The 230,686-nt window shown below is 69.0% G+C and carries 199 protein-coding genes, 9 tRNA genes, 1 other RNA gene, 5 pseudogenes and 1 riboswitch (2 of these 215 only partly in view); of the genes and pseudogenes, 175 read left to right on the top strand and 39 right to left on the bottom strand.

The genetic code is table 11. The features are described 5' to 3' along the window. From IPG61_03425 to IPG61_03410, 4 genes are all read left to right on the top strand, one after another. Positions 1-589, top strand: the 3' portion of a protein-coding gene (locus IPG61_03425) for a GIY-YIG nuclease family protein (GenBank protein MBK6733131.1). The gene continues 254 nt to the left of window position 1, outside the view; the window shows 589 of its 843 coding nt (coding positions 255-843); its start codon lies beyond the left edge, outside the window; it ends in the stop codon at positions 587-589. Between the two features lie 15 nt (positions 590-604). Further along, positions 605-1,282: a hypothetical protein gene (locus IPG61_03420; GenBank protein ID MBK6733130.1), complete on the top strand. Its 678-nt coding sequence runs from the start codon at positions 605-607 to the stop codon at positions 1,280-1,282. A gap of 67 nt (positions 1,283-1,349) precedes the next feature. Next, a complete protein-coding gene (locus IPG61_03415; protein MBK6733129.1) occupies positions 1,350-2,903 on the top strand; it encodes an IS21 family transposase in 1,554 nt (517 codons plus the stop codon). Further along, positions 2,884-3,654: an ATP-binding protein gene (locus IPG61_03410; GenBank protein MBK6733128.1), complete on the top strand. Its 771-nt coding sequence runs from the start codon at positions 2,884-2,886 to the stop codon at positions 3,652-3,654. Before IPG61_03415 ends, IPG61_03410 begins: the two co-directional genes overlap by 20 nt. A 400-nt stretch (positions 3,655-4,054) precedes the next feature. Here IPG61_03410 and IPG61_03405 read toward each other — a convergent pair whose 3' ends face one another. The 7 genes from IPG61_03405 to IPG61_03375 all read right to left on the bottom strand — a co-directional run bounded on the left by IPG61_03405 (position 4,055) and on the right by IPG61_03375 (position 7,809). Continuing rightward, entirely contained in the window at positions 4,055-4,699 is a 645-nt protein-coding gene (locus tag IPG61_03405; GenBank protein ID MBK6733127.1) for a hypothetical protein, read from the bottom strand. A gap of 31 nt (positions 4,700-4,730) precedes the next feature. Continuing rightward, positions 4,731-6,203 (bottom strand): DUF2779 domain-containing protein, encoded by a 1,473-nt coding sequence (locus tag IPG61_03400; protein ID MBK6733126.1) that lies wholly within the window; start codon positions 6,201-6,203, stop codon positions 4,731-4,733. A 283-nt stretch (positions 6,204-6,486) separates the two neighbouring features. Continuing rightward, positions 6,487-6,750 (bottom strand): hypothetical protein, encoded by a 264-nt coding sequence (locus IPG61_03395; protein ID MBK6733125.1) that lies wholly within the window; start codon positions 6,748-6,750, stop codon positions 6,487-6,489. Next, positions 6,747-7,004 carry a hypothetical protein gene (locus IPG61_03390; protein ID MBK6733124.1) on the bottom strand — a complete coding sequence of 86 codons (258 nt, stop codon included), beginning with the start codon at positions 7,002-7,004 and terminating at the stop codon, positions 6,747-6,749. The genes IPG61_03395 and IPG61_03390 overlap by 4 nt, the downstream gene beginning before the upstream one ends. Before the next feature lies 1 nt (position 7,005). Beyond that, entirely contained in the window at positions 7,006-7,332 is a 327-nt protein-coding gene (locus tag IPG61_03385; protein MBK6733123.1) for a hypothetical protein, read from the bottom strand. After that, positions 7,316-7,528 carry a hypothetical protein gene (locus IPG61_03380; protein MBK6733122.1) on the bottom strand — a complete coding sequence of 71 codons (213 nt, stop codon included), beginning with the start codon at positions 7,526-7,528 and terminating at the stop codon, positions 7,316-7,318. The genes IPG61_03385 and IPG61_03380 overlap by 17 nt, the downstream gene beginning before the upstream one ends. 14 nt (positions 7,529-7,542) lie before the next feature. Continuing rightward, positions 7,543-7,809, bottom strand: a complete 267-nt coding sequence (locus IPG61_03375; protein MBK6733121.1) for a hypothetical protein — start codon at positions 7,807-7,809, stop codon at positions 7,543-7,545. Positions 7,810-8,887: 1,078 nt separating this feature from the next. On the opposite strand from IPG61_03375, the gene IPG61_03370 reads away from it, so the two are divergent. The 5 genes from IPG61_03370 to IPG61_03350 all read left to right on the top strand — a co-directional run bounded on the left by IPG61_03370 (position 8,888) and on the right by IPG61_03350 (position 14,052). Then, entirely contained in the window at positions 8,888-9,907 is a 1,020-nt protein-coding gene (locus IPG61_03370; protein ID MBK6733120.1) for a hypothetical protein, read from the top strand. Further along, positions 9,904-11,631, top strand: coding sequence for a DUF3987 domain-containing protein (locus IPG61_03365; protein ID MBK6733119.1), 1,728 nt, complete (start codon positions 9,904-9,906; stop codon positions 11,629-11,631). The genes IPG61_03370 and IPG61_03365 overlap by 4 nt, the downstream gene beginning before the upstream one ends. Beyond that, positions 11,618-11,950, top strand: a complete 333-nt coding sequence (locus IPG61_03360; protein MBK6733118.1) for a septation protein SpoVG family protein — start codon at positions 11,618-11,620, stop codon at positions 11,948-11,950. The genes IPG61_03365 and IPG61_03360 overlap by 14 nt, the downstream gene beginning before the upstream one ends. A gap of 273 nt (positions 11,951-12,223) precedes the next feature. Further along, complete coding sequence (locus IPG61_03355; GenBank protein ID MBK6733117.1) at positions 12,224-13,294, top strand: recombinase family protein; 1,071 nt, start codon at positions 12,224-12,226, stop codon at positions 13,292-13,294. Then, complete coding sequence (locus tag IPG61_03350; protein MBK6733116.1) at positions 13,252-14,052, top strand: recombinase zinc beta ribbon domain-containing protein; 801 nt, start codon at positions 13,252-13,254, stop codon at positions 14,050-14,052. Before IPG61_03355 ends, IPG61_03350 begins: the two co-directional genes overlap by 43 nt. Here the strand turns inward: IPG61_03350 and IPG61_03345 are convergent. From IPG61_03345 to eno, 3 genes are all read right to left on the bottom strand, one after another. Then, positions 14,009-14,085 (bottom strand) — tRNA-Met (locus IPG61_03345). The genes IPG61_03350 and IPG61_03345 overlap by 44 nt on opposite strands. A gap of 65 nt (positions 14,086-14,150) precedes the next feature. Next, the gene (locus IPG61_03340) at positions 14,151-14,528 is read right to left on the bottom strand and encodes a septum formation initiator family protein (protein ID MBK6733115.1); all 378 of its coding nucleotides are present in this window, start codon (positions 14,526-14,528) and stop codon (positions 14,151-14,153) included. A gap of 41 nt (positions 14,529-14,569) precedes the next feature. Then, a complete protein-coding gene (gene eno / locus IPG61_03335; GenBank protein ID MBK6733114.1) occupies positions 14,570-15,853 on the bottom strand; it encodes a phosphopyruvate hydratase in 1,284 nt (427 codons plus the stop codon). A gap of 236 nt (positions 15,854-16,089) precedes the next feature. On the opposite strand from eno, the gene IPG61_03330 reads away from it, so the two are divergent. The 7 genes from IPG61_03330 to IPG61_03300 all read left to right on the top strand — a co-directional run bounded on the left by IPG61_03330 (position 16,090) and on the right by IPG61_03300 (position 21,175). Continuing rightward, positions 16,090-16,671, top strand: coding sequence for a sigma-70 family RNA polymerase sigma factor (locus IPG61_03330; protein MBK6733113.1), 582 nt, complete (start codon positions 16,090-16,092; stop codon positions 16,669-16,671). 267 nt (positions 16,672-16,938) lie between these two features. Further along, positions 16,939-17,496, top strand: a complete 558-nt coding sequence (locus tag IPG61_03325) for a zf-HC2 domain-containing protein (protein ID MBK6733112.1) — start codon at positions 16,939-16,941, stop codon at positions 17,494-17,496. Between the two features lie 2 nt (positions 17,497-17,498). Next, the gene (locus tag IPG61_03320) at positions 17,499-18,590 is read left to right on the top strand and encodes a polymer-forming cytoskeletal protein (protein MBK6733111.1); all 1,092 of its coding nucleotides are present in this window, start codon (positions 17,499-17,501) and stop codon (positions 18,588-18,590) included. Next, on the top strand, positions 18,551-18,928 hold the full coding sequence (locus tag IPG61_03315) for a hypothetical protein (protein MBK6733110.1): 378 nt from the start codon (positions 18,551-18,553) through the stop codon (positions 18,926-18,928). The genes IPG61_03320 and IPG61_03315 overlap by 40 nt, the downstream gene beginning before the upstream one ends. A 335-nt stretch (positions 18,929-19,263) precedes the next feature. Then, the gene (locus IPG61_03310) at positions 19,264-19,782 is read left to right on the top strand and encodes a hypothetical protein (protein ID MBK6733109.1); all 519 of its coding nucleotides are present in this window, start codon (positions 19,264-19,266) and stop codon (positions 19,780-19,782) included. A 126-nt stretch (positions 19,783-19,908) separates the two neighbouring features. Next, positions 19,909-20,139, top strand: coding sequence for a hypothetical protein (locus IPG61_03305; protein ID MBK6733108.1), 231 nt, complete (start codon positions 19,909-19,911; stop codon positions 20,137-20,139). 118 nt (positions 20,140-20,257) lie between these two features. After that, a complete protein-coding gene (locus IPG61_03300) occupies positions 20,258-21,175 on the top strand; it encodes a PD40 domain-containing protein (GenBank protein MBK6733107.1) in 918 nt (305 codons plus the stop codon). A 53-nt stretch (positions 21,176-21,228) separates the two neighbouring features. Here IPG61_03300 and IPG61_03295 read toward each other — a convergent pair. Then, positions 21,229-21,303: transfer RNA gene (locus tag IPG61_03295), tRNA-Glu, on the bottom strand. 28 nt (positions 21,304-21,331) lie between these two features. Further along, positions 21,332-22,775: pseudogene (locus IPG61_03290) on the bottom strand (dipeptidase). Between the two features lie 272 nt (positions 22,776-23,047). Here IPG61_03290 and IPG61_03285 point away from each other — a divergent pair. Then, positions 23,048-23,218 carry a DUF1931 domain-containing protein gene (locus tag IPG61_03285; protein MBK6733106.1) on the top strand — a complete coding sequence of 57 codons (171 nt, stop codon included), beginning with the start codon at positions 23,048-23,050 and terminating at the stop codon, positions 23,216-23,218. A 313-nt stretch (positions 23,219-23,531) separates the two neighbouring features. Continuing rightward, complete coding sequence (locus IPG61_03280; protein ID MBK6733105.1) at positions 23,532-25,202, top strand: ATP-binding protein; 1,671 nt, start codon at positions 23,532-23,534, stop codon at positions 25,200-25,202. On the opposite strand, the gene IPG61_03275 is transcribed toward IPG61_03280, so the two are convergent. Together IPG61_03275 and IPG61_03270 are read right to left on the bottom strand one after the other, a co-directional pair. Then, entirely contained in the window at positions 25,128-25,778 is a 651-nt protein-coding gene (locus IPG61_03275) for a hypothetical protein (GenBank protein ID MBK6733104.1), read from the bottom strand. The two genes, IPG61_03280 and IPG61_03275, sit on opposite strands and share 75 nt — an antisense overlap. Further along, positions 25,763-26,131, bottom strand: a complete 369-nt coding sequence (locus IPG61_03270; protein ID MBK6733103.1) for a hypothetical protein — start codon at positions 26,129-26,131, stop codon at positions 25,763-25,765. Before IPG61_03270 ends, IPG61_03275 begins: the two co-directional genes overlap by 16 nt. A 393-nt stretch (positions 26,132-26,524) precedes the next feature. Between IPG61_03270 and IPG61_03265 the strand changes: the two genes are divergently transcribed. Further along, a complete protein-coding gene (locus tag IPG61_03265; GenBank protein MBK6733102.1) occupies positions 26,525-29,125 on the top strand; it encodes a VCBS repeat-containing protein in 2,601 nt (866 codons plus the stop codon). Here IPG61_03265 and murB read toward each other — a convergent pair. Next, complete coding sequence (murB, locus tag IPG61_03260; protein ID MBK6733101.1) at positions 29,118-30,068, bottom strand: UDP-N-acetylmuramate dehydrogenase; 951 nt, start codon at positions 30,066-30,068, stop codon at positions 29,118-29,120. The genes IPG61_03265 and murB overlap by 8 nt on opposite strands. Before the next feature lie 159 nt (positions 30,069-30,227). On the opposite strand from murB, the gene IPG61_03255 reads away from it, so the two are divergent. The 23 genes from IPG61_03255 to IPG61_03145 all read left to right on the top strand — a co-directional run bounded on the left by IPG61_03255 (position 30,228) and on the right by IPG61_03145 (position 49,082). Further along, a complete protein-coding gene (locus tag IPG61_03255) occupies positions 30,228-31,382 on the top strand; it encodes a hypothetical protein (GenBank protein ID MBK6733100.1) in 1,155 nt (384 codons plus the stop codon). Between the two features lie 47 nt (positions 31,383-31,429). Then, complete coding sequence (locus IPG61_03250) at positions 31,430-32,071, top strand: MotA/TolQ/ExbB proton channel family protein (protein MBK6733099.1); 642 nt, start codon at positions 31,430-31,432, stop codon at positions 32,069-32,071. Further along, positions 32,068-32,478, top strand: a complete 411-nt coding sequence (locus IPG61_03245; GenBank protein ID MBK6733098.1) for a biopolymer transporter ExbD — start codon at positions 32,068-32,070, stop codon at positions 32,476-32,478. The genes IPG61_03250 and IPG61_03245 overlap by 4 nt, the downstream gene beginning before the upstream one ends. A 34-nt stretch (positions 32,479-32,512) precedes the next feature. Then, the gene (locus IPG61_03240; protein ID MBK6733097.1) at positions 32,513-33,862 is read left to right on the top strand and encodes a hypothetical protein; all 1,350 of its coding nucleotides are present in this window, start codon (positions 32,513-32,515) and stop codon (positions 33,860-33,862) included. Next, positions 33,859-35,127, top strand: coding sequence for a hypothetical protein (locus IPG61_03235; protein MBK6733096.1), 1,269 nt, complete (start codon positions 33,859-33,861; stop codon positions 35,125-35,127). The genes IPG61_03240 and IPG61_03235 overlap by 4 nt, the downstream gene beginning before the upstream one ends. A gap of 100 nt (positions 35,128-35,227) precedes the next feature. Continuing rightward, the gene (locus IPG61_03230) at positions 35,228-36,031 is read left to right on the top strand and encodes a tetratricopeptide repeat protein (protein MBK6733095.1); all 804 of its coding nucleotides are present in this window, start codon (positions 35,228-35,230) and stop codon (positions 36,029-36,031) included. Positions 36,032-36,099: 68 nt separating this feature from the next. After that, positions 36,100-37,263: a tRNA 2-thiouridine(34) synthase MnmA gene (mnmA, locus tag IPG61_03225; protein ID MBK6733094.1), complete on the top strand. Its 1,164-nt coding sequence runs from the start codon at positions 36,100-36,102 to the stop codon at positions 37,261-37,263. Beyond that, positions 37,260-38,543, top strand: a complete 1,284-nt coding sequence (locus IPG61_03220) for a hypothetical protein (GenBank protein ID MBK6733093.1) — start codon at positions 37,260-37,262, stop codon at positions 38,541-38,543. The genes mnmA and IPG61_03220 overlap by 4 nt, the downstream gene beginning before the upstream one ends. Positions 38,544-38,753: 210 nt before the next feature. Then, positions 38,754-38,840, top strand: a tRNA-Ser gene (locus IPG61_03215). 6 nt (positions 38,841-38,846) lie between these two features. Further along, a tRNA-Ser gene (locus tag IPG61_03210) sits at positions 38,847-38,936 on the top strand. Between the two features lie 48 nt (positions 38,937-38,984). Next, a tRNA-Arg gene (locus IPG61_03205) sits at positions 38,985-39,061 on the top strand. Positions 39,062-39,324: 263 nt separating this feature from the next. Further along, the gene (locus IPG61_03200) at positions 39,325-41,205 is read left to right on the top strand and encodes a hypothetical protein (protein MBK6733092.1); all 1,881 of its coding nucleotides are present in this window, start codon (positions 39,325-39,327) and stop codon (positions 41,203-41,205) included. Between the two features lie 48 nt (positions 41,206-41,253). Further along, a complete protein-coding gene (locus IPG61_03195; GenBank protein MBK6733091.1) occupies positions 41,254-43,572 on the top strand; it encodes a hypothetical protein in 2,319 nt (772 codons plus the stop codon). A 59-nt stretch (positions 43,573-43,631) separates the two neighbouring features. Continuing rightward, positions 43,632-44,135 carry a nucleoside deaminase gene (locus tag IPG61_03190; protein MBK6733090.1) on the top strand — a complete coding sequence of 168 codons (504 nt, stop codon included), beginning with the start codon at positions 43,632-43,634 and terminating at the stop codon, positions 44,133-44,135. An 88-nt stretch (positions 44,136-44,223) separates the two neighbouring features. Continuing rightward, a tRNA-Ser gene (locus tag IPG61_03185) sits at positions 44,224-44,311 on the top strand. 21 nt (positions 44,312-44,332) lie between these two features. Then, positions 44,333-44,422 (top strand) — tRNA-Ser (locus tag IPG61_03180). Between the two features lie 112 nt (positions 44,423-44,534). After that, a tRNA-Ala gene (locus IPG61_03175) sits at positions 44,535-44,610 on the top strand. A gap of 42 nt (positions 44,611-44,652) precedes the next feature. Beyond that, positions 44,653-44,750, top strand: an RNA gene (gene ffs, locus IPG61_03170) — signal recognition particle sRNA small type. Between the two features lie 193 nt (positions 44,751-44,943). Then, positions 44,944-46,746, top strand: coding sequence for a DNA polymerase III subunit gamma/tau (gene dnaX / locus IPG61_03165; protein MBK6733089.1), 1,803 nt, complete (start codon positions 44,944-44,946; stop codon positions 46,744-46,746). Positions 46,747-46,789: 43 nt separating this feature from the next. Then, a complete protein-coding gene (locus IPG61_03160) occupies positions 46,790-47,113 on the top strand; it encodes a YbaB/EbfC family nucleoid-associated protein (GenBank protein ID MBK6733088.1) in 324 nt (107 codons plus the stop codon). A gap of 2 nt (positions 47,114-47,115) precedes the next feature. Beyond that, complete coding sequence (gene recR, locus IPG61_03155) at positions 47,116-47,796, top strand: recombination protein RecR (protein MBK6733087.1); 681 nt, start codon at positions 47,116-47,118, stop codon at positions 47,794-47,796. A gap of 156 nt (positions 47,797-47,952) precedes the next feature. Continuing rightward, positions 47,953-48,450 (top strand): roadblock/LC7 domain-containing protein, encoded by a 498-nt coding sequence (locus tag IPG61_03150; protein ID MBK6733086.1) that lies wholly within the window; start codon positions 47,953-47,955, stop codon positions 48,448-48,450. Between the two features lie 47 nt (positions 48,451-48,497). Then, complete coding sequence (locus IPG61_03145) at positions 48,498-49,082, top strand: gliding-motility protein MglA (protein MBK6733085.1); 585 nt, start codon at positions 48,498-48,500, stop codon at positions 49,080-49,082. Positions 49,083-49,178: 96 nt separating this feature from the next. On the opposite strand, the gene IPG61_03140 is transcribed toward IPG61_03145, so the two are convergent. After that, positions 49,179-49,601, bottom strand: a complete 423-nt coding sequence (locus IPG61_03140) for a dual specificity protein phosphatase family protein (protein MBK6733084.1) — start codon at positions 49,599-49,601, stop codon at positions 49,179-49,181. A 149-nt stretch (positions 49,602-49,750) separates the two neighbouring features. On the opposite strand from IPG61_03140, the pseudogene IPG61_03135 reads away from it, so the two are divergent. Beyond that, positions 49,751-51,099, top strand: a pseudogene (locus IPG61_03135) (NapC/NirT family cytochrome c). 1,087 nt (positions 51,100-52,186) lie between these two features. On the opposite strand, the gene IPG61_03130 reads toward IPG61_03135, so the two are convergent. The 3 genes from IPG61_03130 to IPG61_03120 form a co-directional block, all read right to left on the bottom strand. Continuing rightward, positions 52,187-54,028, bottom strand: a complete 1,842-nt coding sequence (locus tag IPG61_03130; GenBank protein MBK6733083.1) for a homoserine dehydrogenase — start codon at positions 54,026-54,028, stop codon at positions 52,187-52,189. Next, entirely contained in the window at positions 54,025-55,212 is a 1,188-nt protein-coding gene (locus IPG61_03125) for an aminotransferase class I/II-fold pyridoxal phosphate-dependent enzyme (GenBank protein MBK6733082.1), read from the bottom strand. Before IPG61_03125 ends, IPG61_03130 begins: the two co-directional genes overlap by 4 nt. Positions 55,213-55,616: 404 nt before the next feature. Next, a complete protein-coding gene (locus IPG61_03120) occupies positions 55,617-55,865 on the bottom strand; it encodes a hypothetical protein (GenBank protein ID MBK6733081.1) in 249 nt (82 codons plus the stop codon). A 65-nt stretch (positions 55,866-55,930) separates the two neighbouring features. On the opposite strand from IPG61_03120, the gene IPG61_03115 reads away from it, so the two are divergent. The 22 genes and pseudogenes from IPG61_03115 (at position 55,931) to IPG61_03010 (ending at position 76,250) form a co-directional block, all read left to right on the top strand. Next, positions 55,931-57,172, top strand: coding sequence for a cache domain-containing protein (locus IPG61_03115; GenBank protein MBK6733080.1), 1,242 nt, complete (start codon positions 55,931-55,933; stop codon positions 57,170-57,172). 113 nt (positions 57,173-57,285) lie between these two features. Then, positions 57,286-57,765, top strand: coding sequence for a phosphatidylglycerophosphatase A (locus tag IPG61_03110; protein MBK6733079.1), 480 nt, complete (start codon positions 57,286-57,288; stop codon positions 57,763-57,765). Next, positions 57,762-59,081 (top strand): nicotinamide-nucleotide amidohydrolase family protein, encoded by a 1,320-nt coding sequence (locus tag IPG61_03105; protein MBK6733078.1) that lies wholly within the window; start codon positions 57,762-57,764, stop codon positions 59,079-59,081. Before IPG61_03110 ends, IPG61_03105 begins: the two co-directional genes overlap by 4 nt. Positions 59,082-59,086: 5 nt before the next feature. Further along, positions 59,087-59,662: an RNA 2',3'-cyclic phosphodiesterase gene (gene thpR / locus IPG61_03100; protein MBK6733077.1), complete on the top strand. Its 576-nt coding sequence runs from the start codon at positions 59,087-59,089 to the stop codon at positions 59,660-59,662. Between the two features lie 271 nt (positions 59,663-59,933). Continuing rightward, positions 59,934-61,131, top strand: a pseudogene (recA, locus tag IPG61_03095) (recombinase RecA). A 5-nt stretch (positions 61,132-61,136) separates the two neighbouring features. Further along, complete coding sequence (locus IPG61_03090) at positions 61,137-61,856, top strand: RecX family transcriptional regulator (protein ID MBK6733076.1); 720 nt, start codon at positions 61,137-61,139, stop codon at positions 61,854-61,856. 25 nt (positions 61,857-61,881) lie between these two features. Beyond that, the gene (locus IPG61_03085) at positions 61,882-63,324 is read left to right on the top strand and encodes a sugar nucleotide-binding protein (GenBank protein MBK6733075.1); all 1,443 of its coding nucleotides are present in this window, start codon (positions 61,882-61,884) and stop codon (positions 63,322-63,324) included. Beyond that, a complete protein-coding gene (locus IPG61_03080) occupies positions 63,321-64,217 on the top strand; it encodes a UbiA prenyltransferase family protein (GenBank protein MBK6733074.1) in 897 nt (298 codons plus the stop codon). The genes IPG61_03085 and IPG61_03080 overlap by 4 nt, the downstream gene beginning before the upstream one ends. A 48-nt stretch (positions 64,218-64,265) precedes the next feature. Further along, positions 64,266-65,246: a hypothetical protein gene (locus IPG61_03075; protein ID MBK6733073.1), complete on the top strand. Its 981-nt coding sequence runs from the start codon at positions 64,266-64,268 to the stop codon at positions 65,244-65,246. Between the two features lie 59 nt (positions 65,247-65,305). Further along, complete coding sequence (gene ispE, locus IPG61_03070; GenBank protein MBK6733072.1) at positions 65,306-66,226, top strand: 4-(cytidine 5'-diphospho)-2-C-methyl-D-erythritol kinase; 921 nt, start codon at positions 65,306-65,308, stop codon at positions 66,224-66,226. Positions 66,227-66,285: 59 nt separating this feature from the next. Continuing rightward, entirely contained in the window at positions 66,286-66,633 is a 348-nt protein-coding gene (locus tag IPG61_03065; protein ID MBK6733071.1) for a septation protein SpoVG family protein, read from the top strand. A 44-nt stretch (positions 66,634-66,677) separates the two neighbouring features. Next, positions 66,678-66,752, top strand: a tRNA-Gln gene (locus IPG61_03060). A 182-nt stretch (positions 66,753-66,934) separates the two neighbouring features. Then, positions 66,935-67,870: a ribose-phosphate pyrophosphokinase gene (locus IPG61_03055; protein ID MBK6733070.1), complete on the top strand. Its 936-nt coding sequence runs from the start codon at positions 66,935-66,937 to the stop codon at positions 67,868-67,870. 133 nt (positions 67,871-68,003) lie between these two features. Further along, a complete protein-coding gene (locus IPG61_03050; GenBank protein ID MBK6733069.1) occupies positions 68,004-68,693 on the top strand; it encodes a 50S ribosomal protein L25 in 690 nt (229 codons plus the stop codon). Between the two features lie 112 nt (positions 68,694-68,805). Continuing rightward, on the top strand, positions 68,806-69,495 hold the full coding sequence (locus IPG61_03045; protein ID MBK6733068.1) for an aminoacyl-tRNA hydrolase: 690 nt from the start codon (positions 68,806-68,808) through the stop codon (positions 69,493-69,495). A 229-nt stretch (positions 69,496-69,724) separates the two neighbouring features. Beyond that, on the top strand, positions 69,725-70,108 hold the full coding sequence (gene rpsF, locus IPG61_03040; protein MBK6733067.1) for a 30S ribosomal protein S6: 384 nt from the start codon (positions 69,725-69,727) through the stop codon (positions 70,106-70,108). An 81-nt stretch (positions 70,109-70,189) separates the two neighbouring features. Next, positions 70,190-70,456, top strand: a complete 267-nt coding sequence (locus tag IPG61_03035) for a 30S ribosomal protein S18 (protein ID MBK6733066.1) — start codon at positions 70,190-70,192, stop codon at positions 70,454-70,456. A gap of 35 nt (positions 70,457-70,491) precedes the next feature. After that, positions 70,492-71,484, top strand: a complete 993-nt coding sequence (locus IPG61_03030) for a DUF2232 domain-containing protein (GenBank protein ID MBK6733065.1) — start codon at positions 70,492-70,494, stop codon at positions 71,482-71,484. Between the two features lie 17 nt (positions 71,485-71,501). Next, positions 71,502-71,945: a 50S ribosomal protein L9 gene (locus tag IPG61_03025; GenBank protein ID MBK6733064.1), complete on the top strand. Its 444-nt coding sequence runs from the start codon at positions 71,502-71,504 to the stop codon at positions 71,943-71,945. A gap of 16 nt (positions 71,946-71,961) precedes the next feature. Then, entirely contained in the window at positions 71,962-73,107 is a 1,146-nt protein-coding gene (locus tag IPG61_03020; protein MBK6733063.1) for a mannose-1-phosphate guanylyltransferase, read from the top strand. A gap of 55 nt (positions 73,108-73,162) precedes the next feature. After that, positions 73,163-74,398 (top strand): peptidyl-prolyl cis-trans isomerase, encoded by a 1,236-nt coding sequence (locus tag IPG61_03015; protein MBK6733062.1) that lies wholly within the window; start codon positions 73,163-73,165, stop codon positions 74,396-74,398. 16 nt (positions 74,399-74,414) lie between these two features. Continuing rightward, entirely contained in the window at positions 74,415-76,250 is a 1,836-nt protein-coding gene (locus tag IPG61_03010; GenBank protein ID MBK6733061.1) for an ABC transporter substrate-binding protein, read from the top strand. On the opposite strand, the gene IPG61_03005 is transcribed toward IPG61_03010, so the two are convergent. Beyond that, positions 76,231-76,998 (bottom strand): TonB family protein, encoded by a 768-nt coding sequence (locus IPG61_03005; protein ID MBK6733060.1) that lies wholly within the window; start codon positions 76,996-76,998, stop codon positions 76,231-76,233. The genes IPG61_03010 and IPG61_03005 overlap by 20 nt on opposite strands. 272 nt (positions 76,999-77,270) lie before the next feature. Here IPG61_03005 and selA point away from each other — a divergent pair, with 272 nt between their 5' ends. From selA to IPG61_02895, 22 genes are all read left to right on the top strand, one after another. Next, positions 77,271-78,704: an L-seryl-tRNA(Sec) selenium transferase gene (selA, locus tag IPG61_03000; protein MBK6733059.1), complete on the top strand. Its 1,434-nt coding sequence runs from the start codon at positions 77,271-77,273 to the stop codon at positions 78,702-78,704. Beyond that, positions 78,697-80,310 carry an SPOR domain-containing protein gene (locus IPG61_02995; GenBank protein MBK6733058.1) on the top strand — a complete coding sequence of 538 codons (1,614 nt, stop codon included), beginning with the start codon at positions 78,697-78,699 and terminating at the stop codon, positions 80,308-80,310. Before selA ends, IPG61_02995 begins: the two co-directional genes overlap by 8 nt. Before the next feature lie 3,950 nt (positions 80,311-84,260). After that, positions 84,261-85,325, top strand: a complete 1,065-nt coding sequence (ftsY, locus tag IPG61_02990; GenBank protein MBK6733057.1) for a signal recognition particle-docking protein FtsY — start codon at positions 84,261-84,263, stop codon at positions 85,323-85,325. Next, positions 85,300-86,634 (top strand): hypothetical protein, encoded by a 1,335-nt coding sequence (locus tag IPG61_02985; GenBank protein MBK6733056.1) that lies wholly within the window; start codon positions 85,300-85,302, stop codon positions 86,632-86,634. Before ftsY ends, IPG61_02985 begins: the two co-directional genes overlap by 26 nt. A gap of 104 nt (positions 86,635-86,738) precedes the next feature. Next, positions 86,739-86,871, top strand: a riboswitch (FMN riboswitch). 101 nt (positions 86,872-86,972) lie between these two features. Then, positions 86,973-88,871, top strand: coding sequence for a bifunctional diaminohydroxyphosphoribosylaminopyrimidine deaminase/5-amino-6-(5-phosphoribosylamino)uracil reductase RibD (gene ribD, locus IPG61_02980; protein ID MBK6733055.1), 1,899 nt, complete (start codon positions 86,973-86,975; stop codon positions 88,869-88,871). Further along, complete coding sequence (locus tag IPG61_02975; GenBank protein MBK6733054.1) at positions 88,868-90,115, top strand: bifunctional 3,4-dihydroxy-2-butanone-4-phosphate synthase/GTP cyclohydrolase II; 1,248 nt, start codon at positions 88,868-88,870, stop codon at positions 90,113-90,115. Before ribD ends, IPG61_02975 begins: the two co-directional genes overlap by 4 nt. A gap of 57 nt (positions 90,116-90,172) precedes the next feature. Further along, entirely contained in the window at positions 90,173-90,646 is a 474-nt protein-coding gene (locus tag IPG61_02970) for a 6,7-dimethyl-8-ribityllumazine synthase (GenBank protein MBK6733053.1), read from the top strand. Between the two features lie 177 nt (positions 90,647-90,823). Then, complete coding sequence (nusB, locus tag IPG61_02965) at positions 90,824-91,381, top strand: transcription antitermination factor NusB (GenBank protein ID MBK6733052.1); 558 nt, start codon at positions 90,824-90,826, stop codon at positions 91,379-91,381. Beyond that, a complete protein-coding gene (locus IPG61_02960; GenBank protein ID MBK6733051.1) occupies positions 91,378-92,205 on the top strand; it encodes a class I SAM-dependent methyltransferase in 828 nt (275 codons plus the stop codon). Before nusB ends, IPG61_02960 begins: the two co-directional genes overlap by 4 nt. Beyond that, entirely contained in the window at positions 92,202-93,344 is a 1,143-nt protein-coding gene (locus tag IPG61_02955; protein MBK6733050.1) for a glycosyltransferase family 4 protein, read from the top strand. The genes IPG61_02960 and IPG61_02955 overlap by 4 nt, the downstream gene beginning before the upstream one ends. Further along, positions 93,341-94,360 (top strand): flippase-like domain-containing protein, encoded by a 1,020-nt coding sequence (locus IPG61_02950; protein MBK6733049.1) that lies wholly within the window; start codon positions 93,341-93,343, stop codon positions 94,358-94,360. Before IPG61_02955 ends, IPG61_02950 begins: the two co-directional genes overlap by 4 nt. Before the next feature lie 165 nt (positions 94,361-94,525). After that, complete coding sequence (locus IPG61_02945; protein MBK6733048.1) at positions 94,526-94,744, top strand: DUF2723 domain-containing protein; 219 nt, start codon at positions 94,526-94,528, stop codon at positions 94,742-94,744. A gap of 48 nt (positions 94,745-94,792) precedes the next feature. After that, on the top strand, positions 94,793-97,282 hold the full coding sequence (locus tag IPG61_02940) for a DUF2723 domain-containing protein (protein MBK6733047.1): 2,490 nt from the start codon (positions 94,793-94,795) through the stop codon (positions 97,280-97,282). 4 nt (positions 97,283-97,286) lie between these two features. Then, positions 97,287-98,333, top strand: a complete 1,047-nt coding sequence (locus IPG61_02935) for a GDP-mannose 4,6-dehydratase (GenBank protein ID MBK6733046.1) — start codon at positions 97,287-97,289, stop codon at positions 98,331-98,333. Beyond that, complete coding sequence (locus tag IPG61_02930) at positions 98,330-99,319, top strand: glycosyltransferase family 2 protein (GenBank protein ID MBK6733045.1); 990 nt, start codon at positions 98,330-98,332, stop codon at positions 99,317-99,319. Before IPG61_02935 ends, IPG61_02930 begins: the two co-directional genes overlap by 4 nt. After that, on the top strand, positions 99,312-100,244 hold the full coding sequence (locus IPG61_02925) for a glycosyltransferase family 2 protein (protein ID MBK6733044.1): 933 nt from the start codon (positions 99,312-99,314) through the stop codon (positions 100,242-100,244). The genes IPG61_02930 and IPG61_02925 overlap by 8 nt, the downstream gene beginning before the upstream one ends. Before the next feature lie 96 nt (positions 100,245-100,340). Continuing rightward, the gene (locus IPG61_02920; GenBank protein ID MBK6733043.1) at positions 100,341-102,908 is read left to right on the top strand and encodes a hypothetical protein; all 2,568 of its coding nucleotides are present in this window, start codon (positions 100,341-100,343) and stop codon (positions 102,906-102,908) included. After that, complete coding sequence (locus tag IPG61_02915) at positions 102,908-103,660, top strand: polyprenol monophosphomannose synthase (GenBank protein ID MBK6733042.1); 753 nt, start codon at positions 102,908-102,910, stop codon at positions 103,658-103,660. Before IPG61_02920 ends, IPG61_02915 begins: the two co-directional genes overlap by 1 nt. Further along, the gene (locus IPG61_02910) at positions 103,660-105,714 is read left to right on the top strand and encodes a glycosyltransferase (protein MBK6733041.1); all 2,055 of its coding nucleotides are present in this window, start codon (positions 103,660-103,662) and stop codon (positions 105,712-105,714) included. The genes IPG61_02915 and IPG61_02910 overlap by 1 nt, the downstream gene beginning before the upstream one ends. 109 nt (positions 105,715-105,823) lie before the next feature. Next, positions 105,824-108,286, top strand: a complete 2,463-nt coding sequence (locus IPG61_02905; GenBank protein MBK6733040.1) for a hypothetical protein — start codon at positions 105,824-105,826, stop codon at positions 108,284-108,286. A 44-nt stretch (positions 108,287-108,330) separates the two neighbouring features. Beyond that, positions 108,331-109,521 (top strand): DegT/DnrJ/EryC1/StrS family aminotransferase, encoded by a 1,191-nt coding sequence (locus tag IPG61_02900; protein ID MBK6733039.1) that lies wholly within the window; start codon positions 108,331-108,333, stop codon positions 109,519-109,521. Further along, positions 109,512-110,654 carry a GNAT family N-acetyltransferase gene (locus IPG61_02895; GenBank protein MBK6733038.1) on the top strand — a complete coding sequence of 381 codons (1,143 nt, stop codon included), beginning with the start codon at positions 109,512-109,514 and terminating at the stop codon, positions 110,652-110,654. Before IPG61_02900 ends, IPG61_02895 begins: the two co-directional genes overlap by 10 nt. Positions 110,655-110,911: 257 nt before the next feature. Here the strand turns inward: IPG61_02895 and IPG61_02890 are convergent, their stop codons facing one another. Then, the gene (locus IPG61_02890) at positions 110,912-111,058 is read right to left on the bottom strand and encodes a hypothetical protein (GenBank protein ID MBK6733037.1); all 147 of its coding nucleotides are present in this window, start codon (positions 111,056-111,058) and stop codon (positions 110,912-110,914) included. Between the two features lie 79 nt (positions 111,059-111,137). Between IPG61_02890 and IPG61_02885 the strand changes: the two genes are divergently transcribed. The 18 genes and pseudogenes from IPG61_02885 (at position 111,138) to IPG61_02800 (ending at position 132,600) form a co-directional block, all read left to right on the top strand. Then, positions 111,138-112,025 (top strand): polysaccharide biosynthesis C-terminal domain-containing protein, encoded by an 888-nt coding sequence (locus tag IPG61_02885; GenBank protein MBK6733036.1) that lies wholly within the window; start codon positions 111,138-111,140, stop codon positions 112,023-112,025. A gap of 565 nt (positions 112,026-112,590) precedes the next feature. Further along, a complete protein-coding gene (locus IPG61_02880; protein ID MBK6733035.1) occupies positions 112,591-112,863 on the top strand; it encodes a division/cell wall cluster transcriptional repressor MraZ in 273 nt (90 codons plus the stop codon). Positions 112,864-113,054: 191 nt separating this feature from the next. After that, the gene (locus IPG61_02875; GenBank protein ID MBK6733034.1) at positions 113,055-113,471 is read left to right on the top strand and encodes an STAS domain-containing protein; all 417 of its coding nucleotides are present in this window, start codon (positions 113,055-113,057) and stop codon (positions 113,469-113,471) included. Continuing rightward, positions 113,468-114,388: a 16S rRNA (cytosine(1402)-N(4))-methyltransferase RsmH gene (gene rsmH, locus IPG61_02870; protein ID MBK6733033.1), complete on the top strand. Its 921-nt coding sequence runs from the start codon at positions 113,468-113,470 to the stop codon at positions 114,386-114,388. The genes IPG61_02875 and rsmH overlap by 4 nt, the downstream gene beginning before the upstream one ends. A gap of 36 nt (positions 114,389-114,424) precedes the next feature. Further along, complete coding sequence (locus IPG61_02865) at positions 114,425-114,934, top strand: hypothetical protein (GenBank protein MBK6733032.1); 510 nt, start codon at positions 114,425-114,427, stop codon at positions 114,932-114,934. Further along, positions 114,934-116,241, top strand: coding sequence for a hypothetical protein (locus IPG61_02860; protein ID MBK6733031.1), 1,308 nt, complete (start codon positions 114,934-114,936; stop codon positions 116,239-116,241). The genes IPG61_02865 and IPG61_02860 overlap by 1 nt, the downstream gene beginning before the upstream one ends. Continuing rightward, positions 116,187-117,065: a PASTA domain-containing protein gene (locus tag IPG61_02855; protein MBK6733030.1), complete on the top strand. Its 879-nt coding sequence runs from the start codon at positions 116,187-116,189 to the stop codon at positions 117,063-117,065. Before IPG61_02860 ends, IPG61_02855 begins: the two co-directional genes overlap by 55 nt. Further along, on the top strand, positions 117,056-118,570 hold the full coding sequence (locus IPG61_02850; GenBank protein ID MBK6733029.1) for a UDP-N-acetylmuramoyl-L-alanyl-D-glutamate--2,6-diaminopimelate ligase: 1,515 nt from the start codon (positions 117,056-117,058) through the stop codon (positions 118,568-118,570). Before IPG61_02855 ends, IPG61_02850 begins: the two co-directional genes overlap by 10 nt. Then, entirely contained in the window at positions 118,567-120,012 is a 1,446-nt protein-coding gene (gene murF / locus IPG61_02845; protein ID MBK6733028.1) for a UDP-N-acetylmuramoyl-tripeptide--D-alanyl-D-alanine ligase, read from the top strand. Before IPG61_02850 ends, murF begins: the two co-directional genes overlap by 4 nt. 43 nt (positions 120,013-120,055) lie before the next feature. Continuing rightward, complete coding sequence (locus IPG61_02840) at positions 120,056-121,144, top strand: phospho-N-acetylmuramoyl-pentapeptide-transferase (GenBank protein MBK6733027.1); 1,089 nt, start codon at positions 120,056-120,058, stop codon at positions 121,142-121,144. 41 nt (positions 121,145-121,185) lie between these two features. Then, complete coding sequence (gene murD, locus IPG61_02835; GenBank protein ID MBK6733026.1) at positions 121,186-122,556, top strand: UDP-N-acetylmuramoyl-L-alanine--D-glutamate ligase; 1,371 nt, start codon at positions 121,186-121,188, stop codon at positions 122,554-122,556. Between the two features lie 51 nt (positions 122,557-122,607). After that, positions 122,608-123,789: an FtsW/RodA/SpoVE family cell cycle protein gene (locus tag IPG61_02830; GenBank protein ID MBK6733025.1), complete on the top strand. Its 1,182-nt coding sequence runs from the start codon at positions 122,608-122,610 to the stop codon at positions 123,787-123,789. Beyond that, complete coding sequence (murG, locus tag IPG61_02825; GenBank protein MBK6733024.1) at positions 123,786-124,931, top strand: undecaprenyldiphospho-muramoylpentapeptide beta-N-acetylglucosaminyltransferase; 1,146 nt, start codon at positions 123,786-123,788, stop codon at positions 124,929-124,931. Before IPG61_02830 ends, murG begins: the two co-directional genes overlap by 4 nt. A 2-nt stretch (positions 124,932-124,933) precedes the next feature. Then, positions 124,934-126,334, top strand: a complete 1,401-nt coding sequence (locus tag IPG61_02820; protein MBK6733023.1) for a UDP-N-acetylmuramate--L-alanine ligase — start codon at positions 124,934-124,936, stop codon at positions 126,332-126,334. Next, the gene (locus IPG61_02815) at positions 126,331-127,290 is read left to right on the top strand and encodes an FtsQ-type POTRA domain-containing protein (GenBank protein MBK6733022.1); all 960 of its coding nucleotides are present in this window, start codon (positions 126,331-126,333) and stop codon (positions 127,288-127,290) included. Before IPG61_02820 ends, IPG61_02815 begins: the two co-directional genes overlap by 4 nt. Beyond that, complete coding sequence (gene ftsA / locus IPG61_02810) at positions 127,287-128,531, top strand: cell division protein FtsA (GenBank protein MBK6733021.1); 1,245 nt, start codon at positions 127,287-127,289, stop codon at positions 128,529-128,531. The genes IPG61_02815 and ftsA overlap by 4 nt, the downstream gene beginning before the upstream one ends. A gap of 165 nt (positions 128,532-128,696) precedes the next feature. Then, positions 128,697-129,659, top strand: a pseudogene (ftsZ, locus tag IPG61_02805) (cell division protein FtsZ). A 1,222-nt stretch (positions 129,660-130,881) separates the two neighbouring features. Further along, positions 130,882-132,600 carry a hypothetical protein gene (locus tag IPG61_02800; protein MBK6733020.1) on the top strand — a complete coding sequence of 573 codons (1,719 nt, stop codon included), beginning with the start codon at positions 130,882-130,884 and terminating at the stop codon, positions 132,598-132,600. A gap of 30 nt (positions 132,601-132,630) precedes the next feature. Here IPG61_02800 and IPG61_02795 read toward each other — a convergent pair whose 3' ends face one another. Continuing rightward, positions 132,631-133,962: a response regulator gene (locus IPG61_02795; protein ID MBK6733019.1), complete on the bottom strand. Its 1,332-nt coding sequence runs from the start codon at positions 133,960-133,962 to the stop codon at positions 132,631-132,633. A 67-nt stretch (positions 133,963-134,029) separates the two neighbouring features. Between IPG61_02795 and IPG61_02790 the strand changes: the two genes are divergently transcribed. Then, complete coding sequence (locus IPG61_02790; protein MBK6733018.1) at positions 134,030-134,761, top strand: peptidylprolyl isomerase; 732 nt, start codon at positions 134,030-134,032, stop codon at positions 134,759-134,761. A 14-nt stretch (positions 134,762-134,775) separates the two neighbouring features. Here the strand turns inward: IPG61_02790 and IPG61_02785 are convergent, their stop codons facing one another. Beyond that, positions 134,776-134,967 carry a 50S ribosomal protein L28 gene (locus IPG61_02785; GenBank protein ID MBK6733017.1) on the bottom strand — a complete coding sequence of 64 codons (192 nt, stop codon included), beginning with the start codon at positions 134,965-134,967 and terminating at the stop codon, positions 134,776-134,778. Between the two features lie 187 nt (positions 134,968-135,154). Between IPG61_02785 and IPG61_02780 the strand changes: the two genes are divergently transcribed. The 22 genes from IPG61_02780 to IPG61_02675 all read left to right on the top strand — a co-directional run bounded on the left by IPG61_02780 (position 135,155) and on the right by IPG61_02675 (position 157,552). Next, positions 135,155-136,408, top strand: a complete 1,254-nt coding sequence (locus tag IPG61_02780; protein MBK6733016.1) for a hypothetical protein — start codon at positions 135,155-135,157, stop codon at positions 136,406-136,408. Positions 136,409-138,195: 1,787 nt separating this feature from the next. Next, on the top strand, positions 138,196-138,753 hold the full coding sequence (locus IPG61_02775) for a hypothetical protein (GenBank protein ID MBK6733015.1): 558 nt from the start codon (positions 138,196-138,198) through the stop codon (positions 138,751-138,753). An 86-nt stretch (positions 138,754-138,839) separates the two neighbouring features. Further along, the gene (locus IPG61_02770) at positions 138,840-139,802 is read left to right on the top strand and encodes an ABC transporter ATP-binding protein (GenBank protein ID MBK6733014.1); all 963 of its coding nucleotides are present in this window, start codon (positions 138,840-138,842) and stop codon (positions 139,800-139,802) included. Then, entirely contained in the window at positions 139,792-140,175 is a 384-nt protein-coding gene (locus tag IPG61_02765) for a hypothetical protein (protein MBK6733013.1), read from the top strand. The genes IPG61_02770 and IPG61_02765 overlap by 11 nt, the downstream gene beginning before the upstream one ends. Before the next feature lie 62 nt (positions 140,176-140,237). Next, on the top strand, positions 140,238-140,900 hold the full coding sequence (locus IPG61_02760; protein ID MBK6733012.1) for an ABC transporter permease: 663 nt from the start codon (positions 140,238-140,240) through the stop codon (positions 140,898-140,900). Positions 140,901-140,985: 85 nt separating this feature from the next. Next, a complete protein-coding gene (locus IPG61_02755) occupies positions 140,986-141,849 on the top strand; it encodes a hypothetical protein (GenBank protein ID MBK6733011.1) in 864 nt (287 codons plus the stop codon). Next, the gene (locus IPG61_02750) at positions 141,846-142,589 is read left to right on the top strand and encodes a class I SAM-dependent methyltransferase (GenBank protein ID MBK6733010.1); all 744 of its coding nucleotides are present in this window, start codon (positions 141,846-141,848) and stop codon (positions 142,587-142,589) included. Before IPG61_02755 ends, IPG61_02750 begins: the two co-directional genes overlap by 4 nt. 107 nt (positions 142,590-142,696) lie before the next feature. Beyond that, a complete protein-coding gene (locus IPG61_02745) occupies positions 142,697-144,046 on the top strand; it encodes a T9SS type A sorting domain-containing protein (GenBank protein MBK6733009.1) in 1,350 nt (449 codons plus the stop codon). Between the two features lie 328 nt (positions 144,047-144,374). Continuing rightward, a complete protein-coding gene (locus IPG61_02740) occupies positions 144,375-145,094 on the top strand; it encodes a hypothetical protein (protein ID MBK6733008.1) in 720 nt (239 codons plus the stop codon). A 3-nt stretch (positions 145,095-145,097) separates the two neighbouring features. Continuing rightward, the gene (gene nusA / locus IPG61_02735; GenBank protein ID MBK6733007.1) at positions 145,098-146,594 is read left to right on the top strand and encodes a transcription termination factor NusA; all 1,497 of its coding nucleotides are present in this window, start codon (positions 145,098-145,100) and stop codon (positions 146,592-146,594) included. Continuing rightward, positions 146,595-146,957 carry a ribosomal L7Ae/L30e/S12e/Gadd45 family protein gene (locus IPG61_02730; protein ID MBK6733006.1) on the top strand — a complete coding sequence of 121 codons (363 nt, stop codon included), beginning with the start codon at positions 146,595-146,597 and terminating at the stop codon, positions 146,955-146,957. 64 nt (positions 146,958-147,021) lie between these two features. Next, positions 147,022-148,425: a translation initiation factor IF-2 N-terminal domain-containing protein gene (locus IPG61_02725; protein MBK6733005.1), complete on the top strand. Its 1,404-nt coding sequence runs from the start codon at positions 147,022-147,024 to the stop codon at positions 148,423-148,425. Next, positions 148,368-149,918: a translation initiation factor IF-2 gene (gene infB / locus IPG61_02720; GenBank protein ID MBK6733004.1), complete on the top strand. Its 1,551-nt coding sequence runs from the start codon at positions 148,368-148,370 to the stop codon at positions 149,916-149,918. The genes IPG61_02725 and infB overlap by 58 nt, the downstream gene beginning before the upstream one ends. A 187-nt stretch (positions 149,919-150,105) precedes the next feature. After that, entirely contained in the window at positions 150,106-151,542 is a 1,437-nt protein-coding gene (gene rbfA / locus IPG61_02715; GenBank protein MBK6733003.1) for a 30S ribosome-binding factor RbfA, read from the top strand. Then, the gene (truB, locus tag IPG61_02710; protein ID MBK6733002.1) at positions 151,539-152,534 is read left to right on the top strand and encodes a tRNA pseudouridine(55) synthase TruB; all 996 of its coding nucleotides are present in this window, start codon (positions 151,539-151,541) and stop codon (positions 152,532-152,534) included. The genes rbfA and truB overlap by 4 nt, the downstream gene beginning before the upstream one ends. Beyond that, on the top strand, positions 152,525-153,610 hold the full coding sequence (locus tag IPG61_02705; GenBank protein MBK6733001.1) for a bifunctional riboflavin kinase/FMN adenylyltransferase: 1,086 nt from the start codon (positions 152,525-152,527) through the stop codon (positions 153,608-153,610). Before truB ends, IPG61_02705 begins: the two co-directional genes overlap by 10 nt. A gap of 89 nt (positions 153,611-153,699) precedes the next feature. After that, a complete protein-coding gene (locus IPG61_02700; GenBank protein MBK6733000.1) occupies positions 153,700-154,119 on the top strand; it encodes a hypothetical protein in 420 nt (139 codons plus the stop codon). A 56-nt stretch (positions 154,120-154,175) separates the two neighbouring features. Then, entirely contained in the window at positions 154,176-154,469 is a 294-nt protein-coding gene (locus IPG61_02695; GenBank protein ID MBK6732999.1) for a hypothetical protein, read from the top strand. A gap of 18 nt (positions 154,470-154,487) precedes the next feature. Then, positions 154,488-154,886, top strand: a complete 399-nt coding sequence (locus IPG61_02690; GenBank protein MBK6732998.1) for a hypothetical protein — start codon at positions 154,488-154,490, stop codon at positions 154,884-154,886. Positions 154,887-154,900: 14 nt separating this feature from the next. Continuing rightward, the gene (locus IPG61_02685; protein MBK6732997.1) at positions 154,901-155,305 is read left to right on the top strand and encodes a VOC family protein; all 405 of its coding nucleotides are present in this window, start codon (positions 154,901-154,903) and stop codon (positions 155,303-155,305) included. Then, a complete protein-coding gene (locus IPG61_02680) occupies positions 155,298-155,873 on the top strand; it encodes a hypothetical protein (GenBank protein ID MBK6732996.1) in 576 nt (191 codons plus the stop codon). Before IPG61_02685 ends, IPG61_02680 begins: the two co-directional genes overlap by 8 nt. Before the next feature lie 599 nt (positions 155,874-156,472). Beyond that, complete coding sequence (locus IPG61_02675) at positions 156,473-157,552, top strand: HNH endonuclease (protein MBK6732995.1); 1,080 nt, start codon at positions 156,473-156,475, stop codon at positions 157,550-157,552. Here IPG61_02675 and IPG61_02670 read toward each other — a convergent pair. The 3 genes from IPG61_02670 to IPG61_02660 all read right to left on the bottom strand — a co-directional run bounded on the left by IPG61_02670 (position 157,549) and on the right by IPG61_02660 (position 159,889). Beyond that, positions 157,549-158,433 carry a DUF4424 family protein gene (locus IPG61_02670; protein MBK6732994.1) on the bottom strand — a complete coding sequence of 295 codons (885 nt, stop codon included), beginning with the start codon at positions 158,431-158,433 and terminating at the stop codon, positions 157,549-157,551. The two genes, IPG61_02675 and IPG61_02670, sit on opposite strands and share 4 nt — an antisense overlap. Continuing rightward, positions 158,433-158,846 (bottom strand): TIGR03067 domain-containing protein, encoded by a 414-nt coding sequence (locus IPG61_02665; GenBank protein MBK6732993.1) that lies wholly within the window; start codon positions 158,844-158,846, stop codon positions 158,433-158,435. Before IPG61_02665 ends, IPG61_02670 begins: the two co-directional genes overlap by 1 nt. A gap of 86 nt (positions 158,847-158,932) precedes the next feature. Further along, positions 158,933-159,889, bottom strand: coding sequence for a Gfo/Idh/MocA family oxidoreductase (locus tag IPG61_02660; GenBank protein MBK6732992.1), 957 nt, complete (start codon positions 159,887-159,889; stop codon positions 158,933-158,935). A gap of 161 nt (positions 159,890-160,050) precedes the next feature. Between IPG61_02660 and IPG61_02655 the strand changes: the two genes are divergently transcribed. The 5 genes from IPG61_02655 (at position 160,051) to IPG61_02635 (ending at position 165,348) form a co-directional block, all read left to right on the top strand. Further along, entirely contained in the window at positions 160,051-161,004 is a 954-nt protein-coding gene (locus tag IPG61_02655; GenBank protein MBK6732991.1) for a PAS domain-containing protein, read from the top strand. Continuing rightward, entirely contained in the window at positions 161,004-161,909 is a 906-nt protein-coding gene (locus tag IPG61_02650; GenBank protein MBK6732990.1) for an alpha/beta fold hydrolase, read from the top strand. Before IPG61_02655 ends, IPG61_02650 begins: the two co-directional genes overlap by 1 nt. Further along, entirely contained in the window at positions 161,837-162,511 is a 675-nt protein-coding gene (locus IPG61_02645) for an alpha/beta hydrolase (GenBank protein MBK6732989.1), read from the top strand. The genes IPG61_02650 and IPG61_02645 overlap by 73 nt, the downstream gene beginning before the upstream one ends. Positions 162,512-162,519: 8 nt before the next feature. Continuing rightward, positions 162,520-162,774 carry a hypothetical protein gene (locus IPG61_02640; protein MBK6732988.1) on the top strand — a complete coding sequence of 85 codons (255 nt, stop codon included), beginning with the start codon at positions 162,520-162,522 and terminating at the stop codon, positions 162,772-162,774. Between the two features lie 150 nt (positions 162,775-162,924). After that, positions 162,925-165,348 (top strand): SLBB domain-containing protein, encoded by a 2,424-nt coding sequence (locus IPG61_02635; protein ID MBK6732987.1) that lies wholly within the window; start codon positions 162,925-162,927, stop codon positions 165,346-165,348. Positions 165,349-165,474: 126 nt separating this feature from the next. Here IPG61_02635 and IPG61_02630 read toward each other — a convergent pair whose 3' ends face one another. The 6 genes from IPG61_02630 to IPG61_02605 form a co-directional block, all read right to left on the bottom strand. Beyond that, positions 165,475-166,347 (bottom strand): glycosyltransferase, encoded by an 873-nt coding sequence (locus IPG61_02630; GenBank protein MBK6732986.1) that lies wholly within the window; start codon positions 166,345-166,347, stop codon positions 165,475-165,477. After that, positions 166,347-167,093, bottom strand: a complete 747-nt coding sequence (locus IPG61_02625) for a hypothetical protein (protein ID MBK6732985.1) — start codon at positions 167,091-167,093, stop codon at positions 166,347-166,349. The genes IPG61_02630 and IPG61_02625 overlap by 1 nt, the downstream gene beginning before the upstream one ends. After that, entirely contained in the window at positions 166,982-167,554 is a 573-nt protein-coding gene (locus IPG61_02620) for a hypothetical protein (protein MBK6732984.1), read from the bottom strand. Before IPG61_02620 ends, IPG61_02625 begins: the two co-directional genes overlap by 112 nt. Positions 167,555-167,776: 222 nt before the next feature. Further along, positions 167,777-168,256: a hypothetical protein gene (locus IPG61_02615; protein MBK6732983.1), complete on the bottom strand. Its 480-nt coding sequence runs from the start codon at positions 168,254-168,256 to the stop codon at positions 167,777-167,779. A gap of 106 nt (positions 168,257-168,362) precedes the next feature. Beyond that, positions 168,363-169,256 carry a hypothetical protein gene (locus tag IPG61_02610; protein MBK6732982.1) on the bottom strand — a complete coding sequence of 298 codons (894 nt, stop codon included), beginning with the start codon at positions 169,254-169,256 and terminating at the stop codon, positions 168,363-168,365. Positions 169,257-169,298: 42 nt separating this feature from the next. Continuing rightward, entirely contained in the window at positions 169,299-170,225 is a 927-nt protein-coding gene (locus IPG61_02605) for a hypothetical protein (GenBank protein MBK6732981.1), read from the bottom strand. A gap of 326 nt (positions 170,226-170,551) precedes the next feature. Here IPG61_02605 and IPG61_02600 point away from each other — a divergent pair, with 326 nt between their 5' ends. The 19 genes from IPG61_02600 to asnB all read left to right on the top strand — a co-directional run bounded on the left by IPG61_02600 (position 170,552) and on the right by asnB (position 187,078). Next, positions 170,552-171,559, top strand: coding sequence for a glycosyltransferase family 2 protein (locus IPG61_02600; GenBank protein MBK6732980.1), 1,008 nt, complete (start codon positions 170,552-170,554; stop codon positions 171,557-171,559). Between the two features lie 114 nt (positions 171,560-171,673). After that, positions 171,674-172,396, top strand: a complete 723-nt coding sequence (locus IPG61_02595) for a class I SAM-dependent methyltransferase (GenBank protein ID MBK6732979.1) — start codon at positions 171,674-171,676, stop codon at positions 172,394-172,396. 49 nt (positions 172,397-172,445) lie between these two features. Beyond that, positions 172,446-173,669 carry a serine/threonine protein kinase gene (locus IPG61_02590; GenBank protein MBK6732978.1) on the top strand — a complete coding sequence of 408 codons (1,224 nt, stop codon included), beginning with the start codon at positions 172,446-172,448 and terminating at the stop codon, positions 173,667-173,669. A gap of 144 nt (positions 173,670-173,813) precedes the next feature. After that, positions 173,814-174,368: a hypothetical protein gene (locus IPG61_02585; protein ID MBK6732977.1), complete on the top strand. Its 555-nt coding sequence runs from the start codon at positions 173,814-173,816 to the stop codon at positions 174,366-174,368. A 162-nt stretch (positions 174,369-174,530) separates the two neighbouring features. Then, entirely contained in the window at positions 174,531-175,292 is a 762-nt protein-coding gene (locus IPG61_02580) for a hypothetical protein (protein ID MBK6732976.1), read from the top strand. A 160-nt stretch (positions 175,293-175,452) separates the two neighbouring features. Further along, a complete protein-coding gene (locus IPG61_02575) occupies positions 175,453-175,854 on the top strand; it encodes a hypothetical protein (protein ID MBK6732975.1) in 402 nt (133 codons plus the stop codon). Between the two features lie 44 nt (positions 175,855-175,898). Then, entirely contained in the window at positions 175,899-177,017 is a 1,119-nt protein-coding gene (locus IPG61_02570) for a 6-bladed beta-propeller (GenBank protein ID MBK6732974.1), read from the top strand. 13 nt (positions 177,018-177,030) lie between these two features. Then, the gene (locus IPG61_02565; GenBank protein ID MBK6732973.1) at positions 177,031-177,567 is read left to right on the top strand and encodes a hypothetical protein; all 537 of its coding nucleotides are present in this window, start codon (positions 177,031-177,033) and stop codon (positions 177,565-177,567) included. 28 nt (positions 177,568-177,595) lie between these two features. After that, positions 177,596-178,651: an energy transducer TonB gene (locus IPG61_02560; GenBank protein MBK6732972.1), complete on the top strand. Its 1,056-nt coding sequence runs from the start codon at positions 177,596-177,598 to the stop codon at positions 178,649-178,651. Positions 178,652-178,687: 36 nt separating this feature from the next. Then, a complete protein-coding gene (locus tag IPG61_02555; GenBank protein MBK6732971.1) occupies positions 178,688-179,338 on the top strand; it encodes a hypothetical protein in 651 nt (216 codons plus the stop codon). A gap of 23 nt (positions 179,339-179,361) precedes the next feature. Then, a complete protein-coding gene (locus tag IPG61_02550) occupies positions 179,362-179,766 on the top strand; it encodes a hypothetical protein (GenBank protein ID MBK6732970.1) in 405 nt (134 codons plus the stop codon). Between the two features lie 128 nt (positions 179,767-179,894). Beyond that, entirely contained in the window at positions 179,895-180,314 is a 420-nt protein-coding gene (locus IPG61_02545) for an SMI1/KNR4 family protein (protein MBK6732969.1), read from the top strand. A 123-nt stretch (positions 180,315-180,437) separates the two neighbouring features. Then, complete coding sequence (locus IPG61_02540) at positions 180,438-180,770, top strand: DUF1330 domain-containing protein (GenBank protein MBK6732968.1); 333 nt, start codon at positions 180,438-180,440, stop codon at positions 180,768-180,770. Further along, entirely contained in the window at positions 180,767-181,072 is a 306-nt protein-coding gene (locus IPG61_02535; GenBank protein MBK6732967.1) for a hypothetical protein, read from the top strand. The genes IPG61_02540 and IPG61_02535 overlap by 4 nt, the downstream gene beginning before the upstream one ends. A 91-nt stretch (positions 181,073-181,163) precedes the next feature. Then, positions 181,164-182,219, top strand: a complete 1,056-nt coding sequence (locus tag IPG61_02530) for a hypothetical protein (protein MBK6732966.1) — start codon at positions 181,164-181,166, stop codon at positions 182,217-182,219. A 108-nt stretch (positions 182,220-182,327) separates the two neighbouring features. After that, entirely contained in the window at positions 182,328-182,756 is a 429-nt protein-coding gene (locus IPG61_02525; GenBank protein MBK6732965.1) for a DUF1801 domain-containing protein, read from the top strand. 279 nt (positions 182,757-183,035) lie between these two features. Then, positions 183,036-183,818 (top strand): sugar transferase, encoded by a 783-nt coding sequence (locus IPG61_02520; GenBank protein ID MBK6732964.1) that lies wholly within the window; start codon positions 183,036-183,038, stop codon positions 183,816-183,818. 126 nt (positions 183,819-183,944) lie between these two features. After that, positions 183,945-185,114: a glycosyltransferase gene (locus tag IPG61_02515; protein MBK6732963.1), complete on the top strand. Its 1,170-nt coding sequence runs from the start codon at positions 183,945-183,947 to the stop codon at positions 185,112-185,114. Further along, positions 185,114-187,078, top strand: a complete 1,965-nt coding sequence (asnB, locus tag IPG61_02510) for an asparagine synthase (glutamine-hydrolyzing) (protein MBK6732962.1) — start codon at positions 185,114-185,116, stop codon at positions 187,076-187,078. Before IPG61_02515 ends, asnB begins: the two co-directional genes overlap by 1 nt. 12 nt (positions 187,079-187,090) lie before the next feature. On the opposite strand, the gene IPG61_02505 is transcribed toward asnB, so the two are convergent. After that, entirely contained in the window at positions 187,091-188,341 is a 1,251-nt protein-coding gene (locus tag IPG61_02505) for an O-antigen ligase family protein (GenBank protein MBK6732961.1), read from the bottom strand. A 227-nt stretch (positions 188,342-188,568) separates the two neighbouring features. Here IPG61_02505 and IPG61_02500 point away from each other — a divergent pair, with 227 nt between their 5' ends. After that, the gene (locus IPG61_02500; GenBank protein ID MBK6732960.1) at positions 188,569-189,732 is read left to right on the top strand and encodes an NAD-dependent epimerase/dehydratase family protein; all 1,164 of its coding nucleotides are present in this window, start codon (positions 188,569-188,571) and stop codon (positions 189,730-189,732) included. A gap of 308 nt (positions 189,733-190,040) precedes the next feature. On the opposite strand, the pseudogene IPG61_02495 reads toward IPG61_02500, so the two are convergent. Further along, positions 190,041-190,631 (bottom strand): annotated as a pseudogene (locus tag IPG61_02495) (hypothetical protein). A gap of 257 nt (positions 190,632-190,888) precedes the next feature. Between IPG61_02495 and IPG61_02490 the strand changes: the two are divergent. The 7 genes from IPG61_02490 to IPG61_02460 all read left to right on the top strand — a co-directional run bounded on the left by IPG61_02490 (position 190,889) and on the right by IPG61_02460 (position 200,814). Continuing rightward, positions 190,889-192,904, top strand: coding sequence for a polysaccharide biosynthesis protein (locus tag IPG61_02490; protein MBK6732959.1), 2,016 nt, complete (start codon positions 190,889-190,891; stop codon positions 192,902-192,904). A 2-nt stretch (positions 192,905-192,906) separates the two neighbouring features. After that, the gene (locus IPG61_02485) at positions 192,907-194,154 is read left to right on the top strand and encodes a lipopolysaccharide biosynthesis protein (GenBank protein MBK6732958.1); all 1,248 of its coding nucleotides are present in this window, start codon (positions 192,907-192,909) and stop codon (positions 194,152-194,154) included. A 108-nt stretch (positions 194,155-194,262) separates the two neighbouring features. Beyond that, positions 194,263-195,405, top strand: coding sequence for an oligosaccharide repeat unit polymerase (locus tag IPG61_02480; GenBank protein ID MBK6732957.1), 1,143 nt, complete (start codon positions 194,263-194,265; stop codon positions 195,403-195,405). Then, positions 195,398-196,441 carry a glycosyltransferase gene (locus IPG61_02475; GenBank protein MBK6732956.1) on the top strand — a complete coding sequence of 348 codons (1,044 nt, stop codon included), beginning with the start codon at positions 195,398-195,400 and terminating at the stop codon, positions 196,439-196,441. The genes IPG61_02480 and IPG61_02475 overlap by 8 nt, the downstream gene beginning before the upstream one ends. A 383-nt stretch (positions 196,442-196,824) precedes the next feature. Beyond that, positions 196,825-197,094: a 30S ribosomal protein S15 gene (gene rpsO / locus IPG61_02470; protein MBK6732955.1), complete on the top strand. Its 270-nt coding sequence runs from the start codon at positions 196,825-196,827 to the stop codon at positions 197,092-197,094. Positions 197,095-197,271: 177 nt separating this feature from the next. Beyond that, positions 197,272-199,473 (top strand): polyribonucleotide nucleotidyltransferase, encoded by a 2,202-nt coding sequence (locus IPG61_02465; protein MBK6732954.1) that lies wholly within the window; start codon positions 197,272-197,274, stop codon positions 199,471-199,473. Positions 199,474-199,551: 78 nt separating this feature from the next. Continuing rightward, on the top strand, positions 199,552-200,814 hold the full coding sequence (locus IPG61_02460) for an insulinase family protein (GenBank protein MBK6732953.1): 1,263 nt from the start codon (positions 199,552-199,554) through the stop codon (positions 200,812-200,814). Positions 200,815-200,836: 22 nt separating this feature from the next. Here IPG61_02460 and IPG61_02455 read toward each other — a convergent pair whose 3' ends face one another. From IPG61_02455 to IPG61_02445, 3 genes are all read right to left on the bottom strand, one after another. Beyond that, the gene (locus tag IPG61_02455; GenBank protein MBK6732952.1) at positions 200,837-202,057 is read right to left on the bottom strand and encodes an aminotransferase class I/II-fold pyridoxal phosphate-dependent enzyme; all 1,221 of its coding nucleotides are present in this window, start codon (positions 202,055-202,057) and stop codon (positions 200,837-200,839) included. Positions 202,058-202,254: 197 nt separating this feature from the next. Next, on the bottom strand, positions 202,255-203,325 hold the full coding sequence (locus tag IPG61_02450; GenBank protein MBK6732951.1) for a DUF4388 domain-containing protein: 1,071 nt from the start codon (positions 203,323-203,325) through the stop codon (positions 202,255-202,257). 12 nt (positions 203,326-203,337) lie between these two features. Beyond that, a complete protein-coding gene (locus IPG61_02445; GenBank protein MBK6732950.1) occupies positions 203,338-205,425 on the bottom strand; it encodes a hypothetical protein in 2,088 nt (695 codons plus the stop codon). 179 nt (positions 205,426-205,604) lie between these two features. Between IPG61_02445 and IPG61_02440 the strand changes: the two genes are divergently transcribed. The 10 genes from IPG61_02440 (at position 205,605) to IPG61_02395 (ending at position 217,368) form a co-directional block, all read left to right on the top strand. Then, positions 205,605-206,183 (top strand): hypothetical protein, encoded by a 579-nt coding sequence (locus IPG61_02440; GenBank protein ID MBK6732949.1) that lies wholly within the window; start codon positions 205,605-205,607, stop codon positions 206,181-206,183. Further along, the gene (locus IPG61_02435; protein MBK6732948.1) at positions 206,102-207,367 is read left to right on the top strand and encodes a hypothetical protein; all 1,266 of its coding nucleotides are present in this window, start codon (positions 206,102-206,104) and stop codon (positions 207,365-207,367) included. Before IPG61_02440 ends, IPG61_02435 begins: the two co-directional genes overlap by 82 nt. Positions 207,368-207,400: 33 nt before the next feature. After that, the gene (locus IPG61_02430; protein MBK6732947.1) at positions 207,401-208,069 is read left to right on the top strand and encodes a TrkA family potassium uptake protein; all 669 of its coding nucleotides are present in this window, start codon (positions 207,401-207,403) and stop codon (positions 208,067-208,069) included. A gap of 227 nt (positions 208,070-208,296) precedes the next feature. Next, positions 208,297-209,067, top strand: coding sequence for a peptidylprolyl isomerase (locus tag IPG61_02425; protein MBK6732946.1), 771 nt, complete (start codon positions 208,297-208,299; stop codon positions 209,065-209,067). Between the two features lie 98 nt (positions 209,068-209,165). Then, the gene (uvrA, locus tag IPG61_02420; protein MBK6732945.1) at positions 209,166-211,973 is read left to right on the top strand and encodes an excinuclease ABC subunit UvrA; all 2,808 of its coding nucleotides are present in this window, start codon (positions 209,166-209,168) and stop codon (positions 211,971-211,973) included. 170 nt (positions 211,974-212,143) lie between these two features. Next, entirely contained in the window at positions 212,144-213,283 is a 1,140-nt protein-coding gene (gene gcvT, locus IPG61_02415) for a glycine cleavage system aminomethyltransferase GcvT (GenBank protein ID MBK6732944.1), read from the top strand. 84 nt (positions 213,284-213,367) lie between these two features. Next, complete coding sequence (gene gcvH / locus IPG61_02410) at positions 213,368-213,745, top strand: glycine cleavage system protein GcvH (protein ID MBK6732943.1); 378 nt, start codon at positions 213,368-213,370, stop codon at positions 213,743-213,745. 7 nt (positions 213,746-213,752) lie between these two features. Continuing rightward, on the top strand, positions 213,753-215,120 hold the full coding sequence (gcvPA, locus tag IPG61_02405) for an aminomethyl-transferring glycine dehydrogenase subunit GcvPA (protein ID MBK6732942.1): 1,368 nt from the start codon (positions 213,753-213,755) through the stop codon (positions 215,118-215,120). Next, a complete protein-coding gene (gene gcvPB, locus IPG61_02400) occupies positions 215,120-216,631 on the top strand; it encodes an aminomethyl-transferring glycine dehydrogenase subunit GcvPB (protein MBK6732941.1) in 1,512 nt (503 codons plus the stop codon). Before gcvPA ends, gcvPB begins: the two co-directional genes overlap by 1 nt. A gap of 8 nt (positions 216,632-216,639) precedes the next feature. Further along, positions 216,640-217,368 carry a hypothetical protein gene (locus tag IPG61_02395; protein MBK6732940.1) on the top strand — a complete coding sequence of 243 codons (729 nt, stop codon included), beginning with the start codon at positions 216,640-216,642 and terminating at the stop codon, positions 217,366-217,368. 35 nt (positions 217,369-217,403) lie between these two features. Here IPG61_02395 and IPG61_02390 read toward each other — a convergent pair whose 3' ends face one another. Together IPG61_02390 and IPG61_02385 are read right to left on the bottom strand one after the other, a co-directional pair. Further along, complete coding sequence (locus tag IPG61_02390; GenBank protein MBK6732939.1) at positions 217,404-218,690, bottom strand: hypothetical protein; 1,287 nt, start codon at positions 218,688-218,690, stop codon at positions 217,404-217,406. Positions 218,691-218,733: 43 nt separating this feature from the next. Then, complete coding sequence (locus IPG61_02385) at positions 218,734-220,809, bottom strand: hypothetical protein (GenBank protein ID MBK6732938.1); 2,076 nt, start codon at positions 220,807-220,809, stop codon at positions 218,734-218,736. A 367-nt stretch (positions 220,810-221,176) separates the two neighbouring features. Here IPG61_02385 and IPG61_02380 point away from each other — a divergent pair, with 367 nt between their 5' ends. The 5 genes from IPG61_02380 to IPG61_02360 form a co-directional block, all read left to right on the top strand. Next, positions 221,177-222,157, top strand: coding sequence for an ABC transporter permease (locus IPG61_02380; GenBank protein ID MBK6732937.1), 981 nt, complete (start codon positions 221,177-221,179; stop codon positions 222,155-222,157). Positions 222,158-222,189: 32 nt separating this feature from the next. After that, positions 222,190-223,056, top strand: a complete 867-nt coding sequence (locus IPG61_02375; protein MBK6732936.1) for an ABC transporter permease — start codon at positions 222,190-222,192, stop codon at positions 223,054-223,056. Further along, positions 223,049-224,773 (top strand): ABC transporter ATP-binding protein, encoded by a 1,725-nt coding sequence (locus IPG61_02370; GenBank protein ID MBK6732935.1) that lies wholly within the window; start codon positions 223,049-223,051, stop codon positions 224,771-224,773. The genes IPG61_02375 and IPG61_02370 overlap by 8 nt, the downstream gene beginning before the upstream one ends. Positions 224,774-224,987: 214 nt before the next feature. After that, positions 224,988-227,906, top strand: a complete 2,919-nt coding sequence (locus IPG61_02365; protein MBK6732934.1) for a TonB-dependent receptor — start codon at positions 224,988-224,990, stop codon at positions 227,904-227,906. A gap of 54 nt (positions 227,907-227,960) precedes the next feature. After that, a protein-coding gene (locus IPG61_02360) for a T9SS type A sorting domain-containing protein (protein MBK6732933.1) crosses the window boundary here: on the top strand, positions 227,961-230,686 show its 5' portion. It continues 139 nt past the right edge of the window; the window shows 2,726 of its 2,865 coding nt (coding positions 1-2,726); its start codon is at positions 227,961-227,963; the stop codon falls past the right edge of the window.

Genomic DNA, 230,686 nt, shown 5'->3' with positions numbered 1-230,686 from the left:
GCCGGCGGACATCGTCGACCTGCCGTGCCGGGACCTCGTGGGCGAGACGGACGTGATCTACGACCTGGAAGAAGTACCCGGCTTCGAGGACTTCAAGGACCGCTTGGTCATCGACTGGGGCAGCAACGCCATCTCGTGGCACCAGTGGCTGATCGCAAAGCCGGTGGTGGAGATCCTCCCCGAGGGGCGCCGTAATCCGTTCCCCGGATATCTGGATTTCGTACTCACCTACGCCGATCTCAGGACCATCTGCGAGAACCCCTCATCCAACAAGGACTGGCACAAGGCGCTGGCTGCGGTGGCGGGGATCTACATCATCGTCGAGGAGACGTCGGGCCTGCAATACATCGGTTCGGCCTACGGGAAGGATGGGATCCTAGGCAGGTGGATGACCTACGCCCGGACGGGCCACGGGGGCAACGCCGAGCTGAAGAAGGTTCTGGGGGAGGGCCGGTTTGCCAAGGAGAATCTCCGGTTCTCGGTTCTGCGGACTCTCCCGAAGACCCTGACGATGACCGAGGTCGTGGAACACGAGTCTCAGTACAAGGAAAAGCTGGGGACGCGGGCGTTCGGGCTCAACCTGAATTGAGGCCGAGGAGGAACCATGGCGTCGAGCATCAGTTGGGAATTCGTCCAGGAACACGCCAACCGGATCCTGGCAGAAGGTATCCACCACTTGCGGGGTCAACCCCTTGTTCGACCCGACGAAGTGACGCTGGAGGGGCCGGGAAACTACTTGATCTCGCTGGATTTGGTTCCGCTGTATGTCGGTGAGGCGACGGATGTCCGGCAACGCCTGAAGACCCAGTTCGACGCCAACCGTTCCAGCTTCTACAAGACGCTTCTGGAGAGCGGCCCCGAAATCCCGAGGGACATCGGCGATTTCCGGGTTCAGACAATGGCGACGGGATTTGGTCGCAAAGAGATCGAGGACTTCGGGATTGTCAACGTCCCGACCCGCCTCAACAAGTTCCAGAAGAACAAGCGGCCGGTGATCGAGCCTTCGTATGGAAGCCAGATGTGGGGGCTAGTTCAGGAGGCTCGTCACGATCTCCTGGCCAAGGGGGCCGAACGGTACATGGCCCGGCCCAGAGTGCCCTGGCTCGAGGCGGTGCCACCGGATGCTCCCGGGCTCTATGGCTTGTGGCGGGACGGGGACGAGGCGCCGCTGTACGTTGGGGAGAGCTCCGAGTTGGAGAATCGCTATAAGCCCGGGCGGCCACCCAAAATCCCCCACCTGTGGCCACCTCAAAATCCCCCACCTGTCCTGAGCTGCACCTGATCTGACGGCGGATCAGCGTCGACGGGACGTTACCCTATTCCCCTCACCAAATTGAGGGGGGCCAGGAGTGAACGTCTTGAAGGACAATCTGCGGATAACTGTCGAAACGCTGGTCAGTTGCGGCGTCAGCCAGCGGGAGATCTGTCGGCGGACGGGGATCGACCGCAAGACGATCCGGCGTTACGCGGCCGGTTCAAAATCCCCCGGGGTGGCCACCGGCTCAGAGGCTGAGGCGCCGTTTGAAAATCCCCCACCCCGGCCACCGGCTCCGGACGCGACAGGCACGTCGGCCTGCGAACCTCATCGGCCGTGGATCGAAGCCCAGGTCCAACTCGGCCGCAACGCGGTGAGCATCTACCAGGACCTGGTCGAGCAGCACGCGTTCACGCATCGGTACAACTCGGTCAAGCGGTTCGTGGCGAAACTCAAGGCCCGTGAGCCGGAGCGGTTCGACGTGCTGGAGTACCTGCCGGGCGAGGAATGCCAGGTGGACTACGGGCAGGGCGCGCCCACGTTGTGGAAACCTGACGAATACCGCCGGCCGTACCTGTTCGTGATGACGTTGAAGTACTCGGGCAAGAGCTTCCGCAAGACGACGTGGAAAACGAACCAGGAGACATGGTGCCGGCTGCACGAGGAGGCATGGCGATCGTTCGGCGGCGTGCCGCAGTACGTGGTGCTGGACAACCTAAAGGAAGGTGTGATCCGCCCGGACATCTACGACCCGCAGCTGAACCCGCTGTACGCGCAGATGCTGCAGCACTACGGCGTGGTGGCGGACCCGTGCCGGGTGCGCGACCCGAATCGCAAGGGTACGGTCGAGAACGCGATCCAGCACACGCAGGGTACGGCTCTTAAGGGGCGCAAATACGAGGCGATCGAGACGCAGAACGTGTGGCTGGCGCACTGGGAGGAGCGCTGGGCGGCGCCGCGCATACACGGCCGCAAAAAGCGGCAGGTGCTGGAGATGTACCGCGAGGAGCAGCCATACCTGCGGCCGTTGCCGCTGGAGGCGTTCCGCTACTACAAGCCAGGCGTGCGCATGGTGGACGACGCGGGCCTGGTGCAGGTGGACGGATCGTACTACGCGGCGTTGCCGGCGCCGCTGCACGGCGAAGTGCAGGTACGAATCTACGAGCAGGAGATCGAGATCTACGGCGCCGGTGGCCAACTCCTGCGCCGGCACCGCAAGAGCGAGCGCAAGGGCCAGTACGTGCTCGCCGAGGAAGATCGGCTGTTCAACCCATCGCGTGAGACCGGCAGGTTGCTGGCCAAGGCATCGACGATCGGGCCGAACACCGAGCACATGGCTCGGGCCCTCTTCGCGAACCACGGCCGTCCGGGCCAGAAGGCCCTGTACGGCCTGACGAGCCTGGTTCGCACCTACACCCGCGCCGAGATCGAAGCGGTGTGCGGCCGCCTGCTGGCGGCCGAGTGCGCGTCCTATGCCGCGGTGCGGCGCGCGCTCGAGCGCCAGGCCGAGTCCCGGCCCGCCAGCGCGTCGCTTCTGACCCAGGAAGGCCCTGTGATCCGGGCCATCGCCGAGTACCAGACGTTCTGGGATGCCCACAGCCAGGCCCACTCACCGAAGGAGATCGCTAATGCCGATGACCATTGTTGAACTGGAGCGCTCCCTGCGCGAACTGCGCCTGTCCGGGATGACAGCGACACTGGAGATCCGGGCCCTGCAGGTCAGCAGCCACGAGATGACGTTCTTGGATGCGTTCTCGTGGCTGGTGCAGGACGAACTCGACCGGCGGCACACGCGCCGCCAGGAGCGGCGCCGCGCCGTCTCCGGGCTGCCTGCGGAGCGCAAGACGCTTGGCGAACTGGACTGGAGCTACAACACGCGGCTGCCGCGGCGTGAGATCCTCGAGCTCGGGACCCTGAAGTACATCGGCGTGCGGGAAGACGTGCTGCTGTTGGGGCCGCCGGGCACGGGCAAGAGCCACGTCGCGAAGGCTCTGGCCTTGCTGGCCATCGAGCAGGGCTACAAGGTCCACTACCGCGAGGCGCACGACCTGATCGAGGACATCACCGAGGCGCGCGAACTGGGCACCTTGCGGAAGTACCGCGCGCAACTGAAGGCCGCCGACCTGCTGGTGATCGACGATCTGTTCCTGCGGCGTCTGCCGGCCAATGCCGGCGACGAACTGGCCGACGTGCTGATGAGCCGCTACGAGCGGGGCTCGACGATCATCACGTCGAACCGCGTGATCGAGGACTGGCCGAAGCTGTTGGGTGACGTTGTGGTGGTGGCACCGCTGCTGGATCGCTTGATGCACCACGGGCACCTGCTCAAGTTCGAGGGCAAAAGCTGGCGGCTGAAGGAAGCAGCGACCCGGGTTGCAAAGAAGGCTACGCAGGCCTAGAATGCGCGCGTCCCGTCGGTGGCCAGGTGGAGGAAGTTGACCCGGCCACAGGTGGGGGAAGTTGGGGTGGCCGCCGGGGCTATAAGGCCCATAGCACGTATACCTACATTTCGGCGCTACGGCGACATGTCGGCTCCATGATCCTCGGACTCGAACTCAAGGACAAGAGCGGCAAAAAAAACCGAGCATTCACCGAGGCCAATGACGGGGAGGTCGATGCCTACCTGGAGAGGTCCAGGTATTCGTGGATGGCGGTCGGGTTGGGCCGGTATGAGGTGGAAGACCACCTGATTCAAACGGAACTGCCAGTCCTGAACAGAAAAGGGAAGAAGAGTTCGGGCGTTGCTCGGTCAACCTAAGCCGGTTGTGCCAACGCCTCGAAGGCATTCTGCCCTCTGTTCTAAACCGGGTACTTCCACCAGTGATCCAGCGACGCGGCGAATCGAACCGACAGCGGATCTGGACAAGCGAGGACCGTTTCCCGAAATCTCTCGAATGTGACGACGTTGAACGGGACACCGGCGGATTCGAACTTCTGAATCGCATCATCCCGACCTCTGAAGTCCTCGCGCGGTGAGATCAGAACGACCGGGTGGTTCTGGCCGATCATCTTCGCGCCATCCCCGGTGAGTCCCATCTCCATCGCCGCCGCGATCAGGGCATCATACTTGAGTCGGGCTTTCGACGTCTTGCGGATCGTGCTGAGATCATTGAGTAGCTCCGCTCCGGTCTTCTGGGCGCCGCGGCACAGGTATTCAAATTGTTCCGGTCGTGTTGAATTGCAGTCGGTCTTCAACTCGACGAGCACCAGCTCCGTTTTGGCCACATTCGCCGCGAGATAGTCCACCTTGTCTGATCGATTGGAGTTTAGCTGCTTAATGGGAAATTCCGGTACCACGAACGGGTTGAACGGCTTGCCCAGTACGGATTCCAATACCTGGGGCAGATACAGCGAGAAGTAGAGATCCGCTCGCCGCTCCAATTGGTAGTCGGGCAGACAGCGCCAACGGTCGAGTTGGTCAAACACCCGTTCGAACCCGTTCATATATTTGGCCTTTTTGAATCGCAAATATCCATCAGATGGCATCTTTCATGGCGCGCAGCACCTGCACCAACGCGAGCGTATCCTGGGCGCAGTATTTCCGGAGCGCCGCGAGCACCCGCGCCCTTTCCGCCGCTTCGACGTTCCAAAATACGACCCGCTGGAACTCCCGCGCAGCCTGACCGCCTTCGGCGATCTCCATGCCTTCGTACGTCGTACCGGTCACCGCGGGCAGCACGTACTTCAGGGAACAGCTGCCGCGCTGCCGGGCATTGTGCCACCAGAAGTTGCGGAACGGGACGATGAGATCTTGGAAACGGTCGACTAATCCAAGTAAGAACTCCGCATGCGCGGGGAAGTCCGCTGCCAATTCGCGCAGTCTGGTTTGCTCGAATCCCATGTTGTAAGCCAAGATCGTACCTTCCAGACCGATTGCGCTCAGGGCTTCGATCAGGTCAGGCCGCGGATCGACAGCATTCTCGGACAGAAACTCGACGTGGCGCGGCTCTGCGCTGGGGCTATCGACGATGTGCAAGGAAAACTGGAAGGGGATCTGCTGGAAGGGGCGTGTCCCGTCGAAAAGCGGGATTGCCGGCATCATTGTCTCGAAGTCGAAACAGTGAAGCGGATACTCCAAACCGGCGAGCCAGGCGTGGATCTCTTCGGCCTGGACGTGTGTTGCGCCAGTTCGGATCGCCTCCTGCTGAATCCGCTGCTTGGAATTCAGATCGGCTGGCGATACGTCGATCACGCTCATGACGCCGTCGCCGATCATGGCGAATGCGTTCCGTTTGCGCACACGATACAAGTCCAGGACGTTGTCGTGCGGGAGGAATGACGAGCATGCGGGCCAGAGATCGCAGTCGTACGGATCGGAGCAGTGTTCTCCGATCGGCGTACCGGGGCGGTCGCCGACGATCACCGCCTGCATGCTGTTCACGTTCTGCGGAACGTCGGGCATCAGATCTCGCGCACGCTCGGTCACGTCCTTGGCGTGGAACAGACCGTGGACGTCAATTGGGCCTTGCCTCACATAGGTGTTGTCGAGGTGAACGAGGTACAGGCGGTCAAGTCGGACTCCGCAACGTTCGATCGCCCAGGCTTGGAAGGCGACGTCGTTCAGGTGGACGTCTTTGACGCCAGTTGTGCTCTTGACCTCGTACAGATCCCAGGTGTCCTTTTCAGATGGCACCAGCAAGTCAGCCCGGCAGTAGCAGCCCTCTACGAGGAAGCTTGCCTCGTAAAGGGGGACCCGCTGCTTCATCAGTTCCAGCGTCTCGGCGGTCGTCCGCTCCATGCGACTGCTCGGGTCGTCGCTCCAGGCAATTTCGATGCCCCCGGGAAACAGGTTCTTGGCCAAATCCCCGACCGCATGACCGGTGTCGAAGATGGCCTGTTTCGCGGCGTCGGGCGGCGGGATCGCATCGCGGTCGTTGTACTGGGTCCACAGCAATTTCGGGCACTGGAGTCCCGCGACGTACTTGGATTTCGAGATGGCATGGGTCATCGGATCGCTTTCGTCTGATGGCGACCGGGGGTCGTACCGATCATAGCCCGGCTACGAGGGATCCGGAATCCGGAATGTTAGACGCCCCGCATTCCGTCGCACGGAACGAATGTTGATGTGTTCATCGCGATGCCGAGACCCTGCCTTCCGTTCCGTGGACTTAGTGTGCGCGAGAGGCTGCCCGGTAAAGAGCACGGAAATGATCCGCGATGCACCCGGTCGCCCGCAGCGACGGACTCGGGTAGCGAGTTGGTCGGAGATCTAGTCGGATGGGTTCAACCCGCTACGCCTCCGCTTGGATCTCCCTCATGATCGCCCGAACCGCCGCATCATCCTTGTTGGCGGCAGCCACCAGCAGGTTCCGCGCGAACTTCGAGGCCTTCGCCGGCCCAGCCGCCTTGTGGATGGCGTCCCGCTCGGCCTCGGTCAGCCGAAAGGCGAACACGCAGAGCTCTTCGCGCGTGGCCTTGGCCTCGGTGGTCTTGGTGGTCGTCTTCTCGGCGGCGGGCTTGCGGGCCCGCGTGGTCTTCTTGGTGGTCTTGCTCATCGCTTGGTCCTTTCGCTCGGGTCCAGACGCACGATCCGGCTGGGCTCTTTGCCGCAGCCCTCGCACGCCACGCGCCCGCCCTGGCGGTCGATCTCCGCCATGTCAGCGGGCGTGATCTCTTCCCACCGCTCCCAGATCCAGGTGTCAGATCCGGGGTAGGGGATGTGGCAGCAGGCGCAGACGATGTTGCCCTGCTCGTTCCAGAACACTTGATGGGCCTTCATGCCGAATCGCGGCGCCGCGTTCGTGGCCATGTCAGTCCACCTCCTGCGGGATGTCCGCCGCGAACACCAGCGTCCCATCAGCGCCGTAGATCTCGACGCGGTCGATCCGGGTGTCGGGGTTCTCGCGGCCGGCGCGCAGGATGGCTTGGCTCGCCCGCATCGCAGTCAGCCGCCCGTAGGCTTCGAGGCGCGCCTCTTGGCGGTCGGTGAACAGGGTTGGGTTTTCGTCGATTTGGAGGCCGCCCCGGAACTGCAACTCGAGATCGCGCAGCGAGGCCTCGAACACGAGGTCGTCGAGGGTGCTGTGAGGCTTGGGGTCAACCACGACCCAGAACTTGTCGTCAGGTCCGTAGCGCATCGTCGCTGCCTCCTTCGTCCTTCATCTGGGCGACCACGCGGTCGCCTTCTTCGCGATCGGCGACCGGAATGAGCATGCCGCGGCCGACGACGTACCAGCCGTCGCGGCGGTGGACGACCCGCAGATCGCCGCTGAGGTCGAACTCCATGCCGTCGCTGAAGCGAAGCCGGGAGGGTCGGTCGTGATTCGGTGCCATGGGATCTGGCCTCCTTACTGCGCCAGGTCGAAGACCCAGGCAGGCGCGTAGGGGGAGTCGCCGTCGGGGTGGCCGCCTTCGACGACGTAGACGACCGAGGCGGCGTCGTCCGGTTCTTCGTCGGGTTCGCCTTGGTCGCGGGACTCGTCGTCCGGCGTGGCGATACCGGCGACGGTGAACTGCAGGGGCCAGCTGGGCTGGAAGGCGAGGCGCACCTCGCACTCGCCGAACCCGCCTTCGGCGGCCTCCTGCAGGCGTTCGATCATCTCGTTGACCGTCATGATGCTCTCCTTTCGAGGCGCCGGGCCCCGTGCCCGCCGCACTTACAGTGACGAGCTTTCTGGGTTGAATGGGAAGGCAAATCGACAGTTAAATGCATTATTTGCAGCGGCTTACAATGGCGCGAGGATTGGCGGTTTGGGGCCAGATTCTGGCGTTCCGGCTGGCCTGATTCCCGCGGGTGCCGGCCCCGGCTACCCCCGCCAGACATTGATCCACGCCCGGGCGCCGGCGGAAGGGCATGCTCGGCTCAGGCTCGGCCGCGACGGGGACCTCGCGTTGATGGACCAGGGCACCCGAGCGATTCTGTGAATTTTGAGATGCCGAAATGGAGTGCGGAGGTGGGGCCGGGTTGGGGAATGCGACGATGTTCCTGTGTGTCCCAGTTTGCCGAGCAGGATCGCTGGGGACTCGGAGCGCACGGAGTCGCCCGCAGCTTTCACTTCAGGCGCGTCCGCGGCCGCCTTCGGCTTTCCGGAACTGGAACATCTGGTGTCGGTGGTAACTTGTTTCGAGATTCACCCACGCTACGAGGGTCGAGGTCGCCGGCACCCTCGAGAAATTGGTATTGGAAGGAACCGCGCTTCCCCGGAGGACGGAAGCGAACACTTGGAGCCTTCACAAACTTGATCCGCCGCGTTCCCCACTGCCGATCATCCTGATCCTGAAGTCCCCCTTACTGGCATCTATTCCCGCTTTGCCATGAAGTGGGGAGAGGGGCTCGGCATTCCTCCCGGCCGAGTGTCCGCACGGAACAAGTCACCGAGCCGCGCCCACAGCCAGCGAAGCATGACCCATCTAAATGACATTTAGATTGGTCGCCCCCTTTCGGAATCGCCATAACTCCACCGTGCTTCATCGGGAACCGGCCGCCTTCACCGGCAGCACGCCAGCATGGCCAGGCTGACTTCCGCGAAGCCGCAAGAGCAAACGCAGAGACACGACTTGAGCTTCGAATCAGGAGAGCGACCGACTCATGAACTCGCTTGGGTATTGCCAACATCTCCCGCACCGATCCTCTGATCACGGCTCCACGGTCAGCCAGGTACGGCCCGTCCTCAGCGCAAAGGACGTGGTGCGATGACACGCTACGTCGAAGCCGCGGTCGACTCCGAGATCCAGACCCTTCGCTGCACTTCATCCGGCCGGGCCTGCGCGACCTTCCGGGCCGCCGCCGCCATCGGTGGCTTCGTGGGGGCGGGGGAAGTCGAACGATCCGCTGGCGAGCGGGCGCTCCTCTCCGCGGCTCTGGAAACCGGTCTCCCGGAACGTGAGGCGATCGGCCACATCCGGCGCGGCATTCTCCGCGGCGAGAAGACCCCGCGGACTGTTCCAGACGCCTTGTTCCACCGAAACCTCAACTCGCTGGCTTCATTTCGCGCCAGACCCGCTGCGCCGGCTCGAACCGAAGCCCAAGTATCACCCGCCCGCCCTCCGCAGCAAGAGGTCGCCGCGCTGTGGGGCGCGTCCCTCGCCGTAGGTGACGACGCGGAGGCCGGCGCCTGGTTCGTCCGCCGCTTCGGCAGCGCCGCCACCTGGTTCCTCCAGCAGACCGAGTTGTGGGATCTCGCCCGAGTGATGCCTGCCGACATCCGCCTGCCCCGCTGGGCCTGGTCGCGGCGCGGACCGTGGGCCGGCACCGGTCACCGGATTCTCTTCCGGCTCTGGGACCACACGGGCCAGGCCGTCTCGCTCCGCGCTCGTTCCCTCGACAGCGCAGCGACCCCGAAGTCCCTGGCGCCCTCCGGCTGCTCCGTCAAGGGCCTTGTCCTCGCCGATCCGCTCGGCTGCCAGCTTCTCGGCGGCCTCTGCCCGGCTTGGTGGCAGCCGCGCGAGATCGTGGTGGCCGAAGGTGAGCCGGACTGGCTGCTCTGGGCCGCGCGCCAGCGCGAGACCGAAGCACAGGGCCCTGCCTGCTTCGGTATCGAGTCGGGAGCCTGGTCCCCGCAGATCGCCGATCGCGTCCCCACGGACGCCTCAGTGGTCATCCGAACGCATCACGACGAGCCGGGCGAGCGCTACGCCCAGCAGATTGCGGCCTCGCTCCGCGGACGCTGCCGGATCTTCCGCAGCGGCGTGGGAGAGGAGGCCTCCCGATGAAGGACGACAACGATCGCCTCCTCGAAGGCACCCTCCCGCAGGACCCCTTCGCCGACGCCCAGCCCCTCGCTCCGGGCGCGCCCGAGGCGATCCCCAGCGAGGATCCCGCCTGGGACGACCCGCTGCCCATCGGCCCCGTGGCGAAAGCGCCGGTCTTCCCCGTTGAGACCCTGCCCCCCTGGCTAAGGGACTGGGTCAGCGCCCTGGCCACCGCCCTGCAGTGCCCCGTGGAACTGCCGGCCATGCTAGGCCTCGCCGTGTTGGCCCTCTGCGGTGCGAAGAGGTACAAGGTCCACGTATTGCAGGGCTGGGACGAGCCCCTGAACCTCTACGTTGCGGTTGCCTTGAAGCCCGGCGAGGCCAAGAGCCCGGCCTTCGCAGCGGCCATCCGGCCGGTGGCCCGGTTCGTGGCCGAGGAGCGCAAGCGCACCGATCCGGAAATCCGCGCGGCCATGGCCCGCGCCGACGTCGCAGCCAAGAGGACCGACCACCTCAAGACCCTCGCCGCCAAGGCGAGCCAACCGGAGGACTACGCCAAGTCCCTGGCCCTGGTCGAGGAGGCTGTGTTCGAGCAGGGCGCCATCGAGGTCCCGGCTCCTCTGCGGCTGGTCCTAGACGACGTCACCTCCGAGTCGCTGGAGGCGGTCCTGCGCCAGCAGGGCGGGCGCATCGCGATCATGTCCGACGAGGGTGGTCCCTTCGAACTCATGGGCGGCCGCTACTCGAACGGCGTCCCGAACATCGACATCTACCTGAAAGGTCACAGCGGCGGCCAGATCACGACCGACCGGATCGGGCGCGAGGGCGGGTCGATCCAGGAGCCCGCCGTCACCATCGGCCTGGCGATCCAGCCCGAAGTCATCTCCTCGCTGCGGGACAAGAAGGGCTTCCGCGGCCGAGGCCTCTTAGCCCGCTTCCTGTGGGCGATTCCCGAGAGCATCGTCGGGAGCCGCGCCCCCGATGCGCCGCCCGTGCCGATGGAGGTCAGCCAGGCCTACGAGGAGGCGGTGACCTCGCTTCTGCGGCGGCCCACCCTGAAGGACGAAACGGGGGAGATCCGTTCCCGGTTCATGGACTTCAGCCCGGCGGCCTACGACCTGCTCGTGGGGCTCAAGGCGACGAACGAGCCCAAGCTCGGCCTCGCGGGCGAATTCGAGAGCGTCGCTGACTGGGGGAACAAGGTCGCGGGCGAGACCATCCGCCTCGCCGGGCTTCTGCACCTGGCCGACCACGCCCTCGATCCCGATGCGGCCGCCCCCCTGGCCATCGGCGAGGGTCCGATGCGCCGGGCCCTGCGCATCAGCGACTTCCTCTGCACCCACGCCCAGATCGCCTTCGACATGATGGGGGCCGACCCGGTCGCCGGCCAGGCGCGGTACATCCTGGCGTGGATCCGGCGCACGGGCGCGTCGAGCTTCACCCTGCGCGATGCCTACCAGGCGCTACGGGCCGGGTTCAAGGCGCCCGCCGAGCTGGTCCCGCCCCTGGATCTGCTCGTCGAGCACGACGTGATCCGCTGCCGGCCGGAACCTCCACGCTCGCGACCCGGGCGTCCGCCCAGCCCGGTGTTCGACGTGAACCCCAGACTCCATACACACAATGCTCGGAATACACACAATTCGGTGCTCGGGGCCTCGGCGCGGAATTCTGTGAATTCTGTGCATGATTTCGGGGCCGCTGAACCGATTGCTGCTTCCGCCCGAAAGGACGATGACGATGCCTGAGAGACCCGACCTGACGTCCGGATTGCCCGGATCGCACGCCATCACCGAGGTCCGGATCCGCCTGGCCCCCGGCGGCGGCAGCGGCCTCGTCGCCTTCGCCTCCTGCTGTTATGGCGGGGTGCTTCTCAATGACATCGCCATCCGCAAGGATAGCGCGGGCCATCTGTTCTTGACCTATCCCAGAAAGCTCTCCGCCTCGGGTCGGCCGCATCCGCTCCATCACCCGATCGACCGGGAGACCGCTTCCGAGTTCGAGGCGGCGGTCATCGGGCAGGTCCAGAGACTTCTCGGGCCGGCGGAAGGGGCCGACGGGTCGTGACGGATCGGCGAGGGAATGACGACGGCAATTCCCGTCCCGGCCGCGGCTCGGCGAATGCCGTCGCGCACCCTCGCATCACGGTGGTCCAGAGCGCGGAGGAGGCAGATCCTGCGGCTCTCGACGATGTGCTCGAAATTCTCGTGAAGTGGGCCATCCGGGCGCACCAGGCCCGCTGCGCTGCCGCGGACGACGCCGTAAGTGGCGATGAGGGTCGCAGTTACGGCACCGGAAATTGACTTGATGTGTCCAGACCAATTGAGGCTTCATGTCGTTATGAACCCTAGACCTGACGGAACCATACCCGCGGCGATCTACCTGCGCCGGTCCACGGATCGCCAGGAGAAATCGCTCGGCGACCAACGGCGCGAGATTCTCCGCTACGCCTCCGAGCACGGCTTCGGCATCGTGGCCGAGTTCGTCGACGATGGCGTCTCGGGGACCTCGGGAGAGACCCGGCAAGGCTTCCTGTCCATGCTCGAAGAGGCCCAGTCGCCGAGGCGAGCGTGGCAGTTCGTCCTGGTCTGGGACATCAAGCGCTTCGGTCGCATGTCGAGCGACGAGGTCGGCTACTACCGCTGGCTCTTCAAGCAGGCCGGGGTCGAGATCATCTACACATCGGAGGGATTCACCGGCTCGAGCGCCGACAAATTCCTGCGGTTCTTCAAGCAGGAAGCCGCCCGGGACGAGTCGGCGACGCTCTCGAAGGCGGTCATCCGCGGGCTGGTTTCGCTGGCCGACCACGGCTGGTGGCCGGGGGGCATGGCGCCCTACGGTTATGACCTCGGCTACTTCGACCAGTCCGGCCGGCTCTTCCAGATCGTCCGCAATACGGACGAAGGCGACAAGCTGATCCTCGACGCGGAGGGAAACCCCGTCCGCCACGTTCGCCGCGGGCAGAAGGTGAAGGGATCCGACACCGAGCACGTGAGGCTTCTGCCCAGCCTTCCCGAGCGGGTCGAAGTGATCCGCCGGATCTTCGCCTGGTATGTGGGCGGTACCAACCTCGGCTTCAAGTCGATCGCGGACCGCCTGAACCGCGAGGGTGTGGTTTCCCCGAAGGGCAAAGGCTGGGCGATGTCATCCATCCGGGTGATCATCATGAACCCTGTGTACATCGGGCGCGTGGTCTGGAATCGGCGGCGGATGGGGAAATTCCACCGTGTCGCCGACCGGCGGGAGGTCGAGCGCGACGGCTGCGGGAAACGACGGCTGAAGTGGAACGACCCCAGGACTGGCTCATCTACGAGAATGCGCACGAGCCTCTGGTCGACCCTGATACCTTCGAGCAAGCCCGGCGCATCATGGGGGAACGCGGCGATCACAGGAAGGCGACCGGCTTCCTGACCGGCAAGGCCAAGGTTTCGCAGTATCTGCTGTCCGGCCTGATCAGCTGCGGCGCGTGTGGCGGATCGATGCACGGCCGTACTACCTGGAAAAACAAATGGCGGAAGGACGGCAGCCGCATCGGCACGGCGTACTACGTCTGCGGCGCCGCGATCGCCAAGGGCAAGTCGGTCTGCCAGCCCATCCAATTCCCGCAGCGGGTGTTCGACGACTTCGTGTTGGATCTCGTGGAGCAGAGGCTCGAGGTCTTGCTCGGCAAGAGAGGCCAGGCCACGCTGCGCGGGCTGATCGAGAAGCAACTCGCTCCGGCGACGCCCGACCACGGTCCGGAGATGCGGCGACTGAGGGGGCGCCTGGAGGAGCTCACGACGAAGATCGATTCGGTGATCGATCTGGCCGCTTCCGCCGCCGAACACCGCGGACTCATGAAGGACCGGCTCGGAAAGCTCTGCACCGAACGTCAGGGGATCGAAAGCCGCCTGCGCGAGCTCGAGCAGGCCCCGGCCAGTGCGCCGAACCCTGAGGTCCTCGTGGACGCCATCCTGGCGGGCCTCGCCGACGCGCGGCACCTCTTCGAGCATGGCACCGTGGAGGAGCGCAAGCGGGTCGTGCGGGCCTTCGTCGAGAAGCTCACGGTGGATGGCGTATCGGGCAGCGGCGAGCTGAGGGTAAAGAGAATCCCCGATGCTCAGGGCATCGGGGACTCTTTCAAAGTGGTAGCGGGGACAGGATTTGAACCTGTGACCTTTGGGTTATGAGCCCAACGAGCTACCAGACTGCTCCACCCCGCATCCAATTCGCATCGCGGGGGCGAATATAGGCAGGCCCGCGCGCGAAGTCAAGGCGACCGGTCGGGCTACCTGTCGCCCGGCTCGGACGCCGGCAACACGACCAGAACCGCCTCGCCCGGGCGCTTCATGCCCGCTTTTTCGCGGGCCAGGCGCTCGAGCGTCTCCGGATCGTCCTTGAGCGACTGCAGCTCCTGACGCAGTTCCGCATTCCGCTTGACCAGCCCGTCCACTTCGCCGCTCAGCTCGGCATCCTGCGAGCGCAGTCGCCGCAGCGCGGGTACGCCGCCGTCACCCAGCTGCACCAGCACCACGCCGGCCACGATCGTCGAGCCGGCGAGCCACAGGACGGCTCGAGGTGCCCACACGCGCCCGCGCCGGACGGTGCGGGCCGCGCCGCCGCCGGAAGAACCGGCGGGGCGCGCAAAACGGATCGGTCGGGGCATCCTTGCCACTTCCACGCTCCTTCGTCAGCGCGGACTCATCGTCAGCGCAGGTTGTAGAAACAGGCCATCCCGGGATAGAACGCCAGGTCGTCCAGTTCCTCTTCGATGCGCAGCAGCTGGTTGTACTTCTCGACGCGGTCGCTGCGGCACAGCGAACCGGTCTTGATCTGGCCCGCGTTCGTGGCCACCGCCAGGTCGGCGATCGTGTTGTCGGCCGTCTCGCCGCTGCGGTGGCTGATGACGTTCGTGAACCGCGCCCACTTGGCGATCTCGATGGTCTCGAGCGTTTCGGACAGCGAGCCGATCTGGTTCAGCTTGATCAGGATGCTGTTGGCGCAACCATCGGTGATCGCGCGACGCACGCGCTCCGGGTTGGTCACCAGCAGGTCGTCGCCGACGATCTGCACCCGGTTGCCCAACGCTTCGTACAGGCGGCCCCAGCCGTCCCAGTCGTTCTCGTCGAGGCCGTCCTCGATCGACATGATCGGGTAGCTGTCGACGAGCGTGCGGTAGTACTCGATCAGCCGGGCCGCTTCCCAGGGCTCGTTGCCCTCGGCCGCCAGGCGGTACTTGCCGTCCTTGCACAGGCCGCTCGAGGCCACGTCGAGCGCCAGCACGATGTCCTCGCCGGGCTTGTAGCCGGCCTTCTCGATGGCCTTGACCAGGTAGTCCAGCGCCTCGCGGTTGCTGCCGAGGTTGGGCGCGAAGCCGCCCTCGTCGCCCACCGAAGTGGCCAGGCCCTTCTCGGCCAGGATCTTCTTCAGCGCGTGGAACGTCTCGGCCCCGTACCGCAGCGCCTCGCGGAACGTGGGGGCGCCCACGGGCATGATCATGAATTCCTGGATGTCGACGTTGTTGTCGGCATGGGCGCCGCCGTTCAGCACGTTCATCATCGGCACCGGCAGGGTGTGCGCATGCACGCCGCCCAGGTACTGGTACAGGGGCAGGCCGACCGACGAGGCGGCGGCCTTCGCCACGGCGAGGCTCACGCCGAGGATCGCGTTGGCGCCGAGCTTGCCCTTGTTGGGCGTGCCGTCCATGTCGAGCAGCAGGCGGTCGATCTCGCGCTGCTCGGTGGCGTCCATCCCGACGAGCGCTTCTTCGAGGTCGTGCACGTTGCCCACGGCCGTCTCGACACCCTTGCCGCCGTAACGGCCCTTGTCGCCGTCGCGGAGTTCAAGGGCTTCGTGCTCGCCCGTCGACGCGCCGCTGGGCACGCCGGCACGGCCGACGCTGCCGTCCTCGAGAAACACATCGACCTCGACCGTCGGGTTGCCCCGCGAGTCAAGGATTTCCCGGGCCTGGATGAATTCGATCGCGCTCATGGAATCCCCCGTATGGGCTTGCTGCCGGCAGGATCGCCGCCGCCGGTTCCTTCCGGCAACGGTCGTACCGCCGGAGTCTAGGTTCCGTCTCCGGCACTGTCAACTGCGGGCCCTGCCGGTACCCATGGGTGCGGTTGCCCGGGAGGGGGCAGCGCCGCCTGCAACCGGGCAGGGGTTGACCCCCGGCGCCGGCACCGCCTATGTTCTGCGCTCGTGCCCGGACGGAAAGGTGCAGGGTGTTCGACCGCCATCAGGATCTCAAGACGATCCGTCGGTGCAAGCGCGGCGAGGAAGCCGCGTTCGCGGAGATCCTCGCCCGCTACCGGGGGCCGATCTACAACCTCTGCTACCGCATGTCACGCAGCCCGGAAGACGCCCGCGACCTGTCGCAGGAAGTGTTCATCAAGGTCTTCCGCCTGCTTGATCGTTTCGACGAGGAATACGCGTTCAGCAGCTGGCTTTTCCGCATCGCCACGAACCACTGCATCGACCATCTGCGCCGGAATCGCATGCGCTTCCTGTCGCTGGAGGGCATCGCCGGACCTGACGGCGAGGAATTCGAACTGCAATTGCCCGACGACGGGCCCGCCCCCGACACCGTGCTCGAGCGCAAGGAGGCGGTGCAGCGCCTGGAGGAGGTCATCGCCGACCTGCCGCCGCACTACCGGGCGATCACCCTCCTGCGCCACCAGCAACAGCTTTCGTACGACGAGATCGCTGAAGTGCTGCAGTTGCCCCTGGGCACGGTCAAGGCGCGGATCCACCGGGCCCGGGCCCAGATCCAGCAGATGCTCGAGGAGCGGTCCTACGATATCTGAGCCGGGCGGCTCGGCCGGCCCCCGGGGCGGGGCGAAAATAAGTCACGAATCCTTGAAACCCGGCCTGCCGCACCGCCGTAGATCCTTGCGGCGGGTGATCAAGTCAATGTCGGGGGATTCGACACCTGCCGGTTTGGGGCGGGAACGGGCGGGCTCCGGTCCGGCCGTTCCCCCCCACCACATGATTGCGCGCCGGGGCGGTTCCCGGGTACGATTGAGGGTACCGGGCCGCAGGCGCCGGAAGGAACCGGGAGAAGGACACCAGACATGGACGGCCATGACCAGCGGAACGAACGGGACCAGCGGAACGAACGGGCGGGACACGCATTGAACTGCCCGGACTGCCGCTTTGAACTGCAGGACTACCTGGACGGGACCCTCGAGAAGAAGCGGTCCCTGTCGGTGTTCCTGCATCTGCGCGACTGCGCCTCCTGCCGACTCGAGCATGAGGCGTTGAGCGTCGTTTTCACGCGCCTGGACGCCTTGCCTTCGCTGGAGGCACCCGCCGACTTCGATGCGGCGGTGCTGTCGTCGGTGCCTTTTGCCGCCTACCGGGCGATGGAGCCCTTGCGCCGCGAGCGCGTGCCCGTGTTCCTGGAAGAGCAGTTCCTGCCGGCCTGGCTGCGGTCGCGCGCCACGCGGGTGACCGGGCTGGTTGCCACCGCCGGGGCCGTGGGCGCCTTGGTGGCCGGTGCGGGAGCGGCGGGACAGGCGGGCGAGGCCTGGCTGCCGGCTGTGGCCCTGGCCGGGGCGATCCCTGAACTGGTGGTGCGACTGCAGGGCGTCGGCCGCCGGTTGGCCCTTCTGCGAAGGGCCGAGGGTTGACGATGTCGTTGCCGCGGCAGCCCCTGCCGGCCCCGTGCCGGCGCAGCGCCAACGGCGATGCCCTCGTCCTGTGCCTCATGTTCCTTCTCGTCCTCGCGGCAGGCTCCACGCCCGCCGGAGCGGTGACCGTGCGCGAGGTGCGCGAGGTGCGCCAGGCGCCCGCCGCCCCCGAGGCGCCGCGCAGCCCGGCCGCCGTGGCCGGGCGTGATTCCCTGCTGCAGGAGATCCGGCACTATCGTGAGGTCATCCGCGTCCTCAGTGACAGCCTTGCGCTCGACAAGTCGGGCGCCCGCCTTTCCGCGGAACACCGTGTCGTCATCGAACAGAACATCGGCGACATCACCCGCGTGATCGAGGGCATCGGCACCGAACTGCGCAAGCTCGAGTTCGAGGTCAAGGACAACCGCATCTCGCTGGTCGACGGCGCCGGCGACGGCATCATCATCGCCATCCCCGAGAATCTCGACGAGCGCGTGAGCCAGGGGCTCGAGGCGTTGACGCAGGCGATCCTCAAGGAGCTGCCCGATTCCGCGGGAACCGGTTCGGGGCATCGTCTGGACTGGAGCAGCTTCATTCCCGTTCCCGAACCTCCGGAGCCGCCGCGTCGCGTGATCAATGGAAACCTCGTGCGCGTCGGGCAGTCCCTGGTCGTGGCGGCGGACGAGGATGTGCGCGGCAACGTGGTCGTGGTCTTCGGGAACTGCGATGTCGCCGGCCGTGTCGAGGGCAACGTGGTGACTGTGGGTGGCGGCCTCAGCCTGCGTGACGAGGCCGAAGTCAGCGGTTCGGTCGTGGCCGTTGGCGGGCGTCTGGCCGCTGATGCGGGCGCCGAGACCGGTGACACCGTGGCGCTGGACTGGCTCGACGGCGGCGCCGGTGCAGGGCTCTCTCGCCTGCTGGAACATCGCGTGCTGTCGTTCGTGGTCACCCAGGGCCTGTTCTTCCTGACGCTGCTGGCCGCGCTGGTGGCCGTGGCGGCCAGTCCCGGGCGCGCCTGGCCACCGTATTGGCCAGGCTGCGCGCCGAGCCGATGCGCGTCTTCGGCGCGGGTGCCTTGCTGGTTCTGGTGGCGCCCCTGGCCCTGGCGGTGCTGACGGCGCTGCTGGTCATCACCGTCATCGGCGTGCCGGTGGCGCTCCTCCTGGCGTTGGGCGTCGCGGCGGTGGTTGTGCTCAGCCTGTCGGCGACGGGCGTCGTCGTCGGCGAGCGTGTCGGCGCGCGTGGACGCCCGGCCGCGCTGGCCGTGGCCCTTGGCCTGATCGTCCTGCATCTGCCGTCGTTCCTGGGTTCGCTGTTGAACCTGCTGGGCGGGCCCTGGGCCGGGGTCGTTTCCCTTCTGGTGATCGGACTGCTGATCAAGGCCGCTGCCCTGGCCTTCGGCCTCGGCGCCCTCGTGCTGACCCGCCTCGGTACCCGGGGCTCTCCCGCCTGAGTCGCTGACGATTCCGGGGCTGTGGATTCCGGCCCCAGGCTGCGCGTTTTTCCCCGGTCTTTTGCGTAATTTCCCCACTTCGCGTTGCCGTCGCCCCATCCCGGCCTCACGGCCCGGCCTGGGCGCGCTCGCGTCCTGACATTTCTCCCATCCTTACCTGATACAGGACAACAGGTTGCGCCCATGGCGGCGTTGAGCCGTTGCCGCCGTCCGGCCATCCTGTCGCCGGCAGTCCGCGGGGAACAAAAGCTGCGGTATTTCGAGCAGAGGCGAGGAAAGTGGCGGCGGATTCCCCGGCCGGCCCGCAAATGGACGATCGCGGCGCAAAGGACCCCATGATGGCCCGCAGCGGACTGAAGACCGGCTTCGCGATGACGTTTGCGGCGCTGGGATTGCTGGCCGCGGCGACGGCGCAGGCGGCCCGCACCGAGACGTTCGCCAACGGGATCCGCGCGACCTTCCATGATGCCTCGGAAGTCTCGGCCATGTGCGTGGGCAAGGCCGACGGCAGCCGCGAGTTCAGCCACCCGCTGGCGGGCACGGTCGCCCTCGACGCGGCGACCCGCACCCTGTACCCGTTCGACGTCACGGTCGTCACCAATGCCCTGGCCGACATGACGGGATTCAGCACCGACGTCGAAGTCGAGGTCTTCATCCTCGACGGCATTCCTTTATCGACGGCCAGCCGGGCCGCTGGGACGCCTACGCGGCCCTGCGCGGGCTGGACCTCGCCGCCGCCGGCCCCGAAGCCTCGCATGCCTTCCGTGCCCGCGAGATCCTGGCCGAGGACCTGCGCTACCTGTTCGGCGGCGTGCTGGCGACCCGCGGCATCGGCCTGGAGAACCACACGCTGACGACGCCCGACCGCATCGAAGGGCTGCGCGAACTGCTGGCCGGCTACCTGACCGGCGTGGAGCCTGTCGGCGTGGCGAGCAGCCAGGCCTTCCCGAACCCCCTGCAACCCGCGCACGACGATCGAGATGACCCTGCCCGCGGGTTCTGCCGAAGTCGACGGCGCCGAGATCGCGATCTACGACATCCGCGGCCAGCTGGTGCGCAAGCTGCAGGGCGGTGCCTCGGCGAACGGCAGGGTGGCTGTCACCTGGGACGGCGCGGACGACTCCGGCCGGCTGGTGCCCTCGGGCCGCTACCTCTACGCGGTGCGCGCCGCGGCCGTCACTTCGCGCGGCTCGGTCACGCTGGTTCGCTGACGAAGAGTTCGCTGATGAAGAACCCGGCGCGGGCCGCGCGGCCCCGCCGACCGGAAGAAGGGTGCGTCGCCGGGAAGGTCCTTGCGAGGCGAAGGAACGGACGAAGGGAAAGGCTGACATGTCGAAGCGGACCTGCACGACGGCGGCGATGATCTGCGGACTGGCCGCAATGGCGGTTCTTGCCGGATGCGGCGGCGATTCGCCGGCGCCCGTGGCGCCGACGCCCGAGGCCACGATCAAGCAATTGACGGCGACCGACGCGGTCTATGAAGCCAACCCGATCTACGCACCCGACGGTTCGGCCATCCTTTTCGAGTCCGATGCCACCGGCAACCGCGAGATCTGGCTGCTGCCGACCAACGGCGCGGCCGCCCTTCAGTTGACCGACAACGCGGGGGAGGACACGGCACCCTTCTGGCTGCCCGACGGCAGCGGGTTCGTGTTCGAATCCACGCGCAGCGGCACGAAGTCCATCTGGCGCCTGGATCTCGCGCCTGCGGGCAGCGCGCCCGTGCAGATCACCGACGACGCGGGCGATGACGGCAGCCCGGCCGTGTCGCCGGACGGCACGCTGGTGGTCTACGAGTCGAACCGCGGCGGGAACGGCCAGGACCTGTGGCTGTCGCCGGTGGGTGGCGGCACGGCAGTGCGCCTGACGGTCAGCGTCGGCGGCAGCTATGACCGCACGGCCGACTGGTCTCCCGACGGCAACACGATCGTCTTCGAGTCGAACCGCAAGGACGGCATGTCGGCCCTGTTTACCGTGCCGGCGAAGGGCGGTGCCTTCACGCAGCTGACGCCGCTGGCCGGCTACGAAGGTCACCCGGCGTGGTCTCCTGACGGTCGCCGCGTGGCGTTCGAAAGCGGGCAGTCCGGCACCATGGAAGTCTGGTGCATCGACGTCGACGGCAAGAACCCGCGTCAGCTGACGAGCGACGGCGGCTACTGGCCGCGGTGGAGCCCGAACGGTCGCAAGCTGGTGTACTGCAACTGGGGCGCGCTGGCGCCAAACCTTTGGGAGATCACGATCCAGTAGGGGTCGTGGGCGGCTGCGGGCCGCAATGGGGGGCGGAGTTGGGGGCGCGGAGTTGGCATCCCCGACGGGGCTCGAACCCGTGTTGCCGCCGTGAAAGGGCGGTGTCCTAACCACTAGACGACGGGGACGCCTGATTCCGGAACCGCGTAAACTACCCTATCGCTCCCGAGATGTCAAACGAGGCCCCGGAACCGGCAAGGTTCCGGGGCCCCGTTGTTGACGGCGGCCGTTCAGCGGGCAGCGGCCTCGACAAAGAGCAAGGCACTCGTGCGCGCCACGCCAGAAGTTCTCCAGGTGGAACTTCTCGTTGGGGAATGGGCGTTGTCGGTCGACAGGCCGTAGCCCAGGAGCAGCACCGGCGCCTTCAGGCAGGCCTGGAAGGTGCCCACGATGGGGATGCTGCCACCTTCGCGGATGAAGACCGGGTGCGCCCCGAAGCCGGCTTCCAAGGCGCGGATGCCGGCCTGCATCATCGGCGAATCGCGCGGCACCAGCACCGGGTTCGCGTTGTGCAGGTTCTCCACCTCGACGGTGACGCCGGGCGGCGCCAGTTGACGCACCCAGTCGGCGAATGCCGCCGCGATCTTCGGCGGGTCCTGGTTCGGGACCAGGCGCATGGAGACCTTGGCCATGGCGTGCGCCGGGATGATGGTCTTGGCGCCCTGTCCGCCGTAGCCGCTGGTGATGCCGTTGACGTCGCAGGTGGGGCGGGCCCACATGCGTTCCAGCGTTGTGTAGCCCTCCTCGCCGGCGGGACCCGGAGCACCGGTCTCGTCGCGCAGCACATCGTCGGTGTAACCCAGCGAAGCGAAGGACCGACGCTCTTCGGCGTCGAGGTCGAGCACGGCGTCGTAGAAGCCGGGCACGGTGCAGCGCCCCTGGGCGTCCTTCAGCCCGGCGATGATCTGGGCCAGGGCATTGGCCGGGTTCTGCACGGTGCCGCCGTAACTGCCCGAGTGCAGGTCGCGTGACGGGCCCTTCACGCGGATCTCCATGTAGGCCAGCCCCTTCAGGCTGTAGCAGATGCCGGGCGTGGTCTCGTTGTACAGCGCCGTGTCGGAGATGATCACCGCGCGTCACAGGCGAGCTTGGCTGCGTTGGCCTCCGTGTAGCGGTAGATGTGGTGGCCGCCGCATTCCTCCTCGCCCTCGATGATGAACTTCAGGTTGACCGGCAGCTCCGTGCCCGTGCGCACATAGGCTTCAAGCGCCTTGAAATGCGCGTAGAACTGGCCCTTGTCGTCCGTGGAGCCGCGGGCATAGATGATCCCGTTCTCGATCCTGGGCTCGAACGGCGGCGTCTGCCACAGGTCGAGCGGGTCGACCGGCTGCACATCGTAGTGTCCGTACAGGAGCAGCGTGGGACGGTCGGGCAGGGGCTCTGTGCGCGCGAAGACCAGCGGGTGGCCATCGCCTTCGACGATCTCGACTTCCAGGCCGAGTTCGCGCAGTTCGCCCGCGCAGAACTCGGCTGCGCGGCGGATATCGGGCGCGTGATCCGACTGCGAACTGATGCTGGGGATGCGCAACAGGTCACACAGCTGGTCGACGTGCTTCTGCTGATGCGCCTGCAGGTAGGCGAGCACCTCGTCGAGGGCCATGGCGTTCTCCTGGTCCGGATGTGGCGCGCGGCGGGGTCTGGCGCGCCTTGGTTCAGCGGTTCGTACGCCGCCAAACTACCCTGACACGCCGGGGTGTCGAGGCGATTGTGACCGGGTCGGCTGGCTACGTCCCGTCGCCGGCGCCTGATTTCGAGGCTGTCCGCCGCCTCCGGTCCGCCCGTGGCCGTCATCGCCCGCGGGCGATCGCACCGGTCGCCGCGCGGCGCTGGCGGCGTCATCCTCACGTCCCACAGTCCAGGGGAGGAACCCACATGGCTGAAATGATCATCAGCAAGACGAAGACGAAGGAAGCCGTCAAGGAGTGCAACGTGTCCGGCGAATTCTACGACGCCCTGGACGCCAAGGTGCGCGAGTTGATCGTGGCCGCCGAGAAGCGCGCCCTCGAGAACGGTCGCAAGACCGTTCGCCCCTGCGACCTGTAGTCGCGGGCGGAGCCGGTCGCGCTGCGGCGCGGGCCAGCGATCCGACTGAAGATTGAGGCGAGACATCGCTGCGAACGGGGGCCTGCAAGGGTCCCCGTTCCGCTTTGGGGGACACCCGTGCCCGGGCTGTCACTTCCAGGCGACGGTGCGGCCGCGCGACGCCGCACTGGTTCGGCAGTCCGATCGCCGGGCCGTCGCCGTGGAGATGGCACCGGGCAGCGGCGTTACCGCTGCCGATGCTGCTTCCGGTTCCGATGCGCGACATGGTCGGCGTGCTCCATGCGGACGCTGTCCGCAGCAGCAGGGAGGCGGCATGCCGGTACGGGTCAGGACGGGCGCGCTGGCGGGCATCGCGGGATTGCCGGTCAGCGTCGAGGTGGTCATCAATCGCGGGTTGCCCGGCTACCATCTGGTGGGGCTGCCGGGAACCGAGGTGCGCGAGAGCCGGGAGCGCGTACTCTCGGCTCTGCGTCACGGCGGTGTACGCGTGCCTCCTGGTCGCATCACGGTGAATCTGGCGCCGGCGGGTGTGCGCAAGAGCGGGGCTTCGTTCGACCTGGCGATCGCGCTGGGCATTGCCGCCGCAGTCGAGGGCTGGTCGGTCGAAGGCGCGGTGGCAGCGCGCCTGCGGTGTGTCTTCCTGGGGGAACTCTGGCTGTTCGGCGAGGGGAGGCCCGTGCGCGGGCTGCTCCCGGTCCTGCTGGATGTGGCGGGACGCGGGCGGCGCACGGCCATCGTCCCGGCGATGCAGCTCCGGGAAGCGGAACTCGTGCCCGGTCTGCAGGTGGTGGCGGCGCGGGACCTGGCGGAAGTCCTGGACTGGTGTCGACGCGGCTGCGAGCCGGAACGTCCGGAGCCTTCCTGCCGGCAGGAACCTCGCGACGGTGCCGTAGCGCCGGTGTCCGGCAGCGTCGCCGCAGGTGAAGGGGGACAGGCCGTTGCGGCCGCCGTCGCGGCCTGCGCCGAACTGGCTCGCCTGACGGGGCAGGAGCTGGCACGCAAAGCCGCGGTGGTGGCTGCCACCGGGCGTCACAACCTGCTGCTGGTGGGGCCGCCGGGCGCCGGCAAGACGCGGTTGGCGCGCCTGCTTGCCGACCTGCAGCCACCCCTGGAACCCGCAGAGGCGCTGACGGTGACCCGTATCCACAGCGCCGCCGGGCTGCTTGCCATGTCGGCCCTGGCGGGCCGCCGGCCATGCCGCGGCGCCCACCATACGGTCACCCAGGCCGGGCTGCTGGGCGGCGGGCCGGGCCTGCGCCCGGGTGAAGTGACGCTGGCCCACGGCGGCCTGCTGTTTCTCGACGAACTGGCGGAATTCCAACCCGCCGTTCTCGATGTGCTGCGCCAGCCGCTGCAGGAAGGCCATGTCACGGTGTCGCGTGGCACCGGCCACCGACGCTTCCCGGCAGCGTTCCAGCTGGTGGCAGCCAGCAATCCCTGCCGCTGCGGTTACCACGGCAGCAGCGTGCGGACCTGCCGTTGCCCGCCGCGTGAACGGACACGCTACCTGGGCCGGCTCTCGGGACCACTGCTCGATCGCATCGACATCTTCGCGGAGATGTCGGTGTGGCGCGGGTCCTTCAGCGCACCGGCGCCTGTGCCTGTCGGAGCCGGATGGCGTGAAATGCCCACCTGGGAAGTCATGACCGAAGCACGCAGGCGCCTTGTGGCCTGGTCGCGCGAGGCAGGTGCGCCTCAGGCCTGCGGGGAACGGCGACTTCATGGACGAGGCGCGCCGGGCGCTCGGGCTGTCACTTCGCGCCGTGGTCCGCTGCCAGGCCGTGGCGGCCACGGTGGCTGCCCTCGACGCGGCGGTCGTCGTGGAGGAATCGCACCTGCGGGAGGCGCTCGAGTTCAGGCGGGAATTGCTGATCGACCCGGCGGGATGACGCCGACGACGGTCTTCGCGTCAAAAGAGAGCGGGCGACCCAAGGGCCGCCCGCTGCCTCGATCCGTGGGAGCGCGCCGGCGCGCGGCGATCTAGAACGAGCCCTGGAATCCCAGCGACCAGACCAGATAGCTGATGTCCTCGGACGCGAAGGAGGTGATCTGGCGCTCGTCGAAGGCGCCACCTTCCAGCACCGGGTATTCCACGAGCGGCACCAGCGTGGTGCCCTCGTCGGTCTCGGAAGTACTCCGCGGGCTTGAACTCGATCGAGTTCATGTGGTACGTGGCCTCGAGGCGGATGCTGACGTTGCGCTCGGCCAGCAGACGCAGGCCACCGCCGAACGCGATGTCGTTCGAACCGGCGGCGCCCGCCGTGAAGTCGGAGTTCATGTCGTACCAGATCTTGCCAACCTGGCCCGTCAGGTACGGATGCCAGCGACCGCCGCCGTCGCCCGAGAAATTGAAGGGATAGATCAGCGCGTCCACGCCGGTCTGCAGCGTGATGAGCGAACGTGCCTCGGCATCGAAGTCGCCCAGCGGGGGATCTTCGTCGGGCACGGCGCCTGCTTCGTTCTTCCGCACGCGGCGATTCTCGATCGTCGACGAGTACTCCGAAATCGACAGGCCGGCGAAGCCCTCGAGCGTCAGCCAGGGCTTCAGGTTGTAGCCCAACCGAATGACCGGATTGAACGCAGTCTGGCCCTTGATCTTGACATCGCGCCCCAGTACGTCGACTCGGTCGTGTACTTGTAGATCATCTGCTCATGCTCAAGCAGCGTACTGGAAAGATTCATGAAACCGAGGGACATGCTCAGCTCAACTGTGCCGGGGCGGATACCGGGCACCCAGACCTCCTGCTCCTCGTCCTCGACATCGAGGTCCTGGGCAGCGTTGGCCGATTCGTGCTGCAGCTTGAAAGTCTTGAGCGGGCGCGCCGTCGGCGCAGCCTCGGGGACAGGTGTCGGCGCCTGTGCGTCGGCAGCCGGCGCCAGCGTGGCGCCGAGGGCCAGGATGCAAAGGGCCATCAGAATACTCTTCACCGACATGCAGGCTCCTGTGCGGGTCGTTGCCCGGGGACCGGCGGGGCAGGCAATCATGACGCCGCATCAATTTCAGGTGCGGGGCCGAAGGTGTCAACCCCTAACGGCCCGGGATTGTCCGCCGGGCGGGTTGTCCTTATACTGCACACGTTCCCTCCCCGAGGAAAGTGCAGCGACCATGCAGGCCGATCCCGCTCCCCAGATTCCTTCGTCTTTCGGGGTCCGCGGCCTCCCCGCGTACCCCTGGGCGCGCCTCCTGGCGACCGTGGTCGCGCTGGCCTGGCTGGCGTTCGTTATGCCGGCGGGCGCGGTGGTCACCTTCCGGGCCCGATCACGGCCGCCTTGTCGCAGCCGTGCCTGTCGGTGCTTGCGATTCGGATGCCCGGCGAGACGACCGATGACCTGGTGGTCGGCATGGCCGGCGGCAACCTGGCCCTGGCGCGCTTTTCCCCCGTCAGCAACGCGCTGGCGATCCGGCAGCTTCTGTTTCTCGGCGGCAGCCTGGTGCAGGTACTCCCCTGGGAGGGGCGTCCCCTGGCCGATCGCGGGATCGTTGTCGCCGCCCGCGACCCCGACTGTGTGTACTTCCTGAGGCTTGCCGACAGCTATCCCTATCTGCAACTCGAGCAGACCGTCGAGCTCGATGAGGACCCCGGCACGCTGGCCTGGTTCGGCAACATTGCCGGTGGCGAGGGTCAGCTTGCGGTCTCGCTGCCCGGAATGGACGCCATCGCCCAGCTGGCAGACGATGACGGCTGGCGGGTGCGGCGGACGATCACCGTGGGCGATGACCCGTATTCCCTGGCTGCAGCCGATCTCGATGGCGACGGCCGGCCGGAGGTGGTGGCGGCGCAGCGTGGCCTCCTGTCGGGCAATCTGGCGGTGCTGACCGCCGCCGTGGATGGTCAGGTCACGGTGCGCGTCGTCGAGGCTCCGGGATTGGCGGCCGGCTTCGTCTGTGCCTTGGACGGTGATGGCGACGGGATCGCCGAACTGGCGGTCGCCGATCGCCAGGCGCCGCGCCTGGGCCTGCTCCGGGTTGCCGGCGAGGGATTCGTGTCGGATGTAGAGATCAACCTGACCATGCCGGCACGTCAGCTGACGATGTGGACGCTGGCCGGCGGTCAGCCTGCCCTGTTGGCCAGCGACGTTGAGCGCGGCGCCGCCGAATTTGCCAGCCGCACGGCCGACGGCTGGGTCCGCCACGCGACCTATTATCCCGGCTGCCTCCCGGTGGCGCTGGCCGTGGGTGAGTTCAACGGGGACGGACAGCCCGATGTGACGGCGGCAGCCTCCGGCGGTTCGTACCTGGCCTGGATGATGGCCCGGCCCGGGCCCGAGCCCGGGTTCTGGGGCCTGCCTGCGTTGACCCTCAGTTCCCTGCCCGGCGACCAGACCCAGGGTGATTTCAACGGCGACGGCCGGATCGACGTCATGGTGGCTTCGGCGCTCGAGCCTCGCCTGAGCCTGTTCGCTGCCCTCGAAGACGGCGGCATGTCGACAGTCTCCACCGAGTACGAACTGGGCTTCACGCCGGGGAAGCTGGAGGCGATTGAACTCGACGGTGACGCGGTGTCCGAACTTGCGGTTCTCGATGTCATTGCCGGGCAGGTTGTGCTGTTCGACGCAGTGGCCGGCGGCGTTCTCGCGGAGACGCAGCGGATCGATGTCGGTTCCTATCCTGCGTTCCTGACGTCAGGCGACATCGATGCGGACGGTTCCGTCGATCTGCTCGCCCTGCCGTCGGACGGCGCGCGCGTGCAGTTGCTGTTCGGCGAGCCGGGCGGTGGATTCCAGCCGGCGGTGACGCTGACCTACGAGATCGCCACGACGCGCGCTGTTCTGTTCGACCTCAACGGCGACGGGCGCCTGGATGTCGCCGGCGTGGATGGCGCCAGTCGCCTGTGGTGGCGCGTCAATCTCGGCGGCCGCGATTTCGGTCCGGGACAATGGCTGCATGCCGGCAACGGCGCTTCGCTGATCGAGACGGGTGACCTCGACGGCGACCAGGATCATGACCTGGTCGTCGGTTGTCGCCTGGACGAGTCCCTGGTCTCTTACGAGAACAACGGCACGGGGGGACTGGTGCGGCGAACGGGCTCTCATGTCCTGGACGGTCGTCCGTCGGCCCTGCGTATCGCCGACCTCGACGAGGACGGCCGTGGCGATGTCGTGGTTGCGCTCGCCGACAGGGGTCGATTCGAAGTCTACCTGAGCATCGTGCCCTGGAACCACCTGTACTCCCTGTCGGTGCGGGCGACGCCGGAAGTGCAGGATTTCGTGATCATCGACGCCAACGCCGACGGCGCTTTCGACCTGCTGGCGCTCGACAGCGCCCTGCGAATGGGAATCACCCACCTGAACATCGACCCGAGCAGCGTGGCCCTCGAGCCGCGGGCCCTGGAAGCCGGCTGCTCCGCCGAGGGCGGACTATCGGTGCGGCTCGAGCCAGGCTTCGAGGGGCCCTGGCGCCTCGAGGCCAGGCTGTCCGGCGGGTGGCGGCTGCTCGCGGAAGCGGGAGGGGCGGCGGCGGGTCGGCTCGACCAGGAGGGCGGGGTCTGGCTGCTCTCGCTGACGGCCGGCGAACTGGAACAGTGGGGGCGGCCGTCGGCGCTGCGCCTGGTCATCGATCTCTGCGAAGGTCGTTCCGAGTCGAGGCTGGCGTCGCTCGACGGTGATTGCGCCGCAGGGGACCTCGCAGCCGGGACGGCCTGGCTGGCCGGGCCCTGGCCGAACCCCGGCAATCCTGTCATCCGCGCGAGCTTCCGGCTGGACAGGGACGGCTGGACGCGTGTGTCCGTTCATGACCTGTCGGGGCGACGCGTGGCGGTGCTGGCGGATGCCGTGCTGCCGGCCGGGGACCACGAGGTCGTGTGGGACGGCAGCGGTGTCGGCGGCGATGCCGCGGCGGGCACCTACCTGCTGAGCGTGGAGACGGCCGGCGGCCGCATGTCGCGCAAGCTGGCGCTGCTCAAATGAGGCGGCCGCCCGGCGCGTCGGGGTCGAGGTAGCGCACTTCCTCCTGCAGCGTGATGGCGAATCTCTCGCGCACCGCCTCCTTCATGCGTGCGGCGAGTCGCCGTACGTCGTCGCTGGTCGCCTGCCCGAGGTTGACGATGATGTTGGCGTGGCGCGGGAACACGGCTGCATCCCCTTCGCGCATCGACTTGGCCCCGACCTGCTCCAGCAGCGCACCGGCCGCCTGGCGACGGCCGCCGGGCTCGGACGGCTCCAGGTTCCGGAACCAGCTGCCGGCGCTCGGTTCGCGTACCGGGTGCTTGGCCTGCCGATCGGCCAGGTGATCCCGGCGTTCGGCGCTGGCCGCCGCCAGGTCGTCCCGCCGCAGCTCGAGGACGGCTTCGAGCACGAGGGCGCCGGCGTCGCGCAGGGCCGTGCCCCGGTAGCGGAATCCGCAGGCGCCGGGGGCCAGGGGCGCCACCTCGCCGTCCCTCGTGAGCACCGTCACCTGCCGAACGAACTCGCCGATCTCATGGCCATAGCAGCCGGCATTGCCGGCCAGGGCGCCGCCCAGGGTGCCCGGTATGCCCGAGGCGAATTCGAGCCCGGTCAGGCCTGACGCCAACGTGTGCGCGACCAGCGCGTCGAGGTCGAGACCGGCTGCCGCGGTGACCGTGGTGCCGTCCAGCGCGCACGAGCGGCCCTCGATGCGCAACAGGACGCCGCCGAAGCCCCGGTCGTCGGCAAGCACGTTGCTGCCCCCGCCGAGCACGAACCAGGGCAGGCCGGATGCCGCTGCCGCGGACTGGAACCCGAGCGCCTGTTCCGGGGTATGCACCGGGCAGACCAGTGCCGCCGGTCCCCCCACCCGCAGGGTCGTCAGCTCGCGCAGGGGCACACCCTGCCGGACGCTTGCGCGCAAGTCGGGCGGCAGCAGTTTCAGGAAGCGGTCCTCGACACTCATGGCCAGCCTTTCGCGGCCGGGAACGGCCCCGGTTGCGCGCCCACGATCAGGCAGGGGGCGCGGCACGTCAACCCGTGTTGGCAATGCCGCCTGCTTGCCGTAACATTTCGCCTTCCGCGGGCGGACAGGCCGTCCCGCCGGGCTCAGGGAGCTTTTTCGGTGACTTCGACGGCAGCGCCGCGCAGCATGGATGCCTTCTCCGGGCGCGGGTCCGGCGAGCGGCGCGTCCTGTTGGCTGCCTTCATCGCCTCGCTGGTTCTGCACCTGGCGGGCGTTCTCGTCCTGAAGCGGGTGCCGGTCGACCTGAGCAGCCCGCGCCGGGAACCGGCCGAATCGTCGGTGGAGATCGCGCTCGAGCCTGACAAGCCCGCCGCCGAGGCGGTAACGGAGGCCGAGACCGAGGCCGAGCGCCAGGAACGGGAGCGCGAGCGCATCTTCACCTCGATCCCCGAACGCCTGGCCAGCGACACGCCGCCCGAAGACGACCCGAGCCAGCCCCAGTACCTGGCCATGTACCATTCGCTGGCGGCCAACCCGACGCTGGGGGCCGACGCGCTGCAACCGTCGGCGCCACGCGCGGCCGAATCGCCGCAGGTGGCCCTGCAGCGCGAAGACCTCGAGAATGCCGCCGGCGTGAACCTGGCCGCGCAGGCCGCCGAACAGCCGGAGCGGCCGCGCGAGCAGATGACGCCCGCGGAAGCTGCCGAGGCGGCGCGGCGCGAACGGGCAGAGCGGGCCCAGGAACTCAAGCGCAGCCAGTCGCTCGCCGCCGACGAACGCGGGGCGCTGCCGGTGCCGCGTGACGAGGAAACCCAGGCGGCGCCTGCCCGCGAAGAGCGGCCCGAGGCCGCTGCGACGCCGATGCAGGATTGGTGGGGGACAACGGCGCCGTCGGTGCTTCGCCGGGCCGATCGCGGGGCGCCGGGGGACCGGGGCATCGACTACGACCAGGACGCCAGCGGGCCGCAGACCAGCGGCGTGGCGCGTGTGGGCGATTTCAGCCTCAACACCTGGGAATGGAACTACGCGCCCTGGATGCAGGCGTTCGGCAACACGCTGATGCGCAACTGGGTGGTGCCCGAGGGGCGCAAGCTGGGCCTGATCTGGGGAAAGACCGTCATGCGGGTGATCGTCGAGAAGAACGGGCAGGTGAGCCTGGCGGAGATCGTCGAGACGGACGGGCACTCGTCGCTGCACAATGCGTCGCGCGCGGCCCTGTTGTCGTCGTCGCCGTTCGCCCCGCTGCCTTCGCACTTCCCGTTGGCTCACCTTGAGATAAGGTTGACCATGTCTTATCCTGAGCCGCCGCGCTGATGCCGGCGTGCGGCGCGGCCCCGACCGCGCCGTCCCGAAAGGTTGCTATGGACATGTGGCAATGGATCGTGGCCGGGCGCACGATGATGATCCCGATCGGACTGGCGTCGCTGCTGGGCCTGGCGGTCATCATCGAACGGCTGGTCGTGCTCAGGCGCGGGCGCATCATCGTGCCCGAGATCGCGGCTGCCGTCGATACGCTCGACAGCGGGCGTGACCTGTCGGTGGCCTATGCGCTGTGCCAGGGAAGCCCGGGTCCGTTCGCCAACATCGTGAAGGCCGGGCTCGACCACGCCGACAACGACTGGACCGTGATCCGCGATGTCCTGCAGGAAGCGGGCCGTCGCGAAGCCACGCTGCTGACGAGGCGCCTGGGCGTGCTGGAGACGGTCGCGGCCGTTTCGCCGCTGCTCGGCCTGCTCGGAACGGTGCTGGGCATGATCCGCATCTTTGCCGCCGTCTCGAACGCCGGCATCGGCGACCCGGAAGCGCTGTCGGGCGGCATCAGCGAAGCCATGGTCACGACGGCGGCCGGGCTGTTCATCGGCATTCCGGCCCTGGTCGCCTACAACTGGCTCAACGCGCGGGCCGACCGGCTGATCTTCGAACTGGAGACGTACGCGTCGCGGCTGCTCGATTCACTGCGGCGGCGGCGCGAAGCGGCCGGCAGCGCGGCGGGCCGGGCGTGAACTTCCGTGAGCGGAAGCGGGGGCGCAGCCTCGTGCTGAACGTGACGTCGCTCATCGACGTCATGTTCCTGATGCTGATCTTCCTGCTGGTCACCTCGAGCTTCCGGTCTCAACCGGCGGTCACCGTGGTGCTGCCGCGGTCGGCGACGGCCGAGGAGGCCGTCGATACGCCATCCATCCTGTACCTGACCGTGGACGGCAGGGTATTCCTGAACGAGCGACTCGTGACCGAGGCGGAACTGCCGCCGCTGCTGACGCAGTTGAAGGCGGATACGGGCGAGGACCGCATGGTCCTGCGCGCCGACGCCGGCGCCCAGCACGGCAGCGTCGTCCGCCTGATCGACACCATTAAACAGAGCGGGTTCACCCGCATCAGTCTCTCGGCCCGCGCTGCGGGAGCCGAATGACGGGGCAGGAGGCCACGTGCAGGCAAACAGATCCGTGAAACGGCCCGCGACCGGCGTGTTGCTGCTGGCCGCTACCCTGGCGGCATGGCTGGGGGGCTGCACGAGCGACGTGCCGAACCAGGTCGGCGCCGGGCTGGTCGACGACTCGCTCGATGACGTCCTCATCGAGCTGCCGGTGCAGGTGACCGACTACGGCTCCGTGCAGGTGGAGGATGCCGCCATTCCGGTCCACCGCCAGCAGGTGCTCTACCTGGGCACGCGGAACGGGACGAGTTCGCGCATCCTTGCGAACTACGATTTTTCCGGAATCTTCACTGCCGACCATCCCGACACGATGTTCACGGCAGCGAAGATCAAGTCGGTGAAGCTGAGCTTGACGAAGCTGTCGCACTATGCGGGACAGCGCATCGAGATCAGTGACGCCGGCGATACGACGCGCACCGAGCGGGTTCTCTACTATCGGGTCCAGCAGCTCGAAGCGCCGTTCGACAGCACGGCGTACGTCGGCTATCCGGGCGTGATCCCTTCCTACAACGGTACCGTGCTCAACGAGGATGCCCTTGAGTCGAAGCCCGACACCGAGCCGCTGCTGCGCCTGTCGGAGACCGACTTCCTGGCCTGGCTGGCGGGCGAAGGCACGGTCGGCCTGGTGATCTCGCTCGGCGACGGCTCGGACGAGGACCTTCTCGGCTGCGCCTCGCGGGAGTTGCTGCGGTACGGCGAACTGGATGACGTCACCGTGGGCACGGTCGTGGCACCCAACCTGGTCGTCGAGTTCGAGGACATCTCGATCGTCAACTTCCTGTTGCCGCCGGTGGCCGACACCTCGACGTTCCATGAGGTGGCGGCCGTGCCTGCCGATGCGGCCGACGGTTTCGTCCTGCGCACCGGACTTCGCTCCTACCCGGCCTTCGATTTCGATTTCTCGACGCTGCCGGAAGACGTGCTTATCAATCGCGCCGTCCTGAAGCTGACCAACAACCGCAGCCTTTCCTTCGGCAACAGCGAGGCGATCGTCGTTTCCGAGATCGATTCGCTGAAGCTGGCTGCAGCTCCGGTGACGATGACGCCGGCCGAACTGGACGAGGCCACCTATGTCATCACCGGGCAGACGAGCCTGGAGCCCACCAGCCGGGTGCGTCACCTGTCGTTCGACGTGACTACGCTCGTGCAGCGCCTGGCCAACGACGTCTACACGAACCCGCGGGGGCTGGTGCTGACCGCCGGCGAGGACATTTTCCCGACCTACGACCTGACCACGGTGGATCCGGACTTCTACTTCACCGAGTTCCACTTCTTCGGGACGGCCGCTGCCGACAGCCTGCGACCGCGTCTCGAGATCACCTATAGTCGCCGCGATGAACGGCTGGGAGGCTCGCGATGAAGCGGACATCCACCTGGTTCGCGGTGACGCTGGCGGCAGTTTCCCTGCTGGCGATCGCGGCGACCGCGCAGACGCCGTTCGCGTTGCAAAGCGTGGGGCAGCGCCTGGCCGAGGGCGACGCGCGCATGCTCGGTCGCGGAGGCTGGGGCCTGACCGTGGCCGACAGCCTTCATCCCGGCTACAAGAACCTGGCCTCGACGGCGTGGGTCCGGCAGATGGGCCTGAGCCTGACCGGTTACGGCGAGACGGGCGGCCACGAATCGCCGGCCGGCACCCGGCGCACGTTCCGCACCTTCGTGCCGGATGTGCGCGTCGTGATGCCCGTGAAGAAGGGTGAGCTGGCGTTCACCGCGGGCTTCAAGATCGAACGCGGCACGAGCTGGCACACGCGCGTTGATTCGACGTTCTACGCCTGGGACGGATTCGGAGGCTCCGGAACGCTGGCGGACACGCTGACCGGCAACGTGCAGTTCGAGCGCGAGGGCTCGGTCTTCAAGGTGCCGCTGGGCGTGTCCTGGCGTGCCACGCCGATGCTGGCCGGCGCCGTCTCGCTCAACCTTGAGCGCGGCTCAATGCGCGAGACGATGGCCGACTACTTCAACACGCCGCTGTCGTCCGCCGGCGTGCCGACGTACCGATCGGTGATCGCCGTGGCGGAGGACCAGTTCACGGGCACCTCGCTCACGTTGGGGGCGTTGCTGACTCCGAAGGCCGACCTGCGACTGGGCGTGACCTGGACCGGCGAGCACACGGTTTCGGCAACCCGCAAGACCGAGGTCGGCGGCGTGGCCGAGCGCATCACGAACGAGTTCGAGATCACGCGGCCGGCCGAGCTGGCGGTGGGCGTGTCGGCCGGGCTGGGCGGGCGCTGGGAAGCGGGCGCCGACCTGCGCCGCCAGGACTGGACCCGGATGGTGGCGCCGGCCAATTGGCTGGCCCAGCCGGACTGGCAGGACGAACTGGTCGAGGAAGTGGAGTTCGGGTTCGGCCTGGAGCGCCGGCGGGCCAACGAGCGGCACGGCGGGTGGGCCAACCTCCCCGTGCGCGTGGGGGCAAGCTGGCATCGCTGGCCCTACCGTGTGGGCGGCCAGGAAGTCACCGAGCGCTCACTGAGCGTGGGCACGGGGTTCCCGCTGCGAGGCGACGGCGGCAACCTGGACGTGGCCCTGACCTACGGGCTGATCGGCGACAAAGGCGAGAACGGGCTGAGCTCCAGTTACCTTCGGCTCGCTGTTTCCGTGACGGGCCTCGAGGCCTGGTGGTAGACTGGGATCGGGCTGCCGGGTTGCCGGGTGCTTGATCCGGTGCCTGCCCTGCGGGACCCGGCCTGCTTGAGATGTTGTGACCTGCGACAGGAGAGCGTGAATGATGCGGCGGATGACCACGATGCGGATGGCGACGAGGATCCTGGCTCTGGCGCTGCTGGCCGGCAGCCTGGCGACGGCCACCGGTTGCAAGGACGGCAAGGAAGCGGGGCAGTCCAAGGACAAGGCGCCGGCCACCCCTCTGGAGCGCTTCGCCATGCGGATTACGAAGCTCGAAGGCACGGCGCTGGACGATACGCTGCGGCACCTGGCGGCGGGCGGGCCGCCGGAAGCGGCCTACGCCAGTTACCTGCTCGGTAACCGGTTCTACGTTGCGGCCGGGGACAGCGCCGTGGCCCGCGGCTGGAAGGATCCGGTCGTGGCTGCGCTGCTCGACAGCGCCGAGGGCCGGTTCATGGCCTCGATCGCCGCCGACAGCACGCTGCTGGAGCCGATGGTGAACCTGGGCTCGCTGTGGGACGACCGCGCGGAACAGACCGCGAACCAGGTCGAACGCGCCGAGCAGGTGGTGAAGGCCGAGTCGTACTACCGACTCGCGTTGCGCGTCGACCCGACGGACGAGAAGGCGCGCTGCAACCTGGGTTCGCTGTTCCTGCGCCAGCGCAAGCACTCGCAGGCGCTCGCCGAGTTCAACCAGGTCCTGGCCGCAAATCCCCAGAGTGCGCTGGCGCACTACAACCTGGCGATCATGTTCGCCGAGGCGAAAATCTACCGCGAGGCCATCACCGAGTGGGAACTTGCCGTGAAGTACGACCCGGAGGGCGACATCGGCGCGCGATCGGCGGAGAACATCAGGATCGTCACCGACCTGATGAACGCGCCCGAGCCGACGCTGGGACATTGAGCTTTCCGCTGCCTCTACCCGAACCCCTGCGCCGGGCCCTGCCCCCCGGCACAGGGGTTCTTCTCGGCTTGAGCGGCGGCGTCGACAGCGCTGTGGCGCTGGCCATGCTGCAGGCGCTCGGTTGTCGCGTCGAATGCGTCACTTTCCGGAATTTCTGCTATGCCGGCGACGAGGATGCGGTGACGGAGCAGTCGTGCTGCTCGCTCGAAGCCATCGATCAGGCCAGGCGACTGGCCTCGCTGCACGGTGCTCCCCACTGGGTGGGCGACCTCGTGGAACCTTTCCGGGAGCGGGTGATCTCGCCGTTCATCGAGGAATATGCCGCGGGTCGCACGCCCAATCCGTGCCTGGCCTGCAATTCCGGCGTCCGGTTCCCGGAACTGGTAAGGCTGGCGCGACGCCAGGGCTGTGAATTCGCCGCCACGGGACACTATGCGCGCATCGACCGCGACCTGCCGTCGCCGGGGCTGCGGCGCGGCCTCGATCCCAACAAGGACCAGTCGTATTTCCTGCATCGCCTCGAGCCTTCGCTGCTGCCGCAGCTGGTCTTTCCACTGGGCTGGTACGACAAGGGACAGGTGCGCGAGGCGGCGCGCGCGCTGGGCCTGCCCGTCGCCGAGCGTCGCGACAGCCAGGAGATCTGTTTCGTGCCGGACGACGACCGCAGCTTCCTGTTCGCCGCCCCGGATCAGGCAGGCGCGGTCGCGGCGGCGACACTGCCGGGGCCGATCGTCGACCGGCAGGGACGGGTCCTGGGCCGGCATCGCGGGCTGGCGCACTACACGGTGGGCCAGCGCAAGGGCCTGGGCGTGGCGGCGCCGGCACCGTTGTACGTGCTGGCGCTCGAAGCGGAAGGCAACCGGCTGGTGGTCGGCGTCCGCGACGAGTTGCTGGCCACGCGGCTCGTCGGCGACCGCTTCACCGCGCAGGCTTCGGGCTTCCCGGACAGCTGGCCCGCGGGCGCGACCGGCGAATGGGCCGACATGCAGCCGCTGGCCCAGCTCCGGCACCGGCATGCCGGCACACCGGTTGCGTCGTGGCGACGGGACGGCGATCGTCTGGAAGTGACGCTGGCGCAGCCGGTGTCAGGTGTGGCGCCGGGACAGGGCCTGGCGCTCTACGACGGGGATCGGGTGCTGGCAGGGGCTCGGCTGCGCGAGCCGGGCTGGGGCGGCGACACCGAAGCGTCGGGCGACGACGTGCCCCGCGTTCGCGATGAAAAGGACGCATGATGGCAAGCGGTGGCAGCAAGGCAGGGTCCGGTCGCGGCAGGCGCGTGATCATCGTGTTGTCGCTGCTGACAGCGTTCGGGTCCGTCGTCGCCTTCGTGGCGCCGCGACTGGTTCCGTCCGCTCGCGTGGCCGCGCGCGCCCAGGAGGCCCTGGCGGCTGCCACGGGGGCGGAGGTGACCGTCGGCTCGGCTTCGCTCACGCTGTTCGGCGGGCCGGGCCTGCGCCTGCGGGAAACCCGCCTCGTGTCGGCCGGCGGCAGCACGGCCAGGTTCGCCGAGCTGGAATTCTCACTGGCGGTGGCGCCGCTCCTGCGGCGCGAACTGGTGGTCGATCGCGTGGCCGCGCGCGGTCCCTCGGCGCGGGCGATGTGGCGCGGCCTTCCGGTGGACCTGGCGGATTTCGAGCTGGAAACGGGTCGCCTGCGGCTGCGCCTGCCCCGCGAGGGCGATACGGCCGCGATGGTGGCACCCGCTGCTGCGGAAGGCCCCTTGTCGCGACTCCCGGCCGGCCTCGCGGGTTCGTTCTCGCTGGAGGCGGCGCGGGTCGCGTGGTCGTCGTTCGCGCTGGAGACGCTGAATGCCGAAGGCAGCATCGAAGAGGGCCGGATCAGCTTCGAGAACCTCGACGCCGGTTGCGGCGGCGGCCGGTTGAAGGCCAGTGCCGTCATCACCCCGGTCGCTGGTGCCACGGGCGCCCTGACGGGCAACCTGGTGCTTGAAGCCGTGGACGCAGCCGCACTCCTGGGCGCCTGGGCGCCGGCGGTGGCTTCGCAGATGGACGTGAAGCTGACCGGCGATGCCGACGTCGGCATGCCGCTCGGCGGCGATGGGGGCCTGGACGCGCTCACGGCCGCGGCGCACCTGACGACGGGCGAAGGCCTGCTGCGGGCCGGGCCGTGGCTCGGCGACGTGGGACCGTACCTGGGCGACCGGCAGGACCTGGTCGATATCCGCATCGCGACGTCGCGACTGGCGGTGCGCCTGGAAGAAGGCCGTTGCCTGGTCGACACCCTTGTCATCACCGGCCCCGACACGGATTGGGACCTGGCAGGCGCGCTGGGGCTGGGCGGTGTGGCCGGGTCGACGACCGCCATGGACCTCGCGGTGCACATCAAGCTGCCGCCCGGGTTCACGCCGAACCTGGGTTCGATGTCGTTCTTTGCCGAGGCGATGCGCGACCGTGAACGTCGCATCAATCTCGACCTGCGGCTGACCGGCCCGGTGGATGGGCCGGACGTGACCCTGGACCTGGCTGCGATGTCGCGTCGCGCCAGGCGCTAGACCATCGCAAGCGGAGCCGGGGCAGGTACTTCGGGGCCCGCAAAAGGGCTCAGGGCGATCCTTGACAAACGGAAAGCCAAGTAGTACCGTGCCTTCCCGTTGCGAACGCGGCCCTGTCCGGCGTGCCGGCGGGTTTGCGAGGGCGGGAACGCCACTGCGTATCCATAGGCATCGGCCCTGCGCTTGGCACCGGCCCTGCGCCCCGATTTGGGAGGGCTAGTCCTAATTGGTAAGGCAGCGGTCTTGAAAACCGCCGGGTGAAAGCCCATGGGGGTTCGAATCCCTCGCCCTCCGCCAGGTTTCGGAGAGGTGACCGAGTGGCCGAAGGTGCACGCCTGCTAAGCGTGTGTAGGGTAACACTTACCGAGGGTTCGAATCCCTCCCTCTCCGCCACAGATTGATGGCGCGGCTTGTTTGATCGCGCGGCTTGACAGTTCTGGTGCGCCCATAGCTCAACTGGATAGAGCATCTGACTACGGATCAGAAGGTTGGGGGTTCGAATCCTCCTGGGCGTACCACCAAGACGATGAAGGGCGACCATCCGGTCGCCCTTCTCTTTTGCCGCAGGCAGCGGACGGCTTCGGCCTGACGGCGATCAGGTGTCCCGTGGTTGATCGTCCGTGGGCACTTATCGATGCGGCCGGGGTTACCTGCCGACTCTGTCGCGCGCCCCGGTTGTGTTACCGTGCGGGGAAGATTTCCGCTGTCTGTCGGCAGGGAGCACCGGCAGGGCCGCGCGTCCATGGGATGCGCGACAGGCCGGACAGGAAGGAACCGCCACGTGTCGTTATGGCTGACCCGCGCCGGAGCCCGGTGCATCGCAGGGCACCTGTTGCCGGCCGGGCTGGCAGGGATTCTGGCCCTGCCGGCATCTGCCGCGCCCCCGCCCATCCCCGTTTCCGAGATCACCATCGGCATGACCGGCTACGGACTGACCGTGTTTGCCGGCAGCCGCGTCGACACGTTCAGCGTGCGCGTGCTGGGCGTGCAGCCGAACGCGCGGGCGCAGGGATCCATCGTGCTGGTGGAGGTGGGGGGCCACGGCCTCGAGAAATCGAGCATCGCGCAGGGGATGAGCGGCAGCCCGGTCTACCTGGACGGGCGCTTTGCCGGCGCGGTTGCGTTCGGCTGGGAGGGTTCACTGTCGCCGATCGGCGGCGTGACGCCAGCTGCGGAGATGCTGGCGCTGCCAACTGATCCGTCGCCGGCCGCAGGGCCTCGCTACGGCGGCGACTGGGACCCGCGCGCGTTGCTCGGCGGGCACGAGAGTCAACTGGCGACGGCCCTGCTCGGAGCCGGCGCCGCCTCGCAGCCGACCGGAGTCAAGCCGGCGCTGGCGGGCGTGACGGGCTGGCCCGAGCCGCTCGAACTGGCGGCAACGCTTCTTGAACCGTTGACGCCGGGCGGCGGCGTCGGCGCGCCTGCCTGGCTGTGCCGGCCGGCGGGAATGGCGGTGGCGACAGCCGGCGGTGGCAACGTGCCGGCCGATGCCCCGCCCCGGCTGGTGCCGGGCGCAGCCTGTGCCGTGTCGCTGGTCGGCGGCGATGCGGATCTCGGCGCCATCGGCACCGTCACCTGGGTGGATGGCGACCGCGTCCTGATGATGGGCCATCCGCTGTTCCAGCGCGGCGCGGTGGACCTGCCCCTGGCTTCGGCGGACATCGTGACCATCCTTCCGAGCCGCCGCATCTCGTTCAAGATCGGATCGCCGGGGCCGGTGATCGGTGCGGTGCACCACGACCTGCGCGCGGGCCTGGCCGGTCGCATCGGCGCCGTGGCGCCGGTGATACCGGTGACCGTGAAACTGGAGGGCGCTGCGCCCGGCACGTTCCGGTTCACGGCGGCCGACGATGCGCAACTGACGCCGCTGCTCGTGTTCTGGTCGTTCTACAACGCGCTGCTGGCCGAAGGTGATGACGCGAGCCGTCAGACCTTCGACTGGCGGCTGGAGACGAACTGGCGCGAGAAGGCCGGTTCCGTCGCGCGGAAGCTGGACCTCGGTGGCGTCGCCGCCGGTCCGGGTGCGGCGGGCATGCTGGCCGGTGAGATCATGACGCCCCTGGCGCTGCTGCTCGACAATCCGTTCAGCGAGGTGGCGCTGGAGTCGGCCTCGTTCACCGTGAACGTCAAGCCGGGGCGCAGCGATGCCGTGGTCACCGCGCTGGGGCTGCCGCGGCGCCTGGCGGCGGGCACGACGGCGCTGCCGCTCACGGTGGAACTGCGCGATGCGGCGGGCGCGATGCAGCGACTTCCCGTGTCCGTGACGCTCCCGGCGTCGCTGCCCGCCGGTGCGTACCGCGTGGTCGCGGCCAGCGCCGCCGAGTTCTTCGCCTTCGAGGCGCAGCGTGCTCCCGAGCGCCTGCTCCCGACGCGCCTCGACGACCTGTGGGAACTGCTGGAAACGGCGCGGTCGGCCTCGACACTCGTGGTCGCGGTGTTCGCAGCCGATCGTCCGCTGCTCGTGGGCGGGCGCGAGCTCGCGGCCATGCCGCCGAGCGTGGAGCGCGCTCTCGGCGCCGGGAGGCAACCGGCCGACCAGGCGATGGCGAGCTACGCGGCGCGCCACGAACAAGCGACCGCGTGGACGCTGGGCGGACATGCCGTGCGCACGCTCGAGATCATGCCCGCTTCGCCGGCAGCCGGCGACGCGCGGCGGCCCTGAGGCAACCGGGATCCGGATCGCGTCGACTCGACGCCGGGAGACATCATCGTGGACCTGTTGAAGGCACAGACGAAGCGCGTGCGCCGCGGCAATGCGCCGGCAGCGGCAGTGGTGCTGGCTGCGGCAATGGCATTGACGGCCTCGATGCCGGCGGGAGCGGCAGGCCCGAAGTTCTGGGACTGGCCGGAGGGGCGTTCCTTCGACGAGGTGACGCTGAGCGGCGCCGGTCGCGACACGCTCGGCGGGTTGGAGGCCGGACCCATCGTCACCGTGCACGCGCTCCCGGGACCGGAAGTGGTGTGGCGCCTGGCGGCCGACGGCCGGGGCGGGTGGTACCTGGGTACGGGACACGGTGGCGAGATCCATCACGTGGCGCCCGACGGGAAAATGCGCCTGGTGGCGCGACTGGAATCGACGGAAGTCTTCAGCCTGGCCGTGCTGCCGGGCGGTGACCTGCTGGCCGGCGGTGGTCCCGATGGCCGGCTGTTGCGCGTGACCGCGGGCGGCGACGTGACCGAGGTCGGGCGCATCGAGGGTGCCTACATCTGGGGCATGGCCGTGCAGGAGAAGGCCGGTGTGGCCTGGCTGGCCGTCGGATCGCCGGCCGCCGTCTACCGCTACGGGTGGCGCGACGGCAAGCTGGACAAGGTCGCGACCCTGTCGGCGCAGAACGCGATGGATGTCATGTTCGACAGTGAGCGTTCACGGCTGCTCGTGGCGACGCAGGGACCGGGCCTGGTCTACGCGCTCACCGACGGCGGCAAGTCCGTACGCCTGCTCGGCGACATTGCGCAGGACGAGGCGAGGCGCCTGCTGCGAGGTCCGGGCGGTGCGATCCATGTGCTGGGCCTGGCCGGCGGCGCTGAGGCGATGGCCACCGCCGGGGACGGGAACAGCAGCGGCGAGGGCGGCCCGGGGCAGGCCCTGATAGCGGCGCTGGCGGGCGATGTCGCGACCGCGTCCCTGCCGGCGGCGGCGCTGTACCGCCTGGCCGTCGACGACCAGGGCCATGAAGTGCTCCTGCGCACCTGGGCCGGCGACCGCGACCTCATGGCGGCCGGCTGGAGTGAGCACTGGGGCTGGCTCGGCGCCGGCTCGCTGGCTGCCGGCGATGGAGCCGGAGGGGATGGTGGCGCCGACGCGACGGCCGCGACGGCCGCGCAGGCACGGTTGTACCGGCTGCTGCCGCCGTGGGGTGTGACGCCGTTGACGACCTGGACGGGCGGCGATGTGCTCGATCTTGCGGTTGTCGGTGACGACCTGGCGCTGGCGCAGGCACATCCCGCAGCGCTGGTGCTGGCCGACCGCTCAAGTGATGCGAACGGCACGGCCGTGAGCCCGCCGCTGGACGGCGGCCCCGGCGTGCGCTGGGGCCGGTTGCGCTGGGATGGCAACGCGGGTGATGACGCTCCGCGCTGGTCGGTTCGCGGCGGGCGCCGCCCGCAACCCGACGACACCTGGACAGCGTGGTCGTCCGCCTGGAGCGGCCACGACCAGGAGATCGCGCTGGCGGATTGCCGCTACATTCAGTGGCGCGTGGAGTTGCCGGCGCCGGCGCGCGGCGAGCGCGCGGCGCACGTGGCCAGTGTGTCGGTGAGCGCGTGGCAGCCGAACCGTGCGCCGGTGATCGAGGAATTCCGGCTCGAGCAGTTGCGCGGCGTGAAACTCGGCGGCCTGGCCGCGGGCGAGAGCATCATCCATGAATACCGCAGCGGGCTGCGCGCGGAGTTCACCACCCAGGATGCGCCGAGTGACGGCTGGAGCGGCCTCGAGCGCGCGGACCCGGGCCGCGCGGTGCGCGTGGTGACCTGGCGCGCGAGCGACCCGAACCAGGATCGCCTCGAGTTCCGCCTCGAATGCCGTCGCGACGGTGATACGGCGTGGCGACCGGCTGTTGCTCCCGGCGGTACGCAGGATCCCGTGTCCGGGAACCTGGGCAGTTGGGACACCTCGGCCCTGGCCGACGGCCGCTACGCGTTGCGTCTGGTTGCCAGCGATGCTCCCGACAATCCCTCGCCGCATGCGGCGCAGGCGCTGCGCGTGCTGGGCCCGGTGGCGGTCGACAACACGCCGCCGCGCCTGGAAGTGCTGGAGACGGGCACCGCCGACGGCGACCTGTTGACCGTGCGGCTGCGCGCCGTCGATGCGACGAGCCCTCTGGCCGGCGCGCGCGTCATTGCCGCCGACGGCAGTGCCGAGCGCCTGGATCCGCGCGACGGCATTTGCGACGGCCTGGAGGAGACTTTCCTGGCGCGGATCGAGCGCCGGCGGGCGATGAGCGCGCATGGCGACCAGCCGCTGCGGGTGCGCCTGGAGGTCCGCGACCTGGCCGGCAACATCGCCGGGGTCGAGGCGGTCTGGCCGTGAGCGCGGAAGGTGCCGCCGGGTCGCTGCTCGGGGGGCTCTTCGCCCCGGACGAACGCTGGATGAACGAGGCGCTGCGCCTGGCCCGTGAAGCGGCGGCGCGGGGCGAGGTGCCGGTCGGCGCCGTCGTCGTCCGTGACGGCGTGGTCCTGTCGCGCGGCCACAACCAGGTCGAGGCGTTGCGCGACGCCACGGCCCACGCCGAGATCCTGGCCATCGGCGCCGCCGGCGGCGCGGGAGCGGGCTCGCTGGCGGAAGAGGACGAGCCCGACGCCGCGTCTGCCGCTCCCGATCGCGGAAGCTGGCGCCTGGACCAGGCCACGCTGTACGTGACCCTCGAGCCGTGCACCATGTGTTGCGGGGCCATCCTGCTGGCCCGGGTCGGCAGGGTGGTCTTCGGGGCGGCCGACCCGCGGGCCGGCGCGGTGGTCTCCACGGCCCGCCTTCTGGACGGCAATCCCTACCGGCACCGGGTGGAAGTGGTGGGCGGAATCCTGGCCGGCCCCTGCGGCGAGTTGCTGAAGGGCTTCTTCCGGGGCCGGCGGACCGACGGGCCGGGGGCCTGAAACCGGTGCGGCGGCCCGGTTTCCGGGTGCAGACAGCAGATTGATTTTCCGCAAACCCGATGCTATATTGCCCGCCCTGTCCCTCGGTGGAGAGGTGCGAGAGTGGCTTAATCGGCACGATTGGAAATCGTGTGTGCCGGAAGGTACCGAGGGTTCGAATCCCTCCCTCTCCGCCAGCTGGAGCAGGGCGATTTCGCGGAGAGGTGCCGGAGCGGTTGAACGGGGCGGTCTCGAAAACCGTTGAACCTTCGCGGGTTCCCAGGGTTCGAATCCCTGCCTCTCCGCCATGTTGACGAAAGGCCAGGCGCGGCCGGCACACCGCGCGAAGGCCACGGGGGACGCGCCCCCTGCCGCACCGGGACCGGGTCCCGGAGGCTGAAGCAGCGCGATGGTTCGGGTGGGGATGTAGCTCAGCTGGGAGAGCGCCTCGTTCGCAACGAGGAGGTCGACGGTTCGATCCCGTTCATCTCCACCACCCAAATAGGCCGGCCGCGACGATGCGCCGGAAGGCATGATGGGTCAGGCCCGGCGTGACGTCGGAGCACCAACCCCGTCAGGACTGGAAAGTAGCAGCGGTACGTACCCTTCGACGTGTGCGTCGCCAGCCTGGCCCGCCTGCCAGCGGCCTCCGGAAGTCCGGAGGCCGCTCTCTTTTTCGGTGAACGCGCTGCACGTGCGTGGAGCACGCGCGCTGCGCGCGTGCGCAGCCGGCAAATGCGGGTGGCGGCGCTGCGCTGCAGCATGCTAGATTCGCCGTTCGCCGGCGAGGCTGGCCGGCAACTCCTTTCGACCCGGCAGGCGGAGTACCATGTCGTATCAGGCGATCGCCCGGAAGTATCGTCCCGAGACGTTCGAGCAGGTTGTGGGGCAGGGGCATGTGACCTCGACGCTGCGCGCTGCCCTGCGCAAGGGCAAGCTCAGCCACGCCTACCTGTTCTCGGGGCCGCGCGGCTGCGGCAAGACCACGGTGGCGCGTCTGCTGGCCAAGGCGATCAACTGTGCGGCGCCGAACGACGGTGATCCCTGCGGGCAGTGTGACACCTGCAAGGCGATCGCGCGCGGTGGCGACCTCGATGTTCTCGAGATCGACGCGGCCAGCAATACCGGCGTCGACAACATCCGCGAGTTGCGTGACATGGCGCAGTACTCGACCGCCGGGGGCAACAGCCGGGTCTTCATCATCGATGAAGTGCACATGTTGTCGAAGGGTGCCTTCAATGCGCTGCTGAAGATCCTCGAGGAACCGCCCGCGCGCGTGTACTTCTTCTTCGCGACGACCGAGGCGAACAAGATCCCGCGCACCATCCTCAGCCGCTGCCAGCGTTTCGATTTCCGCCTGATCGGGCGCGATGAGCTGGCGGGCCGCCTGCGCGACGTCGCCGCGGCCGAGGGCGTGAAGGTCGACGAGTCGGGCCTGCGGGTGCTGGTCAGCCTGGCCGAGGGCAGCATGCGCGACGGGTTGAGCCTGCTCGACCAGGTCATCGCCGGGGCCGAGGGCACCATCGACGAAAAGGCGGTGGCCGACGCTTTCGGACTTGTCGCCAGCGAGCTGTTCCTGGAGCTGAACGAGTGCATCCTGGCCCGGGACGCGGCGCGCGCGCTGCGCCTTGTTGAGGACCTGGCGGCCGGCGGGCAGAGCCTGGACGGCTTCGCGCGCGGCGTGGTGACCAATTTCCGCAACCTGCTGCTGCTGCGCATCGACCCTTCGCTGGCGGGCATGATCGACCTGCCGCCGGACCGTGTCGAGGTGCTGCGCAAGCACGCCGCGGGTTTTGCCGAGCAGGACCTGCTGGCCCTGATCGACGTCGCGAGCCGGCATTTCGAGCGGATCCATCGCAGCACGCAGCCGCGGATCCTGCTCGAGGCGTCGGTCGTGGAATACTGCCGATTCGAGTCGCGCGTGCTGCTGGCCGACCTCGCGCGGCGATTGGCGGGCGTCGAAGCGGCGCCGGCATCACCCGGCGGGGGCGGTTCGGCGGGAGCCGGGCGCGCGGCCACGTCGGCCGGTGCACGGCCTGCGCCGCCGGCGGCCGGGCGGCCGGTTGCCGGGGCCCATCCTGCCGCGCACGCGGCGGAGCGGCCGCGCTACGCCGGGGCGCCGACAGGCGGCGCGGCGCCGACGCCGACGCCAACACCGACGCCGACGTCGACGTCGACGGGCTCGACCGCGGGTCCGGACCTGGCCGCTGCCGACCGCGCGGTACCGGGCTGGACGCGCTTCATCGACACGCTCATGAAGAAGCACCCGCGACTGGGTTCGTGCCTGATGAACGGCTTGCCCGAGCGCGACGACGAGGCGGGCTGCCTGCGCGTCTCGTTCGCGGCCGACAAGAAGTTCATGGTCGACAGCATCGCCGGCGAGACCGCGGTGCTGGCCTCGGCGGCCGAGGCCCAGTGGGGCGCCCCGCTGAAGGTGCTCCTGGAATACGGGCCGCGCGGGCAGAAGGCCGAAGTGACCGAGGCCATCCGCCAGGAAGTGGCGCCCACGCACCGCGAGGAACTGGAACGCGCCTGTGCGGCCGACGCCGCCCTGGGCGATCTTGTGGACCTGCTCGGCGGGCAGCCGCTGCCCGAGGGCGAGCGTCGCCGCTGGGATCCGCCCGCGCGCTGACGAACGGTTCGCAGGGTATCGACGAAAGCAACCCGGAGGATACATGGACATCCGCATGCTGATGAAGCAGGCCCAGCAGATGCAGGCCAAGATGGCAAAGGCCCAGGCCGAACTCGAGAGCCGCGAGGTGACGGCCGAGGTGGCCGGGGGACAGGTCAAGGTCGTCATGAACGGCAAGCACCGGCTCAAGAGCCTGGTCATTGCCCCGTCGGCCGTCGACCCGGACGACATCGAGTTCCTGCAGGACCTGGTGCTGGCCGCCGTCAACGAGGGCATTGCCGCGGTCGATGCGCTCGTCGAGAAGGAAATGGGCGCAGTCACCGGCGGCATGAACGTGCCCGGCCTGAACCTGCCGGGAATGGGCTGAGCGTGGAGCGCGGCAACGGCGGCGGCAACGGCAACGGGAATGGCCATGCCGGTGGAAACGGTTTCGGCGCCGATGGCGGCGAATTCCAGTCGCCGGCGCTCGAACGGCTGGTGCGCAGCCTCAGCCGGCTGCCGGGCCTGGGCCGCAAGTCGGCCACGCGTGTGGCCCTTCACCTCCTGACCGGGGGCGGCGCAGCCGCGCATGCCGAGGAGCTGACCGAGACCCTGGCCGAGGCCCGTCGCCAGGTGCGCACCTGTTCGAGCTGCGGCGCGATCACCGAGCCCGACCCCTGTCGCATCTGCTGCTCGGAACGCCGTGACCGCTCGCAATTGTGCGTGGTGGCCAGCCCTGTCGATGTCCTGCCCATCGAGAAGGCCGGGTTCTTCCGCGGGCGCTATTTCGTGCTTGGCGGCCTGCTTTCGCCGCTCGACGGTGTCCGTGCCCAGGACCTTCCGTTCGACCGCCTGCGGGAGCGTTTGCAGGACGGACCCGTCACCGAACTGATCATGGCCCTGGACGCCTCCGTGGAGGGCGAGACGACGGCGCTCTACATTCAGAGGTTGTTGTCCAGCAGCGAGTTGCAGATGTCGAGACTGGCGACGGGGATTCCCGTCGGTGGCGCCCTGGCCTATACCGACGAGGTGACCCTGCAGCGCGCCTTCCAGTTCCGCCGCTCCTTCTGAAGTCCGGCGCCGGACCAGCCGGCGCCGGTCCGGTCCGACCTCACGTTCCCGCAATTCCGCAGTCAAGTGACAATGCTTCCGGTCGATATCCTGCCTGCGTTCAATGCCCGATGCCCTGCGGCAGCCGGGCCGGGCCTTCCCGCAGGAGTGCGGTACATGGTCAGAGCTGAGTGGGCAATCTTCGAGGAAGACTACTGGGCGATCGACAACGTCCTGGATGACCTGCTGCGCAGCAGCAGGGCCAGCAACGTGGTGTTGATCGACCGGACGGGCCAGCTGGTCAGCCAGTGCGGTCCCGAGGTCGATTTCGACCTCACCAGTTTCGCCTCGCTGTGCGCGGCCGACTTCGAGGCGAACTACCAGCTCGCCAAGCTGATCGGCGAACGGGATTTCAGCACGTTGTTCCACCAGGGGGCGCGCGAGAGCATGTATCTCGCGAAGATCTCGAAGGGTGTTGTGCTGGTGGTCCTGTTCACCAAGAGCACGACGCTCGGGCTGGTGCGGCTGCGCGTCAAGCGCGCGGTCGAGGAACTGAATGACATCATCGAGCGGCTCTACGAGAAGCTGGAGTACCGCAACGAGGAATACGACACCTTCGACGAGACCTTCACGCGCGGCGTGGAGGCTGAAATCGATAACCTGTTCGCTGACTGAGCGTGAAGGAGCAAAGGCTCCGCCAACGGAAGGCAAAGGGGAACGTCGTGTCGCTGATCAACTACTCCTCGCGCGAGATCAACTGCAAGGTGGTGTATTACGGACCCGGTCTCGGCGGGAAGACGACCAACATCCAGTACGTCTACGAGAAGCTCGCACCCGAGACCAAGGGCAAGCTCGTGACGCTGGCGACGGAGATGGACCGCACGCTCTTCTTCGACTTCCTGCCCCTGGAGCTGGGCGAGGTCAAGGGTTTCAAGACGCGCTTCCACCTCTACACGGTGCCCGGCCAGGTCTACTACAACGCCAGTCGCAAGCTGATCCTGCGCGGTGTCGACGGCATCGTCTTCGTGGGCGACAGCAGCGAGGCCCGCTTCGACGCGAACATCGAGGCGTTGTACAACCTTCATGACAACCTGAAGGAATACGACCTGAGCCTCGAGCAGATCCCCTTCGTGATGCAGTGGAACAAGCGCGACATGCCGGACGCGATCCCCATTGCCGAGTTGAACGAGGAGCTGAATCCCGAAGGCTACGACAACTTCGAGGGTATCGCCGTCCAGGGCGTGGGTGTCTTTGACACGCTGAAGTGCGTGGCGAAGAAGGTGCTCCGGCAGTTGCAGACGAGCTGACGCCGGTCACGCTTTCGTCGAGTTGCGTGGCGCGGCCGGAATCGGCCGCGCTTCGTTTTCGTGGGCGACGAACGACAGCTGCTTCCGGACGATCGCCTATCTCCGGAGCGAGGCCAGGTGGTCGGCGAAGACCTCGTTGAACAGCGCACCGGGGCGTCGACACCGCAGCTGCTCGACAATCTCCGGGCCGTCCATTCCCAGTTCATGCATGATCATCCCGGCCAGCAGCGCCGAGCGGTTGAATCCCATGCCGCAGTGCGAGAGCACGCCGTGGCCCTGCCGCACAAGCTCGGCGCCCATCAGGGCGATGGCTCGGAGCTTTCGCAGGTTCGGCAGGTCCTCGTCGTGGATCGGGTAGTACACGTAGATCCAGCGGTCGGGGATCGTCGGCACGCCGTGGTCGATATCGCCCTCAAGGTCGATGACCACGTCGACGCCGTGCCCCTCGATCGTGTCCCAACAGGTGATGACCGGTGAGATGAACAGCTTGCCGGCCTCGTCGACCTGGAACAGTTCCATGCGTACTCCTTCCGCGGCAGCATCCTAGCACGGCACGCTCCGGCCCGCGACGGTGGCCGTGCTTCCGGGCGATCTGCCTTGCCAGCCCGCGGCGATCTGCTAGAGTCCCCCGAGGAGGCGCTAACTGGCGTAACCCGAAGGAGTTGAGTATGAGATTCAGGATCTCGGGGACGGCCTGGCTTGGACTGGCGCTGGCCCTGCCGTCGGCTGCCGTCGCCGTCGCCGTCAGCGACGCTGCCCATGGCACCCGGTCCTACGACGACTATGAAAAGCCGGCCACCTGCTCGACCTGCCATGACGACATCTTCCAGCAGTGGAAGCAGGCGATGATGAGCCAGGCCTATACCCACCATTGGGACGAGATCGAGTATTTCGAACTCGCGGTACCGCACGCGGAGAAGGATGCGAAGGTTGCCGGTGTCAAGGCCGGCTGCAACGGATGCCATGCGCCGACGGCCTTCCTGGCCGGCGACACGCCGCCGCCGCGTCCGGAAGAGAACAGCCGCGCGAACGAGTCCGTGCACTGCGACCACTGCCACACGGTCACGGGCTTCGTCGGCGACATCCCCCACAACTTCAACTGGGTGAGCGAGCCGGGGCGCCTGAAGCAGGGGCCGAAGCCGGGCCTGGTCTCGCCGCACCATGACACCGTCGAGAACGCCTTCCTGCGCACGGGCGACTTCTGCGGGACCTGCCACAACGAGATGAGCCCCTACGGGATCTGGGTCAAGTCGACCCACCTGGAATGGAAGGAAGGGCCCTATTTCGCGCAGGGTGTCCAGTGCCAGGACTGCCACATGCCGAAGGCCGAGGGTGTATCGGCCCGGATGGGGCAGCCGGGACTCGTCGCCCAGCACCTGTTCCACGGTGCGCACGACCCCGGCAAGCTGAACGGATCGATCGAAGTGCGCATGAACCCGCTGGAGCGCGAGGTGGAGAGCGACGGCACGGCCGTGATCAAGGTCCAGTTGTTCAACGGGAAGTGCGGCCACAAGGTGCCGACCGGTTCGGTCGAGGATCGCCTGCTCTGGCTCGACGTGACCGCTACCGACAGCGCGGGGCGCACCTGGCGCCTGCCGGTGGACCCGAAGGGATTCGCGGGCGAGGAGTACACGATCGCCGCCGACGTGCTCGCCTACCAGGACATGGGCATCGCGAAGAACCTGCCCGATTTCGCGGGCGTGCAGCGCGACGGCATTCCCGTCGGCAGCCGCATCTTCCGCATGCCCTACTTCGATCCGCAGGGCCGCATGACGATGCAGCAGTGGAACACCGCGTCGCTGGGCTTAGACTACCGCATCGGGCCGCGGGAGACGAAGGTCGAAACCTATTCCTGGGAAGTGCCGGTCGATGCCGCCCCGGGCGGATCGAGTTCCGCGCGACGCTGAACTACCAGCTCCTGGTGGGACCGGTGGCCGAGTTCCTGAAGGTGCCGGCCGAAGAGTCCGCCTTGCGTGTCGTCAACACCGCCGCAACCTGGGTCGAGATCTACGACTGAAAGGGGCCTCGTCCATGAACCGCACGAGATTCACCAGCACCGCCGTCCTGGCCCTGGTTGCCGGGGCACTGCTGTGGCCCGCTGACGCGTCGGCAATCCCGGCGTTCGCGCGCGCGCACAAGCTCAGCTGCACGACCTGCCATGCACCGTTCCCGCGCCTCAAGCCCTACGGCGAGGATTTCGCGGCCAACGGCTTCGCGTTGCCGGATGCCGAGGTTGCGGACCGCGACTTCGTCAACACCGGCGATGACCTGCTGCGCCTGAACAAGGACTTCCCGGTCGCCGTGCGGCTGGATGCCTACATGACACTGGCCGAGGACGCTGCGGGCGACCTCGCGACCGATCTGCAGATGCCCTACGGCCTGAAGCTGCTGTCCGGCGGCACGCTGGCGAAGGACATCGGCTACTACTTCTACTTCTACATGTCGGAGAAGGGTGAGGTCGCCGGTGTCGAGGATGCCTACGTGCACTTCAACAACATCGGCGGCGCGCCGTTGGACGTCATGGTCGGCCAGTTCCAGGCCTGCGACCCGCTCATGAAACGGGAACTGAGGCTGACGTACGAGGACTACCTGATCTACAAGACCCGTGTCGGGCGCTCGAACATCAATCTGGCCTACGACCGCGGCGTCATCGTGGCCTGGGACCTGCCGACCGGCACCACCGATGTCGTGGCCATGATCCTCAACGGCAACGGCAAGGATCCGGCGACGGGAACCGGATTCGACTCGGACAAGTACAAGAACTTCTTCCTGCGCGTGGGCCAGGGCCTGGGGCCGCATGCCAGCATCGGCTATTTCGGCTACTACGGCGAGGAACTGGGCACCGGGGCCATGGATGACGAATCGCTGTTCCGCAATCGCGTGCAGTTCCACGGGCCGGACCTCAAGGCCGGGAACGGGACGCTGGATTTCAGCTTCCAGTACCTGCTGCGGCGTGACACGAACCCGGACTTCCTCAGCGACGCCGCCCGGATCGAGACCGACGGAATCGTGGGGGAACTCGTGATCTCGCCGCACCAGGACCGTTCGCGCCACACCATGACGCTGCTCTACAACCGGATCAATTCGGACAGCGATGTGTCCGACTACGAGTCGTTCACGGCCGCCGTGAGTCGACTGACGCGTCGCAATCTCCGCGTGACGGCCGAGTACACGTTCGACATCGAGAGGGATACCGGCCGGGCCTCCATCGGCGTCGTCAGCGCGTTCTGACGGGACTTCAGCCAGTCGATCCCATCCGGCCCGGCTTCCGTACAGCCGGGCCGGACCTTTTCCGCAGTCGAGGCACGTTCGCGAATCAGCTGCCACAGGTCGCCAAGCACCGACTCGGCTGTCGGCCAGCGCCCCGCACCTCCGCCGTGCAGGATCTCCTGCGACCCGTCGTCACGCCGGATGATCACGACATTCTGCGCCGCCCGGGCGCGACGCAGGAGCGAGTCGGGCGAGATGGGGGCCAGGCACACCTGCGCCCGCCACGAGTCGCCATCCCTGACCATGGAAGCGACCTGGCGCATTCCGGGCCGGAGCGCCGAGCCGACGATGGGCTGCCGCAGGACATCGCGCTCGGCCAGCGGAGGTCCGCCCGCCTGCTGGGCCGCCGCGCAGAGTTTCGCGGCGGCGTCGCGCCCATCCAGGTCGCGGGCGGTGTCGGCCTCGGCGTAGCCGAGGCGTCGGGCTTCGGCGATCGCCACCGCCAGTGAAGAGCCCGCCTCGCAGGCCTCCAGGACGAAGTTGGCGGTACCGTTGATCACGCCCGAAAGCTCCACCAGCGGCGCACTGCCGGGCCGGCCGATCGCTTCGAGCACCGGCACCGATCCGCCGACCGCTGCGCTGGCGAGCAGGCGCCCGCCGTGCCTGTACGCCAGCGCCGCGAGTTCACCGCCGTGGGCGGAGAGCAGGTCCTTGTTCGCGGTCACCACCGCAACGCCGCGGCGCAGGGCGGCTGCGACGGCCTCGCGGGCGACGTCCACGCCGCCCATCACCTCGACGACAACGTCGACGTCGCTGCCGGCGAGGCCAAGCGGGTCGCCAACCAGTGGTGCCGGCAACTCGTGACGGGACGGATCGCGAACCGCAACGCCGACGAGCGTGAACCGGCGCGCGTCAGCTGCCAGCATCCTGGCGACGCCCCCTCCGACCGTGCCATGGCCGAGTATGCCCACGCGCAACGGAGCCTGATGCGCTGTCGGCATCCCGGCCCGTGCGGGATGGTCGCCGATGCGCGTCCAGGCCGTGGCATTGAGCGTACCGAGCTCGAACCCGAGGCGGTGCCGCTGCGCGAAGCGGATCGCCTTGTGCTGGATGATGGAGCCGTCGGTGGCCAGCGCATCGTCCCAGCCGGCGGTTTCATAGCGCACGGCCGGGGGGCCGGGCAGTGCGGGATCGCGGTCGTAGAGGCCATCCACGTCCTTGATCAGCATGCACCGCGTCGCGCGCAGCGCCTTGGCGAGGCACAGCGCCGTCAGGTCCGACCCGCCGCGCCCGAGCAGGACGGTCTCGCCGCGGCGGTCATGGGCAATGAAGCCCGGGCAGACCACGACCCCGAGGCGGCCAAGGGCCGCGTGCAGTAGGCCGACACCGGCGGCCACCGGCACCGCATCGGAGACCGGTCCGCGGGCGCGGAGACCGGCCGGGAGGCAGGCTGCAGGCACGCCGGCGCGCTCGAGCAGGGCCGCCAGGAGTGCGGCGCTTTCCAGTTCACCGCCGGCGGCCAGCGCCGCGCGCGCCCGTGAGTCGGCATCGAGGCCGAGCCGGGTTGCCCGTGCCAGCAGTTCGTCGGTGCGCCCGGCCAGTGCCGACACCACGGCCAACGTGCGCCACCCGTCGCGTCGCCAGCGGTAGATCTCGTGCACGGCGCTGCCCAGGCTGGCCTCGTCGCGAAGGACAGAACCGCCGAACTTCAGGACGACCAGTCGCGTGTCGCTCATCGCGCCACCTCCGGCACCTGCGCGGAGAGGGCCGCGGAGAGGTCGTCGCGGATGTCGGCCACGTCCTCGAGTCCCACCGACAGGCGCAGGAGGCCGTCGGCGATGCCTGCGCGGGCGCGGTCCGCAGGCGGGACGTCGGCATGCGTCATCGACGCGGGGTGGGTGACCAGCGTCTCGACGGAGCCGACGTGCTCGACCAGGCGGCACAGGCGCAGGGCACCGGCTGCCCCGCGCGCGGCGGCCAGGCCGCCGGACAGCTCGAATGACAGCACCGCTCCGTCGGCGCCGAGGTGCTGGGCCGCCGCCAGTTCCGGCGCGACCAGGGAGGGGTAGTGCACACGCGCCACCGCCGGGTGCCGGGCCAGCCAGTGCGCGAGCGTGGCCGCGGTTGCCGACTGTGCGCGCAGGCGCAGCGGCAGGGTCTTGATCCCCTGCAGGGTGAGCCAGGCGTGCTGCGGCGTCTGGATGGCGCCCGTGCTCTTGCGCACGAAGCGCACGCGCTCGAGCAACGCCTCGTCCCGGCTGACCACCGCCCCGCCGGGCGCCACGGAATGGCCGTCGATGAACTTCGTCGTCGAGGTGACCGTAATGTCGGCCCCGAGAGACAGCGGTTGCTGCAGTGCCGGCGTCAGGAAGGTGTTGTCGACGACCAGCAGCGCGCCGGCGCCATGGGCCAGGTTCGCGATCGCGCGGATGTCGGTCACCTCGAGCGTCGGATTGGCCGGCGTCTCGACGAGAACCAGCCGCGTGCGGGGCGTGATCGCGGCGGCGACGGCTGCCGACGATGTCGTGTCGACGAAGGCAGCCTCGATCCCCAGCGGCGCCAGGATCCGCTGCAGGAGGCGCGTTGTTCCGCCGTACACGGCGCGCCCGCACACGACGTGGTCGCCCTGGCGCAGCAGCGCCAGCAACAGCGCGGTCTCGGCCGCCAGGCCGGTGGCGAAGCAGACGGCCGGTGGCGCCGCTTCCAATGCGCCGAGCACTTCCTCGAGTGCGCTGACGGTGGGATTCGAGACGCGCGAGTACTGGTGCGTGGCGCGGCTGTCCACGCCATCACGACAGAAGGTGGTGGACTGGACGATCGGCGCGACGAGCGATTGACCGTCGCCGCTGCCGGTGCCGGCGCGACAGCAGAGGCTGTCGAACGAGCGGAACAGGGTGGATTGCGCGCGGGGAATGTTCATGCCGTGACCCTCCCGGGTACGGCATCAAGAGCGGCTGCGCGAAGGCAGCGGATGATGGCGTCGGCCCGCGCGCACGGTTTCGGCCACGGCCGGGTCCCGCTGTGCGTGGTCCTTTTTGACGGATCCCGCCCGCTCCGCCAGGCGGAGTCGACGGTCCCGTCCGCATCAGCCCGACACGAGGTCGGCTGCGGCACCGCGGCGGGCTGATTCCCGCTCGGTTGCCGTCCCGGGTCCGCAGGGACCGGGAACTCTTGATGCAAGACAGTTCTGGGCGCGGAATCTAGAGGCGACCTGTCGGCTTGTCAAGCCGGCGTGTGGCCGGCGGATTGCATGAGGCAAGTGTCCGCGACACGGTACCCGATCGCTATCGCGCGGAAAGGCCGCTTCCGATGCCCGATTCCCAGTCATTCCGCACCGGCGCCATCGTTGCGTTCGCGACAGCGGCGCTGCTGATCCTGCCGCCTCCCGGCAATTCCGGCCGGGTCCTGGCCGGGCAGGATCTCGTGGCAGGCACCTATGCTGAACTCGATCGCGTACGCGACGAGAAACTCGGGCAATTGAAACTGTACCTGGATCGCGTGCAGGGCCTGGCGCGGTCGGCTGCGAGCGACCCGGCGCTGGTCGAGTACTTCCGCATCAGCACGCGCTTCCACGCCCTGTCACGCGAACATGCCCCGCCGCCCGCGGCCGAGAAGGCCATCGCGACTCTCGCGCCTCCATGCGCGATCACTACCTGGCCAACTACCTGGCATTCTATGACATCCTGTTCGTGGCGGCTGACGGTGATGTCGTCGACACGATTCGCGGCGAAGCCGATCGCGGCAGCAACCTGTTCGCGGAACCCTGGCGCGATTCGGCGCTTGCCCGGCGACTGCGCATGGAGCCGGCGGCTGCCTTCGTCGACTACGAACACTACGAGGCGACCGGCGAGCCGTCCGCGTTCTTCGTCCAGCCGATTGAAGTCGACGGTGCGCCCGCGGGCTGGCTCATCCTCCAGTGCACGATCGACAGGCTGAATCGCATCTTCGACCAGGGCGAGTACCTCGGGCAGACGGGTGAGGTGTTCCTCGTCAATCGTGACCGCCTCATGCTCACCGATTCGCGGTTCCAGTCCGAGACCAGCATCCTCCGGCAGCATCTTTCCGAACAGAACATCTCCGCGAAGTTCGCCGAGGGACGCGGCCACAAGATCATTACCGACTACCGCGGACAGCGGGCACTGACCTCGTTCGAGGTCTGCCCGGTCCTGGACAAGGAGTGGCTGCTCGTCGCGAAGATCGACGAGGATGAGGTGGTCACCCGGGCCTGGAATCGCTCGGGCCTGGAGGCGATGTTGATGAAGGCGGCCGCTGCGCGGCAGCCGGCCGGCGTCGCGCCGCCGCGCGAGACGGCCAACCTGGTGCGTGTCGACATGGACGAGTTCCACCGCGTGAAGCCGGGCGGTGCGCTCCTGACCTACGGCGTCAGTACGTGCACCGGCATCGTCATCACGCGGCCCGGGCATTTCGGCTATCTCGGCCACGCCAGCACCTACGACCGCTGTTACGGCACGGGCGACATCGATCTTGTCGCCCAGATGCTCAAGCATATCCGGCAGTTCGAGGTGTATCCCAGCGAACTGCGCGAGCTTCGCGCGGTCATCGTGGCACCGCATGTGGCCAGTGCGCGCGGCGTCATCGAGCGCCTCCTCGATGCGGGCCTGTTGTTGTCGCAGATCACCTTCGTGCATGATCCGGGCGCACGCCGCGCCGATGTCCGCCACGATCCGTCGAGCGGGGCCACCTGGGTCCGGTGGTGCGACGACCGGGGCGGTTCCCGCTGGATCGATACTGCCGATGTGCCGGACCTCGGCAGCCTGGCCCAGGAGGCCCTGGGCTATCCCATGGCCGTCAGCAGCGCGGACACCCGCACGCGGATGCCGGCCGCGGGGCTTCCCGACGGCGCCGGCCTGGCGCCCTGAGTCGCGCACCGGCCGCCATCGCCGGTGACGCCTTGGTATTCACGCGGCCCTGCCGTTATACTGCCGCTTCGCGCCCTGCCGCACCCGACCGCCCCGAACCCGAGGACCTGCGCATGTTCCGCTTCCAGCTGCATCTGATCGGCACCTTCTTCGGCTCCGGCTACGCGCCCATTGCGCCCGCCACTGCCGGCAGCCTGCTCTATGCCCTGATGTGGTGGGGCGCCTGGACGGCCTGGGGGCCCATCTCCCTGCTGGTGCAGGCCGCGTTGCTGTTCGTGGTGGTCACGATCGGCGTGCCGGTCGCCGGCGCGCTCGAGCGACTGCACGGCCAGGATCCCAAGCTGGTGGTGATCGACGAGGTCGCCGGCATGATCGTCACCTACTTCGGCGTGACGGGCGGCCCGCTCGTCTGGTTCGCCGGCTTCCTCTGGTTCCGCTTCTTCGACATCCTCAAGCCGCTCGGCGTCAGGAAGCTTGAGCAGCTGAACGGCGGCGGCGGCGTCGGCATCATGGCCGACGACCTCGGCGCCGGCGTGCTTGCCTGCGCCGCCACCCACCTGACGGCGAAGCTGCTGGCGGGGTGGGGGCTGTGAGCCAGGGTTCCGGGAATGGTGGCACCGTGACCGGCGGGCTGAAGATCATCGCCGTCGGCGACGAGCTGCTCGAGGGGCGCACCGCAGACACGAACAGCGGGCGCATCCAGCGTGCGCTGGGTGGCCATGCCCTTCGCTGCGAACTCATCCAGGTGGTTCCGGACCAGGAGGATGCGATCAGGCGGGCCCTTGACCGCACCGCGCCGGGCGACCTCGTCTTCCTGACCGGCGGGCTCGGTTCGACGCCGGACGACCTGACGCGCGATGCACTCGCGGCCTGGGCCGGTGTACCCCTGGAAGAGGACGCCATGGTCCGCGCCGAGCTCGAGGAGCGTTGGCGTCGACGCGGCGTGCACACGCGTCCGGGCGTGGAGCGCCAGTGCCAGGTGCCGCGGGGGCTGGTGACGCTGGCCAACCCCGTGGGCTCGGCGCCCGGGCTGGTCGGCCGCCTGCAGGGGCGGCTGTTCGCGTTGCTGCCGGGCGTGCCTCCCGAGCTGGAAGGCCTGCTGCCGCTCGTGGTCGACTGGCTCGAGGGCGAGGGGGCGCTGCCGACGATGCGCGCCACCCTGACCTGGCGCACCGCGCAGATCGCCGAGCTGAACCTGGTGCGGCGCTGCGAGGCGGCGCGTGCGGCCTTCCCGGGAATGGGCTGGTCTTGGTGGCTGTCGGACTGGGGCGTCGACGTGCGCGTGTCGGCGGGTCAGCACGAGGCGCCGGAAGCGGCCGAAGCCGCGTTGGCGGAAGTCGGCCGCATGCTCGATGCCGCGTTCGGGCGCCTCGTCTACGCGCGCGACCGGCGCGACCTGCCGACGGTCGTGCAGCAGCTTGCGGTGGACCGCAAGCGCACCCTGGCCGTCGCCGAATCGTGCACCGGAGGACTGGTCGGCGGCGCGCTGACGGCCGTGCCCGGCGCGTCGGCCTGCTTCCGCGGCGGCGTGCTGGCCTACGCGGACGATATGAAGACGGCGCACCTCGGGGTGCCGGCAGCGGTGCTGGCGAGCGATGGGGCCGTCAGCGAGGCGACGGTGCGGGCCATGGCCGCCGGCTGTCGCGAACGTTGCGGCGCCGACCTGGCCGTCGCCGTCAGCGGCATCAGCGGACCATCGGGCGGCACGGTCGACAAGCCGGTGGGCACCACCTGGATCGGGATCGCCACGCCGACCGCCGTGTTCGCCGGCGGCTACCGGTTCGCAGGGGACCGCGCGCGCAACCGGCTGGTCACGGTGGCCGCAGCCCTCGACGCGTTGCGCCGTGTGCTCGAGGAGGGCGACGATGCGTCGCCGTGGGGCCACGGGGATACCTGGTGGAAGATCTGAGTTTGGTGGAAGGCCTGATCCGTGCCTTCGTGGCCGTCCCCTGTGGGGAACCCCTGCGGGCGGCCCTGTCGCGCCGCCTTGACGCTTCGGCCGCCGTCGCCACCCCGCGTTGGACCAACCCAGGCACCTGGCACCTCACCCTTCAGTTCCTCGGCGATTGGCCCGCCGATCGCCTGGACGGGTTGCATGCGCGCCTTTCAGCGATACCCCCGCCACCGGAGCTGGTCCTGACGCCGCAGGGCTGGGGCGGCTTTCCGCACCTGCGTCGGCCCCGGGTCCTTTTCCTGCAGTTCTCGGGCGCCGAGCCGCTGGCCGAACTGGCCCGCCTGGTCCGGCAGGCCAGCGCCGAGGCGTGGCCCGAGGGTCCCCAGGACACGCGTCCGCCGCACCCGCACCTGACCTTGGCGCGGGTTCGCGAACCGCTGGAATCGGGAACGCTCAACTTGATCCAGGACATACGGTTGGATGACTTGCCGGCCTTGCCGGTGGACCGCTTCTGCCTCCTGTCCAGCGTACGGCATCCGGCCGGAGCGCGGCACGCCGAACGGGCGTCTTTTGCACTGCGAAAAAAAGGCGAATAAACCTGTTGCCAGCCCCGCGGGGCCCGTGCTATGTTGCCGCCGCGATCGACGACTGGATTGACGACTCGGTCGAAGACTTGGTCAAAGACTTGGTCAAAGACTTGGTCAAAGACTTGGTCAAAGACTTGGTCAAAGCAGAGGCAGGCCGGCGGCAGGGAGGCCGGCAGGCAGCGGGGCCGGGAGCAGGTGCAGCGGGCGCGGCCGGCGCATCCGACCCGAATCATGAACCGGGCGCGACCATCGAGGGCGCGCGACCCACAGGAGAACGAGCATGGCGCAAGCGAAGAGCATCCCCGGCAAGAGCGGCCCCGAGGACAAGGCCAGGGACGACCGGGCCAAGGCCCTGGAACTGACCCGCGCGCAGATCGAGAAGCAGTTCGGCAAGGGTTCGCTGATGCTGCTGGGCGACAACAAGATTTTCGACCAGTTCGACGCGATCTCCACCGGCAGCCTGTCGCTGGACATCGCGCTGGGCATCGGCGGCATGCCCAAGGGCCGCGTCTGCGAGATCTACGGGCCGGAAGGCTCGGGCAAGACCACCGTCTGCCTTTCGGTCATCGCCAACTGCCAGAAGGCCGGCGGCACGGCCGCCTTCATCGACGCCGAGCACGCCCTGGACCCCGTCTACGCGCGCAAGCTGGGCGTCGACATCGACAACCTGCTGGTCAGCCAGCCGGACACCGGCGAGCAGGCGCTGGAGATCACCGAGATGCTGGTGCGTTCGGGCGCGGTCGACATCGTGGTCATCGACTCGGTGGCGGCGCTCGTGCCGCGGGCCGAGATCGAGGGCGAGATGGGCGACCAGCACGTCGGCCTGCAGGCGCGCCTCATGTCGCAGGCGCTGCGCAAGCTGACCGGCTCATGTCAGCAAGACCAACACGGTCGTCATCTTCATCAACCAGATCCGCATGAAGATCGGCGTGATGTTCGGCAATCCCGAGACGACGTCGGGCGGCAACGCGCTGAAGTTCTACAGTTCGGTGCGTCTGGACATCCGTCGCATCGGCGCCATCACGCAGGGCGAAGAGGTCATCGGCAACCAGGTCCGCGTCAAGGTGGTCAAGAACAAGGTCGCGCCCCCGTTCAAGAAGGCCGAGTTCGACATCCTCTATGGCGAGGGTATCAGCAAGGAAGGCGACCTGATCGACCTGGGTGTGGCGGCCAACCTGATCCAGAAGTCGGGCGCCTGGTACAGCTACGGGGAAGAGCGCCTCGGCCAGGGCCGCGACAATGTGCGCGGTTTCCTGAAGGAGAATCCGGACCTGTACGAGAGGATCAAGCTGCTGGTCTTCAAGCACTACGGCATCGGGAACTTCGCTCCCGAGGAGGAAGTGAAGGCCGAGCCCGCGAAGCCGGAAGCGGCTCGCGTCGACAACGCCAAGCCCGAAGTGAACAAGGCAGAAGCGATCAAGTCGGAAGCCGTGAAACCGGCCGCCAGGCCGGCCGCCTCCGCCGGCACCGGGAGCTGACCATCTTGCCCAAACGGCCCCTGCACCCGGGCCGCCGGCAGGACCAGCGCCAGGAAGCGCAGCCATCGTCGCCGTCGCAGCCGGACCTTCCTTCGGGAAGTGTCCGGCTGCTGGCTGTCCGGCGCGAGGGTGAGACGGCCTGGCTCGAAGTCGAGGGCGGCATCACCTACGAACTGGCGGCATCGTCGCTGCCGCCCGACCTGCCGTTGCCGGGTGGCGACCTGGACGCGGGACAGCACCGGGACGTGGCCCTCGCCGCCGAGCGCAAGCGCGCCGCGCGCCGGCTTTTCGCCCTGCTCGACCGGCGCCTGCGGCCGGTGGCTGCGTTGCGCGAGCGCCTGCTCGACGAGGGTTTCGTGCCCGAAGCGGTGGCCGCCGTCATCGAGGCCATGCACGAGCGCGGCGTCCACTCGGACCGGCAGTACGCCGACGCCTGGTGTCGCGACTGCCTGTTGAGCAAAGCCGTGGGTCGCCGTTATCTTGAGTCGAAGCTGCGCGAGGCGGGCCTGTCGCCGGACGTGGCCAGGCAGGCCGCGACCGACGCACTCGACACCGGCACCGAGGAAGAACTGGCGGTGCAGGCCGCGACCACCTGCTGGCGGCGTTGCGCCGGCGACGGCCCGCGCGATGTGGCGCGCGTCGTGCGCTTCCTGATGGGGCGCGGTTTCGGGCCCGCCACGGCGTCCCGCGCCGCGAGGCGCACGCGGCCGACACCCTCGTCCTGACCTTCGAAACGGCTGGAGACCCGACGTGAAGATCCTCGTGACCGGTCGCGATGGCATGCTCGGCTCGGCACTGATGAAGCGCCTGGCGGAGGACGATGCGCAGGCCCATGTGGTCGCCGGCATCGACCTGCCGGACGGCGACCTGACCGACGCCGCGACGACCTCGGCGCTCGTTGCCGGGCACGCGCCCGACTGGGTCATCCATTGCGCGGCCTGGACCGATGTCGACGGCGCCGAGGCGCGCTACGCCGAGGCCCTTGCGGCCAACGGCACGGCCACCGCCAACCTGGCGAAGGCCTGCGCGCGCATGGGCACCGGCCTGACCTACATCTCCACCGACTACGTCTTCGACGGGCGCGGCCGCGGCGGCGACCCGCTGGCCGGCTACGACGAGGACGACCCGCGGGCGCCCGTGAATGCCTATGGCCGGACGAAGGCGGCGGGAGAGGAGCACGTCCAGGCGTTGGACACCCCGTGGCAGATCGTCCGGACGAGCTGGCTGTTCGGCGACGGGCGCGTGAATTTCGTCAAGACCATCAGGCGGCTGCTCCTCGAGCGCGAAACGCTGCAGGTCGTGGACGACCAGCGCGGTTGCCCGACCTATGCCGACGACCTGGCCGGGGTGCTGGCGCTGCTTGTCAGCGGGCGTCACCGTGGTATCTTCCAACGGCGCGCCCCGCCTGTTCGACGCTGCTCAGCCGCCGCCTGGAACAGGCCGGCTGCGGGCCGCGCCCGACCTGGCAGGATGCCACGAGGCGCTATGTCGCCCGGCTCGAGGCCGGGCAGGTCGTGCACCCGTAACATTGTCCCGCAGCCCGCGCGGCCCTCGCCGGCGGGAGGGAAAGGACCGCCTGCACCCATGACCATGCCCGCGCAGACCTCGCTCCGCGACCAGGCGGCCGCCCTACTGGCCCGCACGACCGCCGACCTGCAGGCCGCGCTCGGCCGGCTCGGCCCTGCGCAGCTGGAGCCACTGGCGGCGCTGGCGGCCGACGTGCTGGCCGGCTGGGAGCAGGGCGGCAAGCTGCTGGTCTGCGGCAACGGCGGCAGCGCCGCGGACAGCCAGCATATCGCCGCCGAGTTGGTGGGCCGGTTCCTCGACGAGCGTCCGGGTTACGCAGCGCTGGCCCTCACGGTCAACACCTCGACGCTGACGGCCGTCGGCAACGACTACGGCTTCGACGAGATCTTCGCCCGGCAGGTGCAGGCGCTGGGCGGCCCGCATGACGTGCTCCTGGTCCTGTCGACGAGCGGGAATTCGCCCAATTGCGTGCGTGCGGTGGAGCAGGCGCGCCGGCAGGGACTGCGGTCGCACGGCTTCCTCGGGCGCGACGGCGGCAAGCTGCGCGCGCTGGTCGACAGCGCGGTCATTGCGCCCAGTGAGCACACGCCGCGCATCCAGGAGATCCACATCTTCCTCGGTCACCTCCTGTGCCAGCTGCTGGAAGCGGCCCGGCGACCGGCGTGACCCACACGCGCGCATTCCTGGCCAGCCTGAGGCCGCGGCAGTGGACCAAGAACCTGCTGCTGTTCGCGGGCGTCATCTTCGCGCAGAAGCTGGGACAACCCGCCTGCGTCATCCGCGCGGTGCTCGGCGCGATCGTGTTCTGCTTCGCGTCGGGCGTCATCTACGTCTTCAACGATATCGTCGACCGTGAGCTGGATCGTCGGCACCCGCACAAGAAGCTGCGGCCGATCGCGTCCGGCCGGTTGCCGGTGCCGGTGGCTGTCCGTGGGGGACTGGCGCTGCTGGTCGTGGTGCTGGCGGCGGCGGCGCTGCTGGGCTGGAGCTTCCTGGGCGGCGTGGTCTTCTTTTTCGTGTGGAACTGGCTCTACACGCGCGTATTGAAGGGCGTGCGCGTGCTGGACGTGACCGGCATCGGGATGAGCTTCGTGATCCGCGCGACCTGCGGCGTCCTGGTCCTGCTGCCGGCCTGCGCGGACGTCGGCATTTCGCCGTGGCTGTTGCTCTGCACCTTCTTCCTGTCGCTGTTCCTCGGCTTCTGCAAGCGGCGCGATGAACTGCTGAAGATGGTGCCGGGCGGCGCCGAGACGCGGCCCGCCCTGCGCGGCTACAGTGAGCCGATGCTGAACGCGCTGATCGGCATCAGTTTCGCGCTGACGGCGATGGCTTACGCGCTCTACACGGTCTGGCCCGACACGGTCCGCCATTTCGGGACGCGCAACCTTGTCTACACGCTGCCGTTCGTCCTGCTGGGCATGGGCCGCTACCTGTACCTGGTGTTCCTGGAGGACAGGGGCGGCCGTCCGCACGAGATCCTGCTGGTCGACAAGCTGCTGCAGGCGATCGTGATTGCCTGGGTGATCGTGGCCATCCGCATCATCGGTCCCGGCCAGTAGTCGCCGGTCGACAGTTGCCCGGCCGGCCCGACCCGGAGGTTGTATCCGATGAGACCACTCGTTTCCCTGGTTGAGGTCCGGCCCGAGACGATCGAGGCCGACTATCGCCGTGCCCTGGCGTTGGCGGGGCTCGATCGCGCCCCTGCCGCAGGGCCCTGGACCGTGGCTGCCGGCCTGGACGGCGCCCGCTGGCAGGCCGGACGTACCTGCCCGCCCTGGCAGGTGGGCGCAGCGCTGCAGGCGGCTGCGGCCGGTTCCGGGACGGCGGCCGTCGGTGTGGCGGCGGTGGGGCCCGGCGGGCTGCAGGCCTGGCCCACGGCGGCTCCCTGGGGCGGCCTGGCCGGCGGGGCGCCGGGGAAGGATGCCGCCGCCGCGCGAGGCGAGCCGGTCCCGTTCCGGTCGCGCGCCCGCCTGGCGTCGCTGGAGGCGACGGGCGCCGAGCCGAAGGTGCCGTTCGCCCTCCGTCACCAGCCGGTGCTGGCGCTGGCGGCGGCCGATCTCGTCTCGCCGTGGCGGCTGGAAGGCGCCTGCGCCACGCTCGGGCGCCTGATCCTGGCCGGCCATCCGTCGCGCCGCGGCGTGCCCGGGGCAGAGGTCAGGGCCGAGACCGTGGCGGTGCTGCGCGAATTGTTCCCGGCCATGGGAGCGGTGATCGACGGTACCGTGTGGCATGTCGGTCCGGGCGGCCGCACGTTGGCGCGGCATGTCGTCCTGGCCGGCGACGACCCCGTCGCCGTCGATGCGATCGCGCTGCGGCTGGCCGGTTACCGGCCCCGTGAGGTGTCGTGGCTGCGCCTGTGCGCCGAGCGCGATCTGGGCGTCGTGGAGCCGGAACAGATGCGCCTGGTGGGCCATACCGCCTTGCTGGATCTTGACTTCGCCCTGCCTGAACCCACCTTTGCGCGCGCGGCGTTCCCCGGATTCCTGGGCCGCCTGATGCCCGGGCGCGGCAACCGGCCGGCGGGATCGCCACCCGGCGGGCCGTGGGGCGCGCTGTACGCCGACCTGGCCGCGGCCGACCGCGGGTGACACCCAACCCTGACGGGGGCGGATCGATGCAACGGCAAGCCGGCAAAGGCGATGGATTCGTGGATGGGCGCAAGCCCGTCGGCAGGCGCCTGCGCCTGCGGGCGCCGGCCAAGGTGAACCTGCACCTCGAGGTGCTGCGCCGCCGCCACGACGGCTACCACGAGATCGAGACCGTCCTGCAGGCGGTGGCGCTGTTCGACACGGTTGATGTGACCCTGGACGAGCAGTGGCTCGGCCGCGAGCCCGAGATCTCCATCGAAGTCAACGGCCCCGTGCGCGGCGTGCCGTCCGACGAGACCAACCTCTGCTGGCGCGCAGCGCGCCTGTTCTGCCAGGCGCAGCGTGTCTCCGGTCGCCTGCGGCTGGCCCTCGTCAAGGAGATCCCGACGGCGGCCGGCCTTGGCGGCGGCAGCAGCGATGCCGCAGCCGTGCTCGTGGCCTGTGACCGCCTGTTCGGCACCGGGCTCGATCCTGCCGAGATCGAGAAGATGGGCGCCGAACTGGGCGCCGATGTCCCGTTCTTCGTGCGCGGCGGCACCATGCTCGGTCGCGGCATCGGGACCATCCTGACGCCGCTGCCGACGGTTCGCGCCTGCCGGTTCCTTATCATCAAACCAGCCTTGAACTTGAGCACGCCCGACGTCTACGGGCACCTGAATTTGGGATTGACAGTCCATAGCCCCAAAGCTAGCATCGCCGTCATCAAGCCGATTCTGGCCCGTTTTCCGCAGAAAACGTGGCCTGGATTCAACCGGCTGGAGGATGTCGTCCTTCCCGGCCAGCCGGGCTTGCAGAGGCTGGTGCTCGAACTGCGCGAGTCTGCAGTCGTCGCCATGCTCTCGGGCAGCGGGTCAGCCGTCTACGGAGTGTTCCCGATGGATCGCGACCTCGCCCAGGTCGCCGCGGGATACGCAGAGGCGGGGCTGTTCGTTCGGGTCGTCGGGCCGCATCCCGGCGGCGTCGAGATCATGGAAGATTGAGACACGCGGACCGTTGGTCCGCGGCCGGGTTCCTGGGCTTGCCACGGAGAGGGACTGTCTTGGATATTTCCGAAATCAGGATCACCCTGCGTGACGACAACAAGCTGAAGGGATTCGCCAGCATCACCCTTGAGAACGCTTTCGTCATCCGCGGCCTGAAGATCATCGAGGGCGCTTCGGGGCTGTTCATTGCGATGCCCAGCCGCAAGCGCAAGGACGGCACGTTCCAGGACATCGCGCATCCGATCAACATGGCCACGCGCGAGTGGATGGAGAACCAGGTCATCGCGGCGTACCGGCGCGAGATGCAGCGGGTCGAAAGCGGCGAATTGCCGCCTCCCACGGCGCGCGGGCACTACGACGACGATGACGACGACCACGGCTCGGCGATGGCCGGGAGGTATTGACGCACATACCCTGTGACCGGGGTGCGTGCCGGCCGCAGCTCGGTTGGGGCGTCGTCAAGTGGTAAGACACAAGGTTTTGGTCCTTGCATTCGGGGGTTCGAATCCTCCCGCCCCAACCATCCGCTCCCGCCCAGCCGCCGCCCAGGCGGCTTTCCCTTTGTTCCAGCCGATTTCACGTTGCCCGGCGCGTCGCCGGCGTGTAGCTTCTGCCCGGTCGGCATGGGCCCGCGGAGGCCTGTGCCGACGCGCCGCCGCACCGCCTCCGCCCGCGCCCGTGCCACCGCCTGCCAGGAGTCGAAAGATGCGCAACGATCTGGTCGTGATGACGGGAAACGCCCATCGCGCGTTGGGTGAGCTCATTGCCGCGAACCTCAACATCGACCTGCTGCAGGTCGACGCGGGGCGCTTCTCGGACGGCGAGATCCAGATCAAGATCGGCGAGAACATCCGCGGCACCGATGTCTTCATCGTGCAGCCGACGATGCCGCCGGCCGAGAACATCATGGAGCTGCTGCTGCTGATCGATGCGGTGCGCCGCGCCTCGTGCCGGCGCGTGACGGCCGTGATCCCGTACTTCGGCTACGCGCGCCAGGACCGCAAGGACCAGCCCCGCGTGCCCATCGCCGCCAAGCTGATGGCCGACCTGATCACCACCGCGGGGGCCAACCGCGTGCTGACGATCGACCTGCACGCGCCACAGATCCAGGGCTTCTTCAACATCCCGGTCGACCACATCTACTCGGCGCCGGTGTGGCTGAACTACTTCCGCGACCGTACGCGCGACAACCTTGCTGTCGTGGCCCCGGACGTGGGCTCCATCAAGATGGTGCGCGCCTTCGCCAAGCGGCTCGACGCCAGCCTGGCGATCATCGACAAGCGCCGCCCGCGCCCGAACGAGGCCGTCGTGATGAACTTCATCGGCGACGTCAAGGGCAAGGAAGTCGTCATCTTCGACGACATGATCGACACCGCCGGTACCCTGGCCGACGCGGCGCGGGTCTGCCATGAACAGGGCGCGCTGTCGATCACCGCCTGCTGCACGCATGCCCTGCTGTCGGGACGGGCGCTGGAACGCCTGAGCGCAGCCCCGATCCGGGAAGTCGTTGTCAGCAATACGATTCCGTTCGATCGCTTCGACCAGTGCGCGAAGATCCGCGTGCTCGACATCTCGGCCCTGCTGGCCGACGCCATCGAGCGCATCCACCTGGAGAAGACGGTCAGCGCGTTGTTCGTCTAGTCCGGGCCGGGAACCGCCGCGCCTTGACACGGCGGCGGCGCGGTACTTTCTTGGGCAGTCCTTTTCCGGTTTCCGACTTTGGCGCCGCCGCAGGCGGGTCGCCTTGTCATCATGTTGGTGGAGGAAAGATCCGATGAGCCTGGTGAACCTGAACATCCATCCGCGGACGACCGCCGGCAAGAACGAGAACCGGCGCACCCGCGCCGCCGGCCGCGTCCCCGCCGTGCTTTACGGGAAGGGCCGCGCCACGGCCAGCATCGAACTGGAAGGCCACGCCTTCGAGGTCGCGCTCAAGCACCTCGGCGGCCGCAGCGCCATCTTCCAGTTGCACCAGGCCGGCATGGAGGAGGGTCATATCGCCCTGCTGCGTGAAGTGCAGCGCCACCCGGTCAGCGACATGATCCTGCATGTCGACCTGCTGGAGATCCCGCAGGGCCAGACCATGGTCGTCGACGTGCACGTGCACGTGACCGGCGCCAATCCCGTGGTGAAGTCGGGCGAGGCCTCGGTCTCGATCGCCCACAATTCGGTCGAAGTCAGTTGCCTGCCGCGCGAACTGCCCGAGTTCGTCGAGCTCGACATCAGCGAGCTGGGCCTGAACGACAAGGTCTTCGCGCGCGACCTGAAGGTGCCCGGCGGCGAGGTCGTATCCGACCCCGACATGCTGATCCTGAGCATCAAGCCTGCGTCGCTGTTCGTCGAGGAAGCCGTCGCTTCCGTTGAGGCCGCGGCGCCGGTCGAGGCCGCCAAGGGCGGCAAGCCCGATGACAAGGGCGACAAGAAGGCCGAGAAGAAGACGGACAAGAAGACGGACAAGAAGTAGCCTGACGGTACGGCCACTGGCGCCGACCGGAAATGCCCACAGCCGGCCGCCCTTGCGGTCGGCTGTCGCATATCCGGTGGCAGCCGCCCCGGCAACGGCGAAGGGATGGTCCATGACAAGCGCAGCGCCCCTGCTGGTGGTCGGACTTGGCAACCCGGGCCGGCGTTACCGGCACACCCGGCACAACGTCGGCTTCCTCGTCGTAGAGGAACTGGCCAGGCGCCTCGGCTGGACGTTCCGCGACGGCGCCGGCCCCTGGCGCGAAGCCGCGGCGCCGGTCGGCGAGGGTCCGTTCGTGCTGCAGCAGCCGTTGACCTACATGAACCTGAGCGGTGAGGCGGTGGCCGGCCTGGCGGCCGTGCGCGGCTGGCCGCTGTGGCTTCCCGGCACCGCCGCGCCCGCCGCGCCCGCCGCGACCGGACCGGCGGCCGATCCGGCCGCGGGGGCCGAGCCTTCCCTGCCGCCTCCGGTCCCCGGCCTGCGGCCGCTGGTGATCTGTGACGACCTGGCCCTGCCGCTGGGGGCGGTGCGCCTGCGGGCCGGCGGCAGTTCCGGCGGCCAGAAGGGGCTCGCCTCGGTGATCGAGACGCTCGGTCACGACGATTTCCCGCGCCTGCGCCTGGGCATCGCCCCGCAGGGCGAGCCGGTGCCCCCGGCGCAATGGCCCGATTTCGTGCTGACCCCGTTCACCGACGCGGAGCACGAGGTGGCAGGCCCGATGGTGGCCTGGGCCGCGGATGCGGTCACCTGCTTGGTTGAAGAAGGGGTCGGGGCCGCGGCTTCACGATTCAACCGCCGCTGAGGGCGGCGTTTATCCCGTCCTTGCGCGGCGGCCGGCCGCATCCTATACTTTTCCATTCCGCGCAAGCGGTTGCGGGCCATTGTGCCCGCCACAAAGCTCAACAGCGTTAACGTGCTGTGATTAGCTGTGTGCTCACATCCCTACCCGGGCTGACGTCCCGGCGACCCCTCGCGGGCCCGCCGTGGCGAATAGAGACCCGGGTCGATCTGTCCGAGGGGAGGTGTTACCAGTGAAGAAGTACGAATGTGTCTTTATCCTGCGGGCCGACCAGCCCGAGGCCGCCATGCAGGCCCGGGTCGATCGCTGCAAGGAGATCATCGCCGCGCATAGCGGTGAAGTGACCCTTGAGAACCACTGGGGCGTGCGTCGCCTGGCTTACGAGATCGAGTTCGAAAGCCGTGGCAACTACATGTTCCTGAAGTTCAACAGCAACGGTACGGTCGTCGCCGACCTGGACAAGTTCCTGCGCCAGGACGACCAGATCCTGCGCCACCTCGTGGTGGTGGACGAGGACTGGGCCGAGCGCAATCGCGCGTCGATGGCCAAGCGCCGGGCGATCAGGCCCGTCGAGGCCACGCCCGCGCCCGCGCCGATCGTCGAGGCTACGGAGTAGGGCTCCGTCAGCCGGCGTCCCCAGGAACTTGTGCCGACCGGGTCACAGTACCCGGCGGCCTCTCGAGGAAAGGAGGATCCGATGGCTCGCAAGAATCTACGGATCAAGAAGAAGAAGAAGAAGAGGCGGCACGGGAAACAGAAGGTCTGTTTCTTCACCAAGACCGGCATGATCGCCATCGACTACAAGGACGAGGAGACCCTGCGTCGCTTCGTCACGGAGCGTGGCAAGATCGCCCCGCGTCGCAATACCGGCACCAGTCCCAAGTTCCAGCGCCCCCTGGCCACGGCCATCAAGCGCGCCCGGCACCTGGCCCTGCTGCCGTTCGTGAAGGAATACTACCGGTAGCACCGGCCCGGTCCGGTGGTGGAGAACAGGTGACCGTGAAGCCCGGACCATCGGCACTGTTGTCTCCTGTCGCTGCGTTCATCACCCTGGCAGTTGCCTGGGCGGTGGCGCGGGCCGGTGCGGATCTGGCGGCCGGGGGCCAGATCGGCGGCTTCTGGCTTCTGGTGGTCTTGCCGGCGCCCTTGATGGTCGCTGTTGCCTGGGGTCGGGCCGCGTGGGCCGAGACCAGGTTGTGGCGACTGGCGGTGTCGGTGGTGGCCTGGCTGGCTGCCGGGTACCTGCTGCTGTCGGCAGCGGACACCTGGCAGATGACGGCGAACGTCGCGGCGGGCCTCGTGGCCGGTGCGGCGTGGCGGCGCGGCTGGCGGCCGGACGTTGCCCTGGCAGGTGTGGCCCTGGTGCTGGCGCCGTTGCTGATCTGGGCCGTGGTCCAGATGCCGGTGCGTGAGCAACTGGCGGCGATCACCGACCAGTCGCTGAAGATGCTCGAGCAGCAGGCCCCGCCGGGTACCGATCCGGCGGAACTGGCCAAGGCGCGCGAGATCGGCCGGCAGCGCTTCGCGCAGCTGACCGACCTGACGGCTCGCCTGTACCCGTCGCTGATCGGCACGGGGCTGCTGGGGCAGGCGGTGGTGATCCTGCTTCTGGTCCGGGTAACGGGCCGGAAACTGGTGACCGTGCCGTCGCCCCGCCGGCTGCCGCCGTTCGCGCAGTGGCGGTTGCCGTTCTATGTCGTGTGGGTGCTGGCGGTGGGCATCGGACTGATGATCACCCGCAAGGCACCCTTGGCGGACGCGGGGCTGAACCTGTCGGTTCTGGCTGCTGCGCTCCTGAGTGTGCAGGGACTGTCCGTCCAGTACCACTTGTCGCGGCGATTCCTGCCGCCGGCGGGACTGGTCATCTACTGGACCCTGATGGGGCTGGCGTTCGTTCCCCTGGTGGTCACCAGCGTGCTGCTGGGACTGGCCGACCAGTGGAGGGACCTGCGACGGCTCGACTCCGGCGCGAACGACGCCGGAAGCCAATGACCAAAGGTGGTTAAGTGATGGAAATCATCCTGATGCACAACGTCGAGAACCTCGACCGCATGGGCGACACGGTGTCGGTCAAGCGCGGCTTCGCGCGCAACTACCTGATCCCGAAGGGTCTGGCGGTTGTGTCGTCCGAGGCTCATCGCAAGCTCGTGGCGGCCCACCTCAAGCAGGAGGCCAAGCGCGAGGACCAGCGCCTGGGCGAAGCCCGTGTGCTGGCGGCGAAGATCGGCACGCTGTCCTGCACCCTGGCCGTTCAGGCGGACGAAGAGAACAAGCTCTTCGGTTCGGTGACCGCGCGCGACATCGCGGCCGTCCTGCACAGCGACCACGCCACCATCGAGCACAAGCAGGTGCTGCTGGAGGAGCCGCTGAAGATGCTGGGCGAGTACGACGTCGAGGTGAAGATCTACGGCGACGTTCGGGTCATCGCGAAGGTGAACGTCGTCAGGTCCTGACCGACGGGAGACCGCGATGAACTCCACGCCGAGGATGCGGTCCGCGGCTGATGGCCATTCGGGCGACGGGATCCGGGGGATCTGCGTCATCATGGCCGGAGGCCGCGGTACGCGTTTCTGGCCGCTCAGCCGGACGTCGCGACCCAAGCAGCTGCTCGACCTGGGCTCAGGTCGCAGCCTGCTGCGCGATACGTTCGAGCGCGTGGTGCCGCTGGTCGGCGCCGACCGGGTGCTGGTGGTCACCGCCGGCGACCTGGCCGATGCGATACGGGCCGAACTGCCCGAAGTGCCGGGCGACCACGTCATCACCGAACCGGTGGGCCGCAACACCGCGCCCTGCGCCGTGCTCGGCATGGGCCTGGCGCGGCGCCTCGACAGTGCGGCGCCGGTGGCGCTGCTGCCTGCCGACCACCACATCCCCGACGGAGAGGCGTTCCGCGCCCAGCTCGAGGCGGCTTTCGCCCTCGTGGCGTCGACGCCGGCTGTTGCCACGTTCGGCATCCGGCCGACGCATCCGCACACGGGTTACGGCTACATCGAGGTGGCCGCCGGCGACACCGGCACCGAGCCCCGGGACGGCCTGGCCTTCGTCGAGAAGCCGGACGCGGCCACGGCCGCACGGTATGTCGACGGCGGGCGCCATTTCTGGAACAGCGGCATCTTCGTCTGGAACCAGGCCTGGTTCGGCACCATGGCCGACCGCTACCTGGCCGACGTCCGCCGCCTGATGGCGCAGCCGATCGAGACATTTGGAACCGGGGCCTTTGCCGAGGCGTTAACGGTTGCTTATGGCGTGTGTCCCGCCGCCTCCATCGACCAGGCCATCATGGAAAAGCTCCCGGGCTTCACGGTGATCCCGGCGGCCTTCGGCTGGTCGGACCTGGGGGACTGGGAAGCCTGGGGCGAACTGGCCGGTGAGTTGGCCGGCGATCCCGAGGGCGCCGATGCCGGCGCCAACCGCGGCCGCGCCGACCTGCTGGCACTGTCCAGCCGGGGGAACATCGTGCGCGGTGACCGGCGCCTGGTCGCCCTGGTCGGGGTGGACGACCTCGTGGTGGTCGATACGCCCGACGCACTGCTGATCTGCCGCCGGGACCAGACCCAGCGGCTGCGCGACGTGATCACACTGTTGGAGAAGGACGGTCGCCGCGACCTGCTGTAGGCTGTGGTCGTCCGTCGAAGTCGTCGATAACGCAATCCTGCAAGGAGTCGTCGTCATGGTCCGCGTCCTGCGTATGATCCCTGCCGCTCTGGCGGCCATGTTCCTGCTCGCGGCTACTGCCGGCTGTCAGCAGCAGCAACAGACCTCCGGCGCCGGCTTCGGCTGGAAGCCCCTGTTCGGCGACCTGGCAAAGGACGCGACGCCGGTCATCGCCCAGGTCGGCGACATCGAGATCACGCAGGCCGACCTGGAGCTGTTCATCGACGAACAGCCGGACCGCTCGAAGGACCAGTTCGCAGGTCCCGAGGGTGAGCGTGTCGCCTTGCGCCGCATGGTCGAGCAGGCGCTGATGGTTACCGGCGCCGTCGAGCGGAAGCTGTACAACGACCAGGTGGTCGCCCGCTCGCTCGTGATGCAGCGCCGGCTCACGCTCGACCGCGCCATGCGGCAGTACGGGTTGCTGCGCGACGCGGCCCCGACCGCGGAGCAGATGCGCGAGTTCTACGAGAAGAACATCGGCCGCTACAAGCAGCAGGGCATGGTGCGCGTTCGTCATATCGAGTGTGCTTCGAAGGCCGATGCCGACCGTGCCTTCCGCCGCCTGCAGGCCAAGAGCCCCGTGGATGACTGGGTGAAGATCTGCGAGGAATTCAGCCTCAATGACAAGACCAAGAAGCTGTCCGGGGATGCGGGCTGGATGAGCGACGGCACCGTGGTGCCGCTGGTCGAGTCGGGCGCGGAATTCTCGAAGGCCGTGTTCAACCTGCCCATCGGCGTGAGCCCGCCGATGCAGATCGGCGGCAAGTGGCAGGTTGTCGAAGTCACGCACCGCGAGTTCGAGCGCAACTCCTCGTTCGCGGAATCGAAGGACATGATCAAGAACGAGATGTTGCCTGGCTTCCAGGACGGCGTCATCAAGGACTACCTGAAGGAAGCCCGCGCCAAGTACGGCGTGAAGCTGATGGGCCGCTTCACTCCCGGCCAGGGCATGACGCCGCAGCAGCTGTTCGAGCGCGCGATGCTGAACCAGGACATCATGCGCCGGATCGACATCCTCCTGATGATCGCCGACGACTTCCCCGATTCCGATCGTGCCGATGACGCCATGTTCATGGCCGCCAACACGGCCATCGAGAACCTGGTGGACCTGAGCGTGGGCGCGGCCATTCTCGAGGACCTGGTCGAGCTCTATCCCCAGAGCGACCTGATCGACGACGCCAACTTCATCCTGGAGAACCTGTACAACCCCAAGTTCCGCCAGCCGACCTCGATCGAGGATATCCGGCGCTGACGGGCAGGAGGCGGGCATGGCCAGGATCGGAACGCGCGGTGCGGGGCTTCGCTGCCGGCAGGCGGCGGTAGTCCTGCTGACGATGGCGGCCTGCGCCGGCCTGGCCGGCGCGGGCGACGGCCTGAGCGGACCGGACCGGGAGCAGGCCCGGCGCCTGTATGCGCAGCTGAAGGCGGCCAGTGAACAGCAGCGTTCCCGCCAGTGCCTGGAACTGGCCGGAACGCTGCTCGACTATTACCCGGCGTTCGACCGCAACGACGAGGTGCTGACTCTGGCTGTCGACGCCGCTGCCCGGTTGGGCGACAAGCGGCATGCCCTGGCGCTCACCGATGAGCTGCTGGCCGATCATCCGGACAGCCCGCTGGTGGACGGCGCGCTCGAGCGCGCGGCGCAGATCGCGGTCGCGGCCGGCGATTCGTTGCGGGCGGCCCACTTCCTCGTCCTGCACTACGACCGCGACCCGGTGCGCGGGCAGCGCGACGACGGCGCCCCGCGCAGCGCGCCGCTTCTGGAGCGGCTCTCGACAGGACAACTCGCCGACCTCGTGATCTTCCACCCGGACAGTGCGCTGCTGCCGTGGCTGCAGTGTCGGCGCGTGCAGAGTCTGCTCGACGCCGGCCGCGATGCGGACGCGCGCTCCGTGGCCGCCGACCTTGAGCTGGCGGCCCCCGGCGACCGCTGGACGGTCGCGGCGCTGAATCTCCTCGGCCTCTCCTCGCCGCTGCAGGCAAGCGTCCGCCGCGAGCCGGACGGGCCGGTGCACCCGCGGCAGGTGGGGTTGTTGTGCCCGCTCACCGGCCGCTACGCCGAGTTGGGCGCCGCCTTCCACGACGCAGCTCGCCTGGCCCTGCAGGCGACCAACCAGGAACTCCGGCGCGAATTCACGCTGGTGGTCGAGGACACCGGCGGCGATCCGGTCAATGGTGCCCTGGCCGCGCGTCGCCTGTGCCGGGAGCGCGGGAGCATTGCGCTGTTCGGCGACCTGCTCAGTGATCCGACCACGGCTGCGGCCGTGGTGGCGGAGCAGTACGGCGCACCGCTGGTCTCACCCACGGCGACGAACGACCGGATCTGGGAGATCGGCCCCAACGTCTTCCAGACGAACCTGACGGGCCAGTTCGAGCCGCGCCTGCTGGCGAACCTGGCCAGCACGGTGCTGCTGAAATCCACCTATGCCGTGCTCTACCCCGACGAGCCCGAGGGTCGCCGTCATGCCGACGCCTTCGTCGCCGAGGTCGAGCGGCTCGGTGGTCGGGTTGTCGCACAGGTGGCGTTCGCCCCGGAGGCGATCGATTTCCAGGAAGCCGTCCTCGAAGTGCGCGGCCGGCGCCCCGAAGTGCTCTTCGTGCCGGCAACGGTCGAGCAGATGATCCTCCTGGGACCGCAATTGGAGTTCCACCGGGTCGGCGCGCTGGTGATGGGGCTCAGCACCTGGAACAGTGCGCTGTTGGCCGAGAGCGCGGGGAAGTCGCTCGAAGGCGCCGTGTTCCCGGACAACTTCCCGCTCTACCCGGCGCACTGGGCCGAGTCGTTCGCCGCTGCCTGGCCTGCAGGCAACTACCCGCCTGAAGCCGCGGAGCTGGCGTTGCAGGCCTACCAGTCGCTGCGCATGCTGCTCGACACTCTGGCCGGCAGCGGTGCCCGCACGCGGACGGAACTCGCCGACGCCCTGCGTCGCCGCATCTCGCGTGATGAACTCGATGTCGCGGGCCCGGAGTCGTATGCCGCCACGGTGCGCGTGATGCGGGAGCAGCACGCCGTTCCCTTCCCGGCGGCGCTGTACACGACCGGCTGGGAGCCGGCCGCTCCGGCGCCGGCCGCACCGGAAGCGCCTAGGGACGACCGGCGTTGAAATAGGGGCTGCGGAAGCGCCAGGGCAGGACCAGCTGGCGGCCGCGCTGCGGATCCACGCGCCAGCCCAGTTTCCACTGCTGCACGGCCTCGAGCACGGCCTGCGCGAACACCTCGCCGCCCTCGTTGCTCACCAGTTGTGCCGCCGTCACGTTGCCCTGCGGGTCGACGAAGATCCAGACCACCACGTTGATGACCGGTCGCCGGCGGTCCTGCTCGCTGGCCAGCACCGGGTATTCCGGTCGCACCAGGTGCAGGATGTACCAGTCGCGCGACGTCTGCTGCGGCAACAGCAGCTGGACGGATTCGTCGAACAGCGCGTCGACGATGGCGTCGGCCGGGTCGACCACCGCCTCGCCGGCGCGGTCGGTGGCTTCGACGGTCATGGGGACAGTCTCGACGGCCCGATCGTCCGTGCGTTCGGGCAGCACCTCGAGGCGGGCCGGGGGCGGAGGTACCTGAAGCGACCGCGGCAGGCGGTGCATGGCGTCGGCGCCGTCATCGATCGAGATCTCGGGCATGATCTCGAGTTCGCCGGGGGCGCCGTAATAGGTGAGGCTGCGCACGATCCCGGTTTCCTGCGGCCCCAGCCAGACCAGCAGCAGCAGCGCCAGCAGGGCGATGCCGGCCGCGACGGCCAGCCGCCGGGGGCCGCCCTGGCGGAAGCGCACCTGGGCCGCGGTCGTGAAGGACTGCGGTGGCGGGGCGGGCTGGGCTGGACCGGGCTTGGGCATCTCGGGCTTGGACATCTCGGGTACGGTTACCTCTTGCTTCGGTGCTCCCGTCGGGATCGCCGGCCCCTCCCGGCAGGGGAGGACGCCGCAGCGCCTGACGTTAGCGAGGCGGGCGCCGGCGCGCCAGTGCCATCGCACCCCGGCCGTCTGGACATCCGCCCGCACATCTGGTAATTTGGCGGCCACGAGATCATCTCGGCTCCGGCAGGCGCACCGGGCCGCCGCAAGCGGCCATATTCTTGTCGTCGGCGGCCGCCTCCATCGCCAGGCAAGGATGCGTGATCCCGATGTCCGACCTCCAGTCCCGTCTCCGGGAAATCCCGCAGGTCAGCGCCGTATTGGAAGATACGCGTCTGGCTGGGTTTCTCGAGGGTCGGCGCCGCGCCTGGGCGGGAAGGGTCGTGCAGGAGGAATGCGAGCGCCTGCGGGCGCGGTTGCGCGAGGACCGCGGCCCGGTGGCGGTCCGGGCGGTCCTCCACGAGGAACTGGTCGCCGTCGTGACGGCCCGTTGCCGGCGGCTGTTGCGGCCGGCCTGGACCCGGGTGCTGAACGGGACGGGCGTGGTCGTGCATACGAACCTGGGCCGGGCGGGCCTGCCGGCGGCGGCGGCCGACGCGGCTCGCGAGGTCGCGCTGAGGTACAGCGACCTCGAGCTGGACCTGGAAACCGGCCAGCGGGGGCATCGCGGGCGGCTGGTGGAGCGCAAGGCGGCCCTGCTGGCCGGCGCCGGCGATGCGCTGGTCGTGAACAACAACGCGGCAGCGCTGTGGCTTGCCGTGCGGCACCTGGCAAAGGGTGGGCCGGTGCTGCTGTCGCGCGGTGAGATCGTAGCGATCGGCGGCTCGTTCCGCCTGCACGAGATCATCGCGGAGACGGGCAGCGCCCTGATCGAGGTGGGGACCACCAACCGCACCACGGTCGACGACTACCGGCGCGCGCTGGTGCCCGGCGCCGTCGTACTCAAGGTGCACCGCAGCAATTTCGCCATGCAGGGCTTCACTGCCGAAGCCCCGCTGGCCGAATTGGCGGCGCTCTGCGCCGAAGCGGGCTGCCCGCTGGTGTACGACGCGGGCAGCGGGCTGCTGGTGGCGCCGGGCGATCTGGGCCTGCCGGAAGGCGAGTCGCTGCTCGCCGAGGACGTGGCCACGGGCTGCACACTCGTGACCTGCAGCGGCGACAAGCTGCTGGGCGGTTGCCAGGCGGGACTCATCCTCGGCGATGCCGGGCGGATCGCGGCGCTTCGCGAACACCCGCTGCGGCGGGCCGTGCGCGTGGACAAGATGACGCTCGCCGCGCTCGATGCGGTGTTGACGGCGTACCTCGACGCGACGGGGTTGCCGGCGCTGCCGGCGCTGGCGGCGCTGGCGCTGACGACAACCGAGTTGGCGGCGCGCGCCGAATCGTTGCGGCGGCTTGTTGCTGCGGGGCTGCCCGCCGGCTGGACCGCCGCCGTGGTGGCCGGCGTCTCGAGCGTGGGCGGTGGCGCCTGCTCGAGTGCCGAACTGGAAACCCGGCTCCTCGTGTTCGAGGGGCCGCGTGCAGAACTCGAAGCGTGCCACCAGCACCTGCGTCGGCAGGACCCGGCGCTGGTGACGCGATTGAACCAGGATGGATTGGCCGTCGATCCGCGCACCATCGCGGAAGACGAGATGCCGTTGGTGGCCGCCGCGTTCACGACGGCTTGGGCCGCAGCCAGGGACGGAGTCGAGCATCGTGGCTGACCGCCAGTACATCGCCGGACTGCCGCTCTTCGTTGCCGATGTGGCCGCGTTGCCGGAGAAGTTCGAGTCCGGCACGTCGTTCTGGAAGGCCTTGGATAAGTTGACGCCGGGTGACCGCCTGGCCGGCCAGCTGGACCACCTTCTCGGGGGCGCCTCGTCGCCGCGCGTGTGGCTGCTGCTCCATGAGCCGGGTCAGCCGCAGCTGAGCGCCGTTGCGGCGCTCATGCTCGCGCGTGCCCTCAACGCGCGCGGCCAGAACGTGCTGGTGCTCGACGCCGACGAGGCCGGCGCGGCGCTGACCATCTGGAGCGAGCGCGAAGAGACCGAGGGCTGGATCGACGTGGCGCGCTTCGGCGCTTCGGTGCTGGCCGCCGGGGTCGACCTGCCGTTCCGGGGTGCGCGCGGACTCCTGCTGGGCGTGGGCTCGTTCGTGCCGACCGACGTGACCACCGATGAGATCGTCTCGCTGCTCGGACGCCTGCGCCACCAGGCCGACGACATTCTCGTGGTGGCGGCCGTCGGGCCGGCGGCACTGCCCTGGGCGCGTCGCGCGGACCGCCGCCTGTTCTGCTGGGACCGTTCGGCGCGCGGCGAAGCGCAACTCGGTCCGGTGTTCGGGCCGTTCGCCGCCGAGGGTGTGCCGCTGACGGGCCTCGTGGCCTACGGCGAAGCCGCGGCGGCGATGCCGGCGGCTGCGCCGCCGTCCCCGGAGCCGCCGCTCGCCGATCCGATCCGCGTGAAGCCGACCGTCGCCGAGCCTGCCGAAGCCACGGTCAAGGCCGGCGGTCCGGAGCCGGTGCGGGTCGCGCCGGTTTCGCCGCCGGTTTCGCAGCCGGCGCCGCCGCCGCCGTCGCCGCCCGCAGCGCCCCGCACGTCGCCCCCGGTGACGCCGCCGCCGATGCCGGTGGAGGCCCTGCGTCCCGAAGTCGACCTCGGCGCCGAACTGGAGCCGCCGCGGGGGACGCCCCGCATGTTCTGGGCCGCCGCCGCCGTGTTCGGCCTGGCGCTGGTGGCCATCTCGTGGTATTGGACCACGCACATCCGCGTGCCGCCCGGCGGCTACTTCGAGCCCGTGGTGACGCGCGAGGAGCCGCAACCGGCCGCTCGCGATTCGGTCACGTCGCCCGGGACGGTGGGCGGCAGCATGCCGGACAGCCTTGCCGCTGCGGGAAGCGCTGAGCCCGCGCGTCGCGTGGCCGAAGCCGGCGGCCTGGCCTCGATCGGCGACACGTTGCCGGCATCGCGCACGCCCGCCGCGCCGGTCGAGCCGAAGGTCAGCGCACCCGAGTCGCCCGCATCCGGCCGCCCGGCGCCTTTCGATCGCGCACCGTACAGCGTGCCGGCGGGACAGGCGGGCTGGGCGCTGCACGTGTACTCGCTGGCCGACAGCGCCAGCGCCGCCGCGCAGGTGGCGGAGCTTGAACGAAGCGGACTGCGCACTGCGGTCCGCATTGTCGAGATCAGGGAAAAAGGCGGCCGCTGGTGGCGCGTCTATGTGGGCAGCTTCCCGACGCGTTCGGCGGCGAACGCAGCCCTGCCCGCGCTGCTGGACCGCCTCCAGGCCACGTGGGCCGAGCCGGCCCGCATCCAGGATTCAACGCCGTGACCGCCCGGACCCCGCGTCCGGCCGCGCCGCGGCCCGTGCCTTCGGCATCCGAACACCGCGCGAGGCGCGGAAAGGTGTTCCTGTGCGTCTGAAATCCATCGAACTGCAGGGATTCAAGTCCTTCGTCGACCGTACCAGGCTGGAATTCGACCATGGCATCACGGCCATCCTCGGTCCCAACGGCTGCGGCAAGTCCAACGTGGTTGACGCGGTGCGCTGGGTGCTCGGCGAGCAGTCGGCGAAGCAGCTGCGCGGCGGCAAGATGGACGACGTCATCTTCAAGGGCACGACCAAGCGTCGGCCCGTGGGCATGGCCGAGGTGACGCTCACTTTCGAGAACGAGGACCGTGGGCTGCCGATCGACTTCTCGGAAGTGGCGATCAAGCGCCGGGTCACCCGCGACGGCGGCAGCGACTACTTCCTGAATGGCGCGGCCTGCAGGTTGAAGGATCTTCGCGATCTCTTCTTCGACAGCGGCGTGAACAACACATCGTACTCGATCATCGAGGAGTCGATGATCAAGTCGATCCTCAACGAGAACAACGACGACCTGCGGCACCTGCTCGAAGAAGGCTCGGGCATCACCAAGTACAAGGCCCGCCGCAAGGAGACGCAGCGCAAGCTGGACCGCACGCAGAGCGACCTGGTGCGGCTCTACGACATCATCGACGAGATCGGCAAGGAAGTGCGCTCGCTGCAGCGCCAGGTGGGCAAGGCGCGTCGGCACCAGCGTCTGTACGGCGAGATCCGTTCGCTGGACCTGATGGTCGCCGGTCGTCGGCACCACGAACTGGATGCACGCGAGACCGAGGCCCGTGACCGCCTGCAGGAATTTCGCACCCTTGCCGAGGCTGGCGTGGGTGAGCTGGCAGAGCTGCAGGCCTGCATCGAGACCGCGCGCCCGACCATCGACGAGCGCGAGGCCGAGCGTCGCCAGCTGGAAGAAGCCCTGCACGCGTTCGAGGAGGACCTCCAGGAGACCGAGCGCCAGGTGCTCGTGCTCGAGCATCGCATCGACGAGCAGCGGCGTCGCATCGAGAGCGCCGAGAACGGCATTGCCGAAGCCGAGGCGCGCCATGGCGACCTGAACGGCCAGATCGGCCGCCTCGACGAGAGCCTCGCGCAGGTTCGCGACGAGTTGGAGGGCGCCGCGCGCCTGCTGGCCGAGCGCGAGGAGGAACTGCAGATCCTCGAGGACCGCCTGGCGCGCGACCGCGCGGCGCTGGACGACGCGACGACACGCAATCTCGAGGTGATCGAGAACGACGCGACGCAGCGGAGCCGCCTGCGCGAACTGCAGGTGAAGCAGGAGAACCGCCGCGAGCGTTCAGCAATCCTCGCGCAGGACCGCGAAGGCGTACTGGAGCACGGACGTGTTGCCGAGGCGCAGCTGGCGGAGGTCGGTGCGAAGGTGGACCCGGCGCGGCAGCGCCGACAGGAGATCCTCGCCGAGCTCGCGGGCTACGAACGCGAGGAGACCGATCTCGAAGTCTCGGCTTCCGCGCTGCAGGAAGAAGCGGCAGCGCTGTCGGGACGGCGCGAGGCCGCGCGAAGCACGCACGAACTGCTGCGCCGCCTGCACGAGGAGTACGAAGGCTACGGCAAGGGGCCGCGCGAGATCCTGCGCCGCCACGCGGGCGAACCGCGCCTGGTCGGTGGCCTGGCCGACCAGCTGTCGGCCGCGCCGGCCGACCTGCCGGCGCTGGCGGCGTTGCTGGGCGAAGTGCTGGATGCCGTCGTGGTCGACGGCTGGGAGACGGCTGCCGACCTGGTCGGTGAGCTGCGACGCGACGAACTGGGCCAGGCCAGCCTGATCTGCCAGGGCGGTTTCGAGGGCGGCGGAGCGGCGGTCGGCGATACACCTGCGGGGGGACGCCCGGCGCGCGAGGCGATCACCGGCCCGGGCGCCGCGATCCCGGCCCTGCGCGGGTTGCTCGCACGCTCGTTCATCTTCGACACCGACGACGAGGCGGCCCTTGCCGCCTCCTCCTGGCGCGAAGCGACGCCCATCGTCTGCGTGAGTCGCCACGGCCTGCTCGTGACCAGCGACGGCCGCATCCGCGGTGGTCGCGGCGAGGGCTCGGACACCGGGCTGCTGGGACGTCGTGAGCGCCTCGACGAGATCGAGAACGAGATCGCCGCGCTCGAGGAGCGCACCGCCGTGGCGCAACAGCGCGTGGCGGCCAATCGCGCGCGCCGCGAGGACGTGCGCGTGGCCCTGATCAACGGTCGCGGCCGCCTCTCGGCCGGCGACAACGAGCTGAATGGCCTGCAGGTGCAGATCGCCGAACTGACCCACCGGCGCGACACGGCCGGCCAGCGCGCAGCGGAGATGGAACAGGAGCGCGGTCGCCTGGAGCAGGAGATCGCCGAACTGGCCGCGGCTGAACAGCAGATGACCGACCTGCTGAGCGAGAGTGGTCGCGCGCGCCAGGACAGCACCATGCATCGCGAGGAGCTGCGCAAGCGCGTCGAGGACGCCCAGATGGAGCGCGACGAAGCGCGCGCCAACCTGTCCGAACAGCGCATGGGGCAGCAGCGGCGCGAGAGCCGTGAGCGCGAGACCGAGACGGCGCTGGCGCACTTGCGCGAGAGCATCGCCGAGCTGTTCGCCCGGCGCGAGCGGCTCTCGGAGGAGATCGAGGCCGGCAAGCTGACGCGCGAGTCGCTCAGCGAGGAGCTGGTCACCAAGCGCGACATCCTTGCGCGCGCCATGGACGAACGCGAGCGCCGTCGTTCGGTGGTCCGGGCCGCGGCCGACGGCATCAACGCCCTGCACGAGGAGACCGCGGTGTGGAACCGCCGCGTGCAGGAGATCGAGAAGCAGCGCGGCGGTTTCCGCGAGCAGGCGCACAGCCTCGAGACCGAACTGGCCACGCTGGACGTGCGCCGCAACAACCTCGAGGAGCGCGTCGAGGAGCAGTGGAAGGGTTCGTTCCGCGAACTGGTGGCCTCTGTGGTGCCGGAGCACCTGCCGTCCGAGCTGCAGATCGACGAAGGCGTCTTCCAGATCGCCCAGGCCGAGGAACTGCTCGAGGACCGGCGGAAGAAGCTGGCCGAACTGGGCCCGATCAACCACCTCGCGCTCGAGGAATACGACACCAAGAAGGAACGGCTCGATTTCCTCGAGAAGCAGCGCGACGACGTCGAGAAGGCCCGCGACGACCTGACCAAGGCCATCAGCGAGATCAACCGCACGGCCCGCAAGCGGTTCGTGCACACGTTCGAGGAAGTGCGGCGCAACTACATCGCCGTATTCGAGACGCTGTTCAAGGGCGGCCGTTGCGACCTGCAGCTGCAGAAGACCGATGACCCGCTGGAGAGCAACATCCTCATCACGGCGCAGCCCACGGGCAAGGTCATCGACACGGTGTCGCTGCTCTCGGGCGGCGAGCGCTGCCTGACCGCGTTGTCGCTGCTGTTCGCGGTGTACCTGGTCAAGCCGTCGCCGTTCTGCATGCTCGACGAGGCCGACGCGCCGCTCGATGACGCGAACATCGGCCGTTTCGTCAACATGCTGCGCGAGTTCAGCCGCAGCACGCAGTTCCTGATCATCACGCACAACAAGCTGTCGATGGAGACGGCGAACCACCTGTACGGCGTGACGATGATGGAGCCCGGCTGCAGCTCGATCGTCTCGGTCAGCTTCCACGACGTGGCGATGACGCAGAGCGACCAGGAACTGGGTGGCGCCATCGCGCGGAAGCGTCGCGAGGTTGACGACTCGGCGCAGGCCGCGCGTGGCCAGGCGCTGCTCGACACGATCGCCGCGGCCGAGGCCGCCGAAGCGGCCGCCGAGGCGGCGCTGGCGGCAGCCGATGTGGCGGTGGCTATCGACACGGCCCAGGACGTTGTCGATGATCTGGAGCCGGTGAAGACACCGACGGGCTCGCCGGGGCCGGACCCGACGCCGACGACGACCCCTCGCGCCGGATGGAGGCCAGCGAGTGATCAAGGGAGTCCTGGACCGCTTCCGCAGCGGCCTGAAGAAGACCCGCGACGGCGTCGTGGGAAAGCTGCAGAGCATCTTCGGCACGCGCGTGCGCCTGGACCAGGACACGCTCGACCGCATCGAGGAGCTCCTGATCAGTGCGGACATGGGTGTGGCCTCGTCGGTGGCCATCACGCGCAACATCGAGAAGCGGCTGAAGGAGGAGGGCGGCGAGGCCACGCTGGGCTCGGTGCTCGAGGTCATCCGGGCCGACGTCCTGGAGATCCTGACGAGCGCCAAGCCGCGCCTGCGCCCGGTCAGCTGGGACGACGCAGCCGACGCGCCGAAGGGAAAGAAGAAGAACACCGGCAAGGCCGTCGACGTTCCCGAGGCGGCGCCCGTGCCGGCGAAGGCGGGGCCGCGGGTCATCTTCGTGGTCGGCGTCAACGGGACGGGCAAGACCACGACCATCGCCAAGCTGGCGCATCGCCTGAAGGCCGAAGGCCATTCGGTGCTGCTCGCCGCCGGCGACACGTTCCGCGCCGCGGCCGTCGAGCAGTTGACGGTCTGGGCCGGGCGCGTGGGCGTCGAGTGCATCCGCCAGGGCCAGAATGCCGACCCGGCCGCGGTGGCCTACGATGCCCTGAGCGCCGCCGAGGCGCGCGGGACGGACATCGTCATTATCGACACCGCCGGGCGCCTGCACACGAAGACCAATCTCATGGATGAGCTCGGCAAGGTGGCGCGGGTCATTCGCCGCAAGACGGGGCGCGACCCCGAGACCCTGCTCGTGGTCGATGCCAACACGGGGCAGAACGGCCTGCAGCAGGCGCGGGTGTTCGCCGAGACCATCCCCGTCGACGGCCTGGTCCTCACCAAGCTGGACGGTACCGCGAAGGGCGGGATCGTCGTGGCCATCGCCGAGACCCTGGGACTGCCGGTGAAGTGGGTGGGCATGGGCGAGAAGGTCGATGACCTGGCTGCGTTCGATCCGCAGGTCTTTGTCGAGGCCCTGTTTGCCGACTGGTCGGGCGACGGCGCCGCCGAAGCACTGCGGGATGAAGATGCGCCGACCGCGAGGTAAGGGCGCCGGCCGGCTGCGCAAGCTGGACGAGCTGCTGGACCGCGCCGCCGGCCGCAACCCCGAACGCTGGGACAGCCGCGACCGCGAAGGTGACAGGCGGCGCGAGCGCGGACCCACGTCGCGCGTGCTGGATGTGCGCCGCGACCGCGAGATCTTCGAACGCCTCACCGCCCTCGACTACGATTTCCTGCTCTGCCAGCGCTTCGCCGCCGGACCCCGCGTGCTGGGTGACCTGCTGCCGCAGTCGGTGGTCGGCCGGGCCCAGAACGGGCACGGCTGGTTCACCGACGAGTTCGGCGTCTCGCTGCGTTTTCCCGACGCCACGTTCGAGCGCGTGCTGTCGGTGCTCGAGCGCATCGACCCGAACCTGCGCGGCACGCAGGTGCGCGAGCGGCGCGGCGCCCTGGTCACCCGGTTCGGCCAGTGGCTGCTCGCCAACGCCGACCGGCCCCGGCTGACGCTGGATGTGGACGGCGGGCCGCCACTGGGCATCGACTTCCTGGCCGGCCACGAGGTGGACACGCGCGCCTTCTGTACGGGCATGATCCTCGCCGGGTTCATGGACGACTGGCAGCACCGCCGCACGGCGATGATGCAGCACAAGCGCACGTTCGGCGGCCACCCGTTCAGTGTGGGCGGCGGCGAGATCGTCATCGTCGACCGCGAGAAGTTCGAGTTGTGCGGCCTGGAGGATCCCGGCGCCACGGTGCTCGAAGAGGACCAATTGCGCGAGCTGCGCGATTTCGGGATCATCTGCCGCGACCCGAACGGCGCCTACAGTTTCCCGGAGCACGACCAGGTCTACTTCCGCCGCCGGCTCGGCGACGGCGTCTGCGACGACCTGGCGCTCATCTGGGTGGCCGCCAGCTACGGCTACGACGCCCTGCTGGGCGCCTTCCTGATGGATGGCATCGACACCTACGACAAGTACCTGCTGGACCTGACCTGGGGCGGCTACGACACGCTGTTGGCCGGACGGCTCCAGGACCGCTTCCTCGACCTCGACGACAAGCCCCTGGTGAGCGACGAGCGCATCTTCGACCTGATCCACTTCGCCGCCAAGCGCAACGACCCGATCCTGAGCCTCAGCAGTTCGCACCGCCGGCTCATCCAGTACGAGACAGGGGCCGCCGTGCCGACGGTGCTCAACCACTGGCGCTTCGTGATGGGCGAACCGGTCTACGACATCCGCCTTGGCTATTCGCGCCTTCCGGCCGAGGAGTTCTATGCCGGGGCGTGGCACCGCCTGGAGGCGGCCGGGCTGCCCGTGCCGGCGCCGCGCTTCGCCAAGGGCCGCAAGGAGCGCTGACAAGGTGGCTGGGCGGCGCCTGCCGCGCGGCTTGACGCCGGCGCCCTCCGGATCTACTTTTTGGCCTGACATTCTCAACGGCCGGCCTTCTTGCCGGCCGCGAGCCTCAACTTCGGGGCGGGGTGTAATTCCCCACCGGCGGTGAAAGCCCGCGACCCCTGGGAGCCTTGCGCCCCCAGGGCTGATCCGGTGAAACTCCGGGGCCGACAGTTAAAGTCTGGATGGGAGAAGTTGGCGGTTCGAAGCGGTGCCGCGCGTCCGTTTTGCCCGGGCGTGTCTGCGGCAGCGCTTCCCCGCGCCTGCCTCCCAGCCAGCCGAGCCCCGGGATCGGAATGACCGTGGAGCGCGGACCCCTGTACGTTCCTGACGGCCCTGACGCCGATGCGGTCTTCATGGCCGAGGCCCTGCGCCTGGCGGCCTCGACGCCGTCGCGTCCGTGGCCCAACCCGCCGGTCGGCGCCGTAGTCGTCCGCGACGGCCGCATCGTCGGCCGCGGCGCGCACCACGGCGCGGGCACCCCGCACGCCGAGACCCTGGCCCTGGCCGAAGCCGGCGCTCTGGCCAGCGGCGCCACGCTCTACGTCACGCTCGAACCCTGCAACCACACCGGGCGCACGCCGCCCTGCGCGCCCGCGGTGGCCGAGTCCGGCGTGACGCGCGTCGTCGTGGCCATGCGCGATCCCAATCCGCAGGTGAAGGGCGGCGGCTGCCGGTTCCTGCGCGAACGCGGGCTGGTGGTCAGCATCGGCGTCGGTGCCGCCGCGGCGCTCGAGCTGGTGTGGCCGTTCGCGGTGACGGAGGGATTCCAGCGCCCGTTCGTCGAATTGAAGTCGGCCGTGTCGCTCGACGGCCGCTTCGCGCCGCCGTCGGCGCGCCGTCGCGAATCGGGGCCCTACTACCTGACGTCCGAAGCGGCGCGCTGCCTGGTGCACGTGCGGCGTCGCTGGTCCGATGCCGTGGTCATCGGCGAGGGCACGGCGCGCGCCGACCGCCCGCGACTCGACGGCCGGCTGGCCGACGGCCGCGAAGGCGTGCCCGCGGCCGAGCCGGTGGCCGTGTGCCTGGATACCGACCTGAGTTGGAGCGGGGGCCTCGGGCGGGCGCCGTTCCTCGTCGTGGCCGGCGAGAATGCGCGGCGCTCGCCGAACCTGGAGGCGGTCGCCGCCGCCGGGGGCGAAGTCGTCTACTGTCGCGAGCAGGGCGGACGACTGGACCTGCACGCGGCGCTCGCGGCGCTCCACGCGCGCGGGCTCTGCACTCTCCTGTTCGAGGGCGGGCCGGCCCTCTCCTCCGCGCTGCTTGCGGCGGGGGTCGTCGACCGCTGGCGGCAGTTCGTGGCGCCGGTCGTCCTCGGCGACGGCGTCGCCTGGCCGGCCGGTGCGGCGCCCGGTGCGGCGGCGTTCACCCTGACGCGGTGCGAGGCCGTGGGCCCCGACGCGATGCTCGTGCACGACAGGCTGCCGTTTGCGGCAAGACTGGACCAGGTGTCGCGCTGGAGGCGCGACGGGATCATGTGTCGCCCGGGCGCGACAGGGGAGGCCACGATGTTCACCGGCATCATTCGCGAGATCGGCGTGCTGCGGGGCTTGTCGCCAAGCGGCGATGTGCTGCGGCTGGCGATCGCCGCGCCGGGCACGGCAGCGGTGGTGTCGGTGGGGGACAGCGTGGCCGTCGACGGCATCTGCCTGACGGTGACCGCCAAGCGGCCCGGCGTGTTCAGTGTGGAAGCCGCGGCCGAGACGAGGCGCCTGACCACGCTCGGGCTGTGGCGCGCCGGGCGGCGCCTGCATCTGGAGCCGGCGCTGCGTGCGGGCGACGGGCTCGACGGGCACTATGTCCAGGGCCACATCGACGGCACCGGCAAGGTCACCGCCGTCAGGCAGGCCCGTGGCGGCGGGCGACTCGTGACCGTGACGTTGCCGGGTGCGCTCGCGGCCAACCTGACTCCCAAGGGATCGGTGGCCGTCGACGGCGTCAGCCTGACCGTCGACGAGGGACCGTTCCTCGATCGCTTCACGATCAACCTGATCCCGCACACGATGGCGGTCACGAACCTCGGCACACTCGCGGTCGGCGCGAGCGTAAACCTCGAGATGGATGTGCTGGTCAAGGCTGCCCGCGGTGCGGGTCGGCCGGCGTACGACCGTACCGGGGCCGCGCAGGTGCCGGCGCCGCTCACACTCGAACGCCTGCGCGCGCTGGGCTTCGGCGCCGCGCGGCGGAAGGATCGCCCATGACCACCGAGCACGACCCGGGTTCGCGGAGCGGCAAGGCCGCAGCGGACATCGACACCATCGACTCCGCACTGGAAGCGCTCAGGCGCGGCGAGATCATCGTCGTTGTCGATGACGAGGAGCGCGAGAACGAGGGTGACTTCATCGTCGCCGCCGAGAAGGTGACGCCGCAGGTCGTCAATTTCATCGCGCGCTACGGCCGCGGGCTGGTCTGTCTGGCGGCCACCGGCGAGCGGTTGAGCCAGCTCGACGTGCATCCGATGGTCACGCGCAACACGGCAGCCCTCGGCACGCGCTTCACCGTGAGCGTCGACGCCGCCCACGGCATCTCGACCGGCATCAGCGCCGCCGACCGGGCCCGCACGGTGCAGGTATTCATCGACCCGGCGACCCGGCCCGACGACCTGGCGCGGCCCGGCCACATCTTCCCCCTGGAAGCCGTGCCGGGCGGCGTGCTGCAGCGCGCCGGCCACACCGAGGCCGTGGTGGATCTTTGCCGCGCCGCCGGGATGTATCCCGCCGGCCTGCTCTGCGAGATCATGGATGACGACGGCGAGATGGCCCGCCTGCCCCGGCTGCGCGAGATCGCGGCCGAGCACGGGCTGAAGCTGATCACCATCGCCGACCTGATCCGCTGGCGCCGCCACCACGACAAGCTGGTGCGGCGCGAGGCCGAGGTGCCGCTGCCCACCAGCTTCGGCGACTTCCACATGGTGGCGTATTCGACGCTGATCGACGGCGCCACGCACGTCGCGCTCGTCAAGGGCGAGATCAAGCCCGAGGAACCGGTGCTGGTGCGCGTGCACAGCGAGTGCATGACCGGCGACCTGTTCCACAGCCTGCGTTGCGACTGCGGCGAGCAGATGGAGGCCGCCCTGCGCCAGATGGAGATCGCCGGCCGCGGCGTCTTCCTCTACATGCGGCAGGAAGGGCGGGGTATCGGGCTCATCAACAAGATGAAGGCCTACCGGCTGCAGGACGAGGGCGCGGACACGGTCGAAGCCAATGCGCGCCTGGGCTTCCCGCCCGACCTGCGCGAGTACGGGCTGGGGGCGCAGATCCTGCGCGACCTCGGCGTGCGTCGCATGCTGCTGATGACGAACAACCCGCGCAAGATCGTGGGCCTGGAGAGCTACGGCCTCGAGCTGGCGGGGCGTGTGCCCCTGGAGGTCGTGCCCGGCCGGCAGAACGCAAAGTATCTGGAGACGAAGAAGGCCCGCATGGGCCACCTGCTCGACCACCTGTAGGAATAGGATCGGCAAACGCCAACGGGCGCGCCCCGGCGCGCCGGCAAGGAGAGGACGATGGGCCGCAACTTCGAGGGCAAGTTCGACGCGCACGGCAAGCGGATCGCGATCGTGGCCAGCCGCTTCAACGACTTCTTCACCAGCGAGCTGCTGGACGGGGCGCTCGACTGCCTGCGCCGCCACGGCGTGGCCGACGAGCAGGTCGACACCGCCTGGGTGCCGGGCGGGTTCGAGATCCCGCTGGCCGCCAAGAAGCTGGCGACGAGCGGGCGCTACGCGGCGATCATCTGCGTGGGCTGCATCATCCAGGGCGACACCCCGCACTTCGCGCTGGTGGCCGGCGAGGTGACCAAGGGCATCGCCCAGGTGTCGCTGGAGACCGGCGTGCCCGTGGCCTTCGGTATCGTGACGGCCGACACCCTGGACCAGGCGCTCGAGCGCTCGGGCACCAAGGCCGGGAACAAGGGCTTCGACGCCGCGCTGACGGCCCTCGAGATGATCGACCTGCTGGCGGCCGTCGACAAGGGCTAGGGACCCGGCGGAACCCGGGTCCGGGATCGGCTGTTGATTGTCATTTCGGGGTGCGCGGGCTATCTTCCGGGGCGGTTCGCGCCTCATGGCCCGTTGGACGGCGCATTCCGGCCGGGACGGGTTCCCGCCCGGCCGGGCAGACCGTACATTGAGTCGTTCTTTGACAGGAGAATACCGGTGGGTAAACGCAGAAAGGGCCGCGAGATCGTCCTGCAGTCGCTCTACGCCTCGCTGATGGGCGGGGGCGATGTGCTGGTCGTCCTGGAGGACCAGCTGCTCCGCCGGGAATCCGCTCCCGAGACGACCGTGTTCGCACGCGACCTCGCCCTCAAGATCAAGACCAACCGCCCTGACACCGAGCGCTGGCTGAAGACTCTCATCAGCGCGCGCTGGGACCCGTCGCGTCTCGGCTCTCTCGAGCTGTGCATTCTCTACCTGGGCCTGACCGAGCTCAAGTACAGCCCCACGGTGCCCTTCCGCGCCGTCATCAACGAAGCCTGCGAGCTGGCCCACCGGTATTGCGAGGACGGCGCCGTCGGCTTCGTCAACGGCGTGCTGGATCGCGCGGCGCACCAGGTCTATCCGGAGGTTGCGTCCGCGTCCGGCGCCGAGGGTCACCAGTTCGACGAGCCTCTCGACGCCGACGAGTCGACCGCCGTCGACCATGAGTTGGATGCCGACTTCGGCGACACGCCGCTGCGCGGCGCCGGCGACCCCGCAGGAGAGGACGCATGAGGGCTTCGACCCCCGGCCACTGGCAGCGCTTCTGGGAACAGGCCGACCGCCTCGAACTGGATGATGTCTACGGGACGGACGGCCGCATGGTGCGCGAGATCACCGGCATCTTCGCCGGCGAGCCCGGCGGCCTGCGCGGCCGCCGCATCCTGGAAGTCGGCGCGGGCACCGGGCGCGATGCCGTGGCGCTGGCCGCCGCCGGCGCGACGGTCGTCACCATCGACTACGTGAAGGGTTCGCTGGGACTGACCCAGAAGGCGGCTGCCCAGGCCCGCGCCGACGTCACGGCTGTCTGCGGCGACGGTCTGGGCATGCCGTTTCCCGACGGCGCCTTCGACGTCGTCTTCCACCAGGGCCTTCTCGAGCACTTCCGTGAACCGGGTTTCCTGCTGCGCGAGAACGTGCGCGTGCTGAAGCCCGGCGGGTACCTCGTGGTCGACGTGCCGCAGACGTTCCACTACTACACCGTCGGCAAGCAGGTGCTCATCGCGCTCAACCGCTGGTTCGCCGGCTGGGAGACGCAGTTCACCATCGACCAGCTGGAGAAGCTTGCCCGTGAACAGGGCACGACCATCACGCGAAGCTACGGCGACTGGATGGTGCCCGGCCTCTGGTACCGCGCGCTGCGCAAGATCCTGCTGACGCGTACCGGCGTGAAGCTGCCCATGCGGCCCGAGCCGCTGCCGGCGCTGGCCCGTGCGGGCGAAGCCTGGCGCCGGTGGTTCGCGCGGCGACGGCTGTCGCTGTACACCACGCCGACCATCGGCATCATCGCACGCAAGTACGGCGGGGCCGCGGCCGTCGCGGGCGGGAGCGGCGCGTGAGGATCCTGGCCGTCAACTGGCGGGATATCGGCGACCCCATGAGCGGCGGCGCCGAGCAGCACCTGCACCACATCCTGGCCGGCGCCGTCAAGCGCGGCTGGCAGGTCGATCTCTGCTGCGCCGATTATGCGGGCGGCGGTCCTCGCGGGCAGATCGACGGCGTCGAGGTCTATCGTCGCGGGCATTGGACCGTGGCGAACCTCGCCGTGCCGCCGCTGATGCGCAGCCTGCTGCGGCGGAACCGTTACGACCTCATCGTCGAGGACATCAACAAGGTCCCGTTCTTCACGCCGCTCTATGCCGGCCGCGTGCCGGTGGTGGCGGTGGTGCCGCACCTGTTCGGCACCACGGTCTACCGCGAGACGAATCCCCTGGTGGCCTCCTACGTCTACGCGGCCGAGAGCCTGATCCCCCGTGTGTATCGGCATTGCGAGTTCGAGGTGATCAGTCCCTCGACGCGTGACGACCTGATTTCCCGGGGCCTGGAGCCTTCGCGCGTGACGACCGTCTTCTGCGGGCTGGATCATGGCCGCTTCACGCTGGCCGACCCGCCGCCGCGCAGCGCGACGCCGCTGCTGGTCAGTTGGAGCCGGCTGCGCCGCTACAAGAGCCTGGACGTGGCGATCCGCGCCTTCGACATCGTGCAGAAGGAAATGCCCGAGGCGCGCCTGCTGATCATGGGACGCGGCCCCGACGAGCAGCGCCTGCGCGGGCTGGCGAACAAGCTGGGCCTCACGGAGAAGATCGAGTTCCGCGGCTTCCAGCCGTGGGGCGAACTGGTGCACTCGCTGCACCGCTGCCACGTGTTCCTGAACCCGAGTCCCAAGGAGGGCTGGGGGCTGACCGTGGTCGAGGCCAACCAGTGCGGGTTGCCGGTGGTGGCCAGCGATGCGCCCGGCCTGCGCGACTCGGTGCGCGACGGCGAGACCGGCGTGCTCGTGCCCTACGGCGACGCCCAGGCGATGGCCGCGCACGCACTGCTGCTGCTGCGCGACAGTGCCTACCTTGAGCGCATGGCGGCCAGCGCGCGGGTGTGGGCCGGCAGTTTCAACTGGGACCGCTGCGTGGACGAGTCACTGGCGCTGTTCCGCCGCGCCGCTGCGGCCGGCGCCCAGCCGGGTTCCGGGGACGCGCGGTGACGGCCGCGACGCGGAGCCGGCTGCTGCTGGGGCTGAAGGTCTTCGGCACCCTGGTACTGGTCGCGTTCCTGCTGACGAAGCTGCCGTTGCGCGAGGTGGAGGCGGCCCTGCACAGCCCGCGCTGGGGCTGGCTCCTGCTGTCGTTCGCGATCTACGCCGTCTCGGCCGTGCTCGGCGCCTGGCAATGGGCCCTCATCCTGCGCGGGGTCGGCATCCGGGCCACCTGGGCCGAGATCAGCCGGCTCTACCACATCGGTCTGTTCTTCAACAATTTCCTGCCCGCCAATATCGGCGGCGACGCCTGGAAGATCCTCGACCTCGGCGCGCGCGACGGCCGCCGTGCGGGAGTGCTCGGCGCCACGCTGCTGGATCGCCTGATCGGGCTGGCTGCATTGACCCTGCTGGCCTGCGCGGCCATGGGCGTGGCCGGTGCCATGGCGATCCCCTTGCCGCCCGTGTCCCTGGCCCTGCTGCCGGTGGGTGTGCTCCTGTTCGCAGCCATGGCGGCGCTGCTCTCACGACGACTCGGCGCCCTGCTCGTCCAGATGGCTGTCCGCGTGGGCCTCGGCCGGTTCGCGGGCCCACTGACCCAGTTCGCGGGCGACCTGCACCGGTTGCGCCCGCGCGTCGCCTGGCTCAACGGGGTCTTCGGCCTGAGCGTGGGCATCCAGCTGCTGCGCCTGTTGACCCACCTGGCGGCGGCCCGGGGGCTGGGTCTGGAACTGGACCTGGCTGCGTCCCTGCAGTTGCTCGTGCTGATCCCGCTCCTCGCGCTCAGTCTTACGCTCCCTATCTCCATAAACGGTATAGGGTTGCGTGAATCGGTGTCGGCCAGCCTGCTCACCTGGGCGGGCCTGGCGGCGCCGCAGGCCGTGGCGATGGAACTGGCGGCCTACCTGGTGCAGGTGGCCTACAGCCTGGTCGGTGGCCTCATGTTGTGGCGTCATCGGCGGCCCGCGCCGGCGGGTCCCGGTGCCCCACCGGTCCCGGTTTCAGGCACTGAACGGGAACCCTGAGGAACCCCGGTTGTTCGCCCCAGTTGCCTGTGCTAGCTTGGTTTGCGTGTGAATACCGGCGGCCGATCGGCCGCCGCCCGGCGCGCCCAAGGCGGGCGCGACCCATCCCGAATGCGAGTTTGATGCGGCCGCCGTGCGGCCCGGCCCCCTGACGAAGGTGACAACGTGACCGCAAACTGGCTCCGTCGGCCGCAGGTCCTGATCGCCGCCGGCGTGTTCGTGCTGACCCTGGCCGTCTACAGCGCGACCCTCAATACGACGACCCCGTTCTGGGATGCCGGCGAGTTCATCACCACAGCGCACATCGTGGGCGTGCCGCACCAGCCGGGTACGCCGCTCTACGTGCTGATGGGCCGCGTCTTCGACGTGCTGCTCAGCGGCTAGCCCGACATCACCCAGGCCTCGTACCGGACCGCGTGGGCCGTCAACTTCATGTCGGCGTTCTTCAGCGCGCTGGCCGTCACCTTCATCTACCTGCTGATCTGGGAACTGGCGAGGCGCGCCGACCCCGATTCGGGCTGGCTGGCGCACGTAGGCGGCGTGGCCGGGGCGTTGTTCCTGGCCTTCTCCGAGACATTCTGGAGCAACGCCATCGAGGCGGAGGTGTACGGCCTGGGGGCCTTCATGCTGGCCCTGCTGGCCTGGCTGGCCGTGCGCTGGTACGACGAGCGACAGCGCGCGGGCAGCGACATGCTGCTGCTGTTGATGATCTACCTGCTGGGCCTGGGCGTGGGGTTCCACCTCGGGACGCTGCTGGTGTATCCTGGCATCTTCGTGCTGCTGGTCCTGGCCTCGCGCCGCAAGCTGGCAATGGTGGACCTGCTGCTGATGAGCGGCGGCCTGGCGCTCTTCCTGCTCTCGACCACGCTGCACAACAACGGGCTCCTGGTCGTCATGCTCATCGGCTACCTGGCGCTGGTCGGGGTGCGCGCCGCCACCGGCCACCGGTTCGCGCTGTACGGCAGCGCACTGTTCTTCCTGGGCTTGACCGTGCATGCGATCATGATGATCCGCGCCGGCGCCAGCCCGGAGCCGTTCATCAACCAGACGGCGCCCGAGGACTTCAAGACCCTGATGTCGGTGATCCGGCGCGAACAGTACCCGCCGCTCAACCCGTTCACGCGCCAGGCGCCGCTGGGCTGGCAGTTCGGCTACTACTACCGGTTCCTGTTCGAGCAGTTCTATTTCCTGGGCACCGGCAGCGGGCTGCTGACGACCATCTCGACCATCGTGGGACCCATCTTCCTGGCCCTGGTCGGCGTGATGCAGGGCCTGCGGCGCCTGCGTCCGCTCATCTTCGTGCCGCTGATCGGCTACCTGATCAACGGCGAGATCCTGACCCTGTACCTGAACTTCACCAACCACGAAGTGCGCGAACGCGACTACTTCTACTTCGCGGCGTTCATGTTCGCGGCCGTGTTCATCGGACTCGGCGTCTCGGCGCTCCTGCGCTACCTGGCCGGCGCCGAGGGCAAGTCGGCCGCCGAAGTGGAGGCGACCGGAGGCGACTGGCGCGCGCCGGCCAAGCCGGTGAAGCTGAAGCCGGCCGTGCTGGCGGCCGCGGGCGTGCTGGTCCTGCTGCCTCTGCTGCCTCTCATGCCCGGCAGCACGAAGTACTTCGAGCACGACAACACCAACAACCGCATCGCCTACGAGTACGCCTGGAACATCCTCGCCGGCTGCGACCAGAACGGCATCCTGTTCACGAACGGGGACAACGACACGTTCCCGATCTGGTACCTGCAGGAAGTCGAGAAATTCCGGCGCGACGTCACCGTCGTGAACCTGTCGCTGATCAACCTGCCGTGGTACATCAAGCAGTTGAAGCACTCGCCGGAGAATCCGCTGGCCATGCAGCGGAGCGACGCCGAGATCGACGCCCTGCGGCACCGGCTCTACGAGGACCCGAAGACGGGTGAGCGGCAGTTCATCATGATCAAGGACTATGTCCTGCACGACATCGTCACGGCCAACCAGGGCGAGAAGGGGCGGCAACTGTTCTTCGCGGTGACTATCCCGCAGGAGAACATGCAGCGCTACTACCCGAACCTGCAGATGGAGGGCATGACCTACCGCCTGCTCGACAAGGCCGGACCGGACAACCTGCCGGTGACCGATCCGCAGGCGGTGCTGCAGAACATGCTGGGCGTCTACAAGCTGGGCTCGGTCATGCAGACCGACGATGCCGCGCGCAACAGCGTCTACCGCGCAATGGCCGGGCTTTCGACCGACGGCCCGCGCCGCGGCCTGGGCCAGTCTTCCCGTGAACTGCGTGCCAGCGACCTCGACTCGCTGGCACGCATGATCGGCCGCCCGCGCACGGACCAGTACCGGGTGCCCAACGCCACGTTCCTGCTGGGCAACTACCCGGCGGCGCTCAATCGCGCCGGTTACGAGTTCTACCTGCAGGCGACCGAGGCCGCCGCCACCGACCAGGCCCGCTACAAGGACCTGCTCGCCAGTGCCCTGGCGGCATTCCGGGCCAGCCTCGCGATTGCGCCGTTCAACGACCAGGCGCTGGAGTTCTTCCCGCTGCTGCTCGTGCAGGCCTATCGCGACGACGAGGCCAAGACGTTCCTCGGCTCGTTGCAGGGCAACGTGCCGGTCGAGATGGAGGAGCGCACGGTCTTCAACAGTATCCGCGGCTTCGTCCGCGGCGGCGTCCCCGAGTTGGCCGTGCAGTGGCTTGCCGAGCGCCTGTCGGCCCAGCCCGAACGGAAGTTCTATTACCAGGTGCTGTTCAGTGTGCACCAGGCCGTGGGCGACGTGGCACAGGCGCGCGCGGTCATGGAAGCCTGGCAGAAGCAGAGCGGCGAACAGGACGCCGACATGGCCCGCGGCATCGAGGAAATGCGCAAGCAGTCCGGCACGCGGGAGCAGGAACAGATCAAGCAGCAGGTGGAGGAAGCTCTTGGCCGCTGAGCCCATGCGTGGCGCGGACGCGCGCGAAATCGTCGCCGGCCTTCCCGGCCGCGTCACCTCTGTACTGTGTCCCGGCGCGCCGGTGGTCGTCACCGGCTGTGCCGGGTTCATCGGCAGCACGGTCAGCGAAGCGCTGCTCGAGCTGGGGTGCCGGGTCACAGGCGTCGACTGCCTGACCGACTATTACGATCCGGCGCTCAAGCGCGAGAACCTGGCCGGTTGCCTGGCGCATCCCCACTTCACGTTCCGGCAGGAGGACCTGCAGCAACTGGACCCGGTGGCTTTGCTGGCGGGGCAGCGTGCCTGCTTCCACCTGGCGGCGCAGGCGGGCGTGCGGGCCAGCTGGGGCGACTACTTCGCCGAATACCTTGGCCGCAACGTGATGGCCACGCAGCGCCTGCTCGAGGCCTGCCGGCAGCCGTCGGTGAAGGATACCCTGGCGCGATTCGTCTACTCGAGCAGCAGTTCGGTCTACGGTGACCAGGAGCAGTTGCCGGTCACGGAACAGGCCCTGCCGCAGCCGTTGTCGCCGTACGGGGTGACCAAGATGGCAGCCGAGCACCTGTGCGTGCTCTATGCGGCCAACTTCGGGGTGCCGACCAGCAGCCTGCGCTACTTCACGGTCTACGGCCCGCGCCAGCGGCCGGACATGGCCTTCCGCAAGTACATCGAGGCGGCGCTCGACGGCCGCGTGTTCCATGTCTACGGCGACGGCCGGCAGACGCGCGACTTCACCTATGTGGGCGATGCGGTGCGTTCCAACCTGCTCGCCGTTGCCTGCGACAAGTCGTGGGAAGTGTTCAATACGGGCGGCGGCAGCCGCGTGGCTTTCGGCGACTCGCTGCAGTTGCTCGGCGAGTTGCTGCGTGAACAGGCGCCCGGCGTGACGGCGACCCTCGAGTATCGGCCCACCGCCGACGGCGACGTGCGCGACACCTTCGCCGAGCGCACGCACGTCGAGAAGACGATCGGCTATCGTCCCACGGTCGAGTTTGCCGAAGGCCTGCGACGCGAGGTGGCCTGGGCCATCGCGCGGAGGCGGCAGTCATGAGCGATGAGAAGGCCGGACCTGCGCCCGACGATGCCGGCGACGCGGCCAACGGCGATGCTGCCACCTGCGACCTGTCGGTCGTGGTCCCGGCCTTCAACGAGGCCGAGTCCCTGCCCGAACTTGTCGAACGCATCGCTGCCGCGGCGGCCTCGCGCAACCTCTCGTGGGAAGTTTGGGTCATCGACGACGGCAGCACCGACGACACGTTCGCGGTCACGGAGCGGCTGGCCCGCGAGCGCCCGCAGGTGCACGGGCTCTCCTTCGGCCGCAACTTCGGCAAGGCGGCGGCGCTGGCCGCCGGATTCCGCGCGGCCGGCGGCGCCGTGATCATCACCATGGACGCCGACCTGCAGGACGACCCGGCCGAGATCCCGGCGCTGATGGACAAGCTTGACGAGGGTTTCGACCTGGTCTCGGGCTGGAAGCAGAAGCGTCGCGACAGCCTGGTCAAGAACCAGACGAGCAAGGTGTTCAACTGGTTCACCAGTCGCATGTGCGGGCTGCACCTGCACGACTTCAACTGCGGGCTGAAGGCCTATCGGCGCGAGGTCACCCGGCGTGTTCGCCTGTACGGCGAGATGCACCGCTACGTGCCGGCGCTGGCGCACCTCGAGGGCTTCCGCGTTGCCGAGTTGCCGGTGCGGCACGCGGCGCGCAAGTACGGCCGCACCAAGTACGGCATGGCGCGGTTCATCAACGGCTTCCTCGACCTCTTGACGGTGTATTTCCTGCACGCCAAGCGCACGTCGCCGCTGCATTTCTTCGGGCGGCTCGGGCTGGCCTGCCTGACGGCGGGCGGCGCCATCAGCCTGTACTTCCTGGTCTGGTGGATGACCGGTCACGGCCTGCGCGTGCGGCCCACGATGGTGCTGGGACTCGTGCTCATCGTGCTGGCCCTGCAGTTCGTCAGTCTGGGCCTCATTGCCGAGATGATCGTGGCCGGGCGCCGGCCCGAAACCGATTACCGGGTCAGTCGCCGTGTTTGAACACGATGGGCCGCGGGCCGCGTCACCGCGTGTGCCGCTGCCGCCGCTGGTCGTGGTCATCGTCAACTGGAACGGCATGGCCGTCCTGCGCGACTGCCTGGCCTCGTTGCGCGACAGCCGGTATCACGGGCTGCGCGTGATCCTCGTCGATAACGGTTCCACCGACAACTCGGTGCCCTGGACGCGGCAGCACCACCCTGGCGTCGAGATCATCGAGGCGGGGGAGAACCTGCGCTGGGCCGGCGGCAACAACGTGGCGTTGCGCCGCCTGCTCGCGGAGGACGGCGATCCGCTCATCCTGCTGCTCAACAACGATACCATCGTGCCGGAGGGCAGCCTGCACACGCTGGCGCGGGCACTGGCAGCCGATCCGCTGGCCTGGCTGGCGACCCCGCGCATCTGTTACGCCTCGGATCCGGCCCGCGTCTGGTACGACGGCGGCGTGGTGGGCCGGCACAGCGGCTGGGTGCGGCACGACGGCATCCGCAAGCTGGCCGGCCGACTGGACCCGCAGCCGCGCTATGTGGACTACGGCACCGGTTGCGCGCTGCTGATGACGTCGGAGGCGCTGCGGCGCCTGGGGCTGTTCGACGAGTCGTTCCATTTCTACGGCGAGGACGCCGACTACTCGCTGCGGGCTCGCGCTGCGGGCGGTCGCATCCTGCATGTGCCGCGTTCGCTGGTGCTGCACAAGGTCTCGGCAACGCTGGGCCAGGAAAGCCCGCAGCGGGCCTGGCTGCGCAGCCGCAGCCACGTGCGCCTCATGCGGACGCACTGGCCCCGGCGGGAGTGGCCGCTGCTGCTGCCGTCGCAGGCGGGGTACTTTGCCGGCCACATGGCCTGGAACCTGTGGCACGGGCGGCTGGCGACGGCGCTGGCGATCTGGCAGGGGGCCATCGACGAATTGAGCGGGCGCAGCCATTAGCGGCGGCGCCGCGGCGGTTTACGGCCGGCGGCGCTTTCTGCTATGATCAAGGCTAACCGCGATTTTCCGCAACGGGTTGCAACCTCGGGAGAGGACATGGCGCGAACTGGATCACGCGCGGCGGCACCCGCCGTCCCGCCCACCGGGCCGACCGGCGGGCCGGACCTGTTGCGGCGGCCCTGGGCCCGCTGGCTGCTGCTGGGGCTGGGGGTCTGGCTCGTCGTGGCCGTGATCTATCCGGGGCCGATGTTCCTGGGGGAGACTTTCCGCAGCGCGGACGCAGACAATGCCAATGCCTTCGCTAAGGTCGGTGACGCGGCGCGCTCCGCCGGCGGCTACCCGCACTGGAACCCGTACCTGTTCGCAGGCATGCCTACATTCGGGTCGCAGACATATGTGCCGGGACTGTATCCGCCCACAGTGCTGTTCTCGTTCCTGCAGGGCACGCTCGGCCTGCCGCCGCTGACGTGGATGATCGCCCATTTGATCTTCGGCGGCCTGGGCATGGTCTGGCTGCTTTCGCGCTGGAAGCTGCCGACCTCGTCGCTGCTGCTGGGGGCAGCTCTCTACCTGCTGTTTCCGCAGGTCGTGGCCTGGGGCGTGCATGGCCACGGCACGAAGCTCGGCGCCGCGATGTACCTGCCCTGGATCGTCGGCTGGACGTTGCGAGCGTTGGATGGCGCCGGTGTTCGCGCAGTCGGCATGCTCGGGCTGCTGACCGGTCTGCAATTGTTGCGCGGCCACCCCCAGATCAGTTACTACACCCTGGCTGTCGCCGGCTGGCTGGCTGTCTGGGGGATCGTGCGCCCGTTCGAGGCAGCCGGCGAGTTACTGGTGGCGCGCGTGCGCGCGCTGCGACTCGGCACCGTCATCGCGGGTCTGGCCCTCGGGTTTCTCGTGAGCGGAGTGTGGTTGGTGCCTGTGTCCGAATACACGGGCATTTCGATCCGGGGGCAGGACGAGGCAGGCGGCAGCGGCGTCGGACTCGAGTACGCCAACGGCTGGGCGCTGGCTCCCGCCGAACTGGGGACGCTCGTGCTGCCGGCCGCCGCCGGATTCGGCCAGGCGACCTACCTCGGCCTGATGCCGTTCAACGACTACCCCAACTACTACGGTTTCCTCTGGCTGATGCTGGCGGCATTTGCGTTCGCCCGCGGCGGGCGCAGCCTGTGGGGTTCGCTTGCGGCGCTTTCGGTGCTTGCGGTGTTCGTCTCGTTCGGGACCTTCGGCTTCGGGCTCTACGAGCTGCTCTACAACACGCTGCCGTACTTCAACAAGTTCCGCATTCCGTCGATGATCCTCGTCGTGCCGGCGTTCGCCCTGGCGGTACTGGCCGCACGCGGCCTCGCGCGCCTGGGTGAGGGCGTCCGGCCGGGCGGCCGGCCCCTGCTGCTGCCGGTGGCCGTGGGTGCGCTCGGGCTGCTGCTCCTGGCGGGTGGCGCCGCGTCGCTGTTCGAGGGGCCGTACCGGTCCTCGCTCCAGTCGCTGGCCGCCGCGGCGCAGCGACAGGTGCCGCCGGTCCTGCTCGACGCCGCCTGGGCGCTGCACCAGGCGAGCCTCGTGCGCATCGGGCTGGTGCTGCTGGCAGCCGCCGCGGCTCTTCTCTACGCCTCGCGGAACGCGACCTTCCGGCAACGCGGCCTGGCCTGGGTGCTCTTCGCCCTGGTGGCGGTCGACCTGCTGGGCGTCGACCGACTGATCGTGCACCCGGAATCGGGACTCATGACCGTGGTGGCCGGCGCCGACGGGAAGGGAAGGCTGGTTGACGCAGGCCCGTTGCAGGTGAAGCCTGCGGCCGTGCGCGACAGCGGACCGGCCCCCGGCGCCGCCGCGCTGGCCGCCGCTGCAGGACACGACCGCATCTGGCCGCTCGGCGAGGATTGGCAGCGCAACACCTGGATGGTCGACGGCGTGCGCTCGCTCGGCGGATACCACCCTGCAAAGCTGGCGAACTATGAGGCGATCCGGAAGCGGCTCTACGGCGAGCATCCTGCCGGGCGCCTGGCCTCATGGCTCGGCGCACGCCTGGTCGTATTCGACGGGCAGCTGTCACCGGACGACCTGCAGCTTCTCGCGCAAGAGGGCTGCGACGTCGAGCCCGAACCGTTCCCTGCCGGCGATGTCTGGGCCTACCGCAACCGCTCGGCCCTGCCACGGGCGCGGCTGCTGACGAGTTGGCAGCCGGCTCCCGCAGCCGGCGCCGGCGTGCTCGGCGCCTTCCTCGATCGCATCCAGGCCGGCCAGGTCGATGTCGCCAACGTCGTCCACCTGGACCGCGCTCCCGTGCCGGCCCCCGTGCCGGCGGCGTCGCCGTTGCCGGCGCCCGAGTTCGTGACCGACGGGCTCGACGAGGTGGTGCTGCGCACGCGCGCGGCGACGCCGGCCGTGCTGGTGCTGGCCGACATGGCCGCCCCGGGCTGGACGGTGCAGGTCGACGGCCGCGAGGCCGACCTGCTGACGGCCGACCTGGTGCTGCGCGCCGTGGCCGTGCCCGGCGGCGAGCACACCATAGCGTTCCGCTACGAGGACACGTCGTACCGCCGCGGTTTGACTCTGACGGTGATCGGGGCCATCCTCACGGGCGCCCTGGTGGCCTTTTCCTTCATTCCCGCCGGAGTACTGAGGCGCCTGCGCGGCGCCCGGCGCGAAGGGATCGCCGGCTGATGAACGACCACGCCCAGCCCCGGACCTGCCCGCCGCTGGAACCCACTGCGGCCGTCGTCGTCGTGCCCACCTACAACGAGGCCGACAACATCGGGCGGCTGGTGCCGCAGATCCTGGCGCGCGACCCGCGCCTGTCGGTACTCGTGGTCGATGACGGCTCGCCCGACGGCACCGCCGCCATCGTCAAGGCGCTGCCCGGCTTCGGCGAGCGCATCCTGCTGCTGGAGCGCACGAAGAAGGAAGGCCTCGGCGCCGCCTACATCGCCGCCTTCAAGTGGATCCTGGCCAATACGAAGTTCGACGTCGTCTTCGAGATGGACGCCGACTTCAGCCACGACCCCTCGGCGCTCGACGAGTTCCTCGTGAAGATCCGCGATCACGACCTCGTGCTGGGCAGTCGCTATCTCTACGGCATCACCGTCGTGAACTGGCCGCTGCGCCGCCTCATCCTCAGCGTGGGCGCGAACCGCTACGCCGGGCTCGTCACGGGCCTGCCGATCAAGGATTGCACCGGCGGCTTCAAGTGCTTCCGGCGCACGACGCTCGAGCGCCTGCCGCTCGACTGCGTACGCAGCGACGGCTACTCGTTCCAGATCGAGATGACCTACCACTGCTGGAAGCGGGGGATGCGCATCCGCGAGATGCCGATCATGTTCGTCGATCGGCAGGTGGGCATCTCGAAGATGTCGCGGCGCATCATCATCGAGGCGATGTGGATGGTCTGGGCCCTGCGACTGCGCAGGATGGCCTGATGACGAACGTGCGTGGCACCGGCGCGGAGTCGAAGGTCCGGCTGTGTGTCGTCATCATCCACTACAACACCAGCGAGGACCTGGCGCGCTGCCTCCAGTCCATCTCCGCCTATCCGCCGGCGGTGCGCCACAAGGTCGTCATTGTCGACAATGCCTCGCACGACGAGGGCCTGGCCGCCGTCCACCAGCGTTTCCCCGCCTGCCAGTGGATCTTCAATACCGAGAACACCGGCTATGCGCGCGGCTGCAATCGCGGCATGGCCGAGGTTGAGGCCGACTACTACCTGGTCCTCAACCCGGACATCGTGGTGCAGCCGGGCGCGCTCGACCGCCTGCTCGAGTTCGCCGATGCGCACCCGCGCGCCGGGATCGTGGGCCCGCAGCTGCTGAACGAGGACGGCAGCCTGCAGGAGTCCTGCCGCCGCTTCTACACGCTGCGCACGCTGCTCCTGCGCCGCACCGTGCTGGGCAAGCTGTTTCCCGACAGCCGCACGGTCCAGCTTCATCTCATGCGCGACTTCGACCATCGCACCAGCCGTCCCGTGGACTGGATCCTGGGCGGGTGCCTGCTGGCGCGCCGCACGGCCCTGGACCGCTGCGGCCCGATGGACGAGCGCTTCTTCCTGTATTTCGAGGACGTCGACTGGTGCTACCGCATGTGGCAGGCCGGTTACGAGGTGCAGTACACGCCGGATGCGCGGTTCATCCATCGCCATCGCCGGGCCAGCGCGCGCGGCCGCTTCGGGCGCTCGTGGTGGCTGCACCTGGGCAGCCTCATCTCCTTCTACGAGAAGTGGGGGATGTTCGTCTGGCTGCTGAAGAAGTGGCGCGATCCGCTGCTGGCCCAGCTCCTGTGGGTGCTGGACATGGCGGGACTGGTGGCGGCGTTCGCCGGCGCCTATGGGCTGCGGCAGGCGGCCGGCAGCTGGTTCGCCGAGCCGCTGTTCCCATTCTCGGAGTACCTGCCGCTGCTGGGCTTCGCCGGCCTGCTGGCCTCGGTCACGTTCCTGCTCACAGGCCGCTATCGCGTCGACGTGCGTGACGGCGCGCGAAGCCTCGGCGAACACCTGCAGCAGGTGGGCGTGGTCGCGCTGCTGCTGCTGGCGGCTACCTACCTGGGCAATCTGGACGTGGTCAGTCGCGCCGTGCTGCTGGCGTTCATCCCCCTGCTGGGGTTGCTGACGTTCGCCGGCGACAGGCTGGTGAGGCGGGCCCGCCGGCGCCTGGAGCGGGGACGCCTGACCCTTGAGCGCACGCTGCTGGCCGGGCCGCCGGCGCGGGTGGGGGCCTGGCTGGCGTCGCTCCGCGACCCGGCGCGACACGGCCTGGACGTGGCCGGCTACGTGGCCGAGCCGGCCGCGGGCGCCGGGCTTTCGGCTCTGGGCGGGGGCGAGGTGCCCTGGCTGGGGCGTCCGGCGGAGATTCCCGAGATCGTCAGGCGCTATCGCGTCTCGCAGGTGGTATTCTGGGAGGAAGCCGGGCCGCATTCCCCGGCCGACTGGGCCGTGCTGGCCACGTTGCGCCGCCAGCGCATCCGCCTGCGCTGGCCGCTCGACGCCGCCTGGCTGGCCGTTGCCGGCGATCGTGTCGAGACTTTCGGGGACGACCTGAGCGCGGTGCACCTGTCGGGCGGTACGAATCCCCTGGCCGGCCTGTGGCGACGGCTGGGCGGCATGGTGGCCGGTGCCGCCCTGTGGCTGCTGGCCGCGCCGGCGTGGCTGTGGCTGCGGGCCGTGCGGAGGCGTCGCGGTTCTGCCGCGATCACCGAGGTGGCCTTGAGCGACCTGTGGGGCCACGATCCGGTGCTGACCCTGGCCACCGATGCGGCGGGGCGCGTGCTGCCCCTGTCGTGGCAGTGGAAGCTGGCGGGGCCCCTGGCCCGGGGAGCAGTGGCCTTGTCAGGGCCGCGGCCCCAGACCGGCGGCCGGCGCGAGACGCCGCGCACACCCGCCGACGTGCTCGGGTTCTGGAACAGTGTGCCGCGTGCGCCGGGCTTGACCGGCGCCTGGCGGCGGCGCCCGCCGGCAGCAAGCCGGGACGGGCCGCAAGGATGAGGCAACTGTGGCGGGATCCGGGCGGCTTCGGCCTGCTGACGGCCGCCCATTCGACGACCGGTATCCACGCGTCCGCCGATGTGCGTACGCAGGAAGAGGGATCGTGACGATGAGCGCGAACAAACATCCCCGGATGCAGGTGCGGCAGGGTCTCAGCGGCGGCTTTCGTGACCGTTGCCGGTCCGCCGTGAGCGCGTTGTTCCTCGGGGCCGGCCTGGTGGCGGCGGCGGGCGTGGCGGCCCAGAGCGTGGACCTGGATCCGCTGTTGCTGCAGCATGACGTCACGGCCATGGTGGAGGTTGACGGTCACCTCTTCGCGGGCCTCGACGGCGGCGGTGTCGCGGTGCTGCCGGTCGACAACCTCGAAGGTGCGGTCATCTGGACGGCAGGCGCCGACCTCTCGGGCAACGACGTGACGGACATGGCCTGGACGGGCGAGAACCTGTGGGTCGCCACCGGCGGCAACGGCCTGACGCGGGTCAGCGATCCCGCCGGATCACCGGCCTTCCGCCAGTTCGCCATCAACCTGGGCGGACTCGACCTGACGGCCGTGACCGGCGGCATGATCGGCGGCAGCGAGCGCGTCTACTATGCGATGGACGGCGCCGGCATCGGCCAGATCGTCGACGGGCTCTCGGGCAACCTCTACACGGCCGAACAGGACGACCTGATCTCGAATACCGTCAACGCGATGCAGATCTGGGAAGGCCAGTTGTTCGTGGGCACGCCCGTCGGCGTGTCGCGCTTCGCGAACAACGTCTTCACCGACCAGAATGCGGGATTCGGCAGCCTGGTCGTGAACGACTTCGCGATCGACAGCGACGGCAACCTGCTCGCGGCGACCAACGGCGGCATCTACCGCTGGAACGACACCAACTCCACCTGGCAGTACGTGCGGGGGATCGGCGCCTGGGTGATGCGCGTCAGCTGCCGGGCCGACGAGATCTGGGCCCTCGGCGTCGACGGCAGCGGCAACGGCGTGATGGAGGCTTCCTCGGGCGGCATCTGGCGCGTCGTGGCGCTGCCGAAGGCGAAGTGCCGCTCGGTGCTGGCCGGCGCCGACGTCTGGATCGGCGGCCGCACCGTGCAGGCGAGCGGCTCGCGCGTGCTCGAACAGGCGTACGTGGGAAGGCGCGAGGCCGCCGACCAGTTCACGCTGCATGAGTTCGGGTCCAGCCTGGTCCGCAGCGCCGAGGGCATCACCTTCGGCGCCGGTGGCGAGGCCTGGATCGGCGACTGGGGCGGTCGCTACGTGTCGAAGCTCGACGACGGCCAGTGGTCGCACCTGTGGGAGAGCGCCAATGTCGCGCCCGATTCCAACGGCATCTTCACCGCCGGCGGCAACGTCCTGGCGATGGCCACCGGTCCCGACGGCACCGTCTGGGCCAACCAGTTCACGGTGGGCCTGTTGCGGATCGACGGCGCCACGGGCAAGGTGAATCACCTCACCGCCGCCACCAGCGGGCTTTCGACGCACTTCATCGTCAACCTCGTCACGCATCCGGACGGCCCGTTGATCGCGATGTTCGACGCGTCGAACACGGTGTCGAAGGTGGACGTGCTCGTGGATCCCGCGCACTGGCGCAACCCGGGCAACTGGATGGTGCTGCCGCGCGACGGCGGCCTGGGCTCGGGCCCGACGGTCTGGGACGCAGTGGTCGAGCGGCGCGACGTGATCTGGTTCGCGGTCGAGGACGTGGGCCTGGTGCGCTGGGACATCAACGGTGACGCGGCCGGACCGAACGATACGCTGACGTGGCTCGACCAGTCGGATGACCGCTGGGACGCACCGATCACCGCCATCTCCGGCACGACGCTGGACCCGGGCAAGGCTGTCGCGCTGGCCCTGGGCCGCGACGGCACGTTGTGGGCCGGCGGCAACGGCGTCGTCCAGTTCACCTACGACAGCGTGGCGCGCCGCGCGACGCTGCTCACCTCCCTCAGCGAGAAGGTCGCCTCTTCCTCCGAGGGCCTGGTCAACGGCAACGTGGCGGACCTGGCCGTCGACGTGAACGGCGACGTCTGGGTCGCTACACGCACCGGCTTGAACCGTGTCAACGGCAGCGGCAACAGTGTCACGGTCGAGGCCTGGATCGACCTGGCCAACTACTACGGGTCCACGACCTACCAGACGCTGTATTCGGAGATCGCACCGCTGCCCGGCGTGACCTACCGCAAGATCGTGGCTGACGCCACCGGCAGGCAGCTCCTGTTGAGCTCGGACCAGGGCACTGTCCTCATCACCGTCGGCAGCGGCGGCGGCACCGACGGGACAGCCGGCCTGTTGGACAACGCCTACTGCTACCCGAACCCGTGGCTGCCGGATACGGCCGGGACGGCCGGATTGCGGATGGCTGGATTCCCCGGCGGCGTCTCGGCCGATGAGCCGGCACTGGTGGAGATCTACGACCTGCAGGGCGAGCTCGTCTACGCGGACGACAGCGTGGTGTCGGAGCTGGCATTCTGGAACGGAACGAATCGCATGGGCAACCGCGTGAAGGCGGGGATGTACGTCATCCGCGTCAGCTGGGGCGGGCAGTCCAGGGCGCTGACGTTGGCAGTGGTACGCTGAGCGGGCTCGGCAGCGCGCTTCGGCGGTAACGATACGGGGTTCGCATGGGCGACATTCAGGGAACCGGGTTCATTGCGCGCGACAGCTTCCTGCCGTTCTTCCGGCCGGACCTGGGCGAAGCCGAACTGTCCGCCGTCACCGAGGTGCTGCGCTCGGGCTGGCTCACCTATGGGCCCAAGGTGCGTGAATTCGGCGATGCCTGCGCCGGCTACCTGGATGTGCCGCACGCGGTGCCCGTGGCCAGCGCGTCGGCCGGCCTGCTGGTGGGCCGGAAGGCACTCGGTGTGGGGCCGGGCGACGAAGTGGTGCTCCCGTCGCTTACGTTCGTCGCCACGCTGGGCGCGGTGGTGCACTGCGGGGCGCGACCGGTCCTTGCCGACATCGACCCGGCCAACCTGGGCCTGGACCCGGCGGCGTTCGCCGCCGCCATCACCCCGCGCACGAAAGCGGTCATCCCGGTGCACCTGGCAGGACATCCCTGTCGCATCGAGGAGATCCTGGAGATCGCCCGGCCGCGCGGCATCCGTGTGCTCGAGGACGCGGCCCATGCCTTCGGCGCCGAGGTGCACGGCAAGCGCCTGGGCGGGCTCAGCGACGCGACGGTGTTCTCGTTCTACGCGACCAAGTGCATCACCAGCGGCGACGGCGGCCTGATCACGACGTGCGATCCCGATGTGGCGCGTCGCGTGCAGGTGCTCAGTTTCCACGGCATGGACGGCAACGCCTGGCAACGCTACACGGACAAGGGACGCTGGTACTACGAGATCGTCGAGTTCGGCTACAAGATGCATCTCGGCGACCCGGCCGCCGCCCTGGGGCTGGTCCAGCTGGGGCGCGCCGACGCCTTCATGGCGCGTCGTACAGCCATTGCCGAACGCTTCACGCAGGAACTGGCCGGGACACCCGGGTTGACCCTGCCTTCGGCGGCCGACTGGTGCACGCACGCCTGGCACCTCTACCCGGTGCGCGTGGATCGCGCGCTCATTGACGGCGGGCGCGATGGCGTGATCGCCGACCTCACCGCGAACCGCATCGGCAGCTCGGTGCATTTCATCCCCCTGCACTACCATCCCGTGTTCCGCGAGGCGGGCGCCGAGTTCGCGCCGCACCTGGGCGAGACGGAGCGGTACTTCGACGAGGCGGTCAGCCTGCCGCTGTTCCCGTCGATGACCGAACAGGAGATCGTCGACGTGGTCACGGTCGTGCGCGAGAGCCTGCGGCGGCGGTGCCGTTGAAGGGCGAGTCGGCGCCGGCGGCTTCGGTCCCGGCGATCCGCATCGAGAACACCGCGACGGCCCCGCCGGGCTGGGACGACCTGGTCGAGGCCGACGGATCCTGCGACTATCCGCACACGGCGTACTGGAACGAGTGTGCCGCCCGCGCCCTGCCGGGGGCGATGCCCTGCTGGCTGACGGCGCGGCAGGGGGACAGGCTCGTGGCCGGACTCGTCGCGGTGTCCCGCGCGGTGGCGGGCGGCCCGCTGGCGCGTCGGCGCCTCGACAGCAGCGTCGAGGGCACTTCGTGCGGGCCACTCGTGGTGCGCGATCTGCCGGTGCCCGACCAGGCTGCCTGCGCGCGCGCGCTGCTCACGACCTATCGGGGCCTGCTGCCGGGTCCACTCGGCGCCGTCACGTTCGCGCTCGGGCCCGAACGGGAGCGCAGGTTCGGCTCGTTGGCGGCATCGATGGGCGGCTGGACGCGACATGAGTCTCCCACCGCGGTCATCGACCTCGAAGGCGACGCCGAGACCGTCGCGCTTACCCGGCTCTCGAACAGCAAGCGCAATGAGCGCAACCGCGGGTTGAAGCGCGGCGCGGTGGTGTCCGCTACGCGTGACCCGGGCGACCTTGCCGAGTACTACCCGCTCTATGCCGCGGCTGCCGCGAGCTGGGGCATCGTGCCGACGCCGTTGTCCTTCCTGCAGGCGCTGCTGGCCGACCCGCTCGAACGGGTGTTCTTCACCTGTATCCGTTGCGAAGGCCGCGTGATCGGCGGTCACCTGAACCTGCACCTCGGCGACCGCGTCTTCGCCTGGAACGGCGTCAGTGACCCGGCTGTGGCCCGCAGCCATTTCCCGGGCACCTTGTGCATGTGGGGCGACATCGTCGAGTCCTGCCGGCGGGGAGCGCGACAGCTGGACATCGGAGCCAGCGGCGGTATCACGTCGCTCGAGGGATTCAAGCGCTACTTCGGGGCCGGGACTGAGGAACGCGGCTACTACGTCTGCGAGGGCGCGGCTCTCCGTGCGGTGCGCGCCACGCGGGTCCTGCTAGGGCGTCCGGTCTTCGGGCGGCCTGACCGCGGCGTGCCCGGACACCGCTGGCACGATGGCCGCACCGGGACGCCGCGCGAGGAGGACACACCGTGAGCCTGGTCTCCGCCGGCACCCGCATCTTCGCCGGGCGCGTGGGCCAGGTCGCGGCCAATGCCGCAGTCGTGGTGCTCGTTGCGCAACGACTGGGCCCGGCGGGGCAGGGACACTACAGCCTCACCGTCGCCGTCACGCTGCTCGCCGCTTCACTGCTGGGCGGCGGCATGGGGCTCGCGGCGGTGCCGGCGCTCAGGCAGGGTCGTGTGCGGCCGCAACGCCTGATGCGAGCGCAGTTCCTGTGGATGGCCGCGATGTCACTGGTGTTCGGGGCTGCCGCGCAGGTGGCCGTCAGCGGCGATGCGGCCGCCGCCTGGTTTGCCTCGCACCTCGGCTGGACGCCCGAAGTCGGGCGCCTGGCTGCAGCCGGCGCCTTCGGCATGATGGGCTTCCGAGATCTTCACCTACAACCTGCTGGCGCGGGGCCGCCTGGTTGTCGGCTCGGCCATCAACGGCTGGCGCGCGTTCGGCCACCTGCTGCTCGTGGTCGCGCTGCTGGTGGCCGGTCACCTGACCCTCACGACCGCGGTGGCGGCCTTCGCGGTGGCGCAGGTCGGCGGGCTGGTGGCGATCATCATCGTCGCCCTGCGCGACCTGCGGCGCGCGCCGGCGTCGCCGGTGACGGCGGGGGTGGACGGCGTCCCGGTCGCCGCGGCGCTGCCGATGGGCAACGGCGAGGTACCGGCCGACCTGGACCAGCGTCCGCTCTGGCGGCTCGTGGCGTTCAACCTGCGCCACGGGGCACTCGGCCAGCTGTCGGCGGTCGCCTACTTCCTGCTGCTGCGCCTCGACCAGGGCCTGCTGGAACACTTCCGCGGCGCGACCGAGGTGGGTCTCTACTCGCTGGCCGTCTATGTGGGCGAACTCCTGTGGCTGCTGCCCGGCGCGCTGACCCCGTTGCTGGTGCACAGCTCGGCGGCCGATGCCAGCGACCCGCGGCGCGACCGCACGGCCGCACGCGCCGTGCGCATGGGAGTGGGGCTCACGCTTGCCGGGGCGCTGCCCCTGTTCCTGTTGGCGGTGCCGCTGCTCGAGCTGGCAGGCGGCGGCCAGTACGCGGCTTCCGGGCCGGCGCTGCGCGCCCTGCTGCCCGGCATCGTGGCGTTTGCGCCGGGCGTCGTGCTGGCCGGCGATTTCATCGGGCGCGGCCGGCCCCACTGGAACACGCAGGCCAGCGTGGTCACGGTCATCATCAACGTCGGGGTCGCCCTGGCCCTGATCCCGCGCCACGGCGCCGTGGGCGCCGCCTGGGCGAGCACCATCGCCTATGCCTGTGGCTCGGCAATCATGCTCTGGCGGTTCCGGCGCGCGACGGGGATGTCCCTGCGTGGGCTCGTTCTCGGCCGCCACCGGCGGCCCCTGCCTCTCTAGCCTCTTCCCGGGACGCCATCACCCTGCACGAACCGGCTCCCCGCGGCCGCGCGGCCGCATGCGCCTGCCTGGCGACGCCCACCTTGCCCCGCATCTGGCGGCGTTCCCGGCGCTTGGGAAGTTATCCACAAATAACTCAGGTGTTCCCGAATTTAGGGCATTGACATGCCCAGTGGGGGCGGATTATTGTGCCGCGGTGGCCAGTGGTGAAAAAAGGTGATTCACGGTGATTTCGGAGGTTGATGGCGGGGGCCGACGGATCGGCACAAGACGGACAGGATGTCCACTAACCCGCCATCAACCAACCACTTACGAAAACGGCCACGATAGCGACGCTTAAGCCTGAGCCGGGGGATGAACCGGGTGGACTCCAAGCCGACAACAGCAGCAGACGGGGGCTTCGCCTTCACCTTCCACGGGTCGTACACCCGTGCGGTGGATGCGAAGGGCCGCTTTGCCCTGCCGTTCCGGCTTCGTCAGGCCGGGTCCGACCAGGCCGAGGAAAAGTACATGGTGTCGCGGGGCGCCGACGGCACGCTCAGCCTGCAGCCCTTACGAGGTGTGGGTGGAGAACTTCAACCGCCTGCGGAACGAGCCGCCCAGCCAGAAGCTGCGCGACTACCTGCGGCGGATGTCGGCCAACAGCACGCAGGTGGCGGTCGATGCGCAGGGACGCGTGGCGATCGCCCCGGAGAAGCTGGCCGAGTACGGGATCGACAAGAAGATCACCGTGCTGGGCGTCGGTTCCTACATGGAGCTGTGGTCGCCGGAAGCGCTGGCCGCTCGCGGCCAGGACAACGCTGACGACGCGGCATTCGACGATGAGTTCTTCCGCTGACCTTCGGGCAGCGGCGGATGACCGGCGGCATGGAGGCCGGCCGGATACAGCCGGGCAGCAGGGGCGCCGACGGACCGGCGCCCGCCCGGCGTAGCCAAACGCGGTCCAGAGCACGGAATCTCGGCAGCACGCAACAGCAACGACGCACACGCACCGGGCCCACGGATGGGCCGCGCAGGGGGATGGATCCCGTGACACCGAGAGAGATGACCCGGCTGCCCGGCAGGCAGGAGGCCGCAGGCAACCATACGGAGATCTTGATTCGGCAGAACGACAAGGCTGTCTGGGTCACTCTCTCGGGTATCCTTGACCGGGCCGGCATGGAGAAGCTGATCGCAGGCGTGGCGCCGAAGCTCAACCGCCGCGGCGTGCGCATCGTGCTCGACGGCAGCCGGCTTTCCCACCTCGACTACCGCGCCACCGGCGCACTCGTGGCCTGGAACCGGCGGCTGCGCCTGTTCAACCACCAACTCTACCTGCACGGCTGGAGTGACTACCTGAAGGCGATCGTGGTCATGGAAGACTGGGATCGCGAACTGGGAGCCACGCCGACGGCCATGACCGCCTGGCGCCAGCCGGCCGGAGCGCACTCCGACGTCATGCCATGATCTCCGCGCCACATGTCCCGGTGCTGCGTGAGGAGACCCTGGGTCTCCTCGCGGCCGGACCGGGCCGGCGCATTATCGACGGCACCTTCGGATTCGGGGGCCACGCCGCCGGCCTGCTCGAGGCCGGCGCCGACGTTCTGGGCGTCGACCTCGACGCCGTCGCGCAGGCTGCCTGCCGCGACCTGGCCGCCACCCGGCCGCGGTTGCACTGCCACCACGGCTCCTTCCGCGATCTCGACGCCGCGCTGCGGTCGGTGGGCTGGGACGGGGTCGACGGCGTGCTGCTCGACCTGGGCGTCAGCTCGAAGCAGTTCGACGACCCGGCCAAGGGCTTCAGCTACCGCGCCGACGGGCCGCTCGACCTGCGCTTCGACCAGACGCGGGGACAGACCGCGGCCGACCTGTTGGTCGGGCTCGACGAGTCGGGAATCGCGGACCTGATCTGGCGCTGGGGCGAGGAGCGCGGCAGCCGTCACATCGCGCGACGGCTGGTCCAGAGCCGCGCCGAGGCGCCGCTGTCGACGACGACGCAGGTGCGCGAGGCCGTGAAGTCGGCCCTGCCGCGCGGCGTCAAGCCGGAGCCCGTGCTGAGCCGGGTCTTCCAGGCGTTGCGGATCGCCGTGAACGACGAGCTCGGCGCGCTCGCCGACGCGCTGGCGTCGATGCAGCGCGTGCTGCGGCCGGGCGGGCGCCTGGTCGTCATCTCGTACCACTCGCTCGAGGACCGGTTGGTGAAGCGGTTCATCGACCAGGAAAGGCGCGACTGCGTGTGCCCGCCGGACACGCCGGTCTGCGTCTGCCGTCACAAGGCGTGGCTGCGCCCGCTGACCCGCAAGGCGGTTGTCGCCTCGGCAGCGGAGCAGCACGTCAACGCGCGATCGCGCAGCGCCAGGCTGCGCGCCGCCGAGATCATCTGAATGAGGGCGGCAGGATGCCGCCCGCAAGGAGACAGCATGCGCAGGTGTTCCGGATATCCGCTGGCTCCCGTCGGTTCCCTGGCCGCCCGCCAGGGGGCGGCCATGGCCCATCGTCGCCGCGTCATGCGGGGGCGAAAGGGCCTGGTCGCCCTGGTTCTCGTGCTCGTGGCGGTGGTGCTGGGCGCCGCCGTGCATGTGACCAATGAAGTGACGGCCCTGCGCCGCCACATCGTCACGCTCGAGGCGCAGCGTCGGTGCGCCGAGGCGGAGCAGGCCGAACTGCTCGCCAAGTGGAATGCGGCCACGACCCTGCCCGTGCTGGTCGAGCGCGCGCAGAAGGAGCTCGGCCTGGAGGTGGGCGGCGTGCCCGGCGTCACGCTGATCGCCACGCGTACGGAACCCGGTCGGCAGCCCAGTCGCATCCGCCGCTTCCTGGGCGGGCTTGGCGGCGCCGACGCGGCACTGGCGGCGGAACCCGGCGGGGTCCGCAGTGAAGAATCGATGATCTCGCTCGAGCCGCGTCGCGGCGATGTGAGGGGGCGCTGATGTCAGGGCAGGATGCGCGCAATACGGGGGACAATCGGCTTCGCATCGTGCGGCTGGCAGTGGTCGCGTTCGGCGTCCTGCTGGCGCTGCGCGTCGTGCAGGTGCAGGTCGTGGAACACGAGCGCTGGCTTCAGCGCGCGAACGGGCAGTGGTCGCGTGAGGTCGTCATCGACGCCGAGCGCGGCAATCTCTACGACCGCAACGGCCGCCCGCTGGCCGTCTCGGTGACCACCACCCAGGTGGGCCTGACGCGCCGGTTCATGGAAAAGGACCCCAGGCTCGTCGCCGACCTGGCCGAAGTCACGGGTCGGCCCGAGGCCGAGGTGCGGCAGAAGATCGAGTCGACATCCAAGCCGCACATCGTGCTGGGCTCGGGCGTGGTCCTGTCGGCCGAGCAGCGGCAGCGGTTGCGGCGCTGGAAGTCCGTGACGCTCGACGAACGCTGTTCACGCTACTATCCGACCGACGGCATGGCGGCCAGCCTGGTCGGCTTCTATCGCCAGGATCCCGACGCGGTCCACGCCACCGGCCTGGAACTGAGCCTGGAAGAGGAACTGGCCGGCGAGCCGGGACTGGCGCGCGAGATCCAGACGGCGCAGCCGGGAGTCAAGCTGGGGCGCATCGTGCTGCAGAACGCCAGGCACGGCCGCAACCTCGTGCTCACGCTGGACGCCGGACTGCAGGAGATCTGCGAGCAGCGCCTGCTCGACGCCGTCACCACCACCAACGCCAAGGGCGGTTCGGTGCTGGTGCTCGATCCCTCGAACGGCGACGTCCTGGCCGCGGCCAGCTACCCGCTGATGGACACGCGCTCGAAGTCCCACGAGGACGGCGCCGTCTGGAACAACCGCAATTTCACGACGCAGTTCGAGCCGGGCTCGCTGTTCAAGATCTTCAGCGGCGCCGCGTTGCTGCACCACGGCGCCGTCGACACCGGCATGGTGTTCAACTGCGACAACAACTCGGGCTCGCCGTACGGCATCTCCAACGACAAGAACCACGACTACGGTCACCTCAGCTTCGGCGGCGCCATGGCCGTCTCGAGCAATGTCTACTTCGCCAAGGCCGCGATGCGCCTGGACGACGACAAGCTCTTCAGCGACCTGTCCGCCTTCGGCTTCGGCGAGCGCACGAAGTTTCCCTACAAGGCGCAGCCGCGCGAAGCCTGCGCAAGCCCGAGGAGTGGAACGGCGCCGACAAGCCCTGCATCTCCATCGGGCAGGCGGTGTCGGCCACGGCCGTGCAGCTGGGCATGGCCCTGTGCGCGGTGGCCAACGGCGGCACGTTGTACGCGCCGCGCTGCGTGAAGGAAGTTCGCGGCCGGGATGGCGGGGTCATCGAAGAGGTCCAGCCGGCGGCCCTGCGCCGCGTCATGGCCCCGCCCCTGGCCGACGTCCTGCGGGGCGCGATGAAGCGCGTCGTCGCCGAAGGTACCGGCTCGGGCACGAAGCTCGATTGGATCGCGAGCGGCGGCAAGACCGGCACGGCACAGAAGAGCCGCGACGGCCACGGCTACACCGCGGGTGCGTACATGTCCAGCTTCGGCGGCATCGTGCCCATCGACGACCCGCGCCTGGTGGTGCTCGTGGTGCTGGACGAACCGGATTGGACGCACCACTACGCCTCGCAGAGCGCCGTGCCGCTGTACCGCGGCGTGATCGAGGACATCCGCCGCTGCACCGACTGGCTGAGCGATGCTCCCGGTGATCGCACCGGCCCGGTGGTGCTGCCGGATCCGCTGCAGTTGGTGGAAGTGCCCGATGTGCTGTACCTTCGCGCGGCGCACGCGAACGACCGTCTCGGCGCCGCCGGCCTGCGCAGCGTCGGTGACGAGCGCGACGGCGTGGTGGTCGGCCAGGTGCCGGCCGCCGGCACGCGATGCGAGGCGGGCACGACCGTGACGCTGACGATCGCCGGCCGGAAGCCGGCCATGGCCGCCGCGCCGGCGGCGGGCGATCTCTGTCCCGACTTCACGGGCATGAGCAACCGCCAGATCCGGAGCCTGGCTGCACGCCTCGGCCTGCAGGTGGTCATCGAAGGCGTCGGCTATGCCAGTGCGCAGGATGTGGAGCCGAACGGCCCGCGGCCCGAAGGGCCCATCACCGTCACCATGGAGACGACGTGGAACTGACCCTGGCCGCGCTCTGCCGTGGAATTCCCGGGCTCGAGGACGGACCACGCGCCGATGCGGTCGTCACGCGGGTGACGGCCGACTCGCGTGAGGCCGGTCCCGGCGTGCTGTTCGTGGCCGTCCACGGCTCGTCGGGCGACGGCCACGCCTTTGCCGCAGCGGCGCTCGAGGCCGGCTGCCCGGCGGTCGTGGTGCAGGACCGCCAGGCCGTGCCCGGCGCCGCGCCCGGCCGCGTGCTCGTGGCCGGCGATACGCGACCCATGCCGGCCCTGCTGGCGCGACGGCTGGCGGGCGACCCGGACCTGACGCTGAAGACGGCCGCCGTGACCGGCACCAACGGCAAGACCACGACCGCGTTCCTGCTGCGGGCGCTGCTGGGCGCCGTGCACGGTCGCTGCGGACTGGTCGGGACCATCGAGTACGACGACGGTCGCGAGCGGCGGCCGGCCCCGTTGACCACGCCCGGTGGTCCGGTGTTCTTCGAACTGCTCGGCCGCATGCTGCGCAACGGCTGTCGCGGCGTCGCCATGGAGATCTCGTCGCACGCGCTGGACCAGGGCCGCACCGCGGGTCTGGAACTGGATGTCGCGGTGATGACGAACCTCGGCCGCGATCACCTCGACTACCACGGCGACATGGCCCGGTACCTGGCCGCCAAAGCGCGCATCATCGAGCTGCTGCGCCCAGCCGTGGCCGGCGCTCCCGCCGGCGCCGTGATCATCAACCGGCAGGACGAACAGCTGCGCACGGTGGATGTGTCGCGTTGCCGCCACATCGGCTTCGCGGCCGACCCGCGGCAGCCGGCCCACGACGCCGAACTGCGCGTGGTTGCCGCGACGCTGCGCATGGACGGCACGCACCTGGAACTGGATTGGCAGGGTCGGCGCCTCGGGCTGGACAGCCCGCTGGTGGGCCGCTTCAACGTGGAGAACCTGACGGCGGCCCTGGCTGCCGGCCTCGCGCTCGGCTGCGAGGCGGAGGCCTGCTGCGCGGCGCTGGCTGCGGTACCGCAGGTGCCGGGCCGGCTCGCACGCCTGTCGCTCCCGAACGGGGCGATCGCCGTCGTGGACTACGCGCACACGCACGATGCGCTGGCCGCCGTGCTGGGCGCCTGTCGCGAACTGACCGACGGCCGGCTGCTGGCGGTGTTCGGCTGCGGCGGCGACCGCGATCGCGGCAAGCGACCGCTGATGGGAGCGGTCGTGGCGCGCGACGCCGACCTGGCCTGGATCACCTCCGACAACCCGCGCGGCGAGGAACCGGCCTCGATCTGCGCCCAGATCGCCGAGGGATTCGCGGCGCAACCCGAGCCGCGCGCGCGACTCAGCCGCGTGGTCGTGGACCGTCGCAGCGCCATCCACGAGGCGCTGGCGGCCGCGCTGCCCGGCGACATCGTCATCGTCGCGGGCAAGGGGCACGAGGACTACCAGCTTGTCGGCGACCGGCGCCTGGACTTCGACGACCGGCAGGTCATCCGCGACTGGGTGCGGGAGCAGGGCGCGTGAGCGCGCCCGGCGGCATCCTGCTGGCGACCGCGGTCGCGGACCTGCGGGGGGCCGGGCTTCTCACCGGTATCCTGACGGGCGGGGCGGCGGGGCTGGCGATGTCGCCGGAGCCCCCGGAAGGCGCCTGGTTCGCCGGTGCAGGACTCGATTCGCGGCGGCTTGCGCCCGGGCAGCTGTTCGTGGCGCTGCGGGGCGAGAATGTCGATGGCCGCGCCTACGCGGCCGGGGCGGTGGCCGCCGGGCACTGGGTGCTGACGCGGGAGTGGGACGGCGGCGGCGCCGAACCGCTGGCCGGATCGCCTGCGCCCGCCTCGGCGGGCGTGTTGCTCAGCAACGACCCCGACGCGGCACTGGCGGCGCTCGCCGCTGCGTACCGGCGGCGCCTGACCGCGCTGACCGTGGTCGGGATCACCGGCACCAACGGCAAGACCACGACCAAGGATTTCGTGCGCGCCGCGCTGGCGGGCGCCGGGCCGGTCACGGCGACTGCGGGCAACCTCAACAACCGCCTCGGCGTGCCGTTGACGCTGCTGGGCCTCGATGCGGGTCTCCGCTTCGCGGTCATCGAGATGGGGGCCTCGGCGGTGGGCGACATCGCCCGGCTGGCCGGCCTGGCCCGGCCGGAAGTGGGCATCATCACGAACGCGTCGCCGGCGCACCTGGCGGAGTTCGGCTCGCTCGACGGCATCATCCAGGGCAAGGGCGAACTGCTCGATGCCCTGCCGCCCGACGGCATCGCCGTGCTGAACGCCGACAGCCCGGGCTTCGACCGGTGGCTGGCGCGCGCCCGCTGTCCCGTCGTGAGCGTGGGACGCCAGGGCGGCGATCATCGCTGGACGTGGCGCGCGGGTGAGGCCGACGGGCCTGCCGAACTGGTTCTCGACGGACGGTCGTGGCCGGTGCCGCTGCCCGGCGAACACAATGCCGCCAACCTGGCGGCGGCGATCCTGGCCGCACGTGCGGCCGGCGCCGACGACGAGGCGATTGCCCGCGGGCTGGCCGGCTTCCGGGGCTCGCCGCACCGAGCGGTCCTGCTGCGCATCGGCGGGCGGCTGGTGCTCGACGACGCCTACAACGCCAATCCCGGCAGCATGGCGGCTGCCGCGCGCGCGGTGGCGGCGCTGCCCGGCGCCGGTTGCGCCGTGGCCGTCCTGGGCGCCATGGCCGAACTGGGCCCTGACAGCGTTGAGATCCACCGGCAGACCGGGCGGCAGGTGGCGGCCGCCGGCGTGCAGGTGCTGGTGGCGGTCGGGGAAAATGCGCGCGGGCTCCGTGAAGGCTTTGACGCGGCGGGCGGAACCGGTCATTATTGCGCATCCGTCGAAGAGGCGGCGGCGCTGCTGGCTGGAATCACGGCGCCGGGGGACCGCCTTCTGGTCAAGGGCTCGCGCAGCGCCGGCATGGAACGGCTGCTGGCCCTGCTCGAGACCTCGTTCGGCTGAGGACTGAGCCGCGGTCGAATCCGGAACCATTGGCAAGGAAGCCATGTTCTACCATCTTCTGTATCCGCTGCACCAGTACTGGTCGGCATTCAATGTCTTCAAGTACATCACCTTCCGGTCCGCGTACGCCACCGTCACGGCGCTGCTCATCTGCTTCCTGCTCGGCAACTGGGTGATCCGTCGCCTGGCCGCGATGCAGATCGGCGAGGAGATCCGCGAGGACGGGCCGCAGTCGCACCAGAAGAAGAAGGGCACGCCCACGATGGGTGGCGTGCTGGTGCTGACCGCGATCGTCATCCCGACGCTCCTGTGGGCCGACCTGACGAACCGGTACGTGCAGCTGGCGCTGCTGGGCACGGTCTGGATGGGCGCCATCGGCTTCATCGACGACTACCTGAAGGTGGTCAAGAAGCGTCGCAAGGGCATGATCGGGCGCTTCAAGCTGGTGGGGCAGGTCAGCTACGGCCTGCTGCTGGGCATCATCCTGATCTACACCGGCGGCAACGATCCGATGCTCACCAAGACCAGCGTGCCGTTCCTGAAGGACGTCTTCATCAACTGGGGACCGTTCTACATCCCGCTCGTGATCCTCGTCGTCACCGGCGCGAGCAACGCCGTGAACCTGACCGACGGGCTCGACGGCCTGGCCATCGGCCTCAGTTCGCTCGCATTCGCAGCCTACGCGGTGCTGGCCTACCTCAGCGGCCACGCCGCCTTCGCGCAGTACCTCAACACGCCGCACCTGCCGCTGGCGGGCGAGCTGACCATCTACTGCGCCTCGGTGGTCGGCGCCGGTCTGGGCTTCCTGTGGTTCAATGCGCATCCGGCCCGCGTCTTCATGGGCGACACCGGCAGCCTTGCGCTGGGCGGAGCACTGGGTACGGTGGCCATCCTGGTCAAGCGTGAGTTCCTGCTGGTGGTGCTCGGCGGCATGTTCGTGGCCGAGGCCCTCTCGGTGATGCTGCAGGTCGTGTACTTCAAGCGCACCGGCGGCAAGCGGCTGTTCCGCATGGCGCCGCTGCATCACCATTTCGAACTGCTCGGCTGGTCCGAGACGCAGGTTGTCGTCAGGTTCTGGATCGTCGGCGTCCTCATGCTCCTGCTGGGCATGTCGTCGATCAAGCTGCAGTAGGCCGCGTCGCGCGCGGCATCCGAAGGGCGGCGGCAGGGCACATGCGGTTGGAGGGGACACGCTGCTGGGTGATCGGGCTGGCGCGCAGCGGCTGCGCCGCCGGTGCCCTGCTGCGTCGTCACGGGGCTGCGGTGCTCGGCCTGGACGATGCGGACACGGCGACGCTGACCGCCCGCTGGGAACGCGAAGGACTGGCCGCGACCGCGGCCGGCTGCTTCGACGAGGTGCGCGACGGCGGTCGCGAACCGGACGGCGCCTGGGCCCGGCCCGGGCTGGTCGTCATCAGCCCGGGCGTGCCGGGCACGCACCCGCGCCTGCAGGCCCTGCCGACAGGCGTGCCGGTGATCGGCGAGCTGGAGCTCGGCGCGCGCTTCTGCCGAGCGCAGTCGGCGGCCATCACGGGCACCAACGGCAAGTCGACCACCACCGAGCTGCTGGCGAACCTCGTGCGCGCCGCAGGCCGCCGCGGCGAGGCGCTGGGCAACGTGGGGCGCCCGCTGTGCCTGGTGGCCGAGGAGCTGGAGCCCGACGATGTCGCCGTGCTGGAAGTCAGCTCGTTCCAGCTGGAGAGCGTCGAGACGTTCCGCCCGCGCGTGGGCGCGGTGCTGAACCTGGCGCCGGACCACCTGGACCGCTACCCGGACCTGGCCTCGTACTACGCGGCCAAGCAGCGGCTGGCGGGGCTGCTGCCGGCCGAGGGCCTGTTCGTGACCTGGACGCGTTGCCCGGAGGCCATGGCCTGGCCGACCGCCGCCAGGCGGCTGTGGTTCGGCGACGAGGCCGACGGCGCCGGTGTCTTCTTCCGCGCCGGGCAACTGTGGGCCGGATCCGGTGACCGGCCGGCGCAGCCGTTGCTGGCCGAGGCCGAGCTGGCGCAACGCTCGCCGACCAATCGCCTGAATGCACTGGCCGCGGTGGCCATGGGCCTGGGACTGGACCTGCCGCCCGAGTCAATGGCCGCCGGCCTGCGCACGTTCGCTGGCCTGGCCGACCGGCACGAACTGGTGGGCGTGCGCGGCGGCGTGCGCTTCGTCAACGACACCAAGGCCACGAACGTGCACGCGGTGTGCGCGGGTCTGGCCGACCACCACGGACAGGTGGTGCTCATTGCCGGCGGCAGCGGCAAGGGCGAGGACTACGCGCCGTTGCGCGAGGTGATGGGTTCGGTGCGCCACGTGGTGCTGATCGGCGCCGAAGGACCGGCGATCGGTCGTGCACTGGCGGGCGTCGTGCCGCTGAGCACGGCCCCCGACATGGACCAGGCCGTGGCGCAGGCCGCGCAACTGGCCGAGCCCGACGCGACCGTGCTGCTGAGCCCGGCCTGCGCCAGTTTCGACATGTTCGCCAACTACAAGGCGCGCGGGGCGGCATTTGCCGCCGCGGCGCTGAAGGCGGGGGCGCGGCGCCCGTAAGGGGCACGGCGGCAGCCGCAAAGGACACCGGCATCGACCACGGAGGGTCGCATGAACCGCACGATTCGCGAGATGATCGGGGCCTTCGAAGGTTCGGACGGCTGGCTGCTGGGATCGGCCGGCCTGCTGCTGTTCATGGGTGTATTCGTGGTCTACGGGGCCGGCAGCTCGAACCTGGACGGGCACAGTTCGCCGCTCGGCCAGCATTTCGTCGTCATCAAGCACCTGATGATGATCGGCCTGGGCGGGGCCCTGCTGCTGGCGTTGTCGCACATCGACTACCACGTGTGGCGGCACCCCTGGCTGAACCGTTCGGCGCTGGGCCTGTCGTACTTCCTTGTCGCGCTGACCCTGGTCATGGTGCGGCGCGATGACGAGGGCAACCGCCTGATCACCCGCTGGCTGAGCATCGGCGGCTTCTCGCTGCAGCCGGTGGAGCTGGCGAAGATGGCGCTGGTGATGTTCATGGCCGAACGCCTGACCACGGTCCGCACCACCGGCCGGGCGCCGGGCCGGCCGCTGCTGTGGACGCTGGCAGCCGGGCCGCTGCTGCTCATGCTGCTCCTGGCCATGCAGCCCAACTACGGCAACATGATGGTCGTGGGCGGCATCACCGTGCTCATGCTGTTCATCACCGCGAGCGCCGACCGCTGGCTGCGCTGGCTGTCGCTGGGGGCGCCGGTGGCTGCGGCCCTTGCCTACCTGATCGTCCCGAAGATCCACCATCGCGTGAACCAGATGTTCGCCGGCTTCAACGGCGGCTCGTTCGGCCACCAGGTCGACCAGTCGTTGATCGGCCTGGGCGCCGGCGGCGCGCGCGGCCTGGGCGTGGGACAGAGCCACAACAAGTACGCGTTCCTGCCCGAGGCGCACACCGACTTCATCTACTCCGTCCTGGGCGAGGAGATGGGCCTGGTCGGTTCGCTTGGCGTGATCATCCTGCTGATGGTCTTCGTCTGGCGCGGCCTGGTGATCGCGCAGCGCGCGCCCGATGCGTTCGGCCGTGCGCTGGCCGCGGGCCTGACCGGCGGCCTTGCCATCTACGGCATCACGAACCTGGCGATGGTCACAGGGCTGTTCCCGGTCGTCGGCGTGCCGCTGCCGTTCGTCAGCTTCGGCGGCACGGCCATGCTGGCGGGCCTGGCCTCGATCGGGCTGCTGCTCAGCATCGACCGCCGCAGCCGCTCGCACCAGGTGTACCGGCGACGGTGGGAACGCGGCGGCGTCTCGTGAGCGACGCGCGCGTCCGCATCCTGATCACCGGTGGCGGCACCGGTGGTCACGTCTACCCGGGCCTGGCCGTGGCCGAGCAGCTGCGGAGGCTGGCTCCGGGCGCGGAGATCCGCTTCGTGGGCACGAGCCGGGGAATCGAATCGACGCTGGTGCCGAAGGCCGGCTGGCCGTTCACGGCGGTGGCGGCCTCGGGCTTCCGCGGCCTGGGCCTGGTGGCGCGGCTCCGTTTTCTGGTAAACTTCGCGCTCGGCGGCCTGGGCAGCCTGGGGCTCCTGCTGCGCTGGCGGCCGGCCGTGGTGCTGGGCACCGGCGGCTACGTGAGCGCGCCGGTGATCGCCGCCGCGCGGCTGCTCGGCATCGCCTGCGCGGTGCAGGAACAGAACGCGATCCCCGGCTCGGTGAACCGGTTCGTCGGCCGCTGGGCGCGGCGGGTGTACCTGGGTTTCGCCGGCGCGGCGCGCTGGTTTCCCGATGGCCGCTGCGTGGCCACGGGCAATCCCGTGCGCGGGGCGATGGCGGCCGCCGCCGCGGGCGAACCACGGCCCCTGCCGGCCGGCAGCGAGCGGCACGTGCTGGTCTTCGGGGGCAGCGGCGGCGCCGCGACGCTCAATCGCGCCGTGGCGCAGGCTGCCGCCGGCTGGAACGGACGGCCCGGCCTGACGATGCTGGTGCAGACCGGACCGCGCGAACACGCGGCGACGTCGGCCACAGTGGCGGCCGCGGCTCCGGCCGGGAACCTGGTCGTGGTGCCGTACATCGACGACATGGCGGGCGAACTGGCGCGCGCCGACCTGGTGGTGTGCCGTGCCGGCGCCATGACGCTGGCCGAACTGCACTGCCTGGGCAAGCCCGCGTTGCTGGTGCCGTTCCCGCACGCGACCGACAACCACCAGTTGCGCAATGCGCGCGACTGCGAGGAGGCCGGCGCCGCGGTGGTGCTGGTGGACGATGAATGCGACGGCCCTCGCCTGGCGGCGCAGGTCGATGCGCTGCTGGCGGACCCGGTGCGCCTGGAGGCGCTGGGGCGCGCGGCCCGCCGGCTGGGACGTCCCCATGCGGCCGCGGTGATCGCCGCCGACGTGCTGGCCCTGGCCGGTCACGCGGCAGGGCGTGCCGAACCTGTCCTGACCCGGGAGAATTGAACTTGTTCCGCAACACACGACACATCCACTTGGTGGCCATCGGCGGCGTCGGCATGAGCGGCATCGCCGAAGTGCTGCTGAACCTCGGCTTCAAGGTGAGCGGCAGCGACCTGCACCGCACCGCGGTGACGGACCGCCTGGAGAAGCTGGGCGCCCGCATCGACGTCGGGCATGCGGCGGAGAACGTGCGCGGGGCCGACGTGGTGGTGCGATCCTCGGCGGTGACCGAGGCAAACTGCGAGGTGGCGGCGGCGCGTGCGGCGCGCCTGCCGGTCATCCGCCGGGCCGAGATGCTGGCCGAACTGATGCGCCTGAAGCACGGCGTGGCCGTGGCCGGTTCGCACGGCAAGACGACGACGACGACGCTGGTGGCCGCGGTGCTGGATGCGGGAGGCCTGGACCCCACGGTGATCGTGGGCGGCAAGATCCGTTCGGTCGGTACCGGGGCCGTGCTCGGCGCCGGCCCGCACCTGGTGGCCGAGGCCGACGAGAGCGACGGCTCGTTCCTGCACCTGACGCCGACCATCGCCGTGGTGACGAACATCGACCTCGAGCACGTCGACCACTACCCGGACCTCGAGACGCTGACGGAGGCGTTCCACGAGTTCCTGCGGCGCGTACCGTTCTACGGAGCGTGTGTCGTCTGCGCCGACGACCCCAACGTACGCGCCCTGCTGCCGCTGCTGCAGCGCAAGACCATCACCTACGGCCTGGCGCGCGAGGCCGAGGTGCGCGCCGATCCCGGCACCATCGTCGAGGATGCCGAGGGCCAGGAGGCCGTGGTCTGGGCCTTCGGTCGCGAACTGGGCCCGCTGCGCCTGAAGCTGCGCGGCCGCCACAATCTTCAGAATGCGCTGGCCGCCGTTGCAGTCGGCCTTGAGCTGGAGATCCCGTTCGCGCGCATTGCCGCCGGTCTCGAGGGCAGCCGCGGCGTCGGCCGCCGTTGCGAGGAGTACGGCGAGCACGGCGGCGTGCTGGTGATCGACGACTACGGCCACCATCCCACCGAGATCGGCGCCGTGATGGCCGTGGCGCGCGGTTTCGGCCGGCCGGTGTCGGTGCTGTTCCAGCCGCACCGCTACTCGCGTACGGAGCGGTTCGCACGCGAGTTCGCCGACTCCCTGGCCGGCGCCGACGCGGTGGGCCTGCTGCCGGTATATGCGGCGGGCGAGGAGCCGCGGCCGGGCGGCGACAGCGCCGCCATCGCCGCGGGACTCGCCGCCAAGGGCCGTACGGTGGACCTGCTGGGGGGCCATGACGACATCAAGGCCTGGCTCGACCGGCGCGCTGCCGCCGGCGCCCTGGTGCTGACGCTCGGGGCCGGCGACATCGGGCGGCAGGTCGAGAACATCTGCTCACATCTGGATGCGCGCGGGGCGCCGCGCGCCGGAAAGCGCTCGTGAACACGGACCTGACCGAACCCGGGGGCGAACGCCCCGCCGCCAGGCCGAGGCCGCGTCGCGACGTGGTCTTCGCGGTGCGTCGCGCCACGCCCGTGCGCCGGCGTGTGCCGTGGCGGCGCTGGGTGGCAGGCGCGGTCATCGTCCTGGTCGCCGGCGCGGGTGGCTGGTGGTTGACGCAGAGCGGTGTCTTCGCCGTCTCGCGCGTGGGGACGGGGGCCTATCGCTTCACCGACGAGAGGGCGCTCAAGTCGGCGCTGACGCCGCTCCTGGGACGCAACCTGTGGGCCCTGGGCGCGGGCGACGTGAAGAAGGCGCTGGCGCCGCTGCCATGGGTGCGCGAGGTGTACGTGCAGCGCCGGTTGCCCGGCGCGGTGGACCTGGAACTGATCGAGTGGCGCCCGCTGCTCGTTGTGGCCGAGACCGGTGCGCCCGCCGATGCGCCGACGCTTGTCCTCGTTGAGGACGGGCGCGTGCTGCCGTTCCCGCCGCGGCTGCCGGCGCCCGACCTGCCGGTGCGCACCTGCAGGCTCGTCGAGCGCAGCGCGAACGGCCCGGCGCGGTTGCCGGCAGAAAGCGTGCCGTCGGTACTGGAACTGGTCGCGGCCCTGGAGTCGAGCGGCCTCGAAGCCGTGAAGCCGGTCGATTTCGTCGTGGCCGGCCCCGAGGGATTCGGGGTCGTGCTGCGTGGCAGGGAAGCCACGCTGCTGGTGGGCCGCGAGGAGTTCGCCGATCGCCTCACGCGCTACCTGACGGCGCGCGCTCACGTGGACTCGAACCTGGTTGTCGACCTGAGGTTCAAGGACCGGCTTACGGTAAGGCCGCAGCCGGTTGTCGAGGATGAGGACGAGGACAAGGACAACGCGGAAGGCGACGAAGCGGCCGACGGTGACGTCCCGTCGGGCCCCGCGTCCGCCGCCGCCAGGAAGAACAAGCCCGCCACCAAGGAGCGCGCATGAGCCAGGGAAGGCTGATTGTCGCCTGTGATTTCGGCACCACCATGTTCCGCGCCATCGTCACCGAGGTGGACGAGGATGGCTCGTTCAAGGTGATCGGCCACGCCGAGGAGCCCGCGCAGGGCTTCCACGACGGCGATTTCATCGACCTCGGCGCCGGGTCCGGCTGCATTGCGCGGCTCATGGCGCACGTGGAGGAAGCCGCCGACATCTTCGTCACGGGCTTCGCCTACAACATCAGCGGCTCGCACCTGCGCTCGGTGCGGGCCACGGCGCAGCTGCCCATCGGCCCGGGGCCGCGGCCGATCCGCCATTCGGACCTGGACGAGGCGCGAACGCGCGCCAGCGCCATGGCCATTCCCTTCGATCATCAGATCCTCTCCGTGACGCCGGTCGAGTATGCGGTCGACCGCGTGCGCGGTGTCATCGACCCGGTGGGGCGCGTGGGCAGCCAGCTCGAGATGCAGGCGCACCTCATCACCGGTTCGCGCAGCGTGCTGCACAACATCGAAAACGCCATCACCACCGCCAAGTACAAGCCCCTGGGCGAGGAGATCGACATCCTGGCCGTGGGCGCTGCACTACTGACCGCGCGCGACCGCAATGAAGGCACCATGCTGATCGACGTGGGCGGCCAGGCCACGAACTGGGCGGTCTATCGCAAGGGCGCGATCCTGGCCAGCGGCACGGTGGCGCTCGGCGGCTGGCACCTGACCGGCGACCTGGCGCACGGCCTGCGCATCCCGCGCGAGGAGGCCGAGCAGGTCAAGCGCACCCGGGGCGTGGTGCTGCGGAGCCTGGTCGACCAGGTGCCCATCGAGATCCTGTTCGAGGAGCGCCGGCCCGCCGAGACGCCGGGCCTGGTCGCGGCCATCCTCGAACCGCGCATGGAAGAGATCTTCACCTGGGTCAAGAACGACTTCGGCGATGCCCGTGAGCTGGCCGCCCTCAAGGCCGGGGTCGTGCTCACCGGCGGCGGCAGCCGCTGCCGCGGCACGCGCGCGCTGTGCGAAGAGGTGCTCGACCTGCCGGTGCGGCGGGCCTACACGCCGGCCGGCCTGAAGGATGCCGCCAGCCTGCCCGACGGCCAGTGGGCCACGGCGCTGGGCCTGAGCCTGCTGTACGCCGTGGGCGAGGATGACTCTCCCCGCGAGGAGGAACAGGGCGGCGGCAGCTGGCTCGGCCGGCTCCGCGGCCGGCTCCGGCGCCCGTCCCGGCCGGAGGAACTCGCCGCCGAAGCCTGAGATCAAAAAATTCCTTGAGGTCGCCGATTCGGTGTGTTAAAGGATTGCGAACGCAGTCCCCGCAGCACCGGCGTCGGCCTATTCGAGTGCGCGGCAGAGGGATACCGCGCATCCTGCGGCCCGCCGGATGCCATGACCCATCTCACGGAGGAGGCGGGCAGCATGATGTTCGAGTTCGCCGAGGAAAACAGTCATCTCGACTCCGACCGATTGGCTGATATCAAGGTCATCGGGGTCGGCGGCGCAGGTGGCAACGCGGTCGGTCGCATGATCGAGGCGGGGCTGGTCGGCGTCGAATTCTTCGCGGTGAACACGGACCTGCAGGCACTGCAGGACTCGCCCGCCCACCGCACCCTCCAGATCGGCGCCCTGCGCACCAAAGGCCTCGGTTCGGGCGGCAACCCGTCGGTCGGCCGCGCGGCCGCCGAAGAGGACCTCGAACATCTCCGCGAATCCCTGGCCGGCGCCGACATGGTGTTCGTGACCGCCGGCATGGGCGGCGGCACCGGCACCGGCGCCGCCCCGGTCATCGCGCGCGTGGCGCGCGAGCTGGGCGCGCTCACCGTCGCCATCGTCACCAAGCCCTTCCGCTTCGAGGCCTCGGTCCGCATGCAGCAGGCGCTGGCGGGCATCGAGGAACTGCGCCAGTCGGTCGACACCCTCATCATCATCCCGAACCAGCGGCTGCTGGAAGTGGTGCCGGCCAACACGAGCATGCGCGAGGCGTTCCGCATCGCCGACAACGTGCTGTACGAGGCCACGCGCGGCATCTACGAGATCATTTCGCGCCACGACCACGTGAACCTCGACTTCGCCGATGTGCGCACCGTCATGAAGGACATGGGCCAGGCCATGATGGGCACGGGCCGGGCCGAGGGCCCGAACCGCGCCGTCGAGGCCGCGCGCCAGGCGATCAGTTCGCCGCTGCTGGAGAATGTGGACATCCGCGGCAGTCGTGCCGTGCTCGTCAACGTGCTGGGCCGCGAAGTCGGGCTGCAGGACACGGCCGAGGCCATGGAGTACATCCAGGAAGCGGCCGGCCCGCAGGCCCACGTCATCTTCGGCTACGGCAACGACGAGTCGATGGGCGAGATGCTGCAGCTGACGGTGATCGCCACCGGCTTCGATGCGGCGCGCGACGATGCGCAGGCGCTCACGGCGGCCGTCCCGGCCGCACTGGTGGACACTGCTGCTGAAGCGATCGTTCCGACCGAAACGGCCGCAACCGGCGATGCGATGCCGGAGTCCGCCGAAGCGGCCGGGCCGATCATGACCTATGTGGACAGCGACGCGATCGGCGCCGACGAGATCTGGACCGAGCCCTGGCCGGCGTCGACGCTGGCCGGCGACGAGGCCATCGAGGAGGCTGCGGCTGCCGAGGCCGCTGCCCGCATCGCCGCCGAGCTGGAGGAGCGCGCGCGCGAGGAACAGGAACTGCTCGAACTCGAGGCGCAGCTGCTTGCGCTCGAGGAAGAGGAACTCCGCCTGGCCGCCGAGGCCGCCGAAGCCGAGGAAGCCGCCCGGCTGCTGGCCGAGGAAGAGGCCCGCCTGGCCGCCGAAGCCGAGGCGGCAGCGCGCCGGCTCGCCGAAGAGGAACTGCGCCTGGCCGCGGAGGCGGAAGAGGCCGCCCGGTTGCAGGCCGCCGAAGAGCTGCGCCTGGCTGCCGAAGAGCTGCGCCTGGCCGCAGAAGCTGAAGAGGCCGAGGAAGCCGCGCGCCTGCGCGCCGAGGCCGAGGTGCGCGATCGCGCCGAGTATGAAGCGCGCCTGCGCGCGGAGATGGAAGCGCGCGTGCAGGAGGAAGTGGAGGCCCGCCTTCGCGACGAGCGGGAGGCGCGCCAGCGCGAGGAACAGCGCCAGCGCGACCTCGAGGAACTCGAAGCGCGTGAACTGGCCGAGCAGGAGGCGCTGCTCGCCGCCGAGGAACTCGAAATCGAGCCCGCGCCCGAGCCCGGCCTGCCGGAGCCCGAGGCGCCGGTGCACACGCACGAGGCCGCTGCCGCCACCGTGGCGCCGTGGTCGCTGCGCAAGGCCGTCAGCGACGTGCAGCCCATCGCCGGTCGCATCGTCAACGGATTCCTGTCGCGCGACGCGGTGGCCGGAGGCGAGCCCCGCACGCCGGCGCGGCTCGACGCGCGTCCGGCACCGGAGCGCCCCGCGGCTGCCGTGGCGGCTGCCGGCTCCGGCCGGTTCCTGACCCCGGTCGGTACGCGCAGCATCGGCGAAGTGGAAGTTCCCGACGGCGCCGCAGTGACGCCGCCCGTCACGCGTTCGGCCGCGGCCGGCCTGGGCCCCGACAATCCGAACGCCGACCTGAGCGCGCCGGCCTACACGCGCAAGTACATGGACTGAGATGTCCCTGCTGGGCCGGTTCCTTGGCGGTGACGGCAAGGCCAGCGCCCGCGGGCTGGCCCTGCTCGAGGAAGGCCGCTTCAGCGAAGCGGCCGAGCAGCTGCGCCTTATCGCCCTTGGCCCCGGCGGCACTCCCGAGGATTCCCTCTCCAGTTACCACTTCCGGCATGCCCTGCTCGGCGAGGGTCGCCGCCTGCTGCACGCGGGCGACCCCGCGCGCGCCGTACCGTGGCTGGCAGAGGCCGCATCGCTGTGGCCGCGCTACGCCGATCTCCAGTTCCTGCACGGCGCCGCCCTGCTGCTGGCCGGCGGCAGCGGGGGCGATGAAGCACTGGCCGCCGCCCGCCGCTCGCTGCGCCTGAACCCCGACTACATCGAAGCCCGCCTGCTCGAGGCCGAGGCGTTGCGCCGGCGCGAACGTCCGCGCGAAGCCGCGGCCGCGCTCGATGCACTGGTCGAATCGGGACGGCGCGTCGATCACTGGCTGGTGGCCGAACTGACCGGCGGCGCACCGTACGCGCCCGAGACGGTGCCGGCCGACCTCGCGGCGCGCCTGGTGCGGGTCGTGGGCGGCAGCTCGCCGAAGGAAGAGGTGGCTGCGGCCGTGGCCTTGTGCCGCGCCGGCCACTGGCAGGACGGCCTGGATCGATTCGACGACCTGGTGCAGCGCCATCCGCGCTACCCCGACTACCGCACGCGGCAGGCCGCGGCGCTGTTCCAGCTGGGGCGCAGCGAAGAAGCATTGGCCGCCGTCGACGCCGCGCTGGCCCTGAACGAGAACTACCGCCTGGCGCAGGACCTGCGCGGGCTGGTGCTGGCCGACCTGCTGCGGGTGCGCGAGGCGCGCGAGCACTTCCGCGCCGTCGACGAGGCGCGCGCCGCCGCCGCGGCGCCGGGTGAAGCGACGGCCCTGCCCGCGTCCGAGCAGCTGTTCGGTGCCTATATCCGCGGCGTGGTGACGTTGCTGGCCGGTGATGCGGCCGGCGCCCTTGCCCTCCTGCCGACGAACCCGGAACTGGGTCGCGAGTTCGCGCGCGCCGACCTTCTGCGCGCCGCTGCCGAGGTGCTCTCGGGGCAGCCCGCCGCCGGTGCGCGGCGCCTGGCCAGGCTGGCCGAGCAGTGGCCGGCCGAGCCGCTCTTCCACCACGTCCTGGTGTCGCGCCTGGTCACGGGCGGGCAGTGGAAGGAAGCTGCACAGCAACTCGGGCGCTGGCCGTCGGCCGGCCAGGGCGATGCGCGTCCGCTCTACCTGGAGAACCTGCTGCGCCTGGAGCAGGGTCGCGCGCTCGTGGAGCCCGCGTCCGGCGCGGCCACGACCACGGCCGCCGATGCGGCCGTGCCTGCGGGCGAACCCCGGGTGGACGCCGATGCCTGGCGCCTGCTCGCGGCACGGGCTGCGCTGCGGCGAGGCGAAGCGGCCGCGGCGTGGGAGACGTGCGCGCAACTCGCGGCCGAGGGTCGGCAGACCGCGCCGCTGGTGGCGCTGCAGACGGCCGCCGCGCTGGCGCTGGGTGGCGATGCCGCCGCCGGATGGGAGCCGCCGCTGACGGCGCCGCTGTCCGACCTGCCGTCGCGCATCGCCTGGCTGCATGCGCGCGGTTGCGGCGCGCAGGCAGAGGCATTCGCGGCCGAGGTCGCGCGCCTGCATCCGGAACTGGCTGAGGGCTGGTGGCTGTCGGTGCGGTTCTGGCTGGCGCCGATCCGGGCCTGGCTTTCCTAGCCCGGACTATTCTTCAGGAGAGACCGTTCTTCAGGAGAGACCATGCGTGCGCGTCGCCAGCAGGCGGCGCACTTCGTTGGTCAGCGCGTCGAGGTCGTAGGGCTTGCTCATGTACGAGTCGGCCTGGTACTGGTAGCCGCGCACCTTGTTGCGCTCGTCTTCGCTCGCGGTCAGGATGAGGATCGGCACATCGACCATCGTCATCAGGCTGCGCACGCGCTTCAGGAAGCCGAACCCGTCGAGCACCGGCATCATCAGGTCGAGGATGACGCAGTCGGGTGTGCCCGCCTGCATCGACTGGAAGCCCTCGAGCCCGTTGACGGCCTCGCGCACGACGAAGTCATGGCAGGTCAACTGCATGCGCAGGATGGTGCGCAGGTCCGGATCGTCCTCGACGACCAGGATTACGGGTTTCGCGCCTTCGCTCATGGCGATATCTTCCCTCGTGCGCAGGTCCGTGCCCCGTTGCGTCCCGTCGGGCTTTCGCTTTTCGGGAACCCGCGTCCGGGCGGGGCGGTTCTGAGGCCGGTTATCGGCCCGGCCGCCGGTGACTTGATCCAATCCTCGAACACCGATCCGATCGTCGAAAAAGAGGGGTCCTGCTTGTCGATGGAATGCAGATTCAGTGCCGATTCCGCGATTCCGCGCCATTTTCACCGTTTCAGCGGCCGCGCCCGGTCGCTGGCGCTGGTCGCGACCGCCGTCCTGGGGCTCCTGGCAGCCCTGCCGGACGGCACCGCCCGGGCCCAGTCCGGCCCGGCGACCGAGCCCCAGCAGCGGACCCCGGCGCCGGCCACCGGCGGCTCCACGACCTGTTCGCGGGGCCGCGACCTGTACCGCCGCGGCGAGCACGAAGCCGCGCGCACCGCGCTGCTGGAGTGCCTGGCCACTGAAGGCGACCGCCTCGACCTGCTGCTGCCGTTGACCGTCATCGCCCTGCAGGCCGGGGATGCGGCGCAGGCCCTGCGCTTCTCCGAGCGTGCGCTGGTCGTCGGTCCCGAGGAACCGGAAGCGCTGTACTGGAACGGCCGCGCCCTGCTGGCCAACAACCGCGGCGCCGATGCCCGCGCCCGCTGGGAAAAAGGCCTGCAACTCGATACCGGCCACGTCGGCATCCTCGAAGGGCTGGCCCGCCTCTCGGTGGCCGACGGCGATCCCACGCGCGCCTACCAGTTCCTCATGCAGCTGCGCCAGCGCGGCCTGGACCAGGCCTGGCTGCACCGCCTGCTGGCCGACATCGCGGCCGGCAAGGGCCTCTGGACGCAGTCCCTGGCCCACTTGCAGGACGCGCTGGTCCTGGAGCCCGACCAGGCCGCCGACTGGCTGAGCGCGGCCGAGCTGGCCATCCTCGGCGGTAACCATCCCAAGGCCATCGAGTACGGGCGCCACGCCGTGAGCCTGGCCCCCGGACGCGGCCAGCCTCGGCGGCTTGGGCGAGGCCTTCTTCGCCGCCGAGCAGGTCGATTCGGCGCTTGTCTACCTGCGCCGCGCGGTGGCCGTGGGCGGCGGCAAGCCGCGGGTGCGCTTCAATTACGCCAACGCGCTCGAGGTGGCCGGCCTGGTCGACGAGGCGGATCAGCAATTCAGGTTGTTCCTGAAGGAAGAGCCGAAAGATCCCGTCGGGCACTTCAATTACGCGATCCACATGCAGAAGCTGGGACAGCTCGATGCCGCTCTCGCGTCGGTGGACACGGCCCTGCGCCTGGACCCGGCGATGCTCACCGCACGCGTGGTGAAGATCCAGGTCCTGGAGGACATGGCGCGCTGGGATGACGCCCTGGCCGCGGTCGCCGTCCTCAAGTCGCAGGACAAGTCGAACCAGGCCGAGCTGACGGCCTGGGAGCAGCGCCTGGCCGGTCGGCGCGACGCTGCCCGCGGCGCCCAGGCCGAGGGCAAGATCCACCTGCTGCACATGGTGCTGAACAATCGCCAGCTGCTCGACCAGGTGACGGCCGCACTGGCCGGCGGGGCGGACTTCGCCACGCTGGTGGTGCAGCATTCACACGGCGCGGGTGCGGCGCGGGGCGGGGACATCGGCTGGATCAGGCCGGAAGAGATGATGGAGCCGATGCGCAGCGCCATCCAGAAGTTGCAGCCAGGAGAAACAAGCCCCCCGATCGAGTCGAAGGGCTTGATTCACCTGTTCAAGCGGATTCCCTGAGGGGAAGAAGAGATCTAGACGACCTTCTTGATGGTCCCGGTGCGGATGCAACGCGTGCACACATAGGCGCGCCGGACCTTGCCCTCGAGTTCGTACTTGATCTTCTGCAGATTCGGCAACCAGCGATGGCGCGTCAAGTTGTGCGCGTGGCTGACGCGATTGCCGTACTGGGGGCCCTTGCCGCAGACCGAGCATACCCTGCTCATGACGCTTCCTTCCGCGCGGCCGATTTTCGCCGGCGCTGACGTTGAAATCACAAGTCGCGCAATCTAACATGCTGGCCGGCAGGCGGCAAGGAATTAGTGATCGGGCCCCTTCGGCGGGGCCCACAGGCCCCGGGGGATCATGGCGGCGCCCTTTAATCTTGAGACTCATGTCCAATTCCTCAAGTCCGTGGGCCCGGCCCGGGCCCGGGCGCTGGACCGCCTGGGCATCCTGACGGTGGGCGACCTGCTATCCCATTACCCCCGCCGCTATTTCGACCGCAGCGCCACCGTACCCATCGGCCGGGCCCGCCCCGGCACCGAAGCGACGGTCCTGGGCGAGGTCCTGACCGCCGGCGACCGCAGCACCCGCACCGGCGGCAGCCTGTTGACCGTCTCGCTGGGCGACGACTCGGGCGTGCTGTTCTGCGTCTGGTTCAACCAGAAGTACCTCAAGAACCAGTTCCGCCCCGGCCGCAAGGTGATGGCCAGCGGCCTGGTGCAGCGCCACCAGGGCCGCCTGCAGCTGGCGCACCCCGACTTCGAGATCCTGGACGACGAAGGGGACGACGACGGCGGCGCCGTGCCGGCCGGCCTGCACACGGGGCGGCTGGTGCCGGTGTACGGGCTCACCTCGGGCATCGGCCAGCACTGGCTGCGCGCGCTGGTCTTCCAGTCGCTGGAGCGGCTCGGGCCGCAGATCCCCGAACTGCTGCCTGCCGAGATGACCCGCCGCCGCGGCCTGCCCTCGCGGGCGCAGGCGCTGCGCGACATCCACTTCCCGGCCGACCAGCGCGCGCTGGAATCGGCACGCCGTCGCCTCGTCTTCGAGGAACTGTTCACGGTGCAGCTGCTGATGGCGCTGCGCCGCCGATCTGCGGCGGCAATCGGACCCTGCGCGAACTGGAGAAGCCCTTTGACGACGCGGCCGCCGGCGGCCCCGGTCTTTGCGGGCTGCTCGACCGGACCCAGACCAGGCTGGGGCAGCCGGATCCTTCGCCGGAAGCTGAGATCTCCCTTCGTTGAAATCTGCGACATTCTGGCGACCCAGCGTGACCTCGCCTTCCTGCGCGCGCACCCCATGCCCGTGCCGTTCACGGAGGCGCTCCTGAGCGGCGTCGACCGCTACGCGCGCTCGCGGATAGGTGCGCAGTGGAATCGCCCGGGTTCGCCGCTGGCGTCGATCCGGCGTGCACTCCGGTTCAGCGACGTGCGAACGCGCTGGTGCGCGCCGTCGCCGATGCGGCCGAACCGGCGCGGTGCGCCGGCGCCTCGCCACGCGCAGCTTCACGGGGATCCGGACGGTCCGCTTGGCGCAGCTGCTTCGACGAGTAGCCGCGGCTGCAGCGACGGTAGAGGCGGCCAGTCGCGGCCACGGTGCTTCGGTGTGGTCGGCGGTGCGTTGCGATGCCAGGTTGCGCGAGACGCGGCGCGGCGAGCTTGAGCGACTGGTGTCAGGTGCCGCGGAGCTGGACGCGTTGACCGCATTGGCCTCATTCGGACGTTGATCGCGGCTACTGCGCCCGAAGTCGCGGACGCTGAACCGCGATTTGCCGCCAGGCGGTCTCCATCATCCGCTGCTGGAGGCCGCGGCCGTCGGCAACGAACTCAGTCTCCGGCAGCGAATGCGCACGTGATCTTCCTGACCGGATCGAACATGGCGGGCAAGAGCGGGGGGGGGCGGGGGGGGGGGTGGGGGCCCTTTTCCCCCCCCGGGGGGCCCGTTGGCGGGGGGCCCCCCGGGGGGGGGGGGGGGCGCGGCCGTCCCCTACCCCCCCCCCTGGTCCACGATTCCTGAAGTCGGTCTGGCGTCGCCCAGTTGCTGGCCCGCGGGGGGGGGGGGGGGGGGGGTGGGTGGGGGGGGGGGGGGGGGGGGCGGGGCGGGGGGGGGGGGGGTCGCCGGGGTTGGGTTTGGCGGGGGGGGGGGGGGCGGGGGGGGGGGGGGGCCCGGCCCCCCCGGCCGGCGGGGGGGCCGGGGGGGGGGGGGGGGGGCGGGGGGGGGGGGGGGGGGGCGGTGGGGGGGGCGGGGGGGGGCGGGGCGACGGGGGGGCGGGCGGGGGGGGGGGGGGGGGGGGCGGGGGGGGGGAGGGGGGCGGGGGGGGGGGGGGGGGGGGGGCGGGGGGGGGGGGGGGGGGGGGGGGGTGTCGGAGGGGGCCTGCTTGCGCCGGCGCAAGTCCTGCGCGGGGGGCCGGGGGGGGGGGGCGGGCGGCGCCGCCGCCGGGCGGCGGGGGGCGCCCCCCCCGCCCGGCCCCGCCCCCGGCCCCCCGCTGCCCCCCCCCCCCCCCGCGCCCGGCCGCCCCCCCCCTCCCCCCCCCCCCCGCCCCGCCCCCCCCCCGCCCGCCCCCCCGCCCCCTGGCGCGCCCGGCCGCCGGGCTGTCGCGCGGGGCGGGCCGCCCGGCTGGTCCGGCGCGCCCCGGCGGCTCCCCCCCCGCGCGCTGCGGGCGTGGGGTGCTGCGGGGCCGGGCGCCCCCCGCGCGCCGCCCCGGGGGCGCGCATCACGGGGGCAGGGGGCCCCCCGGGGGCGGGACAAGGCAGAAGGGGGGGGGGGGGGGGGGGCGCGCCGGTCGATGCGCTGTTCACCGCGCTCAACACGGCCGACGACCTGGACCGCCGGCGTCCGCCCTCACCGGCCCGGCGCGCGCGGGGGCGGGCGGGCCCCCCGGGCGGGGCCCGGTGAGCCGAGGTTCGGCGTGGCCGCCGCATGAAGCAGGCTGCTCGAACTGGTGGCCGGGAGCCGGCGGTCGCTGGTCCTGATCGACGAGGCGTTCCGCGGGACCAACGTCCTGGATGCCACGGACGCGACGCCGCTGGTCGTGGCCGGGTTCAGCGCCGTCGGCGGCAGTGCGCGGCCTGTTCGCGTCGCACCTGGCAGCGCTGGGACCGGATCTGGCCGCGCACGGCGTGGCTTCCGGAAGTCGTTCGCGGGCGAAGTCCGCGACGGTGTGGCCTGCCGTCCGGGGGTCGTTGATCACCGGCTTCGCGACCGGGTCTCCGACCAGCGGTTTGGCCGCCTTCTTCTCCTGGAGCAGGAAGGCGTGTTGAAGCTGGGGCCCCCGGGGCCGGCGGCGGGGGGCGGGGCGGCCCGGCGGGGCGGCCCCGGCGGCCGGGCCGCTGGCGTCGGCTGCCCGCCCTGATTGACGCGCACATGCCCTCTTGCGGTCCCGCAGGCGCCGACCGACCGTGTGGGGTGCCCTCACGGACGTGGCGCCGTGCGGCGGAAAGGTGCTTCCCTTGGTTCTTCCGTTCATCGTTCGCCTGCGGTTGGCCGCAACCGCTTTCGCGTGCGCCCTGTTCGCGCTCGCCGGCCAGGCTGCGGCACAGGCCGATCTGCCCGCTCATCTGCGTGCCGCGATGCCGGCAGGTGGTGTGGTCGCGCACGGTGAGCCCTGCGGCAGCGATTGCTACCTGGTTTTCACCTGCGCGGCGGGCGACACGACCGGCGGCACCGTGCTGCGCCTGGCCGGTCGCGCCGGCGAGACGCCGCGATCGATAGCCGAAGGCGCCTGGGTGCGCTCGGACCTGGCCGGTGCTGGCGGTCTCGTGCGCGGCTACGGCGAACTGACGCCTGACCAGGTGCGCGCGGCGATCGAGGCCGTGCGCACGAACCTGCGCCCGCGCGAGAACGTGCGCGACGTGCGCGTGCCGGCGCCGAAGGCGGACAGCGGAGACACGGTCGTGACCGTGGAACTGGCGCGCGACGGCGCCGGTCCCGGCCAGTCGCGCGTGTTGCGGGTGCACCTGGCGGCTGACGGTGCCTTTGTCGAGAGCCGCGGGATCGCGACGCACTGAGCTGCCTTGCGCCCTCCCGGCACCCGTGCTTCCATGTGGGGATTCCCCGACGAACCGTGCCCGATTGCCGGAGGCTGGTCCCGCCCGTGACCCCGCTCGCGCCCAACGCCACCACCGCCGCCGTCTCCTGCCGCGGCCTCGTCAAGCGCTACCCCGACGTGCTGGCCGTCGACGGCCTGGACCTCGATGTGCTGCCGGGCGAGTGCTTCGGGCTGCTGGGGCCCAACGGCGCCGGCAAGACCACAACCGTCGAGATGCTCGAGGGCCTGACCACGCCCGACGGCGGCACCATCACGCTGCTCGGCGAGCAGTGGGGGCGGGGTCGCGACCGGCAGTTGCGCCAGCAGGTGGGCGTGGCGCTGCAGGAGACCAAGCTCTCGGAGAAGCTGACCGTGCGCGAGACGGTGCGGCTGTTCCGCAGCTTCTTCGAGCAGGGGCGCGACATCGAGGATGTGATCGAGGTGGCCGGGCTGCAGGAGAAGCGGTCGGCACGCGTGGGCAAGCTGTCGGGCGGGCAGAAGCAGCGGCTGGCGCTGGCCTGTGCGCTGGTCGGCGCGCCGAAGCTGCTGTTCCTCGACGAACCGACGACGGGGCTGGACCCGCAGGCACGGCTGCACGTGTGGGAACTGGTGGAGCAGTTCAAGGCGCAGGGCGGCACCGTCATCCTGACCACGCACTACATGGAGGAAGCCGCGCGGCTGTGCGACCGGGTGGCCATTGTCGACCACGGGCGCATCATCGCGCAGGACACGCCGGCGGCGCTCATCGCCTCGCTGGGTGCCAGCCAGATCGTCACCTTCACGATTGATGGCGAGCCGGGTGACGGCGTTCTCGCCGAAAGCGCGCTCGCCGCTCTGCCGGGGGTGCGCTCGGTGACGCCGCAGCAGGCCGCCTGGGTGCTGAGCGTGGACCAGGCCGGCGCCACGCTGCCGGCGATCATCGCGCTGCTGGAATCGCGCGGGTTGCGCATGGACAGCCTCAGTACGCACCAGGCCACGCTCGAGGATGTCTTCGTGCACCTGACCGGGAGGGGCCTGCGTGAGCAGTAGGCAGGCTGACCCGGGTCGGCGCGCGGGTGCGCTGATGGAGTTGACGCGCGCGCGCGTGCTCGAGTTCGTGCGCGAGCCCGAGGCCGTGTTCTGGGTCTTCGTGTTCCCGGTGCTGATGGCCGTGGCGCTGGGCATTGCCTTCCGCAGCCAGAACGGCGGCCGCACGCCGGTGGCGCTGCTCGCTGCGGGCGCCCCCGAGGCGCGCGCCGAACTCGAGGCGAAGCTGCGCGCCTCGCCGCTGCTCGAGGTGAAGGTGCTGGACGACGAGGCCGCGTCGCTGGCCCTGCGCAAGACGCGGGTCGAGGTGATCGTCGCGCTGGATGCGGGTGCGGCGGAACCACGTCGGCAGACGCCGGCAGTCCCCCGGCACTGACCTACCGCTACGACGGCGCCCGCGCCGAGGGCCGCGCGGCGCGCCTGCTCGTCGACGACGTGGTGCAGCGCGCCTGGGGCCGGGCCGACACGCTGGCCTCGCGCGACGAGAACACGCCGCGCCGCGGCGCACGCTACATCGACTTCCTCATCCCGGGGCTCATCGGCCTGAACCTGATGGGCAGCGGCCTGTGGGGCATCGGCTTCTCGGTCGTGATCGCACGCACGAACAAGCTGCTCAAGCGGCTGGCCGCCACGCCCATGCGGCGGGGCGACTACCTGCTGTCCATCGCGCTGTCGCGGCTGGCGTTCCTGGGGCTCGAGGTGCTGGCCATCGCCGGCGCCGGAAGGCTGCTGTTCGGCGTGGAGGTGGCCGGGTCCATCGTGGCGCTCGGGCTGGTGTCGCTGCTGGGTGCGCTCAGCTTCGGCGGCATCGGCCTGCTGGTGGCCGCGCGGCCCCGCACCATGGAAGCCGTGAGCGGCTGGATGAACCTGGTGCAGCTGCCGATGTGGCTGCTGTCGGGCACCTTCTTCAGCTACGAGCGTTTCCCGGAGTTTGCCCTGCCGTTCATCCGCGCGCTGCCGCTGACGGCGCTGAACGATGCGCTGCGCGGGATCATGAACGACGGCCTCGGCCTGGGCGCGCTGTGGGCGCCGGTGCTCATCCTCCTGGCCTGGGGCGTGGTCGGGTTCGGCGTGGCGGTACGGATCTTTCGCTGGCAGTGATCTCCTGTTATCGTTGGGCGCCAGCCGGCGCCCCGACGTCCGTGCGGGGCTGCCGGTCACGACCGCGCCTTCCGGGGGTTGCTGTATGTCCCATCGCCGGACCCTGCCTGCTTTCATCCTTGCCCTCATCTTCCTGATCGGCGTCGTGCCGTGCCGGGCGACTGCCGCGCCGGACACCGCCACCTCGTGGACGCACGTCACGGTCGTCGCAACCGACGGCGCGCGGCACGCCGACGTGTCGCTGGCCTGGGCCCTGGGTGGCTACCTGCTCGAACTGACCGGCAGCGACGGCACGGTGACGACGCTGGCGCCGTTGCAGGTCAGGGCGGTGCTGGCGTTCGACGGCCGCGACATCATCGACGAAGTGGGCGCGGCCTGCCCCGCCGAAGACATCGACTTCCAGTTGCTGGGCGAGGGCAGCCGGGTGCCGTTCGTGTTCGGGGCGATGATCGACACGGGGATCGGCGGCGCGGTCGGAAACGCCGAGGATGGCGGCAGCGTGACGCCGGTGGGGCTGGCCGGGGTGCGCATTGCCGCAAGTGAGCGGGTCCACCTGCGCGTGGGGGTGCGGCGCCTGCAGCAGGTCGAGGGGACCGAAGCCAGCGGCGTCAATGTCGAGGCGCACGCCACCGACCTGCTCGTGACGGTCGGCGCGCGGCTGAAGCACCCGCGCGAGAACGACAACTACAGCTACCTCGAGGGCGGCCTGGTTTGGACGCACTTCGACGAGACCTTTGACGAAGCGGGGGCGCGCGCCGCGGAAGCCGGCGCCGCCGGGCCCGGATTCACCGTGCAGGGAGGCGCCGTGCTGCCGCTGGGGCCGCGGCTGGGCGTGGACATCAGCGGCCTGTTGATGCTGCGTCCTTCGCTGATTGCCGGCAACGACCACAGCCTGCACGCGGGAATGAACGTTGCCCTGACCTTCCGTACCGGAGGAACTTCCCGATGAGCGACGATCGCGACTTCAGCAACGCCTACGACGACGCCGCGCGCGCCGCCTCGTACGACCAGCTCGAGTACCCGGCCACGTACCATCTGGCGTTCCGCGACATCCCGGAGCTGGTGAAGCGGCACGCGCCGGCGCAGGGACGCCGCGCGCTGGACTTCGGCTGCGGCGCGGGCCGCTCCACGCGCTTCCTGAAGCAGCTGGGCTACGAGGCCTGCGGCGCCGACATCTCGGCGGCGATGCTCGACCTGGCGCGCGGCCGCGACCCGCAGGGCCTGTACGTGCAGGTGGCCGACGGCGACCTCGGTGCGCACGTGCCCGGGCCGTTCGACCTGATCCTCTCGGCCTTCACCTTCGACAACGTGCCCGGCTGGGAGAAGAAGGTGGCGCTCCTGTCGCAGCTGCGCGCGCGGCTGGCGCCCGGCGGCCGCCTGGTGAACCTGCTTTCGTCGCCCGACATCTACACGCACGAGTGGCTCTCGTTCTCGACGAAGGATTTCCCGGAGAACCACCAGGCACGCACGGGCGATGTGGTGCGCATCATCATGCTCGACGTGCCCGATCGTCGCCCGGTCGACGACGTGCTCTGGGAGCGGGCCGATTTCCTGGAAGTGTACCGGCGCGCGGGGCTGAAGCGGGTGGAGGAGCATTACCCGCTCGGGCGCCGCGACGAGCCGTTCGCCTGGGTCAGCGAATGCGATGTGGCGCCGTGGGTCATCGACGTGCTGGGGGCTGCCGGCTGAGCAGGACAGTGCGGCGCCGGTTCACAATGGTGTCCCGGCATTCCCGGAGAAGTGCTATCGTCATGGCAGGGAGGCCGCCGCCCGGCGGCCGGGAAGGGAAAAATGCCATGACGAGACTGAACACCGCCTTGACGATGACCACCCTGCTGCTGGTCACAAGCCTGGCCCACGCCACCGATCCGGTCGAGATACCCTGGGCACCGCGCGGCCTGGTTGGCGCGGACGTGCACGTTGTCGAGCTCATGTCGGGTGATCTCTACGTGGGCGCCTCCGATGGACTGCACATCCTCGACCTCCCGACAGGAACCTGGCTGCCGCTGACGCGCGAAGGCGCGGCCGGCTGGCCGGTGACGGCGGTCGGCCGTTCGCCGTACCGCGAAGACCGCGTCATCACCGGTCGCGTGGACGACGGAGGGCTGGGCGCCATCGCCCTGACTGCGTTGGCCGATGGCGTGACCGAAGTGCGCCTGGGTGGACTGCCGGGCCCGCTGTCGAAGGTGGACTTTTCCGCGTATTTCGACAATTACCGGCTGTGGGCCTGCGTACCCGGCGTCGGTGCTGCCGGGAGTGCCTTCCAGTCGGGCGACAACGGCGACACCTGGGTGCCGTTGACCGGGCACGGGCTCGAACATCCGATCGGATTCTCCTCGGCGATCGAGTTTGGCACCGGGTGGCCGCCGCTCGTGCGTTTCTACCTCGCGGGCGACACCGGGGTGGCGTGGACCAATGATCACGGCCTGTCCTGGGTGCCCGATGGTGACGGCCTGCCGGCAGAGCCGGTGCTTGACCTGTTTGTCGAGGACGACCTGGTCTACGGCATTCCGGACAAGACCCTGGGCCCCACGTTCGGTTTCGCAGCGACGGACGCCGGCCTCTATTTTCGCAACTCGGAATCGGACCCCTGGGAATCGATCCTGTCGGATGCGTGCCGCAAGGTGCGCTTCGTCGGCGGTCCCGCCAGTTTCTCCGGCCGGATCTACGTCCTGACCGACGATCGGCGCCTGCTCAGCAGTGACATCGTGAGTGGCGGCGACGGCAGCACCACTGTTGGTGACTGGATCGACTGGTCGGCCAACCTCGACGACGTCATCACGGACTTCGACGCGCATTTCTCGTTCCTGGCCGTCGGCACCGAGGCTGATGGCGTGTTCACGAAGGCCTGGCAGCAGTCCTCTGCGGCGGACCTGCCGGCCGCCCCGGACCTCGCCCTGCGGACGGCGCCCAACCCGTTCAATCCGGCGACGACCCTCAGCTTCCAGGCGCCGACCGCGGGCCCTGCCCGCCTGGCGATCTACGACCTGCAGGGACGGCTGGTGGAGGTGCTGCTGGACGGGGACGTGGCGGCCGGACCGGTGCAGCGGGAGTGGCGGCCGTCGGGCCGGGCCAGCGGCGTGTTCATGGCGCGGCTGGAATGCGGCGGGGCGGTGGCCGCGCGGCGCCTGGCGCTGGTGCGCTGAGGCCTGGTCTTTCGCAGTGAGGACTTGCGCCGGCGCAAGTGCCGGCGCGGGTCTTCAAGTAACAATCGAAACCGATGCGGCAATTCATTGTCATTATTGACAATGCAGGCCAGGGCGGCGGCGGGGGCCGCGGGTGGTGCACCGCCCGCCCGCCTGCGCCCGCCCGCAGGGCTCGTCCGCGGAACCTCCCCGGGCGATTGAGCTTGCCGCGCGGGGCCCCGTCGGGTATATTGGCATCACCCAGAGACCCCACGGCAACGCAGGTGGGCTTTTTGAGGTGGGCTTCTAGTCCACTTTTTTTTTGAGCCCGATGGAAGGTGGCCACGCATTGGCCGAACCCGGAGCCCCCGAGAGCACGCGATTCGAACCGCGCCGCATAGCGGCCGAAGTGATTGCGTTGCTGGAAGGGGAGCTGGCGCAGCAGGGGTTCAACCTGCTCGACGTCCGCGTCTTCCGGGGCGGTGGCCGCATCATCCTTCGCATATTCCTCGATACGGCCGAGGGCGGCATCACGATGGACGAGGTCGCGACCGCGTCGCGAACCGCCAGCATGCTGCTCGAGGAAGCGGATCGCATCAGCGATGCGTACGTGCTCGAGGTCTCCTCGCCCGGGGTGCGCCGTCCGCTGCGCACGCGTGAGCACTACCTGGCAGCAGTCGGGCAGCGCGTCGAGGTGAAGGTGGCCGTCACCGACGGCTCCAAGCGCCTGCGTGGCACGTTGCTGGAAGTGGGCACGACGTCGGTGACCATCCGGCCCGTGCCGCGGTCGGAGAACGCGCCGGCGCCTTCCGAGGGCGAAGCGAAGCCCGCAGCGGCGCCGACGGCGCCGGCTTCGGAGGCCAAGCCGGTGACCATCGGGTTCAATCGCCTGCGCGAAGGCAATCTCGATCCCGAGTTCGATGTGCAGGCGATCATCCACGCGGACCGCCGGCAGAAGAAGGATGCGAAACAGCAGGCGCGCCGCGAACGTCCGGCACGCCGCAAGGGCCGACCCAAGAACCGGGACGGCGCCAAGCCGGCCGACGGCAAGGACAAGCAGGAGAGTTAGCGCATGGACCACAACGTCCTGAACGCCCTGACGGAAATCGTCAGGGAAAAGAACATCGACAAGGCGATCATCATCGAGTCGCTCGAGGCCGGCCTGCAGTCGGCTGCCCGCAAGAAGCTGGGCGCCGAGGCGAACATCTACGCCAAGGTCGATCCGGTGACGGGCGAGATGACCGTCGAGATGGTCAAGACCGTGGTCGAGGAACTGGACGACCCGGACACCGACATCTCGCTGGAAGAGGCGCAGCTCGAGTTCGGCGATGAGGTGGGTATCGGCGACGAAGTGCGCTGGGAGCTGCCCCTGCAGGACTTCGGGCGCAACGCCATCCTGGTCGCGAAGCAGATCCTGGTTCAGAAGGTCCGCGAGGCGGAGCGCGCGCAGATCTTCGAGGAGTACAAGAACCGGGTCAACGAGATCATCGTGGGCACCGTGCAGCAGGTCGACCGCGGCAACGTGCTGGTGAACCTGGGCCGCACCGAGGCCATGATGCCGTTCCGCGAGCAGATCCGCGGCGAGAAGCTGCACCAGGGCAAGACGGTGCGCTGTTTCATCATCGAGGTGCTCGACAACGCCAAGGGTCCGCAGGTGATCCTGTCGCGCAGCCATCCCGGGTTCCTGAAGGCGCTGTTCGAACAGGAAGTGCCCGAGATCCAGGAGAAGATCGTCGAGATCAAGGCCGTGGCGCGCGAGCCGGGAACGCGCTCTAAGATCGCCGTGGTGAGCAACGACGACCGCGTGGATCCCGTGGGCTCGTGCGTGGGCATGAAGGGCAGCCGTGTGCAGGCCGTCACCCGCGAGCTGTCGGGCGAGCGCGTCGACATCGTGCCCTGGAGCCAGGAGCCGAGCCTGATGATCGCGCGCGCCCTGAGCCCGGCCATCGTCAGCAACATCCTGCTGCACCGCGACCGCAACGAGGCCACGGTCATCGTTGCCGACGACCAGCTCAGCAAGGCCATCGGCAAGGAGGGCAAGAATGTCCGCCTGGCCGCCAAGCTGACCGAGTGGAAGATCGACCTCGTGTCGGCGCGCGAGTTCGGCATCCGCCAGCGCGTGGTCGACGAGATGAGCATGAAGCTCTCCGAGATGGAGGGCATCACGCCCGAGCTGCTGGTCGTGCTCGAGGCCTCGGGCATCGACTCGATCGACGCCCTGGCCGACGTGCCGTACGCCGACCTGATCAAGGTGCCGGGCGTGGACGAGGACCTTGCCGAGACGCTGCAGTCGACGGCCCAGGTCACCTCCGACGAGCTGAAGAAGCTCATCGAGAAGACCATCAACGAAGAGCTGGCCAAGGAAGTCGCGGCCGAGAAGCCGCTGTTCGACGAGTCGGCGCTGGCCGAGGGCGCCATGGAGTCGGACGAGACGCTGGCCGCGTTCGAGCAGGGCGACGTGCCCATGCCGAAGGGCGAACTGTTCAAGGACTTCCCCGAAGGCGACGCCGCCGAAGAGAAGGAAGAGCCCAAGGTCGACCCGTTCGCCAACACGGAACTGGACGACTAGTTGAGCAGCGGCAGGCAGGTCGACGCCGACAGGGACGGCTTCAGGGACGTCAACGCGGCGGGCAATGTCGATTCGGCCCGGTTGCTGGGCCTGCTGGGCCTGGCCCTGCGGGCCGGCAAGCTGCAGATGGGCATGAGCGCGGTCGAGCAGGCCGTGCATCGGGGGAAGCTGCCGCTGGTGATCCTGGCGGCTGATATGGGGCCATCGCAGCGCAACCGTGCGCTGCGGCTGGAGCCGGTACGCGGGTTCGTGACCAACGCGGTCACGGGCGCCGACCTGGCGACGGCGCTGGGGCGCAACAAGCTCTCGATCGTGAGCGTGTGCGACCCGGGTTTCGTCGACGGGATCCGGAAACTGGGGTGACGTCTGGGCGCCGGGCCGATTGGGCCGGGCGCGGCGGGCATCCCGCTGTCGGAGGTTGTGCGAGTTGTTGAGGAAGCTGCGCGTCTACGAGCTGGGTCGCCACTACGGCGTCGACAGCAAGCAGATCATGGCCTTGCTCCAGAAGATGAAGGTGGAGGCCAAGAGCCACATGAGCGTCATCGAAGACGAGGATGTGGACAAGGTCCACGCCGTCTTCCAGCGCAAGCGTGAACTCGCGCGCGAGAACTACGCGCGCTCGCACGGGCTGAACCCCGACCAGTTGAAGAACGTGGCCGCGCTCAAGCCGCTCGAGAAGCCGGTGCCTTCCGACGAGCCGGAGCCCGAGGTCAAGGTCACCAAGAAGAAGGTGACCAAGAAGAAGGTCGTGGCCAAGCAGAAGGTGCTGGTCATCAAGAAGGCCGGCCAGGCGACTGCCGTCTCCAAGAAGGCGCAGGCCGAGAAGGACGCGCAGGAGCAGGCGCGCCAGGCCGAGATCGACCGCCGCAAGGAAGATGAGCGCAAGCGCGAGGCCGAGCTGGCCCAGAAGCGCGAGGAGCACGCCGCCGAGCGCCAGGTGAAGGCGCGGCTGGTGAAGAAGGTCGACCTGCCGAAGGTCGAGGAGCCCGTTGCGGCCCCCGTGCCCGAGCCCGAGGTGCCGGTCATCGAGCCGGTCGAGGTCGCGATCGAGGCAGCCGAGGCCCCCGTGGCCGAGGCTCCTGTCGAGGGTGCGACCGACGACGCGGCGTCCGCCGAAGCGGCGCCGGCTGCCCCTGCCCCTGCGCCCGGTGCGGCGCCGGCAGGTGCGCCCGTGGCGGCCCATCCGCTGGATCGCCTGGGCACGAAGAAGAACGACGGATTCAAGCTGGGTGACATCGTTCGTGCGGCGCCGCCGGCGCGAGCTGCTTCCGGCACCGCACCCGGCGGCACGACGACCATTGGCGGTGCTGCCGGTGCGGCCGGCGCGGCCGGATCGGTCTCCAGCGAGACGGTGCGCGACTCGATCAAGGCGGCCATCCAGCGCCGTCGTGACGAGGCCGACGCCCGTGAGCTCAACGCGAGGACCAAGCGGGCCCGCAAGAAGAAGAAGAAGGTCGACGAGGCTGAAGTACAGCGCGCCGTCAAGCAGACCATGGCGGCACTGGGTGCAGGCGCCGGGAAGAAGAAACGTCGCAAGGGCGGCGAAACGGAAGACGACGAACCGGTGGAGATCACCCTGCTCAAGCTGACCGAGTTCATTACCGTCCAGGAGCTGGCCGACAAGCTCCAGGTCAAGTCCCAGGAACTGATCGGCAAGCTGTTCAGCGTGGGCATCATGGCCACCATCAACCAGCGCCTGAGAAGACCAGCATCGAGCTGCTGGCTGCCGAGTACGATCGCGAAGTCGAGTTCCTCTCCGAGTACGGCGAGGAAGTGCTCGAGGTCGCCGAGGTCAAGGAAGAGGACCTGGTGGATCGTCCGCCGGTCGTGACCGTGATGGGTCACGTCGACCACGGCAAGACGTCGCTGCTGGACCGGATCCGCCACACGAACGTGATCGCGGGCGAGGCCGGCGGCATCACGCAGCACATCGGCGCCTACACCGTGGCGACCGAGAAGGGCCCGATCACGTTCCTGGATACCCCGGGCCACGCGGCGTTCACCGCCATGCGCGCCCGCGGCGCCCAGGTGACGGACATCGTCATCCTGATCGTGGCGGCCGACGACCGTGTCATGCCGCAGACGGTCGAGGCCATCTCGCACGCGAAGGCGGCGGGTGTGCCCATGATCGTGGCGATCAACAAGATCGACCTGCCGGGCGCCCGTCCGGACCTGGTGAAGCACGAACTGCTGCAGCACGGCATCGCCGTGGAAGAGTTCGGCGGCGCCACGATGATTGCCGAGATCTCGGCCAAGAAGGGCATCGGCATCGAGGCCCTGCTCGACCTGATCCACCTGCAGGCCGAGGTGCTGGAGCTGAAGGCCAGCCCGAAGGGGCCGGCGCGCGGCATCGTGATCGAGGCCAAGAAGGAACAGGGCCGGGGCGTCGTCTTCACCGTGCTGGTGGAGCATGGGACCCTGAAGATGGGCGACAACTTCCTGGCCGGCATGGTCGACGGCAAGGTGCGCGCCCTGCAGGACGAGCGCGGCAAGACGATGAAGGTCGTCATGCCGGGCGAGCCCTGTGAGGTGCTGGGCGCCTCGGCGGTGCCCGAGGCCGGCGACCGCTTCTACGTGCTCGAGTCGGAGCGCGAGGCCCGCGAGCTGGCGGCCAAGCGTCGCAGCCTGCAGCGCCAGCAGAAGCTGGTCGGTCCGAAGCAGGTCATCGACCTGGACAACCTGGCGGCCCTGATGACCGCCGGCGACCTCAAGGAACTGCCGATCATCATCAAGGGCGACGTGGCCGGTTCGGTCGAAGCCCTTGCCGACCAGCTCATGGAGCTGAACACCGCCGAGGTGCAGATCCGCATCATGCACAAGGCCGTGGGCGCGGTTTCGGAATCGGACGTGCTGCTGGCCGCGAACGTGGGCGCCATGATCATCGGCTTCCACCTGCGTCCGGGCGCGGCGATCCAGGACCTGGCCAAGCGGCACAACGTGACCATCGAAGTGTTCGACATCATCTACGAGGTCGTCGACACGCTGAAGAAGGCCATGGCCGGCCTGCTCGGCAGCATCAAGCGCGAGGTTTCGACCGGTCGCGCCCAGGTGCGCGCCGTGTTCCGGATCCCGAAGGTCGGCTCGGTGGCCGGCTCGATGGTGCTGGACGGCGTGATCAAGCGCAACTCGCGCGCCCGCCTGGTGCGCAACGAGATCGTGGTCTTCGAGGGCAAGGTCAACTCACTGAAGCGCTTCAAGGAAGACACGAAGGAAGTGGCCACCGGCTACGAGTGCGGCATCGGGCTCGAGAACTTCTACGACATCGAAGAGGGCGACGTGCTCGAGTGCTACGAGATCGAAGAGATCAAGCGCACCGAGTTGTAGGCTGGCGATGGATACGAGTCCGGGCAGGCTGTCCTCGGGGCTTTGCCCCTGCGGATTGCCTGCCCGGACTCGTATCCATCACCAGCCTACGGTGGGTTGCCTCTTCGAGGGACTCATGGCATACATGTAGCAGGCGCGGCCTGAATCCTGGCGTGTGACGGAGCGCTGACGGCGCGGGAGAAGTGACGTGGATCCTTACCGGACCAACAAGATGACGCACGCGATCCTCGAGGTGCTTTCGGATTTGCTGCAGCAGCAGGTCAAGGACCCGCGGGTGGGGTTCGTGACCCTTGGCGGCGTCAAGCTGAACCGCGACCACTCGGTGGCCGAGGTGTACTTCACGGTGATGGGCGAAGGGGCCGACCCGGCGCAGTCGCTGGAAGGGCTGAAGAAGGCGCGCGGGTTCCTGCAGTCGCGGCTGGGCAAGACGCTCGGCATGCGCTCGACGCCGGAGCTGCGGTTCATCTATGACGAGTCGCTCACGCGCAGCGAGGCCCTCGACGGCCTGCTCAATGAACTGAAGGGCAAGGGCGAGTTCCTCACCGAGGAGCAGAAGCGCCGCCGCCTGTGCCTGGACGACCTGACCCCGCCGGCCCACCTGCTGACGGCGCTGCGCCTGGCGCGCGTGGTCTGGGTGGTGCCGCACCACAATCCCGATCCCGACGCCATGGGCAGCGCCCTGGCCCTGGGCGAGGCCCTGGCGGCGATGGGCCGCGAGGTGCGCGTGCTGGGTTATCCCGACGCGCCGGTCGGCCTGGTCGACCTGCCCGGCTTCGGCGACCTGCTCAACAGCGACGACGCCCCGGCCGCGTTCACCGCCGCGCCGCCCGACACGGTGGTGCTGGTGGACTGCCACCGCATCGACCGCACGGGTCCGCTCGAGGAGACGCTGGCGCGCTGCGAAACGCGTCTGGCCATCGACCACCACCTGGTGAGCGGGCGCCGCGCGCCCGAGCCGGGCTGGATCGAGGCGCGTTCGTGCTCCACCTGCACGCTCATCCACCAGGTGGTGAGCGAGCTGGCCAAGGGCACCATCGATCCCGAGGCGCTTGAGGGCGAGGTCGACCCCGAAGACGACGCCCCGTTCGAGATGACCGTCAGCATGGCGACGAACATGTACGCCGGCCTGGTCAACGACACGGGCGGGTTCCGCTTCGACAACACGGCGCCGTTCAGCTTCGAGCTGGCGCGTCGCCTTTCGGCCATGGGCGTGGACACGGCGCTGGTGGCGGCGCAGACGCTGCACCGTTATCGCCGCGCAGGCATCGAGCTGATGCAGCGCGTGCTGGCCACGTCCCAGTGGTACGCCCAGGGCCGCATCCTGGCCCTGCATCCCACGCGGCAGATGCTGACCGAGACCGGCGGCTCGATGACCGACACCGAGGGCTTCGTCAACATCGCCACCGCGGTGGACGGCGTGCGCTTCGTCATCTTCCTGAAGGAGATCGGCGACGACCCCTGGCGCGCCTCGCTGCGCGTGCGCGGCGAGGGCGACGTGCAGCAGGTGGCCGCGCGGTACGGCGGCGGCGGGCATCGTGCCGCGGCCGGCTGCACCATCGAGGGCGAATTGAACGAAGTGGTCGACGACCTGGTCGCGCAGCTTGCGGCCATGCCCCGCGCATGAGCGCGGACCCGCGCCTGGGCGGGTTGCTGCTGGCCGACAAGCCGGCCGGCGTCACCTCGCGCGCGGTGGCCGCGAAGGCCCTCTACGAACTGACGCAGAGCTATCCGCACCTGCGCGCGCGTCGGCGTCGCGGCGCCGAGCCGGGCGATGCGCGCTTCCGCATCGGCCATGCCGGCACACTCGACCCGCTGGCCACGGGCCTGCTGATCCTGCTTCTGGGGCGCGCCTCGCGCCTGTCGCCTTACCTGCTCGGCCTGGACAAGACCTACCTGGCCACCGTGCGCCTGGGCTCGTCGACCGACACGCTCGACGCCGACGGCGCCGTGACCGGCACCGCCCCGCCGCCTGCCTCGCCGGCCGAGCTGGAGGCGGCGCTGCCCCTGTTCACCGGCCTCATCCAGCAGGTGCCGCCCATCTACAGCGCCATCAAGCGCGACGGCCGCAGCCTGCACATCGCCGCGCGCGCGGGCCTCGAGGTTGCCGAGCCGCCGGCGCGCCCGGTCACGATCCATCGGCTGGTCATCACCGGCGCGCGCTGGGACCTGCCGCAGCCGGAGCTGGACCTGGAGGTCTCGTGCTCGAGCGGCACGTACATCCGCTCGCTGGTGCGCGACCTGGCGCTGGCCACCGGTTCGCTGGGGCACCTGGCGGCGCTGCGGCGCGCCACGGTGGGCTCTTTTCATGTCGACGATGCGATGTCCGGTGTGATGGAATCGGGCGGCGAGGCGCTGGCTGCGCACATCATCGCGCCGTACGCGGCGCTGCCGCACCTGCCGTCGCTCCCGCTCACGGCCGAACAGGCGCGCTCGGTGCGCAACGGACGGCAGCCGACCGCCGACCTGTTCGCCGGCCTGCCGGCCGGCTGCGACATGGTGCAGCTGCGCACCGACGACGACCTGGTGGCGATCGCCGTCCCGGGCGCCGATGGTGTCTGGAAGCTGGACACGGTGATGCCGGCCGTGCCGGTGAAGGATGACCCGTCATGCGCATGATCCGCCTGAGCGAACAGTACGTGAGCGAACTGATCGACGGCCGCATCGGCCGCCGCGGCCCGCAGCTGCCGGGCAGTGCGCTGGCCATCGGCTCGTTCGACGGCCTGCACCGCGGCCACCAGGAACTGCTTCGCGGCGTGCTGTCCGCGCAGGAGCGACTGGGCCTGGGCGCCGCCGGCGTCTTCACGTTCACGCAGCATCCCCGGCAGACGCTCGACCCCGGCAGTGCGCCCTTCCTGCTCACCACCTGGCGCGAGAAGCTGGCGGTGCTGAAGGAACTGGGCTGCCCGGTGGTGATCGCGGCCGACTTCTGCCCGCAGCTGTCGCGCCTGGGTTATCGCGAGTTCGTCGGCCGCTTCCTGGTCGGCTACCTCGGCATGAAGCACCTGGTGGCGGGCCACGACGTGCACCTCGGCGCCGGCCGCGAAGGCAACGCGCAGACACTCGAAGCCCTCGGGCAGGAACTCGGCTTCTCGCTCGAGGTGTTCCCCGCCGTGAAGGCCGACGGCCAGGTGGTCAGCAGCTCCGCCATCCGCCGCGCCGTCACCGCCGGCGACATGAAGGTGGCCGCCGCCATGCTCGGCCGCCCGTACGCCCTGTGGGGCGAGGTCACGCCGGGCGATCGCCGCGGCCGTGAAATCGGTTACCCCACGGCCAACCTGGTGCCCCTCGACGCGCTGAAACTGCTGCCGCAGACCGGCGTCTACGCCGTGCGCGTGCAGGTGCCCGGCGACTGCGCCCCCGCCGGCGGTCCCGGCCAGCTGGCCCGCGTGACCGAGTCGCTGCCCGAGGTCGACCGCAACGGCGAACTGCTGAGCGCCGCCCCCGGCGACTGGGCCGTGTTCGGCGGCATGCTCAACTACGGCTTTGTTCCCACCTTCCACGGCGGCGGCCTGCCGCAGCCGCGCATCGAGGCCAACATCTTCGGCTTCGACGGCAACCTGCGCGGCCGCAACGTGAAGGTGGAGTGGATCGAACGACTGCGCGGCGAAGCGACGTTCGCGGGCGTGGACGCCCTGACCACGCAACTGGCGAAGGACGGGACTGCGGCGCGCAGGGTGCTGGGGTTGGCGTGATGGCGGATTCGGGCATCGACCATGAGGCCCCCCCCCCCCCCCCCCCCCCCCCCCCCCCCCGCCCCCCCCGCCGGCCCCGGAGCGCGATCGTGAAGCACGCCGCCGCCGCAAGGATCTGCCTGGCCTGCGCACTGGTCTCGGGCGTACCAGGCTGCGCGCGCTACGTCCCGGTCCGGTTGCCGGGCGCCATGCCCCGTGCGGACTCCCGGTCATCCGGCCTGGCGTGGGCTGCCGTCGGCGCCAATGCGCGTGCAGTGCTGGTCTCCGGTGAAACCGTTTCCGGTGAGATCACGGCCGTGACGGACAGTTCCGTAACCATCGGTCGGGTCGGGAACTACGGGCTTCAGGAATGGACGCTGACCGCAGCGGAGTTGTCGCGGCTTGAAGTCGAGGACCAGGGCGGCATCGCCTCGGTCGCGATCGGGGTCGTCGCTGTCACTGCGGTGATCGTTGTGGTAGCATTGGCGGTGCTGACGGCAAGATTGGACCGGTCCGAATCGGGAAGCTAGTCGCCGGGTGCCTCGGGTGGCGCTCGCCTGGCGCAGGTATGGCTCGAGGAGTGGTCATGTCATTATTCCGCAAACGATGCCCGTACTGTTCGCAGCCGCTCTCCTTCCGTAAGTTGTTCCTGTCCCAGCCGCACTCGTTGAATTGCCCGGCCTGCGGCGCGCGCATGGGGCTGGGGCCCTGGCCGTTGCGATTGTTCGGGTCGATAACGGGCACCCTGTTCTCCTGGACGCCGATCTACCTGGCCTTCCAGGATCACCGCTGGTGGTTTTTCGTGATCCCGGGACTTCTGTTCAATGGACTGTGGCAGTACGCGTTCTTGTGGCCGCGGCGGGTGCGTGGCGCCACCTGATCCATGGGAGGTCCGGGTATGCGAATCGCTCGACGACTGCTGAACGCCACCTTCATCTCGCTGGTAAACCTGGCCTCGGGCGTCATTGGGTTCTGGGCCTGGCATCTGTCCGGCTCTGCCAATCAGATCGCCGTCCAATGGCCCGTTGCGGTCGTGACGGGCACGGCCATCGTCGCGCTGTGGCTTGTGCTCCTGCCGCGCCTGCACAGGATGTCCTCGGGTACGGAGTACGTCGTCACGTTCCTGATCGCGTTTCCGCTCGGCGCCGCGATCTTCACTGCGGTCCACTACGTGATGACAGGGTATCTGACCTCGCTGGGCAACATCCTGGCGATGTGGGCGATTTTGATCCCGCAGGTCCTGATCGCGGGAGCGATCTGGGTCGCATCCCATGGCCGAAAGTTGAAACAGGCCTGAACAGGAGGACAACGATGGCCAGGATCACCGGTATCGGCGGCATCTTCTTCAAGAGCCAGGGCGACAGCGCCGCGCTGGCGACATGGTATCAAACTCATCTGGGCCTCAAGTTGGAAGACTTCGGCGGCGCCATCCTGAGGTGGCCCGAGGACAAGGCCGAGGACAAGGGCCTGACGGTGTGGTGCCTCGCGAAGCGGGACAGCCAGTGGTTCAGTCCCAGCCAGTCCTCGTTCATGGTGAACTACCGCGTCGACAACCTGGGCGAGATGCTGGAGCAGCTGAAGGCCGCCGGCGTGGAAGTGCTGCAGGGGCCGGAGTCGGCCGAGAACGGCAAGTTCGCCTGGATCATGGATCCGGACGGGAACAAGGTCGAGCTGTGGGAGCCGATGGCGTGGGATCCGAAGAACAAGGGTGCGTGAAGCCATGCCGGTGCATCGCGGACTGATTCATGTCCTGGTGCTGATGAGTTGCCTCTTGATCTGTGCCGTGCCAGGCCGGGCCACCCCTGAAGGCGAATGGCTGACGGTGGGGATCGGCCGCGGCAATGATGACTCGCGGGAGTCGAACGAACTGTTCGACGAAGCGGGCTTCCTGCTTGGCGGCAGCATCCTGCGCGATGCGCACATCTGGACCCTGCGCCATGCCCGGGTCGGGTTCGAACAGTCGAGCGGTGACGTGGCATTCCTCTATGAACGCGTCCTGTCGCGCCAACGCGTGCTGGTGTCGGTGGGGGCCGGCGTCGGCCTCCTGTATCGCGACCAGGGCGGCACGAGCTTCGAGCCGACCTGCTGTGTGTACGAGAGTGCCCCGGAAAAGCGAGTTCTTCGACAAGGCGGGCATCGCCTGGGCAGCCCAGGTGCTGACCGGTACCCGCGCAGCGGTGGGCTGGGGCCTGCAGGGCTTCGGGTCCGTATCGGGCGAGAGAAGTTTCTGGGGCGTGGCTTTGGTGGTGCAGATCGGTGGCAGGGAGGCCGGGCAGGGCGTTGACTGACGGGGGGCCGGCACTTGCGCCGGCGCAAGTTCCGGCGAACCTAGCTGCCGTCCGTTCCAAACGGCGATATCGTGTCAGGCGGATGGAGGCTCACCCCTTTTTGAAAGGCCACGAATGACAAGACTCAAAGTGACCGGTGGCCTCCTGGTCGGGTTCGGGACTGTGCTTGCGGGGGTCGCGACATTGGCCCTCTTCGGAGTCTTTCCGCTATCTGTCGATTTCTTCGGATTCAACATAGATACACGGGGCGAGCGTCTGGCCTGGATCGCATCCTGGGCAGGCGTGTCTGTCGTCGGGTTGTTTCTTCTCTATCTGGCTCGGACACGACGGCGGGGTCAATCCGACTAGCGAACTGGTGAGGTACTGCATTTCCGAAGCAGGCGGGCATGGCCTGCAGCCCCGAATGGACGCTTCTCGCCTCAACCGCATGATGCGGCAGACAAAGCTGTCCGACGCGCGCGCTCCCGGTTTCGACTGCGATATCGCGTTATCGAGACCGCGATAACACATGCAACTTATTTAACCACTTGCGGTTGCGAATTTTTCTGCTATACTGACTCCAACCTCCCGAACACCCAGCGAAAGGCGTCCCACGATGAACCGGACCATCGTCTTGCCGTCATTTGCTCCCGATCAGGCCGCCGAACAGGTCGATTCCGCGTTGCGCCAGGCCCTGGCTGCCTGCGACAGCGCGCGCGAGTGCGCCGTGCTGTGGTTCGCGGAGGTGCAGCGCCGGGCGCTGTATCGCGAACTGGGTCATGCCAGTCTCGAGCTGTATGCGACGCAGGCGCTCGGCTTCAGCCTGAACCGCTACTGGCAGTTCAAGCGGCTGGCCGATGACCTCGACCGCCTGCCCGTGCTGCGCGAAGCGGTGGCCACGGGCACGATAGGCTGGACGAAGGCGCAGCAGGTGGCCCGCGTGGCCACGACGCAGACGCAGGTCGCGTGGGTGGCCAAGGCGGCCACGACCGGGCGGCGCGAGCTGGCGCGCGAGGTGCAGGCGGCGCGCACTGCTGCCAGGCGGTCGGCGGATCCCGGCCAGCTGGAGATGCAGCCGGCACGCACACCGGAAGTGGCTCCGCCCGTGACGACGATCTCGCTGCGCGCCGACGCCCTGCAGCTGGCGCGGTTCGAGGCGCTGATCGAAAAGGCGCGCAAGCTGCGCGTGGCGGGGCCGGGCGTGGACCGCGTGGACCTGGTGCTGGCCGGGTTGGAGGCGCTGCTTTCAGCAGAGCCGGCCGGCGATGAGGCGAGCGAACAGACTCGGCCAAAGCACGGCCACTCGCCGGTGCAGGTCGTGGTGCATCAGTGCCCTGACTGCGCGGCCGCGACCGTCGTGACCGGACGCGGCGAGCGCCCACTTGCGCCGGCGCAAGTGGAAGCGCTGGCGTGTGACGCGCGCGTGCAGGAGCCGGGGCGTCCCAACCGGGCGACGATTCCGCCTTCGGTGCGGGCGGCGGTGCTGGCGCGCGATCGGCACCGGTGCGCCACGCCGGGCTGTCGGTCGACGATGTTTCTGGAAGTGCATCATGTGGTGTCGCGCCTGCGTGGCGGGTCGAACCGGGCGGATAATCTGGTCACGCTTTGCAGCCGGTGTCATGCGTTTGCGCATGAGCAGCGGGGGACTTGCGCCGGCGCATGTGCAGGCGACGCGGCGCCGGTGGGCGGGCTCTAGCGCCGCACCCTCGCCCTTCGCTCCGCGGTGATTTCCTCAACCATTCGGCGCAGCTCGGGTACGGTGTCGGGGAGGGCCGCGCGGATTTCAGCCAGGAACTCGGGCGTGCTGCCGTTCATGTATACGGATTCGCGGATTTCGCGGAGGGCATCGTCGGTGCCGTGCAAGTAGCGCCACGTGCCCAGGATGTGGTCGGCGTACAGGCGTGGGCTGCCCATCCCGATGTAGATGTCCCGCGTGGGTTCCAGGTTCGTCGCGCGCGAGTGATACTCGCCGTCGGTGTAGTCCCAGTTGGACGGGTAGCCAGGCTCCTTCAGGCGCAGGTCGCCGGGCTTGATGCGCAGCACGACGAGGCCGATGGGGCCGGCCCAAGTGGCGCCTGTCTTCAGCACGTAGTCGATAACGTGGCTGGACGAGGTGGTAACGGAATAGACATGGCGATACTCCGTGCGCAGCACGCGCGTCTGGCCGGGGGCGAAGGTGCAGGTCCAGACGTGGGCCTGGTTCCAGGAGCCTGCCGGCGCGGAGACGACGGGTCTTGCCTGCGGAATGATGGTCTCGCCGTCGACCATGATCAGCAGGTCGCGCAGGGCCGAGGCGCCGTCGCCGATGGTGCTGTCGTCCTGCGTGTCGGGCCAGTAGTCGGGAAAGCCGATGAGCAGCGTGTCGGCCGGTCCTTCGTTGACCACGACGAACAGGCAACTCACGTGGGCGAGCTCGGGGTCGGTGCAGTCGAAGACGACTTCCTCGGCGACCATGCGCACATGACTGGAACTCGACAGTTCGACGGCACCGCCGGCGCCGCGGAAGACGCCGTCGTCGGCGAGGGCGCCGGTTGCGGCCAGGATCGCGACCAGCACGATCTCCAGCCTGCTACGCACTACTTCCCCGCCCGCAGATAATCCGCCGAAAACTGCCGCGTCTTCGGCGTCGTCTTGTACACGAGCGGCCGATCCTTGCCGGCCAGGTCGTAGCAGATGCGCAGGGTGTCGCCGGCCATGACGTAGATGGCGGGGATCGTCTTGCCCTTGTTGGGGCCGCCGGTGCCGATGAAGTCGAGGATGCCGGCCGTGAGCTTGAAGCGTCCCGTGTCGACCTGGGGGCCCACCGTCACGGTGTAGCCGTCGCCGGCGAAGGTGACATTCATGGTCTCGAGCACCGCCGCCGGCACGGGCAGGCCGGCCATCTCGGCGCGCACGGGAATCCACTTGCCCTGCAGCGGGGAGTCGGCGCCGAACGTGGCGACGGGCGCGAGCAGGGCCAGCAGCAGGGGCACGAAGAGAATCCTGCGCATGTTGAACCTCCGTGGAGAAATGCACCTCGCCGAGATCACCTGGACAACGTGCTCAACAAACTTGCGCCGGCGCAACTCCGCCAGGCTCAACCCTGCGCCTGCCGCGCAATCGCCGCGCGCACCGCGGCGGCCACGGCGATGGCGTTGCGGCCGGCCGAGGCCGGCACCACGGGGGCGCAGTCGCCGCGAACGGCGGCCAAAAAAGCACTGATCTCCTCGAGCAGCGGGTCACACGCCTCGTGGCGCACGACCTGGGGCACGGGCGTCACGGGCAGCGAGCCGTCGGGGCCGCGCAACACGAGTACGTTCTCGCGGGTGGCGCAGTCGGCGGCCGCGTAGCCGCCGTCGCTGAAGACGCGCACTTTGCGCATGTCCTTCAGCGAGACGCGGCTGGCGGTGAGGTTGGCGGTGGCGCCGCCCTCGAATTCGAGGCGGGCGTTGGCGATGTCGACGTGGCTGGTGAGCACGGCGGTGCCCGAGGCGCGCACTTCGAGCACGGGGGCGTCGACCAGGTAGAGGGCGATGTCGATGTCGTGGATCATGAGGTCCATGACCACGTCGACGTCGGTGGCGCGGGCCTTGTAGCCGCCCAGGCGGTGCGACTCGACGAAGCGCGGGCGCGGCGCGTGCTCGCGCAGGAAGCGGATGGCCGGGTTGAACCGCTCCAGGAAGCCGGGCTGGAGGACGAGCCCGCGCGCGGCGGCCATTTCCTCGAGCTGGGAGGCCTGGCCGACGTCGCCGGTGACGGGCTTCTCGATCAGCACGTGGATGCCGCGCTCGAGCAGGCCGGCGGTGGCGGTGAAGTGGGCCTCGTTGGGCACCACCACCGAGGCGGCGTCGAGGCGGCCGGGCACCTCGGCCAGCAGGCGGCAGGCGCAGGGGGCGCCCGTCTCGGCGGCCACGGCGCGGGCCCGGTCGAGGTCCACGTCGACGATGGCGACCAGGTCGACGCCGGGCAGGGCGGCGTACTTCTGGGCGTGGAAGCGGCCCAGGTAGCCGGCGCCGACAACGGCGGCGCGCAGGGAGGCGGATGGTGTGTTCATGGCCGGAGGGTAGCGCGGGACGGCCCGCGGGGCCACTGGAAATGCGGTGGCAGAATGCCTCGGTTCGTTTATCATCCCGCGACTTGAGCCCGCTCATGGGGCCCGGCGGCTCGCCCGCTGCCGGGAGCCGGGGATGGGGGGCGGAACGAGAGGTACGCGCCTTGGCCTCACCTGAACAGAAACCGGTTTCACTGGCCGGCGACGAGAATTTCCGCGTCCTGGTCGAGACGATCGACGACATCATCGTGATCGGCGACCTGGAAGGACACATCCTCTACGCCAATCCGGCCACGACGGCCGTGCTCGGTTACTCGCCGCAGGAGCTGGCGGGGATGATGGTGCTGGACCTGAATGCGGCGTCGGTGCGCGAGGAGGCAGCGGTTATCCTGACGGAGATGTTCCAGGGCACGCGCCAGACCTGCCCGTTGCCGCTGCAGCACAAGGACGGCTCGCTGGTGCCGGCGGAGACGCGTGTGTGGATGGGGCGCTGGAACGGGGTCGACTGCATCTTCGGGCTGTGCAAGAACCTGACGAAGGAGCAGGAAGCGCTGCAGAAGTTCGACCGCTTCTTCCGCATGAACCCCGCCCTGATGGCCGTCAACCGCGAGCCCGATCGCACGTTCTTCGATGTGAACGACGCCTTCCTGCGCGCGCTCGGCTACACGGCCGACGAAGTGATCGGCCGTTCGGCCGCCGAAATGGGCCTGTTCGTCGATGCCGACCTGCATGAGGTGCTCGCGGCGGAACTGCTCAAGTCGGGCCGGTTCCGCGAGGTCGAGCTGAAGGTACGCGCGAAGGACGGGCGCATCGTCGAAGGCCTGTTTTCAGGCGACCTGATCCAGAGCCAGGGGCACACCTACTTCCTGACGGTGGCCATCGACATCACAGAGCGCCAGCAGACCGTGCGCGAACTGCGCGCCGCGCTGGCCGAGATCCGCGAGCTGCAGGGCATCCTGCCGATCTGCGCCGGCTGCAAGAAGATCCGCAACGACAGCGGCTACTGGGAACAGGTTGAGACCTATATCGAGCTCCACACGCGGGCGCAGTTCTCGCACGGCATGTGTCCCGACTGCATGGTCCGGCTGTATCCGGATTTCGGCCGGAAGGATTCCTGATGCGCCTGGGCCGGGCCGTTTCGCTCGCATTGCCGCTGGCGCTGGCCCTGGCTGTCGACGTCGCGCAGGCGGCCGGCCCGCCGCCGCGCGTGTGGGCCAACCTGGCGGCGCGCCGCGCCGCGCTCAGGCTGCCGCTGACCGAGTGCAATCCCGGCTGGGGCCAGGAGTCGATGCTCTGCGGCACGTTCGACGTGTACGAGAATCGCGCCCTTGGCAGCGGTCGGCGGCTGTCGCTGTGGGTGGTGGTGATTCCCTCGCTGGCGGAGCGTCCCGAGCCCGATCCCGTCTTCTACCTGGCCGGTGGTCCCGGCGGTTCGGCGAGCGGGGCCGCGTCGTGGTTCGCCACCGAGCTGCCGCTGCGCCTGAAGCGCGACATCGTGCTGGTGGACCTGCGGGGCATGGGCGGTTCGAACCCGCTGCTGTGCGACCTGGTGGGCGACCGCGACGTGCTGCAGAACCACCTGCGCGACATGTACCCGCCCGAGCTGGTGGACGAGTGCCGCCGCGAGCTGGAGCAGCGCGCCGACCTGACGCAGTACACGACCGCCAATGCCATGGCCGACCTGGACGATGTGCGCGCGTGGCTGGGCTACGAGCGCATCAACCTGCTGGCGCTCAGCTACGGGGGCCGCGCAGCCTACGCCTACGCGCGCGCGTATCCCGACCACGTGCGCGCCATCGCGATGCTGGGCCCGGCCGACCTCGAGGCGCGGCTGCCCCAGTACCACGCGCCCCTGGCCGAGAAGGCGTTCGCCGCGCTGTGCGCCGACTGCCGCGCCGACAGCACCTGCAATGCCGCCTACCCGGTTTCGAGGCGACGCTGCGCGGCCTGGTGGCGCGCCTGCGCGAAGCGCCGGCCGCGGTCACGTACCACCATCCCGACCGCGAGGAGCCCGAGCCGCTGACGGTGACGGCCGACGTGTTCGTCGAGGCGCTGCGGGCGGCGCTGTACGGCGAGTGGTCGCGGCGCGAGGTGCCCTGGATCGTGCAGCACGCCGCCGACGGCGACTTCGGCCCGTTCCTGGACCTGGCGCTGCCGCGCCACCCGGGCGAAGCGGGCGCCTTTGCCGAGGGCGCCTACCTGTCGTACTCGGGCGCCGAGGACGCGCCGTTCATCGACCCGCAGGAGGCCGCGCGCCTGGCGGCAGGAACGCTGCTGGGCGACTACCGCGTGGCGCAGCAGCAGCGCGCCGCCGCGCTCTGGCCGCGGGGCGAACTGCCGGCCGACTGGTTCGCGCCCGTGGTGGTCGAGGCGCCCACGCTCATCATCCAGGGCGCCGAGGACCCCGTCACCGGCATCCCGCACGTGGCCCGGCGGTTCGCGAACGTGCGCGAGGTGATCGTGCCGCATGGCGGCCATGTGTTCGACGGCCTGGTGGGCATCGAGTGCGTGGACAACCTGCTGGTGCGGTTCCTGGAGTCGGCCGACCCGGTGCGGCTCGAGACCGGCTGCGTGGGCGAGATGCGGCACCAGGGGTTCAAGGTGGGAGTCGAGAAGCGGGAGTAGGCTTGCTGATGGCAACCTGGAGACCGGACCGGGCCTTCTTCGCCAACCGCTGGACCCGCGTGGGCCTGGTGCTCATGGCCCTGGGCTGGACGCCGCTGTGGGGCATCGTGCTGCTGGCCAAGCTGGGCATCTGGCGCGACCCGAACCCCAATCCGGTGGGCCCGGGGATGTTGTTCTTCCTCACGGCGTGGCCGGCCGTGCTGTGTATCGTGGTGGGGGCGGAGAAGTCGCGGCGCGCGCAGGCGAAGCCGCCTGGGCGATAAGGACAATCATAATCCATTTCCCGGCCCCGACCCGACCTTGACCAATTCCTTCCGCCAAGCCACAATCCGGACAGCAACGCCCGCCCCGGGCCCCGGCGCCGTCTCCCGGCCCGGCCCAGTGGCGGCGTCCGGGCCAGGGAGGGCCCGCCCATGCGCCAATACCGCCTGTCTGCCCGCACGACTGTCACCGTGCTGGCCTTCTTCGTCGCCATCCTGGCCGCGGTCACGACCGTGGTGCCGGCCGTGGCGCAGAACGTCACGCCCGAAATGCTCGAGGAAGCCTCACGCCGCACGGGCCTGAGCAAGGAAGAGCTGATCCGGCAGTACACGAACCAGGCCGGCGGCCAGGCCGTGCAGCCGGGTGCCGTGCCGGGCGAGCCGGCCACGGTGGAGCCGGGCCGCACGTCGATGGAGGGCATCGACGACACGAACAGCGGCACGTTCTGGCGCGACACCGATGCCACCGTGGTGCTGCCGCTGTCGACGCTCGAGGCGCTGCAGAACGGCGGGCAGGCCGCGACCGATTCGCTGCTGGTGGGCGAGAACGCCACCTTCGGCGCGAACTTCTTCCATCTGGATGCCGGCGTGTTCCAGCCGCCCAGCTTCGGGCCGGTGCCTGCCGACTACCGGCTGGGCGTGGGCGATGAACTGGTGATCCACGCCTGGGGCGAGGTCGATTTCCAGCTGACGCGCGTGGTGGATCGCGACGGCACCATCATTTTGCCGCGTTCGGGCAAGGTCACCTGTGCGGGGCGCACGCTGGGCGAGACAGAGGCCTCGATCCGCGATCAGCTGGCGCGCAGCCATGCCAGTATTGACGGAGCACAGGCCGGCAGCGGCGGCGGCGCCACGCAGGTCGAGGTGACGTTGGGCCAGTTGCGGCCGATCCGCATTTACGTGATCGGCGAGGCCACGCGGCCGGGTTCGTACCAGCTCAGCTCGGCGTCGACGGTGCTGACGGCGCTGTACGCCGCGGGCGGGCCGGCGGAGACCGGCAGCTTCCGCGACATCCGCCTGATGCGCGGCAGCCAGACGGTGGCCACGCTGGACCTGTACGACTACCTGGTGCGCGGCGAGCGCAAGGGCGATCGCCTGCTGCAGGAAGGCGACACGGTCTTCATTCCCGATCGCCAGCGGCGCGTGCAGGTGACCGGGCCGGTGCGGCGGCCGATGTACTACGAGATGGTGGCGGGCGAGGACCTGATCGACCTGCTCGACTACGCCGGCGGACTCACGCCGCAGGCCGTGCCCGACCTGGTGCACATCCGCCGCGTGCTGGCGGCCGCCGACCGCAAGCCGGGCCAGCCCGACCACGTGTTCCTGGACGTGGCGCTGCAGGACGGCAAGCCCGCGCCGGGCAGCCCGGCCAGCACGCTGCTGGACGGCGACCATGTGGTGGTCGACTCCATCGGCGAGCGGCTGGACCGCTACGTGGATGTGCGCGGCAGCGTGAAGGTGCCGGGCCGCTACGAATTCCGCGAGGGCCAGACCGTGGCCGACCTGGTGGCGATGGCCGGCGGCCTGTGGCCCGACGCCATGACCGACAAGGCCGTGATCGACCGCACCAGCCCCAGCGGCGACCTGTTCTCGATCACGGTGCCGCTGGCCGGCACCATCGACGGCAGCCAGCCGCCGGTGCCCCTGCAGACGCGCGACATGCTGCACGTGTTCGCCCGCTGGGAGCTGCAGCAGCGCCCGCAGGTGTACATCACCGGCGAGGTGTACGAGCCCGTGTCGCCGCAGTGGCGCGAAGGGATGACCCTGCGCGAACTGGTGCTGAAGGCCGGCGGCCTGAAGGACAGCGCCAACCTGCTGCAGGCCGAGGTGTCGCGCCTGCTGACCGACGCCGTGATGAGCACCGACATCACGAAGCGCCCGGAGCAGACCGTCGAAGTGATCAACGTGCCCCTGGGCGCCGACTTCCTGGCGCGCGACGACGGCTTCATGCTGCTGCCCTACGACCGCGTGGCCATCCGCCGCCTGCCCTGGTGGGAAATGCAGCAGACGGTGATGATCCGCGGCGAGGTGTTCTTCCCCGGCCAGTTCAGCCTGGAACGCAAGGACGAGCGCCTGTCGATGCTGGTCAGCCGCGCCGGCGGCCTGCGCCCCGACGCGTACCTCGAGGGCGCGCGCGTGCAGCGCAAGCAGGACGGCGTGGGCAACGTGGCCATCGACCTGGCCAAGGCCCTGCGCGAGCCCGGCGGCGAACACGACATCATCCTGCAGGACGGCGACGAGGTGATCATCCCCGACCGCATGTTCACCGTGAAGGTGGTGGGCGAGGTGGGCTTCCCCACCAGCCTGGTCTGGGAAGAGGGCAAGAAGATCAACTGGTACGTGAACCGCGCCGGCGGCTTCCTGGAGAAGGCCGACAAGGGCAAGTCGCGCGTGGTGTGGCCCAACGGAATGTCGCTGCCGAACAAGGGCGGCTCGAAGGTGATCGCGGGCTCGACGATCATCGTGCCGCGGAAGGCGCCGCCGGAGGGGGAGAGCACGTTGTCGAAGTTGAAGGAGATCAGCGGGATTTTGGCGGGGTTGGCTACGGTTTGGTTGGTGATTGATCGGACTAATTAGCGGGGGTCAGCGGTCTCCCGCTATCGGCCTTCGTCGTACATCCGCAAGAGTTGTGCGGATTCGTGTTCCCACGAGTACGACCGCGCGACGGCGATTCGCCCATTTTTGCCCATCTGGGCCAGTCGGTCAGCGTCGGAAAGCAGCATCTCGATGGTATCGGCGATGCCCTTGATATCCAGGGGGATGAAGGATGGCCAGCCCGATGGTCGTGCCGGCGATGATCCTGTATCCGGCATCGGCCGGCTGGTACCCGTGAAGCCTCACGTTGGTGAGTTCCAGTTCCTCGATCAGCCGGACCATTTGGGCCTGCACTTCCTGGCTCGCATCACCAACACAGTCATGCGCAACGGCAACGCCACGCGACTGAAGTTCGCCCAGGACTTCCAGCGTGGTCAGGCAACCGCGGGACGGTGTGATGCTCCCGATGTAGCCGAGGCTGGGGGGGTGAGTGCACTGGCGATCGTACTGCGCCAGTGACGCAACGATCGGCATGTTGTGGAGCGTGATGAAATTCCGGATCCACGGGCGCGCGCCGCGGCAACTGTCCTCGGCGTAGACGACTTCCATGCCGCTCAGCAGCAGGCGTTCCATGACAGCCGCGGCAGCCGAGGCGGCTACGCGTAATGGTTTCGCGATCCAGTGCTTGGTCCGCAGCGATTTCGGCAGATCTTCATGCATGTCGAAAATCACACGGCGGCAGCGCATTCGGGCCCACGTGGCATGCAGGAGAAGTTCCGGATCATGCAGATGAAGGACATCCGGTCGAAGCGCGAGGGCGCGTGACAAAGCTTGCGCTCCGACAACGACCATTCTGTGCAACCGCGACGATCCTTGCTCGACATAGTGGATCCGGACACCATGAAGCTCCATGTCCTGTCCGACGTGGCCAGGAGCCACGAGATGGACCTCATGGCCGGCGGCGGCCAGCGTTGCACATTCCTTGTAGAGAATGCGCGTGTCGGTCGCCGGATGCACGGATGTGACATGGACAACGCGCATCAGTCGCTCTCCGGTCCGCGTGAAACAGGCGCCGTAGGCTTGAGGCTAGCCTGGTCCAGACGGTTGAGGATGTACCGCGCCAGAAGTGCGAAAATCACGCCGTTCGACAACAGGACGGTAGGCAGCGCCGTCGAATTCGTTAGCCAGAAGCCGAAAATGAGGAACGCATACGCCGCCAGATCGTACAAAGTCTTTTGTGACCTGAAGAACAATATCTGCGAGACCTGCATCAGGAATCCGAGCACCACGCCGCTAACCAGGACTCCTACAAAGCCGAAATCAGCCCACGCATTCCCGATGAAGGCTGCGTTGGCCAGGCCGGAGTCGATCCGCTCGGGGTAGATGTAGCGGTACACGTAGTTGGCCGAATCGAACGTTTCCCGGCCAAGGATTGCGGCCAGTTTGTCGACTGTCAGGCCGTTGAGGTAGCCGACCTGGTGGGGGAACACTTCGAAGTAGTAGTACAGCACGTAGGCCGGGATGTAGAACAAGCGGTTCAAGATGGCGCCAACGGCAGACCAGAAATTCACGCCCGTGCCGGATTGGGCCATCAGCACGACCGTAACGGGAAAGCTGAGGACGACTATCGGCATGGCCACGAGAGATGAAGTCTTGATCTCCCGACCTCGCATGATCAGAACGACCAGGAACATGATCGCGAAAATCGCCGCGACCGGTTGCTTGGCAATGGAAAGCGATGCGTAGATGATCCCAAGGCCGGCACCACGGTAGTCGCCAGATGCCATTTGGCCTGATGTGACCGGAGCGCACGTACTAGGGACAGCGTATTGATAAACGGCCATCCGAAAGTTCGGAGCACGTAGTAGAAATACCGCAATGGTGAATCCAGCAGCTTGAAGCTGTCTTCCCGCAGATCCCGAAGCAGCAGGTATTCGCCCGGTTGCTGGATCATCGCCAAAAGGGGAGGCGTGCCGGATTCGAGGAGATAAGCGACCGAAAGTGCTACAGCAGCGATTGCGCCAAATGCGAGCATCCGGCCGAACAAATCAGGACGCTGCAGTTGGGCGGGTTCGCGGGCAAAGGACTCGTCGGCCTCAGTCTCGGTCTGACGCCACGCCAAAGAAGCGAAAAGAACGCCAAGCGGAACCGTCAGCAGGGTGGCAGTAGCCGACCAGAAGAATGGACTCCGGGCGAAGTGCTCCGGGTCGGCGGCGATGACAGCACCGGGTGCGGCGATCATTGCCACATAGGTGACGAGCCAGACCAGGGGAATTGTCGGGCGGCGAACCGAAATGCCACAGCCGCACCAGGCAAGAATCTGCCGCCGATGATGGTCGCGACGACCATCAGCCCGACACGGAACCCATGGGGTCCCCACAAGGAACCCACCGCAAGGGGAACGACGATGGCGATGCCCATTCGCGCCCATGACATGAGCGCTGCAGGATTGGCTCTTGTGAGATACTGCTCACGCACTGGAGGGCATCCTCTTCTTGAGGGCGACAATCCATCGGCTGCGTGAGCGGTAGAGAATGGTCAGATACAGGGCCCCGGTCGCAATTGTTGCGGTCAATTTGAGCGCGGTGCCGTCACCCGGTATACGCTGATTCCGGGCCAGCAATTCGATGGCCAGCACGGGTCCGACGACCAGCACGGTCCCGCCGATTGCAAACAGGATCTCGCTGCGTGTTAGGCTCAGGGTTCCACGACGCCAAACAAAATAGAACGACTGGGCGCCAAGTGTGGCCATCGCAAGCGTAGTTGTAGCGGCATAGTACTCCACCGCCAGATCGGATCGGAGCGCGACGAGAAGCGCAACAGCCTGCAGTAGAAGTGCCGTGAGAATGGACACCGTGTTGAGTGCCCTTACTTCGGTTGCGTCGAGGACCGATCGCAGCGCCACATAGGCAACGTACGGGAACAGGCCGATGCTGTAGATCTGCATCACCGTCACAGCCGGCGAATACAGGCTTCCAAGCCAGGCTGCAATGATCTCGCGTGCAAACAGCGGCACAATGAGGGCAAGAGGAAGTCCGACCTGGACGAGAAGAGGGTCATCTGGAGACGCGCTCGCGAATCTCCGTCGTACGACCTTCAGACAGGAGTGAGGACAGCTTCGGCAGCAGCAGCAGCGATAGGGCTGTTGCGCCGCCTTCAGAGACGGCAAATATCGATTGTCCTGCGCCCAGATAGCCGGACTGGGTGAGCCCCAGTCGAAAGGCGGCTACCAGGGGCGCCAGTGCCAGGATTGCTGTCAGGCCCAGACTGCCGGGAATGCGTGGCAGGCAGTAACGTGCGAGTTCCGCAATCTGCACGCGCAATCGGTTCGCCGAGATACCGGGGCGGGGGCGGACAAGATTGATGACGACAGCGATGGGAAGGGCGTAGGCGAGCGCAATGACGATGAGCAGGCTCCCGATCGGCTTCCGTCCGGCGAGCATCAACGTCGCGGCGAGCGGAACCAGGGCCACACACATCAGTTGCCAGATGTTGGCCTTTCGCATCTCGCCGGTGCCGCGGTACCAGGAGTAGGCAAGGGTGAAAATGAGATTCGCGAATAGAAATACCACAAGGGGATGTGCAATGGCCGCGATCTTGTGGACTTCGGAGGACAACTGCGACTTGAAATGCGGCGCCAGCATGAGCAACAAGCCAGCAACCGTGGTGCCTAACAGTCCGAGGATGGCAGCGCTTGTGGCGAGGGACCTGTCGTGGGGCTTGGACATGGCGACCGCGCGCGTCAACCCGACGCCGATCATGAACGTCGCAATCGGCACGAAGAACGCGCCAACTCGCCGAAAGAGCACATAGACGCCCAGGTCTTCGGGACCGAATTTCGTGGCGATGACACGGGTGATCAACAAGAGGCTGATCGTAATAAGGATCGAAGTCGCAACGGTAGCTGCGAAGTCATTGAGGAATGGTGAAAGTCTCCTGGTGCGCCCCAAAATCTGCTCCGTCCGGGCCCGCTGGCCTTTCCTGCTGCTTGGTCAGCGGCCCCAGATCCTGACGCCTTGAGCGAACAAGAGCAGGTAGCCCGCGACGAGCGACCCGGCGAGAGCGAGCGCCGCCATGCGCGCCCGACGAGGCCCGGCGGGGATAACGGGCGCCGAGGCCTGCTCGAGCACGCTGATGGTGCTGGTGTTGCGACGTTCGTCGATCCGCTGGATTTCGAGCTGCCGCTGCAACTCCGTGTATAGCGCGGCCTGCAGGGAGACGTTGCGCATGAGTCGGGATTCTTCGAGCTGCAACGACGCCGACGCGCGAATCATCTGATTCGAGGCGCGGAATGATTCAAGCCGCGATTCTGCATCGGCAAGTGCCTGCGATACATCGGTTAGTCGACCCTCGATGAACTGCCGTTGGTCGGTGGCCGTGGTGTTGATCTGCAGGCGATTGAATTCGTTCAGGGATTGAGACAGTTGGTTGGCGATCACGGCCGCGGCCACCGGGTCCTTCATCGTCACCTGAATGCTGAGGACCTTAGTCTTACGATCGGTGACGACGCTGACAGCATTCAGCATCAGTTTCTTGATGGTCTTCTCGGTACGGAGCTCGGGTTTCGGCTCGTCGATCCCAAGAAGCTCGGCAACGGAGACGGAGTCGCCGCTCGCCAGGGGCACATTACGGGTGGCCACCGGCAGCAGGAGACGCCTGCTCTTGATGATCGCCGGGAACTGCTCATACCCGGATGAGCCGCCACCCAGACTCAGGCCGAATGAGCTCGCAACACCGGCCAGGTCGCCCAGGCCGCCGCTGGCCAGCCGATCGTGCTGGGGAAGGAGCTTGGCTGTTGCCGTATACTGGTCCGGTTGCAGCCAGAGCCAGACTACCGCCGGCACGAACAGCACGGCGGTCACCACAATGGCGTGCCGCAGATGTGACCTTACGTAGTCATGTGCTGCTGTAAGTTCCATGGATCCCTCTGGAAAGGCTGACGGACTGACCGGGGTCTATTCGGCCAAGGATCGGCCAAATACACGGCTGCAGCGGACGTTAGCTTATAGCACAGGGTGACGCAAAGTGTCCAAATCTGATGTTGCGACACTTGAAAGCCGGGCCGGCGCCGAATGGGGTAGTTGTCAACCGGGCCCATTGATGGCAGATTGGCCCATTCCGGTTCCGCTTGGCCGGTCGTCCCCGTACGAGGCCAGGCTCTTTGCACCCAACTGGAGTGACCGTGGCGTATCAAGGACATGCCTCCGGAAGCAGGCCGCCTGGCCAAGGTAGCCCTCCGGGGACTCTGCCCTCCGCCACCATCATCGTCCCCTGCCGCAATGAGATCGGCCACATCCGGTCCTTCCTGGCCGACCTCCAGCGCCAAACCGCGCAGGTGTCCGGCCTGGAGATCATCATCGCCGACGGCATGAGCGATGACGGCACCCGCGAGGTCCTTGCCGGCTGCAGCGCCACGCTCCCCGGCCTGAGGGTGATCGACAATCCCCGCCGGCACGTCTCCCCGGGCCTCAACGCCGCGATCATGGCTGCCCGTGGCGAGTACATCATCCGCATGGACGTGCACACCCGATACGCGGACGACTACTGTCGGCAGTGTCTCGAAGTCGCCGTGGAGACCGGGGCCGCGAACGTCGGCGGCGCCGCACGCACCGAACCGGTCGGATACATGGCTTCAGTCATTGCGGCGGCTTATGGATCCCCGTTCGCCGTCGGCGGCGCGCGGTTCCATTTCGCCGAGTACGAGGGCGAGGTGGATACCGTCACCTACGGGTGCTGGCCCCGCGCCACCTTGATCCAGGTCGGGATGTTCGACGAGCATTTCGTCCGCAACCAGGACGACGAACTCAACTTCCGCATCAAGAAGGCAGGCCTGGTGATCTGGCAGTCTGCGCGCATACGATCGTGGTATCGCCCGCGCGGCAGCCTGACGCAGTTGTTCCGGCAGTACTACCAGTATGGATTCTGGAAGGTCGCGGTCATTCGCAAGCACGGTGGCGCGGCGTCCTGGCGGCACTACGTGCCAGCGGCATTCGTCGGTTCAGGGATTGTCCTGCTGCCGGCGGCTGCTCTCTACCGACCGCTGATCTGGCTCTTCGGCGCCTGGCTCTCGGCGTACCTGTCGTTCGTGGCCGTTGGCAGCCTGGTCACTGCCAGGAGCCGGGGCAGGAACCTGCTGCCGATGCTGCCGGCGGCGTTCTTCGCCTTCCACTGGGGATACGGACTGGGGTTCCTGCGCGGATTGCTTTCCCGCGCGGGCACGGTCACCAAGGGCGTCACGGACCTTTCCCGCTGACAGCCGCAGTGCCAATCGAGACTGGTCAGGATTCGCCGCTCGACCTACCATCCGGTCGGGAACGGCGGGGCAACTTCGGCGGAGTTCGTTGGGAGACGTTGGAATGAGGCGCCAATGACGACAAACCAACCTGGCGTCCCCGACGAGGCTGAGCGTATCCGCGAAGCCTACGCCAAGCGCGAGAACCGCGGCCGGTACTCGTTCTTCAACAAGGCGTATCTCCTGGCTCTGCAGGAAGTCGAGCGCGAGCTGCTGTTCCTGATGGGCCGCGCCCTGGATCGCGCCGGTTCACAAGACCTGTCGCAAACGCGCGCCCTCGACGTCGGCTGCGGCGGCGGCTACTGGCTGCGCCGCATGATCGACTGGGGCGTGGATCCGGCCAACGCACACGGCCTGGACCTGCTGCCCGACCGCGTCGAACGCGCCCTCACCCGCCTGCCCGCCGCCTGCGACATCCGCCAGGCCGACGCCCGTGCGATCCCCTGGCCCGACGGCCATTTCGGCCTGGTCTCGCAGTTCGTGATGTTCTCGTCCGTGCTTTCGCGCGAGGTGCGCGCCGCGATCGCCAGTGAGATGCTGCGCGTGGCGGCACCTGGCGGCCTAATTCTCTGGTATGATTTCCATGTCGACAACCCCCGCAACCCCGACGTAAAGGGCGTGCGTATGGGGGAGGTGCGCCGGTTGTTCCCGGGGGCCGAGATCGAGGCGCGGCGGGTGACGGTGGCGCCGCCGTTGGCGCGGGTGTTGTTGCCGCGGTTTGCGGTGGTGTACAATCTGGTCAGGTTGGTGCCGGGGGTTAGGACGCATTGGGTGGCGGTGATTCGGAAGGGTGCATAGGGAGTTCTGGTCAATTGAGTGTTAGGCGACAAGTCCAAGGAGCTTGCCTGTGGCGAAAGCCCGTGAATTTCGTAGTGCCTTTGGGACATACACCGTTGCCTCGTTGATTGGCGAGGGCGGTTCCGGTCGAGTATTCGCGGTCTCGGATGAGAACGGCGGGCGCTGGGCACTTAAGACTCTGAAGCCCGAGTCATTGAACAGTCAGCGGCTGAGACGGTTCAAGAACGAAATCCACTTTTGCCAGAAGACCCGTCATCAGAACGTTATCTCAGTGTATGATTACGGCACGGCAACCGACGGCGAGGTTACGGTCCCGTTCTATGTCATGCCCTTGTACGAGCGAACTCTTCGGTCAGAAATGCCGTCAGATGATCCGGTTGAAGGGCTCAAGGTATTTGCGCAAATCTTGGATGGCGTTGAGGCCGCTCACCTTCAGGGGGTATGGCACCGAGATCTGAAACCGGAAAACGTACTCGTGGGCGATACAGTTGTCGTCGCGGACTTCGGCATAGCACATTTCGCTGAACCGCTTCTTCGCACTATAGTCAACACGCACGACAAAGAACGCCTGGCGAACTTCGTTTACGCCGCGCCGGAGCAGCGACAGCAGCAAGTTGTGGACCACCGCGCCGACTTGTTTTCATTAGGGCTTATGTTGAATGAGCTGTTTACGGGTGAAATTCCGCACGGCACGAACTACCGCACGATCGGCAGGGCACATCCGAGTCATGCGTTTCTCGACGACATTGTTGAGCGGTTGATCTCGCAAGATCCCGGAGAGCGATATCAATCGATTGAAGAGCTGAAGCGGGAGATTTCTTCGCGAGGAACCGAATATCTCGCGGCTCAGGAACTGCGGGCTGCCGAGCAACAGGTCGTGGCGAAGTACACTCCGGATGAGATACCGGAGCTCTCAATCATCGACGTCGATATTGAGCGCGGGCATCTCATTCTGACGTTGAATGCCGAGCCGCCCGCTGATTGGATTCAGTTCTTTAGACAGGGTCTATATAGCCACAGGTCACTTCATGGGAATGGTCCTGGCACTTTCGAATTCAATAGAAATTTCGCAATCGCCCAACGCGTAGACAACAGCAACGCTCAGGGCGTGATAGACACATTCAAGAGTTGGATTCCAATTGTAACGAGTATGGTGAATGAACAAAGGATAAGGGAAGCACAAGGGCGGGAGCGAGCTGCGCAAGAGAGAATCCAGAAGGAGATTCGAGAGCGGCGCGAGAGGCTCGAGACACTAAAGAAGCTGAAATTCTAGGCGACGAGAGTTGATGGCCCAGTTGCCTAACCAGAGATTGCAGCAGACGAAGCCGCCTGTCACGTCGCCTGCTTGCGCAGGCGCCGCGCCAGCCGTCTTCGCTGCTGAAGCAAGGTATTAGGTGTACGATATGGGGGTGCAAGGATGAGTTTGGCGCTGGGCATAGTAGTAGGTGCCTTCTTCTCTTGGCTATTTACGTATCTCTATTACAGGAAGTCCAGTGCAGAGCAAAGGCATGACCTAGCGCAGATGGCCGACCAATTGAAACCGCGCAACACCCTTGACGATTTTGAGAAGCTCCTGGAAGAAGGGGTGTGGGAAGAAGCGCAGATCGACAACAAGGACGTCTGGGTCTGCCGGGCGGACAACACATTTCAAATCCATTTCGGTGACTGTTCGGAGGCCTATGCCGAAAGATGGACCACGGTGTACCCCGATCCAACGGGTCGCGCCTGTCCTGTCTACCTGAAGATCGGTGGAGTAACCATCAAGGAGCTGACCTTCGTGTACATGGATGGATTCCGAATATTTGTTCCAATGACAGGAGTGAGGCCGACAACTGGAGCGCCAGGCGCGATCGAGTTCTTCTGGAACACAGGCAGTCTTGAGGTGAAGGTGTGCCGCATCGTCGGCCACTACTACATCTACGAGTCTCTGGAGGGCATCGCGAAGATGTCAAACATTGCCATCATCTCCTGAATTGCGAGAATGTCGGCAAAGGTGTGTATGCAATTGAATCGGCACGCTGCGACGCCTAACCTGAGCTTGCAGTAGACGAAGCCGCCTGTCACGGTCCGTGCTGACGATCGGCCCGCGCCAGCCGTTTTCGCTGCTGAAGCTGGTGTAGTGCAAAAGGACTGCATGCTCACCGAGAAGCAACAGTTTGAGATATGCGCGGTGCGGCTGCTACAGCAGGCGGGAGGGATTCCTGCCCACTTGGAGTTGGCGCCTGGGCAAGATCCCCCGGATGTTCTTGCGCGATTTGGAGAATGCGCGGCTGCCATCGAGGTGCGTCGTATCTACGCAGACGAACAGGAGCGCGGTAGTCCGCAGCGCCGGCAAAGGGGCTTGGCCACGGCCGTCGTTGAAAGGGCGATGCAATTGCACTGTGAGATTGCGAGCGCATACTTCGACGTAGCTGTCATCTTCTCGCAGAATACACCTATCCGCGATCATCGCGTCGCGCAGATATCACGGATGTTGATCGCGCTGGTGACGCGCGAACCGATCGGCCCAGGCGACCACCGGGAGTTCTCGGCGGAGGCAAATTGGGGTCCGGATTGGCCTGAAGAGGTCGATTCTGTGTCCGTCGTGTACCTAGGCGATGAGGGTGGCCCTCAATGGCATTTTTCGGGGGCATTTTGGGTTGGCAAGACTACGCACGATCTGGTCCAGTCGGCACTTGACGCAAAGGAGGCGCGATGCCGATCGCTGTTGAGTGACTCAAGCGAACAGTGGATAGTTCTAGTTTGCGACGGCAGCGTCGAGTCCAGCGCGCTTGAGGTTCATGACGACCTTGCGCGTGAGCCATACCGCAGCTCATTTGGCCGCGCATTCGTACTAGATTTCACAGGTAAGCGGTTTGTGGAGCTGTGCATTTCTGGAGGCCTCGGCGTTGCATAACCAGAGCTTGCAGCAGACGAAGCCGCCTGTCACGTTTCGTGCCTGCGCACGGTCCGCGCGAGCAGTCTTCGCTGCTGAAGCTGGTGTTGGGCGGTCCAGCGAACATTGCGGCACGCTTTTATCGGTGCTGCGCACTTGGCTTGATAGCGGGAGCTGAGTCATGCGTCTTGCGGGAAAACTGGTTGCATGCGTTGCGCTGCTAGCGATCCTTTCGAGCTGTGCGAGCTATCGACGAGTATCGCTAGCTTTACCAGCAGCGGAACATGGCGATGGACGCGCGCCTATGGTTGCCGAACCTGGCACCAGAGTTCGTGTGACGATGAGTTCGGGCGAAGAGCGTTACGGGCAGGTCGTTCGAGTGTCGGAGTCGGAGATTGTGCTGGTCCTGCAGAACAGCGGTGGCGTGGAAGAACAAACGATTCCGGCTTCTGAGATCTACTCGATCGAAAGCGAAAGAAGCTCCGTGACTCGCAACGTGTTTCTCGTGGCCATCGTGGCTGCTGCCGCAGGAATCGGATTCTGGGCGCACTCATTCGCATCTGGCATGGGCAGCATGAACTAGCCACACTCATGGTGCTTGCCTGCAGAGCCAACAGGAGCGAGTTCATGAAGCACATATGCACGATCCTCACGCTGCTTGCATGCGTCCTCTCCGCAGCCCCCGCCATCACCGAACCATCGCTGGTAACCGCCACCCTCGAGGAACAATGGCACCTGACCGAATCCGATGACTCCCCGATGATCGGCGAGATCATCGACGTCGCCGCCGACGCCGCCGGCAATACCTACCTCCTGGACTTCAAGCTGCAGACGGTGCTCGTGATCGACCCGAAGGGCGCGTTCCTGCGCACGATCGGCGGCCCCGGCGACGGTCCCGGCGAGACGCGGATGCCATCCCGGCTCTTCGTCGAGCCCGACGGCCGGGTCGGGCTGCTGGATGCGATGTCGTCCCGCCTGGTGTGGTTCGATGCGGCGGGGCAGCCGGCGTCCGGCGGCCACCTGCGCCTGAATGCGGACGGCAGCGGTACCCTGGCCACCTACGATGCACGTCGCATTGCCGGCGGCTACGTGGCGGCCTTCATGGTGGCCGACCAGTCCAAGGAGACGCGCGCCTTCCAGACTGTCCTGGCCCGCGTTCCGGATGACGGCACGGCGTCCGCGATCCTGTATCGCGCCCCCGACACCGCTGCGTCTCTCGTGGGGCCAGCGACGAACGAGGCCGAACTCTACAATTTCGTGTGGAGAGCCTGGGGTGTGAGCCGCGCCGGAAACGTGTATCTGGCCCCGGACCGCGACCGTCCCCGTATACTGATGCTGCCGGCCGGTGGTGGTGAACCGGTAGAGATCAAGCTGGTGACCGCCAGGCGCAATCGGACCGCTGCCGAGAAGGCTGATACCGCGTCCAGGTTCACCAGGCAGGGCAGCGGCGCGGGGCGGGAAGTCGCCGATGCGGACCCGTTCGTGGCCTACCTGTGGTGCGACGAGCTCGGGCGGGTGTGCGTATACACGCCGTCGCCGGAGCCGCCGCTGGGCGCGGGCGTGTTCGTCGCCTACGACGTGTATTCGGAAGCAGGCGAGTACTTGCAACGGGTGGAACTGCGCGGGCCCGATGACGCCCGGTTCGACAACTGGTTCGTGCTGCCGGGGAAGCGTGTCGTGGTGGTGCGGAATGTGCGGGATGGCGGGAGTGGTGAGGGGCCGGAGGTGGTGGGGTATTCGTTCTGAGGATGGCGATCTGGTGAATACGGCAATCATTATCGCAATCGCCGTTTGCCTTGCACTTGTGCCAGGCGGCGGATTGGCTGGCACCATTGTGCCGGCAACACCGACGCCGTCGGCCGTGGCACCGGAGTACGTGCATTTCATGACGCGCGGAGCGCCTGCGGATTCGTTCGTGTTGAGGGTGAGTTTGTGCAACGAGTCGTTCCGCAATGAAGGGCATGCGTCGGTCATCATCGAAGAGCTTGTGTGGCCGATGCCGGAGCCGGGAATCGATTTCGATCGCGAGAAGAACACCTTCACCAGACAGGTCTTCGAGCCGGGAGAGTACTTCCTCGATGCCGTGCTCATTGACGGGGATATCTTCCATGAGCGCGCCATCGAGATCCAGAAGGCGACCCTGTTCGTGAGGGGGCACCAACCGCCAATTGAGTTCCTTGAGTGGCGTTCGCCATCAGAGTTCGCGGTCCGCTACTGGGACACACGCTTTGAGTTGCGGCGAGTGGCACGAGGGAGCTATGAGCTCGTGGATGTGCAGCTGATGGAATCGAGGTAGTGCGCGTGCTGCGTCTCCAGGTGCGTCCGTGAAAGCCAGGTACTGGCACTTCCTCCTCATCGCGCTCGCCACCGCCACCGGCGCCCGAGCCCAGGGCACAAGTCTGGACGAAGGCCCGTCGATTGTGATCCGCGAAGCGGCATATTATTCGCGCTCCATGAGGCTTGCCGCAATGGAGGATTCGGTCGCGGTCCGGGTGGTCATCGCCCCTTCGGGTGCCGTGGAGGCTGTGCGGGAGATTGGATGGCCACGCTCGCCGTTTAGGAGTGCAGCCATGCTCGCCGCCTGGCTGAGCAAGTACAGGCCGGCCAGGCGGGACGGGCTGGCGGTACGGGATTCATTGATGCTGGAGTTCCATTTCGTGCCCGACCGCGACACCGATGGTGTCATCAAGAGCGACACGACGGCTGCCGCTCACCAGATTCTGGAACTGGAGACAAACCAGGTCTGCCTGTATGGGCACTGGATTTCCGGCAATGTCGTGGTCCGGCGCAGCGAAAATCGCGTCTACATTGACGGCATTCGCGTTTTCCCCGATATCACCAACTTCGATGACCGCGACGTCATACCAACGCCCGTGATGGCCCCGTTACTCAGAAGTGAATGCTCGATGCTCGAAAGGGAACTGGCGCTGCAAAGTTGGGATCGCAGCTTGATTCGGCAACGCACGCTCAGCTTCATCTCTGAGTTCGAGCGCATTGCAAGCGCAACGGCAGTGACGATGGACTCCGTTGCCGTGCGGTTGACTGACGGCACGTCCGTCGGCTTCACACTTGGCGATCCCTACGACACTGAGAGCTATTGGGCATCGCAGCCGAAGATGGCTGATCCCGTAGTGACGTACTATGCGTGGCTGCAGCGTTTGCATCGGGGCGTCAGGAAAGGGTTCTACATCTTCCGGACCGGACACGGGATGTCAATGTCGCTGCGGCACGCGACGGCGATTGCAATCAGAAGCCATTTGGCGGCCCTGGGCCCGGAGCGGAACGGGCAAGGCGGCGTGGAATTCCCGGACGATCTATGCGGTCTCGTGCCGGGGATGTGTGATATGATCCGGAAGCCGCTCCCGGCGCCGCGTTTGTGACGCTGCTGCATTAGGTCTTGGTCGCAGGAGTACATGATGCGAGATAGCCTCGTAGCAATTTGCCTGTCCCTTGTGGCCTGCTCCACGCCAGCCACCCCGGTTTGGGCCGGCGAGTGCGTCGAGTTCGGAGTACGCTGCGTCGTTGCTTTGGAGGCTGGCACCACCGATCCCTATTTTGAAACGGCGGTGGATTGCTTCGGGAGTATGCCCATTTCAGACGGCACGAAGTGGGCCGGTCCAGTCGCCGCCGCGAAGTTCGAGGCCCGTCGTCAGGATCCCCTGCGTCCGCGGATTCTGGCGGCGATAGAACAGTTGGCCCTCTCGAAATGGGCGCAAGACCGCGTGAACTTGCAGATGTTGTACCGCATCGCGGCTCGTTGGGGCGTTGCCGAGTTCAACGGAACAGACGTGTTTGAAGCGCTTCTATCCGTCGAGCGAGTGGGCTATCACGGGGTGCGCGAGGACCTGGCGATCCTCGGCGATTGCCGCGCAGCGTCAGTATTGCGCAGCCAGTATCTCGGGTTGGATCCGAAGCGGGACAAGGGTGGGATAGATATCGCTGAGGACATTCTCAGCTGCCTCTATCACATTCCGTGCGACGAAGCGATCAGTGTTGCCCGCGAGTTGCTCGAGGGCGAGGAGGACCTGCACCTGCAGGAGCGCATCCAGCGGGTGATCGATCGGTAGGCGATGTCCACGAGAGGATCGATATGCGATTCATAGCCCTGCTGACCGCTGCCCTCCTGGTCATGACCGGTTGCAACGACCCCGAGGAGCCCAACTACCTCATCGAATACCCGATCAGCATGAACTCCATGGCCGTCGAACCGTTGGCGAGCCCCGACGACCCGCTGGCCGTCCGCCTGACGGGCACCATCGGGCCCGATACGAGCTACTGGTTTGACCATGCCGTGATCTCCGAAAGCGCCTCGACCTACGAGATCACCTTGTTCGGCATCCACGACATTGATCCCGCCGTTTTTTACGTCGCAACGCTGGTCGAATGGAGAGGGCGCGAGTTCTTGAAGCAGCCGCCCCACGCTGATACAGTGCGGGTCGTCTTCCATCAGCCCGACGGCGCCGAAATGGTGGAAACGGTGGCGGTGCGCCCGTGATCCAGACATCGGCGGCAACGAACCGAGCGCCCATGAAGCCCGACTTCGACGCTGCCCGCTCGGCCGGCATTGAAATCGGGTGAGAATTCCCGCTTGGGGTTCACGGCCCTGACCTGGAGGGTGGGACAATGACCGAGAGCGACCTGCAGACGATCGAAGAACGCCTGTCCATAACCTTGCCCGGCGCCTACCGGGCCACGATGCTCCACTATCCGCTGCCACCAGAATCGTTCGGGACCGAGGCCATGCTCCCCGATACTGTGGAAGCGATCCTCGATCTCAACATGGACGATATGGCGATGAATGGTGTCCTGAGCCCGTTCTTCATCGGCAGTGACCGTGGCGAGGAATGCTACTTCCTGGATGCCTCGAGGGCCGACTCGCCGGTGTACGTCTATCAGCTCGAAACCGGCAAGCATCAGGTACTCGACGCGACGATGGAGCAGTACATTGACCGGATCAGGCGCGACGATGCCGAAGCTGCTGCGGACGACGCGGCGGCCGAAATGCGCCACGTGAACCGGAAATGGTGGGAGTTCTGGAAATAGCGGATGGCTCAGGCGTCGCGATAACGGAACAAATCAGGCAACCGGAGGTTCCCTGGGCCCCCCCCCCCCGGCCCCCCCCCCCCCCGCTCCGCTGGCGCACCGTGAGCGGCAGGAGGGTCACCGTTGAAGTGCTATTTCATCGCCCGCATCGACGTCCACGACGCATCCGGCTACGCCCGCTACCTTGAAGGCACCGACCCGGTGCTGGCTCGCTACGGGGCCGAGGTGCTCGCCGTCGACGAAGCACCCGTCGTGCTCGAAGGCCACTGGCCCGGCACGCGCACCGTCCTGATCTCCTTCCCCGATGAGGCCGGCGCGCGCGCCTGGTACGATTCGCCGGAGTATCGTACGATCGCGCAGCACCGCTTCCGCGCAGCGTCCGCCGATGCAGTCTTCGTCAGGGGCAAGTCAGCGGACGGCCAACCTCCATCAGCGCCATCGAAGGAGCCGGCATGAACCCCTTCGACAAGAAGTGTCCCGATTGCGGCGCCCGCATCCGATTCGGTGACCTGTACCGGGTCCGGCAGCCTGCCTTCGACTGTCCGGCTTGCGGTTCCAGTCTGGCGGGGAGCAGTTTGCGTCGGATGGTCGTTGGGTGCTTTCTTGGCTCGCTTTGCATCTCCGTGCCCATGTCGCTCGGAATCTACGACCACCGGTGGTGGTGGGGCGTCATCCCCGGCACCGTGCTGCACGCGGTGGTTGTCCTGCTGATCGTACGTCCGGAATCCCGCCGACCGAAAGCAGTCAGCGGAGTCTGACCTCTCCAGCCTTTGCCGGCAGCGACATGCGTGCTGGTATCGATCCCATGAAGGAGTCGTCGTGCGAACATCGAGATCATGGATCGCTGCCATGCTTGCGCTCCTCATGTGCGGCTGCGGAGACGCATCGGATCCCGTCCCGACTCCACCGCCACCCGTGCTGGAGGAATATCTGACCACCTCCGACGAATACCTGAACAACCGCTTCTTCCGGCTGGATCTGCCGCATTCCGGCGGAACACCCGGACTCGACGTTCCTGGCCGCGAGGCGCCGCGCCAGCGGATCGTATTGTCTTCGATTCGGATTTTCAGGATGGTCTCTTCCGGCCCATTGGAGCCTGGTGACATTGCGAATATTGCGGCCTATTCGGATTCGACAGGTGTGTTCTGGGCATTGGCGTATTCCCCGCCGAATGATTTCCTGACGCCCGTGGTACACGGGCCCCGTTGGCGTGATCTGACGCAGTTCGATATCATGCAGGACACTAACGGCGACTTTGAAGGTGTCGACGTGCGCGTCGAGATGAATGCCGATGATGTCCTGGCCGTCACGTATGTTGTCATTGACGAGCATCGCGGGATTGCATATCGCGTAGGGGACGAGCCCGGAGTTGACGAATCCCGGCGCGTGAACCTGCCCGGCGAAAGCGGGCTCTACTATCGAATGAAGCTGCTCAAGGCGCCCGAAGGTGCTGACGCCAATACGTTCCGCTATGTCATGAGGAATATCTATTCTCTCGGGTCTTGGACTATTGATCCTTACTTTTTCCGTCTCGCGATCGAGCGAATTGACTTCAGCGCAACGCCGGAGCGCGACGAGAGCGGCATCCCGTACATCCAGTTGTTCGGGCTCGATGTGACCGATGCCGACGGGTTTCTGGCTCCCGACGGAATAGTGGATCTTAACTCCATAAGTTTCGATCTCAACAAGGGACTCGTGCGCTTCCCGATGGAAGCACCGTTCAATGCCGGCGAAGCCGCCTACCGGAGCAACGCGCTGCAGTCGCCGTTCCGCTGGGATCGCACCTTCCTGAAGATCTATCAGGCTCCGGGGCTTTACCATCCCGGCGTGCCTGCGTCGGAGTATCCGAACTTCGGGCATTTCCGGCTGCGGGTGCGGTACAGGACGAGCTCCGCCACGTACTGACGGGCGCCGCCGGTGGGGGAGGAGTCCCTAGCCGCCTCCCCGATCTTTTGCTACTCCTATACCCCAACCCGGCCAACCCACCCCAACCACCCCCGACGGGAGCCACCCATGGCCGCCGCCAAATACGAAGCCAAGACCAAGCCCACCAAGGCCAGCGTCGCCCAGTACATCGCCGCCATCGAGGACCCGGTCCGCCGCCAGGACTGCCGCGCCCTGTCGAAGTTGATGACCGCCGTCACCGGCAAGAAGGCGGTCATGTGGGGCCCCGGCATCGTGGGGTTCGACTCCTACCACTACAAGTACGACAGCGGCCACGAGGGCGACATCTGCGTGCTGGGGTTCGCCTCCCGCAAGGCCGACCTGACGATCTACCTCGTGCCCGGCTTCACCGGCGTCGAGGCGCTCCTGGCGAAGCTGGGCAAGCACCGCATGTCCAAGGCCTGCCTGTACGTGAAGAGGCTGTCGGACATCGATCTCGGCGTGCTGGAGAAGATGCTCAAGGCCTCGGCGGCCGAAGTGAAGCGGCGGTACCCGTAGGGCGCGCCGCCCGGCGCCGGCCGACCGACCAGATCCCGCCCCTTATTGCCGCGGTGGTGGATTATCCACCTTTGTGGATAGGCTTTTGTGATACTTGCGAAATTTTGCTTGCCAACCGTTTCATCGTGCATCACTATGCCATTATTGAACTTGCAGCAAACGGAGTTGCATCTGCACATTCGGGAACATGACTTGCACTAAAGCTTTGCCGTACAACACCCGATGCTCTGCACCTGTGAATAGCATGAAAAGCCAATTGCCCAACCCACGGAGGGACCGATGGGCAAGCGTTCGTTGGACATCGTCGCCGCCGGCTTCGGCTTGCTGGCGCTGCTCCCGCTCCTGGCCGCCATTGCGCTCGCGGTCCGCGCCACCAGCCGTGGCCCGGCCGTCTTCGCGCAGGTGCGCCTGGGCCGGCAGGGCCGCCCGTTCCGCATGTACAAATTCCGGTCGATGGTGGTCGATGCTGCCCGTCGCGGGGCCGGCGTCACCGCGGGCGGCGACCCGCGCATCACCGGCATGGGCCGCCTGCTGCGCCGTACCAAGCTCGACGAGCTGCCGCAGCTGTGGAACGTGCTGAAGGGCGACATGTCGCTGGTCGGGCCGCGGCCCGAAGTGCCCGAGTTCGCCGAGATGTTCCCCGAACAATACGCGCGCATCCTGAACGTGCGGCCGGGCATCACGCACCGCGCCACGCTTGCGTTCCGCACGGAGGAGCAGATCCTCGCCGACGCGCAGGTCGCTGAGCCGCGGAACTTCTACATCGACCGCGTCATGCCCCGCAAGCTGGCCATGTACGAGGAATACCTGGAAGACCCGCTGCTGCGCGACATCTGGACCATCCTCGAGACGGTCTCGCCGTGGAAGTCGACCCGCGCCATGACCGCCGGCGAACTCATGCTCGACGCGCCCGTCATCAGCAACGTGCCGGCCTGGGACGAGCCCGTCATCGCGAAGCGCCCGCGTGTGGCCCACCTGCCGGTGCGGCCGGCGCCTTCGATTGCCGGCGATATGGACGCCGAGCTCGACGAGATCATCGAGGCCGTCCAGGGCGTGCGCTGACCGCGCCTTGCCCGCCCACCGGGCGGGCGACGCGCCGGTTGGCCTTGACACACCTTCTCTCCTGCCCCGATCGTAGCGCCTTCCAACCGCCCTCGCCGGGGCGATGCGCGGCGACTGGGAGTGGCGGTGCGGGTCTCGCGGCGTCCGCTGGTCTTTGTCATCACCGGTCTGTCGACCGGCGGGGCCGAGACCATGCTGCTCAAGCTCCTCGAGCGCCTGCCCGGGCGGTTCGCGCCGTCAGTCGTTTCGCTGACCACCGAGGGCGAGATCGGCCCGCGCATTGCCGCCCTGGGCATTCCTGTCACGGCGCTGGGCATGAGCTCGGGCAGGCCCAGCCTGCCGGCGCTGGTCAAGATGATTGCATTGCTGCGGCGCACGCGTCCCGAGCTGGTCCACACCTGGATGTACCATGCCGACCTGCTGGGGGGCCTGGCGGCGCGGGCTTCGGGTGTGCCCACCGTGGCCTGGTGCATCCGCAACAGCGGGCTCGACCCGTCCACCACGAAATCATCGACGCGGCTGGTGGTCAGCGCCTGTGCGCGCCTGTCGAAGCATGTGCCCGATCGCATCGTCACCTGTTCCGAGGTGGCGAGGGACCTCCATGTGGGGCTGGGCTACGCGGCCGATCGCATGGTCGTCGTGCCGAACGGCTTTGACCTGGCGCGCTTCCGGCCCGACCCTGCCGCCCGTGACGCATTGCGCGCCGAACTGGGCGTCGATGCCGAAACACCGCTGGTCGGCCTGGTCGGTCGCTACGACCGGCAGAAGAACCACGCCGGGTTCTGCGAGGCGGCGGCGCGTGTGCTGGCGCGGCATCCCGGTACGCACTTCGTGCTGGCCGGTGCGGGCGTCGATGAACAGAACCGGGAACTGGCTGCCGCTGCCGACGCCGCGGGCGTGACGGCGTCGCTGCATCGCCTGGGCCTGCGCACCGATGTGCCGCGACTGATGGCGGCGCTCGACGTGCTGGTTTCCTCGTCGGCCTACGGCGAGGCCTTCCCCAACGTACTGGGCGAGGCCATGGCCTGCGGCGTGCCCTGCGCCGTGACCGACGTGGGCGATTCTGCGTACATTGTGGGACCGACCGGGCGCGTCGTGGCTCCGACCGACCTGCAGGGGCTGGGCGACCACGTAGCCGACCTGCTGGCGCTGCCGGAAACCGAACGCCGCGAGCTGGGTGCGGCCGCGCGCCGCCGGGTGGAGGAGCATTTCGAGATCGGCGACGTGGCCGAACGCTACGGCGCCTTCTACGACGGGTTGCTGGCCGCCGGCCGGCATGGGGGAGAGCGCGCCTGATGTGCGGCATTGCCGGATTCATGTTGCCCGAAGGGGCGCGGACCGACCAGTCCCCGCTCGAGGTGCTGCGCCGGATGGGCTCCGCCCTGGCCCACCGTGGGCCCGACGACGCCGACGCCTGGGCCACCGCCGACGGCTGCGTGGGCCTGGCGCACCGTCGCCTGTCCATCGTCGACCTCTCGGCGGCCGGCCACCAGCCCATGGCCTCGCACAGCGGCCGCTTCATGCTCACCTTCAACGGCGAGATCTACAACCATCTCGACCTGCGCGCGCAACTGGGCGCGGCGGCGCCCGCCTGGCGCGGCCATTCCGACACCGAGACGCTGCTCGCCGGCTTCGACACCTGGGGCGTGGAGGAGACGGTCGCGCGCACCATCGGCATGTTCGCCTTCGCGGCGTGGGACGCCGCATCGCGCGAACTGGTGCTCGGCCGCGACCGCCTGGGCGAGAAGCCGCTCTACTACGGCCGGCAGGGCGGCGTGCTCCTGTTCGGCTCCGAGCTGAAGGCGCTGCGCGCGCACCCGGCGTTCAACGCCGGCATCGATCGCGGCGCGCTCGCCCTCTTCCTGCGCCACAGCTGCGTGCCGGCGCCGTATTCCATCTACGAGGGCATCGCGAAACTGCCGCCGGGCTCGCTGCTGCGGATCGATGCGCAAGGGCGCGACGCCGGCCCGCACCGCTACTGGGACGCGCGGCAGGCCGTGGCCGCCGGCCAGGCCAACCCGTTCGCCGGCTCGCCCGACGAGGCGGTCACCGCCCTCGATACCCTGCTGCGCGACGCCGTCCTGCGGCAGATGATGTCCGACGTGCCGCTGGGCGCGTTCCTGTCCGGCGGCATCGACTCCTCGACCATCGTGGCGCTCATGCAGGCGCAGTCGACCCGGCCCGTGCGCACCTTCACCATCGGCTTCCAGGAAGGCAGCTACAGCGAGGCCGCCCATGCGCGCGCCGTGGCCCGCCACCTGGGCACCGACCACACCGAGCTCGAAGTCACTCCGGCGCAGACGCTCGACGTGATTCCCCGCCTGCCGACCATGTACGACGAACCGTTCGCCGACGTCTCGCAGGTTCCCACCTTCGTGGTGTCGCAGCTGACGCGCCGGCATGTGACCGTGGCCATCAGCGGCGACGCGGGTGACGAGCTCTTTGGCGGCTACCAGCGCTACGTGCTGGGCCAGAACCTGTGGCGGCGGTTCTCGCGCCTGCCCGTGCCGGCCCGCGCGGTCCTGGCCGGGATGATCCGTGCGGTGAGTCCTGCCGCCTGGAACCGGCTGGCGGGTCCTTCCCAGAGGCGACTGCCGGTGGGGCTGGCGCAGGCCAACGTGGGCGACAAGCTGCACAAGGGCGCCGACGTGATGACGGCGCGCTCGGCCGCCGAACTCTACCGCCGCCTGGTCAGCCACTGGCCGGACCCGGCGTTGCTCGTGGTCGGCGGCGTCGAGCCCGCCACCATCCTGACCACGCCGGACCTGCAGCCGCAGGCCGCCCACTTCGTCCACCACATGATGGCGATGGACCTGGTCACGTACCTGCCCGACGACATCCTCGTGAAGGTCGACCGCGCCGCGATGGCCACCAGCCTCGAGGTTCGCGTGCCCATGCTCGACCATCGCGTGGTCGAGTTCGCCTGGTCATTGCCCATCGACTACAAGCTGCGGGGCGGCGTCGGCAAGTGGCCGCTGCGCCAGGTGCTCGACCGCTACGTTCCGCGCGAACTGGTCGAGCGGCCGAAGATGGGCTTCGGCGTGCCCATCGACAGCTGGCTGCGCGGCCCGCTGCGCGCCTGGGCCGAAGACCTGCTCGACGAGACCCGCCTGCGCAACGAGGGCTACCTCGAACCGGCGCCCATCCGCCGCAAGTGGGCCGAGCATCTCTCCGGACGCCGCAACTGGCAGTACCACCTGTGGGACGTTCTCATGTTCCAGGAATGGTTGCGCGCGACCGTGGGCACGGCGTCGCGCTGAAGCGCGCCCGGTTCAAGCAGCGGTGTGTGCAGAGGCGTCCGTCGCCGCGTGATGGCCGCCGCCCAGCGCGATCCCCAGCACGGCCAGGTAGATGAGCATGGGTTCGGCATCGCCGAAGTACCACTCCGTCAGGCCGGCCACGAAGAAGCCCATCCACATTCCCAGGGCGCCGAGGGTCCAGCCCGCAGCCAGGGGATGCCCGGTGTGCCGGCGCAGCAGGCGCCAGCGCTTCAGCAGGTACCAGAATCCCGCCAGCAGGAAGCCCTGCCCGAACACCAGCCCGGGCACGCCCCAGATGGCCGCCATGTGCACGATGTTGCTGTGCAGGTGGCCCCAGTAGCGGTCGGTGGTGCTGGTGTAGTACTGGCGGCTCAGTTCCTCGAGGCCGCGGTCGCCCACGCCGGTCCAGGGATGCGCCTTCACCATCCCCCAGCCGCCGCCCCACATCTCGCGCCTCAGGACGGTGTTCTCGCCGCCCAGCAGGTGGGCGGGGGACAGGCGTTCGTTCACCAGCGGGGGCAGGAAGTGCTTGCCGTAGAACAGGACCACCAGCGCGGCAATCAGGAGCACTCCCGCGAAGATGCCGAACAGTCGCGGCCGCACCACCAGCAGCATGACACCGGCGCCGGCCAGCAGGCCCAGCTCGGCGCTGCGCGTCATGGTCATGGCCACACCCGCCAGCAGCGGCACCAGCACCAGCACCATGACCAGCCGCAGGCGGCGGCCCACGCCGGGCGCCAGCAGGAAGCCCAGTGCCACCAGCGCTGCCAGCATCAGCAGCGCGCCGCTGGTCATCGAGTTGAAGGTGACGTCCATGCGGTCGCCGAACAGGCTGCCGTGGGTGAACAACTGGTAGACCTGGTCGTGCAGGCACGTGACCAGCGCGCCGCCCAGGAAGAAGGCGAGCATCAACCCGCGCCTGCGCTCGGTGGTGGCTGCGGCGGCACAGGTCCAGATGGCGGCGAACAGGTAGAACCGGCGGTAGTAAAGGGCCGACTGCGCCACGTTCGTCGACAGCGGCACCATCGCCAGCGCCCACAGTGCCAGCGCCGCGGCGGTGCGCTCCAGCCCGGTGAACGGCGGGCGCTCCTTCTGCACGAACCAGCGGTAGAGCATCAGCAAAAGGGAGAGGCCCAGCGCCAGCTGGCTGGCGGCGATCGAGAGGAACCCTGCCGCGAGCATGACCATCACCAGCGCCGACTGCCAGGAGGCAGCCGAGCGCAGGGGCCAGTCCGAGGGACGCAGCATGGGCTTGGCGAGCAAGGAGCGGACTCCCGGCCGGACGCGCGCCGGCGGTGAAGGGATGACGGGACTGCGGCCGTAGCCCGGCCGGTCGAACGTTCAAGTTACTGTCGGTCGCGACACCCCACCAAGCACTAATTCCAGACGTGGCTGGACTTCACGCGCGGTCTCGCCTATCAAGGCAGCAGGCGGGCCCCGGCCCATTCTTCCAGCGGCATTCCCGGCGATATGCCGGGCAGGAGCCATCGATGAAGCACGTCCTGGTCACCGGCGCCACCGGCTTCGTGGCTGCGACAACGATCCCGGCGCTGCAGCGCGCGGGCTGGACCGTGACCGGCGCCCTCTGGCAGCCGGGCGATGCGGCGCAGCTGCCGCCCGGGTGCCGCAGTGTCGTGGTCGGCGACATCGGGCCGGGCACCGACTGGACCGCCGCGCTGGCCGGCGTGCAGGCCGTGGTGCACCTCGCCGCGCGCGTGCACCAGGACGAGCGCGGCCCGGCCGCCGATGCGGCGCACGCGCGGGTCAACACGCAGGGCACCGCGACGCTGGCCGCCGCCGCCGCGCGCGCCGGTGTCACCCGCTTCGTCTACCTCAGTTCGGTGAAGGCCATCGGCGGCGCCTCGCCGCGCGGCCGCCCCTGGACCGAGGCCACACCCTGCAGCCCGCCCGACGCCTACGGTTTGAGCAAGCTCGCGGCCGAGCAGGCGCTGGCCGCGCTCGGAGAGACGGCCGGCCTGTCGTGGTGCGCGTTGCGGCCGCCGCTGGTCTACGGCCCGGGTGTGCGTGCCAATCTCGACCGCCTGCAACGGCTCATCCTCGCCGGACGCTGGCTGCCGGTGGGCGGCGTCACCAACCGGCGCAGCCTCATCTTCGTGGGCAACCTCGCCGACCTCATTGTGCGCGTGCTTGAACGCCCCGACATCACCGGCGCCTTCGTCGTGCGTGACGGCGAAGACCTCTCCACGCCCGAACTGGCCCGGCGCCTGGGCGCGGCGCTCGGCCGCCCGGCGCGCCTGCTGCCGGTGCCGGTGCGCGTGCTCGAGACTGCGGCGCGTACTGCCGGGCGCAGCCGCCTGGTCGAACGCCTGTTCGGCGACCTGGCGGTGGACGATGCGTTGCTGCGCTCGCGTCTGGAGTGGACGCCGCCGTTCACGGTGGACGAGGGTTGCGGGCGATGGCGGCGGCGGTGCGCCGTGGTCGGTAGGGCCAAACAGTATTCTACACCCCGGGCGTTTTCCCGTTCCCGTTCTCGGTCATGCTGGCCCGCACCCGCGTCACCACGCGCACCGTGTAGAGCACCGAACCCAGCAGGATCAGGCCGAGGGCCGCGCGCAGGAACGAAGGGCCGCGGTGCGTGCCGAGCAGGCCGGCCGCGCCGCAGGCGCCCATCGCCAGCGCGTAGCGGATGGTGATCGCCTGGTGCGACATGCCGATCACCGACAGCCGCTGGTAGAGGTGGCTGCGGTGGGGGCGGAACGGATTGCGTCCGTGAAAGACGCGGTTCAGCAGCGTCCAGCCGCCGTCCCACAGGAAGGGCCACAGCACCAGCACGGCCGCTACCCAGGGCGTGCCCTCGGCCCGCGGCCCGAAGCCGGCGCGCAGCGCCATCAAGCCGAGCAGGAAGCCCGAGGGCAGGCTGCCCACGTCGCCCATGAAGACGTGGGCGCGGGGGAAGTTGTACTTGAGCGTGCCCAGGGCCGCGCCCGAGGCCAGCGCCGGAGATGGCCAGCTCGTAGTCGCTGGTGGCCACGCCCATCAGGCAGAACGCCGCACCGCCGATGGTCAGCTGCGTGAAGGCCAGGCCGTTGATGCCGTCCATGAAATTGAAGATGTTGGTGAAGCCCACCAGCCAGACCATTGCCAGCGCCCAGCCCCACACGCCCAGCGGCTGGCCCTGTCCCACCGGCAGGCCCAGGTCGGCGATGCGCAGGCCCGAAAGCCACAGCGCGCCGCTCGTCACGGCCAGCTGCACGGCCAGCTTCACGTACGGGTTCAGGTCGTGGCGGTCGTCCCAGAAGCCGAGCACGCCCAGCACCAGCATGCCGCCGGCCGCCGCCAGCACGAACCCGTCGGGGCCAGAGTGCCGAGCGACGGCAGCGGATAGCGCAGGGCCCAGGTGCTGCTGATGCCCAGCAGCCAGGTGGCCACGATGGCGATGCCCGCGCCGCGCGGCACCGGGATGTCGTGGCTGCTGCGGTCGTTGGGAATGTCCATCAGCGAGCGTTCCCGCAGCGCGCGAATGAGGCCACGGGGTTGCCACCAGGTTCAGGGCCACCGCGCCGAGGAACGCGAAGAGGGGTGCTTCCAGCATATGCCCTTGAGACTCCGTTCGGGACCACAGGCCGGCTTGTGGGGGCCGGGCCGTCCATAGTGAGAACCGGCGGGCGGGCGGTCAAGCGGACTCTGGGGCGGCAGGGCCGGCGTGGTCGGAAATGGGCCGGCCGGGCCCAATTGGCGGCAGACATCCGCCGCCGCGGGCATTATCCTTCGGCGGTGAGGGAACGCCGCTGTCAGCCGGCCCCCGGCGCCGGGGCGCCGGCGGCCCGCCAGGGAGGAAGCGCCTGCGATATGGCCACGAGTGACGAATCCGCAGACCGGTCCGATGGTCGCCGCCGCATGCACCGGGCAGGCACGCGCCTGCTGAGCGAGGACGGACGGCTGACCCGCCTCGTCCGCGGACACCGCCTGCTGTTCACGCTCCTGTTCTTCGGCGTGCTGACGGCCGTCTCGGTCACGGCGTCGTTCGTGCTGCGCTTCCTCGTGCTCGACAGGTTCCTGGCCACCGGCATGAACCAGTGGCACCTGTGGTGGCTGGCCATGCTGGCGGTCACGGTGCCCGTGCGCCTGCTCTTTCTCTGGGCCTCGGGCGTGCACCGGCAGTCGTGGCGATTCGCCTCGGTCGAGGACTTGCCGCCGCTGGTGATGAGCGTGCTGGCGAGCAGCGCCCTGATCATCATCGCGCTGTGGCTGTTCTGGCGGCGCCCGGGCGGGTTCCCGCTGTCCACACTCGCCATCGACATGGTGCTCTGCCTGGGCCTGCTCACGGCCGGACGGTTCGCCTACCGCATCGTGGGCGGTCCTGCCGACCGCCTGGGTAACCGCGCCCCGCGCCGCCGCGCCGTGGTGATCGGCGGCGGCAACGCCGGCGCACTGACCATCGAAGCCATGCAGTCGCCGCGCCTGGGCGGCTTCAAGCCCGTGGCCGTGGTCGACGACAACCCGCACACGCGCGGCATGACCATCCGCGGCGTGCCCAACCTCGGCTCCATCGAGGACATTGCCGAGGTCGCGCGCCAGGTGCAGGCCGAAGTGCTGGTGCTGGCCATTCCCTCGGCCACCACCACGCAGCTGTACCGCATTCTCGGCTATTGCCAGGAGACGGGGCTGCCGCTCAAGTCGGTGCCCAGCTTCTGGGAGATCATGGAGTCCGACAAGCCGGGCGTGCGGCGCGTGGAGGACTTCTCCACCACCAGCCTGCTGAACCGGCGGCCCATCGTCGGCGACCAGGAGGTGCTGGCCGGCCTGCTCAAGGGCAAGCGCGTGCTGGTGACCGGCGCGGCCGGCAGCATCGGCTCCGAGCTGTGCCGGCAGGTGGTCGACGGCGGCGCGGCCTTCCTGGCCTGCCTCGACAAGGACGAGAACGGCCTGTTCCGCATCGAACGCGAGCTGTGCGACGGCGGCGCGCGCTGCGGCATGTCGTTCCTGCTGGGCGATATCCGCGACGAGGTGCGGCTGGAGCGCTTCTTCAGCGACGTGAAGCCCGACATCGTCTTCCACGCCGCGGCCTACAAGCACGTGCCCATCCTGCAGTTCCATCCCGAGGAAGCGGTGCTGAACAACGTGCTGGGCACGCGGCAACTGGCGGCCATGGCCGTGCGCCACGGCGTCGAGCGCTTCGTCATGATCTCCACCGACAAGGCCGTGAAGCCCACCAACGTGATGGGCGCCAGCAAGCAGGTGGCCGAGAAGCTGGTGCTCGGCCGCCACGAACAGGACGGCGGCGTCACGCGCTTCATGATCATCCGCTTCGGCAACGTGCTGGGCTCGGCCGGCAGCGTGGTGGAGATGTTCACGCGCCAGATCGCGCGCGGCGGCCCTGTCACCGTCACCGAGCCGACCATGGAGCGCTTCTTCATGACCATCGCCGAGGCGGTGCAGCTGGTGCTGTTCGCCGCGACCATGGGCACCGGCGGCGACGTCTTCATCCTCGACATGGGCCAGCCGGTGAAGATCGACGACCTGGCGCGCCGCATGATCCGCCTCTCGGGCCTCACGCCCGACGTGGACATCGCCATCACCTACACCGGCCTGCGCCCGGGCGAGAAACTCTACGAGGAACTGTGGGCCGAGGGAGAACAGCCCGAGGCCACGGCCAATCCCGGCGTGCTGGCCGCGCGCCGCCAGCCCATCGACGTGGCCTTCGTGCAGGCGGCCGCCGAGCGCCTGATCGCCGCCGCGCGCGTTGGCGACCGCGCCGCGCTCTGGAGCGAGTTGCTGCTCCTGGTGCCCGACTTCCAGGGCCACACCGGCGACAGGGCCGAGCTGCCGCCGACCATGCCCCGCGTGAAGCAGGGCGGCAACTGACGATGGCCGCGCTCTCCCTGCGCCGGAACTTCGCCTGGACCCTGGTGGGCAACATCGTCTACGCGCTGTGCCTGTGGGCGCAGCTGGCGCTGCTCACCAAGCTGGGCGGCCCCGAGGTGGTGGGCCGGTTCTCGCTGGGCTCGGCCATCGCCTCGCCGGTGCTCATGTTCGCGCAGCTGAGCCTGCGGCCCGTGCTGGCCTCCGACGCGCGCGGCGAGTACACGTTCCAGGACTACCTGGGCCTGCGCGTGGCGCTGCTGCCGCCGGCGCTGCTGGTCGTGGGCCTGGTCGCCTGGTTCGGCTATTCACCGGCGCAGACGCTGGTCATCTGCCTGTTCGGCCTCGGTCGCGCCGTCGAATCCATGTCCGACATCTACTTCGGCTTCCAGCAGAAGCAGGAGCGCATGGACCTGGCCGCGGTCTCGCTCATGGCCAAGGGCGTGGCGGCGCTGGCCCTGTTCGGCGTCGTGTTCCGCACCACCGGCTCGCTCGACCTGAGCCTGGCCTCGATGGTGGCGGGCTGGCTGCTGGTGCTGGTCGTGTTCGACCTGCCGCGCACGGCCCGGCTCGTGCGCGCCTGCCCCGGCCAATCGATGCGGCCGCGCTTCGACCGCGCCGTCATGCGGCGCCTGGCCCTGCTCTCGCTGCCCATGGGCACGGTATTCCTGGCCATCCAGCTGCGTGCCACCATCCCGCGCGCCATCCTCGAGCGCTCGCACGGCGAGGCCGATCTGGGCATCTTCTCGGCGCTCTCGTACCTGGTCATCGCCGGCAACACCATGACACAGGCCCTCGCGCAGTCGTCCCTGGCCGGGCTGGGCCGCGACGTCGCGGCGCGCGACACGGCCAACCTGCGTCGTCGCCTGCGCCAGCTCACGCTGCTGGGCGTGGGCCTCGGCATTGCCGGCGTGGTCGTCTCGGTCGTCGCGGGCGGGCCGCTGCTCTCGCTGATGTACACGCCCGAGTACGCCACGCAGGTGCCGCTGCTGGTGCTGGTCATGGCCGGCGGCGCCGTGCTCTACGTGGCCAGCCTGCTCGGGGCGCCGGCCACGGCCATGCGCGCCTTCACGTCGCAGCTGTGGGTGCACCTCACCTCGGTGGCGGCCATGTTCGCCGCCGGCGCCGTGCTCGTGCCGCGCCTGGGCATGATGGGCGCCGCCTGGACCATGCTCATCGGCTCGGCCTGGGTGCTGGTGGGCACGGGGGAGATCGTGCGGCGCGGCCTGCGCAGGCTGGAGGGCGCGCCATGATGGGGTTCGGCGATGTCCTGTGGCTTGTCATCTTCCTGCTGACGGGCGCGGGAGCCCTGCTGGGATCGTGGCGGCTGTTCGGGCACTGGTTCACCCCTGAGCCTGCTGGTGTGCATCAACTGTGCATCGGTGTGCGCCTACCACCTGCGGTTGCTGGGGATGAAGGACGTCTCGGCCGCCACGCACCTGGTCCTGCTCTCGTGCCTGCTGGCTTATGCCCTCGGTTGCGCCGTTGCCGTGAGGCGCCGGCCGCCGCCGCCCGAAGCCGTGCTCGGCAACCTGGACACGCGCGGCCTTGTCGCCTTCTTCCACATCACGGCCGCCATCGCCACGGTGGGCTGGATGACCGCGGCCTTCATCCTGGTCACGCGCCGCGGCGGGATCGGCATGCTGCTGGCCCACCTGTGGATGCTGCAGGACGAGTTCCAGATGCAGGGCATCGGCTACATGAACATGCTGGGCATCCTGGTGCTGCCGGCGTTCGTGCTCAAGCGTGCCTGCGGGCTGCGCGGGCGGTTCGATGTGCCGCTGGTGCTCAGTGCGCTGTTCGGGCTGCTGCTCGCCGGCATCAAGGGCTTCGTGTTCTACTCGGCGCTCACCGCACTGGTCACCTGGAGCCTGGCGCGCCCGGACCGGTTCCGCCCGCGCCACCTGGCCGTCACGGGGGCGGTGCTGCTCGGGTTCTTCGTGATCTACAACAGCAAGGTCGACATCTTCGTCTCGGACATCGTGACGGCAGGCAACGGCTGGTTCGCGAGCGTGCCGCAACTGCACTGGCCGTACCTCTACTTCGTGGGCGCCTGGCCGGCGATGCAGAACATCCTCGACGGGCAGGTGGCGCCTCCGGCCATTGCCGGCGCCGTGACGCTGAACGCGATCTGGAAACCCGCCGGCGACCTGCTGGGCCTGGTCGATTCGGTGCCGTTCGCCCTCCCGTTCACCGACATCGGGGCGACGCTGTTCAATGTCTACTCCATGTTCGGCATCCTCTACCAGGAGTGGACCTGGCCGGGCGCCGTGGCCATCTGCGGCCTGCTCGGCTTCGTGGGCACGCGCCTCTACCTGCGCGCGCGGTGGCCGGGCTACTGGGGACACGTCCTGGTCTACGCGCTGTTCGCCTACGGCCTGTTCATGAGCTGCTTCATGTACGTCTACCGCTTCAACGAGGCGGTGCTCATGCTCTACCTGTACGGGCTAGCGTTCGTGCTGCTGCGCGGCGGCGTGCTGGTCGATCGGAGACGGCATGACTGAGCGGTTGCGCGTGACGGCGCTGACCGGCGGCAAGGCGGTGCCTTCGGCGCGCTTCCGCGTCGAGCAACTGGCGCCGGCCCTGGACCGCGCAGGCATCGATCTCGACCTGCGCATTGCGCGCGTGTCCAGCTTTCCGCCGCGCAACCGCTGGTTGCGTCCGCTGTGGCTGCCGGCCACCGTGCTGGCGCGCATTCCCGCCGTGGCGGCAACGCATAGGGCAGGCCCGGCAACCGCGTCACGCTTCTGCAGCGAGTTCGTCAGCACGCTGAACACGCCCGAGTTCGCCACGGCGCGGCCGCGCGTGCTCGATGTCGACGACGCCATCTGGCTTCGCCGCGGCGGGGGCTTCGCCGCGCGGCTGGCCCGGCAGTGCGACGTGGTCGTGGCCGGCAACACCTACCTGGCCGAGTGGTTCGGGCAGCACTGTGAACGGGTCGAGGTGCTGCCGACGGCCGTCGACACCTCGCTGTTCGCGCCGTCCACCGGCGAGGTGGTGGAGTCGCGCCCGCCGGCGGTGGGCTGGATCGGCACCTCGACCAACTACCCGTCGCTGCTTCTGTGGAAGGACGCGCTGCGCGAGGTGCTGGAGCGGTTCCCCGAACTGCGCCTGCGCCTGTGCGCCGACCGGCCGCTGCCGACCGGCGTGTTCCCGGAGGGTCGCGTCGACTGGGTGCCGTGGAGCCCGGCGGCCGAGGCGCCGTTCCTGCGCTCGCTCGACCTCGGGCTGATGCCGCTGGCCGACTCGCCCTGGGCCCGGGGCAAGTGCTCCTTCAAGATGCTGCAATACCTGGCCTGCGGGGTGCCGGCGGTGGTGTCGCCGGTCGGCATGAACGTCGAAGTGCTCGCCGGCGCCAACGTCGGACGGGCAGCCGCCGCGCCCGGTGAAGCCGCCGCCGCCATCATCGACCTGCTCCAGGACGAGGCCACCCGCCGCTCCCTGGGCCGGGCCGGACGCCGCCTGGTGCAGGAGTCCTATAGCGTCGATGTGGTGGCGCCCCGCCTGGCCGCCATCCTGCGGGAGGCTGCCCGCCAGTAGGGCACACGCCCCTCAAGTTGAGGTTTCCCTTGACGATACCTACTTCCGGACGGCCGCCGGGCCGGGAAGCGCACCCCGCGGGAACGCTCCCGGAACCGGGGCCAAGGGCCCGGCTTTGCGCTTGCATCGCCCAAACGGCCCCTATCTTGTCCAACGCGAGTTCCGGGCCGGGGTCGTGGGCGGCAACGTCCGCCGATTCCAGCCCGGCAGTTCGCGTGCAATTCGTACGGCGGGTCGGCGCCGTCACCCGGTTCCGGAATGTTCCGGAACGGGTGCACTGGTCCCGCCTCGTTCCCGTTGACGCATCGGCAGACGGGAAAAGGCGGCCGGCCTGCGGCCATCGTGACGCCGCGGCGTGACGTGTTTTCTGGAGGTTCTGGACGATGGCACTGACCAAGGATCAGAAGGACGCGGTGATCGGCAAGTACCGCAAGCACGAGGGTGACTCGGGCTCGCCGGAAGTGCAGATCGCGCTGCTCACCATGCGGATCAACACCCTGGGCGATCACTTCAAGATGCACAAGGCGGATCACCATTCCCGCCGCGGGCTGCTGAAGATGGTCGGTCAGCGGAAGCGGCTGCTGTCCTACCTGAAGAAGAAGGACCTTGAGGGGTATCGCGCCCTGATCAAGGACCTGGGCATCCGGGGCTGATGACAGTCACCGGAACGTGAGCCCTGCAGGCTGTCGGTCGCGCCGCTGGACGGCGCGGCCGACTGCCGTTTTCAGCGGGGTCACCTGCGGACGGGCGCAAAAGCTGCGCCCACGGAGCGCTTCCGGCAATAGGGCCGTTGGCGCGCTGAGCAAGCGGATGGAAGGAATGAACGAGTTATGTTGAACAAGCAGACTGTAAGCCTCGAGATGAACGGGACGACCTTCAGTCTCGAGACCGGCCGCATGGCCCGACAGGCCAGCGGCTCCTGCGTCGTGCGCATGGGCGACACGATGAGCCTGCTCGCGGTCGCCGCCGACCAGAAGCCGACCGACAAGGACTTCCTGCCCTTGATGGTCGAATACCGTGACAAGACCTACGCCGCCGGCAAGATCCCGGGCGGCTTCTTCAAGCGCGAAGGCAAGCCGACCGAGCGTGAGATCCTCACCGCCCGGTTGATCGATCGCCCGTTGCGCCCGCTGTTCCCCAAGGGGTACCGCAACGAGACGCAGATCATCGCCTTCATCATCAGCGCCGACACCGAATTCCACGCCGACACGCTGAGCATCACCGGTGCCTCGATGGCGCTGGCGCTCTCTGACGTCCCGTTCCACGAGATCGTCTCGGGCATCCGCGTGGCCGACCTCGACGGCGAGTTCGTGCCGAACCCGAGCTTCGAGCAGCTCGAGTCCTCGTGCATGGACCTGATCGTGGCCGGCACCGACGACATCGTCTGCATGATCGAGGGCGAATGCCTGGAAGTGCCCGAAGACCGGCTGCTCGACGCGATCGAGTTCGCGCACGGCTGGATTCGCAAGCTGAACGCCCTGCAGCGCGAACTGCTGCAGAAGGCCGGCGGCAAGACCAAGTGGGCCGACCCGGTGGTCGCCGACACCTCGGCCAACCTGGCCAAGGTCGTCGAGTTCGTCGGTGGAGAGCTGAAGGCCGCGATCACGGTCAAGGGCAAGCACGAGCGCGCCGACGCGCTGGATGCCGCCAAGGCCAAGGTTGCCACCCAGTTCATGACCGCCGAGGGCAAGGCCGACCCGGCCATGATGGAGGCCTTCGCCAAGGCCGAGAAGAAGCTCATGCGCGAGATGATCCTCACCGAGGGCACCCGCGCCGACGGCCGCAACCTGACCACGGTCCGGCCGATCACCATCGAGACCGGCGTGCTCCCGCGCGCGCACGGCTCCTGCCTGTTCACCCGCGGCGAGACGCAGGCCCTGGGCACCGTCACGCTGGGCAGCAAGCAGGCCGAGCAGCGCATCGAGCCGCTGGGCGGCGAGCAGTACTGGTCGAAGTACTACCTGCACTACAATTTCCCGCCGTTCTCGGTCGGTGAGACGGGTCGCTACAGCGGCACCGGTCGCCGCGAGATCGGCCACGGCAAGCTGGCCGAGCGCGCCATCCGGCCGATCCTGCCCGAACTCGAGGACTTCCCGTACACCATCCGCCTGGTGTCGGACATCCTCGAGAGCAACGGTTCGTCGTCGATGGCCACCGTCTGCGCATGCTGCCTGGCGCTCATGGATGCCGGCGCGCCGATCCGCAAGGCCGTGGCCGGCGTGGCCATGGGCCTGGTGAAGGAAGACGACCGCATCGCGGTGCTGACCGACATCCTGGGCGTCGAGGACCACCTCGGCGACATGGACTTCAAGGTCACCGGCACGCGCGACGGCATCACCGCCTTCCAGCTGGACACCAAGATCGCCGGCATCAGCCGCGCGGTCATGAACAAGGCCCTGGGCGACGCGAAGGCGGCCCGCCTGCACATCCTGAACGTGATGGATGAGCACCTGGCCGGCCCGCGCGCGACGATGAGCCCGTACGCCCCGAAGATCGACACGGTGCAGATCCCGGTCAGCAAGATCGGCACGCTCATCGGCCCGGGCGGCAAGGTCATCAAGCGCATCCAGGAAGAGACCGGCGCCACCATCGAGGTGGACGACGAGGGAATGGTCTTCATTTCCAGCATCGACCAGGCGGGCGGCGCGGCGGCCATGGCCTACGTGACCGGCCTGATGGCCGAGCCGGAAGTGGGCCGCGTCTACAAGGGTGTGGTCAAGACGATCGTCGACTTCGGCGCCTTCGTCGAGTTCCTGCCCGGCAAGGACGGCCTGCTGCACATCTCGGAGCTGGAGTACCGCCGCGTGGCCAACGTCGAGGACGTGCTGCAGGTGGGCGACTCCATCGAGGTCAAGCTGGTCGAGATCGACAGCCGTACGGGCAAGGTGCGCTTGAGCCGCAAGGCCCTGCTGCCGGCCCCCGAGGGCTGGGTCGAGCCCGAGCGGCGCGAGCGCCCGGACAGCGGCGGCCGTGACCGCGACCGTGGCGGTCGGGACCGTGACCGTGGCGGTCGCGGCGGACCGCGCCGGTAGCCGAAACAGATGATGAACCTCGATCCCTACAGGAACGAGAATCCGCCCCGCCGGGAAACACTTCCCGGCGGGGCGGTCATGCTGACGGCGACCCTGCCGTCGGCCACCGCCGTGACGCTCGGTGTCTGGCTGCGCAAGGGCAGCCAGGAAGAGTCGCCGCAGCTCGGCGGCATTTCCCACTTCCTCGAGCACATGGTCTTCAAGGGCACCCGGCGGCGCAGCGCGTTCGAGCTGGCTGCCGGCTTCGACGCCATCGGTGCCGCGGTCGACGCCTTCACCACCAAGGACCTCGTGGCCTTCACGGTGAAGGTGCTGCCCGAGTACTTCGCGACGGCCTCCGACCTGCTGGCCGAGATGCTGCTCGAGCCCGCGTTCGCGGCCGACCTCACGGCGCTCGAACAGGACGTGGTCTGCGAGGAGATCCAGGAAGCCCTGGACACCCCCGAAGACCGCCTGCACGATGCCTTCGCTTCGCGCATCTACGGCAGCCATCCGCGCGGCCGGCCCATCCTGGGCACACCGGCCTCGGTGCGCTCGTTCGGGCCCGACGTGCTGCGCGCGCAGCACGCCAAGCTGTTCGCGGCTCCCAACCTGGTGGTCTCGCTGGCCGGCAACATCGACGAGAGCTTCCGCGACCGCGTCGCCACGCTTTTCGGCGGTGGCGTGGCCAGTGCGCCGGCGCCTGCCGCGGCCGACCTGGGCGCGCCGCAGTCCGGCCCTGAGCCGGAGCCCGTCGACGACCCGTATCGCCTGGACCTGTGCAGCCCGATCCTGCAGACGTACTTCGAGGCCGGCAACGTGGGCGTCTCCTACGGGCACGCCGATCGCCTGGCCATCTACCTGCTGGTGAACCTGCTGGGCGGGGGCATGAGCAGCCGCATCTTCCAGTCCGTGCGCGAGCGCGAGGGACTGGCCTACACCGTCTACAACTACCACGACATGGGACGTGACACCGGGCTGGTCAGCTGCTCGGGCTCGTGCTCGCCGGACAAATTGCCGCGACTGGAGGAGGTGCTCCGCCTGGAGTATCGCCGCCTGCTCACCGACGGCATTCCCGACGCCGAACTGGACAGCAACAAGGCGCAGCTGAAGTCGCAGCTCATCTTCTCGCTCGACGGCGTCTCGAACCAGATGTACCGCGCGGCGCGCAACGAGATCTACTACGGGCGTTTCGTACCCGTGGCCGAGCTGGTCGACGGCATCGACAAGGTGGACCGCGAGCAGCTCATGCGCTGCGCGCACACCTGGTTCGATCCCGACAAGGTGCTGTTCGCCGTGCACGGGCCGGGCGAGGGCGCCGAGGCCGACGACGATGATGACGATGACGACGGATCCGAATAGCCCCGGCTAGGACAAGCCCCGACTAGCTCCAGTCGAAGCCCGCATCCTCGAGCAATCCCAGGATCTTCGTGATCGTGGCCGTGGGCGCCACCAGCGACATGCGCGCGTAGCCGCGCCCGTGCACGCCGAAGCCGCTGCCCGGCGAGACGAGCACGCCCGTCTTCGCGAACACGTCCTGCACGAACTTGAAGTCGTCGTCGCCCCAGGCCTTCGGGATGCGCGCCCAGATGTACAGCGTGGCCGAAGGCGACGGCACCTGCCAGCCCAGCTTGCGCAGCCCCGCCACCATCTGGTTGCGGCGGCGCAGGTACATCTCGCGGTTCTCCTTCACCGTCTGCCCGCCGTACCGCAGTGCCGCGACCGCCGCCATCTGGATGCCGGCGAACAGCGAGAAGTCCACGTGGCTCTTCAGGCGGCCCAGGTTGGCGATGGGCTCGCTGCCGCCCACCACGAAGCCCACGCGCCAGCCGGCCAGGTTGTGGCTCTTGCTGAGGCTCTGGAACTCCACGGCCACGTCGAAGGCGCCCGGCACCTGCAGCACGCTGGGCGGCTGGTTGTCGGGGTCGAAGCCCAGCTCGGTGTAGGCCGCGTCCGAGACCAGCATCACCTGGTGGCGCCGGCACCACTCGACGGCCTTCGTGAAGAAGGCCAGGTCGACCACGCCGCCGGTCGGGTTGTTCGGGTAGTTCAGGATCAGCATGCGCGAACGCGCGGCCACGTCGGCCGGGATGTCCTCGAGGCGCGGCACGTAGCCGTCCTCCTCGCGCAGCTTCAGTTCCCAGATGTCGGCTTCGCACAGGTGCGCCGCGCCGAAATACGCCGGGTAGCAGGGGCTGGGGATGATGATGCCGTCGCCCGGATTAAGGTAGGCACGCATCAGGTTGGCGAGGCCTTCCTTCGAGCCGATGAGCGGCAGCGCCTGCGTCTGCGGGTCCAGCCGCACGCCGAAGCGTTCGAAGTACCAGTTGGCGATGGCTTCACGGTAGCGCGGCAGGCCGTTGAAGGTGCCGTACCGGTGGCAGTTCCAGCTCTCGTCGTTCAGGGCTTCGGTCATGGCCGCGACCACGGCGGGCGCGGGGCGCAGGTCGGGGTTGCCGACGCTCAGGTCATAGACCTCGCGCCCGGCAGCCACGGCCTCGTCGCGCATCCTGAACAGCGTAGCGAAGACGTAGGTGGGCAGCTTCGAGACGCGCTCGGCGCATGGCACCACGAACGGGACGGCGGCCGGTGTCTGCTGGTTCATGTCGGCCTCGGGGTTCAGGGAGCCTTCGGCGCCCCCTTTGTTTCAGGGCGCCGCAACCGGTCCAACAAAGCGGTTTTCCGGTCGGAATCAAGGCGCAAACGACGGTGGGCGACAGCGACGGAATGAAAAGGCGTCGGAATGAAAAGCGGCGGGCAGCGCCCCGGGCCGAAGGAACCCGGATTGCCGCCCGCCGCCGGCTACGAACTGAGGCTGAAGCTGTCGTTGACCGTGTCCAGCGAGTACTGCCAGCCCAGCGACTCGACCGTTCCGGCCACCGAGGGTCCCAGCTGCCCGGCCCTGACCAGGGCCTGCAGGTTCTCGGGCCACTGGCCCTGCTGATAGCGGTAGAGCTGGGCCGCGGTGAGCACCTCGTGCCGCAGCTGCGACAGGCGCAGCGGACGGCCCGGGTCGTCGGTTGGCGCCGGAAGCATCGTGAAGCGGGCGCCCAGGAGAGCACCCATCAACACCACGCCGGCCAACGTCAACGGCACCGAGCGCAGGCCGGGCGTGCGCGGCAGCGCCAGCCCGTGGCCGCCTTCGCCATCGTCATCGTCTTCCTCGACGGGCAGGTGCTTGACCAGCACTTCCTCCTGGCACCAGGACTTCAGCAGGTCGCGCACCACAAAGCTCTCGGCCTTGCCCTGGCGGATGATGCGGCCGAGCGTCGAGCCCGACAGCGCCAGCTCCATGATGCGCTGCGCCGTCGGCGACAGCGCCTCGGGCGGCACTACCTTCCGTCCCGCCGTGAAGGTGATCGACTGCGAGGGCAGCACTTCCTTCAGCAGCGGCTCCTCGTCCAGGCGGCGTGCGGCCTCCATCAGCAGGCCCTGCACGTCCACGTGGTAGCGGTGCTTGACGCCGGGGGGCGTGTCCTTGCACGGGCTGAAGTAGTAGCGGCCGCGCCGCAGCTTCATGCCGGCATGGGTCATCTCCTGGGCCAGACCGCGCAGCGCGCGTTCCAGTTCGGCGTCGTCCATCAGGCCTTCGGAGACGAGGATCTCCGTCAGGTCCAGCGAACTGTTCTGGCCCACGTATTCGATGTGCTTCCACTGCGCCTCGGTGAACCAGCCGTACGCCCGCAGGAAGCTCTCGAGCGGGTCACGTTCGCGACTGCGACGGTCGCGCGTCGAGATGAGCACGCCCTTCTCGAAGATGAACACGAGATTGCGGTTCGTCTCGATGTTCAGGAACCCGGTCTTCTGCTGGCTGGCCAGCAGCTGGAGGATCTCCGCCAGGTTGAAATCGCTCAGTTGGCCTTCCAGGGCCATGGTCGACCTCCGTTAGCGCGCGCCGGCGCCGGCGCGCCGCGTCGTTGTTTTCTTGGCGGTACCCGTCGTGATCGTCGTGAAGCGTTCGTGCAACCGCCGCTTGAGCCCGGGGGCGTCGAGCAGCGCCGTCAGCCAGGCCAGGCCCAGCATGACCAGACCGGCCACCACCGGCACGCCGCCCAGGCCGGGCCACAGGGCGGCCGGCAGGGGGAGCCACAGCGGGTGGATGGTCTCCGAAGGAAGCAGCAGTCCCGGCGTGTTCAGTTCCGCGCCCGGGTCGAAGGCCCAGCCGGCGGCGACGAGGAACAGGCCGCCCGCCACCAGGCTCAGTCGCGTCCAGCCGGCCCAGAAGCAGCCGGTGGCCAGGTGGCCCGAACCGGGCACGAGACGGCCCATCAGCACGATGCGCGCGGAGTGCGCCAGGCCTTCGGCGCGCCCGCGGTTCTTCAGCAGGGTGCCCAGCACCAGTTCGCTCTTGGAGCGCACGGCCGTCTCGTTGCAGCCGGCGCAGAGCCACGCGCCTTCGTGCACGCCGCAGCACTTGCGGCACAGGGGAGAGCCGCAGTTGTCGCACTCGTGCGCCTCCTGCCGGCGACTGCGCCAGGCCACGGCCGCCAGTGCCAGCAGCAGCGGGGCGCCCACCAGCAGGTACAGCGGCACCGGCGGCGCACCCAGCAGGTTGCGCCAGCCCGACAGCGCCACCAGCGGGTCGTACTGGTCGCCTTCCCAGCGGCAGGCCTGCTCCAGCTGCGTACCGGTCAGCCCGGGATAGACCACGGCCGAGAAGCCGCCGCGGGGGTTCGGCTCGTGGTTCGCGCGCGGGGGGTCGAAGCCCAGCAGTCGCGCCTGGTCCAGCGAGGCGGTGGCCTCGGGCACGAACAGTTTCTTGAACTGCACCTGCGCGAGGTTGAACGGCACCTCACCGCTCTTGGGGAACTTCGTGGCGGCCTGCCGATAGGCAGCCATCGCCTCGTCCAGCTTGCCCATGTAGTAGAGATTGTTGGCCAGGCCCACGGTGGCGGCGAACGCGCCCGGTTCCAGCTCCAGCGCCTGCCTGAAGTGGCCGTCGCTCACCGCGAACGCGCCGCGCCGCGCCTCCTGCACGCCCAGGGCGGTCAGCAGGCGGGCCTTGCGCGACGGGTCGTCGGCCTGGGCCAGGCGCGTGGTGAGATTTTCCACCATCGAGGCCGACGGCGGCAGCGTGCAACCCTGCTCCAGCAGCATCACTTCGCTGCCGGGGTCGATGGTCGGCACCGCCGCCTTCAGCAGCGGCCAGCCCGGGAACGCCAGGCAGAGCATGATGAGCCAGGTGCTCAGCAGCAGGTTGTGGCGACGCCCGCGCGTCGTCACGAGCACCGGCACCGACAGCAGCGCCAGCACGCCCAGCCAGCCCGGGCGGAACGCCAGAATCAGGATCACGAGCAGCATCGGCAGCACCAGGCGCGGCCGGTGGTGGCGGTCCTTCAACAGCAGGGCCGACAGGTCATGTGACAACGTACGCCAGCGCCCGAGCCACAGGGCGACCACGAGCACGGTCCAGAAGATGGCCGTCGCCAGCAGCGCGCCCTGGTGCAGCGCGATCACGAATGGGCCACGGGCCACCGGCGAATCGACGAGGGTGCGCACCGACGCCGGCAGCACCTTGGCCAGCGTCGCGGTGTCCATGGCGCGCACCGACTGCGTCAGCGACCACCACTGGTAACGGGGATGGCCCGGCGCCGCTTCCAGCGCCGCCGCCATGTTCGTCGCCATGCCCGGCGTGTTGCCGGCCAGCGCCGCCTGGCGCGCCAGCCGGTAGTTCCAGGCGGCGCCCAGCGGGTCGTCGAGCCGCGGCGGGGCCTTGGCCACCCGGTCCACCTGGCCCTGGCTGCCGGTCACCGCGGGCAGGACCCGGCGGCTGATGGGCACTTCGGGCTGGGCATAGCGGGGGTCCGGCTCCGGCTCCACTTTCTCGCTCAGGAGCGTATCCAGGGGCGCCTGGGCTGTTTGTGCCGCCTGCGCGGGAGCGCGGGCAGCCAGGACAGGCTCGGGAAGGATCCCGGCCATCGCCAGAGCCCACAGTCCCAGAACCGGCAAACCGTTGCGGATGCGGAATGTCATGCGCGTTGCCACCTGCCTTCGGGGGCGCAATCGCCGGTTGAATCTTCGGCCGCCTCGACCCATCATGGACGGGCAGCGGACCGCCGGGCCGGCTTGGCCGGGCCCGGGTCTGCGCCATTACTATCGGGCGGAAAGGCGGGGCATTAACCGTTATTCCGCCCCGGCGGCCGGGGAGGCGCATGGAGGCGACAGGGGGCAGGATCGTCGGTTGGCGCCGTCTGGCGTTGATCCTCGCCGGGATCTGCGGCCTGACCGGCCTCATCATCGAATACGGAACCTATCCGGATGCCTGGGCCCTGCGGCTGGCCCACGGGCTGAGCACGGCCGCCGTGGTCCTCTTTCTCTGCGAGCAGCTGCTCGGGTGGCGGGCAGCGGAATCCTTCCGTTCCTACCTGCGCCTGCGGTGGCCCACGTTCGCCCTTTCCTGCCTCCTGGGATTGCAGGGCCTGGCCCTGATCGCGGGTGGCCGCACCGCCTGGCTGCGCCACACGCTGGAATCGCTCCGCCTGGAGTCGCTCACGCAGGCCTACCTGATCGTGATGCAGGTCTACCTGGTGGCGACCATCCTGCTGGAGCTGCCGCACCTGCACCGGCGCTTCGCCTCCCTGCGCATGAGGCCGGCCGTCGGCTTCATCGGCGCCTTCATCGTGGTCATCCTGCTGGGGCGGGGCTGCTCGTGCTGCCCCGCGCGACACCGGTCACGCAGCCGATCAACTTCCTCGACGCCCTGTTCACCTCCACCAGCGCCGTCTGCGTGACGGGCCTGGTCGTGCGCGACACCGGCACCGGGTTCACGCTCTTTGGCCAGACGGTGATCATGCTCCTGATCCAGCTGGGCGGCCTGGGCATCATGTCGCTGACCGCGGCCCTGAGCCTGCTGCTGGGCCGGGGCATCGGCGTGCGCGAGAACAGCCTGCTGCGCGAGGTCTTCCAGGTCCCGATGCTGGACGAGGCCGGGCGCGTGATCCGCGCCATCATCCTGGTCACCCTGGGCTGCGAGGCGGTGGGCGCCGCCTGCCTCTACATCGGCTTCTCGAACGGGCCGCCGCCGCCCGGCCCGCTGCTGTTCACGGCCGTGTTCCATTCCGTCAGCGCGTTCTGCAATGCCGGATTCGGCACCTACCCCGATTCGATGATGTCGTTCGCCGACAACCCGTGGGTGATGGCTCCGCTCAACCTGCTCATCATCGTGGGCGGCCTGGGCTTCGGCGTGCTGGTGCAGATCGTGGCCTGGTGGCGCGGCCGCATGTATCATCGCCACGGGCGCGACTACCGCCTCGGCCTGCACGGCCAGGTCGTGCTGACGGTCACGGCCGTGCTGCTGATTGCCGGCTGCGCGCTCATCGCGACCTTCGAGTGGAACGGCTCGCTGGGCGCGGTCGGGCCGGGGTTGAAGCTGGCGCAGGGATTCTTCCAGTCCACCACCTGCCGTACGGCGGGCTTCAACAGCATGGACCTGACGTTGTTGACCCAGGCTTCGCTGCTGGTCATGATCGTGTTGATGTACATCGGCGGCGCGCCGGGCTCCACGGCCGGCGGCGTGAAGGTCACGGCCGTGGCCATTGCCTGGGCCAACCTGCGCTCGATAGCGCAGGGGCGCAGCCGCGTCTGGATCGGGCGGCGCGAACTGGAGGCGGTGCACGTGCAGCGCGCGCTGCTGGTGTTGTCGGCGGCCCTGGTGGCCGCCGCGCTGGGTACGCTGATCCTGCTGCTGACCGAAGGCCGCGACCTCATGGTCACAACCTTCGAGGTGTTCTCCGCGCTGGGCACGGTGGGCCTCTCGCTGGGCCTGACGCCGTTCCTGACGCCGGCCGGGCAGCTGGTGATCATCATGCTGATGTTCATCGGCAGGCTCGGACCGCTGACGCTGGCCAGCAGCCTGACCGGCGACCTGCACGAGCCCCATGTGCGCCTGCCGCGCGGGCGGATCCTGATCGGTTGAGCGGGGCGCCCGCGCCCCTGAAAGGAAGACGAGATGATGAAGGTAGCGGTGATCGGGCTGGGCAAGTTCGGCAGTGCCGTGGCCCGGGCGCTGGCGCGGGGCGGCGCCGAGGTGCTGGCCGTCGACACCAGCGATCGCCTGGTGGAGGACGTGGCCGACGAGGTGTCGGTGGCCGTGGCCTTCGACGCCACCGACGTGGCCAACCTCAAGGCCTACAAAGTGGGCTCCATGGATGCCGTCGTCGTGGCCATGGCCACGAACTTCGAGGCCTCGGTCATGGTCACCATGCACTGCAAGACACTGGGGACCAAGCAGGTCTACGCCAAGGCCCTCAATGCGATGCAGGAAGGCGTGCTGCGGCGGATCGGCGCCGACTCGGTGGTCAAGCCCGAGCAGGACATGGGCATGCGCCTGGCCGACCACCTGCTGCACGACCGCGTGATGGAATTCGTGCAGCTGCCCGAGGGTTTCGCGCTCCGGCGCGTGAAGGTGCCCGCCGCCTGGGACGGCAAGTCGCTGGCTGAACTGAATCTCCTTGCGGCGCACCGACTGAACCTGGTGCAGATCCTGCGCCGCAATCCCGAAGGCACGGGACAGGACGCCGAGACGCGCATTCCGCTGCCGGGCGGCAAGGAAGTGCTGCACGACGGCGACCGGATCGACGTGATTGGTCCCGACAAGGCCGTGCACCGGCTGGATTGATGCCCAACGCGCGGCTTTCGCCGGGCCGCGAACCTGACAGTGGCGCAGCCCCCCGGCCTTCCCGGGGGGCTGCCCGTTTCCCGGGGTGGCCGTCCGCGCCGCGGCTGCTTATCATCGGGGGTCGGTCGGGGAACCGGCAACGCGGCCCCGGTGTTACGAATCGTTTCCGGCCCTGCATCACCCCAGACAGAGCGGCCGCCGCGGCGGCCGCGACTTCCGGAGGCACCATGCGTCCCGTTCCGAATGTGTTTCGCGCCCTGCTGGTCCTGTCGTTGACGGTTGCCTGCGTGGCGGCTGCCGTTTTGCCGACTGACGTCTCGGCGGCCCCGGCTGCCGGCGCCTCGCCGCAGTTCGTCCGCCTGCAGACCGAGGCCGGCGACATCCTGCTGGTGTTCTATCCCGGCCTGGCCCCGAACCACGTGGCCAACTTCAGGCACCTTGCTTCCACCGGGTTCTTCAACGGCACCCGCTTCCATCGCATCGTGCCCGGCTTCGTCATCCAGGGCGGCGATCCGAACAGCAAGGACGACGACCCGCGCAACGACGGCATGGGTGGTCCCACCGTGCGCGACGTGCTGACCGACGCCGAGTACCAGGCGGTGCAGAAGGCGGGCGAGGTGCTGGGTGCCAAGGGCTACGCCGGGCTCGAAGGTGCTGCCCGCCTCAAGGCCGAGTTCTCGACCAAGGTGAAGCACGTGCGCGGCTCGCTGAGCATGGCCCGCGGCCCCGACGTCGACTCGGCCGGCAGCCAGTTCTTCATCTGCGTGGCCGACACGCCGGCCCTCGACGGCAAGTACACCCTCTTCGGTCACGTCGTGACCGGCATGGATGTCGCCGACAAGATCGTCTCGGCGGAGAAGAATCCCGCTGCCGGACGCGATGCGCCCGCTATCCCGATCCAGATCTCGGCATTCGTCATCGACGGCACCGCCGGACTGACCGCGGCCGAACGCGCCGCCTGGGACGCCCTGCCCGCGAACCTGAAGGACGTCCGCTGAAAAAGCGCGTAGAAACGAACGCGGCCGAGGATGGTGCGCGTGTGACGCCACCCGCCGGCCCGAAGTCCACGACGGCCAGGCCCGGAGCCCCGTGGGGAGTGATCTCCCTGCGGGGCGTCCGCGTGCACAACCTGCGCAACCTGGATCTGGAGATCCCGCGGCGTCAGCTGGTGGTCATCACCGGTCCGAGCGGCTCGGGCAAGTCTTCGCTGGCGTTAGACACCCTGTACGCCGAGGGCCAGCGGCGCTACATCGAGAGCCTCTCCTCGTACGCGCACCAGTTCCTCGACCAGCTGGCCAAGCCCGACGTCGACCGCATCGACGGGCTGTCGCCGGCCCTGGCCATCGACCAGAAGGGGCTCGGGCGCAGCCCGCGCTCGACCGTGGGCACGGTCACCGAGATCTACAATTTCCTGCGCCTGCTCTACGCGCGCTGCGGCGTCGTGAACTGTCCCGACTGCGAGGTGCCGGCCAGCGGGCGGCCGCTGTCGGACATCGGCGACGAGATCGCCGCCCTGCCCGAGGGCACGCGCATCTACCTGCTGGCCCCGGTGGTGCGCGGCCGCAAGGGTGAGCACAAGCAGCTGCTGGCCGACCTGTCGCGGCAGGGCTACGTGCGCGCGCTGATCGACGGCGAGATGTGCGAACTGGACGACGACCCGAAGCTGGCCAAGGGCAAGGCGCACGACATCGCCGTGGTGGTGGACGGCCTGGTCTGGCGGCCCGGCGTGGCCGACCGCCTGCGCACCGCGCTCGATGCGGCGGCCGCGCTCGGCGAAGGCACGGTCATCGTGCGCGCCGGCGAACGCGAGACCTGGTACAGCAAGCAGTCGTCGTGTCCCGGCTGCGGTCGCGGTTTCCCGTCGCCCGAGCCGCGCCTGTTCTCGTTCAACTCGCCGGCCGGCTCGTGCCCCGACTGCAACGGGCTGGGCTCGCTGCGCACCATCCGGCCCGAGGCGGTGGTGCCGGACGAGTCGATCTCGCTGCGCGACGGCGCCGTGGCCTTCCTCAAGGGCAAGCCCGCGAACTGGCTTTACGTGCAGTGCGAGGCGCTGGCCGTGGCGCTCGACGCCGACCTCGACGCGCCCTGGCGCGACCTGCCGCTGAAGGTGCGCAATGCGCTGCTCTTCGGGTTGACGCCGCCGCTGGTCAAGGAACTGCGCCCGCACAAGAACTACAACGCCTTCCTGCGCGACTGGGAAGGCCTGGTGCCCGAGCTGGTGCGCCGCCATCGCGAGACCAAGTCCGAGAAGATCCGGCAGTCGCTCGAGAAGATGATGACCGAGCAGCCGTGCACGGCGTGCGGCGGCCATCGCCTGCGGTCCGAAGCCCTCAACGTGCATGTGGGCGGCCTGCACATCGGGCAGGCGGCGGCCCTCACGCTCGACGCCTTCAGCGAGTGGGTGGCGGGCCTCGAGTTCACCGGCGAACGCGACAAGCTGGTGTCGGGCCCGGTGCTCGAGCAGATCCGGCACCGCCTGCACTTCCTGCTGAAGGTGGGCGTCAGCTACCTGTCGCTGGCGCGCGGCACCTCGACGCTCTCGGGCGGCGAGGGGCAGCGCGTGCGGCTGGCCACCCAGGTGGGGTCGCAGCTGCGCGGTGTGCTCTACATCCTCGACGAGCCGAGCGTGGGCCTGCATCACCGCGACATCGGCCGCCTGATCGAGACCCTGCGCGCGCTGCGCGACCGCGGCAACTCGGTGGTGGTGGTGGAGCACGATCGCGACGTGATGCTGGCGGCCGACCACCTGCTCGACCTGGGGCCGGGCGCCGGCGAGCACGGCGGCCGTCTCATGGCGCAGGGTACCGTGGCCGAGGTCTCGAACACCCCGGGTTCGCCCACCGGCGACTACCTGGCCGGCCGCGTGGGAAAGGGGCCGGCCGAGCCGCTGACCGGCCGCTCGCCTTCCGACCACCTGCTGAAGCTGCGCGGGCTGCGCGGGCGCAACCTGCAGGGCATCGATCTGGAGTTCCCGCTCGGCCGTCTCACCGTGGTGACCGGCGTCTCGGGCTCGGGCAAGAGTACGGCGGTGCACGAGACGCTGTACCGTTCGCTCGCCGCGCGTAAGAACGGGGCGCGGCGCGATCCGGCGCCGTTCGACGCCATCGAGGGCGACGACGAGGTGCACAGCGTGGTGCTGGTCGACCAGTCGCCCATCGGGCGCTCGCCGCGTTCCACGCCCGCCACCTACACCGGGCTCTACAACCACCTGCGCCCGGTGTTCGCGCAGACCACGCTGTCGCGCATGCGGGGCTACGGCGCCGGTCGCTTCAGCTTCAATACCGACGGCGGCCGCTGCCGGGTCTGCGAAGGCGCCGGCGTGCGTCGCCTGACCATGGACTTCCTGCCCGACGTCGAGATCCCCTGCGAGGAGTGCGGCGGCCGGCGCTTCGACCGCGAGACGCTCGAGGTCCACTTCAAGGGCCACAACATCGCCGACTTTCTCGACATGCCGGTCTCGCGTGCGCGCGAGGAGCTCTCCAACATCCCGGCCTGCCGTCGCGTGCTCGACGTGATGCACGGCGTGGGCCTCGACTACCTGCGACTGGGGCAGTCCGGCGGCACGCTCTCGGGCGGCGAGGCGCAGCGCCTGAAGCTGGTGCGCGAACTGGCCCGCGGGGGGCAGCGGCACACCGTCTACATCCTCGACGAGCCCACCACGGGCCTGCACTTCTGTGACGTCGACCGGCTGCTGGCCGTCCTTGCCAAGCTGCTGGAGCACGGCAACACGGTGGTCGTCATCGAGCACAACGGCGAGGTCATCCGCCGGGCCGACCATGTGATCGACCTGGGGCCCGAGGGCGGCGCGGGCGGGGGACGGCTGGTGGCCCAGGGCAGCGTGGCCGACGTGGCGGCCTGCGCCGGGTCGTATACCGGGGCCATGTTGCGGGGTTTGCTGGGGTAGAAGCGCGGGGTTTGCCGGGGTAGAAACGCCGGGTTCCCCGGGCCGGAAGCGCCTCCTGCGGATTCGCTTGTTCGCGCCCCCGCCGCAGCTTAGATTGGTCCGGCCGGCCGCGCCGTTCCGGCGCCGACCCGAATCCGCGCTCCAGCCCTGGAGAAGTTACCGTGGACGATCTGGCGGGCCTCAAGACCACCCCGTTGACTGCCTGGCACCGCGCCAAGGGCGCCAAGATGGTGCCGTACGCCGGCTATGAGATGCCGGTCCAATACGAAGGCGTGCTTGCCGAGCACGCAGCCGTGCGCGAACGCGTCGGCCTCTTCGACATCACCCACATGGGCGAGATCTTCGTTGACGGCCCCGGGGCCGAAGCCTGGCTGGACTCGCTGGTCACCAACCGCGTGGCCGGTGGCCCGGTGGGCAAGGTCGTCTACAACGCCATGTGCAAGGCCGACGGCGGCGTGCTCGACGACATGCTCATCTACCGCCTGGGCGCCGAGAACTGGCTGGTGGTCTGCAACGCGGCGAACCACGACAAGATCGCCGCCTGGCTGAAGAAGCACCTGCCGGCCACCGGCGTGAAGATGGACGACCGCAGCGAGGCCACGGCGCTCATCGCCGTGCAGGGCCCCGACAGCCGCGAGCTGATGGGACGCCTGGCCAGGCTGGCCAACCTGCGCGACGACATCGCCGCACTCGACTTCTACACGGCCTTCACCTGCCCCGGCGTGACCGGCGAGTGGATCGTCTCGCGCACCGGCTACACCGGCGAACACGGCTACGAGCTGTACCTGCCCAACGCCGACGCGCTGGCCGTCTGGGAAGAGCTGATGGTTCGCGGCGCCGACCTGGGCGTGGCGCCCATCGGGCTGGCGGCGCGCGATACGCTGCGCTTCGAGGTCTGCTACTGCCTGTACGGCCACGAGCTGGGCGAGGACATCACCCCGCTGGAAGCCGGCATCGGCTGGGCCGTCAAGCTGAAGAAGGAAGCCTTCACCGGCCTTGAGGCCCTGCGCGCGCAGCAGGCTGCCGGCGTGCCGCGCAAGCTGGTGTGCCTTGAAGTGACCGGCCGCGGCATCGCGCGGCAGGACGCCCGCGTGCTGTGGCAGGGGCGCGATGTCGGCTACGTCACCAGCGGCACGTTCAGCCCCACGCTGAAGAAGCCGCTCGCGCTGGCGCTGGTCGAGACGGCCGTGCCCGCGGGCGAGGTCATGATCGACATCCGCGGCAAGGGCGTCGAGGCGCGCACCACCGCATTCCCGTTCCTTTCGGCGCGCGTCAAGGGCGACCCGCGGGCCGAGCGCAAGCTGCCCTGACCGGCAGCCGTTGAACTGACCGGCAACCGTTGAACTGACCGGCAACCGTTTAACTGACCGGCAACCCTTGGCAGGAGGCACCACATGGTACCCGCAGACCGCAAGTACACGCAGGAACACGAATGGATCCTGGTCGACGGCGGCAACGGCACCGTCGGCGTGACCGAGTTCGCGGCGCACGAGCTGGGCGACATCGTGTTCGTCGAGCTGCCCGCCGTGGGTTCGAAGTTCAAGCAGGGCGATCCCGTCGGCACCATCGAATCGGTGAAGGCCGTGGCCGACCTGTACCTGCCCGTGTCGGGCGAGATCGTCGCGGTGAACGACGACGTGACGGCCAGCCCCGAACTGTTGAACGGCGACCCGTTCGGCAAGGGCTGGCTCGTGAAGGTCAAGCTGAGCGCGCCGGCCGAGATCGATGCTCTGCTGGACGCCGGCGCTTACGGCGAACTGCTGGGAGGCTGACCAGGGCATGCCCTACGTTCCGCATGCGGATGAAGACATCCGCCAGATGCTCGCGGTGATGGGACTGGACAGCATCGAGCAGCTGTTCTCCCACCTGCCCGCGAATGTGCGGCTCGGCCGCGACCTCGACCTGCCCCTGGGCCTGAGCGAGGAGGAGGTGCGCGGCTGGTTCCGCTGCGCCGCCGCCGCCAACCACGGGCAGGGCGAGCTGGTCAGTTACCTGGGCGGCGGCGTCTACGACTCGGTGATCCCCGCGGTCATCGACGCGCTGGTCTCGCGCAGCGAGTTCCTCACCGCATACACGCCGTACCAGCCCGAGGTTTCGCAGGGCACGCTGCAGGCCATCTACGAATGGCAGACGTTCGTCTGCCGCCTGACGGGCCTGGCCGTGGCCAACGCGAGCATGTACGACGGCGCCACGGCGCTGGCCGAGGCCGTGGCCGTGGCCGTGTCGGCGAAGCGTCGCCCGCTGGTCGTGCTGCCGGCCACGCTGAACCCGCGCTGGGCGCGCGTAGTGCGCACCTCGATGCGCGGCTCGGGCGTGCAGGTTGCCGAGGCGCCTGTGGGCCGTCACGGCACCACCGACATCGACGGGCTGCGCAAGGTGCTCGACGCCGCGCCGGCGGCGGCCTTCGTGGTGCCGAACCCGAACTACCTGGGCCTGGTCGAGCCGGTCGACGAACTGTCGGCGGTGGCGAAGGCGGCCGGGGCCGTGGTCGTGGCTGCCGTGAACCCGGTCAGCCTGTCGCTGCTGAAGACGCCGGGCGAGTACGGCGCCGAACTGGCCGTGGGCGAGGCGCAGCCCTTCGGCATTCCCTGCGGCTGGGGCGGGCCGCTGCTCGGCTTCCTGTCGTGCACCGACGAACACAAGCGCCGCATTCCCGGGCGTGTGGTGGGGCGCACGGTGGACAGCCGCGGCCAGAACGGCTACGTGCTCACGCTGCAGACGCGCGAGCAGCATATCCGCCGCGAGAAGGCCACGAGCAACATCTGCAGCAACCAGGGCCTGAACATGATGCGGGCCACCATCTACCTGGCCATGCTCGGGGCCGGCGGCCTGGCCGCACTGGGCGAGGCGAACCGCGCGCGCATCGAGGCGCTGCGGTCCCGCGCCGTGGCGGTGCCGGGCGTCTCGATCCCGTTTGACGGGCCGGTCTTCAACGAGACGGTGCTGCGCCTGCCCGGTTCGGCGGCCGCCTTCCGCGCCTTCGCGCGGACACGCGGCGTGCTGGCCGGCATCCCGGTGGACGGGGTGGCCGGCTGCGGGCCCAACGACCTGCTGGTGGCCGTGACGGAGAAACGGTCGCTGGCCCAGATCGACCAGTATGCGGAGCTGCTGGCGGAGTTCGCCGCCGGCGCCGGGAAGGGCAAGTGATGGCCGACGAAATCAAGAGCGGCGCCCGCGAAGTGGCCGGCCACTGGCTGAGCGAACTGCCGGGCTCGATGTTCGACAAGGGCGGTCCCGGGCGGCGCGGGCTCACGTTCGCCCGCTGGGAGGGCGCCCCGGCGCCCGAGCTTCCGGCCAGCGCACGTCGTGCGGCCCCGGCCGACTTTCCCGCCCTCAGCGAGCCCGAGGTGATGCGCCACTTCACGGCGCTCTCGAACCTCAACCACCACATCGAGCGCGGCATGTACCCGCTCGGCAGCTGCACGATGAAGTACAACCCGCGCCTGAACGAGCAGGTGGCGGCCATGCCCGGGCTGGCCGACCTGCACCCCGAGCAGGACGTCGCGGACATCCAGGGTCTGCTGGCGGCGCTGCTGCACCTGGAGAAGGCGCTCTGCGAGATCACCGGGTTTGCCGGCTGCAGCCTGATGCCGGCCGCCGGCGCGCAGGGCGAGTACCTGGGCATGCTGGTCATCCGTGCCTGGCACCAGTCGCGCGGCGACACTGAACGGACAGAAATCCTGATCCCCGACTCGGCGCACGGCACGAACCCGGCCAGCGTCGCGATCATGAGCCTGACGCCCCGCACCATCGCCTCGCGGCCCGACGGCCGCATCGACCTCGAGGCGTTGAAGGCCGCCGTGGGCCCGAAGACCGCCGGCATCATGATCACCAACCCCAACACGCTGGGGTTGTTCGAGAACGACATCGCCGAGGTGTCGCGGATCGTGCACGCGGCGGGCGGCCGTCTCTACATGGACGGTGCGAACCTCAATGCCATCCTGGGCAAGGCGCGCCCGGGCGACATGGGCTTCGACGTCGTGCACATGAACCTGCACAAGACGATGAGCACGCCGCACGGCGGCGGGGGACCGGGCGCGGGCCCGATCTGCGTGGCGCCCGACCTGGTGCCGTTCCTGCCGGGGCCGCGCATCGCGCAGAAGGCCGACGGCACGTTCACGCTCGAGCGCATGCCGGGCACCGACGACACCGCCATCCACGCCTACTTCGGCAACGTGGGCGTGTGCCTGCGGGCGCTGGCGTACATCCTGCGCAACGGGCGCGACGGCCTCAAGCGCGTGACCGAGTGCGCGGTGCTCAACGCCAACTACCTGAAGCACCAGCTGAAGGACGTCATCGAGATCGAGCACAGCGAAGGCTGCCTGCACGAGTTCGTGGCCACGGGCCGCGGCTGGAAGAACGATTTCGGCGTGCGCACGCTGGATATCGCCAAGCGCCTGCTCGACTACGGCATGCACGCGCCCACGGTCTACTTCCCGTTGATCGTCGAAGAGGCGTTCATGGTCGAGCCGACCGAGACCGAGTCGCGTGAGAGCCTGGACCGCTTCGTCACCGTGATGAAGCAGATCCGCCACGAGGCCGAGACCGACCCCGACCTGCTGCACGGGGCGCCGCACCACACGCCGGTCGGGCGCATGGACGAGGCGCGCGCCGCGCGTGACCCGGACCTGCGCTGGCTGGGTCCCTGCAACTGCTGAGGTCGCGCGTGTCCGGTACGTTGAGGATCCAGATCGATGGCGCGCTCAGCGGCGCCGGAAACATGGCGCGGGATGCCGCGCTGCTCGAGGAGCACCGGCCGGGCGACCCGCCGGTGCTCCGGCTTTACCGCTGGCGCCCGTACGCCGTCTCGTACGGCTTCCATCAGAGCCCCGACGACTTCGACGCCGAGGCCATCGCCGCCGCCGGCTACGGCCTGGTGCGGCGTCCCACCGGCGGACGCGCCATCCTGCACGCCGAGGAACTGACCTACGCCGTTGTCGGCACCAGCCCCTCAGATTTGTTCGGCGCCACGCTGCACGAGACCTACATGCGCATCAACGAGGCGCTGCTGCTGTTCCTGGACGACCTGGGACTGGCCGCCGATGTCTCCGGCGGCGAGAGCCGCGACGACGCGCGCGGGCTGGTCTGCTTCAAGAGCGCCGGTCGCCACGAGATCAGCGTGCGCGGCCTGAAGCTGGTGGGTTCGGCGCAGAGGCGGCGCGGGGACGTCTTCCTTCAACACGGATCCATCCTCGCGGGTTCCGCGCACCTCGATCTGCCGCGTTTCCTGCGCCCGGCGCCGGGGCGGCCGGCGCCCGACAGCGCGCAACTGGCGCTGGTGACCACCGATCTCGGGCGGCTGCTGGGCACCCCTCTGGACGACGAAGGCCAGGAGCGGCTGCTGCCGCGCCTGGCCGACGCCTTCTGCCGGGCGTGGGGGCTGCAGGCCGGCTGAGTTGCCGGCGGGAGCCCCGCCCGTTCCAACGAATTCTAGAACACCAGCGACGAGGCCACCGCCACGCCCAGGCCCTTCGTGTCGCCCACCTTCATGCCGCCGCGCGTGACCGCCGCGGCGTCGATCCGCCAGAACCCCAGCTTGACGCCCAGGCCGGCCGAGGCGCTGTCGCCCTGCACGCCGCCCGTGGCCGCGCCGAAGCGGGGCTGCAGGAACCCGAGCTGCCACTCGACGCCCGCCAGCACGCGCGGCTCGGTGGAGACCAGGCCGCGGTCCTCGAAGCCCTGCACCCAGTCGGCGGCCAGCACGAACGGGCCCACCTTGCCCGAGGCGCCCAGGCGCGCCGAGCGCGGCAGTTCGGTGGTGTAGGGGTCGCCGGTGTAGACGGTGTCGGCATCGGTCACCGACGCATCGAGGTCGGAGTTCAGCAGGTTGATCTCGTCGGCGCTGAGCCGGAACTCGCGGTACTCGACGTTGCGGTCCCATTCCATGCTGCTCTGCGCGTTCTCCAGCGTCAGGCCCACGGCCAGGCCGCCGGGCGTACGCAGGGCCAGGCCCACATCCACGCCGTAGCCGCGGCCGCCCTCGGCCGAGAGCGTGTTCACGTGCGCATCGGCGGTGATCTCTTCCATGCCCGTGGTGATGGTGCCGCCGGCCGAGGCCACGTGCATCTCGTACAGGCCGTGCAGGTAGCGAAGGTTCACGCCGGCGCCGAGGCTGGCGCCGCCCAGCGTGAGCAGCTTCGTGCCGAACGAGACGGTGGCGGCGCCCATCGCGCTGCCTTCGCCCCAGGTGTTGCTGAAGTCGACGGTCTGGCCCACGGGGTTGCCGTAGAGCACGACGTCGAAGTAGTCCTTGTCGAGATTGCCGTAGCCGGTGCCGATGGCGCCGGCCGTCAGCGCGAACGAGCCGAACTGGAAGCCCAGCGCCGAGGCACGCACGTCGGCGTCGAGGCTGAAGCCGTCATCGGGGATGTCGGACATCAACTGGGCCTTGTCGGCGGCGTCGAGGTGCGTACCGGTGATCTCGTTGTACCGGTCCAGGCTCAGCGCGTTGTTCTGCACAGAGACCGCAGCGCTGGCCAGGCCCACGCTCGAGCCGTCGCTGAACGCCAGGTTCGCCGGGTTGTAGGTGACCGCTTCCAGTCCGCGGGCCACGGCGCCGCCGGCGCCGCCCATGCCCCAGGCCCGCACCGGGCTCTGGGCGTGGGCGGTGGTCGCCGACAGGACCACGAGGGTCAGCGTCGCCAGCGTGAGGGTCGTCAGGTCGACCGACAGGCTGCGGTAGTGGTCGTGCGCGAGGTTCATCGGGATGCTCTTCATGTCACAAGTCCTTTGCTGCTCCCGCCGCGCGGGAGGTGAATCCCTAGAACTGGTCGTCGACCAGCACGTCCAGCTGCACCAGGCCGCGCACTTCGAGGTAGTCCGTGCTGAGCACGCGCGCGGGCTGGCCGTTCGTCGACGGGAGTACGGCTACGACCTTGGTGACCAGGCCGGGCAACCCGAACACGCGGGCCTGTTCGGCGGTCAGGTCGAAGGCGGGGCGGCTGATGACCGACTGCGTGACCACGTGCGTCGTCGGCGAAGTGACGCCGGCCGACACCAGCAGCGGCCCGATCGTCAGTGCCGGCGCGGTGTCGAGCGTGTTGACGTCCTGGCCCACCAGCACCGTCAGCTGCAGGGCCACGGGCAGGTGGTTCAGAACTTCCAGCTGCGCGCGGGCGCCCTGGGCGTGCGTCGAGATGCGTTCCTGCAGCTCGGCGTCCACATCGAGTTCGCGCGGATCGCTGTCGAGGGTGGCGTCGTCGATCACGACTTCCACCGGAGCCTCGATCTCCCACCGCACCACCGCAGTGTCGCCGGGACGCACGGTGCCGAGGGCGCCGTCGCCGCCCAGGCTGACCTGGCCCAGCAGCGTCACGCGTTCGGGCATGCTGTTGAGGAACTCGACGATGGCGCTGTTGTCCTGGTCGAGGATGATCTCGGTCAGGGCCTGGTCCGGGCCGCCGTTCAGCGCCTCGTTGATCACCAGGTCGGTCACGTCGCCGCCGGCATCCGTGCCGCGCAGCGTGAGGTCGACGCTGCCGGGCAGCGAGGCGGTGGTGTCCAGGTGCAGGGTCAGGCGCGCGGCCGTCAGCGACAGGCCGCTCAGCTCGTCCGGCAGGTCGATGTGCTGCACGGTCGGTTCCAGCGTCACGATCGACTCGGGAACGATGCCGGTCACGCTCGCGAACGAGATGGAGGTGGCGGCGAGGTCGGCCGAGAGGCCGTCGCCCGCGTCCATGGCAACCGGCTGGCCGGAGCTGCCCGGCGACGTCACCGAGACGCTCGCCTCGAGGGCCGTCAGCGGCGAACCGCCCGCGGCCAGGGTGTAGCCGGCGAAGTTGATGGAGCGCACGGCGGCAGTGCCTGCCGCCAGCGTGAACTGCTCGACCAGCGGCACGCCGTTCGCATTGCGCAGGTCGGCCCAGGTGAGCGTGGCGGTGCAGGGCACCGGCATGGAGTTCGTCACGGTCAGCTGCGAGGTTCCGGAGGCGACCACGGCCTCGGTCACTTCGTAGCCCGACGGCAGCGGTGAACTGAACGTCGTGTTGAAGCTCTGCGCCCCGACAACGGCCGTGGCCGACGAGACGACGAGGTTGGTGAACGAGGCGCTGACGTCCAGCGCGTCGGTGCCGTTGACGGTCACGAACTGACCGCCCGATCCGGCCGAGCCGCCGCTCAGCCGCACGCGCAGCCGGTCGGGCATGACGGCGCCGGCCAGGTCCACGGTCACGGTCCGGCTGGCGCCGGCCGGGATCACGGCGAAGGGGAAGGTCGCGAACTCGGCGCCGTCGCTGCCTTCGAGCACCAGCACCAGCTGGTCGGGGCCCGAAGCGGCGGAGATCGCCACCGGCAGGCCGTTGTCCACGGTCACCGCGGCGGTGCCGGCGGACAGCGTCGCCGAGGTCACGTCGGGCACGTCCTGGTCGGGGCTGGTCGCCGCGAGCGGGAACGCGGGCACGATGGTCGTGATGCCGTTGGCGCCGGCGGCGGGCGCCCACACGTCCTGCAGCAGGAAGCCGTAGGTGAGGGGACCCACCGAAGCCAGTTCGAACGATCCGAGGCCGTGGTCCATCGACTGCGCCGATACTTCCGCGCTGAGGTCGAAGTCGAAGCTCAGCGTGTCGGGGTCGCCGTCCACGCGGAACAGCAGGCTGCCGTCGGGGCTGACGGCCAGGAAGTCCTCGCTGTCGATGGCGTCGGCCACGTCCAGGCGCTCGACGCCGAGCGGAAGGCTCAACGTGGTGTCGAACGTCGGCATCTCGGGTTCGTTGATATCGCAGCCGGCCAGTACGGACAGCGCGGCCACGGCGGCCAGTGCAGCCGCGACGGTCAACGCCGCCGCAGAGCGCGTGCGGCTGCCGGCCCGGTTCCGCATGGTGGTCGTTCGCATCGCCATGTTGATCCCCTCGGTTGTTCGTCAGGCGGTCCCCGGTCCCGCCAGTTTCCCGGGCGCGGGATTGACGACCTCCTGCTGAAAGATCCGTACCGGCCCACGGCGCCGGCCGCAGACCGCGGCCGCCGGGGAACAACGGGGAGTCGCGGGGAACAACCGGGTATCGCCGGGCAGGGTGCGGGCGGGGGCGGGGCGGCGGGAAAGGAACGGGAATCGTGCGGACCTGCCGGGAAGCGGCACCCGGATCGGGCAGGGTGCAACGCCGTGCCAGTCCCGGCGGCTTTCGCCGCCCTCCGACGCGTGCTTGACCGTCACGCCGCGCCGTTCCTACTATCAACCTTCCGCGGACACCGCCCCCCGAAGGACGGACATGAGCGCCTGGTTCGCACGCCGCCTGCTGTGGTCCCTGCTGATGCTCGTCCTGTTGCTGACGATGGTCTTCGCCATCGTGCGCCTGGCGCCCGGTGATCCGCTCGAGGTCGGCGCCGCCGATTCCTTCGAGGCCCGCGACCGTGAGCTGCTGCGGGAACGACTCGGGCTGGACCGGCCGCTGGTCGAGCAGTACGCGCACTGGCTGTCCGGGTGCCTGCGCGGCGACTGGGGCATGAGCCTGCGCCAGCAGCGACCGGTCGCGGACATTGTCGGCGAGGCGGTGGGACCCACGCTCCTGCTATCCCTGTCCGCCTACCTGCTGCACCTGCTGCTGGCCGTCCCGGCGGCGGTGCTGATGTCGGCGCGCCGCGGCCGCGCGGCCGACCATGTCGTCGGCGGCATCGGCCTGGTGCTGCTGTCGGTGCCCGGCTTCTGGCTGGGCCTCATGCTCATGCTCCTGTTCGCGCGCCAGCTGGGCTGGCTGCCGGCCGGCGGCCTTCAGTCGCCCGACGCCGACCTTCTGCCCGCCGGCGCCCGGCTGCTCGACGTGCTGCGCCACCTTGCGCTGCCGGTCCTCACGCTCGCCCTGGGCTCGTTCATGGGCACCGCGCGCTACCTGCGGGCGGCCCTCGACGAGGCGCTGTCGCAGGACTTCATTCTCGCTGCACGCGCGCGCGGCGTGGGTGAGCGGCGCCTGCTCTGGGTCCACGCCCTGCGTCATGCCCTGCTGCCGGTGATCACGCTGGCCGGATTGCACCTGCCCCAGCTGCTCGGTGGCGCCGTGGTCGTGGAAGTGGTGTTCGGCTGGCCGGGGCTTGGGCGCGTGGCCGTCGAAGCGATCGGCGCCCGCGACTACCCGGTGATCATGGCCGTGACCGTGATCTCGGCGGTGCTGGTGACGGTCGGTTCGCTGCTCGCCGATGTCGGCTATCGTCGGGCCGACCCGCGGGTGCGACTGGCCGGGCAGGTGACGCCGTGAACGCACCCCTGCCCGCGGGTCCCGCCGCTGCCATCGTCGCCGCTGCGCGGCCTGCCCGGAAGCCTGCCCGCCCCGCCGGCACCGCAGCGCTGGCATCCGGGCTCGGTATCCTGGCGATCGTGACCCTGACGGCGCTCCTGGCTCCGGTGCTCGCGCCCGGTGATCCCTCTGCGCTGGGGCCGGCCGCCGACCGCCTGCTGCCGCCCTCCGCGGCGCACCCGCTCGGCACCGACGTGCTGGGACGCGATGTCCTGGTCCGCCTTGTCCACGGCAGTCGCGTCTCGTTGCTGGCGGGTTGGCTGTGCGCACTGGTCGCCGTGGGCCTGGGCACGGCCGTGGGGGTGGCCGCCGGTACGGGCCCGCGCTGGCTGGACCGCCTGCTCATGACCTTCACCGACGCCTGCCTGTCGTTCCCGCGCATCTTCCTGATACTCCTCCTGGTCTCGCTGACACGGCCGAGCCTCGCCCTGACGATGCTCGTCATCGGGCTGACCGGCTGGATGGGCGTGGCCCGGCTCGTGCGCGCCGAGACGCTTTCGGTGCGCGAGCGCGAGTACGTGGCTGCGGCGCGCGGGCTGGGCCTCTCGCCGTGGCGCGTCGGCCTGCGCCACGTGCTGCCGGCGCTGTGGCCGACGGTGATCGTGGCAGCCTCGTTGCGCGTGGGCGGGGCCGTGCTCACCGAGTCGTTCCTCTCGTTCCTCGGCCTGGGCGCCCAGGAGCCCACCGTCAGCTGGGGCGCCATGATCCAGGCCGGCCGGCCGGTGCTGCTCGAAGCCTGGTGGCTGGCCACGTTCCCGGGACTGGCGCTGGCGCTGACGGTGGTCGGCTGCAACCTGCTGGGCGACGGCCTGCGGGCGCGGCTCGACCCGCGGCAGGCCGGGACGGCGCGCCATGACTGAGCTGCTGCACTTCCATGACTGGTCGGTGGGCTTTGCCGGGTCCGGCGCAATGTTGCTGCGCGATGTCGGGCTGACGGTGGCCGCAGGCGAAGCCGTGGCGCTGGTGGGACCGTCGGGATCGGGCAAGACCCTGCTGGCCCGTGCGGCGCTCGGCCTGCTGCCGCCGGCGGCCGTGGCCCGGGGGCAGGTCCTCTGGCGCGGCATGGATCCCGTTGTGCAACCAGGCGGCTGGGCTGCCGTGCGCGGCCGCGGGCCCACCTGGCTGCCGCAGGAGCCGCTGGCGGGGCTGAATCCGCTGCGCACCATCGGCGCGCACATCACCGAGGCGGCCCGGATCCACCTCGGGCTGGACCAGGCGGCAGCCCGTCTCCACGCAGCCGCGTTGCTGGCCGAACTGGGCCTGCCCGATGCCGAGCGCCTGCTCGACGCCTGGCCGCACGAGTTGAGCGGCGGCATGCGCCAGCGCGCGCTGCTGGCGGCGGCGCTCGCCTGCAATCCCGAACTGCTCATCGCCGACGAACCTACCTCGAGCCTCGACGCCACTGTGCAACGCGAGTTGTTGGCGGTGCTCGATGCGGCGCGTCGTCAGCGCGGCATGGCGCTGTTGTTCATCACGCACGACCGCGACCTGGTGCCGCTGGTGGCCCGGCGCTGCCTGGAGATCCGCGAAGATCGCGTGGTCGAGGTGGCGGTCGCGTGCGCGCCAACCGCGTCCTCGGGTTCAGGGAAGCCCGAGGCCGAAGCAGGTGCGCAGGAAGTCGCGGGGCGATCGCCGGCGCTGTCGGCACGCGGGATCGTGGTGCGCCACGGAGCCCCGGACTCGCCCACGGCCGTGGCGGAAGTGGACCTCGATCTGTGGGCCGGGCGCGCGGTGGGACTGGTCGGCGAGTCTGCCGCCGGGAAGTCGAGCCTGGCCCGGGCGCTGGCGGGACATCTGGTGCCCGCAGCCGGCGAGATCTCCGTGGCCGGCCGCGCGCTCGACCGGCGGGTGCGAGGAGCCGCAGCCCGGGCCGCCCGCCGGCGCGTGCAGATGCTGTTCCAGGATGCCGGTGCCTCGCTGAACCCGCGCCAGCGCGTGGGGGAGGCGCTCGCCGAGGCCGCCGGTCGCAACGCGCCGCGTCCGGTCGAGGCGTTGCTGGAAGAAGTGGGACTCGAGGCGGGGCTGGCCGCGCGCTATCCCCATGCGCTTTCCGGCGGCCAGCGCCAGCGTGTGGCGCTGGCACGGTGCCTGGCCGCCGACCCTGCGGTACTCGTGGCCGACGAGCCCACGAGCGCGCTCGATGGCGCTGCCAGGCGACAGGTGCTGGAGTTGCTTGCCGCCGTCATGCGCAAGCGCGGCCTGGCCGTGCTGCTGGTGACCCATGACCTCGATGCGGCGCTCGCGTTCTGCGACGAAATCGTCGTGATGCATGGGGGCGTCGTGGTGGAGAGGGCGCCGGCCGGCGCGGTCCTGCGTCATCCGCATTCACGGCAGTTGCTGGACTGCCGCCCTTCGGTGCTGGCGTCGGCCCGCGAGTGGCGCCCGTCTGTGGGGCCAGGCACAGGGGGCGTGCCCTCCCGCAGCCGCCCCGGCTGTCCTTCCGCCGGCCGCTGCCCGCTTCAGAACGCTTCCTGCTTCAAGGAGTTGCCACCCCTCCGGGAACTCTCCCGGGGGCATTGGTTACGCTGCCCTCCGGCGGCCGAACTGCCTTCGCCACAATTTATTGACACGTTATAGGCCAATCTCTATATTCAGCCACCAGTTGCGGCACGGCGCTCTGACCCCGCGTCTTCAGCGCGCCCAAGTGCCCCAAGGACCGGCGGAAACGCCCAAATCAGCAGGCACCCCACACTGCCCGGCTTAAGGTCCAGTGCAACATAGAAACCCGTTCGCAGGTTCCAGCCGGAACCCTGAACCAGCCGGATATGTCCCCACGGAAAGGAGCCGCCGTATGCTCCGGCGTCACCGGATCCACCGGGTATTGCCTCTTCTGGTCCTGATGCTGATCTCGGTGGCGGCAGCCGGGGACGTGTTCGCGCAGGCGGGCTCGATCCGGGGTGTGGTCAGGGACAAGGAATCAGGGGACCTGCTCGACTATGCCAACGTGCTGCTGGCCGGCTCCAGCCGCGGCACGATGTCGCTGGGCGGCGGTGTCTTCTACTTCAACGGGCTGCCACCCGGGGCCTACACGGTCAAGGTGCTCTACCTGGGCTATGCCCCCATGGAGAAGACCGTCTCGGTGACGGCCGGCAGCGCCACGAACGTGACCTTCGACCTCGAGACGGTCATCGTCGAGACGCTCCAGGCGTTCGACGTCACCGGCGAAGAGTACATGGTCGAGATCAAGAGCGCCGTCACCGAGCACACGGTGACGGGCGAGACCTTCGAGAAGTACGCCATCGACTCGGTCGAGGACGCGCTCTCCAAGCAGGCGGGCGTGGTCTATCGCGCCGGCGAGCTCTATGTGCGCGGCGGCCGTTCGGGCGAAGTCTCGATGCAGATCGACGGCGTGTCGGTCGACAACCCGCTCGGCACCGGGTCCATGCAGGTGTCGTCGCTGGCCGTTGACAACATGGCGATGGTCACCGGCGGCCTCGACGCCAAGTACGGCAACGCCCTCTCCGGCGTCGTGAACATCACGACCAAGGAAGGCACCAACGAGTTCAGCGGCGGCGTGCGTTTCCTGACCGACGACTTCGGCCGGCAGGACAAGACCTTCACCAACTACGACCGCCTCGAGTACGGCTTCGGCGGTCCCACGCCCCTGAACGGCGTGACCTACTACCTGTCCGGCGACCTCCAGTTCACCGACACCGAGAATACCTCGGTGGCGCACCGGCCCGAGTACAAGCTGAAGCTCGGCGACACCACCCTGTTCAAGTTCCGCCGCCGCCAGTTCAACCAGGCCAAGGGTTCGGCCAAGGTGGCGTGGACGCTGGACGAGAACAAGAAGGTCACCGCCGAGTACTCGTACTCGACGGCGCTGGGTGAGGGCTACGCCCCGAACTGGAGCGTGGAGGGCTATGCGCGGCGCGTGCTGTACATGCCCGAGGTCATCTACCGCGGCAACCTCGGCGCCTGGCAGGCGACCGGCCGTACCATCCCGGCCTACTATGGCCCCTGGTACGAGTCGATGCTGACCACCGCCCGCACGGTGATGGTGATCGACACCCGCAACAACAGCGAGCGGCGCGTGGCGCTGCCGGTGCTCGAGGTGCGCAGCGCCACCGACAACCAGATCTTCACGGTGGTGGCTCAGGCGCAGTTCGACGGGTTCCGCTACCCTTACGGCTCGTTTTCGACCGTGGCCGAGGACAGTTCGTACTCGGCCTTCAATGCGGCGAACAACCTGACGCAGAACCGGAGCATCGGCCAGGTGGCCAAGGTGGTCTGGCGCCAGAATCTGGATGAGAGCACGTTCTATGTCGTGCGTCTGGGCCTCGTCGCCTTCGACAGCCGCACCGACGTGCAGGGCAAGGACCCCTGCTACTATTCCGATCCGCTCAGCCCGTACTTCGTGACGAACAGTGACGTCGCGTTCTACGCCGAGGAATACAGCCGTACCTACAGCCTGGGCGCCGACATGACCAGCAGCCGCTGGGAAGGCCACCTGGTCGAGCTGGGTCTGGGCGTGCGCTACAACGACCTCGAGCGCTACTCGCTGAACAGCCCGGCCATCATGCGCGAGAATCGCGCCGGCGAGTGGTCGCTGGGCGCCAATCGCAACGTGTTCCACACCTACAATCCCGAGGCCTTCTGGTACCTGCAGGATCGGTGGGAATACGAAGGCATGGTCGTGAACTACGGCCTGCGCTACGACATGTTCTCGCCGGGTTCGGCCGCGGCCATCCAGCTGGCGAACGAAGACGTGAACGCGAACGTGATCAAGTACAAGACGGCCTTCCAGCCGCGCCTGGGCTTCGCGTTCCCGATCACCGAACGTGACGGCTTCCACTTCCACTACGGCCGGTTCGTGCAGTTCCCCGACCGCCAGTACCTGTTCGCCAGCCAGGACCCGGTGGGCAACGCCGGCGTGCTCGGCAACCCGAACCTGGAGCCGGAAACCACGGTCCAGTACTCGTCGGGCATCAAGCACCAGTTCAACGACTTCATCGCCGGCCAGTTCTCGCTGTACAGCAAGGACGTGTACGACCTCATCGCCGCCACCCAGGTGACGGACGAGGCCACCGGCCAGACGCTGGCGCGCTACATCAACAAGGCCTACACCTCGTCGCGCGGCGTCGAGTTCTCGCTGGAGAAGCGCTACAGCCAGAACTACGAGTTCAACATCAGCTACACCTACTCGTTCGCCGACGGCGTGGCTTCGGACTCCGAGTTCGGTTCGAACCCCGACGGCCTACAGTACCTGCCGAACCAGGAACTGCCGCTCGACTGGGACCAGCGGCACACGCTGAACGTGCAGTTCCTGCTGGCCGATCCCGGCGTCTGGTCGTCGTCGTTCTCGTTCAGCTACGGCAGCGGCGTGCCCTGGACCCCGTTCGACCGTTTTGCCAAGCGGCAGGACCCGATGCTGGAGAACAGCGAGCGCCTGCCCGCCACGTATTCGCTGGACGTCCAGCTGGAACGCAACGTAAACCTCTACGGCAAGCGGTTGTCGCTGCAGCTGCAGGCGATGAACCTGCTGAACCAGGATGTCGTGTTCTCGCCCGGCGGCGCCGGCATTGCGCCGGGCATGATCAACGGCGCGCAGAGCCTGGGCATCGGCCACCTGACGGAGACCGGCAAGTTCGGTGCAGCACTGTTGCAGGACGCCGATGGTGACGGCGTCGACGAATACATCCCGATCACCGATCCCCGCACGTTCGGGGATCACCGGCTCTTCCGGCTGGGGATCGGCTACTATTTCTAGGACCAGGGGCAGACCGCACCGCGGCCCATGGCTGCGGCTTCGGAAAGGACGGCGATGATTGCGACCATCAAGTGCCCGCGCGGACGCCGCATGACGGCGGCGGTGACGCCGGTCGTCTGGCTCCTGCTGGTGGTTGGCCTGGCGACCCCTGCTCTGGCGTTCAAGGACATCGAGAATCCTGTGGTCGACAGCGGCTACAACCCGAACGGCGTGTTCGTGCTGGACGGCTCCTTCGTCATGAACGTGGGCGAAGTCCAGATCAACATCACCAACTGGGGCCTGATCGGATCCACCTACTCGCTGACGCGGCCGTGGTCCGACGCGCCTTCGTGCCAGTGGCCCGCCGGTTCGGGCAACGAGTACCTCTGGGGTGCCGGCCTGTGGGTGGGCGGTGTCGTGCTGGGCGAGCGCCTGGTTTCGTCGGGCGGCTTCGGCAGCGAACTCTATCCCCTGGACGAGGTGCAGTACACGATCTACGAGGCGGTCGACGGACGCATTGCCCGCCTCGCCGGCAACCCTGAAGCCAGCGGCCGGCGCGCGCCCCTGACAGCGCCCGACGACGACGACGACGGCGAAACCGACGAGGAAACCCTCAACGGGTTCGACGAAGACGACGACGGCGACATCGACGAGGATTTTGCGCAGATCGGCAACCAGATGATGGTGCTGACGATGTACGACAACACGCGTCGGGCCCAGGAGGCGTTCCCGGACCATACGCCGATGAACCTGGAGATCGTGCAGTCGTCGTTCCAGTGGGAAAACGACCTGGTCGATGACTTCGTCGGGTTCGACTACAAGATCACCAACATCGGCGTGACCGACGTCAACAAGGTCTACATCGGCTTCTTTGCCGACAGCGACATCGGGCCGCGCGGCGTAAGCGGCACGGCGGACGATGATCTGGCCGGCTCCTGGCCCGAAGAGCACGGTTCGCCGGGCCTGGTGCGCGGTTCGGACGGCAACTGGGCCCCGGTGCAGGTCGGCTACATGTACGATGCGTCGGAGACCGAACTGCTGGACGGCTACTTCGGCATCGTGTTCCTGGGGCACGAGATCGACGCCGCGGGTGTGCGGGCGCCGACGCGCGTCGGCATGCGGACGTTCCAGTCCTTTGCCGGCAACGCCTCCTTCGAACAGGGCGGTGACCCCAGCAACGACGACGAGTCGTACCAGTTGCTGAGCTCGGTGCGCGACGACTGGGATAACGACACGCCCACCGGCAAGCAGTCGGACTTCCGGTTCCTGGTCTCGGCGGGCCCGTTCTCGATCCTGCCGCCGGGCGAGAGCCTGAACTTCCAGGTCGGCATGGTCATGGGCACGGGTCTCGGCAGCCGCGAGGGCGGCCAGGGACTGCTGGCCAACTGCGCCGAGGCCTGGCTGACCTATTTCGGGATCTGGGTGAACAACTGGACCACCCAGCAGGCCGTCGACGGCAGCACCTTCGACCCGGGAACCGGTGGTCGCGAGACCATGCTGTGCCGGGAAGACTTCGCCGATCCGTCGGTCTTCGAGAATTTCCGTCCCGACTACATGGACACATCGTGCGTGAATGCGGAGTGGGTGCTCGGCCAGCCGGGCCTGACCGAGGCCGACCTGTTCACCATCGAGGTGGACGGCCAGACCAAGACCTGCGCCATGTTCAACATGGACAACTGCTTCGAATGCGCGCGCCAGCTCGGCAATACGTGCACGCCGCAGGACTTCATCGACGGCCTGTGGACCTGCAACGACACCGAGGCGACCAGTTCGGCCGCCTGCACGGGCGTGGACGGCGCCGAGACGCAGATCAACTGGCTGGTGGGCATGGCGCCGCCGCCGCCCGGCCTGCGCCTGTGGCCGACCGACAGCCGCGTACATGTCTTCTGGGACGACAAGAGCGAGATCACGCCCGACATCCGTCTGCGCAAGGTAGACTTCGAGTCGTACCGCATCTGGCGCGCCGACAACTGGGACCGTCCGTTCGGGTCATCGATCCTGAACGGTCCTGAGTCGACGCTGTGGCAGATGGTGGCCGAATACGACATCGTCAATACCTTCATCACCTCGCGGCAGGTGGGCAACGCCACGGTGCTGGACACGCTGCCCCTGGGCGGCAACACCGGGCTCGAGGGTATCCGCTACGTGCCGCGCTCACTGAGCGACACGCGCTTCGAGGGCCTGGCCGAGGCCATGCAGGCCATCGTCGATGCGGATCCGCGCGGCCTGCTGCGCGTGCGTCCGTCGCTGCGCCTGAGCGACGGTACGGTCGATCCGGACTACATCGGCCTGATCGGCTGGGAGACGTACCCGGACGTGCTAGACACGTTCTTCGCCGTGGCCGAGCGCGAAGAGGATCCAGACAACAACGTCACGGCCAAGCACGGGACGCAGTACTACGAGTACGTCGACCGCGATGTGCACAACGGCTTCCTGTACTTCTATTCGGTGACGGCGACGGACCATGCGCTGGCGGTGCCCTCTTCCAATCCCAATGATCCGGTCATCACATTGCCGGTGGGGCAGGGACTCGTCGGCGATCCGGGGTCTTCGTTCAGCAATACCGTGCCCGGCGCCACGGCCCAGACGGCGGCCGAGCGCGAGCAGTTCGGCGTCAACATCTACGTCTACCCGAACCCCGCCACGCGTGACGCGCTGGCCGAGTACCAGCAGTTGAACCCGAACGGGGATGACCCGACGGGTGTGAGGGTGACGTTCACGAACCTGCCCATGGCGCGCAATACGATCAAGATCTACACGGTCAGCGGCGACCTGGTGCAGTCCATTGACCACAACGGCCT

This window comes from bacterium, assembly GCA_016703265.1.
Lineage (GTDB): Bacteria > Krumholzibacteriota > Krumholzibacteriia > LZORAL124-64-63 > LZORAL124-64-63 > CAINDZ01.
Note: the sequence above shows the minus strand (reverse complement) of the source record. Positions and strands in the feature narration are given on the sequence as shown.

Coding starts and splice junctions, on each gene's coding strand:
- IPG61_03420 (MBK6733130.1), top strand. CDS start 605: ATGGCGTCGAGCATCAGTTGGGAATTCGTCCAGGAACACGCCAACCGG.
- IPG61_03410 (MBK6733128.1), top strand. CDS start 2,884: ATGCCGATGACCATTGTTGAACTGGAGCGCTCCCTGCGCGAACTGCGC.
- IPG61_03405 (MBK6733127.1), bottom strand. CDS start 4,699: ATGAACGGGTTCGAACGGGTGTTTGACCAACTCGACCGTTGGCGCTGT.
- IPG61_03400 (MBK6733126.1), bottom strand. CDS start 6,203: ATGACCCATGCCATCTCGAAATCCAAGTACGTCGCGGGACTCCAGTGC.
- IPG61_03395 (MBK6733125.1), bottom strand. CDS start 6,750: ATGAGCAAGACCACCAAGAAGACCACGCGGGCCCGCAAGCCCGCCGCC.
- IPG61_03390 (MBK6733124.1), bottom strand. CDS start 7,004: ATGGCCACGAACGCGGCGCCGCGATTCGGCATGAAGGCCCATCAAGTG.
- IPG61_03385 (MBK6733123.1), bottom strand. CDS start 7,332: ATGCGCTACGGACCTGACGACAAGTTCTGGGTCGTGGTTGACCCCAAG.
- IPG61_03380 (MBK6733122.1), bottom strand. CDS start 7,528: ATGGCACCGAATCACGACCGACCCTCCCGGCTTCGCTTCAGCGACGGC.
- IPG61_03375 (MBK6733121.1), bottom strand. CDS start 7,809: ATGACGGTCAACGAGATGATCGAACGCCTGCAGGAGGCCGCCGAAGGC.
- IPG61_03370 (MBK6733120.1), top strand. CDS start 8,888: ATGACACGCTACGTCGAAGCCGCGGTCGACTCCGAGATCCAGACCCTT.
- IPG61_03365 (MBK6733119.1), top strand. CDS start 9,904: ATGAAGGACGACAACGATCGCCTCCTCGAAGGCACCCTCCCGCAGGAC.
- IPG61_03360 (MBK6733118.1), top strand. CDS start 11,618: ATGACGATGCCTGAGAGACCCGACCTGACGTCCGGATTGCCCGGATCG.
- IPG61_03355 (MBK6733117.1), top strand. CDS start 12,224: ATGAACCCTAGACCTGACGGAACCATACCCGCGGCGATCTACCTGCGC.
- IPG61_03350 (MBK6733116.1), top strand. CDS start 13,252: ATGGGGGAACGCGGCGATCACAGGAAGGCGACCGGCTTCCTGACCGGC.
- IPG61_03340 (MBK6733115.1), bottom strand. CDS start 14,528: ATGCCCCGACCGATCCGTTTTGCGCGCCCCGCCGGTTCTTCCGGCGGC.
- eno (MBK6733114.1), bottom strand. CDS start 15,853: ATGAGCGCGATCGAATTCATCCAGGCCCGGGAAATCCTTGACTCGCGG.
- IPG61_03325 (MBK6733112.1), top strand. CDS start 16,939: ATGGACGGCCATGACCAGCGGAACGAACGGGACCAGCGGAACGAACGG.
- IPG61_03320 (MBK6733111.1), top strand. CDS start 17,499: ATGTCGTTGCCGCGGCAGCCCCTGCCGGCCCCGTGCCGGCGCAGCGCC.
- IPG61_03310 (MBK6733109.1), top strand. CDS start 19,264: ATGATGGCCCGCAGCGGACTGAAGACCGGCTTCGCGATGACGTTTGCG.
- IPG61_03305 (MBK6733108.1), top strand. CDS start 19,909: ATGACCCTGCCCGCGGGTTCTGCCGAAGTCGACGGCGCCGAGATCGCG.
- IPG61_03300 (MBK6733107.1), top strand. CDS start 20,258: ATGTCGAAGCGGACCTGCACGACGGCGGCGATGATCTGCGGACTGGCC.
- IPG61_03285 (MBK6733106.1), top strand. CDS start 23,048: ATGGCTGAAATGATCATCAGCAAGACGAAGACGAAGGAAGCCGTCAAG.
- IPG61_03280 (MBK6733105.1), top strand. CDS start 23,532: ATGCCGGTACGGGTCAGGACGGGCGCGCTGGCGGGCATCGCGGGATTG.
- IPG61_03270 (MBK6733103.1), bottom strand. CDS start 26,131: ATGGCCCTTTGCATCCTGGCCCTCGGCGCCACGCTGGCGCCGGCTGCC.
- IPG61_03265 (MBK6733102.1), top strand. CDS start 26,525: ATGCCCGGCGAGACGACCGATGACCTGGTGGTCGGCATGGCCGGCGGC.
- murB (MBK6733101.1), bottom strand. CDS start 30,068: ATGAGTGTCGAGGACCGCTTCCTGAAACTGCTGCCGCCCGACTTGCGC.
- IPG61_03250 (MBK6733099.1), top strand. CDS start 31,430: ATGGACATGTGGCAATGGATCGTGGCCGGGCGCACGATGATGATCCCG.
- IPG61_03235 (MBK6733096.1), top strand. CDS start 33,859: ATGAAGCGGACATCCACCTGGTTCGCGGTGACGCTGGCGGCAGTTTCC.
- IPG61_03230 (MBK6733095.1), top strand. CDS start 35,228: ATGATGCGGCGGATGACCACGATGCGGATGGCGACGAGGATCCTGGCT.
- IPG61_03220 (MBK6733093.1), top strand. CDS start 37,260: ATGATGGCAAGCGGTGGCAGCAAGGCAGGGTCCGGTCGCGGCAGGCGC.
- IPG61_03190 (MBK6733090.1), top strand. CDS start 43,632: ATGAACGAGGCGCTGCGCCTGGCCCGTGAAGCGGCGGCGCGGGGCGAG.
- dnaX (MBK6733089.1), top strand. CDS start 44,944: ATGTCGTATCAGGCGATCGCCCGGAAGTATCGTCCCGAGACGTTCGAG.
- IPG61_03160 (MBK6733088.1), top strand. CDS start 46,790: ATGGACATCCGCATGCTGATGAAGCAGGCCCAGCAGATGCAGGCCAAG.
- IPG61_03150 (MBK6733086.1), top strand. CDS start 47,953: ATGGTCAGAGCTGAGTGGGCAATCTTCGAGGAAGACTACTGGGCGATC.
- IPG61_03140 (MBK6733084.1), bottom strand. CDS start 49,601: ATGGAACTGTTCCAGGTCGACGAGGCCGGCAAGCTGTTCATCTCACCG.
- IPG61_03130 (MBK6733083.1), bottom strand. CDS start 54,028: ATGAGCGACACGCGACTGGTCGTCCTGAAGTTCGGCGGTTCTGTCCTT.
- IPG61_03125 (MBK6733082.1), bottom strand. CDS start 55,212: ATGAACATTCCCCGCGCGCAATCCACCCTGTTCCGCTCGTTCGACAGC.
- IPG61_03115 (MBK6733080.1), top strand. CDS start 55,931: ATGCGCGATCACTACCTGGCCAACTACCTGGCATTCTATGACATCCTG.
- IPG61_03110 (MBK6733079.1), top strand. CDS start 57,286: ATGTTCCGCTTCCAGCTGCATCTGATCGGCACCTTCTTCGGCTCCGGC.
- IPG61_03075 (MBK6733073.1), top strand. CDS start 64,266: ATGAGACCACTCGTTTCCCTGGTTGAGGTCCGGCCCGAGACGATCGAG.
- IPG61_03055 (MBK6733070.1), top strand. CDS start 66,935: ATGCGCAACGATCTGGTCGTGATGACGGGAAACGCCCATCGCGCGTTG.
- IPG61_03050 (MBK6733069.1), top strand. CDS start 68,004: ATGAGCCTGGTGAACCTGAACATCCATCCGCGGACGACCGCCGGCAAG.
- IPG61_03045 (MBK6733068.1), top strand. CDS start 68,806: ATGACAAGCGCAGCGCCCCTGCTGGTGGTCGGACTTGGCAACCCGGGC.
- IPG61_03035 (MBK6733066.1), top strand. CDS start 70,190: ATGGCTCGCAAGAATCTACGGATCAAGAAGAAGAAGAAGAAGAGGCGG.
- IPG61_03025 (MBK6733064.1), top strand. CDS start 71,502: ATGGAAATCATCCTGATGCACAACGTCGAGAACCTCGACCGCATGGGC.
- IPG61_03020 (MBK6733063.1), top strand. CDS start 71,962: ATGAACTCCACGCCGAGGATGCGGTCCGCGGCTGATGGCCATTCGGGC.
- IPG61_03015 (MBK6733062.1), top strand. CDS start 73,163: ATGGTCCGCGTCCTGCGTATGATCCCTGCCGCTCTGGCGGCCATGTTC.
- IPG61_03010 (MBK6733061.1), top strand. CDS start 74,415: ATGGCCAGGATCGGAACGCGCGGTGCGGGGCTTCGCTGCCGGCAGGCG.
- IPG61_03005 (MBK6733060.1), bottom strand. CDS start 76,998: ATGTCCAAGCCCGAGATGCCCAAGCCCGGTCCAGCCCAGCCCGCCCCG.
- selA (MBK6733059.1), top strand. CDS start 77,271: ATGTCCGACCTCCAGTCCCGTCTCCGGGAAATCCCGCAGGTCAGCGCC.
- IPG61_02985 (MBK6733056.1), top strand. CDS start 85,300: ATGAAGATGCGCCGACCGCGAGGTAAGGGCGCCGGCCGGCTGCGCAAG.
- IPG61_02975 (MBK6733054.1), top strand. CDS start 88,868: ATGACCACCGAGCACGACCCGGGTTCGCGGAGCGGCAAGGCCGCAGCG.
- IPG61_02970 (MBK6733053.1), top strand. CDS start 90,173: ATGGGCCGCAACTTCGAGGGCAAGTTCGACGCGCACGGCAAGCGGATC.
- IPG61_02960 (MBK6733051.1), top strand. CDS start 91,378: ATGAGGGCTTCGACCCCCGGCCACTGGCAGCGCTTCTGGGAACAGGCC.
- IPG61_02940 (MBK6733047.1), top strand. CDS start 94,793: ATGTCGGCGTTCTTCAGCGCGCTGGCCGTCACCTTCATCTACCTGCTG.
- IPG61_02935 (MBK6733046.1), top strand. CDS start 97,287: ATGCGTGGCGCGGACGCGCGCGAAATCGTCGCCGGCCTTCCCGGCCGC.
- IPG61_02930 (MBK6733045.1), top strand. CDS start 98,330: ATGAGCGATGAGAAGGCCGGACCTGCGCCCGACGATGCCGGCGACGCG.
- IPG61_02920 (MBK6733043.1), top strand. CDS start 100,341: ATGGCGCGAACTGGATCACGCGCGGCGGCACCCGCCGTCCCGCCCACC.
- IPG61_02915 (MBK6733042.1), top strand. CDS start 102,908: ATGAACGACCACGCCCAGCCCCGGACCTGCCCGCCGCTGGAACCCACT.
- IPG61_02910 (MBK6733041.1), top strand. CDS start 103,660: ATGACGAACGTGCGTGGCACCGGCGCGGAGTCGAAGGTCCGGCTGTGT.
- IPG61_02905 (MBK6733040.1), top strand. CDS start 105,824: ATGAGCGCGAACAAACATCCCCGGATGCAGGTGCGGCAGGGTCTCAGC.
- IPG61_02900 (MBK6733039.1), top strand. CDS start 108,331: ATGGGCGACATTCAGGGAACCGGGTTCATTGCGCGCGACAGCTTCCTG.
- rsmH (MBK6733033.1), top strand. CDS start 113,468: ATGATCTCCGCGCCACATGTCCCGGTGCTGCGTGAGGAGACCCTGGGT.
- IPG61_02865 (MBK6733032.1), top strand. CDS start 114,425: ATGCGCAGGTGTTCCGGATATCCGCTGGCTCCCGTCGGTTCCCTGGCC.
- IPG61_02860 (MBK6733031.1), top strand. CDS start 114,934: ATGTCAGGGCAGGATGCGCGCAATACGGGGGACAATCGGCTTCGCATC.
- IPG61_02855 (MBK6733030.1), top strand. CDS start 116,187: ATGGCCCTGTGCGCGGTGGCCAACGGCGGCACGTTGTACGCGCCGCGC.
- IPG61_02840 (MBK6733027.1), top strand. CDS start 120,056: ATGTTCTACCATCTTCTGTATCCGCTGCACCAGTACTGGTCGGCATTC.
- murD (MBK6733026.1), top strand. CDS start 121,186: ATGCGGTTGGAGGGGACACGCTGCTGGGTGATCGGGCTGGCGCGCAGC.
- IPG61_02830 (MBK6733025.1), top strand. CDS start 122,608: ATGAACCGCACGATTCGCGAGATGATCGGGGCCTTCGAAGGTTCGGAC.
- ftsA (MBK6733021.1), top strand. CDS start 127,287: ATGAGCCAGGGAAGGCTGATTGTCGCCTGTGATTTCGGCACCACCATG.
- IPG61_02800 (MBK6733020.1), top strand. CDS start 130,882: ATGTCCCTGCTGGGCCGGTTCCTTGGCGGTGACGGCAAGGCCAGCGCC.
- IPG61_02795 (MBK6733019.1), bottom strand. CDS start 133,962: ATGGTTACCGCCGAGGATGGCCAGCTCGGCCGCGCTCAGCCAGTCGGC.
- IPG61_02785 (MBK6733017.1), bottom strand. CDS start 134,967: ATGAGCAGGGTATGCTCGGTCTGCGGCAAGGGCCCCCAGTACGGCAAT.
- IPG61_02755 (MBK6733011.1), top strand. CDS start 140,986: ATGTCCCATCGCCGGACCCTGCCTGCTTTCATCCTTGCCCTCATCTTC.
- IPG61_02750 (MBK6733010.1), top strand. CDS start 141,846: ATGAGCGACGATCGCGACTTCAGCAACGCCTACGACGACGCCGCGCGC.
- IPG61_02745 (MBK6733009.1), top strand. CDS start 142,697: ATGACGAGACTGAACACCGCCTTGACGATGACCACCCTGCTGCTGGTC.
- nusA (MBK6733007.1), top strand. CDS start 145,098: ATGGACCACAACGTCCTGAACGCCCTGACGGAAATCGTCAGGGAAAAG.
- truB (MBK6733002.1), top strand. CDS start 151,539: ATGAGCGCGGACCCGCGCCTGGGCGGGTTGCTGCTGGCCGACAAGCCG.
- IPG61_02705 (MBK6733001.1), top strand. CDS start 152,525: ATGCGCATGATCCGCCTGAGCGAACAGTACGTGAGCGAACTGATCGAC.
- IPG61_02695 (MBK6732999.1), top strand. CDS start 154,176: ATGTCATTATTCCGCAAACGATGCCCGTACTGTTCGCAGCCGCTCTCC.
- IPG61_02690 (MBK6732998.1), top strand. CDS start 154,488: ATGCGAATCGCTCGACGACTGCTGAACGCCACCTTCATCTCGCTGGTA.
- IPG61_02685 (MBK6732997.1), top strand. CDS start 154,901: ATGGCCAGGATCACCGGTATCGGCGGCATCTTCTTCAAGAGCCAGGGC.
- IPG61_02675 (MBK6732995.1), top strand. CDS start 156,473: ATGAACCGGACCATCGTCTTGCCGTCATTTGCTCCCGATCAGGCCGCC.
- IPG61_02665 (MBK6732993.1), bottom strand. CDS start 158,846: ATGCGCAGGATTCTCTTCGTGCCCCTGCTGCTGGCCCTGCTCGCGCCC.
- IPG61_02660 (MBK6732992.1), bottom strand. CDS start 159,889: ATGAACACACCATCCGCCTCCCTGCGCGCCGCCGTTGTCGGCGCCGGC.
- IPG61_02650 (MBK6732990.1), top strand. CDS start 161,004: ATGCGCCTGGGCCGGGCCGTTTCGCTCGCATTGCCGCTGGCGCTGGCC.
- IPG61_02640 (MBK6732988.1), top strand. CDS start 162,520: ATGGCAACCTGGAGACCGGACCGGGCCTTCTTCGCCAACCGCTGGACC.
- IPG61_02635 (MBK6732987.1), top strand. CDS start 162,925: ATGCGCCAATACCGCCTGTCTGCCCGCACGACTGTCACCGTGCTGGCC.
- IPG61_02630 (MBK6732986.1), bottom strand. CDS start 166,347: ATGCGCGTTGTCCATGTCACATCCGTGCATCCGGCGACCGACACGCGC.
- IPG61_02625 (MBK6732985.1), bottom strand. CDS start 167,093: ATGGCATCTGGCGACTACCGTGGTGCCGGCCTTGGGATCATCTACGCA.
- IPG61_02605 (MBK6732981.1), bottom strand. CDS start 170,225: ATGGAACTTACAGCAGCACATGACTACGTAAGGTCACATCTGCGGCAC.
- IPG61_02595 (MBK6732979.1), top strand. CDS start 171,674: ATGACGACAAACCAACCTGGCGTCCCCGACGAGGCTGAGCGTATCCGC.
- IPG61_02585 (MBK6732977.1), top strand. CDS start 173,814: ATGAGTTTGGCGCTGGGCATAGTAGTAGGTGCCTTCTTCTCTTGGCTA.
- IPG61_02580 (MBK6732976.1), top strand. CDS start 174,531: ATGCTCACCGAGAAGCAACAGTTTGAGATATGCGCGGTGCGGCTGCTA.
- IPG61_02575 (MBK6732975.1), top strand. CDS start 175,453: ATGCGTCTTGCGGGAAAACTGGTTGCATGCGTTGCGCTGCTAGCGATC.
- IPG61_02570 (MBK6732974.1), top strand. CDS start 175,899: ATGAAGCACATATGCACGATCCTCACGCTGCTTGCATGCGTCCTCTCC.
- IPG61_02555 (MBK6732971.1), top strand. CDS start 178,688: ATGCGAGATAGCCTCGTAGCAATTTGCCTGTCCCTTGTGGCCTGCTCC.
- IPG61_02550 (MBK6732970.1), top strand. CDS start 179,362: ATGCGATTCATAGCCCTGCTGACCGCTGCCCTCCTGGTCATGACCGGT.
- IPG61_02545 (MBK6732969.1), top strand. CDS start 179,895: ATGACCGAGAGCGACCTGCAGACGATCGAAGAACGCCTGTCCATAACC.
- IPG61_02535 (MBK6732967.1), top strand. CDS start 180,767: ATGAACCCCTTCGACAAGAAGTGTCCCGATTGCGGCGCCCGCATCCGA.
- IPG61_02530 (MBK6732966.1), top strand. CDS start 181,164: ATGCTTGCGCTCCTCATGTGCGGCTGCGGAGACGCATCGGATCCCGTC.
- IPG61_02525 (MBK6732965.1), top strand. CDS start 182,328: ATGGCCGCCGCCAAATACGAAGCCAAGACCAAGCCCACCAAGGCCAGC.
- IPG61_02520 (MBK6732964.1), top strand. CDS start 183,036: ATGGGCAAGCGTTCGTTGGACATCGTCGCCGCCGGCTTCGGCTTGCTG.
- asnB (MBK6732962.1), top strand. CDS start 185,114: ATGTGCGGCATTGCCGGATTCATGTTGCCCGAAGGGGCGCGGACCGAC.
- IPG61_02500 (MBK6732960.1), top strand. CDS start 188,569: ATGAAGCACGTCCTGGTCACCGGCGCCACCGGCTTCGTGGCTGCGACA.
- IPG61_02490 (MBK6732959.1), top strand. CDS start 190,889: ATGGCCACGAGTGACGAATCCGCAGACCGGTCCGATGGTCGCCGCCGC.
- IPG61_02485 (MBK6732958.1), top strand. CDS start 192,907: ATGGCCGCGCTCTCCCTGCGCCGGAACTTCGCCTGGACCCTGGTGGGC.
- IPG61_02475 (MBK6732956.1), top strand. CDS start 195,398: ATGACTGAGCGGTTGCGCGTGACGGCGCTGACCGGCGGCAAGGCGGTG.
- rpsO (MBK6732955.1), top strand. CDS start 196,825: ATGGCACTGACCAAGGATCAGAAGGACGCGGTGATCGGCAAGTACCGC.
- IPG61_02465 (MBK6732954.1), top strand. CDS start 197,272: ATGTTGAACAAGCAGACTGTAAGCCTCGAGATGAACGGGACGACCTTC.
- IPG61_02460 (MBK6732953.1), top strand. CDS start 199,552: ATGCTGACGGCGACCCTGCCGTCGGCCACCGCCGTGACGCTCGGTGTC.
- IPG61_02455 (MBK6732952.1), bottom strand. CDS start 202,057: ATGAACCAGCAGACACCGGCCGCCGTCCCGTTCGTGGTGCCATGCGCC.
- IPG61_02450 (MBK6732951.1), bottom strand. CDS start 203,325: ATGGCCCTGGAAGGCCAACTGAGCGATTTCAACCTGGCGGAGATCCTC.
- IPG61_02445 (MBK6732950.1), bottom strand. CDS start 205,425: ATGACATTCCGCATCCGCAACGGTTTGCCGGTTCTGGGACTGTGGGCT.
- IPG61_02440 (MBK6732949.1), top strand. CDS start 205,605: ATGGAGGCGACAGGGGGCAGGATCGTCGGTTGGCGCCGTCTGGCGTTG.
- IPG61_02430 (MBK6732947.1), top strand. CDS start 207,401: ATGATGAAGGTAGCGGTGATCGGGCTGGGCAAGTTCGGCAGTGCCGTG.
- IPG61_02425 (MBK6732946.1), top strand. CDS start 208,297: ATGCGTCCCGTTCCGAATGTGTTTCGCGCCCTGCTGGTCCTGTCGTTG.
- gcvH (MBK6732943.1), top strand. CDS start 213,368: ATGGTACCCGCAGACCGCAAGTACACGCAGGAACACGAATGGATCCTG.
- gcvPA (MBK6732942.1), top strand. CDS start 213,753: ATGCCCTACGTTCCGCATGCGGATGAAGACATCCGCCAGATGCTCGCG.
- gcvPB (MBK6732941.1), top strand. CDS start 215,120: ATGGCCGACGAAATCAAGAGCGGCGCCCGCGAAGTGGCCGGCCACTGG.
- IPG61_02390 (MBK6732939.1), bottom strand. CDS start 218,690: ATGAAGAGCATCCCGATGAACCTCGCGCACGACCACTACCGCAGCCTG.
- IPG61_02385 (MBK6732938.1), bottom strand. CDS start 220,809: ATGGCGATGCGAACGACCACCATGCGGAACCGGGCCGGCAGCCGCACG.
- IPG61_02380 (MBK6732937.1), top strand. CDS start 221,177: ATGAGCGCCTGGTTCGCACGCCGCCTGCTGTGGTCCCTGCTGATGCTC.
- IPG61_02370 (MBK6732935.1), top strand. CDS start 223,049: ATGACTGAGCTGCTGCACTTCCATGACTGGTCGGTGGGCTTTGCCGGG.
- IPG61_02365 (MBK6732934.1), top strand. CDS start 224,988: ATGCTCCGGCGTCACCGGATCCACCGGGTATTGCCTCTTCTGGTCCTG.